We start from the raw sequence: 230,686 nt of genomic DNA on the forward strand, positions 1-230,686 counted from the left end.
TGCAAGTCTATCGACAGACTTCAATATCAAAGGCAAGACAGATGTCACTGTTGAAGGGGTTAAAGTTAATCGATCAAACTCCAGAGAACTTGAGAAATCTTCAAATGTGAGCTGGGGCAACACTTGGGTACAGCCAATGCTGGGAATGTTTGGCACTTACGCAATCAGCGAAGATTGGCAGGCTTTCGCTTATCTCGATGCAGGCGGATTTGGACTCAGTGGCAGTGAGGATCTAAGTGGAACAGCTCAAGCAGGAATTGCTTATGCACTTGGAAATTCTGCGCAAATTTCGCTTTCCTATAAATACTTTGGAATTGCTTATTTTGAAGGAGGTAGAGAAAATAATGGCTACAGCTCCTATCAGAGCGGAGTTAACCTAGGCCTGCGCTGGCTATTTGATTGATCAGCGTTACTGAAGAGATTGGAGGCTTCAGGGGTTGAGGCTTGCCGCCACGGCCACTGCGGTTTTGGATCCGCTGGAAATGGCTCCTTCGATGAAGCCGCGCCATCCCTCGCCATGATCACCAGAGGCAAAGAACAGGTTGTTGTCTGGCTTTGGTAGTTCATCAGCGAAGCGTACAAAGGTGCCGGGGCGGTACGTGCACCAACTCCCCTGGGAGAGAGCATCGCCTCCCCAGTCATGTCCGAAGGTCGACAGCAGGCGAATACCAGGCACAAACTCCTCAAGAACCAGTTGCCAATCCGCGACAGATCGTTCCAGTGCATCCGGCTCCAAACTGAAACCGGCCAACACAGAACGCTGATCACCGCGCTGATAGGTGAAGCTGCCGATCAGCGCAGAGTCAGTCGACGTGGCCAGAGTCATCACTGCACCAGGGTCTCCCTCAACCTCAAAAAACACCTTGGCTCCACCACCCACATGCTTGAGTTTTGAGGCCTCCACTTTCACCGGTTTCAGGGGAGGATCAAATGCCACGCTGTGAAGCACATTCAGAGGCACGGTGACCACTGCTCGCTTGGCACTCACCTGCTCACCAGCTGCTGTCGTCACCGTCACGCCGTTGGCCGTTTGCTGAATGGATGTCACGCTGGTGTCCAGCATCACATCAAAGCCACCATCACTGGCCATCGCTTGCACCAGAGCGCCGGTGCCGCGCTTGAGTTTGTAGCGGGCTGCTGAGTCATTGAACAGGGAATAATCCCACCCCGTGAGCGACCAACAGCGCATCATCTCCAGATAGGAGGCATTCTGCGGCTGATTCATCGACAAAATCTCGAGAAAGCCACCAATACTGGTGCGCTGTAATGGCGTGAGATCCAGAGAAGCGAGACGATCGGCCACACTCAGGGAATCGCGTTGCTCGATCGCGGGCCAGTTGTAATGCGAGTCATAGGGACGTTCCCAGACCTGTTGAGCTTCAGCAAAGAACTGCTCAAAACCTGAGACAAACTCTCCGAGTTGGTCCTCACGCAACTCCTGAACCTGACCATCCACCTTGATCGCCACCCTCTCGGCAACGCACCCTGGAGTCTCCTGAATCTCGAAGCCGTAGCGTTCCTTTTCAGCCCATACAAAGGGTTGGGTCCAGTGAATCCAGGTGCCACCCAGCTCCACATGGAATCCATTGCGATCGGTGCTCCAGGTGCGACCACCTAAGCGATCGCGAGCCTCGAGCACCAGCACCTTGAATCCACGCTTCTGCAGGTCCCGGGCAGCGGTGACGCCGGCAAAGCCACCACCGATCACAACAACATCAACGGTCTTCATGTTCACGATTCAAAAAATCAGTCAATGGTCTGCCTGAATGATTTCGGACGGAAGTCACCCGCCGGAAACTAATCAGCCCGCGTGTGAGGTTGAAACTTGGTCAGACCTTTTCGATATCCCCGAGTTTCCAGGTGCGGTCAAACCACTCCTGCCCGGGTCCGTAGAGACGGAAGATGCCGAACCATCCCTTGCCTGGAACAGTCTTCACCCAGTTGGCCTCCATTCCGACAGGTGCTTGCGGGCCGAAGTAGAGATCAATGCTGCCATCAGCATTCTTCACCATGTCAGCGTTACGCTTGTTGTTCTTGCTGGGATAGGGCATTTCGCCGGTCTGCAGCATCGAGCGGGTCTGCGGGTCGTAGACCACAAACGACCAGAATTTCTGAGCCGGAGGGTTGGCCGGAATATTCAGTTTGTAGGTGTTGGAACCATTGAGATAAGCGCCGCTGCCGTCCCTTGAACTGAAGGCGTACTGGGAACCCACACCCGGAATTTCCAAGGCCATGGCCGGTGTATTCACCGTGGCCAGATAGAAGAACAACGTGCGGCCATCCATATCGCGGCCACCGTTACCCTTATCCACCAAATATTCGTGACTGCCACCAGGGAAACCGGTTTGCCAGTAACCGGCCTTGCCGGGGTAGATGTAATTCTTGGGATCCTTCGGTCCGAACAGAATCGAACGCGCTGTGGCATTACCAATGGCGACCGCCTCGGTGAGCAGGGCCTTCTGCTCCGGGGAAGGGTTGAAAGGCTTGCCTTTCTCAATCCCGATCGACGATGCCATGCCGAGCAGTTCAGGCGAGAACAGATCAGAAGGCTCGCGTTGAATCACCTCATCAAGCTCCTCATAGAACTTGAAATTGTTGGCATGAATGGTGTTCGTTTCCCAATCCGTGAGGTTTTTGAAGTTATTGGCTGGAGGATTGGCTCGCTCTGAATAGGGATAGACCTTCAAGCCACCCTTGAAAGCATTTCTGGCGGTGTCTGTCTTGCCCTGATCATCCAGAAAACCTCGCAGGATCAACCAGTTGATCTTGCTGGGAGTGTTGGCAACGAAATAGCCCTCGGTGTTGGCAGGAGCTGTCTGCCCTGGACCAACAATCAGGTATTTTCCGCCCTTGCCTTTATCGGGGCCGGGACCACCCATATCCACCACAAAGCGGAAGAAGGCATCGTTCACTGTGCCGGGGCCGGTACCAGCAGGCACCTCAACCACGATGGGTCCCTTGGAGAGATCAAGGAAGGCAGTGGCGTAAACCGTGTCGGTATTGCCGGTTAGCCAGAGTGATTTGGAACTCATCAGCTCTTCAAACAAACCGATATCCCGGTTCACCTGCATGCCGTAGCCATCACGGTGCCCCACGTAGAGCATTTCGAGCGATGCCGCCGGCATGAAGTTCAGGAAGGTCTGCACACCACGACCAAGATCCACCTGACGGCGGGCCTTGGCCATGGTGTCGTCGTCGGGGAAACCATCGAAATAGTTGAACGTACCGATCCGTGTCTGCACCCTGTCAGGCGTCAATACATCCTCAGGAATGGTGGTGTTGTAGCCCTTGGGGACGACATCAGCGGCCTGCAAGGCTGAACCGCTGCAGGCAAGCAACAATGCGGAAAAGAGAGCGGAAGGGAAACGAGTTAGAGGAGTCATGGTTGAGAATGAATCGTGGTGTTGATGGGTTCAGGTCTCAACCGATAGGCTGAATGTCGTTGAGCTGCCAGGTCTTGTCGAACCAAGGCTCCAGCGGTCCGTAAAAACGGAAAATTCCAAACCATCCCTTACCGGGAATGGTCTGAATCCAGTTGGCTTCCTTGCCCTGCGGCGCAGTAGGACCGAAGTAGAGATCAATGCTGCCATTGGCGTTGACCACCATGTCTTTGTTGCGCTTGCTGTTTTTGCTGGGCAGCATCTGGGGCGTTTGCAATTCAGAGCGCGTCTGGGGGTCGTAAACCACCATCGACCAGAAATCCTTGGCCGGCACGTTGGCATCCACCGTGAACTTGTAGTTCTTACTGCCATCGAGATAGACGCCATCGGCATCAGTCGCCACCACCCCGTACTGGGATCCGGCACCGACCATCTTCAGCACCATGGCAGGGGTGTTGACGGTGTAACCCCAGAAAAAGTTGCTTCTGGCATCAAGGTTTCTGCCGCCCTTGCCGCCATCGATGAGCCATTCATGGCTTCCGCCGGCAAAAGGACTGAACCACTGCTTGTCCTCATAGAAGTAGACGTCGCGATTACGAGGCTTACCCATGTCGGAGCGCACATAGGCGACTCCCACCTGCACAGCTTCCTCGAGAATCCTGCGATCCTCAGCACTGGGATTGAAGGGTTTGCCTTTTTCAAGTCCGATCGCCGAAGCCAGTCCGAGCAGTTCTGGGTCAAACAGATCGACCGGTTCACGCTGAATCACCGTGTTCAGCTCTTCAAAGAAATGGAAATTATTGGCATGGACCGTGTTGAAGACGAGATCGCCTCCTTGCACAAAAGTCATCGCCGGAGGGTTGTCTTTCAGTGAGAGCGGATAAAGACGTACGCCATTTTCATAGTTGGCAACCGCCTGATCAGGCTTGCCTTGATCATCGAGAAAAGCACGCATGATCAACCAGTTGGAGTAGCTGGGTGAACGAAACACGAAATAGCCCTCGGTGTTCGCGGGCTCTGCGTCGTCGGGACCAAGGATCAGATACTTGCCTCCTTTGCCCCGATCTGGGCCGGGAGCACCTGTATCGGCCACGAATCGGAAATAGGCATCATTGATCGTGCCAGGGCCGAGGCCGGCTGGGATTTCAATCACCATCGGCCCCGTGTCCTTCAGATTGAAGAAGGCGGAGCCATACACCGTGTCGGTATTTCCGGTCAGAAAAAGTGGATTGGAATTCAGCGGGGCCATCAACATGACCTTCGTGTAGTCGTCGACCCCCTGCTGCGCATGACCAACACGCATCATCTCGATGCTGGCAGCCGGCATCAACGTGAGAAACGTCTCATAGGCGCGGATGAATTTGAGGTAATCAAAACTGGCGTCTACCGTGGCGGCATCCGGCATGCCGTCGAAAAAGCGAAACGTGCCTGCACTGGTGTCGACCTGATCAGGCGTGAACAGCTCAGCGGGAATTGGCGTGGTGTAACCCTTTGGGACAGAACCTGAAGCGTTGACAGCGCTCTGTGCAAGGACTGGCGTGCTCAGACTGGCAGCAAACGCTGAAGCGAGAAAAACAGCGGAAGACCTGGTGCAGAATCTGCTCGCGAACCCTTTCATTGACTGCCGAATTAGCGTTCTTTTTTTGTTTAAAGAAAATCAGGTGATGCGACTGCGCAGCAAAAAGAAATTCGCCCAAACGGGATCAGGGGGAATTCTGGCTGCATGCCATCCGGCAAAAACCACAAGCAAAAACGCGTGTGGACATCATCCACACGCGCTCTGCCAAATGGTTTTTTCGCCAGCAACAAGGACCTTACTCAGACAAAACTGCGTCGATCCAACAGAAAAGTCATAACACAAAGCCCTTGGGCGGCATTCATTTTGCCGGTTTGAATTGAGGAGAAGTCCACGAACCATCAAAGTAAGCTTTCGTTGGTGAGTAGATGCGAATCGCGGCATTCCATCCCGGATAAATATCAAGATAATTGTCTTGATTTTTATCACCACCAAGATGAATCACATACTCTCCTTGCTCATTCTGCTTGGCAAAAGCACTGTTGATATTATAGTTTTCACCAATGGAAAATCCATCCTTATCATAGATAGTCACTGACCAGAACGCCCGCGGATCAATCGGAACGTTTTTTAGAGTCAGCGTCTGAGGCTCTGTCGAGTCAACGACCTTCGGAAATGGATAAACAGCGCCTTCCTTAGGGAGGCCGCCCCAGCCGATGGCAACCCCGAAGTTGCGCATTTCAGGACTGATCTGCCCTTTTTTGCCAAAAGCCATTTCCGATGTGATCCCCTCTGGTTGTCGTCGCGCGTTGTAGTCAGCGCGCAAGGCCAGAATTTGCTTCATGTCGTACTTGTGACCCACAACAAATGAGCCCTTCTCGCTCTGCTCAAGCTTGATCTGGTCCTGAACAGCAGCTGCCTGCTTGAGATCTTCGGGATCCTGCATGTTCACCTGAGTCCGCACAAAAGCGAACACATAACGACTACCCATGGAATCCTTGGTGAGGGTGTAGCGCCCCGGCTTGTCACTGATCAACGGGATCCAGTGTTCATCATCCACGACCTCGAGAATCTGATAGCGATCGGTGTCGGGCAACACCACAGTGGCCGGACTGTTGAGATCCAGCACAGCGAAGGAATAGAGCGTATCGAAATTGGGCCGCAGAATCGAACGTTCTTTTGGATCCTGGGCCGTCTTTTGGTGGAAGAACACACCAACGCCATCACTGCAGGTGCCTTTGGCGATCTTGCGCACATAATCGGCAAGGATCACTTCGGTTTCCGCAAAGGCATAGTTGGCTTTTGTGACCGGAGTCACCACCGTGGCGGTCTGTTCAACAGCAGCTTCAGGACAGCTTTGGCCGCTCGACGCCAACCTGACGCTGCCCGCTTGGCCGTTGAGCCCCGTCAAGGCAGCGCATCCCATAGCTGAAGCAAAAAGAAGCGAGGCTCCGCGGCGTAAAGACTTGCTCACAGACAGTCGTTGTATGAACTATGGACCTACTAGCAATGCTGTTGATCGCCCGCAATACAAGGCCTGACGACACGAGTGGCCATCATCAGCATTGCTAGCGCCCTGACGATTGAAAGCAAAAACCTGACTAACAACCGATCCACTTTCAATCCAGGGAAAATTCTTTTACCAGGCTCAGAAGATCACGCATATCTCCCTCTGACAATCGGCAGACATTTTCAACCCATTTTTCCATCATTTCTTGAATTTCTTCGCCCTGAAAATCGTCACTAAACGTGGAGTGAGCTTGCTTCAACATCACTCCAATATCTTTATGAGGCAACCACCAGTGAACGCTGGAAATCCGATCGACCCGACTCGATGTCATTCGAGATCAATCGCAAAAGTTTACCATAAGAATTCAGAGCATTGACTTAAAGTTGAATGCATCGATGGCAAGTAGTGATTGATGCGGGCGCTTGGGGCACAATTAACCACTGCAGCCATACTCAAGATGGCAAGCATCAAGTCATCAACTTGACGCTGATCAAATGATTGCTGATCAAGCGTTATGGGCAGCAGATTCGGTTGTTCCGAGAAGCTCAGCCAACCTTGTGGTGTCTCTTGCAAAACTGATCGCACCAGCCATTGTCATTGAGATTGGCTGAAAAGCATGGAACCAACGATCAATCGCTTCATGCTCTTCATCGCGACATTCAGACAGGAATTGAATTAATCTCAGATCCATTGCGCCACAAAATCTGGGAGAATGATGCAGGCAACTTTCATTCAACCTTGATCAATTGTTGCTGTGCAGAAGCCCAAAATGTATCTGGCAGAAGTGATTGAGTATTTATTCCCCAAAACCATAAAAAGCAGCAGCAATACTACTCGGCAATCAGTGTCAGCCATTGTTCTGGGAACAATGAGAGACAAGCGCAACAGCAAGGGACCACACTGCATGGATGGATGTCAGTGAAATGGCCTTGGCGACCGGGACCTGGGCCGCTTCTGTGGTGAAGACTGCCAACGAGCTCTGAACTGCAGAGGATCGGCGCTGGCATGAGAATGGCAGCATGATTGATGTGATCGGTACCGATGCAGGTGCCCCTGACTCGCTGCCAGAAGCACTCCAGGCCTTGGTGCAACAAGCCGATCTGATCGCTGCGCCGCAAAGAATGCAACCAGCGCTGAAGCAATGGCTGAAATGTGACTCCTCAGCGAGGTGCCTCAACAGCGACGAGCCGATCAGCCTCTGCCAGAGCCTGAGAGCCCTCGGCTCAGACCAACGAGGAGTGGTGCTGGCCAGTGGCGATCCGCTCTGGTTCGGTATCGGCCGGATCCTGATCGAACGTCTGGGGCGAGAGAGTCTGCGCTTTCACCCCGGTCCATCCTCACTGCAACTGGCTTTTGCTCGATTGGGGAGACCCTGGCAGAACGCGGAATGGATCAGCCTGCATGGGCGTGATTCAGCTCCACTGATTCAACGGCTACAACAGCGCCCCTCCGCCCTTGCTGTGCTCACCGATCCCAGCCGCGGCGGGGTGAATGATGTGCGTCGCATCCTCGGCAGCAGCGGGCTGGAAGCGAGTTACGCCCTCTGGCTTTTTGAAGCACTGGGCCACAATGATGAGCGCGTCCAGCGTCTTAACCCAACGCAGGCCACCCCGTCTGATCTCAATCCCTTGCACCTGGTGGTGCTGCTGGCAGAACCTCCTGCCGCTCCGATTGCAGACACTTTGCCTCTGTTCGGACTCGACGACGGTCTGTATCTGCAACACCACGACCGACCTGGGCTGATGACCAAGCGGGAAGTGAGAATCCAGCTGCTGGCTGATCTGCAGCTGCCTCAACAAGGAGTGCTCTGGGATCTGGGCGCTGGCACCGGCAGCGTGGGTTTGGAAGCACTGAGACTCCGGCCGCAACTGCAACTGTTTGCTGTGGAACAACGCAGCGGTGGCGGAACGCTGATTGAGGCCAACGCCAGACGACTGGGAGTGAAACCAGCAGCCGTGATAGAAGCCAGCGCCCTGTCTGTTCTCGAAGAGTTGCCGGCACCCGATCGCGTGCTCCTGGGCGGGGGTGGCCGCCAGCGATCAGAGCTCTTGCAAGCCGTGATCCATCGCATGAACCCGGGTGGCGTCGTTGCCATTCCGATGGCCAACGTTGAGGCTCTTGCAGAACTGAAGCCAATCCTGAATCACGCCAGCTGGGCCATTCAGATCAACCAGCAGCAGGCCTATCGCGGTCAACCTCTGGCGGATGGCACCCGGTTGGCACCCATGAATCCGGTGCTGATTCTCCGCGGCAGCAAAACGAAAGGCTGACCTGCAGAATCAAGGCCGTTTCAATCCCGATCCATGCCGGTGCAGAAGGAGAAGCAGGTCTCGCCCCTGCGCATGAAAATCACGCTGCTGATCGCTGGATTCGGCCCACTGCTGGCTGTCGGACTGTTTTTACAGTCCAAGGGATTCTTCGGCTGAACATGACCAAGCTGCACTGTCACACCATCAACCGATGAACCATTGGCAGGAACGACAGAAAGTCTCTAAGAGCAAAACATCACGACAAAGCACCCAAGACTTAGCCAGTCGCATGTCAACGCTGAGGAAAGTTCTTTGCTGGTCTGGGATCGATGAATCTGATCGGGGAACACACTGTTGAGGTCTACAGCAAAAGGATTGGAGCCAAGAGGGGCCGACCAATCAATGAAAAGACAAACGATGCACAGGAAATGAAGCGTCGTGGGGTCTCAGTTCAGCCAATGAACGTCACCACCTGAACGACCCAGGAGTAGGTGGAGCCACTGGAGTTTCAGAGCCAACGTTCTGACAGGGCTCAGTTGGTCAGGAAGCCAGTGGCAGCACAGCACCGCAGTAATCAAAAACCCCGCACTAAGCGGGGCTTCATCTAGTTGTTTTAGTCATCATGAAGTCTTCAACGACTGTTAGACCATCTCAATCACTCCAGCTGGTGTAGACGTTGACCGATAGGTTGCGTCAGCTCCCACGGCCTCAAGCGGATCACTTATCACTGGTTGCCCAGCGATGGATGCTGGGATCGGATCGACCTCAAGAACGCTGAGTGTTTCAGGATGAGTGTTGAACTCATTATTGGAATTGATGCCATTGGGCTGAGCCGCAAGCAGATTTCTCGAATGATTCGCAGACCCTTCACTGAGACCGGCATCTGGATGCATTGGAGTCCAGTCAGAGCTGTCTGCATCTGCATTGGTCATTGTCTCACCAGTTAGAGAATCAGTACCTGCTTTTAATTGCGGTCCGGTGCCGGTGACATTGTTAGCGGGTTCAACAGTGTTTCCAGTGAGTGAATCAACCATCATTGGCTGATCAGCTGACGCAGAGGCAGAGGTAGTTGTTGGCTCAGCATCAAATTGGGTGAGCGGGCTAACACTTGGATCGACCTTTTTAACCTCTTCTACTGCTGGCTTGGATGGATTGAGCTCCGGCTCAATAACCTGATTGTCTTTGGTGATGACTGTTGGATCACCCATGATGTTTCGATAGCTAACGATTGCTTTCTTGCTATCACCTTTAATGAGGTTGACCTCTTTTTTTGTTCTATCGATAGACACTTTGTGCCCATTTTCTAGGTGCGAATCTAAACCATTAATTACTACAGTGTCTCTTCCACCTCGGCCATCGATTGATACTTTCTTGATCGAGTCAACTGTGCTAGGGGCTCCCTCTTTGACGACAAAGCCAACGATGATTTTTTCATCTCCTGCTGATCCTTTAAATGTGGAGCCTTCATTGAACATGATCGTCCTGGTGACTTGATGATTTGTCGTTCGATTCGGATCAGTTGTTGAGTATTTAACTGCAGGCGCTAGCCCTTTCAAATCAATATTGGCATTTTTCCCGAAAATAAATTTTTCTACTCCTGAAACCTTGTCATCCATGACGGTGTTTGTTTTGGCTGGTTTATCAAATTTGAGAGTGACTTTTCCATTCTCAACCCTTGCTTTTAACGCATGCTCGATATTGGCATAGCTGACTGTGTCGATGCCTTCGCCCCCTTTGACAATATCCTTGCCAAGACCGGGTTGAATGTAGTCATCCCCTCGCCCTGCATTAATTGTGCTATTGCCTCGATCGCCTTGAATCACATCATTGCCTTGAAAAGTGTCAACTACCAAGTTCGTTTTGTCAGTCAAGCCTGCACCGTAATCTCTTTGAATTGCCACTCGATCATTGCTGTTTCCAGTTTGTGGATCTTGAGCATTATTTTTAACGAACAGCCATTTCGTCTGAGTTCCCATTCTTGCGGAGATAAAGCCATTGCCAGCTTCTTGCCTGAATTGAATGAAACTATTGAGATAGGCGCTCTTATTCTCGATGTTCTCCATCTCTTTTGTCTGTTCTTTTGTTAGCTTGAAGAGCGAAAACTGCTTAGCCTTATTGTCTGCTGTTCTATTGTTAAAATCTCTGTTGTTGACAGATATAATTGCTTGCCCATTTTTTACACTTTCCCATTTCAGCAAGGGATCAAGTCCTGGTTGGAACTCGATCGTGTGAGTACCAAGGCTGAAATTGTTGTGAAGAGGGCGCGTTCTTACATCAGTGACCTGAATGGGATTTGTTTTCAGCGCTTCTACAAAGTGGCTCTCTACCCGCTGTTGTTCTTCGATGGTTGCCTCTCTGTCTTTGAGCTCTTTCTCGATACGGCGGTCTTCTGATATTTCGCTCCCGATCCCCTTCGTTACATTAAACATCAGGCTTGCTGGACCTGTTGTGGCGCCGGCCTGACCAGCTGCTTGGAGCAGTGTGGAACCCCAAGTCTGTATAAATCCTTTCCTGCTATTTCGGATCTGCTGCTCTGTCTTCACAGAATAGACTTTTTGCATAATTCCTGAAATTCCATCTCTCCATTGTTGCCAATTTTGAATTTCACTTGTGACGCTATTTTGGCCATTAAGCTGCATCCCTAAGAAGATGACATGAGACTTGTTTGGATCAAGGTCGATGGTTTGCCCAACGATGTTGGCCTCATTCTCTTTAACCACAAAAGATTTTGACCTCACTGCGATGCTCGTGGGCTCTTTGTGTTCTGCTTGGGTGAATTTACCTGAATTATTGAACGCATTACTACGGTCAACGTTGTGATCAGTATTGTGAGTACCGACTTGAACTGTTTCGCGCTGCATATCAGGTGCTGTGCGGTTGTCAGACTGGCGGTAATTATCGATTTTGATTTCAATATATCTGCTGTTAATGTTCTTTGTTTTTCCTGCTGAACTAGACGACTGTGCTTCGTTTCCTAGGGCATCAGTCGACCTTATCGTCACTGAATTTTTATCATTCTTGTGAGCTAGTGACGACAGGAATGCGCCTTGTGCCGACCCGCGTCCCCCTTTGTTGGATTCCGAAGTACCGCCCCATTCTCTTGTGTCGGAATCATCAATCTTGCCGCTACCTTGTGCTGCCTGGCCTCCGCCATAGCCAGCCTTCGAGCCTTTTCCTGGTTTTCCAGTGTTGCCTTTATTACTTTTGTAGTTAAAGACGTCGTTTGCACGTGGATACTCTCCGCCCCCGCCAGCTCCAGGCCCAATTCCGCCCTCACCTAGCCCGGCACTATTCGGTGCGTTGGAGCCTTTTTTACCATGGTTGTCTCTCCCGCTTGAGGTTAAAAAATAGGGGTCAACTTTCCCTGGAGCACCACCATCAACTTTCTGGTTACCGAAACTATGATTGCGATCATTGATTCCGCCACCCCTAAGGCCATGATCGCCTCGGTCGGCGGTTCTGTGCACGGTTCTGGCGCCGCTCCCCGATCCTGCGATGTAATAGGAGCCACCTTTTCCATTAGAGGCAATACCTGCTCCATGACCACCCACCACTTTGTTTCCTTGGACGACGCTATTGCTCCATGTCAGGTGGCCGTTGTAATGAAGCACTCCTGCTCCTGTCCCGTATCCACCGCCGCCGCCGCCATTTTTTGCAGCATCTTGACCTTTCGCGGTTGTATTAAAGATATTGATATTTGATGCTTCTACTCGAAGATCTGGCTGCTTGTCAACATCGTGCTTGTTTGCGTATTCGTATTCTCCGATGGTGAACGCCGAACCATTACTTTTACGCTTGATTGAGACATTTTTAGAATCATAAGTATTGATTTTAACGTCACCATGCGTGAGACGATATCCATTCTTGCTTTCAATTGTCATGCTTTCTTTGAAGCGAATCTCGCAGGCAGCATTTTTTGCCCCTAATTTATTGGCAAGCTCAACAGCCCACCCAAATGAGCCTTCGCGTGTATCTCCAGCATTGTTCGTTACTTCGATGACATGCCTTTGTTGAAGCTTGATCGTTTGGCTGACGCTCTGATTCGTTGATTTATCGGTGGCCTTGACTGTGATTTCATAGGCTGTTGGACCATTCGCTTTGCTTGCCTCTGGAGCAAATGAATCTCCGGTGAACCTCACTTCGCCATTGTTATCAATGCAAAATAGCGCTTTATCATTTCCTTCGATGGAGTATTCAGTGTTGCGGTCTGCTTTCCATTGGCCGACAACCTTGTTTGTGCTGCTGATTAGACCATCACCTTCCAACATGATTTCTGACGAACCTTGCTGTTGATTGCCAGGACCTTTCAGCGAAAGTGCGCTCGAGCTTTGAAAGCCATCACCATTGAGGTCTGCTTTGTGTTGGCCTTCCCGCGCGTAGAGCTCACTGGTGTTGAGTTCCTGAGTCTCTCCGCTTTGAGTCCAGGTTTTTTGGTTTTTGTCGATGCTGTATTTGGTTTCGCGGAATGCTCCGGTATCAGCGTGTTGCCAGATGACGCTGCCGCTGTCACCCACTTGTTCGGCACTGATCATGTGCCACTTCTGATCAACTGCGGTGCTGGCTTTGCCGTCTTGGCCATGAATAACAAAGCTGGTCTCGCCTTGCTTGGCCATCATCGTTTGGTCGCTGGTTTGCTCCAACAATTTGGTTTGGCCAGCTGCATCGAGTTGGAGTTTGGTGTAAGTGACTTCCATTGATCTTGTGTTGGTGTGGGATTGCTCCCGGACACCTGCACCATGTCTGATGCGTTTGTGAGCTCCTGGTTGCGCCCTGGTGCAACCAATGAGCAGTTCTGGTGGAGTCCTGGTGAACGGATCAGACCCATCTCCTAGACAGCGTTCTGCTCTCTCGGATACCAGTCACGCCAAAGATCCCAGTAGAAGGCCTTTCTGGAATGAGATGCAGATATTTCCCAGCACATCTGCCGCCTGGCGGTGCTTGCTAGACATCGAGCAGAAATTTCCTAAGTCCTATGACGCAACAGCACGGACACTGCCCTCCCCCTGCCCCCTCTCCTTGCCTTCAGGGAGTGTTGGTCACAGGCTTGGCACTGAAATGAAGGCATCAGCTGCGGCAGGGCTTCGCAGCACGAATAAATAGCACGAGTGATAGCGATAGGAAACAAAGTCTTTGGCATTTGGATTGCGCGAATATCATTAAAATCAGGGAAAATAATTGTGAGGCTTTATTCGCTGTAACTTACATTTTTGGTCGATTTACCAGGCTACTGCATGGGTGAAATCAGTGACTATTTTGTCGGCAATGATTCTAGATAATGAAAACCAATGTGTAGGCTTTTTAGGGGTGATTGAAATAAGAAAGCACCCCTGTCAATGCGGAAGGCTTTTGAATGTGTAGGCTTGCTGATTGGATCATTCTGGAGCCGCTTTGAATATGGATCTCCAGATACAGCTCTGTCTACAAATTCCACCAGCCACGCCTTCCAGCTCATCTTGTGAAATGTCGGTCTGAATGTCATCAGCTGAAATCGTAAACCCCACATGTTTAGCTATTGCAACCACTGCATCAGAATCGGCTGCAGCTTTTAGCTTCTCCTGAACGCTGGTGTCAGCTTTGACTTTTTCTAGAAAGGCTTTGAGTTGCTCGTCTGACATAGCTATCGGAAGTCTTTAGCGGTTATAGCAACGACATCTTGAAGCGTCTTTAGCTAATAATTGCTGCGCTAAATCGTGCCAAGCACTGAAGGCTGATTTGTGGGATTACTGGCGAGATTGAAGAAATAAAAAGCCCCTGAGGTTACAGGAGCTCTTATGAGTAAATTAATGAGTAAACTTATCTAACACTCATAAATCGAGCAAAAACACCCACAGCTGCCGGTGCCACAGGTATGGCGCCCGGTGCCACCTCCAGCCGATCCTTCCAGCTCCTCGTTAGAAATCTCTGATTGAGCGTTCAAGTCATCGACAGAGATGCTGAAGCCAGCATCTTTTGCAATCGCAAGAACTGCATCTGAATCAGCAGCGGCTTTGAGCTTATCCTGAAGACTGGTGTCAGCTTTGACCTTCTCAAGAAAGGCTTTGAGTTGCTCGTCTGACATGGGTATCAGGTCTGTTCAGCAGTCATAGCAACAGTCGGCAGTAGGCAATAAAAAGCCCCGCTGTTGGCGGGGCGTGATTGATGTGAGATTTTTTGTCGGGAGATCGATAGCGACTACTCAACGCCCCCTGCTTTTCCCTTTCGGGTCTTGTATTGCTTTCAGCCTCGCTTTCACGGCTTCAGGCTTCCCGACAGGAAATGCAAATCAGAACCTGAGTTGGATTCCGAATCCAGGGTGACGATACCTATAGCCGTAGCCGTAAGCAGGAATCACACGCGGATAACCATACATCTCGCGGTTGTAAACCCTGCCAGCATGACGCCAATCGCGATTATATACTCTCCTATAATGATTAAATTCGCGAACATCATGGCGGAAATCTCGACGAATTCTTCTTAGCTCATGATGACGTTGATGACTGTAATGATGATGGTTATTAGCTTCCGCAGCCGGTGGGGCAACAAACATTGAAGCGCCGATAACAGAAGCGGCAGCGATGGAGGAGAAGAGTTTCATTGATCTGATCTGGATAGTGGAGGTCATCCCTCCTGGACCTCTTCACCATCTCCTAAATCGATCTGAATTACATCACCCAAAGGAGTGAACATCAGCTGATAGTTCTATGAGGACGGGGATCAACTCACGCAGAAGCCTGTGACGCCAAGGCTCCAGGGGAGTAATCCTTTCCGGAGCGCGATGCAGGCATATCCCTGTGTATCGGCCATATGGCTGTGATCACTGAAAACTTGGCAGAAATATCTAAAGCCCTATTCCCTCTCTGCACTGACGCAGAAAGCCCCTCATACCCCCTCGTGTTGCCTTTGGGGAATGTTGCTCAAGGGCTTGCCACTCATCTGTGCTTTTTCGGTCGGCGTCGGTTGACTAATTTTTTGAAGCGAACGGGGCCATGCAAGGTGACGTGCCGAAACTCCTCAAGACTCTTTAAGGCATGAAAGATGAGGACTCTGCAGCCGTTTGGCTCCAACCCAAAAATTATGGCTGGACATCCTGTGACACCACCTGGTGAGCAAGCTATGAACGCTTATGGAGCGTCATGACATTGGGAACATGATCCGAAGGGTGTCAGAGATGAATGTTTTGATCCTGCTGCTTGCAGTTGGGGGAGCTGCCTTTCTTCTTCTTTTCAAGGAGGTGGCCCAGCATTCCAGGGGCCATAACCGCTGTGTGTCCATCAGCAAGAAAGCACTCATGGCGAAAGGGTTGGCCGAGCCTCGTTCGCATGCTGTGGCTGTAAGCGAATGCAATGGCAACCCAAATTTTCTAAACAATTAACACCTCAAGTCATATGGCTGGACAGTTGCTATGGCTGAGCTCTGGCTATGGCTGAGCTCTGGCTATGGCTGAGCTCTGGCTATGGCTGAGCCGTAGCTGAAGCGGCTTAGCGTGCCCGAAAGTGAGTTCTTAAGTGAATCTCTAGCAATCAAATCCTCTCCCACATAGACATTGTCAGGTTCTATTAACCAATGAGGTTCTTGGGCTGAAATCCGCTGATTTGCTCTGGCCAACAAAAGGCTTATCAGAGCACCAAGCCCTTAAAAGAGGCTGCCTGTTGAGCCCTGATGGGTCGACATCGGATGGGAGCACGCAAACTTCACAGCCCTGCAGGACCAGGACAGCCCTCAAAAGAAGAACCAGAGCATGAGTTGATGAACTTTTTTGCCTGACTTGCTCTGATTAACCTCTACCAGGATCTTTTTTGACCTTGAGAGAGCGCTATGAGGCCTTCCGAGAAGCCTTAAAGCACAACAGCAAGACGCATTGACCTCAACCCCTTGAATGACCAGTAGAACCTCGTGTAAGACAGATGTGAGCTGGAGCACAGAAGATGACAAAGAAAGAGGCAAACACCTACTTCATCAAGGAAGTCATCTCGATGGCTGACAAAGAACACTGGACTGATTCTTTTCGAGTCAGATTGGCTTCCAGGATCTTACTTGGGCGTGCATACAAACCTGAATGACCGCCTATCACCCTCTCCGTTGCGCCTCAGTCAATGCTCACCATTGAGCAACTGATCAGGACTGAGCGCCTCGCTCACTGCCTTAAGTAGCGCTTGGTGATGCTGATCCATGGGAGTCACATCAACGATGTGACAGGAGTTCAATATTAAGATCGCGCCAAGTATTTGCCCGGCGTTCGATACTTTGCAGCCCCATTCGAAATAACCAGGCCAAGTATCGAAAGCATAACCTCCCATCAAAATTGTTTCATAAATGATTGATCCAGATTAAGAGTCGTTCTCTTCTGGATCGAGCTACGCAGATCTGATCATAACCATCAATCATCACACCATCGGAGACTGCAACGTCGTTAACTGAATCTTGTTTGTTATTCCATTGACTCTCAGCTGCACTGAACCAGGCAACGAGCATTCAATACATTTAATTTAGGCTCAGATGATTACTTAGGGAGACGACACCCGGACATCGCAAGCATTTCCGGACCCATACATGAAAGGGTGTCATTTAGACAAGGGATCAGATCTCCCTTTCTGCAGCGGCCCAGGGGAGCAGAAGCAGCACCTGCAGATGCTCAGCAGCATGAATAAAGGAGGGACCAGCCCAATCGAAGCGAAGTAAGGAGATCTCACTCGAGAACAAAACCATAGCTGCAGAGATTCGCAGAACATGGCAATAAAAAGCTGCGATCGTGCATGAGTTGAACAAAGATACGTGCTCAATATTTTGTTTCAGTTTTCACGTTTCTACTGAATCAGCAACCCATTTGGAGGATTTATATCAAGACAGCTCAGCGCAAGGTGACCACAGACAAGCCCACTGACGACTCACGCCCTCTTTAATCTGCTGGATAGGACCCAGTTCCAGCCCATGATTGGGGACAGCCAACGCTTGGGGACAGCCAATTCTCCTGCCTGGGCAGTCGCGCTTGCTGTCTTCGTTTTTTGCTTTCAAACGGCAAAAGCGATTCAAAAACCTTGAAACAGAGCTCTCCTCCGCCTGCTAGGCACTGCCAAAATCGGCGGACGGGTGCAAACATTCAAAGCGCTGCATTGGAGGCTTGCCGGTAGCGCTGATCTCACAATCACAACCATGAAACGCCTCTCCACAATCACAGCCGCTACCACTGCCTCACTGCTCCTAGCAGGCTGCCAGTCGAAACGAGACATTTGCCTCGAGTACCTAGCCAACCCTCGCCCTGATGGTTACGAGAGCTTGGAGCACGTCTCTGAATACTGGGAACGACTTGGCATCAATGCAGAGGTCCCAAACACCTACGACGATGGCTTTGAAGGGATCGAGCTGTTTTGCCAGACCCACAAGCATTGACCATAATACACGTGTACCACTACAATCAATGGTCACTTCCGAAAGCAAAGAGCGATGGATGGATGGCTGAAGGATCCAAAGGGATTCTGGTACGCAAGGTTTCACAGAGATCCCAAGGCCTGGGCCCTGAACGCAGGGGTGGTGGTTGATAACGGGAGACCCATGCCTGGTGATGAGCCTGCTCTTCTGAAGACCCGGCGAAGCATGAGATACGAGGACGCCGTTGCTCTGTGGTTCCAGCTCAAGCAATATGGCTGGACCGTGACTGAAGCAGCCTGGTGAACCCGCAATAAGCACTTGCAAAAGCAAGGAACTGAGATCAAAACCGGAACGAACGTCCAACGACCTTGCTTCCAGACCTCGATTGTCTTGAGTGGCGCTTTCTGCACCTGTTCAGACGGAGTCAATCGCCAGGCAATTCAGAACGTGAAACAATTGCCTGGACAAGCGGCACGAACAACTCAGAGACCAGTACACCAACGAACACCTACAGAACCGATGAATCAGCGGGCACGCTTCTACAATCGCAGTAGAAGAGAAAAGCGCAAACAAAGTGCCTGAACCTGGGAGAACCCTGTCCACAGCGATGATGTCAATCAGCACTCATACAAGAAATCACGAGAGACATTCACCTGATTTCATCACTCTCAGGCCTGACAATCGTCAATTTCCGTTCAAGTTCAAAATCCTCAAACAGAGCTGCAGCGTCATAGGCCTGTCCATTACCGATTAAATATCGAATCCTTTCTTGCCACCATTGCTCAACCTCACGGCAATAATGATCGTCCGCCTCATAGAACAAGGATGACATGGGAGATGTCATAACTTTGGCGCTTTGGCAGATACTTGCTCGAACCGCAAGCCGTGCGAGCATGATTTATCACAGCAACCAACATCACATGAAGCAGGTCTGTTTTTAATTGTTGTCAATCGAAGTGTCCATTGCCCAGGCCCGCTATCGCTAGCGTGCATAGCGATTGATCAACATAGTCATATTCGAACTGTAAAGCCTTGGGAGCTTGTTGTCATGAATCAGACCAACATCAATTGCTTTTTTGTAAGCAGCCGCCTGCCTTCTATAACGATCTTCAAGAGCTTGAACTTTTTTAAGGCAATACTTGGTTTTCTTCCCTCTTGAGGCAGATTCGAAATTGATTTCAAGATCTGCGGCAAGAGATGCCACTTCCTGGAGCCAGGCCTCTAGGCCAGCATCACCACCAAACTCAATCACATCCTTGAGACGAAGCCACTCTTCATTGGGCTTTGATCTGATTTGACCAACAAGTTTTTGCAGATAACAGGAGATCATTTTTTACAACTCCAAACAATTTCAACATAGCCCTGCTGAGCCAAAGCCGCATCATTTGTTAACAAGAGTGCCGCTGATGAATGGCACCCTGGTGGAGCTGACGACCATCAGCAGGATCATCAACAGCTCTCAACATCAAGGCTGCTTAGGCAGCCTTCAGCTGAGCGGTCCGATAAGGAACGAAACTTGCTTTTGTAACACCACAGATTGGACAACTCCAATCATCAGGAATGGCTTCAAATGGTGTGCCTGGAGCAATACCTGAATCAGGATCACCGGCCACAGGATCATAAATCATCGAGCATTTTTTACAGATCCATTGATCGGAGACGGGTTGTTCCGACTCGCCAGGCTCTCCATCACCCTTCAGTGCAGAAAGAGCCACTCCGTAGCGATCAGCGTGATGTTTTTCGACCGCAGTCAGGAGGCCGAAGTTCTTAGCAGCTGAATGAAACATGTTTGCATGCTCTCTTGATTCTTCGCCCTGCTCTTGGAATTCCTCACCTGCAGCGTGATCCTCATCTTGGTGAGCCTCAGCTGCAAACGCTGGATACATCGAAGTGAATTCATACACCTCGCCTTCAATCGCCAACTCGAGGCACCGGGCTAGCAGGATCTGCTTGAAGTCTTCACTGAGATCCTCAGGATTGTCAAACACCAGTTCTGGATGCAACAGACGAAAGTGAGCAAACGCATGCTCTGTTTCCTGTGCTGCAGTCTCTCGAAACAAACGCGCAAGCTCTTGATTACCGAGCTTCTTGGCCACGTCGGCAAAGAACAGATACTTGCGGCTCGCCATGCTCTCACCGCCGAAAGCTGCCTCCAGGTTGGTCTGAGTGGAGGATTGGATTTTGAGTGAATTCATGACCGCCTCTATGAGGGACGTTTTTGGTTTATTGCCCTGATATCCATCCCTAAAGGGAGGATAACCGTCATCCAAGGTTCGGTAAAAAGAACAGCTATTTCAAAATCTCACCAAGCACAAGCAGTCATGACTCCACAATTCTGAGCTCATCAACTTCCGCACTTTTCAACAGTAAAAGTGCGGAAAACGACGTTAATCGCCGCTGATTGCTTCAATCCTCACTGCATCACCCGAGCGAATGTTCAAGCGCTGTGCTTCTCCCGCGCCAATTTCGATCACACCATCAACAAAATCAGCTCGACCATTGCCATCAGCATCAGCCCAATAGGAGCGACAAGGCAATGCCGCACATATCGGCACGTTGGCTGCGATGTCGAGCACCCTGCCATCGCGGATAAACACCATGTCCAGGGGAGCGAGCGTATGACGCATCCAAAAACGCAGCGGCTGAGAGGGGCGGGCCGGAAACCACATGCCTCGGAGAGGCGGCAGTGGCGGGCGCTGCATCAGACCACGCCACTGCTCTTCAGGCTGATCAGCCACCTCCAGATCAATACAACGCGCAGGGTGCTGCTCCAGGCACCAACGCGCTTCGATCGGCAGGATCTGAGGGGGCAGAGGTGGCTGATCCATCAGATGTGGCGCAGACTCGGGAACCCGTCGTTGAGGCAGTAGCCGCGACCACGGATCGTATGAATCAAACGAGGCTCCCCGCCTTCCTCGAGTTTCTGGCGCAGATAACGCACATACACCTCGATCACGTTGCTGGAAGAACCCTGGTCCTCCTTCCAGACATCCCGCAAGATGCGATCTCTGCTCACAACCCTGCCTCGCTCCTCCATCAACAGCAGCAAGAGCGCATATTCCCTGGCCGTGAGGACAACAGAGCGGGAACCGCGACAAACCTGCCTGCAACTGATATCCACGCTGAGATCAGCGAGCTGCAGCAGCGGGGGTCTCAGTGCACTGCGGGAGTGAATCGAAAGATGCAAGCGCAACCGCTGCAGCAAATCGCTCGGGGCACTGAACGTGAACCAAAAATCATCCGCACCACAGGCCAACACCGACTCCCGGGCGGCAATGCTGTCGTCGCTCACTCCGATCAGAATCGGCAGTGACCCAAAACGAGAGCGCAACTCGAGAACCCTTGATCCCTGGTCGCTTGCCAGGACCGCAGCAACCGGAGTTGGATTGGAACCGCTAACTGGCCCTCTTTCAGCTCCATCGGTCCAGTCGATCGGAACGTATCCCGAAGCCCTCAGACGTTCGGCCAGAGCTGCTGCCTCGTAGCCAACCAGCAGCACAACGGCATCCTGCAAGCTGGCTGCACTGGAGCCTTGCTCAACGGTCATGGACGATCAGGCTTAGCCACATGCGGCAATCCCCAGCCCAGTTTGTTTCGGAGAACCTGGAAAAACTCATGGTCCCTGAGACGCACAAAGCGAACGGGATGATCACTGCGGCGAATCAGAACGCGATCTTCCGGCCATACATAACAACCTGCACAGCCGTCCACCACCATCATCAGGCGTTCCGGTGTGGCGGGAAAGACGGTGACCGGCTCAGCGTCACTGAACACCAGCGCCCTTGAAGCCAGGGAATGGGGAGCGATCGGCGTGAGCTGCAGCACCGGACAGTCCGGAGTGATCACAGGTCCACCGGCACTGAGTGCATAGGCGGTAGAACCCGTCGGGGTCGACAGAATCACACCGTCGGCGGAGATATCAACCGGAGCATGGCGTCCAATGGCGATCTCGAAATGACACATGCTCGTAAGCGGTTCCCGGTGCAACGCCATCTCATTGAGGGACAACGCTTCCCAGCGGCGCTGATCACCGCGCATCACACTCACCACCAGATTGGCCCGCTCTTCGATGGTCCACTGCTGGGTGAGCACCTGCTCCAGGGCATGATCCAGATCGTCGAGGTAAGCCTCTGCCAGAAAGCCGAGATGTCCTGTATTGATGGTGAGAATCGGCACTCCCACAGGAGCGGTCTGACGCGCTGCCGACAACACCGTGCCATCGCCACCCAGCACGATCGCCAGCACCATCGCCTGATCAAAGCCCTCCGGCACACAGGCGTTGTACCCGAGCATGCGCAGGTGCTGATCAGGATTGGCAAAACCCACCATTCCACCTGAGCTGCTGGCGCGGATCACTTCGTGACCGCCCCGCTCCAGACGCGACTGAATGGTGCTTGCAGTTTCAACCGCCTGAGGCTTGCCGTCATTGACGATCAGTCCGACACGGGGCACCGATCGCAGCAGGCAACATCGGATCCACTTTATGAGAAGGATCCTGCTCCGGCCCTCAGATTTGCGGATATTGATCTGCGGAGACTCTCTGACAGCGCTTGAAGAGCCCCTGCGAAAGGCTCATACTCCCCCTACCCAATCGCCGTATCGCTCTGCAGCCATGGATTCTCAGCACACCACCAAGCTGACACTGCTGCTGACTGCGATCGGTTTCGGTATCGCATCCTGTTCCTTCGTGGGTGACCCGAGTCTCAATGGCCAGGCCTCGTTGATGGGGCAACCTCTGCAGCAGGCCTCTGTGAGCCTGTGGGAAAGCCGGGGTGGCGAAAAGCCAAAACGACTGCGAACCGTCCGGACCGATAACAAAGGTTTGTTTCGCATTGCTCTCAAGCAAGAACCTGGCCGGGTTCACTACCTGGTTTCACGGGGAGGACGTGTGAATGGAATGGAGGCAGACAAGCTTTCCATGCTCACCGTGTTGGATGACCATGCAAGCGACAGCATCAAGGTCAATGAGCTGACAACGATCGGATCGGTCTGGCCCAATGCCCAGCAACTGCAGGGAGATCTCCTCAAAGGCAGTGCCACGGCGTTGAGCATTGGCTCATCACAAGTGAAAAATCTGGTGAACCAAGGCACAGGAACATTCGGCGACACCCTCTTGAACGGCAGCAATCTGCTGAACTCCGAGACCGCAGCCAGAATCAATGTGCTCTCAAATCTGTTGGCATTGTGCGGAAGCAAAGCACAAAGCAATGGTTGCAATCAGCTACTGAAACTGACCGGTTCGGATGACACATTGGCGGCCATGACGTCAATCGCACGCGAACCCTGGAGAAATGTCAAAGACCTCTATCGACTCTTTGTGAAGAGCTATCCGATTGACCCAAACACACAACTTCGCGCCACTGCAACCAAGCCGTATCTTCTTTTCGAACCCAAAAGTTTCTCGCTATCACTTCGATTTGAAGGCGGCGGAGCTCTAGCGCTCGGCAAAGTGATGATCGACCACAAAGGGAATGCCTGGAGTGGTGCCAACTGGATGCCGGGCTCGCAATCAGGAGTGATCAACAGCATTGGAGGAGGGGTCACCCGTTTCGGGCCGGATGGCACAGCTATTTCTCCAGCGATTACCGGCTACAACGGGCAAGGTCTGAATGGCACTGGCTGGGGAACAGGTATTTCCGAAAAATATGCTTGGGTCGGCACATTCAACAATCGTGTCGGCGTGTTCTCGCTTGAAGATGGTGAAGCCTTAGGCCCAGCCACGATTGACGAACCCGTTGGAGAATTACAGGGAATCGCTACTGCCAGGAATGGCGATGTGTGGATTGCCGACAACACAAGCAATCACATGATTCATTTCCCAGACGGCGACTACACCAAAGGTAAAAGACTTTCAATACCAGGACTCAAGGGACCTTTTGGAGTCGCCGTGGACGATCAAAACCGTGTATGGGTGAGTAGCAGTTTCAACAACAAGATCACTGTTTTTTCTGCTGAAGAGCCTGATCAAACCAAAACCGCTGAGGTCTATCTCGGGACACGCGGAATCGCCGTGGATTCGACAGGTCATGCCTGGGTGGCCCAGCAGACAAATTCAACGAAGGGAGCCCCTGGACCTGGAGGAAAAATTCCACCAGGGATTCCAGCCATTCCACCACAACCGAAAACCATCATGCAGGAATTCACTGCAGGTGCGGAATACTATATTGATAACCCCAAACTGACTCAAACAGGCTCTTTAGCAGTTATCTCACCCGACATTAAGGTCGTACAAAATAATGTCGCAGAAGGCATCGCCTACATTCCATGGGGAGTCTCAATTGATGGCAAAGACAATGTCTGGGTCGGCAACCTTTACGGACAAAGCCTGATTCACATCTGTGGAATGAAACCAGAGAATTGCCCTGAGGGAAAAACAACTGGCGATGTCATTCACAATTACCAGAGTGGAGTCATTCAGATCACAACTGATGTCGTTGTCGACGATGCAGGCAATCTCTGGAGTGCCAACAATTGGTTCGAAGGCGATACCGTCATCAACAAGACTTATACGGGCAGAACTTCAACATTCCCTGGCGGCCAGGGCATTGTCGTTACTTATGGGGTTGCTGCACCAGTGCAGAGCCCTTTGATGGGCCCGGTGCGTCGAACCGACTGAGGCATTCAGCGTCTGCTAGATCGCAACAACGAGACGATCAACCAGATCCCGAACACGGTGGCAACAATGAACAGCACCTCGCTCACATTGCGCAGTAGCTGCTGTTGAGCAAGGGTGGCCATCAGTGTGGCGCTGAGCAGCAGAGCCGCCACCAGAATCGCCAGAGACACGCGTCGCGACAAACGATCCAGGGTTCTGCGCAGGGATTCAAGGCCCTCAATCTGCAGGGCAAATGAAAGCTCATCACTGCTGAAACGCCGCAGCAACTGACTCAGCTGTCTGGGTGAGTCAATCGAGAGGTTGCGCAGGTCAAGGCCGAACTGCATCAAACGCTGCTGCGGCAACATCACCGATCTCGCCAGCAGTTTTGCCACCAGAGGCTGCATCTCACCGGTGAAGCTGAAGGCGGGATTGATCGAGCAGCCCACGCCCTCCAGATTCGTGACCGATTTCACGAACAATCCCAACGTCCCTGGCACACATAGGCCCGTTCGGTTGGCTAGTTGCAGCAGCTCTGCCAGGAACAGCGCGAAATTCAGCTCCTGCAGCGGCTTAGAAAAACTGCGGGAAATCAGCTGATCCAGCTGTCGCTGCAGCTGCTGGCGATCCACCCGCACGCCGCGTGCAGGCGGCGCAATCTGCTCCAGAAGATCGGTGGCGCGCGCGCCGTCCTGATTGATAAGTGCCAGCACCAGATCCAGCAGGTTGCTGCGGGTGCGTGGATCAAACTGACCCACCATGCCGGCGTCAAGCAGGATCACCGTTCCATCAGCCTGGACCTTGAGATTGCCGGGGTGAGGGTCGGCATGAAAGAAGCCCTCAACGAAATACTGCTCGACAAAGGCCCCCAGCATGGCGCTGGTTGTGGAGGCGATGCCTGGACCAGCCTCCAGGGACTGTCTCGCGGCTGCAGTGAGGATCGGATCGCCATCGATCCACTCGAGCACCAACACCCGCTGACCGGAGAGGTTCTCCTCCACCTGCGGAAGCCTCAGCTTTCCGTCGGGCACAAAGCTGGAAGCAGCGAGGCAGCGCTGTAGCCGCAAAGTGTTTTCAGCTTCAATGCGGAAATCCAGCTCGCGACCAAGAGCTTCGAGAACTTGGTCGGCAAGCCCCACGAAGTCGTATTGGCTACCGAGCGCAGTCGCCGAAGCCATTGCGGCGATTTTGCGCAACAGACGACCATCCTCCTGCACCTGTGATTCGATACCAGGCCGCAGCACTTTCACCGCCACCTTCTGCCCGTTCTTGAGATTGGCGCGATACACCTGGCCGACACTGCCTGCGGCAATGGGTTCTTCTTCAAAACTGCCGAAGGCTGAGCTGACGTCACAACCGAGCTCCTGCGCCATCTGTTCACGCACTTCCGGCCAGTCCGCCGGCGGAACATTGGCCTGCAGCTTGCTGAGCGCCTCGATGTAGTCATCCGACAGCAGGTCCGGGCGCGTGCTCAGCAGCTGACCCAACTTCACATAAACGGGCCCCAGTTCGGTGAGCAAATTGCACAGCACCGAAGGCAACGGCAGACGCGTCTCAGCCGCATGACCGCGGCGCAGCAACTGGGACAGGAACGACCACTCATGGCGACTGACGATCCGCACGATCTCCACTGCCCGCGTGGAACCGTCGAACACAGAAAGCACGGACATGCCTGAATCCGGGCGAAAACAGTTCCCGCATGTTGAGCCCTGTGCGAAAGAGCGTCAGCGCTCTGCCGTCAATCCGGAATAAATGGGATCAGCGACCGGAGAACGACGCGCAAGTTCAGACATCAATGGACTGCAGGTGATCACTGCAGCCTGTTCAAAACTGCTCCAGAAAACGCAGGTCACTGGTGTACAGACGGCGGATGTCATCAATTCCGTGGCGCACCATGCAGAAGCGCTCCACTCCCACTCCAGCCGCAAAACCGCTGTAACGCTCGGAATCCAGACCCAGACCGTCCAGTACTGCGGGATCGACCATGCCGCAACCCATCACTTCCAGCCAGCGGCCGCGCCACTGCACATCCACTTCGGCAGAAGGCTCCGTGAACGGGAAATAACTGGCGCGGAAGCGCACGGGCAGATCCCCGAAAAATGCCTTGAGGAAAGCCATCACCGTGCCACGCAGATGGCTGAAATCGAGGTTCTCGTCAATCGCCAGCACTTCCACCTGATGAAACACCGGCGAATGGGTTGCATCAACCGCATCCCGGCGATAAACACGACCAGGAGCCACAATCCTCACCGGTGGCGCATGGGTTTCGAGATGACGGATCTGCACCGGTGAGGTGTGGGTGCGCAACAACAGATTGTCTTTGAGATAAAAGGTGTCCTGCATATCCCGGGCGGGATGATCCGGCGGGATGTTCAGAGCGGTGAAATTGTGGTGATCGGTTTCCACTTCAGGGCCTTCAACCACCTGATATCCGAGGCCGCAGAACAGATCAACAATCTCCTCTGTGGTCATGACCAGGGGATGGCGATGGCCCATGGGAATCCCCTGGGCAGGTGCGGTCACATCAAGGGTCTCTGACGCGATTCGGGCTTCCATCGCTGCTTGCTTCACCGCCTGCAGGCGATCGCTCAGCAGAGTCTGAACCTGAGTTTTGAGCACGTTGGCGCGCTGGCCAACCAATGGCCGTTCGTCACCAGGCAGCTTGCCCATCGCACCCAGCACGCCTGAGAGACGACCCTTCTTGCCGAGCAATCCGATCCGAAGCTGCTCGAGGGCCTCGGCATCAACCGCTGCAGAGATCGCTTCAGCCGCCTCAGCTTCAAGCGCTTCCAACTGGTCGGTGAGCTGCTGCAGGGACACGGTGGCGCTCAAGGCTTTGACATCACGACAGCTGACTGTAAGCAGTGATCACGACTAGGTTCGCCCCACTGGTACGCAACCCCATGGCCCCGCTGCGGATTCTGATCAGCAATGACGACGGCATCTTCGCCGACGGAATCAAGGCCCTGGCCCAGGCCGCCGCGGCCCGAGGCCATCAGGTGGCCGTGGTCTGCCCCGACAAAGAACGCTCGGCAACCGGCCATGGCATCACCCTTCAGCACCCGATCCGAGCTGAGCGGGCCGACCAGCTTTTCGGCCAGGGCATCACAGCCTGGGCCTGCAGTGGGACCCCTGCCGATTGCGTGAAACTGGCCATCTGTGAACTGCTGGAGACCCCGCCGGACTTGGTGCTGTCGGGCATCAATCACGGTCCGAATCTCGGCACCGACATCTTCTGCTCAGGCACCGTGGCAGCGGCCTTGGAAGGCACCCTGGAAGGCCGTCCGGCCATGGCGGTGAGCAGTGCCTGCTTCAAATGGCGGGAATTCGAGGGGGCCGCTGTGCTGGCTATGGATACGGCTGAATCAGCGTTGCGGGAGGGCTGGCCTACCAATCTGCTGCTCAACCTGAACCTGCCCCCCTGCAAGCCTGAGACCATGGGGCCGATGCGCTGGACCAGGCTGTCGATTCGTCGATACAGGGAGCAGTTCAGTCCGCGAACCGATCCGCAGGGTCGTTCGTATTACTGGCTGGCGGGGAAACTGGTCGAAGACCTGAAGTCAGGGGGCGATGGTCCCCGCGACTGGCCCACGGACGTGGCCCAGATCGGAAACAATTCACCCTCGCTCACACCGATTGAGCCGGAACTGTTCTGGCGCGGATCACTGAGTGGCCTGCCCCAAGTTGAAATTGATGGTCAGCGGGTCCGGTAGATCCGCTGCAGCATCCAGAGCGAGAACAGCAAGCCGATCAGATGGGCGAACAGCACCTGGGTGTTGCTCAACACCGAGAGCATCTCCAGTGAAGTGATCGCCAGGTTTTCTGCTGCGCCAGCACCACCGATGGCAATGCCAGGAGTCTGAGAGGACGCCTGCACAAACAGGGCTCCGGCCAGAGATTGATACCCGATCGACGCGAACACCAATCCCAGCAGGTCCGCAAAAATTCCACGTTTGAGCAGACGGCTGGCCTCACCGCGGCTGGGGCGGGCGCCACTGTCTAAGGCACGGCCAAGACGCACGATCAACCACCCCTGCCAGAGGCTGAACAACAGGACTAAAAACGAAAGAGTGGTCAGCGACAGGCCCGGGCTCAAGCCAACGGCCCGATCGGCGTTGCGGGACAGGCTGCCGCCGATGTTGTTGAACAACAGCACCCCCACCACCACCACACCGAGAGCGGTCTGAATCCAGAAACGAATCCAGGCAGTGCGCCGCAGGCCAAGGGCCAGCAGCTGGAAGTCGAGCCGATCGGCCATGCGGGCGAGGAGGTCTGTCGTCCAAACTTGCCATCAACCACTGCACCGTGCACGGCCCGTTGATTCCTCTCTGCTCCCCTGAGGAGGCCCGCATGCCCACCGCCCTGGCGCTGGGCAGCTTCGATGGGCTGCATGCCGGCCACCGGCGGGTGATCGAAGCCGTGTGCCAGCACCCGGCAGGTGGAGTCCCCACGGTGGTGAGTTTCTGGCCACACCCGCGCGAGGTTTTGCATGGCGAACCAAGACTCCGCCTGGATCTGCCTGAGGAAAAGCTGCATCTGCTCGAACCACTTGGGATCAGGCAGTTGGTGCTGGTGCCCTTCGACCGCCAGCTGGCCCAGTTCAGTGCTTCCGAGTTTGTTGATCAGATTCTGATTGGCACGTTGGAGGCACGTCACATCGCCATTGGCGCCAACTTCCGTTTTGGGCGAGGACGCGAGGGGGGTGCCGACACGCTGAGCAGCTTGGCGGAGGCCGCCGGTGTGATGGTGAGCGTGCTGCCGATTCTGGAAGACCCTGGTGGTCGCATGAGCAGCAGTCGCATCCGTGAGGCCCTCTCAGAGGGCGACCTCACAACAGCCAGTGAACTCCTTCAACGGCCCTACCGCTTCCAAGGCGAGGTTGTGCAAGGCCGCGGCCTTGGCAGAAAGCTGGGATGGCCGACCGCCAACCTGCAGGTCGACGGCAGAAAATTCCTGCCTGGATTGGGGGTCTATGCCGCGCGGGCCTGGGTCGACAACGAGACGCACGCACTTCCTGCAGTGATGAACCTCGGCCCTCAACCCACCGTGGATCCAGCATCGCCTTCAGCGGTGGAGGTGCATCTGCTCGACGCCAGCCGCGAACTGGTGGGCCGAATTCTGCGGGTGGAACCCGTGGAGCGCCTGCGCGGCCAACAACGCTTCTCAGGCCTTGAGGAACTGAGTGCCCAGATCAGTCGTGATGCCCAGCAGGCGAGAGCTCGGCTTCAGGACACCGCTGGATAGGCGTTGGTTAGGCCCCACACGATGAAACTGAGTGCCCAGATCAGTCGTGATGCCCAGCAGGCGAGAGCTCGGCTTCAGGACACCGCTGGGTAGGCGTTGGTTAGGCCCCACACGATGAAAACGCCGATGCCACCGAGAAGACCGATGCCCCACACCAGAACATGCATCGTGCTTTCTGATCCACCGTTCTCCATTGCCACACCAGACATGAGATCCTGCCCACAGTGCCATGGAATGGATGCCCGTCGCCCCCAGCACTGACACGCGTATCGCCAGGCTGATCGATGCCAACCTCGACCGAGCCCGGGAAGGCTTGCGGGTGATCGAGGACTGGTGTCGTTTCGGACTGGACCGGCAGGACCTGGTGGTGCCGCTGAAGGACTGGCGCCAGCAGCTGGGACAACGGCATGCCGACTGCTACAGACAGGCACGTTCCACCGCCACCGATACCGCTGCAGGGCTCAGTCATCCCGCTCAGCAGACCCGTACCGACAGCACTCAGATTTTGAAAGCCAATGCCAGCAGGGTGCAAGAAGCCTTGCGGGTGATTGAAGAATTCGCGCGCAGCAGTGATGCCGAGCTGGCACAGACTGCGGCAAACGTTCGTTATGCGCTCTACGACCATGAGGTGCGCATCCTGGAGGCCTGCGGGCAGAACCAGCGGCATCAGCGCCTGGAACGCTCACGGTTGTGCCTGATTACCAATCCCGACGGCGACGAAGCGAGCGGTGAGATGTTGAAGCGGGTGGAACTGGCTCTGCGAGCAGGCGTTTCGCTCGTGCAGTACCGGTGCAAACAAGGAGCTGATGCACTGAAACTGCAGGAAGCACGTCAGCTTGCTGAGCTGTGCCAGGCACACCAGGCGTTGCTGATCATTAACGACCGCATCGATCTGGCATTGCTCGTGGATGCCGATGGAGTGCATCTCGGCCAGGAGGATGTACCCCATTCGGAAGCCCGTCAGCTGATGGGTCCCGACAAGCTGATTGGTCGCAGCACCCACCGACTCGATCAATTACTCGTGGCCCAGGAGCAAGGTGCCGACTACCTGGGGGTCGGGCCGGTCTATGCCACCGCCACCAAGGCTGATCGCAAACCGGCAGGGTTGGATTGGGTGCGACAAGCCGAGCATTCAGCCACAGTCCCCTGGTTCGCCATCGGCGGCATCAACGGCGACAACATCACTGAGGTGCTGACGGCGGGCGCCTCCCGGGTGGCGGTGGTGAGCGCAATCATGGGATCGAGCGATCCGGCTGCCGCAGCTCGCCAGCTGCTCACGCAGCTCGGCTGAGCCCCTTCAACTGGCAGGGTTCCGCTTCACTGACGATCTGGTTTCATTGATCCACTCGTTTCAGCCCATGCAGCTCACGGTGAACGGCGAACAGCGCAACCTGAAGGCAGGTCTCACCCATCTGGATCAGGTGGTTGAAGCGCTCGGCCATCATCCCAAGTTGGTGGTGGTGGAATTCAACGGACTGATCCTCACCCCTGATCGCTGGGCAGAGCAGCACGTCAAGGACGGTGACAGCCTCGAGATCGTCACCATCGTTGGCGGGGGTTCCTAGGATCAGCTCAGTCTCCAACGCCATTTTGGCCCAATTGCCGAATCGTTCCGCCCTGATTCAACTGCGACGCTGGCTTTCAGGCCTCATGGTGCCGGTGCTGATGGTCGGGCTGCTGATCATCCACCCTCTGCCGAGTGACGCGGCCCGCGGCGGGCGGATCGGCGGAGGCAGCTTCCGGGCGCCCACCATGCCCCGTACCGGGGGGTATCGAGGCGGTGGCATGGGAGGTGGTTACAACCGTGGCTACGGCGGTGGCATTGGCTTCCCCTTCATCATTCCGTTCTTCGGATTCGGTGGCGGAGGCCTGCTGGGCTTCATGGTCCTGATGGCGTTTGTCGGAGTGCTTGTGAATGCCTTTCGCGGCGCAGGAGCAGGAGCTGGTCGTCCAGCAATGGGCGGCTACGAGCGTCCACGTGAAATTGCGATGGGCCCGGTGTCTCTGCTGCAGCTCCAGATTGGTCTGCTCGCCAGCGCCAAGGATCTGCAGAGCGACCTGCGTCAACTCGCCAGCACCGCCGACACCAGCAGCTCCAGTGGTCTGCAACGGGTGCTGCAGGACACCACTCTGGCGCTGCTGCGTCAGCCGGACCTGTGGGTTTACGCCAACGTGGAGTCCGGCAGCGTGCCGTTCAATGCGGCTGAATCAACCTTCAACCGACTGTCGATGACCGAGCGCAGCAAGCTGCGCGAAGAACTCACCACCAACGTGGGTGGTGTTCAGTCCGCTGGCAGCGACCTCGCATCGCGCGGAGATGCTGACGCCACCAGTGAATTCATCGTTGTCACCGTTTTGGTGGCCAGCCGCAGCGCGGTCAAACTCAAACAGGCCGATAACGGCGAACAGCTGCGCGAGTCGTTGCGCATCCTCGGTTCCACGGCATCCAGCGATCTGATGGCCCTTGAAGTGATCTGGCAACCGGATGGAGTCGGCGATGTTCTCAGCGCCGATGAGCTGGTCACGGCCTATCCGAATCTCCAGCACCTCTGATCGATCAAGGCCGTTCCAGGACTGAGACGTTCCGGGACTGAGCCGTTCCGGAACTGAGCCGTTTCTGGACTGAACCGACAACAATCCGGAACCTGAATTGTCCCCTCTTGCTGAGAGGACAAGCTGCATCCAAGGTTCGCGTGTCGCCCAGCAACGATGCGCGCACGATCACCTCATTGGGTCAACTCAACCGTGTTGGTTGAAGCGCTGCACCGCTACGAGCAAAACCTGTTACCGCGATCGATGCGGCTCTGGGTGGAAACGATGCTTGACATCGACTCCAGTGAACCGGTGCAACCACTGTTGCCCAGCCAGCCGCACCCTTCTCAGTCCTGAGAAGCCACTCCCTTGAGGATGCGCAGAGCCGCCATCGCAGCGCCATAGCCGTTGTCGATGTTCACAACGCTCAGACCCGGAGCACAGCTGGCGAGCATGCCATCTAGGGCAGCCCGACCACCTGCGCTGACCCCATAGCCCACAGACACCGGCACACCGATGACCGGCTGAGGGGCAAGACCTGCCAGCACCGTTGGCAGAGCTCCCTCCATCCCTGCACAGGCAATCAGCACCGACATCGATGTGAGCTCAGGCAGCACATCCAGCAGACGGTGCAGACCGGCAACGCCCACATCCAGAAAAGACTCGCTGGCAACCCCATGAACCCTCAGAGCCAGAGAGGCTTCCTCCGCCACGCGACGATCACTCGTTCCACCACTGAGCACAGCCACCTGAGTGGCTTGCCTCGTGGCCGGAATCTCACCGAGGGTGAGACAGGCCGCCTGCTCATGCACCTGAACAGCAGGACAGAGATCCAGTACAGCTGCCGACTTGATTGCATCCACTCTGGTCACCAGTGCAAGCTCACCTGCCGACTGCATGCTTCGCAGGATGGCCACGATCTGATCAGCGCTCTTGTGCTCACCCCAAACCGCCTCGACCATGCCAAGCCGATGGCGGCGCGTCAGATCGAGGCGTGCCTCCTGGTGCGTCACGGCGGCAACAACTCGCCTTCAAAGACCAACGGGAAGGGATTTCCTTTCTTCTGACCGGTGGATTTACGGGCCAGTTGCTCGAAACGCTCCTGGACTGCCTCAACCTCGAGCTGGGGGATCGCCTTCCAAGCTTTACGGCTGCTCCAGCCAACCAGGATCGTTCCTTCTTCGGTTTCAGGATCCCAGAGCAGATCCCGGCCGACGAATCCCTCCTGCCTGGCAAGCCAGGGCTGCCAGCTGCCACGTTCCGCATCCATCCAGGCCTCGCGTTTCCGACTGGGAACCTGGATGCGTAAATGCTCGACCACAGCAACGTCGTGGCCGCCGTCCAGATCTGAAAAGCAGGCCAGACTGACATCGGGATTGCCGGAGATCAGGATCAGGACCACCACAAATGAGGAGATCAGAGTAAGGAGATCTCTACGCAATTGCTTCATGGTCATGGCCTGGTCAGCAGCGCGACGGCATGGCAAGACATTCCCTCCTCCCGTCCTTCGGGTCCGAGCCGCTCGTTGGTGGTCGCCTTCACACCCACCTGATCAGGATCCAGCCCCATGCGCAGCGCAATCGCCCCACGCATGGCCTCGATGTGTGGCTTGAGCTTGGGACGTTCAGCAATCACGACAGAATCCACATTGACAACCTGCCAACCGCGTTCTTTCACCAGCGCCACAACCTGCTCCAGCAGCACCAAGCTATCCGCACCCTTCCAACGGGGATCAGTGGGGGGGAAATACTTGCCGATATCACCGAGCGAAAGCGCTCCAAGCAGTGCATCCATCACCGCATGGACCAGCACATCGGCATCGCTGTGACCATCTAACCCCAGGCCTTCCGGATGCTCCAGAAGCTGACCACCCAGGATCAAAGGGCGCCCCTCCACCAACCGGTGCGTGTCGTAACCATTGCCGATGCGGAGGTTCATGCTTACTGGCGGTCAGTTCGTGCCGACGTTGTCATTCTCGGCGTTGGAGCGCCGATTCCAGCGATCCAGCAGGTCGGGGCGTCGATCAGCGGTGCGCTGTTCACGTTGCTGCTGACGCCATTTGGCAATGGCTCCATGGTCCCCACTGCGCAGCACGTCTGGCACGGTCATCCCCCGAAACTCGGCGGGACGCGTGTAATGCGGGTGTTCCAGCAATAGGTCGCTGTGGCTTTCCTCCACCAGTGAGGCCGGCGTTCCCACGGTTCCAGGCAACAGACGCACCACGCCGTTGATGATCGTCATAGCCGGCAGCTCCCCGCCGGTAAGCACGAAATCTCCAAGCGACACTTCCTCATCGGCCAGTGAGCGAATGCGTTCATCAAAGCCCTCGTAATGACCGCAGAGCAGCACCAGCTGGTCATGGCTCTCTGCCCAGCGCTGCAGATCGGCCTGGGTCAAAGGTTGGCCTTGAGGCGTCATCAGCAGCACCCGGCGCCGAGAGCAAACAGGAATCGACTCGAAGGCAGAGAACACCGGCTCAGGCTTGAGCACCATGCCCGCACCGCCGCCATAGGGCTCATCATCAACCTTGCGGTAGCGATCGGTGGCGTAATCGCGGGGGTTATGCAGATGCAGCTCTGCACCTCCCGCAGCAAAGGCTCTGCCGATCACCCCAAGTTCCGCGAGCGGCGCAAATGCCCGAGGCGCCAGGCTGATCACATCCAGGCGATAGGCCGCCATGGCTCAGGCCTGAGGGGATGACACGCGCCGGATCTCGGAGCAGAAGCGCGCCTGAAGAGGGGTCCCATCTGTCGCGATGGCTGTCGTGCTGCGCAGACGCAGATTGGGCTTGATGAACCAGATGCGCTCCAACACGCTGGCAGCCGAGACAGCATCTTTGAGTTCAAGCTCGAGGCTGGCATCTGCTCGCAGCTGCCAGACGCCACTGCGCTCTGCCCCCCCAGCCAAGACCACAAGATTCCCATCGCTGGCAAAACGAAGTTCGCTAGCGGCTCCATCGGCAGACTGCACCGACAAGACCGAATCAGCGGCCTGATCACTCAGGGTCACAGTCACCTCGCCACGGTCACTGGTATGCCAGTCATCCTCCTCGGAGCCACTCAGGTCAAAGCGGCTGCGCAGGCTCATCCAGCACCCCTCACACAGTGTGAGGAACGCCTTCAGATCAGCTGGAGGGAAAGCGGTCTCATCCATCGCGCCATCTTCGCAGGGCAGCGATCTGATCCAGGGGAATCGCTCATGCCTCAAAACTGCATGCTGGCCAGGCTGTGGCCTCAGAGTGAGACACGACTGGCTTCAGAACCAGATAGCGATCGTCTCTCAGCATTGCTTCCTGCCTCGGCAAAAATGCCCAGAAGCTGTCAGAAAGAGCGGCTCACGCATTCTCATAGAGCCATCACGAATGGCGTGAGCCTTGCCCTCGCGAACAAACTCACGATCTGATCCTCGAGTTGGCGTCGTTGATCAGTCCAACAAGCTGCCGAGGTCAAAGCTGATTGAGCTTGGCTAAGAGAGCACTGAGCGAAGAAATATGGTCCATTTCCTCCAACTTTGCATCGACATCAGGAACTGAACAGCCGACGATCACCGAGTATCAAATTTTCGTTATTGCCCAGTACAGATGAAATAAACAGAGGTCTCAACAAGTCAAGAAAAATTGCGCAACCACACTGCCTGCGAGGCCCTGGCCAGCATGAGCATGCAGGTGTTTACGGAACTGATTCAATGAGTTTCTTCGGACGGCGCACCTTCATGGTTCTTGCTGGCTCCCTGGGCATTGGCGTTGTTGCATCCACTCCACGCAAAGCTTTTTCCTCCTCTGGCAAGGGGCAGTGCCTCTCCCTCGAAGACCAACGGGTGAAACGTTTCACCGCTTATCGGGAGATGGCTTTCCAGGATCCAGTCAAGGCTGTGGAGACATACACCTCGCCTAATTTGAATTATGCATCAACATCTGGACAGCAATTCAACAAACCTCAGTTGATCGAACGGATCAAGCAGTGGAACGAAGGCTTCCGCCGAAATGCAATCAAACCAGTTGTTGCCACGGAGCTTGAAGACGGGTCAATACTGATTGTTTACGATCAAAACATTCTCAATTCTGGCGACTTCAGAGGCACTTCCGCATCCAATAATACACTTGATCTAACTAGCATATTCAAGGTTTCCTTCGACGACAAAGGGACGATTTCCAGTTATTCCTCACACCAGGACTACGGACATCTTGCCAAAAACATTGGCTCTGCAAACTCAGTGAAACTTTTAGAGCTTCGCTGATAGAGAGCAACAAGTTCAAACTAACGATCGCGCGTGAAGGATGAGGAACAGCCCATCAACTCCTTCACGCTTTTGGCAAAGCCAACTCAACAAAGATTCAGCGAGCCAACAAACAACTCAGATTGACCGCCAGCCAGCACCCAACATGTCAAAGCATTGGCTGAAAACAAAGACCAAATCCTACACAACACCCGCATGGCAAGCAACTCCGCCATGGCACATTCCAACGCCTCCTTGCAATCATTAAATCAATTAATTTTCAACTGCAAAATCTGAACCAGGACCTATAATACATCGCACAGGCCAACATCAATTTAACAATAAATCGAAGAGAGATGATCAGCGCGCTCGGGTTAAATGCTGTAGGCGCCGCCGCACCTTCTGCAGCAAGTGCACTCACTCACCAAGTAACAAATGGGGCAGCTCCCACAGAAAAGGACGCCACCTTGACTGCCTCTTCTGGCAACATTTCTGCACCAAACCCTTATGCCAATTGCATCATAACCGCCAAAAACTGCGTGGCCTCGGCCGAAATCTGTTTAACCAAAATGGTGGAGCTACTGACGAAAGGCGAGGAGACATTTTTTGAATGTGCTGTCGCCACAAGACAAATGCTGCCGATCTGAGAGGCCCTGCTGAGCCTTTCCGCACAAGAGTCGCCTTTAACCACAGGGATCGCGAAGCTCTCCATCAAAAGCTGCACGGAATGTGCCGCTGCTTGCAAGCCACACATTGATCACCACCCAGCATGTCAAGAGTGTTATCTATCATGCTTGGCATGCATTAAGAGCTGCAGAGAGATTACTTAGCCCCTTGAACATATCCCATTCATTCCTGCTGAACTGAACAACCAACAAGCCATTCAATCTCTGACCATCAATCACATCAGAGTTTGTCATGCTCAGGGTGCTGTGAACAACATCGGCAGAGTTTCACCGATCTTCGATCAACACCATGGCCTGGAAAGACCTGAGACATTTGTCTGTCAAGAAAAATTCGACAAGTTCTACAGATTTCCCTTTCCCCTGACAAGCATCAGAAAGCATCCCCGCTGTAGCCAAGCTCGTTGAGGCGTTGCGGCTTGCTGCGCCAGTCCGGCACCACCTTCACAAACAACTCCAGATAGACAGGGCCGTCGATCAGGTTCTGCATCTGCAGACGAGCGCCCTGGCCGATGGTCTTCAACATGGCGCCGCCTTTGCCGATCAGGATGCCCTTCTGGCTCTTGCGCTCAATAAGCACGGTGGCCAAAACGGCGGTGCGCGCCTTGCTGTTTCCCTTTGCCGGCATGTCTTCCACCCGATCAATACTCACCGCCACGCTGTGGGGGACTTCTTCACGGGTATGCATCAGAACCTGCTCGCGGATCAACTCGGCCATGAGCAGCTTTTCGGGCTGATCACTCACCATGTCGGGCGGATAAAGCTGAGGGCCATCAGGCATCAGAGCACTGACAGCAGCCACGAGCTCAAGGCAGCCGGCACCGTTCAGGGCTGAGCAATGGTGCAGCGGCCAGTCCGTCTCCCCCAACAGTTCGCGATAGGCCGCATCAGCCTCGGGCTTGCGATCGAGCGGGACCAGGTCCCACTTATTGAGTACCACCTGTACCGGTAAGCGCTGCTGACGCAGAAGATTGACGATGAAGGCGTCCCCACGACCAGGCGGTTCGCAGCCCTCAAGCAGCAGCAACACCTGATCCACTTCCCCGATCGCAGAGCGTGCGCTCTTAACCAGACGCTCCCCCAGCAGGTGATGCGGCTTATGAATGCCTGGCGTATCGACAAGAATCAGCTGGGCATCAGGCGTGGTGAGAATCGCTCTGAGGCGGTTGCGTGTGGTCTGAGCCACCGGTGAGGTGATTGCCACCTTGTCGCCCACCAATTGATTGACGAGCGTTGATTTGCCCACATTGGGACGTCCGATCAAGGCGACAAAACCCGAGCGGTAGCCGTCAGAGAGCGACGATGAGGCTGCATCCATCCCTTCAGCATCGCCTGAAGGCCGCACCCTGCCCATAGGCTTGTGAGGCCAATCAGTTGCTGTTCATGACCCAGCGAGAACCGAGCTTCCAGGAAGCCATGGAGATCGCCGCCGGCTGGATGAAGCAATGGGACCTGGAGGAAATCAGCGATGAAGTGATGGCCGACCGCGTCGGAGCACTCTTGGCCAGCCGAGATGGTGCCAGGGGGTTCTTCGTTGTGAGTCTTGCGGGCGACAGTGCCCTGATGGACAGGCTTCCGGATGCCCTGGTGATCAAACTGCGCGAAGCGGGCGACGGAGTTGTGGATCTCACGGCACGCAATCTGGCCATGAGCGCAGCCATGGCTGTGCATCACCGCAACAACAACGACGACGAGCAAGCCGCCGGTTCAGAGCGCGTGAATCAACGCTGCTGCGAACTGCTGCGCCAGCTCGATTCCCAGCGTGTCAAAGACCGACTGGAGGTCCTTCTGGAAGCCGCAAACTACAGTCGTGGCGAAGATCTGGCCTTTCTCGAACGCTGGGGTTATGACGATCACCAGAGACGAGCCATCGGCGATGCCGTGCAAGCCGTTGCAGAGTGACCTGAGTCACTCAGAAGCCCTAAGCCAAAAGCTTCAGGCCGTTTCATGAGGATCGAAAACCTCAGCCGGATCACCAACGGGCAGCATGCACCAGATTTAGCGTAACGAAGCATGAAGCATCTGCTTGCAACACTATTAGGGCATTCTGAAGTTGAGACAACTTTCGTCGCACACTGATTACCGTAAACGCCATCGGCCGGGTGATGGGGATCAACCGATGTCGATACCTCGGATGGGATCCGGGGTTTTTTATTGAAAATCGATCAGAACAACACGGTCATCTGCACACCGATAGCGATGGAATCAGGAACTTCACCAGTTCCATCCGGATTGAGAATGTACTGAAGATTGGATTGGATACTTGCATTGTCACCAAGGGCGATCTGATAGCCCAGTTCAAGGATCGATTCCCAATCCTGTCCACTTGGGGCCTGCGAACTCCAGGTCGTATGGGTGACCCCCAACACCAAAGCGTCATGGGGACGCCGTCGCAGCACGCCCTTACCCACCCAACCAGCTGCAACAAAAACGGGAATGGTCTGGACGTCGGGATCAAAACCGTAAGAGGCCGTTGCCCACAGGCGACCATCCAGCGCCAGATCCCCCAGGGTCGCTGGGAGCGAAACGAGTCCATACACACCATCATTTCGAGCAGACCATTGCTCTGGATCCTCCAGTTGCGTTAAATCCCAACGGCCAAGCCAGCCGCCCAACTTCAATCCAGGTGCTGGAAGACCCGATATGAAGTCCAGGTCTTTCTCATCTTCAGGCACTCGAACAACACGTCCATCATCGAGTTGCTTCACAGGAAGGGCGAGAGTCCTCGAAAAGGGCCAATCGATCTGCAGAAACTGAGCCACGCCATCTCGGGATGCATTCAGCTGAAAGTCAGCACCGTGATATCCAGGTTCAAATCCATCGGGATTGATCTGATAAATCCCATAGCGGAGAGTTGTTGAATCGGTCGTACCCAGATGCGCCACTGCACCGTATTGATTCGCCGGGTAGGCGGCCACGAGAAGCGAATTGGGTATTCCCCAGATCTGCCCACAGAAACCATTGTTGGAATAAAAACAGAACAGAGACGATGACGCAAAGTCATCAAACGTTGCCACTTTCCCAGCTTTGATCTTCAGCAGGCCTGTTTCGGCCTGTTGACGCTCCACCCAGAGTCCAGCGAGCCGGAAGGTCTGGCCTTAGCCAAAGATCTGCTGCACCGCCTGAGCATTGGGTATGGATTGAGAAAGACTGGTTCCTGATCGCTGAGACAGATTGGCCGTCAAACTCCAGCGGTCCCACTCCTGCCAGTCTTCGGCAGAACGAGCAAGACCGCTGGAAGCAGTCATGTTCAGCGAAAGATTATGGGTATAGGTCGCAGTCTGCTCAAGACCACCCCAAGGATTGCCATTGATTTCATTCACATAGCCAAAGGAGAGCGACAACCAGTCGGGAACATCCAGCCAGTTTTGAAGAATGGGCTCAGGCCTCAGCTGCAGTAGCGGAACAGAATCCTCAACAGAGGGAAGCTCATCGGCACGGGCGCAATCTGTCGCACTGAAACAACTGATCAACAATGCCAACCCGAGCAAACGCTGCAGAGGATTACGGAGTTTCATCAATTCAGGCCATTTCCTCCAGTTCCTTGCCACGAGTCTCCTGAACCAAAAACAGCACGAAGAAGAATGAGATCGCACCGGCTGTGGCGTAGAGCCCATAGGCGAGCGCTGGACCTGAGGACTTCAACAGCATCGGGAAAGTCGTGGAGATCAGGAAGTTCGCAAGCCAGTTCACAGTGGCCGACAACCCCAGCGCGATGGCTCTGATGCGGTTGTTGAACATCTCACCGAGCAGGACCCACATCACAGGCCCCCAGGAGAATCCGAACGCAAACACGAACACATTCGCTGAAATCAGCGCAACCAGCGATGGGACTCCCGTCAGCTGAGGCATTCCATCCACAACTGGCGCTCCGGAGAACGTCCAGCTCATCAGCCCCAGGCTGACCGTGATCACCACTGACCCCAGCAGCAGCAGCGGACGTCGACCAAGGCGGTCGATGGTGGCGATGGCCAGAAACGTGGTCACCACATTGGTCACAGCTGTGATCACGGTGACGCTGAGACTTTCAGTGGTGCTAAAACCCACCGACTGCCACAGCTCGCTGGAGTAGTAGAAGATCACATTGATACCGACCAACTGCTGGAAGATCGCCAGCAGGACCCCCGTCCACACGATCGGAAGCAGTCCGGATCGACGACTGAAAAGATCTTTGATCGAACCGCCACCGCCCTTGCCTTGGCTGGACTGAATTCGATCAATCACTTCCTGGGTGGGTTCGCCAATCGTGCGACGGATCACCGCTCTGGCCTGATCCAGATGTCCGATCTGAACCAGGTAGCGGGGACTTTCAGGAATCCGCAAAACCAAAAAGCCATACAACAGAGCCGGAACCACCTCCGCCATCAACATCCAGCGCCAGGCCGCCATCGGGCCCACAAGCGATGTGGGCTCCTGGTCAGATGTGACCAGCACGATCAGATAGTTGAACAGCAGCGAGATGAAGATGCCGAGCACAATGGCCAGCTGCTGGAGAGAGCCGGTGCGTCCGCGCATCGCCGCTGGGGAGACCTCAGCGATGTAGGCCGGAGCGAGCACACTGGCGAAGCCCACGGCCACTCCACCAACCACTCGCCAGACCACCAGGTCCACCAGCCGTGGCGCCAGAGCCGAACCGACGGCACTGAGGATGAACAGCACGGCTGCGAGCACCATGCTGGGTCGACGTCCGAAACGGTCAGCCAGCCATCCGGCCCCCAAGGCTCCAGCGGCGGAACCCAAAAGCGCCGAAGACACGGTGAGTCCCAGCAAGGATGCCGAGGTCTGGAATGTGGCCTCAATGGCGCTCACCGCACCATTGATCACAGCAGTGTCATATCCGAACAGGAAACCACCCAGTGCAGCGGTGATGGCAATGCTCAGGATCGTGAAAACCCGCTTTTGTTTTTCTGCAGTGCGATGTTGCATGCCTAAAGGACAGCAGCAGTGACCTCAATTCAGCGAAAGATTCTGGAGTTGTCCGATCAATGTCACACCCTGAGATCTCGGCAATCAAAAAAACCCCAGCTGCTGCCAGGGTTTATCTGCACTGGATCAATCAGTTCGGACTCAGTCGCGGCGGCCGCCACCCTGCAGCGCAATAACAAGACGCAGGATGAAAATGAACAGGTTGATGTATGTGAGGTACATCCCCAGAGCGCCAGCAAGATATTGATCATCCCGATAGGTGCGGGGCATCGTATAGAAATCAACAAAGGCCATACCTACGAACAGCACCGTGCCAAATCCAGCAATGGCCAGGTTGGTGGCTGCATAGATGCCAGGGATAAAGAATCCGGCAACGAAGATGCCGAGCATCGCAATAATCAGCCCCATCAGGCCGAGGCCGACAGCAGCCGATAAAGCCTGACCGACGCTGTCGCTCATGCGGCGACCAACCACCGAGGCGATGACAAAAGTGAGACCCGTGGCAAGCGCAGCAATCCCGATCGAGGCAACACCTGCAACGGCAATCGCCTGCACCACAAGGCCAGTCAGCGTGAAGCCGGTGAGCAAACTGAAGGTGGCCATCAGCGGCAGCGCCGTACCGTTGTTGCCCTTGTTGGCGGCATTCTGAGCCACAAAGAAAAGAATGAACCAGGGAATGATTGCCACCAACGACAAGGTGTTGAAGGCAGAGAATCCGATGGACCCCATCGTGGCCATTCCACCAACCACTCCTGCAGCCGTCAGGGCCATGCCACCGCCTACGTATGGAAGGGCTTTGTTGACCACATTGGGTCCCACCAGTGCGCTGGATTGCGCATCGCGGATGGCGTTTTGGAAGTTGCTGCTGGCTGGCATGGTGCCCCAGATCACTGGACATATCCTGCCAGCTACAACCAGTTTGTGGTTTTCAAACCGGTGCGGATCTCCCCATCGAACGCCGCCCCGGCCTGGCATCCCGACGGGGGTTGCTCTTGTCACGCCGTGCGTAGGCATCTACGACACGCTGCACGAGCGGATGCCGCACCACATCAGCCGACGTCAAACGGCAGACAGCCACCCCCTCGACCCCATCAAGAACCTCTGAAGCTTCCACCAAACCGCTGAGCTGGCCGGGCGGAAGATCCACCTGGGTGATGTCTCCAGTGACAACCATGCGGGAACGCTCTCCGAGACGAGTCAGCACCATGCGCATCTGGGCCGGAGTGGTGTTCTGTGCCTCATCGAGGATCACAAACGATTCGGCCAGGGTTCGGCCGCGCATGTAGGCGAGAGGGGCCACCTCAATCACCCCCTTTTCCAGCAGTGCTGCTGTTTTCTCCTGTCCAAGCAGCATGTGCAGGGCGTCGTAGAGCGGACGCAGATAGGGATCCACTTTCTGCTGAAGATCACCGGGCAAAAATCCCAGTCGTTCGCCTGCTTCCACTGCAGGCCTGGTCAGCACCAACCGCTCCACCTTGCGCTCGGTGAGCATGCGGACAGCCAAAACTGTTGCCAAAAACGTTTTACCTGTGCCTGCAGGGCCGAGCGCGAAAGTGAGATCGTGACGCTCCATCGACTCCACGTACGCCTTCTGACGCAGCGTGCGCGGGCGCAACAGACTGCCACGCTGGTTGCGTGCCAGAACCTGCTGGCCCATGGCTTCATGTTCATGGTTGCGGCCAGTGTCCAGCGCTTGCAGCGCCGACTGAAGATCCACCGGCGAAATGGATTCACCCTCTTCCCAGAACTTGCGCAACAGCTCAACAACAGCAGCAGTGCGTTCAAGCTGGTTGGGGCGACCGCTCATCTCCAGTTGCAGTCCTCGCAAAACCAGAGTGGTTCCCGTCAGAGCCTCGAGTTGACGCAGCGTCTGTGAAGTAGGACCACCCGCCAAAGCGAGCGCAGCCTCTGTATGCGGCAGATCAAAGACGAAGCGACCGGGTGAGGTTGCCTCGGACATCGTGTTAATCAGCCTTCAGGGGTGGCTGCGTCATCTCCAGCTGGTTGCTCAGCTTCAGCTGCAGCGGCCTTGGCCTCAGCCGCATCCTTGGCGGCCTGTTTGGCATCAGCTTCACGCTTGAGAGCTTGCTTGGCCTTGCCGACCACTTCTGCTGGGCGGACTTTCTTCTCGATCAAACCACCCTTTTCAAGCAGGGTGCGGACGACATCGGTGGGCTGAGCGCCCTGGCTCAGTCGCTCACGCAGTGCCTCAGCATCCAGACGGGTCTCTTTGGTGCGGGGGTTGTAATAACCCAGCTCCTGAAGAGGACGACCATCACGGCGTGAAGTGCTGTTGCAGGCCACGAGGCGGAAGCTTGCTTCCCGCTTCTTACCGAACCGCTTCAGGCGGAGCTTGATCATCGTGGCGCTGGTGTGGGTTGGGACAGTTCGGCGACCTCTGACAGAAGCGCCAAACAACCAACTTAACCTGCCGCCTGTCAGAGGTCGCCGAAACCTTTCTTCTTCTTGAAGGGTCGCTGACGCCGTGGGGGGCCACCGCCTCGACCGGCCGGCATGCCACCAGGCATCCCCGGCATTCCGCCGCCACCCATTCCAGGGAATCCGCCCATCCCCGGCATGCCCCCCATACCGGGCATGCCTCCCATGCCAGGCATCTGGCCCTGAGACATCTGCTGCATGAAACCGCGCATCTTCTGAAAGTCAGCTAGCACCTTGTCGACATCGGCGGGTTGGTGGCCGCTGCCACGGGCGATGCGCCGACGACGTGAGGGCTCGCTGGCCAGCAGGTCGGGGTTCTCCCGCTCCTGCTGCGTCATGGAGCCGATCATCGCTTCGATCTTCTTCAGCTGCTGCTCCCCCTGCTTGAGCATGCCGTCGTCGATCTTGTTCATGCCCGGGATCATCTTCATCAATCCACCCAGCGATCCCATGCGCTTGATCAGGCGCATTTGCTTCACAAAATCCGAGAAGTCAAAAGTGGCTTCCTGCAGCTTCTTCTGCATCTGCTCGACATCAGCGAGCTCCACCTCCTTCTGGGCTTTCTCGACAAGGGTGAGCACATCTCCCATCCCGAGGATGCGGCTCGCCATCCGCTCGGGGTGAAAAGGCTGCAGTGCCTCCACCTTCTCCCCCGTACCGATGAATTTGATCGGTTGACCGCTCACCTTGCGGATCGAAAGAGCGGCACCACCCCGGGAATCACCATCGAGCTTGGTCAGCACGGCTCCGGTAATCCCCACCTGGTCGTGGAAGGCCCGGGTGAGATCGGCCGCTTCCTGACCGATCATCGAATCCACCACCAGCAGCACTTCATCCGGCTGCACGGCGGTTCGGATCCGAACCATCTCCTCCATCATGTCGGTGTCGATCTGAAGACGACCGGCGGTGTCAACTAGCAGAGTGTCGAAGCCTTCCTGCCTGGCCTTATCGAGTCCTGCCGCTGCGATGTCTTCCGGTTTGGCGTCAGCACCGAGACTGAACACCTCGACACCGATCTGTGCACCGAGCGTCTTCAGCTGCTCGATGGCGGCAGGACGGTAGACGTCCGCACCCACCATCAGCGCCCTCCTGCCCTGATCTTTGAGGTGGAGTCCGAGCTTGGCTGTTGCCGTGGTCTTACCAGCTCCCTGAAGGCCGGCCATCAGCACCACCGTCGGAGCCTCCTCGGCCTTGGCCAGAGGAGCGTTGTCACCGCCCATGACCTCCACCAACTGGTCGTGGACCACCTGGATGAACTTCTGGTCTGGAGAGACCCCGCGCACCACCTCTGCACCCACGGCCTTGTCACGCACCTCCGCGACAAAATCTTTGACAACCGGGAGGCTTACATCCGCCTCCAGCAAAGCGCGGCGCACATCCTTGAGCGCGCCCTCCACATTGGTTTCGCTGATCTGGCCCTGGCCTCTCAGTCCTTTGACCGCGTCTTCAAAGCGGGCTGACAGCTCATCGAACATCGGCCGGACATCGGTTTCAGTTCTCTGATCGTAAAAGTGGCAGGGGGTGGAGGTGCAATCTCCATCTCCGCAAGGCTGATCGGTCGATCAGACCGGCACATAGGCCTGCAGGCGCCAGCCATCCTCATCTCGGCCAAGGATGTAGGTCACCTTGAGCGATTTCGGGGCTGTGCTGTTCACCACCGTTCCAGCTGCGTTCAGCGTTTGATCGCTGTAGTCCACATCGGCACGCAGCTCGATGCGTTGGGGAGTGCGGCTGATGACCCTCATGAAGTCGATTGAGGCCTCAACCTTCTGCGTCAGTCCTGCTGACTGATCAGCAGATCGCTGCTGGCGCACCTGGTTGATCAGCCCGGCCCTGGCGATGGGCTGAAGTTGTTCATCTGCGGTGCCCTCTCCGCCAAGAACAGTGGCTTTGCGATCCAGCCAGGCCTGAAGCAGGGCCTCCAGCTGGGCATCGGAGGGGCGCTCGGAACGAAGCACGGAATCGGCTGCAGAGTCAGCAGGTGAGACAGGCGCCGGCTCAGGCTGTTCCGTGAGAGCAGGCACAGCATTCGCAGTGGACTCATCAGCAGCATCCACAGCAGAGCCCTGCGGCTGCGCATCTGGAGCCGACTGATCAACAGGTGCATCCATCGGTGTCTCACCAGCCAGCTGAGGCTGCTCTGCTTCACGGCGTAGACCGACGACGCTGAAGACACCGATCACCAGAACCACAGCAAGAAACACCCCGGTTCCGATCCAGGTCGAACGACTCGGTTGAGGCAGCTGCGGCCATTGCAGCTGCGGCACCGACGGCAGAGATGGACGAGGCATTGCCGGCCAGACGAAACCTCCTCCAGGCGCATCATCTTTGTCCTGCTCGTCATCTGCTGGAGGATCGGGATCCAGCAAAGGCAGCGGCAGCGTTCCGTCGGGATCCACCGTCAGAGGAGACAAGTTCTCAAGAGACCAATCGCGGGGCTGCTCCTGACGCTCCAACCGCTCGACGTAAGCCTGCACATCCCGATCAGCAAACCAGGCCTCCAGATCGATGGCTTCGGCATCGACATCCCGATATCCGGGCAGCACATCGCGTCCCAGCCAGGTGCGGCAGTAATCGCAGAGCGCTGCCAAGGTGTCGCCAGGGTGCGCTGACAACCAAGTTTTGAGGGCTGGATCAGCACTGCTTGCGAAATGACGCTCGGCCCGATCCACATCGCCAAGAAGCAGGTCAAGACATCCCAGAAGAGGTTGGGTGTCAAGACCGTCCAGCGTGAGTTCTTGCAGACGGGTACGGGCGTCCTGAACCCGTTCAGGCTTGCGCTGGGAAAAACCTGCAGCCGCCAGAGCCATTACAACGAGGAAGGATGCATCAGCTGAGCCAGCCTCCTTCAGGCGTCTGAACAGATCCACTTGCTCCTGCACGGTCAGGAAGCGACGAATCTGCTGAAAAAACAACTCAAAGGAACCCTGATCCATGCCTGCTAGCAGTTCAGCAGTCTCCAGCCCCTCAAGAGCACTCCCTTCCAGTCCGCCCCGATCGCTGATGAAGGTTTCCAGCATCATCAAGCCTTCATGTCGCGCCGATTGCTCAGCAAGATCACGACTGAGCAGATCAAGGATTCGAAATGGACGAAGCCTGGAGAGATCGGTTTCGAGCACCTGCCTCTGCTCGGGAAGCTTGCCCATCCGCTGAAGCAGCTGCATCCCTTCCTGCAGCAGATTGGCTGCTGACTCATAGCGCCGCTGCTCCTGGTCCTGCTCAGCAGCGTCTCTGGCTGCCAGAGCCGCCAGCAATGCCAAATCCGACTCCCTGCCACTGCCTAAAGCAGGCGCCTGAGGCGGCTGCAAGGCCTGACGGGCTAACTGAAAAGCCTCATGGGGTGCATGGGCTTCCCAGAGCAGCATCAGGCCAGCGACCTCCAGATTGGAGGACAGTTCCAGACCTGTGGTGTCGCCAGGATGAACCTGACCGAGTTCTAGAAGTGTTGCTTCGTACTGGCCACGGCGTTCATGATCCGTGAGCAGATCGGCTGACAAGCGGAGCAGCTCAGCCCTTTGATTGAGCGCCTCATGGGTGAACCCCTGATCGGGACACCGATCCAGGCGCAATTGAAGTGTGCGCAACACTGCCTCAGGTTCAGCCGTTGGACTAACCCCCAGCAGACGGAAATGGTCGATGGGAAGGTCCACCAGCATTGCAGCCATTGGCAGCAGACTGTAGGCAGTGTCTGGGATTTTGCCCATCGATCCGCCACGGACCCTTAAAGTCGGTGGTCAAACAGGTGGTGCCATGGGTCAGGACATCGCAATCGGCACAGAGTCACGCAGCGCCGCCGCCTCCGACGGACAGTCTCTGCTGGGTGCCCATGCGGAACGGCTTTCAACCCTGGTGACAGCCCAAAGGGCCACCGTTGACAGGGAGACCGGCCTGGCACTGTTCCGCGACATGACCCTCGGACGCCGCTTCGAGGACAAATGCGCGGAGATGTACTACCGCGGCAAGATGTTCGGGTTCGTGCACCTCTACAACGGCCAGGAAGCTGTGAGCACCGGTGTGATCGGCGCGATGAAGCGACAACACGACTGGTTCTGCAGCACCTACCGCGATCACGTTCATGCCCTCAGTGCCGGGGTTCCAGCCCGTGAGGTGATGAGCGAACTGTTCGGCAAGGAAACAGGTTGCAGCAAAGGGCGGGGAGGCTCGATGCACCTGTTCTCCAAAGAACACCACCTGCTTGGCGGTTTTGCCTTCATCGGGGAAGGCATCCCTGTGGCCCTCGGTGCAGCCTTCACCAGCCGCTACAAGCGGGATGCCCTGGGTGACCCCAGCAGCAATTCCGTCACAGCAGCATTTTTCGGAGACGGTACCTGCAACAACGGCCAGTTCTTTGAGTGCCTGAACATGGCGCAGCTCTGGAAGCTGCCGATCATTTTTGTGGTGGAAAACAACAAGTGGGCCATCGGCATGGCCCACGACCGAGCCACCAGTGATCCCGAGATCTGGCGTAAGGCCGGTGCTTTCGGCATGGCCGGTGAAGAGGTCGACGGCATGGATGTTCTGGCCGTTCGGGCTGCAGCACAGCGAGCCGTTGAACGTGCCAGGGCTGGAGAAGGTCCCACGGTGCTTGAGTGCCTGACCTACCGCTTCCGAGGCCATTCACTGGCTGACCCCGACGAACTGCGCGCCGAAGAGGAAAAACAGTTCTGGGCCAAACGCGACCCTCTCAAAGCGCTTGAACGCGACCTGGTTGGCTCCGGTTTGACCAGCAGCGAGGACCTGCGGGCAATTGAAAAGGACATCGATGGCATCGTGCAGGACTGTGTCGACTTCGCCCTCAGCGCACCCGAACCGGATGGTTCTGAACTCACTCGCTACATCTGGGCCGAAGACTGACGTTCGGCCTCAGCACGAGAGCTTGATCCACCGATCGCAGGCTGATCAGAGACCATGCAAACGGGCCTGATCAGCTGCGGCCCTGAACACCAGGGCATGACGCTTCACAAGCGGTGTCATGGCGTCGTAACCACCACCGATGACTGTCGCCACAGGGATGTTGCGGCGTAGACAGGCATCCAGCACCAGATGATCCCTTTGCAGAAGGCCAACATCCGTCAAGGCCAGTCGTCCCAGACGATCATCGCGATGAGGATCAACCCCCGCGTTGTAAAGCACGATCTGAGGATTCAAACGGTCCAGCAAATTGGGCAGATGGTCGCCAATCAAAGCGAGGTAATCCTGATCCTCCACCCCATCGCTGAGGGGAAGATCCAGATCACTGATCTGCTTGCGGGCTGGAAAGTTGGACGCTGCATGCGCTGAAAAGGTGAACACACGGGGGTCGTCCTGAAAGATCAGCGCAGTGGCATCGCCCTGATGAACATCAAGATCCACCACCATGATCTGGGTGAGGCCCTCCTGCTCCAGCAGCACGCGAGCACAGATCGCCAGATCATTGAAGATGCAGAACCCACTGCCATAACCAGGGAAGGCATGGTGCGTCCCACCGGCAAGGTGACAGGCCAGACCATGCTTCAAAGCCAATCGAGCTGTCAGCAGCGAACCGCCAACGGCAAGAAAGGTGCGCTGCACCAAAGGAGTGGTGACAGGAAGTCCAATCCGCCGCTGTGCCTGGCGATCGAGCCTGTCCCTGGCAAACGCTTCGTGATAAGCGCGGTCATGCACCAATTCCAGCAGCCGAAGAGGCACAGGCATCGGGCGATGCATCTGACCATCACTGGCCAACCCCGTTTCCCTGAGACAACTCTCGAGATGTCGAAACTTCGCCATCGGAAAACGATGGCTACTGGGAAGCGGAGCGCTGTAAACCTCGTGATAAACGAGTGGTGGTTTCAACGATTCAAAGGACCACTGACCTCTGAACAATCAGAAGCTGGGTGCAACGCGACGTGTCAGGTTACGCAGTTTGCGCAATGCCTTGAGCTCAACCTGACGGACGCGCTCACGCGAGACCTCAAGCAGACGACCAATTTCAGCCAGTGTGTGACGCTCATGGCCGTTCAGACCGAAACGCAGGGTGAGAACGTGCTGTTCCTGATCACTGAGATGGCTCATCCAGCGCCCGAGCTGTTCGTGATGAATCCGTTGCTCCACCTTGTCGAGCGGCTCTCCCAGTGAAGAGTCAGCAATCAGGTCGCCAAGGAAGCTGCGACCTTCCTCCCCATTCACAGGTGCATCCAGGCTGCTTGTGGTAAGGGCCTGCCTCAGCAGCGAATCAAGCTCCTGCACAGGCATGTCCATCGCCTCAGCAATCTCGAGACGACTGGGCATCGCACCGAGCTTGTGGGCGAGATCCAGGCTCACTTTGCGGATCGTGGTGAGGCGCTCACTCAGATGCACCGGCAAACGGATCGTGCGCGATTGACAAGCAATGGCGCGCGTCATGCTCTGGCGAATCCACCAGAAGGCGTAGGTCGAGAATTTGTAGCCACGCGTGGGGTCAAACTTCTCAACAGCACGCTCCAGCCCGAGAGAACCCTCCTGAATCAGATCAAGAAGTTCAAGACCTTTCCCCTGATATTTCTTGGCAACACTTACAACCAAGCGCAAATTGGCTTTCATCATTCGCTGTTTGGCACGAAGGCCAACACGAATCATCCGCTTTTGCTTGCTTGAGAACGACTCACTGTCAGAAGGGATCGTTCCATCCTCTGTGAGTTGCATCAGTTGCTGCACCTGGTTTCCCAACTCAATCTCCTCAGCTGGAGTGAGCAGTGGAATCCTGCCGATCGTGGCGAGGTACCAACTGATCGGGTCACTACTTCGTCGTTTTTGGGTTTCTGAAACCCCTGCTGCCGCTGAGACCATGGGGATGAATCTGTGTCGTGATGCGACTGTCCTATGAATTTCTCGATCAGCGATGTGTTTTCAGCAACCCTTCAGATTCATGCGTGGAAAACGACACAAAACCCGGTGAATCGTGTAAAAAATGTAGAAAAGTCAAGCCCAATCGCTCATCAAGTCAATATCGCAACGTGAAACGCGTGAGACTCGCTAATTGACCTGAAATTGCCATGGCGCCACTGCTTTGATCGCATTGTCGAGCCGCAACGGCATGCAAGAAGGCAGATGCGGCAAGGTCTTCGAAACTGAGATCACCCTTGGCCGCTAGGCAGCGTGATCCCCAACCGGCGGCGTGACCAGCAAGAAGATCACCCAGCCCGGTGCGCGCCACCTCAGGATCAGTGCCTGTCAGCTGCCTCACTTCCCCGCCCGGGGAAGCGATCACGCTGTGAGCACCCTTCAGCAACACCACGGCACCTGAGCAATCCGCCGCTGCCGCAGCCTTATCCGGCGGAGAGTCCTGCAAGCAGTCGGGGAAAAGGCGCTCAAATTCACTGCCGTGGGGCGTGATCCACGTCGGTCCGGATCGTTTCAACAACCAGCGCCAGCCGCCATCAGCGGCGGCCAGTTGATTGAGTCCATCGGCATCGAGCACAAGCAGGCCGGTGAAATCCAGCAGGGGATCCGCCCACTGCCGCCAGCATCCCTGCACCATTCCCAGACCAGGCCCGAGCAGGACGGCATCCAAACGAGCCAGATCACACTGTTCCCAGGCCGCTCCCCACTCCAGTGACCCGTGTTGGTCCGACGAGAGACGCGCCCTCAGGACCACCTCAGGAACCTGCTGCCAGAGATGGTCCGCCACACAATCAGGAAGACAGGCCCCGACACTGCCGGCACCGCTGGCGAGGGCCCCACGCAACACGAGGTGGGCTGCACCCCGGTAGCGCTCACTGCCAGCGATCAGCAACAGGCGCCCCCGCTGATATTTCATGGCCACCGGCAACGCCGGAGGACGCGGCAGACCAGCAAGATCATCGGTCCGTAGCAGCAGCTTCAGCGGTGGTGGGAGCGACTGCATGAGCCGCACGGGCACAGCTGGGTCAATGCGGTGCAGGCGGCCCACATGCGCTAAGGCAGCGTCCTGCACCAGCCCGCGCTTGAACAATCCCACGCAAAGAGTGTCCGCAGCAATCGCGGCACCACCGTTGATGGGGCAGCCGGTGTCGGAATCCAGGCCAGCAGGAAGATCCAGGCTCACCAGACGCCCCGGGCAAAGATGCTGTCTGCGCTGCAGCAGATCAGCAAGATCTGCAGGCAAGGGACGCTTCTGACCCAGACCAAACAGCGCTTCGATCCACAGACCCTGTTCAGCTGGATCAGGCGAAGACTGCAAGGAAGTGGCGCCAAGCCATTGCAAATGACGCCAGTGCTCCTGCGTGAGAGGCTGACGCAAAGCAAGAGGCGCCCAGACCCTGACATCCACATTCGCTTCCAGCAGCTTGCGACCAACCACCAGTCCATCGCCACCGTTGTGGCCTGGTCCCACCAGCACCAAGACGCCGGAAGCCAATAACTCCGGACGTGCCAGAAACCAGTCGGCCATGCGCTGGCCCACCGTTTCCATCAGAGCCGCCACCGGAAGGCCACTGGCCAGCCACTCCCTCTCCAGAGCGAGCATCTGATCGGCGGAGACCAGAAGATGGTCGGCATCAGCGGGTGGCCAGATCACTGCCGAGACCCATGGCACCTCACTATGGAAAGAGAATCCCGTTCATGCCCGCCCAGCCATGTCGGCAACGACGCCCAGCATTGCCGCCACGTCAGCCGGCGCCCAGGCCCTGGAGCGCCTGCAGGCCTGGCCTGGCGAGCACCGCGTGGCGGTGGGGCTGTCAGGGGGCGTTGACAGCTCTCTCACCGCTGCACTGCTGGTAGAGGCAGGCTGGGAAATTGAAGGGCTCACCCTCTGGCTGATGAGCGGCAAGGGCGCCTGCTGCGCCGAAGGACTGGTGGATGCAGCGGGAATCTGCGAGCAGCTGGGCGTCCCCCACCACATCGTCGATTCGCGCGACAACTTCGCGCGCGAGATTGTGGAGGGCTTGATCGAGGGCTATCAAGCTGGCATCACGCCCCTCCCCTGTTCACGCTGCAACAGGTCGGTGAAATTCGGACCGATGCTCGAGTGGGCACGGCAAGAACGGGGGCTCGAACGTGTTGCCACAGGTCATTACGCCCGGATACGCCTGGATGAGACCACAGGACGCTGGAAGCTTTTAAGAGGTCTGGACACCCGCAAGGACCAGAGCTATTTCCTTTACGACCTCAACCAGGATGTACTTTCCCGCGTGGTTTTTCCACTGGGCGAACTCACGAAACCTGATACCCGACGGGAAGCGAGCCGGCATGGACTGCGCACCGCGGAGAAACCAGAGAGTCAGGACCTCTGCCTGGCGGATCATCACGGCTCCATGCGAGCGTTCCTCGACGCCTATCTGCCGCCGCGACAGGGGGAGATCGTGCTTCAGGACAGCACGGTTGTGGGGCATCACGATGGAATCGAGCACTTCACCATTGGCCAGCGCAAGGGACTGGGTGTGGCATGGAGCGAACCTCTGCATGTCGTGCGCCTGGATGCGGCGATGAATCGCGTGGTGGTGGCACCCAGGGCCGAGGCAGGTCGCGCTTGCTGTGAGGTGGGAGCCATCAACTGGGTCTCGATCCCACCTCCGGCTGCAGGTTTCAGCCGCAGAGTGGAGGTGCAGGTTCGTTACCGCAGCGGCCCGGTCATGGCTGATCTCACCTGCATCGAGGCCAGTGATGCCGACATCGCTGGGCACCGTCCCCATCGCTGCCGATTGAGGTTCGAAGAGCCTCAGTTCTCAATTACCCCCGGCCAGGCGGCGGTGTTCTACGAAGGCGAGTCCGTGCTGGGAGGGGGCCTGATCCAGAACTCGTTTTAAACAGAACAGTGACAGCCAGCAAAAGCATCAGCCAGAGCGGCCACTCGCGCCAAACCGCATACAGCGTCTTGCCCTGCACTGGTTCCAGTTGCACCGGCAGCAGCCCCGGGAGCATGGCGGGCAGCTCTGCCTGAACCAGTCCCCTGTCGGCAATCAGAGCAGTGGGGCCGGTGTTGGCAACCGAGACGAGTGGCCTGGCAGTCTCCAGGCTGCGCAGTTGTGCCAAGGCCAGGAACTGCCTCTGCAGCAGCAGTGGATAGGGATCGAGATTGGCTGCTGCCAGGATCCATTGCGCGCCATCCGCAACGGCCTCAGCCAGGGCTGTTCCATTGCTGATCTCGTAACAGATGGCCACCGCCGCAGGAGGACCGCCCCAGCGCCAGAGCCTGGAGGACTCACCTGGCTGCAAGCCTCCGACCGCCGACAATCCTGCCAGGCCAGGCCAGGAGGGCGCCCATTCCCCCAGCGGCACCAAACGGTGCTTGTCGATGCTGTTGGACGTTTCTGGCATCTCTGATGCCATTAACAGCAGGGAGCTGCGCTGCTGGCCCGCCACGAAACGAAAGCCACCACTGATCAGGGGAATCTCCCCAGCGTGTTCAACGCCAAACTTCGCAGGGAGCGTGCCCTCAGGAGCAATCAACAGTTGGGCCCCGCCTCGTTCGGCGCTGTCCATGGCCTGACGCAATCTGCGAGGCAGCTCGGTCTGCCGACGAACGCTGAACTTCTCACGGGTGGGGATCGCCGTTTGCCAAAGGGCCAGCGGCAATGCAGCTGGGCCGTTCCGCGAGCTCTGAGCGACTCCCTGCAAGGCCACGGCACCCAGACCATGGGCAACCAGCAGGGCAAGAACACCCCAGCGAAGTAGCCGCCAGCGCTGCTCTCCCTCAAGACGGACTGCGCTCCACAATTGCCAGAGCCACCAGCCCAGCAGAAGCTGAACGGTTGCCAGACCTCCGGCACCGAACCAACCGGCCAGACCTGCAAGCCAGCGGTCAGCGGGGAGAGCGCTGCCGCCAACGCCAATCCAGAAGAGCGGTCCTCTGGCGAGAAGCGTCTCGCCCAGGCCCCAGACCAGAGACAGAACCACGGCCTGCAGCAAGCCTCCACGACCCGGCAGCCAGCGCGCCAACAGACTCCATGCCGCCACAAGCAGCGCTGCGGACAGGACGCAGGCCAACCAGACCATCAGGGCAAGGGGGAGACTCAGCGGTGCTGGTACCCCCAGCCAGGTCAGGGGGTGAAGGGCAATCAACCAGCGATGGCTGATGGCTATCGCCATAGCAGCCCAAAGCGCCGCTGCCACAGGAGATCGGAGCACAGACCACAACAGCGCCAGGGCGGGAACCATCCACCAGGGGCCTGAAAGGCAGAGGCCGATTCCTGTCAGAGCGCCACCGCTCAGTCCCCTGAGCAATGGCAGGGATCGGTCATTGCCCATGGTCAGCACCATTGGATGCCGTCATCCTGAATTCAGACTGAACTGCGATTCTCGATGGAGACCGCCAACCCCCTTCAGCAGCTGCTGCTCCGTGGTCTCGGGACCACCACCCTGGTGGCTGACCGTCTTCGCTATGTAACCCAGGAATGGGTCAGCAGTGGACGCCTGGATGCGACTCATGCCTCCGCACTCGTGGATGACGTGCTGAAGGCTCTGCGCGGAGAAACACCGGAGCTTGAGCAGCAAATGGGGCGCAACCTCGAACGCAATCGCGACAACTTGCTTCAGGATCTGGGGCTCGCCAGCCAGAAGGAGCTGGATGAACTGCGCGGTCGGATCGATCGACTCGAGCAACAGCTGCGCCAACGCGATCGTCAGGAGTAAGCCTGCCAGAATCGGCGGGAACAAACGGAACTCCAGTGCGCGACATTCTGATCAGTTCTGCCGTCTGCGTGGGATGCCTGATCGTGGCTCTCATCAGTCAGATCGTGGCTCCATCCACCGTGATCGCCGCAGCTCCGGCAGCACAACCCGCCATCGTTCAGACCGCTGGTCTGAGCAGCGCATCCAGTCCGATGGAACTGGATCCCGATGAGACCAATCCAACCCTTTTCGCCATGGCTCCTGAGACCAACCAAGCAGACGCCTCGGCACTGGGAGGCGCCATGAGCGCCGATAAATCACAGATCCTTGCCAACGGCTTGCGCATCACCGACCTGGAAGTCGGCACCGGCCCTGAAGCCGTCGCAGGGCAGACCGTGGTGGTCCATTACCGAGGAACGCTGGAGAACGGCAAACAGTTTGACGCCAGCTATGACCGCGGCAAGCCCTTCACATTCCCGCTCGGACGTGGGCAAGTGATCAAAGGATGGGATGAAGGCGTCCAGGGCATGAAGGTGGGCGGCAAGCGCAAGCTGGTGATCCCTCCTGAGCTCGGCTACGGCACGCGCGGAGCCGGCGGTGTCATTCCACCGAACGCAACGCTGATTTTCGAAGTGGAGCTGCTCGACATCAAGTCCTGAGCGACAGTTAGTCTGAGTGGACGGCAGTTGACTATCAACCCACATGCTCCGCTCGGCACTCACAGCCATTTTTCGCGCACTACCTGCTGAAGCAACACAAGCCCACTGCGACGGTCCTTGTGGGGTCTATGACCCAGCTTCAGCTCGCGTAGCTGCGGAAGCTGTTCTCTCAATGACCAAGAAGCTCAAGGCCATTGAGGCACCTGCAGCAGGCGACGCTGCAGCTCTGGCGACTTACAACAACACGTTTTCTCGCTACGTCGCGATCAAGGAAGAGGAGGCCACCAAGGCCAAGAAGGAGCTTATGATCCTCTGGACGGACTACTTCAAGCCCGATCACCACGCCACCTTCCCCGATCTGCACGACACCTTCTGGAAAGCAGCCAAACTCTGCAGTGCCTGCAAGGTCAACATCGATCAGGGCAAGGCGGAAGAGCTGATGGCTGCCGTTGAAAAAATCCATGGCATGTTCTGGACGTCCAAGGGTCGCAACGACGCCTGGGTCACCGCATCCTGAGTGCCCCACCGTCTGGGTGAGTCACTGTGAACAATCCGATTCCAGCAGCAGGTCTCAAGGACCTGCTGCTGTTTTTTTTAGGCAGGCGAAGACTGTTCCAGGTGGAAGGTGACTCGATGCTCCCCGCTCTTCAGCCCAAGCAACGGCTGCTGGTGAAGAGTCTGGCTAAACCCGACCAGCCACCCTCACCGGGCACTGTTGTGGTGTGTCATCACCCAAGCGATTTCAATCTGGTGATCACGAAGCGCGTCTGGCACTCAACAGAAACCTGGCTTGAGCTCAGGGGCGACAACCAGGATGAGAGCACAGACAGCCGGCACTTCGGACCGGTTCCATTGGACCGCGTGATCGGCGTGGTGACAGCGGTTATTCCTTCAACAAGTCGGAAGATCGATAACCGCTGAATCAGCCTGAGATCAAGCTGCGAAGCCCCTGTTCAACGTTCTGCTGACGCATCAGGGCTTCTCCCACCAACACCGCGGCAGCACCTGCGGCCTGCACACGATCGAGATCTGCACGCAGAAACAGACCCGACTCACTCACCAGCAACGCTCCCTGGGCCTTCAAGTCGGCTTCAAACTGATCGGCCAGTTGCTCCGTGGTGGAGAGATCAGTCTCAAAACTGGTGAGATCCCTGTTGTTGACTCCAATCAACGGGAAACCACCAAGAGCAAGAACACGCTGCAATTCTTGCGAGTCGTGCACTTCCACCAGCACCGTGAGTCCAATCGTCGCGGCCACTTTCTGCAAATAGGACAGATCCTGATCCGAGAGGATGCCGGCGATCAACAACGCGGCATCAGCGCCAGCGGCACGCGCCTGATAGAGCTGATGCGGGCTGAGAATGAAGTCTTTGCAGAGCAGCGGCACATCCACTGCTTCGCGGACGGCGACAAGCACATCAAAACCGCCCTGAAAAAAAGTCTTGTCCGTTAGCACGGACAGGCAGCTGGCACCACCGGCCACATAGGAACGTGCGATCGCAACGGGATCGAAATCCTCACGAATCACACCTTTGCTGGGACTGGCCTTTTTGACCTCAGCGATGACAGCCGGCAAGACCGAAGCCGATCGCAACGTCGCCAGAAAATCTCTTGACTTCGGAAGCTCAGCAACCCGGACTTTCAGCTTGGCCAGCGGCATGCGTTGACGCGCTGTTTCAATTTCCCGGTCTTTCTCCCAAACAATCTTCTCCAGGATGTTGCGTGGCTCACTTTCCTCGTGAGGGATCGCATATTCGAGATGAGCCACCTGAACCTTGGGGTTGGGTGGACGACGACGAAACTCCATAGCGGCAATCGGGGGAGGTGATCAGGAAGCGGCGGCAAGGGAAGCTGCAGCCTGCTTGTAGGCCACTTCAACCACTTCGCTGAGGGTGGGATGGGTATGCACTTCGGTGGCCAGCTGGCGCACGCTTTGACGACGGGCCACCGCATTGGAGACCTCCTGAATGAGGTCGGCGGCGTGCAATCCATAGATGTGGGCACCAAGAACCTCACCCGTGACCTTGTTGAAGAGCAATTTCATCAGGCCGTCACTTTCCAGTTCGGCCAGAGCCTTGGAATTGGCCTTGAAGTAGCTGCGCACCACCCCGAGCTCGAAGCCCTGATCAGCTGAATGCTGCTTGGCATCGGCTTCGCTCAGCCCCACAGAGCTGATTTCGGGGTGCGTGAAGGTGGCTGCAGGAATACTGCGGTAGTCGATCTCACGGGTGTGGCCAAGGATGTTGTCCACAGCAACAGTGCCCTGAGCAGCGGCGGTATGGGCCAGCATCAGCTTGCCGGTCACATCCCCCACGGCCCAGAGATGAGGTACGGGCTGACCACCGGCCAGAACACGCATGCCATCGTCAATGGGCACAAATCCCCGGTTGGTTTCAATACCCAGTGCCTCAAGATTGAGTCCTTTGCTGCTGGGCACCCTGCCCGTGGCCACCAGCACGGCATCGACCTCCAGAGTCTCAACGGGTTCATGGGTCTGCATGTCGACCAGTTCGATCAGAGCAGGGGAACCGGGCTTGATCGACTTGGCCAGCACGCCTGAACGGGCGTCGATGTCGCGGCCATCAATCAGCTTGCGCGCAGCAAGCTTGGCGATGTCTGGATCGAAGGTGGGCATCACCCGGTCCAGGGCCTCGATCATGGTCACCTCGCATCCGAGCGCGGTGTAGACGTCGGCGAACTCCAGGCCGATGTAACCACTGCCAATGATGGCGATCCAGCGAGGAAGCCATTCGAGGTTCACGGCCTCATCACTGGTGAACACACTGCGTCCATCCGTCTCGATGCCGGGCGGGACGAAGGGATCGGAACCTGTTGCCAGGATGACATCACGAGCCGAGAGAGTCCTGTCGACACCGCTGATTTCACGAACTCCGACCCGCTGTGGAGACTCCAGACGCCCCTGTCCTCGAATGATCGTGACCCCAGCTCTCTCCAGCGTCTTGGTGAGGTTGCTGCGGATCGCGGCCACCAGTTCATTGGCATGGTCTGCGATCTTCTGCCGCTCGAAACGCACGGGTGCCGCGTGGATGCCAAAGCTGGAGAGGTGCTGCGCATCAGCCAGCTCTCGTACCCGGCCTGAGGCGGCCAGGAGCGCTTTAGAGGGAACACAGCCGCGATTGACGCAGGTGCCGCCCATATCACGGGATTCGATGATCGCCACCTTCAGTCCGTGATCGGCGGCATGTTTGGCCGCATCGAAACCGCCATAACCGGCGCCGATCACGATTACATCGAAGTCGAAACTGGCGTCGCTCACCCGAACAGCTGCATGGAGGCCGTCATTGTCGCCCGTCGGCGTTCCAAAAGGAGAGGAACAGCTGCTGAGGCGACATTGAGAGACTCAACCTGACTGCTATGGGGAAGCGTGACCCCATGGCTGCAGCAGGCCTGCAGCGCTGGATGAAGACCTGCGGCCTCATTGCCTAGCACCAACACGGTGGGACGGCACCAGTCCAGCTGCCAGTAAGGAATCACCGGCATCCCCACCACGGAATCAGGCACCAGAGCCGCCACCACCTGAAGGCCACGATCTCGGGCTGCAAGGAGCTGCTCGGCCAACTGTTCCACTCCAGCTCCATCGGTTGGTCCCAACCGTCTGAGCGGCAGTCGCAGCACCGCTCCAACGGCAGAACGCACCACCTTCGGAGCTAGGGGGTCAGCTCCCGCAGCAAGCCAGACCTCCTCAACGTCGGCTGCCAGTGCAGTGCGCAGCAAGGTGCCCACATTGCCTGGATCCTGCACGCGATCAAGCGCCAAGACAAACGATGGAGCTTCAGCAGACAGCGGCAACTGTTCGATCGGCCAGAGGCAGGCCACCCCATCGGGGTGAACGGTGGAGAGCGCTGCCCGGAGTGCTTCATCGGCCATCAGCTGCAGATCGATGTGATCGGCCAGCCGATCCATCAGATCTGTATGTGAATCCAGCCATGCCGGCGTTGCGATCACCTTGACGGGCTTTGTAAGCCTTCTCGAGAAAGACAACAGCTCCTGCAGTTGATGGGTGCCCTCAAGCAGAAGATGACCATCCTGCTGGCGCCCCGAGGACGTCGCCAGAGAGCGGAGACGCCGAACAAGAGGATTGCGGCGACTGGTGATCAGATCAACACCGGATCCCGGAACCTGATTCACCTCAGAAGCTGGTGTGTTTTCTGACTTTCAGCCCATCGTGAAGGCTGAGGTCACTTCCATCGAGATCGACACCATTGACGGAGGCAATCTCTCCTTTGATTCCCTCAGCTGCGAGATTTTCCACCAGCTTCTTGATGACCTGGTCTTCAACAGCTGCCTGATCGACCTTATCGGGAGTCAGAGCTTCCAAAAACTTTCCAACCTTGGACGCCACAACCTCTGATGAGTTGGAGATCTTCAGAACAATCATGGGCAGTGGGTGAGGCCTTCTGAGCTCAAGATAGTTCGGATGGAGAAGGTTGAACGGCGGCCACGCTGGAGGGCAAAGCTCGCTGAACAGAGACGTCAACGCATTAAAGAGCCAACTTGAGACGGACGAGACCTGGTCGCGACTTGGAAAGACAACCAAATGAGCCCATGGATGCAAAGACTCCAACACGGAAACTGAAACACGCAGCGTTGAAGCCCACTGATTCCACATTGCCTCTGTGAAGGTCAAGGAAACAGTGAATCAACCACCCTTGTCGAACCTTGCCGCCAGAAGCGACAAGCAAGGGGCCTTCATCATCAATACCAAAGGCAACCTTTGGTGATCAAACAAAAGACATCAGGAGCTTTTGTAATCCATCTCTTCAAGGAGACTTCAGCTTAAAACGCTGACGCTGCTGACATCTGAAGAACTTCAGACAGCTGATTGAGAATTTCAAGCAAAAATCATGCTGCAACGATTCAGAACTGGGTCAAGCAAAAACCGACAGATGGGAGTAAAAACGACTGTCTGAGTTCAGAGCCAGTCATAGTTACTGAAGACTGAGTATCAGCGTCGAGTCACAGGCGTTTAGCTCTGGCGGAGCATTACCGTCTCAGCCTATTTTTTTAAAATTGAAATCAATAAAAGGACATCGATCGTTGATTACATCACAAGCTGATGTGTATCACGGGAAATTTCTCAATGCACGGCAAGGACTCAGAGATGTGATGAATAGGAAAGGAACATCATCTTATACAAGACTGTCCAAAAAGCACCCAAGTGTTTACTACTATTTTCAGCCCCTGATTCACAGCAAATGTCCTACAAGCTGCCCGTGAAACAGTGAAGGTAATTCGAATTATCGCTACCTAGACCTACTAAAGCGTGTTTTTTTAAAGACTTACTGCACTCAGTTCTACCAAGCATTGGAGGCTATTTTGTGGGCCTTTAGAGTGATTGAAGCAGTAAAAACATCTGTCAGTGCAATGACAGGGGATTTAGTGGCTAATGACTGAGGGTTACAGCCCTGTCTACTCAATGGCAACACTCAAGACTGTCGGTTAATTCGTGTGATTATAGACCGGTATCCTTGTACAAGCACAGTAATACCCTCCAGCCACACTTTCCAGCTCTTCCTCAGACATCTCTGATTGAGTGTTTTGCAAGTCATCAATAGAAATCGCAAACCCTACGTTTTTAGCTATTGCAACTACTGCATCTGAATCAGCTGCAGCCTTGAGTTTCTCCCGAAGAATGGCATCATCTTTGACTTTTTCCAAGAAGGCTTTGAGTTGCTCTTCTGACATAGGTATCAGGAATATTTAGTCATTTTAGCAACCAACGGTATGTTGCATCGGAACTACACATCTTCTCTGCCAGAGTCTTCGCCTCTATTCTCAAAGATGTCAATTAGACACCCACGCTTCTCCAGACATTACCCCGTTGAAAATGACCAAAATATCTGAAGCCTTATCTGTAAGCGCTACTGCAGGGCGAACCTCCATACCTTGTCAGCGCTGGGCGGCTGAGCAAAGGGGACAGGTGCTCATTAGTCATGCCAACTAGTTACCTGACTGGCTCTGGCGCCGGACAGCAGCAATAAACACTGACCAGCCACAGTCCTAGGCATTCTCATTAACAGATTTTTGTTGAGAAAGGCCCCTCAGCCTCCCTCGCGATCCGTAGGGCTTAAACAGTGACAATGACGCCAAAAAGGCCAGGCTGTAACGAGCCGCTTCAGACAGCAGTGCAAGCAAACGTTGCGCTAATCATTTCAGTGATTGCTTTTATCGCGCTGCCTTTGGCAGGTTCAGCGCGAAATAACGAAGGAGAGCAAAGCGAAATCCATGAGATTCGTCGCCAGGAATGCCTCACCTGGCAGAACGCTGACGAGAGCACAAAAACTCCAGCACAACAACAGTTGCAGGAAGAGTATTGCCGTCAGTAAAAAGTCGACACACCTGTTCCCGCTCAGGCAATTCTCACCACCAGTGGCGACTGGTACAAGACTCACCAAGACTCATGCAACAGCAACGAACTATGAATGATTCACTGTTTGCCACTGACACAAGACTGCTCACTAGTCCTACTGACTAATACGACCAGCCTTCAATATCAACAACAACACGAAGTCTGCTTGATGCCGATAATTAGCACTGCAATATATCAAGCAATGGTCAATACATACGCACTGTGTGACGACAAGACTGGATTATTAGAGATCCCAGTGACATCAGTGTATTTGATGCGGATGGGGAGACTTGAACTCCCACGACATTGCTGCCACTAGTACCTGAAACTAGCGCGTCTACCAATTCCGCCACATCCGCTGGCGTGTGTCGCAAAGCGACCCGAGAAACATACGACACCGGCAACCGGCCCTTCAGTCGATCGCCAAGACAGTTTGGGGGCCGGCCGTCTAGACGGTCTCAGTCATAGCCGTCAAGATAAGCATTCGGCAGGAAATAACAGGGATGACAGCCGCGGCGCCCGCGTCTCAAGACATTCTCAAGCCACATCTTGAGATCCAAGGCGGGAACAAACTTTACGGCGAGCTGCGTGTAAGCGGTGCCAAGAATTCCGCTCTGGTGTTGATGACAGCTGCCCTGCTGACGGAAGACACGCTCTCCCTCAGCAACGTGCCACCGCTGACAGACATCGACGGAATGGAGAGCATCCTGGTCTCAATGGGAGTGAAGGTACGGCGCAGCAGCGAAACCATCCACCTTCGGGCTTCCGATCTCACCAGCGCCGAACCTCCCTATGAACTTGTCAACGGGCTGCGAGCGAGCTTTTTCGCGATTGGTTCAATCCTCGCTCGCATGGGCCACGCCAAAGTTCCCCTGCCAGGCGGATGTCGCATCGGCGCCCGACCTGTGGTGGAGCACATCCGCGGACTGAAAGCGCTCGGCGCTGTGGTGACCGTTGAGCATGGCGTGGTCTCTGCCACGGTCCCAGGCGAACGAAAACGTCTGAAGGGCGCCTCAATTGTTCTCGACTGCCCGAGCGTCGGCGCCACTGAAACCATTCTGATGGCGGCAAGCCTGGCGGAAGGCACCAGCGTGATCGAAAACGCAGCACAGGAGCCTGAGGTTCAAGACCTGGCCAACCTCCTGAATGCCATGGGAGCTCGCATCAGCGGAGCCGGCGGACCATCGATCACGGTTGAAGGAGTGGAACGGCTGCATGGTTGTGACTACACGGTGATCCCCGACAGGATCGAAGCAGGCACGTTCCTGCTCGCTGCCGCAATCACCCGCTCAACCCTGCGTGTGGCCCCGGTGGTTCCCGATCACCTCAGTTCCGTGCTCCAGAAACTGCGCGACTGTGGCTGCGCTCTCGAGATTGATGGTGATGGCATCGTGATCACACCGGGCTCTATCAAAGGTATCGATATCACCACACAGCCTTTCCCAGGGTTCCCAACCGATCTGCAGGCACCGTTCATGGCCTTGCTGGCGACAGCCCAAGGCACCAGCGTGATCACTGAAAAAATCTACGAAAACCGCATGCAGCACGTTGCGGAGCTGCAGCGCATGGGTGCAGCCATTCGAGTTCAGGGCAATGCGGCTGTCGTGGAAGGTGTTTCCTCCCTCAGCGCAGCGCCTGTCAACGGGACCGATCTGCGCGCCTCAGCCGCCATGGTGCTTGCAGGCCTGGTGGCACAGGGCAGAACGCAAGTGAGCGGCCTCAACCACCTCGATCGTGGCTACGCCGGAATTGAAGCGAAACTCACGGCCAGCGGTGCGAAGCTGGAACGTCACTCTCCCCGAGACACTCCTGCGAATTGCATCACCTAAAGTCGAAGCATGGGAGCGTGGCGGAATTGGTAGACGCAGCGCACTCAAAATGCGCCGCCTTCGGGTTTGTCGGTTCAAGTCCGACCGCTCCTATTCATCTTCAAGGTCTCCAACAGGATTGAGCTGATCTCTGCAAAAGCTGCGGGACACTGCGAGACAATGAGCTTGTCTTTGATTTCCTCCGGGAAACAGCCCTGAACGACCCATGGTGGAGCCAGAGCCAGTGCCCTCGTCCGACGCGGTGATGGGCACCTACAACCGCTTCGCGCTCTCCCTCCAACGCGGCAAAGGTTGTTGGGTCTGGGATGACAGAAGCCGTCGCCATCTGGATGCCGTTGCCGGCATCGCCACCTGCACGCTGGGGCACAGCAACAGAGCGATGCGCAAGGCTCTCACCGGGCAGCTGCGCAAGCTTCAGCATGTGTCCAATCTCTATCGAATTCCGGAACAAGAAGCGCTGGCGAAGTGGCTGGTCAACAACAGCTGCGCAGACAGTGTGTTCTTCTGCAATTCCGGAGCTGAAGCCAACGAAGCTGCGATCAAACTGGCCCGGAAACATGGTCATCTGCGGCGTGGCATTGAACGCCCCGTGATCATCACTGCCTCGGCCAGCTTCCATGGACGCACGCTGGCAGCGGTGAGCGCCACTGGACAACCCAGATACCACCAGGGATTTGAACCCATGGTGGAAGGCTTCGAATTCTTCCGATACAACGATCTCGCGGATTTCGAACAGCTGCTCGAGCGACTGGAGCAGAACGGTCCACGGGTGGCCGCAGTGCTGATCGAGCCTCTTCAGGGCGAAGGAGGCGTAAATCCCAGTGATCCCAGCGTGATGCAGGCGATCCGCGAGCACTGCGATCAACGCAACATCCTGCTGATCTTCGATGAAGTGCAAGTGGGGATGGGCCGCACCGGCACGCTCTGGGGTTACGAGCAGCTCGGAGTTCAACCCGATGCTCTCACCCTTGCCAAAGGCCTAGGCGGCGGACACGCCGTCGGTGCACTGATGGTGCGACACAACGCTGATGTGTTCGAACCTGGCGACCACGCAAGCACCTTCGGCGGCAACCCTTTCGCTTGTCAGGCCTGTCTGACAGTGGCGAGCGAAATTGAGAAGCGCAATCTGCTGCGCAATGTGCGCGAGCGGGGCGCCCAGCTGCGTGCAGGACTCAACAGGTTGGTACAACATTTCCCGGATTCTTTAGAGGGGTCACGTGGATGGGGGCTCCTTCAGGGCCTGGTCCTCAAGCAGGACTGCGGGATCACGGCGATGGACGTGGTGAAAGCCGCTCTGGAGGAACAGCTGCTGGTGGTGCCCGCTGGTGCTCAGGTGGTGCGCATGGTGCCCGCTCTGGTGATTAATGCGCGAGAAATCCAGGCTCTGCTCACGCGACTGGAACGAGCCCTGAACCGCGTGAGCTGAGTGAATCAGCAGGGCCTTACTCCCCATGATCTGAGTGATCTACTGCCACGCTTTGACGTCCGTGGCATGGACTTGTCATTGGACAGGATGACGATCGCTCTGGAACAGCTGCATCAACCGGCTCAGTCGATTCCTGCGGTTCAGGTCGTGGGCACCAACGGCAAAGGGTCCATCGCCTGCCTGATCCACCATGGATTGATGGCGGCCGGTCTGCGCTCAGGCCTGACAACGTCGCCCCATCTGGCGAGCTGGTGTGAACGCATCCGCGTCAACGACCAGCTGATCTCCATCAGGGCCTTGCGACACACGCTCCAGCAGTTGCAACCACTGACAGAACAATGCCGCCTGACGCCATTCGAGCAGCTGATCTGCACTGCGCTGATTCACTTCGAAGCCCAGAAAGCCGACTGGCTGGTGCTCGAAGCAGGGCTGGGGGGCCGGCTGGATGCAACCACAGCCCACAGCTGGCGCCCTTTAATTGCTGTGGCGTCGATCGGCCTGGACCATCGCGAGCATCTGGGCCCCAACCTTGAGGCCATCGCTGCAGAGAAAGCCGCGGCCATCGGTGAGGGTGCCCACGTGATCAGTGCAACACAGGAGCCTGAGGTGTCTGCGGTGCTGGAGCAACGAGTGGGTGAGATGAAAGGCAGCCTGCAGTGGGTCGATGCTCTGGATGAAAGCTGGGCCCTGGGCCTGTCAGGGGCTTGGCAGAAACGCAATGGAGCCGTGGCTGCCGCCGCTCTGCAATGGATGAGTAGACGAAGTGAAGCGATCTCAAACCAAGCCATCCGTGCAGGTTTTGCCACGGCACGCTGGCCCGGTCGCTTGCAGTGGATGCGCTGGAGGGGCTTAAGGCTGCGGGTGGACGGAGCCCACAATCCTCCTGCCGCCATCGAGCTGGCACGAGAACGCTGCATCTGGTCATCCCATGGCACGCGGCAGGTCTGGATCCTGGCGATCCAGGCGCAGAAGCAGGCACCGGAGATGCTGCAACAACTGCTCAGCCCTCAAGATGAGGCCTGGATTGTGCCGGTACCGGGACATCGCAGCTGGAGCCTGGAACAACTGCAGCAAGCGCTACCGCTGCAGACCCATCAGCTGAAATCGGCGCAGACGGCCTCCCATGCGCTTGATCAACTGCTTGAGCAGGGCTGGCCTGAATCGGCACCGGTGATTGCAGGATCGCTTTATCTGATCGGCCACCTGATGGAAAACGGCTCATTGGAGGCAGAGTGAACGTCAAGCCACTCACTGGAACCATGGGATTGCTGCTGAAGCTGCTCGCCGCACTCACCCTGGTGATGACCTGGCTGACGCCGGTCACGGTGCTGGCTCTCGATACCTCTGCTGGGGTGGGCCTCCAAGACCGAGCGCTGTTCCAGGATCGGGTGGATTACACGCTCACGAATCAGAGCGACGGTGACTTTCACGACCAGCAACTCACCAACACCTCATTCGCTGGCGCAGTGGGGCGTGGCGCTGATTTCAGCGGAGCCAATCTGCATGGGGCAATCTTCACGCAGGGGGCTTTTGCCGAGGCTGATTTTCATGGAGCCGATCTCAGCGATGCGCTGATGGACCGGGCGGATTTCACGCGTACGGATTTGCGCGATGCTCTGCTGATCGGCGTCATCGCTGCCGGCAGCAGCTTTGCCGGAGCCCAGATCGAGGGTGCTGACTTCAGTGATGCTCTGCTGGACCGGGATGATCAGCGCCGGCTCTGCCAAGAGGCTGAGGGGGTGAACCCCACCACGGGCGTCTCAACGCGCGACAGCCTCAGCTGCTGAAGCCTCCCAGTTTTCCTGGGTTGAGCAGACCGGCAGGGTCGTAACGATGCTTGGTGGCCACCTGATCACCATCCACCACACCGAGGCCACCACCCTCCACGGTGAGCACATGCGGGTTGAAGATCAGGGCGCCGAGATCCCGGCATTGCTGCATCAACTGCTGCAGCGCTTCAACACCGCGCCAGCGCACCAGCGGAAGCGCTGCGATGCGCTGAGCTCCCTGCTGTCGGACACCCTCCAGATGCCAAAGCAGGTCATCGCCCCAGGCCTGCTTGAGGGTCTCAAGGCAGTTGATCTCCGGCTGAGGCAGCAGCATCTGCAGGTAGGTCCAGTCAGGGTCCCGCTGGCGCAGATGCAGGGTGGTGTGATTCCAGCTCAGCTCTCGGAGTCCGTTGCCTTGACGGTCGGCCTCCGCTCCCAGATGGGTCAGATCAGCACCCACAGCTGCCGCCAGCCGCTGAACCGTGCTCACCGCATCGGGCGCCACGAGCAGCAACAGCCGATCAGAGCGGCGCTGAGGCAGGTCCCACTTCGGCAGCAACTCGACCACAGCGGCCTCCAGAACGGTGCAGAGATGAAGGTCGATGGCCGCTGAACTGCAACGCCTTGCCAACTCCACTGCCGTGGCCCAGTCCGGACAATCCACGACCACTTCCTGCCAATCAACACGCAGCGCCGTGGCCAGCCGTAATGCCGTAATGATCCCATTGGTCCCGTAGGCATGATTCAACGCCTCGGCATCACAGGCTTCGAGCTGCAGGACCTGTGGCTCCTGCTCCATGGTTACCACTTCCAGTCCCAGCAGGTGCCCAGGATCCCGAAGAAATCCCCAGCGCACGGAGCCGATGCCACCGGAACCCCCGGCGATGAACCCACCGATGGTGGCGCTGCGCCAGGTGCTCGGCATCAGACGCAACTGCCGGCCAAAACCAGCCAGCTCTCTGTTGAGATCCTTCAGGAGGCATCCGCACTCAACCACGGCTACGCCGCTGGCCTGATCGATGGAACGCACCGCCCGCAGCTGGGTCATCACCATCACCACCCCAGATTCCAGAGGCACGGACTGGCCGTAATTGCCAGTGCCTGATCCACGCAGGGTCAAGGGCACCGCATGGCGCCGGCACGCTGCCGCCACATGAACAACCGCCTCAACCGTGTCCGGCCTGACCACCAGCTCCGCTCTGCAATCGGCCAATCTTTGCTGAAGCACAGGCGAGTAGTCGTAAGCATCACGGGAGAACCGATCCAGCTCCTCCGGCTGCGTCAACAACCTCAGGCCGGGGACTGCCGCCAATTCAGTTCGCAGGGCATCAGGAAGCATCGGTCGGTCTTGAGGGCGTTAAGCCCAATCCTGCACCCAATGTCCACCGGCAAGAACCCGACGTCGGGATGCCATCGACAGCAACTCAGGCCAGCTCCCACCGGGCAGATGAATCAGGTCCGCTGGTGCTCCGGCACGCAACCGTCCGTCCCAATCCAAACCCATCAGACCCGTCGCATCGGTTCCGAAGGGCTTCAGGCCATCGTCATCCCAGGGGGCGAGCTGAGCCAGCGGCAGACTCATGGCCATCAGTGCCAGGGGATCAAGCTGTCCGCCTGGATACCAGGGATCCTGAACGTTGTCACCACCGACAGCCACAGCAATCCCCGCGCGTTGCAGCTGACGGATCGGAGCCAGCGGCCTGCGCAGCGGAGTTTCGTTGTCACGATGGCCGAGCAACCAGCCATTGGTGAGCGGCAGTGCCACCACACGCAGGTTCTGGCGCGCCATGCGGGCTGCCAACCGCTGCAATGCACCGGCTGACAGCAGCGACAGGCTGCTGGCATGGCTGCAGGTGACAGGCACCGAAACAGTCATGCTCTCAAGCACATGCAACAGCTGGCGCACGCCCTCTGCAGGTTGGGAGGCTGCTTCATCGATATGCAGATCCACTGGGCAGCCATGTCGATCCGCAAGCTCCAGCAGACGTCGCAGAGCACGGCGCGTGGCCCGACCCCTGCAGGGAGGTGCTAGAACACCGCCGATCAGTCCATCCACCTTGGCCACCGCAGCAGCCAGGTGCTCCCCCTCGGCCGTGGACCAGTGCTCAATCGGCACTAAAGCCACGAGCTGCAGCTCAATGCGTTCACGCCAGTTGTTGCTTAGGTCAGCGAGCACCTCCCAGCTGAAGTTCGCGCCAGGTCCAAGGCTGTCGATGTGACTTCGCACGGCTCGCAGACCGTGTTGCCAGGCCAGTTGCAAACAGCGCTCTCCACGCTGCTCAACCTTCGCTGCCGTGCGGGTCTCATGCTCCCTGAAGTTGGCCGCCAGGGCCTGCTCATAGGTGCCCTGAAGGTTGGGGTGCTCAGTCCAGGAAAACGCCTTATCCAGATGGGCATGGGGTTCCACAAGTCGGGGCAACACCAGACCGGTGGCCTCAGACGTGGCCCTCACCGACTGGATCCTGCTGCCTGACCAGGTGAGCAGCACGGGAATCAATCCATCAACACCAGCGGTTGGCATCGGATCGGAACCCAAATCGAGCAGAGAGCGAGGACAGCGTGCTTTGAGCTCACCGGATGACAACGAAACAGCTGCTGTGCTCATTCGAGCTTGCCGGCATCCGAATTGGCATTGAGCACCAAAAACTGGCCTGCAAGTCCCAGGCTGGTCACTGAGTAGCGCGGCAACCGCAGAGCGGGCAACAGGTTCTGACCACCGACGGTCGTTGTATATACGCTGGCCAGACCAAGGTTCCAGCGACGGGTGAACTGGTCAGCAAGCAACGCCAGAGCCTGCTCTTGATCAGCGATCAAGCGAGGACAGTCACTGATCCAAAGCTGCAGCACCATCGGCAAGGTCTGACGCTCGCAGATCTCCTTGGTGGCCAGCTTCGCCAATGTTTCGCCGGCAAAGACCCGGTAGTCCTCCCTGGTGGGATTGGTCACGATCAATGCAGCGCTACTCCCTACCAGCACCAGCACAGCTGAAGTCGCCGTTGCTGAAGGCCAGCGCCAACGAGGCGAAGACATGCGGGTGTGACTGCAGGGCGAATTGATAGATTCTTACCGACGCGGCGGGCGTCGCCAAGTGGTTAAGGCAGCGGCTTGTGGCGCCGCTATTCGGGGGTTCGAATCCCCTCGCTCGCCCTTTCACCTTTGAGGCAGGCAGCCTCTTCAAGAGGTCATCAACGCCTGAAGCAGATCATCCGCGCCATGGCGGATGGGATCTCTGCACAGAATTCCAAGACGTTCGCCGCACTGCTCGACGACTTCCGACGCCTGCTGATCGTCCAGTCGGGCGGTGTTCAATGCCAGTGCTCGCACCCTGGGAGCTGGAGGGCTATCGGCAGGTCGACCGATGGCTGCCAGCGACTCACAGAGCGCCACCAGATCCTCCAGAGACGGCAGAGGGATGTCCGGCAGTCGATCAATCGTCGACTGCTGAGCGCGATGCACCATCATCAGGGCCGTTGGCTGACTGCCTCTCAGCAATGGCAGGGTGGCTGATGAACCGGGATGGCAGAGCGACCCCTGCCCCTCCACAAGCACCAGACCCCTTGGCGGCAGAGTCTTTGCTGCCGCAAGCACGGCGGCCTCCACAGCACCAGCGGCGAAATCCACCCGGACGGCATCCAAAGGGACCCCCTGGCCACTGATCAGGATCCCTGCCTGGCCTGTTCCAACGAATGCAGAGGGCACTCCAGCACGAGCGGCGGCCTCATGAACAGCCAGACAGGCACTCATCTTGCCAACAGCCATATCCGTGCCCACAGCCAGGATCCGCTGACAGGGGAGCGCAGCAGCGCGAGCTTTGCCGACGCCAAGTCCAGTGGGCTCTCGGCGCAGGTCCCAGATCCAGCGACCGGGTTGCAACGCTGCTTGCAGCTCCTGGTCATCGTTCAGATAGGTGTGCAAACCACTGGCGATGGACAGGCCGGCCTTGAGTGCCGCCAATACATCGGTCCTCATGGAATCGGGCAATCCACCGCCAGAGGGAGCCAGACCGATGACAGCAACAGTTGGTCCAAACGCCAGCGCCTCGGCCAGATTGCGCACCACAGGCACTTGCCTGGCAATCCCTGTGACGAGCTCCAGCCGCTGTCCTGCATGGTCAGGATCAATCACGGCCACGATCGGGCCAGGCCGATGGCGCAACATCGCCAATCCGGTCTTACCGGTGAGAGACGACAGCCCACCGTGCTGCATCAGCACCACCGGCATGGCAGCGAAGCCTGAAGGGCACTGAGTAATGGATTCAAGACTCAAGCGATGGGGCCCACACCAGTGACCATGGATCTAGCAACGCCCACCAACCTGCATGCGCCCCGACCTGGATGGGCAGCTCTCGATGCACATCCAAGAGAAGAAGACTGACCCTGAAGCGTGAATCAACCGCAAGGGCTTCGATGACCGCTGCGACGCACAGCTCATCGAAGACACAACGCAACCCCGCAACAAAAAACCATCAACTCAATGAAAAGTCACGATTTTTTGTGTCGCCAAGAGCCTCATAAGCAGGCTTTTGGGGACCAATGACACAGAACACTGTAGAAACTTGATTGTCATCGACAAGCAAAAAATATTTTTGTGTTTTGAGCAAACTCGAGCAGCACTACTGATTAATCTTCTGTTCAGAAGGCTGCGTTTTTCTGGGGGCACTGCTCATGTCCAAAGGATTAAAAGAAGCAAGTTTTCTCGGCGCCACATTCCTACTGGGCCTTGCCACACTGGAGGCCCTGCTTCATTTGGCTGGCTTTTGAACAGTCTTTCTGAAGCCAGAATCACACTGCTTGAGCAGGTTGCGAAGTGCCCTACAAGGCAGACGAAAACATTCTGGTGATCAACCTGAGATTCCAGCAATCCAAACCTCGACAAAAAAGGTCGAAACAAGCGGCGAGGATGATGTAGACCATCAGTTGCCATTGGTCATCCACCACTCAGAAACATTGCTCAACCCTTTGAAAGCAACCATGCATGGCGATGCGCATGCAGAGCAAGGGAGCAGAACAGCTTGTTTTGAGCCAAGACTTAAGCCGCAGAAGGTCAAACAACCTCAGACCCAATCGACTGTTCGTCCGATTGCGCAGGTCAGTCTTTCATGCAGAAACTTGAAAGCCGTGTAATAATTACCTAACGCCGAAGAGCCCTGAAGGGTCCACTGCGCGAGATCCGATAAGTCGAACCCAAATGAATCGAAGAGAAGCTGCCCCCCATCGGGAGTGGAGAAGGTCTGGCAAACCTGCCAAGGCCTACCAAATCACAGGATACGAATCACCACAGAGACGCCGTTATCTGCGAGAACTTGCAGAACAAGAGGCCAGCCAATCAGTTTGAACACATTGCCTTGCTGCTGATGCCCAAACCAGCTGCAAATGGCGGTGACAGTCTGTCCTGATCCAGCGCAAGCCCCAGATAAGGGTCATCAACAAGATTGAGATGACTATCGAGATCAGGCCATCGGATCAACGACATCAGTTGAGCTGCAGCCCCATTGAGCAGAGAGCTGTCTGAATAACAGCCCACCATCAGATCAAGGTTCAATCGCCTCGCGACTCTGGCCATTAGCAGGGCTTCCGTTAAACCACCGGTTTTAAGCAGTTTGAGATTGACCCCATCCACATGGGGGGCCAAACGCAGCAGATCCCCAAGATCCCAGCAGCTTTCATCGGCCACAATCGGCAGGCTGCAGTGCTCTTGCAAAGCGACAAATCCCAGCAGATCCTCCTGGGGATCATTGTTTGCAGCGATCGGCTGCTCCAGCAGCACAACCTCAGCAGCCATAAGATCTGATTGCATCTCCCTGGCCTGCTGCACAGTCCAGCCACCATTGGCATCCACCTGAAGCTCATGGACCACTCCGGTCTGCTGCTTTCGGACTTTCAGCATCGTCGCCACCGCTCGCAGCAGTGACCTGTCATGGTCAAGGCCATCGGGGCTGCCCAGCTTGAGTTTGATGCGGGTGGCAGGCAGTTGCTGCCACCAGCGATGGAGCCGCTGCTGCACGCCCTCGACCGAAGCCAGGCCGAGGGTGACGCTGGTGGCAACAGCGCAACATCCATCAAGGGAGCACAACCGCCAGAACGGTTGCTGCAAGCACTGACCCCACCAGTCCCAGAGCGCCAAATCCACAGCACATCGCGCCGGTGGGGAAAGGTTGCTCAACAGCGTGTCAAAAACGCTTCGATCGGCAGGATCAAGCCTGTTCAGGGCAGGCAGCACACCCTGGAGTTCAGCCTCGATGTCCTCCAATCCATAGGACCGGTGACCGGTATCCAGACCACCGGTTTCACCCCGAGCGGTGATTCCTTCATGGTCAAGGCGCAGTTCAAGCCGCTCGACAGCCGATGTTGTGCCTCGGCTGATGGCCAGTGGAACCGCCTTGGTGAGCGGAAACCGACGCAGAAACCAGCCCATGCAACATGCGCACCGAACCTCAAGGTGACACAGGACCTTTGTGAACCACACTGAAGGAAGGTTCCATCGTCGGCGGTCCATCGGACGGCCCTCCGTCTTGACCGTCACCGCCTCTCCCTCAACCGCTCAAGTGCCAGGCCTGGAGCGGGGCAGCTACTGGATCACCACCTTCGGCTGCCAGATGAACAAGGCTGATTCCGAGAGAATGGCCGGCATCCTGGAGTCGATGGGTTATCGAGAAGCCACGGCCGAGCTGGACGCCGATCTCGTTCTTTACAACACCTGCACGATCCGCGACAACGCTGAGCAGAAGGTTTACAGCTACCTCGGACGACAGGCACGCCGGAAACGCATCAACCCCCATCTCAAGCTTGTCGTCGCGGGCTGTGTTGCCCAGCAGGAAGGTGAATCACTGCTAAGGCGCGTGCCCGAACTGGATCTGGTGATGGGCCCGCAACACGCCAATCGGCTGGAAACCCTCTTGCAGCAGGTTGACAGCGGTCAGCAGGTGGTCGCGACTGAGGAGCACCACATTCTTGAAGACATCACCACGGCGCGCCGCGACAGCAGCATCTGTGGCTGGGTCAACGTGATCTATGGCTGCAACGAACGCTGCACCTATTGCGTTGTTCCATCCGTTCGCGGCAAGGAGCAGTCGCGCCTGCCGGATGCGATCAAGCTGGAAATGGAAGGACTGGCGGCACAGGGTTACCGCGAGATCACCCTGCTGGGCCAGAACATCGACGCTTATGGACGCGATCTGCCTGGCATCACTGCCGAAGGACGGCGCAAAAACACGCTGACCGACCTGCTCCATCACGTCCATGACGTGGAGGGAATTGAGCGAATCCGATTCGCCACGAGCCATCCGCGCTATTTCACTCGGCGTTTGATTGATGCCTGCGCCGATCTGCCCAAACTCTGCGAGCACTTCCACATCCCCTTCCAGAGCGGAGACAACGACGTACTGCAGGCCATGGCCCGCGGATACACCATCGAGCGCTACCGCAAGATCATCGACTACATCCGAGAGCGCATGCCTGAGGCCTCACTCAGCGCCGATGTGATCGTTGCTTTCCCCGGCGAAACCGACACCCAGTTCAGACGCACCCTTCAATTGATCGAGGAGATCTGCTTCGATCTGGTGAACACGGCCGCCTATTCACCACGGCCCAACACCCCAGCTGCAAACTGGGAAAATCAGCTTCCAGAAGACGTGAAGGTGACGCGCCTTCAGGAGATCAACGCCCTGGTCGAGCGCTGCGCCAAGCAGCGCAACGACCGCTATGCCGGCAGGGTCGAAGAGGTGCTGGCTGAGGGCATCAACCCCAAGGACCCCACGCAGCTGATGGGACGAACGCGCACCAACCGCCTGACGTTCTTCAGTGCGCAGGGCTCTGATGGACGCCGCTATCAACCCGGCGACCTCGTTCAGGTTCGCATCAGCGCGGTGCGTTCCTTCTCTCTCAGTGGCACTCCTGTGCACGGCTGATACGTTTGCGGCGCAGACCGTTGTACAGCTTGTCCTCCCATGCCGACTCCCCTGATCCGCGTTGGCGTGGTGTTCGGAGGTGCATCCGGTGAACACGACGTCTCAATCCGGTCGGCCACAACGGTGATCAAGGCCCTAACCGACGCCAGCAATCGGGAGAAGTTCGAGGTGACGGCCCTCTACATCGACCGTGAAGGCCGCTGGTGGCCGGAGACCATCGCCAGAAATGTGTTGAAGAGCGGAGTCGCACTGAGTGATGAGCAACTGCCTCAACCACTGCCCGCACGAGGTCTGCGCCAGTTGCCGGTGGACCCCGATCAAATCGACGTCTGGTACCCAGTTCTGCATGGACCCAATGGTGAGGACGGCACCGTTCAGGGGCTGTTCACGCTGATGCAACAACCCTTTGTGGGCTCCGGCGTGCTCGGATCGGCCGTGGGCATGGACAAGCTGGCCATGAAAGCAGCCTTCGCCGTCGCGGGCATCAATCAGGTGCCCCACATCGGAGTCAACGCGGCTGACCTCAACAACCCGCAGCAACTGGAGCGTCTGCTCGTCAAGTTGGAGGAGGAGCTCGGCTACCCCTGCTTTGTGAAGCCCGCCAACCTCGGCTCATCCGTGGGCATCAGCAAGGCACGCAATCGCGATGAGCTGCTGGCAGGCCTGCAGCTCGCAGCGGAACTCGATCCGCGCCTTGTGGTGGAACAGGGCGTCAAAGCAAGAGAACTGGAATGTGCAGTGCTCGGGCGTGATCATCTGAAGGCGTCCGTGGTTGGCGAAGTGCGGTTCGATGCCGACTGGTATGACTACGAGACCAAATACACGGAAGGGCGCAGTCAAACGCTGATCCCCGCACCCTTACCCGATGCAGTCAGCCAGAGGATTCAGGCCATGGCCGTTGCTGCCTGCCGCGCCGTTCACGCCTATGGCCAGGCACGCGTGGATGTCTTCTATGACGAAGCGGATGGCCAGATCTGGATGAATGAAATCAACACGCTGCCGGGCTTCACCTCTCAGAGCATGTATCCCACCCTGTGGGAAGCCTCCGGTATTCCTTTGCCACAGCTGGTGGCGGAGCTGGTGGCCACAGCGCAAGAATGAGCCTTCTGCCTCTGCTGCTGCCGCAATGATGCACGGTTTGCTCTGGTTCCCTCTGCTGCTGGTGTTTGTGCTGTTGGCGGCGCTGGGCTGGCTGGAGCGGCGACGCCAGAATCTGTTCAGGGTCTGGAGCGAATCATCCGAGCTGGCCAAACTCGATGGTTGCGGCGCCGCACGACTGAAAAACGGTGAACTGTGCTGGAGCAGTTTCCATGCCGGCAGCTTCAAAGATGAAGGGCGCTTTGTGATCAAGACCCTGGAACTGGTGGAGTTGATGTCGCTCTCCTCGGGTGATGCGCCACTGGCCCACGAATCGCAGGGTCGCTGCCGCCTGCGGTTGATCGGTGAAGGCCGCCAGATGGATGTGCCCTTCTCAGATGCGGAACGGGCTCGCCGCTGGATGAATCAATTGATGGCGAAGGCTCGTTGCGACCTGTGATGGCACGCTCGAAAGTCAATCAAAAGGCCAGCAAGAGCAACGCCCCCCTACCCCCAGGCGTCGAACGCCGGCGCAGGCTGCGCAAGGAGCGACGGCGAGTGCAGTTGATTCAGAGCTGGCGCATCCTGCTTTTCGGCGGAGTCTCAAGCGGACTGATCTGGGTGCTGCTCAGTGCCGGCTGGAGCCTGCGCTCTCAGCAGCAGCTCACGGTGCGAGGCAGTGACCGACTTGGCAGTGAGGCGGTGGTTAAGGCCGCCGGCCTGCGTTTCCCACGCCCCCTGATCACCCTCGAACCGGCTCGTCTCGAACGCCGATTGCTGGCCGAACTGCCGGTGCAGTCGGTGTCGGTTCAGCGCCGCCTTGTGCCTCCCGGTCTGGACATCGAGCTGAAGGATCGCCGGCCTATCGCCGCTGCAAGCCGGATGGGAGCCCGAGGCAAGGAACAGGGCATGGTTGACCTTGAAGGCCATTGGATGCCGCTCACCGTTGCGCGCCAGGGCGAAGCCCCAGCCAGTGCGGTTCGTGTGGAGGGATGGATTCCCAGCCGGCGCTCAATGATTGCGACAGTGCTGGCGCGACGGGATCAGTTAGGCAGTCCGTTAGATGTGATCCATATCGCCCCGGATGGCGATCTCAGCCTGCGCTTAAAAACTCTCGGGCTCGTGAGGCTGGGCTCCAATGCACGTCTGTTGGATCAGCAGCTCAGCACGATCGCCCTGCTCTCCAGCAGTCTTCCTGAAACCCTGCGAGGCAAAGACAGCAGCGGTATTGATCTTTCCGACCCCTCCAAACCGGAGTTGCAGTTAAAAGCTGATCCGAAACAGATAACGAGCAAACCCTGATCAGTGGTTACTCAGTGCTGAAACCACAACGAGTGTTATTTGAATTCGGCGATCGTCGCTCGCAGGGACATAATGCACGCACCTCAATGGTTCGGCGTCGACGATGGAGATGGTGAGCGGTCAGATGTCCCCTTCTCCTGATTCAGCAGGAATTCTTCCCTCTCAATCCGCGCGAATTGAAGTCATCGGCGTTGGTGGCGGTGGCAGCAATGCGGTGAACCGCATGATTCAAAGCGACCTCGAAGGGGTTGCTTACAGAGTTCTGAACACTGATGCGCAGGCGTTGCTGCAATCATCATCAGAACATCGCGTTCAGCTTGGCCAGACCCTGACCCGTGGCCTCGGGGCCGGCGGTAATCCCAGCATCGGCCAGAAAGCAGCTGAAGAATCCCGCGCTGACCTGCAGCAAGCACTTCAGGGTGCTGATCTGGTCTTCATTGCGGCTGGCATGGGGGGGGGCACTGGAACCGGTGCAGCACCCGTGGTGGCTGAAGTCGCCAAGGAAAGCGGCGCCCTCACCGTTGGCATCGTGACCAAGCCCTTCAGCTTTGAAGGACGTCGTCGCATGCGCCAGGCCGATGAAGGTATCGCCCGGCTGGCTGAGCATGTGGACACGCTGATCGTGATTCCCAACGACCGTCTGCGCGATGCCATCGGCAGTGCGCCTCTTCAGGAAGCCTTCCGCAGTGCTGATGATGTTCTGCGCATGGGCGTGAAGGGCATCACCGACATCATCACCTGTCCAGGACTGGTGAATGTTGACTTCGCTGATGTGCGCTCGGTGATGACTGAAGCAGGCACCGCGCTGCTTGGCATCGGCGTCGGATCCGGCCGTTCCCGCGCGATCGAAGCCGCCCAGACGGCGATAAACAGTCCTCTTCTTGAGGCTGCCCGGATCGATGGTGCCAAGGGTTGTGTGATCAATATCAGCGGCGGCCGCGACATGACCCTTGAGGACATGACCAGCGCCTCAGAAGTGATTTACGACGTGGTGGATCCCGAGGCCAACATCATTGTTGGCGCCGTGGTGGATGAACGTCTCGAAGGAGAGATTCACGTAACGGTGATTGCCACAGGCTTTGAGAACGGCCAGCCCTATCGCACCGAGAGAAGCGTTCCGCGCACAGCCACATCGGCCTTCAGCTCTGCCGAATCTCAGGATGCCGGTGCGCGCATCCCCGAATTCCTCAGACAGCGTCAACAGCGCCAGGATGGCGGGAAGGACAGCTGATTGAACCCTCAGCACTTCAGATCAATCGCCTGGTTCCGACGCGTTCAAGCGAACTTGATCAATGTGGTGACCCGGAGTCCACGCCTGTTCAGAGCATCCCGTGTGGCTGCTGCCTTCCGGTTCTGACCAAGTTTGGGCGTCTGAACCGCATAGGTCCGAGTCGCTTGCAATGTTAGCAATGGAAGTCCGCTGATCCGACAACGCGGTTGCGCGCTTCTGACCTGATCCGGTTCAAGCAGACCGGCAAACCGATCACCATGCTCACCGCCTGGGATGCCCTGAGTGCCTCCCTCGTGGAGGATGCCGGCGCTGATGTGGTGCTGGTGGGGGATTCACTGGCCATGGTCAGCCTCGGCCACAGCACAACTCTTCCCGTCACGCTGGAGCAGATGCTGTTGCACACCCAGGCGGTCTGCCGAGGCTTGAGTCAACCACTGGCTCAACAACCATTGGTGATCACAGATCTTCCCTTCCTCAGCTACCAGTGCGGATTGGATCGCGCTGTGGCTTCAGCTGGAGCCCTGATCAAACAATCCGATGCGGCTGGGGTGAAGCTTGAAGGCGCCGAACCCGAGGTGTTGGCCGTGATTGAACGCCTGGTTCGCACTGGGATCCCTGTCATGGGGCACCTGGGACTGTTGCCTCAGGCGGTCCACAGCCTTGGCTACCGACGTCAGGCCAGGGATCCCCGCAGTCAGGAACGCCTGCTGCAGCAAGCTTCGGAACTGGAATCAGCGGGATGCTTTGCCATGGTGCTCGAGCACGTTCCCGCCGAACTCGCAGGTCAGGTGAGGCGGCGTCTGGCCATCCCGGTGATCGGCATCGGTGCTGGGGATGACTGTGATGGGCAGGTGAGCGTGACCGCAGATCTGCTTGGACTCACCCGATCACAACCCCCCTTCAGCCAGGCCCGGATGGAGGGTAGGGGGCTGGCGGTCAGGGCCTTGAGCAGCTGGCTGGATGATCAGCGGCAGCCGTCAGCTCCTCCCACCACTCCACCAGCTCCACCAGAACCGCATTGCTGACGGCCATTCCCCCAGGATCGGTGAGCTGCCAACGGGAGCCGCAGCGCCGCATCAGATCAGTTGGCAGAAATTCTGCCCAGCGCGCCTCCAGCTGAGGCAACCAGCGGCTGCAAACGTCCAATGACCAGCCACAGCTCTGAGCCTGCTCCAGCAGGTCAACGCCTTCCCGTCTCCTCAGGCCCACCAGCAGACGATCCTCCAGGCTCATCGGCGCGGCCAGCTCTCTCAGCAGCGAGGAATGCGGCCCATCGCTGTGCTGATGCTCCAACCATTCGCCATAAGCCTCGCGAGTGCGCGGCCTGGCAAAGCGCTCACCCCATGGAGCACTGGTTGCTCCCAGACCGAACGCCCACCAGCCGGCTCCGCTCCAATACACCCGGTTATGGCGCGACGCATGACCTGGCCTGGCGAAGTTGGAGATTTCGTAGCGGCAGTAGCCAGCCCTGGCGAGCCGATCACTGGTCGCGGCGATCCGATCGGCAGCGCCGTCCTCATCGGGCAACTGCAGGTCACCACGTTGCTCCAGCTTCGAGAACACAGTGCCGGGTTCAACGCTGAGGTCATAAATGGAAAGATGGGGAGCAGCCATCTCAACGGCACGCTCCAGCTGCACGCCCCAGGCGTCATCACTCTGATCGGGCAGGTTGCGGATCAGGTCAAGGCTCCAGCTGCGCAGAGCGCCGTTCTCAACGGCTCCATGAAGCCATTCGCAGGCTTCCAGCAGATCCGAACGGCGATGACGACGACCGAGGGATTCCAGAACCTGGTCGTCGAAACTCTGACCGCCGAGACTGACCCTGTTAACTCCGGAGCGCAGCAACGCTTCGAGATCCATCTGCTCAAAGCTGGCAGGATCCATTTCCAGAGTAATTTCAGATCCGCTCTGCAAACCGAAACGCGTTCGCAGTGCGTTGAGCACTCGCCCGATCTGTTCAGGGGTCAGCAGCGAGGGGGTACCTCCTCCGACATACACGGTGGCCAGGGGCGGCCCCGCTGGAGAAAGCTCGATTTCATGGAGCAGCTGCCCTAGATAGGCCTCGATCGAGCGACTCCCTGGCCCGCCATTGGCATCCGCCTTGTCTCCCAGGGGCACCACCGCGAAATCGCAGTAGAAGCAGCGCCGATGGCAGAAAGGAATGTGGACGTAAGCGCTACGGGGCGCGGGTGCGGTCATCAGCCCGAGCCAGGAGAGTGAGAATGGTGCATGCTGCCTGCAATGGACTGGGCAGTGAGAACCCAACCTCATGGTCGAAGCGCTCATCATCATCCTGTTCCTGATCTCCGGAACGGCGACCGGCTGGATGGGCGTGCATCTGCTCCCACAGGAACTGTTGGATGACACCAACGCCCAGCAGGTGCGTCTGGGGCTGAGCGCCGGGGGGGCAGTGATCGGCCTTGTGGCAGGACTTGTCTTCAGGCAGTTGCGGCAGCGACTGATGAATCAGGTGCGCACCATGCCCACCGATCTTCTGGTCAGCCGGGCGGTTGGACTGATCCTCGGTCTGCTGGTGGCCAACCTGTTGCTGGCTCCGATTCTGTTGCTGCCTCTGGCCGGCGCCAGCTCTCTGGTGAAGCCCCTGGCAGCGATTCTGAGCAATGTGTTCTTCGGAGTGCTTGGTTACAACCTGGCCGAGGTGCATGGACGGACGCTGCTGAGGCTGTTCAACCCAACCTCCACAGAAGCTCTGCTGGTGGCGGATGGAGTGCTCACACCCGCCACAGCCAAGATCCTCGACACCAGCGTGATCATCGACGGGCGCATCCAGGGAATGATCGGCTGCGGGCTGCTGGAGGGGAAGGTGATCGTGGCCCAGACGGTGATCAACGAGATGCAGCAACTCGCTGATTCCAACAACCTCGAGAAACGCGGCAAGGGACGACGCGGCCTGAAGCTTCTCAATGCCTTGCGTGAGACCTACGACAAACGTCTGGTGATCAACACGACCCGCTACGACGGGGCCGGCACGGATGATCGTCTGTTGCAGCTCACGGAAGACACCGGCGGCACCCTGGTGACAGCGGACTTCAACCTGGCTCAGGTGGCCCGGTTGAAGGAGCTCAAGGTGATGAACCTGAGCGAACTGGTGATCGCCCTGCGCCCTGAAGTGCAGCCCGGGGATGAACTCAACCTGAAGGTCGTGCGCGAAGGCAAGGAAGAACACCAGGGGGTGGCTTACCTGGATGACGGCACGATGGTGGTGATTGAGAACGCCCGGGCCGCCATCGGTGAACGGCGGGCCGTGGTAATCACCGGAGCCTTACAAAACCCAAGCGGTCGAATGGTGTTCGGTCGGCTCGACAAGGAAGGCGAAACAACCGCCACCGGAAAGAACAGCCCAGGCGCAAAACCGCACCGCAAAAACCGTCGCAACGAGCGTCCAACCCCTGAGTCCCGCTAAGGTCCACGCACCACGGCGGCCCGACGCGGATGACCACATCAGCTCCTTATTACGGCGATTCGTCGGTCATGCGGACGCCCCCTCCTGATCTGCCTTCGCTGCTGCTCAAGGAGCGCATTGTCTATCTGGGGCTACCGCTCTTTTCCGATGACGACACCAAACGTCAGGTGGGTCTAGACGTCACTGAACTGATTATCGCCCAACTGCTTTTCCTGGAATTCGATAATCCCGACAAGCCGATTTACTTCTACATCAACTCAACTGGCACCAGCTGGTACACAGGCGATGCCATTGGATTTGAAACGGAAGCTTTCGCCATCTGCGACACCCTCCGCTACGTGAAGCCCCCCGTCCACACCATCTGCATCGGCCAGGCGATGGGTACGGCAGCTGTGATTTTGTCTGCCGGAACCAAGGGTCACCGCGCAGCCCTCCCCCACGCCTCGATCGTGCTGCATCAGCCCCGCAGCGGAGCACAGGGTCAGGCCACAGACATCCAGATCCGTGCCAAGGAAGTGCTGCACAACAAGCGGGCCATGCTCGAAATCCTTTCGACGAACACGGGCCGCAGCGTGGAGGAACTCTCCAAGGACTCCGATCGCATGAGTTATCTGACCCCGTACCAGGCCAAGGACTATGGGCTGATTGACCGAGTACTCGCCAGTCGCAAGGAACTACCCGCTCCAGTTCCGGCTGGTTAATCCAGCCCAAGCCCCCTCCTTTCAACGTTTTTTCTACAACCCACCAGGACTCATGCCGATCGGTACCCCTAGCGTCCCCTACCGCCTGCCCGGCAGCCAGATGGAGCGCTGGGTGGACATCTACACCCGACTTGGAGTGGAGCGAATCCTCTTCCTTGGCTCCGAGGTCAATGACGCAGTCGCCAACAGCTTGGTTGCCCAGATGCTTTACCTCGACTCCGAGGACAGCAGCAAGCCCATCTACCTGTACATCAACTCCCCGGGCGGATCGGTCACGGCAGGGCTGGCGATTTACGACACCATGCAATACGTCAAGAGCGACGTGGTCACCATCTGCGTGGGTCTTGCGGCATCGATGGGCGCTTTCCTTCTGGCAGCGGGCACCAAGGGCAAGCGATTGGCGCTCCCCCACAGCCGGATCATGATTCACCAGCCACTGGGCGGCACTGCCCAGAGACAGGCCAGCGACATCGAAATTGAAGCGCGCGAGATCCTGCGCATGAAGGAGATGCTCAATCGCTCCATGGCTGAGATGAGCGGTCAGAGCTTCGAGAAAATTGAGAAGGACACCGATCGCGATTACTTCCTAAGCAGCGAGGAGGCCAAGGACTATGGGCTGATTGACCGAGTGATCGCTCATCCGAACGAGGCCTGATCGGTCCGGCACTTGCGTAAGCTCGGTCGTTACCAAGCTCCACGTTCATCGTCCGGATGGCTCAGCTTTTTTACGACTCCGATGCCGATCTCTCGCTGCTCAGCGGCAAGACAGTCGCGATCATCGGCTACGGCTCCCAGGGCCATGCCCACGCCCTGAACCTCAAGGACAGCGGTGTGAACGTGGTGGTGGGGCTTTACGAAGGAAGTCGCTCCGCTGACAAAGCCAAGGCCGACGGTCTTGAGGTGCTGAACGTTTCTGATGCTGCCGCCAAGGCGGACTGGATCATGGTGCTGCTGCCCGATGAGTTCCAGAAAGAGGTCTATGACAAGGAAATCGCCCAGCATCTGAGCGCTGGCAAGGTTCTCAGCTTTGCCCACGGTTTCAACATCCGTTTCGGTCTGATCCAACCGCCCGCCGATGTGGATGTGGTGATGATCGCCCCCAAGGGCCCCGGTCACACCGTGCGTTGGGAGTACCAGAACGGCCAGGGTGTTCCAGCCCTGTTCGCCATTGAAAAAGACGCTTCCGGGAACGCCCGTGGCTTGGCCATGGCCTATGCCAAGGGGATCGGCGGAACCCGTGCCGGGATCCTGGAGACCAACTTCAAGGAGGAGACCGAAACCGACCTTTTCGGCGAACAGGCTGTGCTCTGTGGAGGCCTGTCCGAGCTGGTGAAAGCAGGCTTCGAGACCCTGGTCGAGGCTGGTTATCAGCCAGAGCTGGCTTACTTCGAGTGCCTGCACGAAGTGAAGTTGATTGTGGATCTGATGGTGAAAGGTGGTCTGTCGGCCATGCGCGACTCGATCTCCAACACCGCCGAATATGGCGATTACGTGAGTGGTCCCCGCCTGATCACCGACGACACCAAAGCGGAGATGAAGCGCATCCTGGCGGACATCCAGGACGGAACCTTCGCCAAGAACTTCGTGGCCGAGTGCGAAGCCGGCAAGCCTGAGATGAACAAGATCCGCAAACGCGACGGTGACCACAAGATCGAGGAAGTGGGCAAGGGGCTGCGCTCGATGTTCAGCTGGCTGAAGGCCTCCTGAACAGGGCATCATTCAGCCCTTTCTGCTGGTGATCGCCGCAGCCGGTCTCGACCGGCTGATCGGCGATCCTCTCTGGTCTCCCCATCCTGTGGTGTGGATGGGGCGTTTCATCAGCACGCTTCGGCGCAGAGTGGAGGCCTGGAGCGGCGATCAGCCCCTGCGGCTGCGCATCGGAGGAGTCGCCATCACACTCACTCTCACCCTTGGCAGCGCCGACATCGGCTGGCTGATCGAACGGGTTGCCCTGTACACGCAAGGCGTGCCCCAGGCCATCGCGGTGCTGGCGCTGGTCGCTGGCCTTGCCAGTGCGCTGGCAGCCAAAAGTCTTGAACAAAGTGTGCTGAATGTGATTTCAGCCCTTCCCTCAACAGAGGGAGAGGATCTTTCGGCAGCACGCGAAAAACTCAGCTGGATCGTGGGTCGCGATACGACCTCACTCAGCAGGGACGAGATCCTTCGCGCCACGGCAGAAACCGCCAGTGAGAATGCGGTGGATGGGCTGTTTGCACCTTTGTTCTGGATGTTGGTGGGCGCCGGTCTTTGGAACTCGGGGCTGACCGCCGCTCCAGGTCCCCTGGCCCTGGCCTGGGGGTTCAAGGCAGCCAGCACCCTGGATTCCATGCTGGGGTATCGCAGAGGAAACCTCCGCTGGCTGGGCACAGCCGGGGCACGGTTGGATGACCTGCTGACCTGGCTTCCCTGCCGCTTGGTGATGCTGACCTTGCCGCTGGTGAGCAGGTCCTGGCTGAAGTGGCCAGCACTGGTCAGATTTGCTGAATCCGAGGGCAGACACGATGCATCCCCCAACGCCGGGCGCTCAGAAGCGATCTATGCACACTGTGCCGGCGTGCAACTCGGCGGTAGAAACCGTTACGGCGATCGCTGGCTGGACAAGCCACAGCTTGGCGCTGGTTACCCCAACGCAGACCCAAAAGCGATCAACAGAATCCTTCAACTGACGCAACGACTGGAGCTGCTGTGGATCCTGATGACGGCCTTAATCAGCTCGAAGCTGCAGGCAGGTGTTCAGTAGGCACCGCGATCCATCGGCAGCAACAACACACCGAAGGTGCGCAGAATGATGGCCAGATCAAGCAGGAACGAACGACCGCGGGCATAGGCCAGATCGAGCCTGACGCGCTTGGGATAGCTGAGGTTGTTTCTGCCACTCACCTGCCAGAGGCCGGTGAGACCTGGTCGGACCGCCAGAACTTCATCCATGTAGTCGCCGTAACGACTGATCTCTTTGCGCACGATCGGTCGTGGACCGACCAAGCTCATCTCGCCACGCAGAACATTGAGAAACTGAGGAAGCTCGTCAAGGCTCGAGCGGCGCAGAAACCTGCCGATGGGCGTGATTCTTGGATCGTTGCGCAACTTGAAATCGCGTTCAAATTCAGCGCGCATCTCAGGTGAACGCTCCAACACCTGGGCCAGAACTGAATCAGCATCAGGCCGCATCGTGCGGAATTTGATGCATCCAAACTGTCGATAACCGCGCCCAACCCGTTTCTGCACATAAAACACTGGACCGGGTGAACTGAGTTTCACCAGAACCGCCAAAAGCAGAAACAGTGGGGAACCCAGCCCAAGCACTGCGGCTGAGAACACAACATCACCACTGCGCTTCAGCGAACGCCCCACTCGACTCTGACGGCGAACCAAAGTGAGCGCAGGCAGGCTCGAAGGCGGCGCAGCAACCAACTCGAGGTGTCGGCGTGAAGCGCGAAGACGAAGCTTGGAGGGAGACGCGGAAAGGACAGGTCGACGGGGAGCACTAACCACGCATTGTCCCTCTCGTCTCAAACCAATCAACCTCAAGGATGAGCGTTCGTCAGCCGCAAAGGGCCAGTAACCGCAACGGCACAGAACCAGCTCAACAACCTACCGAGCCATCCAAGCGTGTCTCACGACGCGACAGATTGATCAAGAAGTCTCTCAGGGGATTGCCGTCCCTCGCCCCTATCCCGAAGCTTGTGGCATGGCATCCACAAGCACTGCTCTCAATGGCCTCCTCGAAGAGGCTCTCCAGCAAGCCTCCATCGGAGAAACCACTCACTTCCATTGGCATGCCACAGCCGTGGGAATCGCCGCGCTTTGGCAGGGGGATGCTCCCCCCAGCACCCCTCCCTTTGACCAAGCCGTAACCGAAGGACTGGAAGTCGGCCTGGACCTGAGCCGAGAGGAACGGGAGTTTCATCAGGTCAGCGATGGACTTGTGCTGCTGTTCCACTCATAAATCCAATGTCGCTGGCTGCAGCATCAACCTCTTCTCGAGAATCGATTGTCGGCTGACCTCTCAGGGCCAAGTCGAACCATGGGGTTCAGATCACTCGCTCAATCAGGGCATAGCCGGATATGTTTGATGCAGGCCAGCAGAAGGGTTTCGATCAAACATCAAGCAAGAGGCCATGTCCGAGCCAGCCAGAGTCATTCTAAGAAAAAAATTTCAACTGAATGATTGAAAACAAACAGACCAATCTCAAACAGACACCCGATTAAACGGGTTAAAAAATCTCATTTCAGGACTAGTTAAAACGGAGAGGGTGTCCGTTCATCTGAGATCTATCTTGCTCCCGCGAGGTGGCTATAGGCCAATAGCTCAGAAGATAGACACTCTTCCCACAACACATCCCACAACACATTGAGTGCGGTTGAGCAAGAATTCACAAGAACCTCTCGCGGTGTGTTCACCTCGCTCACCCCAAGAGATAGGGGGCAGGCCGTAGTTGTTTCACCAAACTTGCCTAACCACATGCCACCACGAATGCAGCCAACCTCTCAAGACACCAGAAAGGCGCTACTTAAGCTGCTATCTGCCGTCACGGGACCCTCAGGAGCTGATGTTGACGAGACCCAGCCAGCAGCGCAACAGATCACTCTCTGCATTGAACGCACGAAGGCCGAGGCTTCAGAGGATGCAGCACTGATAGATGCCTGTGCACCACACGGAAGGGCAATGATGACCCAGGCTCAGCAGCGGCTTGAACAGCTCCAATCGTTGAAGGTGCTGGAGGCTGTTGCTAGTGAAAGTTTTGGAATGCTTTAGTGGCAAAGAACTGCGTCACTGCACTATCCGTAAATACGCTGGACCCTAGGTCGCTGGACTTTTCAGGAATGGAACCCAAACGCTGTAAAAAGCGTGAAGCCAAGACACCAGTAGCAGCACTTGATGCCATGCGTGATGGCAGGCGGTTCGGTGAAAGCCTTCTTGTCAGACGCTGAGCCCACAACGAACAAGGAGGGGAACCCTTGCAACAGTTGAACCGAAGCGATGCCTGTTTACACGTTGACCACAGTTACCTTGCTGAGTGAACTGCTGCTGGCGCTTAGAGAAAATAACCTTGATGGCTTCAAGCATCTGCTGAGTCTGGGACTGCAGGAACTGGGACTCGATGTCTTAGACGAGCTAACGCGGTACTTCCTGGTGTCACTGCTCAGCGAAGCAGAAGCTGACCGAATGGTGGCTTGGTACTGGGGGCTCAGCCTCTGATAACCGAATGGGGGATAAACACCCCTGAAATCAGGCCAAGAACTACCAGAACGGGTGATGTGGGAATAGTTCGTTTCAGCGATGGTGGAATTGTTCCGGATCCGAACATGCCCCTGACTTGCCCTCGGGGGCAACCAAATATGGTAAACTCACTACACGTCGAGGGCAAGACGACGTGACCATGTCAATCCCTCAAGCTTTCATGGATTAATTAGCTTTAGCAGGCTAATTCAGTGTCTATGTATATGACACTGGAGCATCAGCTAATGGCGAATCCAGTTATCTGAAATGTAGTTTCTATTTACTCATTTGAGGGAAAACAAACAACTTAATTGAGGATTTATTTTGACTGTTCTGGGTGCACGACCCGTTGCTATCAGGCTTGCGGTTGCCTTGACATGCGACGCATCTGTTGGTGGATTCCCACGGGTAAAAACTGAAAGTACTTGGGGAAGATTCGAAAGTCTGTTTTCAGAAAATAGTCCGCCAGTTCATCCCTATACAGAAATTTGGAATGTGATTGGTAATTATTACGAGTCATGGGGATGGCAGGAAAAATGTGACCAAACACTTAACGCTGAAATTGCTCAGATGGCTGAGAATGGGTTTCCCGATAAATCTGGTAAATTCATCTCATGTAATGAGATGAAAAAGGCTGCTGCTAGATGGAGGGAGTATGGATGGTATGACTATGAAATGCGTAGAGCCTCTAAATGGAGAAAGGTCAGCAAGCATGGGTCTAGAGTTGGAATTTTGGCTCTAGCGGCATTCGGTATTCCTATGATTGATGGCTAATGGAAAACTGGATAAATGACGCAATGCTTCCAGAAAAACCACACTTGACCTGGATTGATAGCTATGTAAAGGGTGATGGTTCTATTGTCGATGGACACTTCAGGACGATTGCCAACGAAACTGAAGCTGACAATCTTGGCACTGACGTTGATAACGACGGACTAAGTGGATACATCGATGCTGATGCAAACGGTGATGGGATCTTGGAGGCTGCTGATATAAATAATGATGGCATTGCGGATACTCTCTATGCTGATCTTGACGGCGATGGTGTAATTGACACCGTGATTGATACCTTGTTTGGCTAGCCTCGCCATAGCTCGTCAGCGGTAATTAATTGTTTTTGTAATTCATTGCAGCGCGAATAAGGGCAGTCGAGTAATTGCATAGAAGTCGCATTCCCACTGGTTGCTGGTGTAGGCCTCTTAAAAAGACGCTTGCCAATATATCGGCGAACCCTCGCAAAGCCGTTTTAGCGGGCACGCGTATTTGCGGAATCGAGAATGCGTTTTGCCTTGATTGACTAAGGGCCAGTAATAGCAATTGCTCCTGGCCGAGTAGGCATTATTTAACACCCTACTGCCGTCAACAACAATATCATCCAATGACTCTAACAATATGATTTTAGCAGTGCCTGGCAGGGCAGATTGCAAGGGTGTTGGGTTGACACAGCAGGCATAATTGGTTAAATTGTTTTCAGAGGTTACTTGCTGCTTGGCCATCGGCAATGGCATCTAAACGCCGTAAGAAGCGTCATGCCGAGCCACCAGCAGAAGACCTTGATGCTATCCGTGATGGCAGGCGTTGCGGCAGGTTTCTTGAGTGGTGGTCAACGACTGACCCTGATGATCTGAAACGTGCCCATGACCGGGCCAAGCAACTGATTCAGGGTGGTTGTGGCGCAGTGGATTGGATCAACTGGGGCAAGCCGTTGTGATTCGGTTTCAAGTCGTCATCAGGACCCATGGCGGGCTGCTGATTTCGTCAACGTGGCGTCATGCCAAACAAGGACCGCCCACAGGTTGAACGGCACCCACCAAAAAACGGTGTCGGCTGGTTGGTGAACACTCAGCAAGGAAAGGTCTGCAGCTTCAGCAATGCCAATCCAACCGCGCACACGCAGTGGGTTGTTGTGGAGACAAGACGATTACGGGGCAGTGGTCAGCCAGTCATCAGACGGATGCTCAGACACAACGCCATCGAAGCCCGGTAAACGATGCAGAAGTCAAGCGGGTGGAAGCGTTGTCAGCCCAGGTGGTGACGCGTTTATTCAGGTCTGCAAGTACTGGAGTAAGTCGGGCAATTCCAAGAATTGCCTTCTCGATCACGAATCTGGGTGCCTTTCCAAGGCTTCTGTTTCCAATCCGGCTGGTCGTAATACTTCCCGTAGTTGTAGGAGCTACCTCCTGTGTAGTGCTGGCCTGTACGTCGAATCGTTTCGGCAGAAACCTTGCTTGGCATCAGCCCGTCGACTGGGAAGAATGCCGCCGCACCAAGAAGACCGCCAACAGCAGAACCGATAACAACACGTTTAATCCCCTTCATTGATCAAGCCTCCTCACCAGGATTCAGATACTTAGTGGTGTGCGGCAATGCTTCCTGTTCGCTTCCCACCTGCATCCATTCGACGGGCATATTGAACTTTCCGTCCTTTGCCCATTCGGCGTAGAGATCAGCGCCCATGGTCACTTCGGCAGTGAACTTGATCAGGGCGACGTTGTTGTGTCCCTTGCTGGAGCTGCTTTCAACGCGAGTATTGATGTGTTGCTTGCCGTGTTGAACGTCTTCTTTTTGGGGCGTTATCCAAAGCCCCCATGCCTTGGTATTGAACTGCCCCTTAGAGGTTGCCATTTCATAAAAGTCTCTGGAGTCACCGTCGCTGAAAGGGTGGTGAAGGCACATCCCGCAAATGAGCCATCTCTAATGGCTGACTGACTTGTAGTTATTCACCCGATTGGGTGATGCACCCGAATGAGCTCTGCAAGAAGATGGTTGTGTATTGGTCCAATGCAGCCCCCAGCTCACTCCTGGGGTCACCCGCCCTGCGGGAATAAGTACTGCACATTGCACTGCACACCATGAAATCTTTATTGATTGGATTGCTCACTTCCACTGCATTCGTCATTCCTGATGCTGCACATGCACAACAGTATTGTGATTACAACGTGGACGGTAATTACATGTGTCTACACGGTGTATTTATTAACAAGTACAACACACGTTATAGAACGGTCAGGATATCAATGAATGGAGGTCCCATTCACAACTACAACATCGATTGCATGACTCAAACAATGGGTGCTAATTCATTAATGAATATTGCATGTAATCAATACAGTCTTTGATCGATTAACCAGCTGATCACAGGCGTGATGCTGGGGGCTCGAAGCCCCTGGTCGGTTATTGCCAAAATTCGGTGGCATTTACTCACTATCGCTCATGATTCACTACAAAGTTAGGCTAAAGTTATGCCCTGCGTGGAAAGTGAGACGACGCGGCAACTCACGAAAGATCAATCCCAGTCGCATGAAGCGCATTGCAGCCGTTACTGCAGCCGCGGTATTGCTTGTGGGTGGACGAGCCCAAGCTCAAATTAAAACATTGCAGGGACCTGTATCTCCACCTGGGCTTGATCCGCTTCCGTTCCCACTCAACTTCGAGCGATCGTTGGAATACTTGATCGCCATCAAGTTGTTACCCCTCTTGAACAACGGCAAATAGAAACTGGTCACATCTTCCTAAGGCATTCACAGCGTTAAAGCATTCAACCGCAGCGGAGTCACAGAGGTGGCAGCCGATCGCCGTAACTATAAGATCGGCGAATTTCGCTGGACAAAATGGCGCGAATGGGAGGCTCAGGGCACTGGATATGAGGATCTGATGGTTGAGAGCTGCGCTAATGTCTTAAATCATCTAAGTCCACCTACACGCACAACCAGCCGTGAGCTCACGAGTGGCCACGAACATCAATAGGCAAAAACAATGCTCGAGCATCTACCAGGAAATCTCAATCTCTACGAAGACTTACGTGCGAGAGCAGGGGGAGGCGCGTGAATAGGGAAATCATCGGCGCGTTGGCCAGAAGGACTGGTGGACTTCAGTACTACGCAATCGACAGGATGAGACGACAAGATCCACTAGAGCGAGACAACAGCAACAAAAATCAAACACTAAAGATATTTCTTGATGCTGGAATTAGCCGCGAGGAGCACAATGAGTGGCGTGACCTTTACATGCCGTACCACATGCAATTTGTTGCTCTTGCACAGTGGCGGAAGATAAATCGATACTTAATAGAAAAAGAAGAGGAAAACGCAGGAAATCAATCAAATGATAATATCGACAATGAAGACAATCTCAAATACTGGAGAAATACATCTCTCACCCTGGAAGAGATAGAGCTAATTGCAGCAGAGTTATATATCAAAGGCAAAAACAGGGAACAGCGACCTCAAGCACCCAAAACCAATAAAATCATCAACACGCAGAGAATATTGTCATGGGAAGAAATGAAAAACGAGATATTGAAAGATAGCTCTGGAATTACCAGCGAAGCTATCCGCCAAGCCACATACAGAGCCATTAAGAAAGCTCAGAAAGAGAAACAAGATCCGCCAGTAACAATCCAAGGTTGTTTAAAAGAAAAAGGCTACGCAATTCACGAAATATGCAACCCCGCAAGCATGGATAACAAATCAAAAGTAGGAAACTGCAAATACATTCACACAAGCAAGCCACATCCCACTAAGATCAATCATGCCGGAACTTAGCGTCAACATTTCCGAAAAGAATCAAAAATTACTCAAAACGTTTCAAAGCGAATGGGGCTAATCCTGCTGAAATAAAGAACTTAAAACAATTGTCAACCAACTCTTTCAAGAAAAAGAGTCTATGAATGCTCAATCGGAAGAACAGACTTAGCATTTGTCCTCACAGACACTGCCTGCGCTCCATTAAGCCATCTCAATGAGGCAACCGGATTAACCAGATATCTTTTACGAACGGCTGTTGAAGAAGTCCGATCAATAAAATCTATACCTGGTCGCAAAACACCTCCCTTTATTTGGGCAACCAACCAATCTCTGCCACAATGAAGGTAACGGATAGCTTCATTGATTGGAACAAAACGATCCGGGGCTTTTTGCTGTGAAAGCCTTGCAACGTCAGATTGAAGACGATCCAGTCGTTTAGTGATATCACATAAAGATGATGCAATACTAGGGCTAAAGTCCATCTCAATAAGACTTCTGATTACTAATTAAGTCTAAATCAGTTAATACAAGCACAAATAAGAGTTCCATTCCCTAGAGAGTCTGAAATCCGTCAAGCTGAAAGCGAAACAGGAGCGGCCCCATAGGGACCTGAAAAAGGAATAGCGCTACATGAGACATCTCCAATACCCCGTCCGAATGAATATTCGCAGAGAAAAAAATAAAAAGGTTTATTCAACAACCTGAATATATGAAAGAGGAATGTTATACGAAACAGTCCGAGTCAAATAATTGGCTTCCTCGTTGCGTCACGGGCGAGGAGGCCTTCTTCTACCTAAAAATGTACTAAACCCATGTCACTAACAACCGCCACATCTCAAGACAATCAAACTAATAGCGAAAGAATTCTAGAGCTCTTTTATACCTCACCATCAGAGCTAGGCTGGAAGCACCCTAGGAAAGTGGCGTACATCTATAGGCACCCACAATTACAAGATAAATGCCTCTATTTCTGGAATCATAGAGAGAACATTCCAGAGCCAGCCACTTCAGAACACATGACTTTCCTTCTGGAGGATATTTACTTTGAGGCCAGGGGTCAGTTCAAAGCACACAAACTAGTCATTGACGCCAACCTAGGGACTGACGGACAAATTAGATTGATCTGTGGCTTGAACACGACTTGTGCAACAACCATACTTTCAGGATTGTGTACACTTTCGCCACAGCTATTAAGTAGACCGATAGCAGTAATTTTTAGACCAGGGAAAAGCAATGGAGTCGTAATGCCATCCTTATATGTCGATAATGACTGGGTTGATGGTAGACCCCTATCTCGAGACGAAAAGGGCAAAGCACGTCCATCAATCAATCTTCTAACAGAAGCTCAAAACCTACTACGACATGCAATGGCAAGCGAAATGCTTCCACACGAAATACGTAAAGCAAGGAGATGTATAGCTTGAATAAAAGAGGTAATGCTCGGTTAGAAAACATTCAGAAGCTTGTTATCACAACAGTTCAAAGGTCAGTGTGAGTAACAGAACTAGGCTCTTCTAAGCCCCCAAGCTCCGAGAGCAAGCGATTGATCACAGCACTCCGAGAATGAAAAGCCCACTCTTTTTTTAGAGTATCAATCAATTCGATCACTCGCGGATCGAGGGAAACCCTAATCGTAACAAGTTCTTTCTTCATAGCTTAGAAGACAAATCCAGGAGGAATTTCAAAATCCTAATAGAAGCAGTCAAGAGATAATCCTTCAAACTGATAAAAGTTCCTTTATGTCATTCAATGTCAGTACCATTTGCAATCAACTGGATATTTGTCTTGGTTCTGAACCTCCTTACAATCGTGAATGGAATACGCCTCTGAGGCTTGATAGCGTCAAAATTTGCCTGCCTTTGATCAATCCCAGCCATAAATGTATGCATGAGAGATATGATGATTAAAAGCAATCAAAACCTAGACCTTGAGTTACTTTACGCCATAATTCTGTTTCAGCAGCAGATACTGAACCAAATGCAGTGAAGTGAACTAAGTCTTTGAGGTTAGCTCTGATGTTAAGTGCAGTCATGATAATCAGAAGCGAACATTAGGTGGTAGTGATTTTGGAATAGGAACAGAAGTGCTCTGTTTCTGTTGGCGCTGGGGGTTGGGGATGTACTCGACGTTTGTGGTGCCTTTTGGTACTTTGCTGCGCCACAATACGTGGGCAAGAAAAAGACAACCACCTGCAACAATGAAAGATGGTGCACCAAAGAATGCAGCAACACCAATCCCAACAGCAGTGATAGCAGCACTGGTGAGAGTGTCGTTCTGGAAGGTTGGATCAGTCATAGGAATTAAAAAGAAACAAGGTGGTTTTCAACGGTAATATCCGGGTTTGGACAGAATTTCGGACCGATGTGCAGTGTGTAGATCTGAGGCTTGGCATTGCAGTCAGAATTGTCGACAATGTGTACGTAATCACCATTCTCGTCAAGACAGACGTTAAGGACGTATTCGAAGAAACTGAAGTCCGCAGTAATGTCTAAAGAAGGAGGATCAGGTGGGCCAAAGATCACATCCGTCTTAAGTTCAGGGAAAGGTGGTCCATACCACCACTTAAGTAGTCGAATGAAAATGTTCATAGTCAGACATCAAGAATGTTTCGAAAACTGACCTGATTCATCACGAAATTAATGATGCAAAATCATAAAACAGATGACATTACAATTTAGAATTACTTGACAGCCTGAAGACAAGACAAGCATCCATCAAGCCATAGAAGAAATCAGGTGATTCTCAACAATGAACTCTCAACAAAGCATAGATTCTGTAGACAAAAAGCCATCATTAAGTCAGGACCAGACTGCATTACGCCAAAGCCACCTCGAACTGTTCCGGTAGGCGAGATAGTTCTTCTGGTCGAAGGAAGCCACTGCTGCCTTAGAAAGTCAAGAACTCTTGAAGGACTTGGACCTGATCGTGGCAATCCAAAACCGTTGTAAATGGTCCCACTATTGGGATCCATATACAGCATTTGAGCAGAAGCAGTGAAAGGAGCTACCCAAAACAGAGCAACACCCGAAACGAAGGAAAGAATTTTTTTCATTGAATGAAAAATATGACCTACAACCCCCTCGCCCGAGGTCGCGCATATTATACCAGGATATTTAAAACCCCTCAGGGGCGAGCTGAGGGGCCCAGGCTTAACCCGGTAAAAACCAGTTAGAGCCTGCGATTACAACGTATGCGTTGTTTAGTTTGTACACATCACCTATTGGAGTGAAAATAACTATGCGGCTGTATTCAGGAAATCAAGTAAGAAATGGCGGATAAGCCAATTCAGCATTGAGGTCTGAGCAGTTTTTAGAACACAGCACGAATCACCCATATGGGGGATGCTTGACGTGTTTGCTTGCAATGGCGGGTAGGGGGGGGGGGGTTGAGCATAAGTAGGAAAAGTAGGTCTAGCCATTCACCCCGTACTCATGAGCCGGACGGCCATTCCCTGAAGCTCGCTTTCGGCGATCAAGCTTTTGTGAGTCGTAAAGACTGCAAAGACAACGCCGTGCATGCTCCTTATTCTGTAAATTCAACCTTGAACAGATCTCTTTTGTCGTAAAGTACTTTCCTTAATTTTTACCCAAAAAAGAAACAATCAATGACTTGATATTGGCATCTTCTTTAGGCATCAAAGAATCAGTAACTTCTTTTAATTCCCAGTCATAATCCTCAGGGAAACGTTCAAGAATCCATTCCGTTCCGGCTTCAACATGTCTTTTACCAAGAGCATGCAAAGAGAAACAATTATCCTTTGGTGTTAGCCCCCATGCATCATTAACAGCAGCCGAAATCGTTGCGACACCAGAAATATCTGCCCAGGCAATGATCTTACGCTTCATGGGTGCTCCAGATCCGTCCCTAGAAGGCTTATTCAAATGTGCAGTCATCAAGACCAAGACATTATTTTCTGAGGCTAATTTATTTAATTCATACAACCGTTCAGCCATTGTCATATCCATAGTGGTGCAATTAGAACTGGCAAGGACAGTTGTCAGAGAGTCAACGATAATCACACGCCAGCTTTTAGATCGAACAATCTCGGAAAGGCTATTAGTATCAAGTGATTTATCTCCGTATAAGATTTCAAATTGTCCCTTTACATCCATCCGATTAAGCTTGCGCATGGTGATATTTTCAGGCTCATCTCCTTGAATAACTAAGACAGACCCCTGCTTAACAGGCACAGCATTAAGAAAGTCCTTACCTTCCTGTATTACCTCTGCTACTCGATACAGCAATGTTGTTTTACCGGTCCCTGGTTCTGCGGCTAGCAACACAATGCCCACAGCGGCAAAACCTTGAATTGCCCAATCGACTTTTCCTACATTTGCCCTACCCCCCCTAGCGGGTCGAATATTCAAATCTTTCAAGAGTGACTTGCCTGGGATACAGGCAGTGACCTTTCTTGTTTCGTTAATCTTAAAGTTAGCGCAAGGACCTATTGCATTTTCACTGGCACCCACATACGCCCATGTCGCTTCGTGAGCGATTATGGTCTCCCCCAGTGAAAGATCAGGTGGGTGCCATCGATGACCTTTATGGCATTGGATAAACGATCTATCGTCAGTAATCCTGCAATCCAACTCAGTGCGGCCACATATTGGACAAGGAACACAATCAGACCAAGAACAACCAGGACTTACCTTTTGAGAGGAAATCTTCTTGTTCTTTAGAAGATTTTGTATGAGACCTTCCCAGGCTACAGATGGCTTAGAAATCTGCTTCGGCAATCCGGTCCAAAAATAATGACCTCCAGAAGCCAGATGTTGGCCTAGGACAATACATTGCCCACTCCCATAAAAAAGCTCTATCTGCTCTTTAGGTGATTCACATGTAGAAATCACAATCTTGCCACGAAGCGCGAGTTGATCTGACAATTCATCATTCGTTATCCGAAATACAACTTTGAGCCTCGTCAAATCGGTATCTCTGGCAATAATCCAACCTGAATCCTCCACGCAGCAGCACAATTCAGTGCAATAAGTCAGGGCTGATTCTCCATCGATATCTACGATCAGAAGATTCTCAGCATCAGGGCCTGTCCTTACTCCAACGCAAATCACATGCTTCGGCATTTGATGAATCTGCTGGGGTGTATACGCAGAGTTTTGCCAATCCTTTAACGGCAGACCCGAATCAGGATCAATAGGCGCCTTCCCCTTATCACCAGCGCCACAAGGAAGCAGGAGAAATCCCTCCAATTCATGGAGTAATTCACGCCATTCAAAAATCAATGTCCTGAGAAAATCTCAACCCTCACAGACTCATAAGGAACATGCAAAAAGTCAACATCACTTGCCAGACAAAATCCAGACAAAACAAAGACAACAATGTCTGGCAACTGTCTGGTTCATAAGCCGCACAGCTTCTTCTGTAGTGGCAACATGAAAAAGCATTTGATCTCAGCCACATGGATTCTCAAAAGTTTCTCCGTCTGTCCGAGGTGAAATCAATGACCGGGCTCTCTAAATCAACCATTTATCAATGGATGTCTCAAAGTAAATTTCCAAAACAAATCCCGCTTACGAGTCGACTTGTTGTTTGGCAACTAACAGCAATTCAAGATTGGATGCGGAAGCAAATTTAATTCAAAGAACCAACCCTTGATCGACAAGAGCAGAGCACCAAGCCTCCATAAATGTTCGCCGCTCCTGCAAAAACTGACTTCTGTCATAAGCCTGACGAACTTTGTCTCCTATGACGTGATCCATTTGTCTCTGGATGACCTCATGAGAAAAGCCAAGAACTTCTTGACCAACCGTCAACGGTATAGAGCGAACCCCATGGGCCGTCATTAAACCCTTGTACCCAAGCTTGATAAAATGTTGATTAATAGAAGAAGGATTCATAGGCCCGTTTGATCGAATCGAATGAAATACAAATTCCTGATTACCCGTATATTTTTTGAGCGTTAACAGATTTGTCTTAATCTCTTCTGTCAAAGGGACGGCATGTTCCCGCCCACTCTTCATACGGTCTGCAGGAATAACCCAAAGATCTTGTTCTTCATCAAGTTCAGACCAACGCATCGGAACTAATGACCCCACACGTAGGAAGGTCATGAACGCCATCTTCACCGCACAGATGGTGACTGGGATTGCTTTGGGTTCATTGTGTTCAAGTCGGTCAAAGAACTCGGGCAGCTGCTCCCATCGCAACGTTGGATGAGGCTTGCTCTTGTGCTTGGAGCGAACTCCCCGACTTCCAAGAGCAGGGTTTTGATTACGGTCCATCCAGCCCTGCTCAATGGCATAGGCAAAAAGCAAGCGCATCACCAGCAAACATTTATCTGATTGATAAGCAGACCCCCGATCAACGATGGACTGCTTCAAATCGAGGACGACCTGCCTGCCGTTTCGACCATCTCGTTGAACACTGTCCCAAGTCAGTGACTTCACGGGTGTGTCAGGACCCAGGATCGGGAGCACCTGATTGAAGAGCATGTTGCGGTAATCCACCTTGGTGCTCTCTCGATTGGTGCTGTGAGCCAGATAAGCCTCAGCCACCTCAACCAACGTCGGCCCCTCAAGCTTCGGAACAAGTGCAGCCTTCTGCTCCCGCTTGAGATCTCTTGGATCACGTCTTTGCTCATGGGACCAGACCCTGATGCGCTGCCACTCATCTCTGGCTTCCTTCAGGCTCCATTGCCCAGGCCCTCGGCCATAGACCCCAATGCGGACCTCTACTTGTTTGCCATCCCGACCAGGGGGAAACCGAGTGCGACCGACAAAAGACTTCCCTCCTCCTTTGGTGAGAGATTCGATCACCACGAATAAAGCGTGGCCAGCAGAAATATTCTGGCGCTTATCAACAGCACGGATGGCCTTGAGCTGCGTGTCAGAGAGCAGGTTTTGAGCCATTCCCACAACACCATTTATTTCCCACAACACATCCCACAACACATATCGAGGACGTCGGTGGTACTCCCTGCCCTTTGGTGGACTACGCAATCGCTTAAAACCACTCCCCAGCAGGGGATGTGAGACCTCAAGGGACTAAGCGGGACTTTCTGAGAACGGAGAGGGTGGGATTCGAACCCACGAGGGTGTTACCCCTACACGATTTCGAGTCGTGCGCATTCAACCGGGCTCTGCCACCTCTCCAAGCACTTAAAGCGCAGGACCACTTTAGTAGGCAGCCTTCTCACACCCTGGGCACTGAGCCCGATTGGGGCTGAAGGTCGCTGCGGCGCAGTCGTTCGACTCGGCTCCCGAAGCGAACATCCAGAAGGCGGCCATGGTACTTAGGGACACCAACACTCAGTCCATCACTCTGCAAACGCTGTCCTGCTGACAGGGGCAACCGTCCTCTCTGTTCTTCCTGCAGTGTGCGCGCCAAGGCGTTCCAACACGCTTGCTGATCTGTACCGACAGGATCGAGAACCGCCACCCAGTCCAACCGCTGATGACCGAGCCCATGACTCAGTCGTGTCGCGATTCGGCAACTGAGCTCATCGCCATGGCTGCTCAACATGGCCGCCCGTCCTCGGTGGCGCAACAACAACCACTGGCGCCCCCACTGCTCCACACGGATCAAGTCATCCCGAAACTGAACGCGAGCCTGCAAACCCACCACCAAAAGAAGCAACGGCAGCGAGAGGCAGCGCAAGTTCTGTGAAGAGGGCAACAACCAAAGGAGCAAGCCCAACGAAAACGCCAGCACCAACAAAGGATGCACCGGCCCTGTGAGCAGCTGAGCCCATGGCCACTGACTGATCCAGTGCACCAAGCTGATCAGAAGCCAACTCAGCTGCTGCACCGGCCAGATCAACAAGGGCAGCAGAGCAGAGGCCAGCGCCGCCGGCAGCAGCAGAACCATCAGAGCCAGAGCCATGGCGGCGAGGGTGAGGGGGGCCAGCAAGGGCGCTGCCAGCAGATTGCTGAGCACGGCATACAGCGGTGCTGCGCCGAAATGAAGCAATTGCAGCGGCAGGGTCCAGAACAAGGCAGCAATTGGAATCGAGAGCGCTGGAGCCAATCGGTGCAATGGCCGAGGCAGGTGCTGCGCGATCCACTGCTCCATAGGCCCAGCCGAAATCACCAGGCCAGCCGTTGCCGCTGCACTGAGCTGAAAACCGATGGAACGTGCCCAGGTCGGATGCAGCAGAAGCATCACGACCAATGTGAGCAGGAGCACCCCCAGCGGGCGACTGCGATGTCCGCTCTCACGAATCAGCAGTGCCGCCGCACCCATCAACACCGCACGCACCACGGATGGCTGTGCCCCCGCCAGGGCGAGAAACAGCGCCATGGCTCCACTGCCAGCAGCCAGCCTCAGTCCGCCAGGCCAGGCCCTGGTGCAAGCCAGAGTGCTGCCCAGCAGTACGGAAAGATGAAATCCCGATGCCGCAAGGGCATGCGACAGGCCGGCCATCCGGAAGACATCGCGCAAGCTTTGCGGTAACGGCACCTGGGCACCTCCGAGCACCAGCGCAGCCAGCAAACCACCCTGTTGCTCTCCGGCAACAGCGATCAAACGCTGAGCAATCTTTCGGCGTGCATCGGCCAGAGGGGTCCGGTCCTGCCTCAACACCTGGATGGCATCGGTGCGTACACGACTCCAAGTTCGTTGCAGCGCCAAGCGCTCATCAGCACCGGCCAACAATGGATGCGAGCCAGCTTGAGGTCGTCGCATTTCACCTTGAAGCTCAATCCAGGCTCCTGTCAGCAACGGGGTTGTACAAGAATCAAGAGTCAGCTCCGTTCGCCCTTCACTGAAGTGGCCATTGAGGCTGCTGACCGCCAGCAGAGATCTGCAGCGTCCGTTGTTCACAGCACCGTCAGCCTGGATCCGGCCCACCACGCGCACCGCAAGAGCCTTGCCATCAGGAGGAATGGACAGGCTGGGATCACCAGGCTGCGGCTGGGGCATGGCCCCAGTTCCGCAGCGAACACTGACCATACAGAGCATCAAAGCGAGAACAGCAATCGCCTTGCTCGGTCGACGGCAGACCCGCCCCCAGGCCGCCAGTCCGCAGACCAGAAGGACCACCAGGAGCAACCAATGCATCGAGGAGCGCAGATAGGCCGCGCCAATGCAGGCAGAAAGCAGCAACAACCCGGCACTGAAGACCGGTTTCATTCAGCATGATCGGAGTTGCTGCGAGGGTTCCCCGCAATCAGACAGCGGTGGAGGTTGCAGGGACGGACTGCTGTTCGAGCAAGGGGAATCCCAGCGCTTCACGCTCGGCGAGCCAGGCCTCGGCAACCTTGCGCGCCAGGTTGCGGATGCGGCCGATGGTGGCCGTGCGCTCGGTCACCGAAATCACCCCACGGGCTTCCAGCAGATTGAAGGTGTGGCTGCACTTGAGCACAAAATCCAGGGCCGGAGCAGGCAGGTTCTTCTCAATGAGATCGGCTGCTTCCGCTTCATAGATGGCGAACAACTGCTTGAGACGCTCAGGATTGGAAGCCTCGAAATTGAAATGGCACTGTCCCTTCTCAAAGGGAAGCCAGATATCGCCGTAACTGCGCTCGGCATTCCAGCTCAGATCCCAGATGCTTTCCACGTCCTGCAGGTACATCGCCAAACGCTCAAGCCCATAGGTGATTTCAATCGACACCGGCTTGCAGTCGATGCCGCCGCACTGCTGGAAATAGGTGAACTGGGTCACCTCCATGCCATCAAGCCACACCTCCCAGCCCACGCCCCAGGCACCCAGTGTCGGTGACTCCCAGTTGTCTTCCACGAAGCGGATGTCGTGCTCGGCAGCCTTGATGCCAAGTGCTTCCAACGAGGAGAGATAGGTCTCCTGAATGCCATCCGGTGAAGGCTTGATCAGCACCTGGTACTGAAAATAATGCTGAGCCCGATTGGGATTGTCGCCGTAGCGACCATCGGTGGGGCGGCGACAGGGTTCGGGGTAAGCCACCGCCCAGGGCTCCGGCCCAATCGCTCGCAGCACGGTGTGCGGACTCATCGTTCCTGCGCCTTTTTCCGTGTCGTAGGGCTGCAGCAGCAGACAACCCTGCTCCGACCAGAAACGGTTGAGAGTGCTGATGATGTCCTGAAAATGCATCCGTGCGCTGGAGCCAATCCGATGCATTCTCTCGTCAGAGCCGCCTCGGCAGCTCAGCTCAAGGAAAGGCAGCGGCGCAGATGAGCGATCGCGTGATGCCGATGGGGATGACTGCGACCCGGACCCATGGTGCCCAGCCAGAAACTGCCATCCCCCTGAAACACCAGAACGGGCTTGCTGGCCCCTTTGCCGTGGGTCTCCAGCAGCGACATGCAGAGCTTTTCAGCCACCTCCGCACCTCTGGGCCGAGAACGCAAACGGCGCAGCACAGGATCCACCTGAGAAAAGGAAACGAAGGTGGCCTTCTGTGCGTCGGTGACCAGGATCATCCCGTCCAGCCACTGGACTTCATCCAGCAAATCCTCAATGGAGGACAGCAGAGACGGCAACGGAAAGGCCATGCGTTTCTCCCCCGCTTCTTAATCATTCCTTCATAGTTCATCGGTCTCACTTGTCGCAAGCGAGCTGCGCCGGGGGATTAATCTTTTAGGCCCAAACCGTGAGAAGGCCCATCAGGCCACCTGCCAACGGGCAATGGCAGGCTTCGCGGAAGCCGGCGTCTAGTGCCAGCTGCTGCTGTGCGGGTCCATCGGGGAAACGCATGAGGCTTGCTTCGAGATAGGCGTAGTGCTCGGCAAGGCCCGCCCTAGACGCAACAGGAACTACCACTCTGCGCAGGTAAGTCCGTTGGAACACAGCCGCAGCAGTGCCAGACGGCGGTCGGTTGAAATCCAGCAGACCGGCGCGGCCTCCCTCACGCAACACGCGCCGAAGCTCCCTGAGGCCAGCAGCCGGATCAGCCAGATTGCGCAATCCATAGGCCATCAACGCCCCATCGGCGCAGGCATCCTGCAGTTCCAGATTCAGAGCATCGCCCTGCTGCCAGTGCACCGGCAGCCATGGTTCCCGCGCTGATCGCTGGGCCGCGATCGCCAGAGGAGCAGCCGCCGCATCCACACCAACCACGCCCCCACCAGGTCTCAAACGGCGTGCCAGAGCGAGGGCCAGATCACCCGTTCCGCAACACAGATCCAGCCATTGCTCTCCTGGCCGCGGTGCAAGCTGCAGCACCATCTGTCGCTTCCACTGGCGATGGAGTCCGAAGCTCAGCCAATCGTTCAGCCTGTCGTAGCTGGGCGCAGCCTCGTTAAACAACTGTTCAACAGCTTCTGCATCGCCGGGTTTCAAAGCGGCAGGCCACTAAGCGTCATGACCATCACCGTGGCGATTCCAACTGCGGCAGAACAGACCATGCAGCCAGCCAGCATGAGCGAAAACTCTCCCTGATCCATGGCGGCTTGCATCAACTGAAGAGCCCAGCCCACAAGGGCGATCACCACGAACACAAGCAAAATGCCAAGGGGCAGCACCCAGCTCGAGGGAATCAATGGCTGACCAGAAGAAACCTTCAGTGCCTCAATCGTGGAAAGCGGGAGATGCACTAAGGGAATCCAACCGTGAAGAAAAGTTCCATACACATTAAGAGAAATCAAGCCTCCAAAGGCCGGATCATCAGGCCTCGACTGAGCAAATCCGCCTTAATCGCCTCAACGGTGAGGATTCCGTCATGAAGCAGGGATGCCAGCAGCGCAGCGGATGCCTGGCCTCCATCCGGGCCGGAGTCAAGAGCCGCAGCGATGTGATCAAGACAACCGGCGCCTCCGGAAGCGATCACAGGCACGGGAACGGCCTGTGCGACCGCCCGCGTGAGCTCCAGGTCATAGCCCGCCTGGGTGCCATCACCATCCATGGATGTGAGCAGGATCTCGCCGGCTCCGAGTGCAGCGACCCGCTGTGCCCAGGTGATCACATCCAGGCCGGTGTTCTCACGACCACCCTTCACATACACATCCCATCCGCCTTCATCCCGGCGGCGAGCATCAATGGCAACCACGATGCATTGACAACCAAAGCGATCCGCTCCCTCCTTCACCAGCTCCGGCCTTCGCACTGCTGAGGAGTTGAGGCTGACCTTGTCAGCACCAGCCCGCAGCAGCTCGGTGATGCCCTCCACCGAGGCGATGCCGCCACCAACCGTGAAGGGAATGGTGACCTGATCCGATGTTCTGCGGACCATCTCCACCAGGGTGGCTCGGCCCTCATGACTAGCCGCGATATCCAGAAACACGAGTTCATCCGCACCGGCCTGGCTGTAACGGCAGGCCAACTCGACAGGATCTCCCGCATCGCGAAGTCCCACGAAATTCACCCCCTTCACCACGCGCCCCTTGGCGACATCAAGACAGGGAATCAGGCGCAGGGCGACCATGGCATTCGATACACGGCTGTTAAGGTGCAACGTCTTTCCAAGCCTTGCAGGTCATGCTGGGAAATGCTCTCAATCTGATCAAACGATTAACCGGCTCAGAACCTCTTCCAACACCGAAACTCGAGTCGATTGAGGTCGGAAGCAAAGTTCGCGTAACCCGGGTTCGTGATCGCATTCCTCAGGACATGGTTGACCTGTTGAAAAGTGATGCGTTCGGCACCGTGACTGAATTCCGCACGGTCGACGGAAAAGGCATTGGAGTGGTCGTCGAGCTGAGTGATGGATCCAGCTCCTGGTTCTTTGAAGACGAAATCGTCGCAGCCTGAGGCTTGATTTTGTGAGTGACGCCCGTCAGCTGCTCGGCATGAAAGGTGCCAGCGGCACCACCAACATCTGGAAGCTGCGTCTGCAGCTGATGAAACCGGTCACCTGGATCCCCTTGATCTGGGGCGTTGTCTGCGGTGCAGCCGCGAGCGGGAACTACGAATGGCGGCTTGATCACGTGCTCGCAGCCATCGCCTGCATGGTGATGAGTGGCCCCCTGCTGGCGGGTTACACCCAGACCATCAACGACTACTACGACCGCGAAATCGACGCGATCAACGAGCCTTACCGCCCGATTCCCTCCGGCGCGATTTCCCTCGGACAGGTCAGGCTGCAGATCTGGGTCTTGCTGCTGAGCGGACTGGCCGTGGCCTGGGGGCTCGACCAGTGGGCCAACCATGAAATCCCTGTGCTCTTCCTGCTGGCGATCGGCGGGTCTTTGGTCAGCTACATCTATTCGGCGCCTCCCCTCAAACTCAAACAGAACGGTTGGCTTGGGAACTATGCCCTCGGTGCGAGTTACATCGCCCTTCCCTGGTGGGCAGGCCAGGCGCTGTTCGGTCAGCTCACCTGGGCGACTGCCCTGCTCACCCTGGCCTACAGCCTTGTTGGGCTGGGAATCGCCGTCGTCAACGACTTCAAGAGCGTTGAAGGTGACCGTGCCCTCGGGCTTCAGTCACTTCCGGTCGCATTCGGAATCGGCCCCGCAAGCTGGATCAGCGCTGGAATGATCGATGTTTTTCAGCTGCTGATGGTTGCGGTGCTGATCGCAATCGGGCAGCATTTCGCTGCTGTTCTTCTTGTGCTGCTGATCGTGCCGCAGATCACCTTCCAGGACATCTGGCTGCTGCGTGATCCCGTGGCCTACGACGTGAAATACCAGGCAAGCGCGCAACCCTTTCTGGTGCTTGGAATGCTGGTCACCGCTTTAGCGATTGGTCACAGCCCTCTGACCCAAGTCATGTGATTCGCACCCGTCGTCATTGGATCCTGATCGGCGGTTCAGCCCTCGTGATCGGCAGTGGTGTGGCTCTGGCCCAATCTGCTGTGGTGAGAGCATTCGATGCCACACTCCCGGACGCACGCGGCATCAGCCGTTTCAACAGACCCGGCACCATCACCCTGCTGGCCAGCAACGGAGCGGTGATTCAGAAACTGGGTCCGGCGACCCGCGAGAAGATCCAACCGGGGCAGATGCCTCTGCTCGTGAAGCAGGCGTTCATCGCCGCGGAAGACCGGCGCTTTTATGAGCACAACGGTGTTGATATCTGGGGAATCGGCCGGGCCCTTGTGCGCAACGTGCGCCAGGGAGCGGTACGGGAAGGCGCCAGCACGATCACCCAGCAACTGGCTCGCACGGTGTTCCTCAGCCAGGACCGCACGATCACGCGCAAGCTCAAGGAAGCAGCGCTGGCCTACAAACTCGAACGCCAGCTCAGCAAGGAGCAGATACTCGAGCAATACCTGAACTATGTCTATCTCGGGGCCAGCGCCTACGGGCTGTCCGATGCCGCCTGGGTCTATTACTCCAAAACACCGGATCAACTCAATCTTCAGGAAGCCGCACTGATTGCAGGCCTGCCTCCGGCTCCATCGGTGTATTCACCCCTGGTGAATCCCGAACTGGCCCTGGAGCGGCGAAGCATCGTGCTCAATCGGATGCGACAGGCTGGCTTCATCACCGCAAGTGAAGCCGAACAGGCACGCACCAGCCCGCTCGATCTCAAACCAGCCATTCCCAAATATTTCAACAGCTCAGCGCCTTACTTCACCAGCTGGGTTGCTCAGCAGTTACCGCAGCTGCTCACCCCCGAGCAGATCGAGGTGGGAGGCCTGAAGATCCGCACCAGCCTCAACCTCGACTGGCAGAAGAAAGCCCAGCAAGTGGTCCGCAAGTTTGCCCCGTTCAACACCGAAGGGGTGATCGTGTCGATGGAACCCGGCACTGGCCTGGTGCGGGTGATGGTGGGAGGCAAGAACTTCAGCAGCAGTCAGTTCAACAGAGCAACCCAGGGCCTGCGCTCGCCGGGATCCACCTTCAAGCTGTTTCCCTATGCCGCCGCCATCAGTTCCGGAGTGAAGCCGGAAGACATCTTTGTGGATTCTCCCCGCTGCTGGTCCGGATACTGCCCCAAGAATTTCCGCAATAAATACTTCGGCAATATTTCGCTCGCAGACGCTCTCAAGAATTCTCTGAACACGGTTGCCGTCCAGCTTCAGGACAAGGTCGGCTTCGACGCGATCATCAGCACCGCAAACAAACTGGGCATTGGCAACGAGCGTCCTCTGGGCAAGTACTACCCAATGGCGATCGGCGCCTATGAGCAGACCGTGCTCGACATGACCGCGGCCTATGCCGCAGTGGCCAATCGCGGTGTGTACGTGAAGCCGATGGCCTTCGAAGAGATCCGCGGACCTGAAGACAACGTTCTCTGGAGCAGGCGCATCGATGGTGAGAAGGGCAGTCGGGCACTCGACAGCGAGGTGGCCGATGCCATGAACTGGATGCTGCAACGGGTGGTGACGGGAGGAACGGGTGCTGCAGCCCGCCTCGACGATCGCCCCGTAGCTGGCAAAACCGGAACCTCTGAAGGAGCCAGGGACCTGTGGTTCATCGGCTCCATCCCACAGCTCACCACCGCGGTGTGGTTCGGCTACGACAACAATGCTGAAACCAAAAGCAGCAGCGGCGAGGCTGCCTGGGCCTGGAAGCAATTCATGACTCAGGTCAAAGGCAGCTACAACGTCCAGAACTTCCCTCCCAAACCGGTGCTCAACCGCCCCTTCAAAGGGCCTAAGAAGAAGGGCCGCACCACAGGGGGAGACTCAGCAACCGGTGGCAATGGTGATCAGCCCTTCAGCAGCGGACAACAAACCACACCAGTCGCGCCGGTCGCACCACCCAGGCGCTACATCGCTCCAGATGATGGTCCACCGGTTGATGAGAATTTCAGGCCGCTGCCGGTGCAGTGATCACCGCGGCATAAAAGCCGTCCCCCCCACTGGGATCAGGCCAACGCTGCTGCTCTGATTCGAGCACGAGATCAGGATGGGCCTGCAGCCAGCCATGAACCTGTTCGGTGTTTTCTGAAGGATGAATCGTGCAGGTTGCGTAAACCAGGCGTCCGCCTGGGGCCAGTAGAGATCGCAGGCCATCCAGAAGGACGATCTGCAGTTTCAGCAATTCAGCCACCGACGCCTCGGTCACCCTCCAGCGAGCATCGGGATGGCGCGCCAGGGTTCCCAGGCCGGAACAGGGTGCGTCAACAAGAATCCGATCAAATCGATTCCTCCACTCAGGTCGCTCCTGCCCGAGCTGCGATGCATCGGATGCCAGGGCATGGATGCTGCTGCAGCCCAGCCTTGCGGCATTGGCAGCCACCCGCTGCAAGCGACCGGGTGAACGATCCACAGCCCAGATCTCTCCCTCGTCACCCATCAACTCCGCCAGATGGGTGGCTTTGCCTCCTGGGGCAGCACAGGCGTCCAGCACTCGCTGCCCAGGCCGAGGATCCAGCAGTGGAGCCACCCACTGGGCCGCACGATCCTGGACACACCAATAGCCTTCGCTGAAACCGGGCCACTGGCGCAGATCACCGGATGGTTCCAGCACCTGAAGCCCATGCGGGCAACCTGAGATCGGAGCTGTTGCAATGCTGCGTTCAGCGAACAGTGCTGTCGCCTGATCAGGCGTTGAACGCAGCCGATTCACGCGCAGATCGAGGGGCGGCACCTGATTGAAGGCCCTGGCTACGCGCTCAGCCTGCTCCGAACCACACCACTGAAACAGCCCACGACTGATCCATAACGGCAGCGAATGCTGCTGGGCCAGAGCCGCCGCCGGCTCCTCGGGCAGAGCCAAGCCTTCACCGGCCTCATGGGCTCGCAAGGCTGAACGCAACAGTCCATTCACCACCGGTGCCAAACGTGCCAGCTTGCCCTGCTTGGCCAGTTCCACCGTGGTGTTCACCGCAGCAGAGGCAGGAATGCGCTCCATACGCAGCAACTGGTAGAGGCCGATGTGCAGGAGCCAGCGCAAACGCGGAGGTTGCTTACAGGCCGGAACTTTGCCCAATCGATCCAGCCAGCCATCCAGCCACTGACGCCAGCGAATGGCCCCATAGGACAGCTCCGTGACAAATCCGCGGTCGACAGGAGCCAGAGACCGTCGACGCAGAGCCCTCTCCAGAGCGACATCCGCGTAAGCCCCAGCCGCAACCGCTTCAAGAACGTCCCAGGCGACACGGCGAGAGAGCAAAGCATCTCGGGAAGACGGTTCAGCAGGTTGTGCCATAGATGGGCTTCGCTGGCTTCAATCATCTGCCAGCAACATCCAACATCTCGACTGAAGCGCCAGCAGCCGGACAGGGCTCCTCCTGAGACCGAGCGCTTAAAAGCCAATTCCCAGATCAGACATTCAAAATCGGCTCTGTACCAGAAAGATTGAAAACAGCTTAAAAATGAAACCCAAATTCACCAAAAATGCCGATTTATTTGAACAAAAATCTTGTTTATTTGCGAAAGCATAAGAATCTTTCAATTCAATCTTAGTTCGGCCCAGGACTCTCTTTGATACCAAGGTCATGTCCAAAAATTGCCATGCTTTCGTCCACCTCTGTCGCGACACAATTCGGCGGTGAACGTGCAACAAAGCAGCCCGTAAAACTGCGTTCCGGCTTCGCAGGCTCTGCCGAAGCAGCTGATGTCGACTCAGCGATTCATGAGGCCTACAAGCATGTCTATGGCAATGGACATGTCATGGAGTGTGAGCGCTCAACCTCTCTTGAGGCTGAATTGCGCGATGGAAGGATCACCGTTCAGGAGTTCATCCGTGGCCTGGCCAAGTCGGACTTCTATCGCAAAAACTTTTACGATTCCTGCTCTCCACAGAGAACCATCGAACTGGATTTCAAACATCTGCTGGGCAGACCACCTCATGATCAAAGTGAAGTGTCTGAATGCATTCAGCTCCAGGCTTCACAAGGACATGATGCGCTCGTGGATTCTCTGATTGATTCTGAGGAATACAGCCAAGCCTTCGGAGAGCATGGCGTTCCATTCGTGCGCTCCTGGCAATCCCAGCCTGGATCAGCCCAATCGGCCTTCAACCGAACCGCCGCGGTGTCTCTGGGTTACGCCTACAGCGACAAAGCGATCGGAACAGGCTCCAGACTGGGCAATCAGCTGGCCTCTGGACGCGCCAGCACGATCGCTTTTCCTGCCTCCGCCGCAGCCCAGTGGATGCGGGCCTCCAGCAGCTGGAGAGGCAATCAGCCACCGCGCTGGGCCACCCGGGTTGCAACGGTGTTCGTGATCGCTGGCGTGATCGAAATCACGCGCCTGGTGGTCACCGTCGCCTACAGCGCCCTGAGCAACTGACCCATCTCGGCAATCTGCCCTTCATCAGGTGACCACAGGAACCTTTTGAGGGGCAAGCGGCCTTCCAGATCCACAGGAATTCCCTCGGCGATCAAAAGCTCCCGCTGCATCCAGTCGGATCCCTCGCGACTGAGGCTCATGGAGATACGACCCTGGGCATTGACAACACGCTGCCAAGGAATCTGAGAAGGCAGGCTCAAACGACGCAGAGCCCAACCCACCTGGCGCGCACAGCCATAGGCACCAATACGGTCGGCAACCTGGCCATAGGTGGAGAGATGTCCATGAGGAATTTGCCCAACCATGGCGTAGACACGTTGATCAAAATCGGTGCCTTTCATCACACTTTTGAGATCTTTGATATTACTAAATATCCTCAAAACCCCTTAAGAAGGCTTAGCTGGCCACAATTGCGACATTTCACTCAAGCAACGTGTTAATCCATCTTCTCGCCGGATTGTCATCAGGCTTGACCACAGTTGCCCCTGTTTCGCTCGAATCAATTCCTCAGCGGTTGGATTTTCAACACCAACCTGACAAGCCAATGATGATGAGCGGCTTGGGCCAAGGATGGTGCTGGGCAAACGAAGGTGGAACGATCAAAAAATTAGATACCTTCTGCGGCGGTGGTGGAGAAGGTGCTTCAGACATCAGTTGCACCCCCTTTTATTATCGCCCCTATCAATTCAACTGGGACAAAGGTTTATCGCCGGTCTGTAAAAGCAATAACAACGATCCCTATGACATTGTCAATGGAGCCAAATACAATATGGGAGCCCGAACATGGGCCAGCTTTCCCAAAGAAGGGCGCAAAGATTATTGGGTATTTCATAATTGCGATGGAGCTGGAATTCAACCCGACTGTTTAGGTGATATCAAATACATCGAACGCTTCGATGGGCCACCGACATCTCCCGAATGTGAGAGCAGCGGCTCAAGCAGCCCCCACGGGCGTAATCACTGCACATTCACGCATCCCAATTCTGGAACTACTTTTGGTGTTCAAAGATATTGGGCAGGATGGTATAGCGATGGCAATACGGTCATCAGCGGTGCTGTTTGCGGAGCAGGACCAGAACAAAACCAACGCAAATGGAATAAGAGTGTCTGTCAAAAAATCCAAGACATCCACCAAGTCAATCCATATGCAAACGTGAAAGGCGTACTTAAGACGTTCAACTTCGCACTTTATCCATGGGTTTGCGAAGCAGATTCAAGCATGCCTAACACCAATTTCACCTCGCCAACGATGGATACTTTTGGAGTTAAGAGTGGGTGGAAATGTTATGCCGACAACGAACCTGGCTGCAAAGACGACTGCTGGCCACCTTTTATCGAGATTTACTACGCGGGTCTCTTTGATGAAGGCAATGGCGTCTATGCATTGCGACTGGATAAATGGATGATCAACAACAGCGACACACCGGAATTGATCGGGAAGGGCTATCGCATCTATCCCTGCAACAGCGGCGACCACTGCGAATGGCGAGACTGCTGATTGATCGCTTATCCAGTCAGAAAACTGACAAAACCCTTCCCCCATCCAGCAAAGATCAGCCCCCGTCAACCTGGCAACCAATCAGTGCACCAGCGGCACCACCGACAGGCACACCGATCCAGCGACCGTTGCCACGGGACAGCACGGCGCCGAGACCGGCCCCGAGCAGACCACCGATCACGCTGCCTTCAACGCAACTGTTGGTATCTGTACCTGGTTCGTCCCATGCAGCCCGCTGAGCCACTCCATTCGGTCGATACAGATACTCACGGCTGTTCTCATAGTCACGGCCGCTGCCGTAGGCGCGACGGCCGTAGTCATCGCGGCCGTCGTAGTAGTTACGCCCGTCATCACCGCGATACTCGTGTGCCAGCAGAGGAGTTGCCGTCATGGGCAACAGGGCAGCGAGCGTCAGCAAAGCGGACCAACGCATTGGAACAGGCTTATTCATGAAAACTTCATTCATGGACAACGCCATCCTGTTGAAGCCCACCTCTGAAGAAATGACTGAATATCAGCGACCCTGCATCCAGATATGACTGGGATCAGTCACCTGCAGCGAACAGTCATCACGAACAAGCCATCAGCGTGGGCAAGGCGAAGGGGACGAACACATGAGCAACCAACCCAAAAGCAACCAACCCAAACCCATCACCTATGCGCTGCAGGATTCAGAAATCCTTGAGTTGCTCGCAGCCTTGCCGAACACAACGATGGGACGCCGCTATGGATTCGCCTTCCAGCTGATGGCGACCTATGGCCTCAAAGCGGCTGACCTGCGCTACCTGCAGGTTTGCAGCCAGGAGAGCGAGCTTTGGCTGCGATCCAGACGCCATGGCGCTGAACACAGCGGACGCAGCAACAAGCCCTGCAGACTTAAAGCCTTGAAGGTTGTGAGTGTCGAGGGCATTCCCCAGGACTGGAATCTGGTGCGTCGCGTCGTGCTTGGCGAGCGACTACCCCCCCTGGGCAATGACTCCGAAGCCGACAAGCATCTGGAGCTGTATCTGAACGACAAAGCTGTCTGGCGACAGATTCAGATCAATGCACGGCGAACAGGTCAAAAAGCCATGGTTGACAGCTTCTGTGAGCGCTATGCCTCCTCAGCCCACAACCTTGACCGTGCCATGGGGAATGCTGATGAAGAGTGCTGATCTCAGCAATCGAGATTCTTTCAACATCAGACAGGCATAATGATGGATCACAACACAAGCTTCAACAATGTCTGAGCAAGGCAATATCCAAAGAGTCGAGTTGATCAACTACAAAAACGATGCTGGGAAAGAGCTGCTGGGCCTTGGTATCGAACTTGCCGACGATCCAGACGGTGGCATCAAAGTGCGCGTTTTAATGGACCCTCAAGTTGTGAGTGGCGTCACCGTGACACCACTGCAGCAGAGCGGTTGCTGCGGATAAATGTGCAAAGGCAATCGACCGACCCTGGGCACTTAGAGCTGAACCTTAAGAAGAGAAATTGAACCAGTAGCAAAGATTTAAGCAGCCCTGAAGGAGAAACAATTTCCGCACGACGACACATCAATCGTCTTACCAGACAGAAAAAAACCTCCCCCAGAGAGAGACTCCTGATAATCGATCACAAGACCGGAAAAAAGCCGAACCTGCTCAGCCTTGGAGTAGAGAGTTACTCCAGATTCCCTGGAGATTGGCTCACCTGAGTTGCGGCCTGCTTTGAACACAATCGCGTAATCAGAGCAACCTCCGGACACCACTTCGGCATGCATTTCACCTGGTATGCCAGCAACAGCGGATTGACGCATGAGCTCCAAAGCCGCATTGGACGTCAAGATCGTGCCCATCCCCAGATCCCTCGCTTCAATTAGAGCTATCAGCTGAAGTCACCTTGAGCCTGTGGTCATGACAGGGCCCTGTGTAGCAAATGCATTGAGCGCTCAGCAGGATGCCGGTTGCGGCTCACATGCAAATCTGAGCCATGCCCATGGCTGCCAGCAAACCTTCACGCCTGCAGCGATCTCAGCGATGCCGATCCTTCCCCGCAGATTTCAGCGTCTGAAGCAGGTTCTGAACTGCCGGATGACGGATCTCACCGTGCTGGTGGAGCACGTGGAAAAGCCCCATAACCTCTCGGCGATCCTGCGCAGCTGCGATGCCGTGGGGGTTCTGGAAGCCCATGCCGTCAGTTTCAGCGGACGGCCCCGCACCTTCAACAGCACCGCCCAGGGCAGTCAGCGCTGGGTGCCACTGCATGACCATGCCGACATCAGCAGCGCCGTGCGCCACCTCAAGAATCAAGGATTCCGGCTGTATGGCACCAACCTGGGCGTGAACGCTCGCGACTACCACGAATGCGACTTCACTGGCCCCACAGCCTTCGTTCTCGGTGCTGAGAAATGGGGACTGACCGCGGAAGCCACCGCATTGATGGATCAGGCGGTCTTCATTCCGATGCGTGGGATGGTGCAGTCCCTGAATGTGTCGGTGGCCACAGCCACATTGCTGTTTGAGGCCCTCAGGCAGCGTCAGGCGGCTGGGCTCGCACCGCTTCAAGGTGAAGGTATTCCTGCAGAGCGATACACCGACCTGCTGTTTGAGTGGTGCTATCCGGAGGTGGCGGGCTGGTGCCGTGAGCAGGGCCGCAGCTATCCGGCCCTCTCAGAAGACGGTGAAATTCTCGAGCAGCTGCCTCGCACCGCCAAGCTGCACTGCTGAACTCTGAAGCAAGGAGCCGCAGCTCTGCTAACAGGTTCAGAACGGCATCAACACATCCTTGCTGCCTTGCCTGCGCTCCATCACAGGATGGTTTCGACGCGCTGCCGGCAATCGCAGGGCAAACACCAAGGCAAGAAGCTCTAGCGGCAAACTGCGGCCGATGAACAGGACCACGAGCCCCAGCGCAATCGCCAGCATCTGCTCGAGAAGACCGATCACATCATCTGGATTGCTGCGGCCAGACACCCAGAGCGTCACCATCAGCGTCATCAGAGCGAGCGTGGCCCAGAACGGCATGGTCTGATTTGTCCTGCTGGCCTATTTTGCCGCGTCCCGCCCCGTGCTGCTCACCCAGGCTTCGAGACCCTCACCCAGAAACGACAGCCCCAGCACCAGCACAAACATCGCCAGGCCTGGATAGAGAGCGGTCCACCACACACCGGTCGGCACAGCCGCGAGCGCGAGATTGAGATCACTGCCCCATTCCGGCACCGTTTCCGGAAGCCCTAAGCCGAGGAAGCCAAGGCCACCCAGCACCAGCACCGCATCGGCAGCATTGAGCGTGAGCAGCACCGGCACGGAGGTGATCACGTTGCGCAACAGATATCGGCGCAGGATCCAGACCGGTCCGGCACCGAGCGTGCGCGCTGCCTCCACGAACAGCTCCGCCTTCACCTGGGCCGTCTGGTTGCGCACCACCCTGAAGTACTGGGGGATGTACACCACGCACAACGCCGCAGCCGCGTTGGGAACCCCCCGACCCAGCAGAAAGGCCAACACCACCGACAGCAACAACACCGGCAGTGTGTACAGCGTGTCCATCAGCAGCACGAGCAAGCGATCGACGCCTCCCCCCAGGTAGCCACTCACCATGCCCAAGGGCACACCGATCACCAGCGCGGAGGTCACGGCCAGGAGCACCACCTGCAGAGCCACTCCGCTGCCCTGCAAGGTGCGCACGCAAACATCACGCCCGAGCCGATCGGTGCCGCACCAGTGCTCTAACGATGGAGGTGCATAGATGGGATTCTCCAGGCCGGCATTGGGATCCGGCAGCAGGCCAGCGGCCAACAGCACCGGGGTGATCAGGGCCACCAGGCCATAGATCGCCACGATCACCAGGCCCCAGCGGGCCATACGAGCCGAAAGGCTGGGGCGGGCGATGCCCAGGGGCGAGGCGGCAAAACTCACAGTGGAGTGCAGTGCTGATCAAGCGCATTCTTGCCCGACTGTCCGACCAAGAGCAGCATTGGATCATGAACCGTTCCCGCCACTGGCGCTCCCGCCTGACGGGCACCATGCTCGGCCAGTTGCAGCTCGCCACCTACGCCGCGGTGCTGCTCGGCTTCACCGGTGCCACCAGCACAGGGCTGTTGCTGAGCGAACGCAGCCGACTGCGCGTGGGAGAAGCTGAGCTGCTGACAGCATCAGCAGCACTCGCTTTTCAGCTGGAGAGCCAAGTCGATCAGGGCGAAACGCTGATCGTGCAGGAACTTCAGAACCACTCCAGCCTGCGCACCAACCTGTGGCTGGAACAGCCGGACGGGCAGCTGATCACCCCCAGACGAGACCACCGCCCCATCCCAGCGGCTCTTCTGCAAGCCGCCGCAATGGCCAATCCACTGCGGGAGCAAGGCCAGTCGAATCTGATCGTGCTGCAGGAGCGGGAATACCTCACCCTGCTGGACCGCCGCCTGCGCTCTGGGGATCTGCTCTGGAGCAGCACGGAAATCTCCGGCCTGGGCCCTGCTCAGAGCGAATTTCTGGCCTGGATGATCCTGATCTGGGGCAGCGCCCTCAGTGGCTCGTTGCTGCTGGTCAGCCTGTTGGTGAAGCGAATCACCAGACCATTGCAGGAGCTCAGCAGCCGCAGCGCCGAGCTCACTGCCGAAGGCCTGCAAACAGCCGCTCTACCGGTGCCCAGGGGACCACAGGAACTCAGCCAGCTCACCCGCACCTACAACGCCCTCACCGAGCGACTGGCCCAGTCCTGGAGCCAGCAGCGTCAGTTCGTGAGCGCCGTGAGCCATGAATTGCAGGCACCACTGACCCTGGTGTCTGGATCTCTCAAACGCGTGATCCGCAAGGCACCGCAGCTGGAGGCACAGCTGGTTCAGCGTCTTCACGACGCTGAAGAAGAGACGATCGGCATGCAGCAACTGCTCAATGACCTGCTCGACCTTTCACGCAGCGATTCCGGGCGCTTGCAGGTCAAACAGGAGCCGGTGGATCTGCGACCTCTGCTCGAGGAAGTGGTGCGCGCCCAGGGATCGGCCCTGGCCCGTGAACTGACCCTGGAGCTGCCAGCAGAAGGCAGCTCCATCATGGCGCTCGGCGATGCCGCCAGGCTGCGCCAGGTGCTGCTCAACCTGATCGAAAACGCCCACAAGTACTCACCGCCTGAACAGCCCATCCAGCTGCACTTGCGTTCAGGCATCAACAACCTGACGCTTGAGGTGGAAGATCGAGGCATCGGCATTCCCTTGCAGGACCTGGCCTACGTGTTCGATCGCTTTCACCGTGGCGCCAACACCACGGGGCAGAGCGGCAGCGGCGTTGGACTCTCCGTGGTGAAACTGCTGCTGGAAGCGATGGGTGGCAGCATCAAGGTGAGAAGCGAACCCGGCATGGGCAGCTGCTTTCGCATTCAATTGAGGCGAGCCCCTTGATTCCCTACCTGATCCTGGTTTCGCTGCTGGTGCCGGCCAATCTCTGGGCGTCGATCACACCACATCTGCATAGCGATCTGAGCATGCGTGTTCTGCATGGCGTCTCGACGCTGGTGTTGCTGCCTCCCCTGTTCAGCATGTGGCGTCAACGCCGGCAGATTCAACGGCTACCCGCCCTGCTGCTGGCAAGCTTTGCCGTGGTGCTGGTGGTGGTGAACAGCAAGATCACCGCCATGGGCATGGGCGTGCAGTATGGCTGGGTGGATCACCTGTTCCTGGCCATCGCCTGCATGGCCGTGCTGGCTTTCTACCTGCTCAATGAAGCGGAGGATGAACTTCCGGAGCAGGAGACGAGCACCTCCTGAGACCCAGCACAACAACGGCACCACCGCCTTCGGCGTCCTCGATCGACACGCTGCCGGCCATGGGATCCACCAGCGTCTGCACCACGGCCAGCCCGATACCACTACCGGGACTCCCCTCACTGTTACGGCCACGCCGGAAACGCTCGAACACCAACTGCCGTTCTTCCGCGGGGACGCCCGGGCCGTGGTCACGAATCTGCAGGAACACCCTCTCGGCTTGGCAGACGTAGCCAATCTCGACCGGAGAAGCGGGCGGACTGTATTGACAGGCGTTGTTGAACAGATGGACAAGACACTGCAGCACTGCATCACGATCAGCGAAGACCTCGATCAACCGGGGATCAACGCCATCAGCAGGGATCACCACAATCCGCGGCTGTGCCTGTGGCTCGAGCAGCGCAGTGGCCTGCTGAACCAGATCAGCAATGCAAAGAGGCTGACAATCCAGGTTCTGAACGCTGATCTCAGCGCGGGTGATCGTCACCAGATCGGTGACCAGTTGTCCCAACCGGCGGATTTCATCCTCAACAATCAGTAGCTGTCGTTGCTGATCGTCCGTGAGGTTGTCGGCGCGGCGCATCAGCCTGCGGTTGTAGCCACCAATGATGGTGATGGGATTGCGCAGCTCATGGCTCACGCTGCTGGCGAACTGTTGCTGATGGTCCAAGGCCTTGGCAAGACGCTCGCGCAGATCGTTGACAGCAGAAGCCAGAGGCTTCAACTCCAGTGGTTGCTGGTCGGGAGTAAGCGGTTGATGCTGTAGAGGATTGGAGCACAACGTCTCCAACCTGTCGCCAAGGCGCGTTAAAGGCTGCAAGGCACGGTGAATACCACGGCGGCTGAGCAGAACAGACAGCAGCGCTGCCAGAACAGCGGCAAGCAGCAACCATCCGTTCAGTTGACGCTCAAACGCCACCTCGGCCGAGACATCTTCCAGCAGATACAAACGCAAGGGGTTGCCGTTGAGATTCACAACCCTGCTGGTGATCATGTAACTGCTGCTGCGGTTGCGGAACAGCTGAGGCCGGGATTGGTTTTGAGCCAGCCGCTCAGCCCGTTGGCGCAGATCCGCAGAGGGATCCATCAACGCAGCATCACCGGACTTCTGCTCTGCAAAGCTCCCCCACAGCGCCAGACCGGAGCTGGAGAACGTGCCAAACAAGCGTTGCAGCTGCTGAGGTTGCTCAGCAACGGCAACATTGCCGAGCAACAAGCGTTCGGCCCGCTGCATCGTGGTCAGCTGTCGCTGGTTGCGCTGCTGCTGGAACAACTGAACATTCGCCAGCACCAACAAGCCATAGCCCAATAACACCGCTAGCAAAGCGGTGCGCTCCAACCGTCGCCGGATCGACGTTGGTTCAACCCTGGCGCTCACAGTGGCCTCTCTGCAGCAGCAACAGAGGGCGTTAACGGTCTCAAGCCGTCAGGCGGCCAGCCGGCTGCGCAGGACTTGCGGATCCCCGGAACGAGACGGCAACTGCTGTTCGATCTCCAACTCCAGCACAGGCCATTGCGGGTGCGGACGTGCCGTGAATCCTGGGCCGATGTCGTGGGGAAGCGCATCCAGCAGCACCCGATTCTGGAAAGCACCCCGGAGGTTAGGCACGCCATCGAGGCCGTAGGCCGGGCCACAACGCATCAACACCTGCCCGCGCCAGATCGGAGCTGGAGCTGAACCCACCGAATACACGATCGCGCTCTCACCGCGCGCCTGGAGATCGTCAGCCTGGGTTGCTATGGCCAGCACCGGACGGCGACCACGCATGCGGCAAGGCCAACGATTGGAGAGCGGTGGATCGACCATCCAGCCATGGGCCCATCCCAGTTCCTCGCGGATCAGCTCCAGACTGCGGCGTTGTCGCGAGCTTTCACTCAAACGCACGGCCATGGCCCTACCCAGCTGCAGATCGGCGCCGATCAAGCGCAGCAGCAGTGCAAATAGCAGCGTGCCCAGACAGAGTGCCAGCAGCAGCTCCAGCAGCGTGAACCCCCAAGAGCCTTCTGGTTTGCATCGCGCTCGCTTCATCTCAACCCTCCTGAACCCTGGGTTGGCAGAGCGCGCTGCGGGGAGCCTCGCCCAGCGCAGGGAGGTCTCCCTGGTAGGTGCCCACCCTGCTCACACCCAACGGCAAACTCACCACCAGGCAGCGATGCTGATCTAACCGCTCATGGCTGAGCACGGTGGTGCCGCCATCGAGCAGCAAACCGTTGGCCGACACACGAATCAGCTCCGGCAGGTTGGTGTGCAGCTGAATCGGCCCCTGCTCGAAGGCCTCCTGCAAGGCCAGGCCAACTCCTGAACAGGGAGCCAACACAGCCGGCAACTGCTGCTGCTCAGGCTGCTCCCAGGCATCACGAGCAAGGCTGATGCCGCAGGCCTGCTGCGCACGTCTCGCCGCCAGGCGGGCCCGTTCCAGACCCAGCTGCAAGCGCCGGGCCGCCGCATCCAGCTGCAGCCGATCTCGATCAGAAGCCGCATCCGGCACAACCAGTGAGGCGATGATCCCCAGAAGTGCAACCGTAACGATCAGCTCCGCGAGGCTGAAGCCTACGCTGGCACGCCTCATGAGCGGCAGAGCCCATAGGCCGCTGGGCTGACCAGCTGTCGGCGCTGCAACAGCACCTCACCATCGGCGTTCAATGCAGACAGCTCCTGCCAGATGCCGAGTTGCTCGGAATCCACAACCCATTGGCGAGTCATGCCCTGTGGCAACGGCACAGCCTGGTCCAGCGCAACAGCAACAGCACTGGCATCCAGCAGGCATGGATCCAAACCAGGGATCACCAGATTGCGCTCAGCGCCGTGCTGCCTCAGCCAGCGATGGCTGGCCAGCTGCATCAGCTCCAGCTGATCAGCGGTTTGCTGCAGCGTGCGGCTCTGCTGCCAGGTCGCCGTCGCCTGGCTCCAGACGCCAAGGGCCGCACTGCTGCTGCTGGCCAAGAGCATTGATGAGATCAGCACCTCCGGCAGACTCATGACAACGGCTCCGAGCCATCACGTCCGATCAACTGCACAGCACGGATACCCAGGATCTGTGCCCCATCGGCAGCAAGCTCAAGCCTGAAGCTGGCGCGACGACCATCGACGAGGGCCAGGCGCAGATCCCCCGATCCGGAGGCGGGTTGCCAGGACAGCAGTTGCCACGGCTGATCAGCCACGCGGCCTTGCATCAATGCTGCGGGCTCAGCACCGGAGCAACTGTGCTGGCGCAACCCCCAGGTAGCAGAGGGCCATTGCAGCAGGCAGGCCTGCACACCGGTGGCCATGGTCGTGAAGGCCTGGGCGGCTGAGCGCAGCAGATCGGCCGACTGATCCCGCTCCATGGCAGCCTGCAAACGCAAGCGACCCTTGAGGCTGAGGGTGTGAATCGAGGCGCTGCCCAGCAGCAACACGGCGGAAGCGGTCAGTGCCAGGGGAAGAACAAACCCTGACGCCTGCGGCTTCGGCCTGGCAAACAACGACTGGTGAGATTCCAGCAACAACACAGCAGTGCTTCACGACTGTGCCGAGCATTCCCCCGAATACACAGATCCCCCGATCGGGGGAAGCAATTTAAGAATAGGTGTGAAAAGATACAAATGCCCGTTAAATCCGAACAGGCATGGGTAGCTCAGCGGTGGATGCCAGCAGCAGTCGCAGCAGAGTGCTGGTGGTTGATGACGATCCGGAACTGCTGCAGTTTCTGCAGGACGAGTTCAGCCAGCAGGGGTTGAACTGCAGCGGCGCCATCTGCGGCGGCGATGCGCTGCTGAAGCTGAGACAGGAAAGTTTTGATCTGGTGGTGCTCGACTGGACCCTTCCGGATTTCGATGGCACCGAGATCTGCCAGCGTCTGCGCAGCAGTGGCGACACCACGCCTGTGCTGATGCTGACCGCACACGACGATATTGATGACCGGGTGCAGGCACTGGACCTGGGCGTTGACGATTACCTCACCAAACCCTTCGAGCTGAAGGAATTACACGCCCGCGTCCGCGCCCGCTTGCGCCGAGGGCAGTTCGCGAGTTCTGAACGCGCCAGAGACAGCCTCAGCCTTGGCGATCTGCAGATCGACCTGATCGAACGTCGGGTGCAGAGGGAAGACAAAATATTGTCTCTCTCTCAGCGTGAATTCGATCTGCTCGCCTACCTGGTGAAGCACAACAACGAAGTGCAGACCCGGCAACAGATTCTGGAAGGGGTGTGGGGGAAACCGTTTGTGGGCGATCCCAACTCACTGGATGTGTACATGGGATACCTGCGCAAAAAAGTGGAAGCCAAAGGTGAGCCGCAGCTGCTGCACACGGTGCGCGGCGTGGGCTTTATGGCCCGGCTGCCGCAAGCCTGAACCGCAGCTGAACATCAACACCACCACCTGCAGCATCGTTGATCAGCAACTCACCCTGCATGACCTGCATCAACTCGTGCACAAGTGCCAAACCAATACCCATGCCCCGAGTACCAGCAGAATTAACGCCGCGCTTGAAGCGCTGAAGCAGAACGGAACGATCGACTTCTGCGATGCCATCACCCTGGTCGATCACGTGCAAGATCAAGCCATCACAACGCTGCTCTGTTTGCAATCGCACAATCCCCGAGCTGTAGAGAAGAGCATTACGAATCAGTGCTTGCAAACACTGCTGCACCCGCGCTGAATCAGCCCATAGAGCTGGCATTAATTCGCCAGCGGGTTGAGGCAACTGAAGCCGACCGTTGGAATCGGCGGAAAGCGACTCGTAAGCCAGCAGCAACTGATCATCAGGATCGAGTGATTCGTAATCAAGCTGGAGACGACCGGAGTCGATCAGAGCCAGATCACGCAACACCCGTAGCAGATCAGCGATTCGCGCTGCTTCCGCATTGATCAGATCAGCGGAACGCTGGACAGATGCAGGGAGTGCTTCGCGCTGAAGCCGCTGACTGTGGCCGGAGATCACGGTGATCGGCGTGCGCAGTTCATGGGCTACGCCATCTACGAAAGCCCGCTCGCGGCGCCAGGCGGCGGCAAGGCGTTGCTGCAGGTTGTTGAACGCAATGGCGATGGCACGCAATTCCTGCGGCTGCAGCTGGGGATCCAAGAGGTGCTCGCCGAGATTGTCGGCTTCCAGGGTCTGCAGCTGCTGATCGAAATCATCCAGTGGCACCAACAACCCGCGCCGAATCACGGGCCTGAGCAACAGGGCTGTGAACAGGATCGACAATCCTGCGGCTGCAACCAACAGCAACTGCGCCAAACGCTGTTGCTCAAGGGAACTGGTCACGTTCTGCCGAAGCTGCAGCCAGCGTTGTTCTCCACTAGGCAACTGCAGGAGTTGTCGACTGACCAGCCATTGCTGACCAGAAGCATCACGCTGAAGCCTGGGCTTCTGAGCTGAGCCCACCGCCAGTAACGATGCCTCCAGCCCAAAGCTGCGCAAATGGACTGGATCCAACTGCGCGACTCCAGCCTGACGAGCCAACGACTGCACAAGCCGCTCATGCTGCTGGCGGCGCTGCAGGTCAGACAGAGCGCCATTGAGCACCAGCAACACGGAGTAACCGGCCACAACCGTGAGCACCGCAGTGGACTGCAGCCAGGTGCGCAGCGAGGGCAGAGGCTGATAGTTCAAAAGCTCAGAACAACCCTAAGAACGTTCTTAGAGAGCTCTAGCTGTTCTTTCCTCTGCAAGCCAAACAAACGAGAGATGCTGAATTTGTGAGCACGACAAGTGCCAAAACCTTTTACAAACACTGATCCAGTCATGACTACTCTCAACAGCCGGTTACAACTAGCGATGCTGAATCGCAAAAAAACACGTAATGCGATTGAAAAGGGCTTCACTTTGGTGGAGCTAATGATCGTGATTGTGATTGTTGGCGTCTTATCTGCAGTTGCATTACCTAATTTCCTTAATCAACGAGATAAAGCCGAGGCCCAAGCTCTGATTGGATCAATGGCAGCATTCGGGAAACAGTGCGGAGCAAACATGCTTATTGAAGACCCTGCAGATCTTCCAGACGTGCCTGACACGATTAAAATCGACGGGGTTGCTGAGGGAACTAACAAGCCGTGCGACGGATCTGCTGTTGTAGAAATCGAAAATGCGACCGCTTTTGGCAGGCCCACAAATATTGGCGGCGTCAAATGCGGGGAAGATCCAGCAAATGGAGAAGATGAAGACACATGCACTTTAGATGTCGATAACCTAACAGGAAGCGTATCGGGGGAGTGGTCCTAGGCCTAGGGCTAACAAAACCGGGGAGAACAACATCTCCCCACAACCAATAATCCACAGCGAATAAGGCCAATGGAGTCCAGCAAAAAAGGGCTTAAACGAGGATCAGAAGGATTTTCATTACCTGAGATAGTCATTGCCACATGCATCGTTGGTGTCCTTACTGCTGTTGCAATACCAAACTATGTCGGGCAACTCTGCCGGTCAGAAACAACAGAAGCCATATCGAGCGTGAGTTCACTGCAAGCAATCATTTCTGCTTACATCGACGAAACAGGGGTCTACCCAACCAACTGGGACGACCTCAACAGCATCAGCGCCATCATGAGCAGCGATGGGGAAATGACCGGAGAATTTACAAAAAAATGGATACTGCCCAGTGAACATTACGAGATCATAGTGGGCGGACCAGCAAGTTCGACATACAGCATCACGGGAGCCCCTAAAGATGGATGTCCAAATAGAGACATCAAAGCTTGCTTAAACGCGAGCACGGGGGCCAGCAAAATCAGCAAAGGAGACGGAAAAACGAATGCAATAGATGTCGTTTGCACCTAAATCATGAAAAGCGGAATTTTTAAAATCCGACATTCATCATCACCACCCATTCAAGAGCAAGGAATGGCCATGGTGATGGCCTTATTGATGGGAACCGTGTTACTCGCTGGGACAAGCGGTCTGATGATTCGCCAGATGATGGCCAGAAAACTTGGAGCTGCAGAGAGTTACAACCAGTTAGCCGAATCTGCAGCATTGAATGGCCTCAATCGCATCATCAGTGACCTGAACAAAGATGATCGCGATAATTACACAGGCTTCCTGCTCACACTTCGCAACGACTCACAGCAATGGGGCTGGGCGAATCCTAATGCCCCAGCCACAGACACATCGCCAAGCACTCAACTGGTTGAACTGTGCACCCCAGTCGAGAGATTCATCAATGCCTATCCCCGAGGCACAAGCGAAGAACCGGAAATCATTCCAATCAACACAAGCAACATCCGAGCCGATGGTGTTGATGGGGACATCGAAGTTGGCTACCGCCTACGCAGCTACAACACCACAGCAACGAGCGGCAATGGCGAAGGTAGTTTCTACGTCGAAGGCATTGTCAAGCGTGGAGACACACTCCTGTCACGAGCGTTGCTCAAACGTGCGCTCTACGTCAATTCGAGGGTAGTAGGGGCTGGAGACTGGGCCGTTATCAGTGGTCATAACCTACGACTCAACAACACCAGCATTGACGGACCTGGATATATTTTTTACTTAACCAAATCACCTGATAATTATTCTGCTGATCAATACTCAGCGAGTTGTTTTGACTCACTTCTTGCAGATGTCGGAGCCACTAACCCAGACCTCAGCGGAGCAGACAGCGACAATCAGATCTGGCCAATTAATATTGATGAAACCAAGCGTGGCATCAGTGGTCTTCCGCCTGCGAATCTATTTGAAAAAGATCGCATCAACGACACAACATCGGATTCCGATGGAGACACAATTCGAATCTGGAGTTTTGACGACAGTCCACCAGCCCCAGGCGATCGCGATGGCGATGATCTCAACGACATCGATCCATTGACCGGCGAAGAGATCTTATATCCACCACTCCCATGCGGTGAAGTGATCTGCGTTCGTGATGCAGATCAAACGAATGCAAGCGACTTTCGAACCCTTTCAGAAGAAGGAATTAATCTAGACCAGAGCGGCGGAAAGATAAAATTAACAAAAAACATTCTATGCAATAATTCGAACAACTTTGACTGCCATGTCCATCTTGACCACGTCAGGCTGAGTAGTACAAAGTTGCATTTTGAACCATCAGAGTCGGGCGCAATCGTTCTGCATCTGGATCAACCAGTGAGCTATCCCAACAACCTGAATCTGAATCAAGCCATTCACTTATCTGGATCAGCGGAGCTGTGTGCTGCCACAAGCAATAATTGCAGCACCAAGCCAGAACAACTCGTAATTATGGCGGCAAGCGGAGAAGCACCTGCAACAAATGCCTGCTACCGCACTGCACAATCAGTGGTCTTCACAGGAGAAACCTTACCGTATGCATTGCTCTACTTACCAACAGGAATCGTACGACCGAATAACGCCACACTCACAGGGCTGGTTTGGGCTAGCAGCATCTGCGTCGTCAAGGATGAGGACGCATTAGCAGATGAAGACACATCAACGCCAAGCTTTGATTTAACAACAGAACAGAATGGGATTTCAGTGGTACAAAGCGCCAACACCCACTGGGGCTGGACAGAACGTTTTAATTATCCAGGCTATGGGCGCAAGGTCACCCGCGCGATTCGTGGCACCAGTCTTGACGTCTTTGAACGCTGGTAAACAAATAACAAGAAAATATTCTCATGAAAAACTCAGACGCACCACATCAAACTCACTTGATCGCTTAGACCAATTGTCATCAGTGAAGTGTTTCGACAGACGAAAATAGAGAAGGAGGATTTCAGACAGCGGTTACTTTTCGGCACGCACCCTGTCGAATGATTCAGAGAAGGCTCATTCAGACACCATGAAGCAGCCATCAACTCTAAAAACATGCAGGTCTCTCAAAAGAGATTCTTCAGCGGCTGGATTCACGGTGATCGAGACTCTCGTCGCTGGTCTTGTGATCGCAGCCGTGATGACAGCTGTCGGCCGTCTGAGCGTTGCAGGCATGGCCGCCAGCCAAAATCAGTCAGCAAGGAATAGCATTGAAGCTGCAATTAATGATCACATTCAACTCCTGCAAATGCAGGATTCATATCTGACACAGGAAGCGATTACGAGTACTGCGGGGCTCAATAGCTCAATGGAGTCTGCTTGCGCCTCTCCAAGCACCTTCTTAAAAGATCATCTGCAAAAGCCAGAAGTCGCGGGAGTCGTTGAGCATCCGGCCGTACAACTCGAATGGAATGTCGACAATCCATATCTGTTAGTGGTAACCCACAGCTTCGAAGCACCTGAAACGTCCATCGGCTTGGAAAAACGCATTACAGAGCTGAATCCAAATTTTTCATCACAATGCTATGACCTGCAATAACAGCAAACAACAAGGATTTAGCCTCGTTGAAATGATTGTCGCTCTCGCGATTCTAAGCACTGCAACAGCAGTCACCGTTCCGATCGTTGCTCGAAATCGCTGGCAAGTTGACGTAGACCGTTATGCATCACAACTCGAGTCAGGCATTTATGGCTTACGGGCCAAACTCGGTTCACGCAAAACAAGCTGTTCCATGATATTTCCTGCTGCAAACAGCTTTAGGACACCGGATACCATCACAGAATTTAGCCAAAGTAAAAACACTACAGATTTTAAGTGTTGCGACTCCGAAATCAGCCAGTTGATCGACGACCCTAGATGTATAGAAGGATATGACGGGAACAAGCTCAGTGAAATCACGGGAAGGCCTCTCGACAACTTAAGGCTGGTGCAAAAAGAATCCGCGCCAGAATCGCAACATGTCAGAGTTGCGGTCAGCACAAGGGACTTTGGCTTTACCCCACCTGGAACAACTGCAAATGCAGGAACGCTGACCTTTTTGATTTGCCATCAAAAAGCTCTATCCAAAGGCAATCCCACAAACTGCATCCCTGATCAAGAGAGACTCAGCATTCGCTGTGTACAGATTGATGGAACTGGCGCTATTGAGCGTGGCACCTGGATCAACGACACAAGCAGTGCAGGTTCGAGCAATGGTCGTTGCCAAGCAACATAAGCTTGACTATCAGCGATCTCTCAGATCAAATTCAGCGATAACAAATTCATGAGCCCTAACAGGATGACAAATTGAAGGGAAGATCAAAAAGCTGGTAAAAAGAACATGCTTTTAATCTCACCAAATAACAAGCGTTTACACAAGAGATCAAAGGGGTTCACGATCCCGGAGTTGATGGTAGGCGTTGTCTCAGGAACACTGATTATGGGTGCTTCCTCCATGGCCTTGCGCTCAACACAAACACTGATCTCTGAAGGACAAGGGAAAGCAACGCTGCGCCAAAATACGACCAATGGCCTTCGGTTAATGCGCTCAGAGGTTGAGCGCAGCATGAATCTCTTGGTCACGCGAACGGATGCCGCTGAAGGAGACGATCCAGAGATGGATCTGATGAGCAATCATGCAGATGTGGTCAGGCTCTGCAAAACCAATGCAGGCAGCCAAGGGTTTCAGCCGATATTTGGCATCAATATGGTCGAACTTGAAGAACCTGTGATCTATGGCGTCAGTCTGAGTAGTAACCAACGCGGCTATTCGATTTTGAGGTGCGGCGCTTCACTGAATATGGATGGAACCTATCAGGGGAGCAAATCAGCCTCCAGTGAGGCAACCAGTTCTGAAGAGACTGTTGAATCGCCGATGTTTATCAGTCGCGTCCTTGATGATATTGGAACAATCCCTTGCAGAGTTGACGACTTGGCAGAAGACGAAGGCTGTCCCGCTGGGCAGCCGCTAGCCGATGTTCTCGAACAATCGGAATTCACATTCACGCAGGGAAAAACACCAGCAAGAACCTTTCAGCAGCCAGCCATTCGAGTCCAAACTGACATCAACACCAAGCTCGTTAAGTTTATTGACCCTTATACCCTGGACGATTCCAACACAGAGGACCCATACCAAATTTCGGCAAGTTATTTAGAAAAGACTTCAGACGTTAAATCCAGTACCAAACAAGACCTTCACTTTGCAGCTTTTGCAAGAGCCGACAAGAGAGTGCGCTATGGGTTTAACAACACCAACGGCAATCAAGGAGATGGCTATAGCGGTGGTGCTTTTTTCCAAAACATCACCAGCCGCAATGTTCGTTTCATCCTGGATGGATCAGGCTCAATGAGTGCCTGTGTGGCCTGGAGTGGCGAATATGGCAATTCTTGGAGACGCTTCTATGACCCTAACAAGGGGTGGTTTTATTCCAGAGAAATCTGCAGTTTCACCAGGATGGAGGCACTGCAACATGAAATGATTGACATCATTAACAATTTACCTGATGCAACCAAGATGGGGCTTGCTGCCTTCAGCACAGAAGGACAGCGAAACGACAAGACATGGGAGCTAAGTGAAGACAATTTGGTGGAACTTGGGCCACCTGATTCAGAAACACGCCAGTCTGCGATTGATTTTGTCCTCAGCCTCAGCAGCGGCAATCCCGGCTCTTGGGGTGGCACTATGCCATGGAACAGCCTTGATCAAGCTTTTGAAGACGGCGTCACCGACACCGTCTACTTCCTCTCTGACGGCAAACCTAATTATGACCAAAACTCAGACTATTGGAATAGTAGTGACTACGAAACAGTTGCTGATTACTACGCCGGACTAAACGCTTCCCGGGTGACCAATGGCAACCTTTCAGTCAAAATCAATTCCACGAGTGTTGGTCTTGACTCCGAATGGATGCAATTACTCTCAAGCAAAACCTCAGGTGAATACATCAAAGTAGATGACATGTAAATCACAGTGAATCTGTAACCAGGTTCACTGTGATGCAAAGAGATTTCAAGGGCTCTGGTTTAACTTCAACACCGCCATAAATGCCTCTTGGGGCACATCCACCTTGCCCATGGCTTTCATTCGCTTTTTACCTTTGGCCTGCTTCTTCAGCAGTTTCTTTTTGCGTGAGATGTCACCGCCGTAGCACTTGGCTAACACGTCTTTACGCATGGCGCTGATGCTGGTGGAAGCAATGATGCGACTACCAATCGAGGCCTGCAGGGGAATCTTGAACTGCTGGCGGGGAATCAGCTCCTTGAGCTTTTCCACCAAACCCTTACCCACGTTGTAGGCCTTATCACGGTGCACGATCGTAGTGAGTGGATCAGCCCGTTCACCATTGATCAACACATCCAGGCGCACCAGTTCGTTTTTGCGATATCCGATCAGGTGATATTCCATCGAGGCATAGCCCTGGGTGCGCGTCTTCATCTGATCGAAGAAGTCGGTCACCACTTCTGCCAGCGGTAGTTCATAGATCAACGTCACCCGGTCGGTGGTGATGTACCTCATATCGACATACTCACCACGGCGCTCCTGGCAAAGCCCCATCAGCGCACCGTTGTAGTCGTTGGGTGCATAGATCTCCATGCGCACGTAGGGCTCTTCGATCGATTCACGCTGCTGCGGATCAGGGAGCGTGGCGGGGTTGTCCACCATCTCTTCAGAGCCATCGATCATGTTCACCTGATAGATCACCGATGGTGCGGTGACGATCAGATCCAGACCGTATTCGCGCTCCAGACGCTCCTGCACAATCTCCATGTGCAGCAGACCGAGAAAGCCGCAGCGGAACCCGAAACCCATGGCACTGCTGGTTTCAGGTTCAAATTTCAAGGCAGCGTCTGAGAGCTGCAACTTGTCGAGGGCTTCACGCAGATCGGGATACTGATCAGCCTCTGTTGGGAACAGTCCGCAGAACACCATCGGCTTGGCCTCGGTGTACCCGGGCAGCGGTTCATCGGCCGGTGCATTCAGCAGGGTGATCGTGTCGCCGACGCGGGCATCAGCCACGGCCTTGATCGATGCGGCCAGATAGCCCACCTCACCGGCATGCAGCTCATCCACCTTGCGCTGGTCGGGCGCCATCACGCCCACTTCATCCAGCTCGTAGATCTTCTTGCTTTCCATCAGCAGGACTTTGTCCTTGCAGTTGATCCGGCCGCTCATCACCCGGAAATACACAATCACCCCCCGGTAGGGGTCGTAATAGGAATCGAAAATCAGCGCCTTGGTGGATTCATCCACCGCATCCGCCGGTGGCGGCACCCTGTCCACCACCTCCTGAAGGATCTCAGGCACCCCGAGACCTGTCTTGGCTGAACAGGGAATCGCATTGCTGCAATCGAGCCCGATGATTGCTTCGATCTCTTCCTTGATGCGATCAGGATCCGCGCCGGGCAGATCGATCTTGTTCAGCACCGGGATGATCTCCAGATCGTTCTCCAGGGCCAGATACACATTGGCCAGCGTCTGAGCCTCCACACCCTGGCTGGCATCCACCACCAGCAGCGCTCCCTCACAGGCCTGCAGGCTGCGGCTCACCTCATAGGAGAAGTCCACATGGCCAGGGGTGTCAATCAGATTGAGGGTGTAGGTCTCTCCATCAGCAGCGGTGTACTTCATCCGCGCCGCCTGAAGCTTGATCGTGATGCCACGCTCACGTTCAAGGTCCATGTTGTCCAGGAACTGCTCCTGCATGTCCCTGTTTGCCACTGTGCCCGTGTCCTGCAGCAAACGGTCAGCCAGCGTCGACTTGCCATGGTCGATGTGGGCAATAATGCAGAAATTACGGATCCGTGAGACGGGTGCGTCGGTCATGCGGTTGGCGGAATCCCGTCGAGGGCTGATCAAGGCGTTGATTCAATCCTAGGGAGCAACGATCAGCAGCAAGACAGCCTGATCAGGATGAACGCTCAGCTCCGGTGGACCTGCAGCTGGATCCTGGCCAGAGAGCGGCGGGCCACAACGGAGTTTTCTATCTCAAAGGAGGCAAAATGCTCCAGATGAAGGCACTGACCGGCCACCACATCAGCGCGATCCAAGTGAAAGCCGATCTCAGCGATCTGCGTTCTCAGAAAATCTCAGATCTCTGTCAGATCAGACATCGTGTCGAGCGCCTGATGCCCCCGCGAACGTCTCCGCTTCGTAGCTAATCATGCGAGCGACTTGGCATTCATGGTTGCTAAAGAAAGTCCAAACCACAACGGAAGCCATGGCTCCCAATGGTCTGCCAAACCGATGAGAGTTTCTTTCATGAAAGTTGAATAGTGTATTCCCCTGGTTTGCAACCGATGAATTCGCCCTGGTTGTTGCTGCTGCTGGCCATCACAGCTGAGGTGATCGGCACCTCTTGCCTCAAGCTCTCGCAGGGCTTCAGTCGACCCGTTCCCACCCTGGTGGTGCTGTCGGCTTATGCCATTTCGATGACATTGATGTCACGGGTGGTGCAAGTGCTCCCCATGGGCCTCACCTACGCGCTCTGGAGTGGCATCGGAATCGTGGCGATCGTGATGATTGGCCTGCTCCTCTATCACCAGGTGCCGACCCAGGGTCAGCTGATGGGCATGGCCCTGATCACAGCCGGCGTAATCACCGTGAACCTCAGCGGGAACCACGGTTGATCACACCTCAGCAACCGAAGCACTGACGGACACCCAAGGCCTGGCTAGGGAAAGATCATTGCCTAGGTGGGCTATGGGCTATCGCACAGATTTCGGCCGGGATCACCAACGCCCGCTGGCGGTGTTCGCCTCACCGGGACGGTACGTCCAGGGTCCCGGTGCCACCTGGGAACTGGGCACAGAGCTGAAACGCCTGGGCCTGAGTGGACCGGTGCTGTTCATCGCTGGTGGCACGGCCCGCAGAACGCTGGCTTCGATCTGGAAGGAAACACTGCCGCCTGTCGGCATCACACCGGTGGTTGAAGCCTTCGGTGGCGAATGCAGCGACCAGGAGATCAGCCGTTTGGTCGGCCTGGCAGCAACGCAGCCATTCTCAGCCGTCGTCGGCGCTGGTGGTGGCAAAACCTCCGACACAGCGAGGGCCGTCGCCGATGAGCTGGATCTGCCGGTGGTGATCACCCCCACCCTGGCGAGTACCGATTCGCCGTGCAGTGCCCTCTCGGTGATTTACACCAATGGCGGAGGGGTGCAGGGCTTCCGCTTTTACAACCGCCATCCGCTGCTGCTGCTTGTTGACACGGAGGTTGTGGCCAAGGCGCCGAAGCGGCAACTGGTCGCTGGCTTCGGAGATGCCCTGGCCACCTGGTTTGAAGCCCGAAGCTGCCGGCAAAGCCACAGCTGCAATGTGGTTGGGGGCTACCCGACCACCACGGCCACAGCCCTGGCGAAGCTGTGCTGCGACATTCTTTTGGCCGATGGGCCTGCCGCCTGCTCCGCCGTGGATTCGCAGGTCACCACCCCCGCTCTCGAGCGCATTGTGGAAGCGAACAATCTGCTTTCCGGGCTTGGCTTTGAAAGTGGTGGACTGGCACTTGCCCATGCCGTTCACAACGGCATCAGCGAGATCCCCGCAAGCCACGCGATGCTTCATGGGGAGAAGGTCGCCTTCGGACTGCACACCCAACTAGTGATGGAAGGCCAGCCACAGTCGGAGATCCAAGAGATCTTCAGCTACTGCCAATCCGTGGGACTGCCCACCACGCTGCAGCAGATCGGGATCAACCCCGACGACGACGAGGCCATCCAGCAGATTGCGCAACGGACGGTGATCCCAGGCGAAAGCAGCCATAACGAGCCTTTCGAAGTCACCGCCGCAGCGGTGGCGGCTGCTATCCGGGCAGCTGATCAACAGGGGCGTGCCTATATCAACTGATACCGGCGGTCACAGGAGGTGACATCGATATGGGAAGGTCATCAGCACGCTGAACCTCCTCGCCTGTGCCGCGCTTTCGCCGATTCCTGCTGATTGCAGCTGTGATTGCCGTGCTGGCCGTGCTGTTTCAGATCATCAGGGCGAATGGCCTTTGGCCAACCCGGGAAGAAATCGAACTGCAGGTGAAGACCCTCGGGATCTGGGGGCCCCTGGCACTGTTTTCGCTGCGTGGTGTGAGCATTGTGCTGCCTGCACTGCCCAGTACGGTTTTTTCACTTGTAGCCGGAGCAGTTCTTGGCTTTCGCTCAGGCTTCATCACCATTGTGATCGCCGATCTGATCTTCTGCCAGGCAGCCTTTCTACTGGCCCGTAACTACGGGCGAGACCCTGTCCGGAAGCTGGTGGGAGATCGGGCAATGGGCATCATCGAAGGATTCAATCGCAATCAACTGGAAGGCAATCCCTTTCTTCTCAGCGGGCTGATGATGACAGGGTTATTTGATTTCGTCTGCTACGCAGTCGGACTGGGGGGCACTCGCTGGCGAGCATTCATCCTGCCGTTGCTCTTCAGCGTGATTGTGAGTGACGCTCCGATCGTGGCTCTTGGCGCCGGCATCTTCAGCGACAACAACAGCAAACTGTTGATCGGCGCGGCGGTTTTTGGAGTGTTTGGCCTGGCCGTCATCGCAGGCTGGGTCAAGAAGCGCATGCGCAAACAGGCGAGTTCAGACACGTAGACCCAGCAGCCCGTCACTGCGCTCCCTTGTGCGTGCGAGCAGCTCCGGATCGCTGTTGAGATCCTGGCGGTAGCTGGGAATCAGCTGATGGAGTCGCTCTTGCCAGGGCTGCGTAGCCAGCTTTGTAGCAAAGCAACGCTCCAGCACCTCCACCATGATCTGCACGGAGGTGCTGGCTCCAGGAGAGGCACCCAGCAGAGCGGCCAGGGATCCATCCGCTGCACTGACCACTTCGGTGCCCATCTGCAGGCGACCACCATCAGGCGTGCATTTGATGATCTGCACCCGTTGACCGGCCACCGAAAGGCTCCAGTCATCCGCATTGGCCTCAGGCAAAAATGCCCGCAATGCCTCCATCCGATCGGCCTCGCTCTGGCGCAGCTGATTGATCAGATACTTCACCAGAGGCAGGTTGTTCACTCCCACTTGCAGCATCGGCAGCAGGTTGGTGGGACGCACCGACAGCGGCAGATCCATCAGCGAACCGGTCTTGAGAAATTTGCTGCTGAATCCGGCATAGGGACCGAACAGCAGGGATCGCTTGCCGTCAATCCAGCGGGTATCAAGATGGGGCACCGACATCGGCGGTGCGCCCACCTTCGCCTTGCCATACACCTTGGCGTGGTGACGCTCCACCAGAGCTGGCTCGCCGCACACCAGCCATTGGCCGCTCACGGGAAAGCCGGCATAGTCGGCGGCCTCGGGGATGCCACTGCTCTGCAGCAGGGGCAGGGCACCACCACCGGCGCCAAGAAACACAAACGGAGCCTGCACCTTGCGACGGCCCGACGGACCGCGCAAATCAAGCTGCCAGTCACAGCAGGTCATCGACTCCGTCAGCGGTCGCTTGAGTCCCTGCACTGAGGTGCCATACATCACCTGAAGAGCGCCCGCTGTCTGCAGCGGCAGCAGCAGTGCCCTGGTCAGAGCACCGAAGTCGAGATCGAGTCCACGCTCAATACGAGTGGCTGCAATCTGTTGACCAGGCCGACGTCCTGCCATCACCAAAGGCATCCAGTCGCCGATCTGCCCGGCATCCGTGCTCCAGTGCATGGCGGCGAAGGCCGGCAGCGCACTCAACTGACGATGCCGCTGCTGAAGAAACGCCACATCCTCCTGTCCCCAGACAAAACTGAGATGGGGCACCTGGTGAAGAAAGCTGCCTGGGTCTAGAACTCCCCGTTCTGTGAGGGAGGCCCAGAACTCCAGACTTCGCTCGAACGCTGCATTGATCGCCAGTGCTTTCTCAGTGGACACCGTCCCGTCGGCCTGCTGGGGGGTGTAGTTGAGCTCACAGTTGGCGGCATGGCCGGTGCCGGCGTTATTGACCGCTGCACTGCTCTCCAGAGCGGATGCCTCGAGACGCTCCACCAGCAGCAGGCGCATCTCCGGGTCGAGGGCATGCAGCAACGAAGCCAGGGTGGAACTCATCATTCCCGCACCCACCAGCACGGCGTCGTAACGATCCATCGCGTGAGCTGATCCTGCTTCTCAAGGGTATGAATCCATTCGGACACGTGCCTGCCTACCCTGAGCGAAAGCACTTACCCCCCATACGGCCATGAGCACCGAAACGCTGCCGCTCACTCAAGACAACGTGGAAAAGGTGCTCGATGAGCTACGCCCGTTCCTGATGGCCGATGGTGGCAACGTGGAAGTGGTCGAAATCGATGGACCGGTGGTCAAAGTGCGATTGCAGGGTGCCTGCGGCAGCTGCCCCAGCAGCACCATGACCCTGAAAATGGGAATCGAGCGCAAAATGCGCGAATGCATTCCTGAAGTCAGTGAAGTGGTTCAGGTTCTCTGATTCGGTCCGGCCACTGACAGGCTCAACTCGAAAAGCCATCCTGAAGACATCAGTGCAGGCGCGAGCAGCTGTCGATGCGGAGGTTGCCCCGTCCACGCCCGCTCGTGTTGGTGCTGCTGGCAGCACTCACAATCGTTCTGATGCTGTGCGGACGAGGCCTGATCGGCCAGGGGCCCTCCAAGGTGCTCGATCGCGATGCTGTCACGGCGGTGATGGAGGGTCCCTCAGGCTTGGAAGAGGTCCAGCTCTCGGAAGATCTGGTGCGCAAGCATCCGTTCATCTACGCCGGAATCCATCTCGACAAGATCTATGAGCTGAATCTGAACTCACGCACCTTCACAGCCGATGGTGAGATCTGGCTGGAGTGGCTGCCTGAGGTGGAAGCGCTGCTGCAGAAACATGGCGACGAACCTGCCGACCTGATTGCACTCGCCAACCGCATCGAAACGTGGGACTCCACCTTCGAACCCTCAACAGATACACCACGGGAGCTTTCCGGTGGCAGGCGTCAGCAGCTCTATCACTTCTCGAGCCGCTTTTACGACGATGAAGTCGACTTCCGCCGTGATCCATTCGACAGGTTGCGGCTGCCGGTGATCGTGGAGCTCAAACCGATGTGGACCTCGCAGAAATACGCCGACCTGCGGTTGCTGCCCGAACCGAGTGATGACAACCTTGTGGGAGAGCTGGGCACGCTGAGCGGCTATCAACTCGAAAGTTCCAGCTTCACACCCTATCTGCGACGCACAAGCAACCGGCGGGGCACCTGGTATCGGCCGCACATGAGCCAGGTGCGACTGGAAGTGGTCTACCAGTCAAATCTCTGGCCTGGAATCGTCAACTGGGTCATCCCGCTGATGATCATCAACTCGATTGTGTTGATGGCTCCTTCGGTTGAGGGAACACTGTCCGATGTGCGCCTGGCCATCCCATCCACGGCAATGCTCACACTGATCTTTTTGCAGCAGTCGTATCACTCCTCGCTGCCGAAACTGCCCTACACCACCTTTCTCGATGATCTGTTCACTGCCAGTTATCTGATCGCCATGGTCCTGTTCGCTCTCTTCACGTGGGGATACAACACCTATGCCGCCGCGCCCGACGATCAGAAGCTCGAAACCATGCGGCGGATCAACCGAGCTGACATGCGTTTTCAGATCATCTCAGCCGCTGCGCTGGTGCTGACCGCCCTGGTCAGCTGGGGAAGTCGATGAAGCGGAAGAAGCTCTTCCCACTGCTGATCACTCTGCTGATCAGCGGTTGCACTCAAGGCGGATCCAAGACCGACAAAAACGTGGTGCGCGTGGGCCTGCTCCATTCCCGCAGCGGAACCATGGCCTTGTCGGAAAACACGGTTGCCGAAGCCGAACGACTGGCGATCGAGGACATCAACGCCAGCGGCGGGCTGACGATCAATGGTCAACGCGTGCTGATCCAGCCGGTCGAGGAAGACGGCATGTCCGATCCGGACACCTTTGCCCGCCAGGCCAAACAGTTACTGGATGAACAACAGGTGGTGGCCATCTTCGGAGGCTGGACCTCGGCCAGTCGCAAAGCGATGCTGCCCGTTCTGGAGGCACGCAATGCGCTGCTGTTTTACCCGGTGCAGTACGAAGGTCAGGAGTGCTCACCTTATGTGGTGTACGGCGGCTCGGTTCCCAATCAGCAATCAGAGCCCGCCCTGAGCTGGATGCTGGCCAATCGCAGCAAACGCGTCCTGCTGATCGGCTCGGACTACGTCTATCCCCGCACCGCCAATCGCATCATGCGCGCCCAAGTGCAGCGAGAAGGTGGAACCGTGCTCGCTGAGCTTTATCTCCCGCTCGGCAGTGCTGAGGTGAACCCATTGGTCGAGAGCATTCGACAAGCCAGTGCAGGTGGGCCTGTCGTTGTGATCAACACGCTCAACGGCGACAGCAACCTCGCCTTCTTTGAGCAGCTCTTTCGCAACGGCCTCATTGGCCCGCAAGCGGTCGATAACGGGGTATCACTCCTGAGCCTGTCCGTCTCGGAAGAAGAGGCTCTGGCGATCGGCACCAACAAAACCTCGGGAACCTATGCCAGCTGGAGCTATTTCCAATCGCTGGCTGGTGACGCCTCCACAACATTCGCGCAGCGCTTTCGTCGTCGCTATGGATTTCACCGGGTGATCAACGACCCCGCTGAAGCGGCCTACAGCCTTGTGCATCTCTGGGCTCGCGCCGCCGAACGTGCCGGCAGCACTGATCCCAAAGACGTACGTCAGCAGCTGATCGGAACCAGCTACGAGGCTCCGCAGGGCTTGCTGACCATCACCGCAAGTCAACATCTGAACAAGCGCTCCCTGCTGGGCCAGGCCGACGACACTGGCAACTTCAAGGTGGTGAAGGATTTCGGAGTGATTGAACCCCAGCCCTGGAATCCGGATCATCCGGATTCAGTGGGTCAGGCTTGTGATCAACGCAGTAACCCGTCCCCTTAAGGCTCGGACGCGGGTGGGAGAGGTGCTGGCGGCGGACAGCTGCGGGCCTCGAAATTGCAGGCATAGATCGTCGACTTCTGCCAGCTCAGTGGAATCTCGAGCAGGTCGCGGGTCCCCGTGATGCCCTGGACCACGAACAACAGGGCCGCGAGCACATTGGCCGTGACATGAAGACGGCGCAGGCGCAGGTTGCGCAGAATCTCCGGCCGTGCACCGAGAGAAAACAGCATCAGACCCACAACGGCGACGCCCGACCAGTAATGGGACTGCCAGAACCCCGAAGAGAGCGGGTCATCGGACACTCTCCAGACTTCCGGCTGAGCTCCCAGGCCGAGAACACCAGCCCAGGTGATCACAACGAAGGCAAGCCGCAGGCCAGGGGCCTTGGCAATCCACAGTGCCCCAAGACTGAGCAGGGTTCCGATCAGCACCAGCAGAAGTGTGAAAGCACGACGCCAACCGCCTTGAAACTGATCCAGAGGCGCATGCGTAGCGATGGCCACGATCAGCGCCACAATCACCAGAACCACCACACCCGCGGCAAGCCAGCGTCCGAGATCGCTGTGATCACGCCCCACGGTCGGAGGCGGTTTCGCGGTCTTCAGCCGCCGGGATCGTGTCTGCACCGACAGTCGTATCACGATCCCGGTGAGGGGGTAGATCAACACCACCGCCAACACCGGATGAACAATCCAGAGCCAGTCCACCAGGGCCATCGGTGATACCAACCCAGCCGACAAACGCAACGTAGCCATGGTCTGAGTGAACACCTCGAAGTTGCGCCAAGTCTTGAAATTCGCGAAGGACACGGTGGGGCTCGCCTGATGCAGCTCTCAGATCAACCACGTCTGAAGCAGCCTGAGAAGACAGCAATGCCTGAGCTGAACAGCGATCATGGGGTCAGGTCCCCATCCCCAATGCTTAGAGAACGCTGCCCCGCACTCGCCAACAAGACCTACTTCAACTACGGCGGGCAGGGTCCCCTGCCAACGCCCTCGCTGGATGCCATCACCACGAGCTGGAAACGCATCCAGGAACTCGGCCCCTTCACCACCGACATCTGGCCTTACATCAGTGCGGAGGTGAACAGCACTCGCGGGCGTCTGGCCCGGTTGTGCAATGTGCCAGCACATCGACTCGCCCTCAGCGAGAACGTGACCACGGGTTGTGTGCTGCCGCTCTGGGGCCTTCCGCTGAACAGCGGCGACCACATCCTGATCAGCGACAGTGAACACCCTGGCGTTGTGGCCGCATGCCATGAACTGGCTCGCCGCCTTCAGCTTCAGGTTCACGTGCTGCCGGTGAAGCAACTCAGGTGCGGAGGTGATGAGCAGGCCCGCACCGATCGCGAAGTGCTTGCTGCACTTGAGCAAAAGCTCACCAGTCGAACCCGCCTGGTGGTGTTGTCCCATCTGCTGTGGAACACCGGTCAACAGATGCCGATCGCAGCTGTGGCGTCACAACTGCAACAGCACCCTGCAAAGCCTTATCTCCTTGTTGATGCAGCACAGAGCGTCGGCCAGATCCCCGTTGCGGAGGCGGCACAAGCGGCTGATATCTATGCCTTCACGGGACATAAGTGGTGCTGTGGGCCGGAGGGGCTGGGTGGGGTGGCGCTCTCGGAGCGCATGCTCTCCGAGACGCATCCCACCGTGATCGGCTGGCGCAGCCTTCAGGACGAGACTCGGGCTGTGGCTGATGATCCAGACCCCTTCCATCACGACAGCCGTCGCTTCGAGGTGGCCACCAGCTGCGTGCCGTTGATGGCTGGCTTGCGCTGCTCGCTTGACCTGCTGGAACAGGAGGGCTCCGATCACGATCGACTCGTGTACATCCGCACGCTGAGCGAACAGCTCTGGCACAACCTTCAGTTGATCCCTGGGGTCTCACCACTGCTTGACGGCCCGCCGCCGGCTGGTCTCGTGAGTTTTCAGATGCACCCTGAGACCGCAGGAGTCACACCATCTGAGGTGGTGAAAGCACTCGGTGCGGAACAGATCTGGATCCGATATCTGGCAGATCCCATCTGCCTGCGTGCCTGCACCCATGTCTGCACAAGTCAGAACGAGCTGGCGCAGCTCAGCGATCAGATTCGAAGCCTGTCAGCAATGGATAGCTAGTTCCAGGAGCGCAGCGCTTTCTCAGCTTCTTCCCGGTCATCGAAATGCAGCTTCTGAGTTCCGACGATCTGATAGTCCTCATGCCCTTTACCAGCGATCAAGACAAGATCGCCGGGTCCTGCCTGAGCAATCGCCTGAGCGATCGCGATCGCTCGGTCAACTTCCACCTGGTAGTCGATGCCTGAAGAAAGCCCCGCCACCACATCGTCGAGAATGCGCTGAGGATCCTCCGTGCGTGGATTGTCGGATGTGACCACAACGCGATCAGCCAGCTCTGCAGCAATCGCGGCCATCTGAGGACGCTTGCCCCGATCGCGGTCTCCACCGCAGCCAAACACACATACCAGCTGTCCATCCACAAAGGGGCGACTGGCCTCAAGAGCGCTGCGCAGGCCGTCCGGGGTGTGGGCGTAATCGACCACTACCGCTGGGAGCTGATCTGAGGGAGGGGAGGAGGGCAGCACCCGCTCCATCCGACCAGGCACACCACGGAAATGCGGAAGGGCCTTTAACAACAACGGCAGTGGCAGGTCCTGCTGAAGCAGAGAGCCGATGGCCTGCATCACATTCATCAAATTAAAGCGACCGACCAGAGGCGAATGAAAACGTCCTTCGCCTCGAGGTGTCACCAGCATTCCCTGCACTCCGCTGGATGTCATCACGAGATCGCGCATGCTGAGATCGGCCATCTCGTCGAGGCTGCAGCGCCAGCAGCGATCGCCAAGGCGATCCGCCAGACGACGTCCCCAGGGGTCATCAACATTGACCACCGCACGGGGGCCTTCCCCGATCAGGAAAGGATCGGCAAACAGACGCGCTTTTGCTTCGAAATAGGCCTCCATCGTCGCGTGGTAGTCGAGGTGGTCCTGCGTGAGGTTGGTGAACACAGCGGAGGAGAAACGACAACCCGCGACGCGTTGCTGATCCAGAGCATGGGAACTGACCTCGATGGCCGCCACCTGGGTGCCCCGGTTCAACGCTTCAGCCAGCTGAGCCTGCAGCTGATCCGCAACCGCAGTGGTGTGGGTCGACGTCAAGCTGTGTCCAGGCCAGCGGTTGACCAGTGTTCCGAACAGCGCTGCGGAACAACCGCACGCCAGGCTCAGATGTTCAATCAAGTGGGTTGTGGTGGTCTTGCCATTGGTGCCGGTTACACCGATCAAATGCATACGCAATGAGGGCTGCTGCCAGAAGGCGGCAGCCAGCTCTCCGGCCCAATGGGACACCGGCTCAGGAATCACCAGAACGGGATCCTGATCAGAGGGCGGATTCGACTGTGCTGCTTGCCGACCGATCAGCGCGGCCACGGCTCCAGCCTTCAGGGCCTCCGGCCAAAAACAGCCGCCATCGACACGTTCACCAGGGAGACCAATGAAAAGACAGCCCTGGCGAACACTGCGGGAATCACAGGTGATCGATGTGACCGCGGGGTTAGGGAGTCCCTCCGGCAGCGGAAGCCGCACTGCTTGCAGCAGCGCATGGAGCGTCTGCATCATCACCGGCTCCTAAAGCTGAGGCCGTTCTAATCCGATCCGGCGACGCTGGAGCAGTGCCGTTGCAACCAATTGAACAGTCCCTCACCGCTCAGGCGAGGGGAGACCCGTGGCAAGGGCTTGCCCTGCAGTGCCAGAACCGGCACTTCAAGGTCATAACGAGCCCGCAGTTGCGGCTCAATCCCATCTGCATCAATATCGATCACCTCCAAGCTCAGCGGTGGTTCGAAGCGACTGAGATCTAGGCCTTGAAGCCTTTGCTCCAAGCCTTCACAAAGGCAGCAGCCCTGCCTGCTGAACAAGGTCAGCTGCATGGACTCAATCAGGAACGGGGTCACAACCGCAGGGGGTGAAGGGATGACAGCGACAAACCCGGCGCAGAGTGAGCCAGCCACCCCGCCAGGGGCCATGGCGTTGAATCGCTTCCAATCCGTAGGCACTGCAGCTGGGAATGAAGCGACAACGGGGGCCGAACAGTGGAGACAACCAACTGCGATAAAAACCGATCGCGGCGATCATCAGCTGGGCCATGACCTTGCTGAAACCCTGTCCAACGGACTCCAGGAAGCCGACAGATAGGATGCGTGGTTCGCGCATGCAGAAACGCAAAGCTGACGTCAAGTCCAGCATGGCGTTTCATCAGCGTGAATGGTCCAACACCTTCTTCACCTATGTCTCGTTACCGCGGCCCTCGCCTGAGGATCACGCGGCGCTTGGGAGACCTCCCTGGTCTCACCCGGAAGGCCGCAAAGCGGTCCTATCCACCCGGTCAGCACGGCCAAGCCCGTCGCAAGCGCTCTGAATACGCGATCCGCCTTGAAGAGAAGCAGAAGCTTCGTTTCAACTACGGCGTCTCCGAACGCCAGCTCGTGCGCTACGTGAAAAAAGCGCGCGCCCAGGACGGTTCCACAGGAACCAACCTGCTCAAACTTCTCGAAAACCGTCTCGATAACGTCTGCTTCCGCCTCGGTTTCGGCCCCACTGTGCCTGGCGCCCGCCAGCTTGTGAATCATGGCCATGTCACTGTGAATGGCCGCGTCACCGATATCGCCAGCTATCAATGCAAGGCCGGTGATGTCATCGCCGTCCGTGAGCGCAAGGGCAGCAAGAAATTGGCTGAAGGCAACCTGGAATTCCCAGGTCTTGCCAACGTGCCTCCCCACCTGGAGCTCGACAAAGCCAAGCTCAGCGCCAAGGTGGTCAGCAAGTGCGAACGCGAATGGGTCGCACTGGAGATCAATGAACTGCTGGTGGTGGAGTACTACTCCCGCAAAGTTTGAGGCCCGCCTCGCATCTCACCGCGTTCTTGCTTTGCATTCCCCGCACAGGTGATCTGGAGCGGGGTTTTTCATATGGGGATCAATGCATCGGTGACGTCGGGTTCACTCAAACAACCGCTCACCACCATTCATAGCGGCAAGCTTCAGTTGGCCTCCGCCAGAATTTTCCAGGAGATATCTTCCATCAGCACGGATGGCTGCCCTTCCAAAGCTGCAGCCAGATCTGCCGGTTCGGAAAGATCAACCAGAATCACTCCATCCCTGCAGAGAAACTGCATGTCGGATTGATCGAGACTGACGACCCGAAAGGCAGCCGCGTGTTCTTGAGACCAAAGTGTTGCTTTCGCTCTTGCTTCAAGCAGGTTGAGATTGTCTGCAATGCAGTCCCAGCCTTTGTCAGAAAGCCGTTGAATACAAAACACGGTCGCACCCTGTGATGACAACACTTTGCGTCAACCAGCATTTACAAGCCACTAAGCAATAGATCAGCTTTGGGATCAGGCAGCGTCTGACGACACTATGAGCAATGTCTTACGCCTGAACTTTTAACGGAGAGAGTCAAACAAATCGGACGGTGTGGCTCGTTTCATCCGTCCTGCTTTTTGAGTCTGATGGTTGATGCTCGCGGTCGCCGGGGTTGATTCGCCAACATTTCCAAAATACATTCACGACGATGCTTCGCCTCTCGACCCTTCTCTGCGCAACGCTTCTCATTACAGCTCCTGCTTTCGCAGGTTCAGGTGGCTGTCAGCGCAGCCAGAACTCAGCGGATGCCGAGACCACTGAACAAAAGCAGAAAGCCGAGGCTCAGTCCTGACGACAAAACACCGTTGGTCTCGAGACGTTAAGGGTTCCCTGCAAAAAGCATTTGCACTGCCATCATCGAAGCATGCAGGTGGCTGGGGTCGGATTTATCCGGCCCCTTTTGTTTTGGATTGCGATTCATCCAAAAGAACACTGGCATGAATCTCACCACACCTTGAACGGGTGATCGAGTTGTACGGGTGAATGAACCAACGGAATCACAGCGCCAGCCGTAGCGACCGAAAGCACCAAACCGCATAAGTACCAGACGCCGAGTCAAATCGGATACAACGATATTGAGTGTTGATAAGCGGCCATGACGGGCGAACTACAGCTCATCGACCAGAGCTAACCTAGGTCAATATGGTCAAAAAATGCTGAATTGGTTAATGTCCTTACTGTCTGTCAACCAGACATTTCCAGACGAAAAGACGCTCCTAATTCTCGGCCAAGTCCCCAAAGAAGGAAGATGCGAAACCGCTGAATGAGTTGTCCAATTCTGCTGACACTCTCACTCGGAAATCTCGAAATCAGTGAACTCAGCGCAGCTGTTCTAATCACTGTTTCACTGGTATTTCTAGTGAGCTTCGCAATTGTCTCCCTTAAAAACGACAGCAAGGGAATGATGGCATGGATGTTTGACAATAAAGCCAGTGAAAAGCGCTGATGTCATAACGACAGACCCTCAAGAACGCGAGATCGCTACCAAAGACCCTGAGCCTAGAAACTGTAGCCATCATCGAAATAAGGCAAGTTATGCCTAAGGAATCGCATGCACTCGTTAAGGACTTGACTGCATCCGACGGCCAGCAGACAGCACCTATCCGGTGATCAGATGCCGAAGCACAGGCCCACACGTTCTGCCGCATTCAACCTCTGGAGGCAAGAAGTCATCAAGGGAACAGAATCAACCTGCTTCCCACAAGTCATGGCTTGAAGTTGCGTCTTCTTGATAAGCAACCTCAGGGAACCATTGATCAGATGATTACCCGAACTGAGGCCGGCGACACATCAGTTCAGGCTGTTGCACCAGAGTTGACGGAAGACTCTGATGCTCAGTGCCAGCTGCTGGAGGATAGTCAGGGAGCTTCGAAAAGCCCTTGAGTACGTAGATCGCCATACAACGGTAATCGCAATGAATCGAGCCATCTCAATCAATCCGCAAACCTACTGACTAGTAAGCCAAGCATCTGGAAAAAATTCATTGCTCCAAGCATCACAATGGAAGCGATACTGTTTAATTGAAAGACTATCCACCAAATCAAGACGCTCTAATACACTCATCACCATCCAAGACTTGAGTTAACAGATACCTCAAAAGGAACAGCTCTATTGTCGAGCTTAAGCAGTGCAGAACTTATATCGGCAATATCTTCAGGCTGAGTCATTTCTTCTGGCTTGAGCGATTGCGTCGGCCAAAATTCACTTGGCTCCGCCAATACAGAATGAGCCATATCAGTGTTAACCCAACCTGGGCAAATAGCTGTGACTCTAATGCCATCATTCCAACCTTCATTACGCATCGTCTGACACAAACCCAACAACGCGAATTTACTGGCGCTATATGCGGCGAGTTTACCTTTACTTTCTTTCCCGCTCAGCGACACCAGCATCTGAATTCTTCCAGAACCATGATGGACCAGCTGCGGCCAAGCGGCCCGGGCCAAAATCCAGGGAGCCATCAGATTTATTTTCATTGTCCGCTCAATCTCCTCTTCTTCGCCTTAAGAAAATAAGACTGAGACCCTACTGAATATACCGGCGCTACATATCAAACTATCAAAAGAACCAGAATAATCCACCGTGGCATCAACCCAGGACTGAGCTCCAAGTGAATCTTCAGCAAAGTATGAGTGCAGCATTACACGATGCTTTCCAGCAACTTCTGGGTCTAATACTGAACCTTTTAGCGCGTTCAAATCTCTGAGCCCTAGGCTTAAGCGGTGACCATCAGCCAATGCCTTCCTTGCAATTGCCCGCCCGATGCCACGACTTGCACCACTGATCATTAACGTGCACACAATTTTCACGAGCCAAGCAACCAAAAAGAAACCCCAGCCGAAGGCAGGGGTTTTGAAAACTCTTGAGGGAGTGTTGCCTTGTTTCCACCCCGCGAGTGTTTTCTCCTCACAAGTTGACTTTATTCGCAAGGAATGGCCATGCAATCAGCTAAGACCAGTAAGTCGAGCGGCACAAGCTGTCGCGCTTTCATAGACCATTAGCCCATCACGCCGTGACACCCAACCCTCACCCCCAGCCGTTGCACCAGCCGAACGCCCATCGCTATTGACTGGCAGCGCCCAGCCAGGAGAAAGGAGGTTTTTTGCTTACTGAGCAGCACGAATCATCTGTTTACGCAAATGAGTACAAATTCACTAGCAAATAGTACATGTGTTTGCTATAACTACCATAGTTGGTTCTCCTCACAAGGGCATCCAACTCCTTACACGGACAACTATGAGACCCAGCGGTCGCCAAGGCGTTGGGTCTTTTTTATTGGATTGACCGTTAAAGCCCACAATCAAGCCTTGCATCCTTTCGTGCATTAACTGCCTTGCCCTTCGCCTGGATCTCCTTTGCAACAGATCCACTCAGGTAGTGGTTTTCCATCTTTATCCTTACATTCCTCAAGCATTTTTACATCAACGTTGCATCCTGAGACGAGGACAGAAAGAGCGACAGGATCACCGCATTCAGTGATATCAAGAGCGGCGTTAAAAAGCATGGCTGGTGGAGCGCAATACCCATGATGAATGCGTTCCAATAGACAGCCAACTCCTGTGAGCTCCATCCAGAATGCATAACTGGCATTAAGGCGCGAGATATTTCGTGTTTACAGACATTCCAAGCTTCGGCGAAAGAGCTGAAGCGGGCAAAAACTAACAGTAATTTTAGAGACTTTTTATCTATTTCTACTGTAGATATCGACTGTCACGAGGCAATTAGCGATCGTGGCGCGGTCACTTCAACGGATCAGGTTCGCCTTGAAAAAGCCGAGTCCCAACCCGAAGCCTTTGGGCTTGTCTTCCAGAAAAGTGATTGCGAGCTCGAAATCCATCAGTCCCTCCTGCTCGATCAGATCACGAGCGAGCTGCCCCTGACGCTGCTCCAGATAGCGAGCATGAATCTGCTGCTTGTTCTCGCTCAGAAACGTGACGATTTCGCTGAGCACATGATCCCGCCACTCATCCTTATGGCTCTGTAGCACTGAGGTGTCAGCCAAGGCTCCTGGTCTTTAGGTCGGACTCGACGCTAGCGGCGACAGTCAGCCTGTTTCCTAGCTTTGAGACCTGATCGCAGCCATCACTTGCAGCGCCCAGCACGAATACCAGCCGACGCCACCCTGGCGATTCACCACGGGAAGAGTTTTGCGGAGGGGACGGGCACCGTGATGCCACCGATTTACTCCACCTCAACGTTTGCTCATGGCAACGCTGGTGGTTTCGATTACACACGCTCTGGGAATCCCAACTTCCGCATCCTTGAGGACGTGCTCGCTTCAGTTGAGCACTGCAACCATGCCACGGTGTTTGGGTCGGGCGTCAGCGCGATCACGGCGATTGCCTCCGGTCTCAGCCAAGGGGATCTGGTGCTCTGCGAGGAGAACCTCTATGGCTGCACTGTGCGGCTGTTTGAACAGGTGTTCGCCAAATTCGGGATCCGCACTGAATGGGTGGATTTCACATCAGCCGATGCCGTCTCCAGCATCGCGGCTCGAAAGCCAGCGATGGTCTGGCTGGAAAGTCCCACCAACCCGCTGCTCAAGGTGATCAACCTGAGACAGGTCTGCACGGCAGCCGCGGCCGTCGATGTGCCCGTGGTGGTGGACAACACCTTCGCCACCGCCCTTGTGCAGCGCCCCCTGCAGCTTGGGGCCACCCTTTCACTCACCAGCACGACGAAATACATCAACGGACACTCCGACGCCCTTGGTGGTGTGGTCTGCACTGACGATCCGGCCTGGCAGCAAAAGATGGTGTTTGCCCAGAAAGCCCTGGGCCTGCAGCCTTCCCCGTTCGATTGCTGGCTGATCACCCGCGGCATCAAGACCCTGCCGTTACGACTCAACCAGCAGATGGCCAATGCGGCCGCTTTGGCTGATCACCTCGCCAACCATGACCTGGTGAACTGGGTGCGCTACCCCCATCGCCCGGATCACCCCCAACACTCCCTGGCGATGCAGCAAATGAGCAGTGGTGGCGCCATCGTCACGATTGGAGTCAAAGCCAGCCGCGCCCATGCTTATGCCATGTGCAAGGCCCTGCGCTGGTTCACCATGGCCGAAAGCCTTGGAGGCGTGGAAAGCCTGATCTGCCACCCGGCCACGATGACTCACGCTTCGGTGTCAACAGAGGTCAAAGAGAAACTAGGCATCAGCGATGGGCTGATACGTCTGTCCGTGGGCTGTGAAGACGCTGCCGATCTGATCGCTGATCTCGACCAGGCACTTTGCTCGCTCCAATGAGTTCGCGCGACCTGCTGCGAGATCCCTGCTGGCAAGGCAGCGATCTCGGCCATCCTCTTCCTGATGCCACCCATGCCGTCTCGGTCGCCCTGCCTCGATGGAGCGATGTCATCGCCTATGAGGAAAAGAATCCCGCGTGCCGAAGAGCGTTGCGGGCGGTGTATCCGCGATTCGGTCAGCATCCGCTGGTGTCGCAGTTAGCGAAGCTTTCGCTGCAGGTCTCCGACCTCGCCCCATCCAAGGGCTCAAGCAGCTGGCCGTATCCGAACCGCACGGCGGCAGAAGCCGCTCTCGCCCACTGCCGCAGAACAAGGCCTGCGGGAGAAACGCAGCTCAGCTCAATCGGTGGACTGACCTGCCTGATTGCCGACCCAGCCAGCACTCCTGCCGCAAAGGCCTTCTGGCAACACACTGGCCTTGGAGCATCCTCCAGGCTGGCTGCCATCGCCCTCGGTCAAGAGCCGAGCGCCGGCGTAGCCGCAGCAGAGAACGCCCGCAGCAATGTGATTGGCCGGCTGGCGCGGATCTATCGCTGTGAGGGAGATGCGATCAGCCTCCACCCCTCAGGCATGTCGGCTCTGCACAGAGCACTCCAACTGATCTCGGCCATCCGGCCCAACAGGCCCGTGTTGCAGATCGGTTTCCCCTATGTGGATGTGCTCAAGCTGCCCCAGGTGGTGTTCAACGGGGCCGAACTGCTGCTGGATGACAGTGCAGCCAGTGTGGATGCCGCTCTCGAGCGCCTGCAGCCGTCGGCCGTGGTCGTGGAGCTGCCTAGCAATCCCCTGCTGCGCTGCATTGATCTGGCAACGATCGCCAGGCTTGCCCACCGGCAGGGCATCCCCGTGATCGCCGACGACACCATTGGATCTGGAATCAATATCGACGGGTTGCCGCACGCCGATCTGGTCTTCAGCTCACTCACCAAAAGCTTCGCCGGCCGTGGTGATGTTCTGGCTGGAAGTCTGGTGCTGAGTCACCACTCCCGCTGGAGAGATCAGCTGGCTGCAACAGCCAGCTCCCTGCAACCACTGGCTGAGCTTGCCGACGGGGATGTCATCGCCCTCGACCAGGGCAGTGAAGACGTGGTCGATCGGGTGCATCAGCTCAATCGCAACACGCTGTGCCTTGCTGAACAGCTGCGCGATCACCCCGCCGTGGAGAAGGTGTTCCATCCGGGTGCATGCGAGAACTTCAAGGCTCTGCAGCGGCCAGGTGCAGGCCATGGCTGTCTGCTGTCATTTGAACTGAAAGGAGGAACTCCCTCGGCCCAGAAGGTCTACGACGCACTGGCGGTCTGCAAGGGGCCAAGTCTCGGCACCGCCTTCACCCTGGTCTGCCCCTACGTGCTGCTTGCTCACTACGACGAATTGGTTTGGGCACAACGCTGCGATGTGCCATCCCATCTGCTGCGCGTTTCCGTGGGACTTGAGGAACAGCAGGATGTCTGGGAGCGATTCATGCGGGCACTGGACTCCGCATGAGCGAAAAACTGACGTGATGAAGGCGGAGTTGCTGTCTGCTGGATTGACAGAGTTTGAACAAGCTCTTAAGAGCCAGGCACCTGACTGAGAGTCTCCCTACATTGCCAAAATTGGCCATTTTTTCGACTCCCTCATGTCTCGCGTTTACGCCGATAACAGCCAGGCCATCGGTAATACCCCCCTGGTGCGTCTGAACCATGTCACCAAGGACTGCAAAGCCACCGTGCTCGCCAAGATCGAAGGTCGCAATCCCGCCTACAGCGTGAAGTGCCGCATCGGCGCGAACATGATCTGGGATGCCGAGAAGCGTGGTGAACTCACTGAAGGCAAGGTGATCGTCGAGCCCACATCAGGCAATACCGGCGTTGCTCTTGCCTTCACTGCCGCCGCTCGCGGTTACAAGCTCGTGCTCACGATGCCCGAGTCGATGTCGATCGAACGTCGCCGCGTGATGGCCGTTCTCGGTGCTGAGATCGTGCTCACCGAAGCCGCCAAGGGCATGCCTGGCGCCATCGCCAAAGCCAAGGAAATCGCCGCCAGCGACCCTGACAAGTACTTCATGCCCGGGCAGTTTGAGAACCCTGCCAACCCGGAGATTCACGAAAAGACCACTGGCCCTGAGATCTGGAACGACTGCGAAGGAGCCATCGACGTTCTGGTGGCCGGCGTCGGCACCGGCGGCACCATCACTGGCGTGTCTCGCTACATCAAAAACGAGAAAGGCAAGGCGATCGAATCAGTGGCGGTGGAGCCCAGCCATAGCCCGGTGATCACTCAGACCATGAACGGCGAAGAGCTGAAGCCAGGTCCCCACAAGATCCAGGGGATCGGCGCCGGCTTCATTCCCAAGAACCTTGACCTTTCCGTTGTCGACAAAGTCGAGCAGGTGACCAACGACGAGTCGGTTGAGATGGCTCTGCGTCTGGCCAAGGAAGAGGGTCTGCTGGTGGGCATTTCCTGCGGAGCCGCAGCGGCGGCCGCCATTCGACTGGCCAAGCAGGACGCCTACGCCGGTAAGACCATCGTGGTTGTTCTCCCCGATCTGGCTGAGCGCTACCTCTCTTCAGTGATGTTCGCCGATGTTCCCACCGGGATCATCGAGCAACCCGTCACCGCCTGAACCGCAGCGTTTGCACACCACTCAGCCCCGGAGCACCGGGGCTTTTTTGATGCCAAGCTGCTCAACCATCAGCTCGTGGTGTCACACCAGGAAGCACGGCATCCGGAGCGATCCACATGGCATCGCCGTAGGAATAGAAGCGATAGGCCTCGCGAATGGCGACTTCATAAAGTTCAAGCAACCTGCTGCGTCCGATCAGAGCGCTGACCAGAAGCAACAGCGAGCTCTTGGGCAGATGAAAATTGGTCAGCAGGCCCTGCACCACCAGGAAACGAAAGCCGGGCTGGATCACCAGATCAACAGGTCCCTTTAGAGGTTGCAGGCTGCCACCCCCTGCGGCCGCAGCTCCCTCCAGAGCCCGCACGCTGGTCGTGCCCACGGCAATCACACGTCCTCCACGCTGCCGGCACGCGACGACAGCGTCCACCAGCTCAGCAGTCACCTCCACCCATTCGCTGTGCAGACTCAGATCCGTGAGATCTTCAGTCTCCACGGGCCGGAATGTACCCAACCCCACGTGCAACGTCACCGTGGCCAGTTGAACGCCGCGGCCGCGGATCAGCTTCAGGAGCTCGTCACTGAGGTGCAAGCCCGCTGTTGGAGCAGCAACCGCTCCTGGCCTGGCGGCATAGCGAGTCTGATAACGCTCCTGATCCGACTCGTCATGACGCGTGATGTAGGGCGGTAACGGCACTTCGCCATAGCGCTCAAGCAGGGTTTCAATCGCGGCGGCATCAACGAAAGCCGCAGGGAACTGAATGATGCGACCGCCACTGGCGCCGTCCGATGCCAACACCTGCAGAGGAACGGGCTCCTGTTCGAGCGCTTCAAGCCAGAGCTGATCACCGGGCTTCAATTTCTTACCGGGTCTAGCAAGACACAACCAGCGGCCTTCGCCGCGGGGCTCCAGCACCAAAAGCTCCGCAAGCCCACCTCCGGAACGCCGCACCCTCAAACGCGCACGCAGAACCCGTGTGTCGTTGACCACCAGCAGGTCGCCAGGACGCAGCTCATCCTGCCAATCCCACACCCGACGATGCATCAGCTCCGTCATGGGTTGGTTGAGGGGGGGCGCCATCAGCAGTCGTGCTGCATGGCGTGGCTCCACTGGTGCCTGCGCGATCCGCTCTTCGGGCAAGCGGTAGTCGTAGGAGCTGAGCTGAAGATCCCTTGGATCCACCACAACGCTTGAACGTGATCAATCCATGCTGCCTGAGGGCAACGATCCGCCTTTGCTGGCCAAGCGGGGAACGAAATAGCGCACAATTGAAAACACCCTGCTCTGGTCGTCGGAGAGAGCCTCGAACAGGTTGTAAGCCCTTTGGTTGAGCAGAGCCACATCCAGTCGATCCCTGGGAATGGCCACAGGCATGACCACCGTGGTGGTGCGCTCGGGATGCCGTAGCTCCTCCTCCATCACAAAGTCACAGAAGGGATCCAGCAGCGAACTGTATGGACTGTCGAGCAGCACCAGCTCCAGAGCACCGGTGTCCGTGCCCGCATAGCGATCCCACATCTGGCTGAGCTTTCCGGCATCCTCTTCCTTCTGGACCACCATCACCGCCGTGACTGAATCGGCGAACGAGCAGGCGTAGCGCAACGCCTCAAAGGAAGGTTGCATCATGCTTGCGACCCAGACGATCGCGTGGTGCCCTGTAGGTGGATCGCGGGGCACCAGCTTCAGTGACGACCCATCAGGGTCGAGAGCAAGGGCAGTGAAGATCTCCCGGTATCGGCGGCGGATCAAGGCAAGTCCCCACACCAGCAGAGGAATAGCGATGACCACGGTCCAGGCCCCCTCATCAAATTTGCTCACCACGATCACCATCAACACCACAAAGGTGGTGAGCGATCCGAGCGCATTCATGGCCATCCGCCCCCGCCAGCCCTCTCCGCGAAGCTTCCACCAGCGACGTACCAGACCCAGCTGCGACAGGGTGAAAGCGGTGAAGACTCCAAGGGCATACAGATTGACGGCCACAGTGGTGTTACCCCTGCAGATCACGATGATCAGCGCCGTGATTGTCACCAGCACCCCGATCCCGTTCTGGTAGACGAGGCGGTCACCCAGCAACTTCATCTGCATGGGCAAGCAGTAGTCCTCCGCGAGCATGGCCGCCAGACGCGGGAATCCGGAGAAGGCCGTATTCGCTGCCAGGACCAGAATCAGCAGCGTTGAGATCTGCAGGATCCAGTACAGAACGCTGCCATCACCGAACACGCGCTGCCCGATCTGAGCCAACACGGTGATGTCGGGATTGGGTGCAACCCCATACATGAAGCCCAAGGTGCTGACCGCGAGGAACATCACCGACAGCAGAACACCCATAACCAGAAGGGTTTTACGGGCATTGACTGGAGCAGGCTCGCGAAAAACCTGCACACCATTGGCGATGGCTTCGATGCCGGTCATCGCGGAACAACCGGAGCTGAACGCCCGCAGAATCAGAAACAGGCCGATCGGCTCTAACGCAGCCTTAAGAGGAGGAGCATCAGGAGTCCAGCCGTGATGGAAGGTGAGGTCCTTGAGCCCCGCAACCGTGAGCAGCACAATCATCACCACGAACGCATAGGTGGGAACCGAGAACACACGCCCTGCCTCCCTGACCCCGCGAAGATTCGCCCAGCCCACGAGCACGAGCAGCAGCAGGCTGATCGGAACCTCGTAGGCCAACAGGGATGGCTGCAATGACGACAGTGCCTGGGTTCCCGCCATCAGGCTGACCGCTGCGGTGAGGGTGTAGTCGATCAGCAGTGCAGCGGCCGCCACCAATCCCACATTGCGTCCGAGATTGTCGCGGGCCACCACGTAGGAACCGCCACCCTTGGGATAGGCCGAGATCGCCTGCCGGTACGACAAAACCACGATCGTGATCAAAGCGATGATCGCCACCGTGATCGGGAGCGACAGCCGAAGAGCGGCACTGCCTCCCAGGATCAGAATTCCAAGCGCCGCTTCGGTCGCATAGGCCACGGATGACAGAGCATCCGAGGACAAGATCGGCAACGCCTCGAGATTGGGGAGTCGCTCATCCTTGGCACTGGACCGCGGCAGAGGACGGCCCAGCAGGCGTGAAAAGGATGGAACAGACACGAGGCGACCTACAGCACGTCAAGAGTGGCAAGGTTCCCTGAGCTCGGCAGCTGAGTGTTTTCTGCTGACCTGATTCAGATCGCCAGACTCTCAGGTCGGGTTTCGATCAATTCCGCCAGATCCTTGAGGAACGCGGCACCATCGGCGCCATAGATCACACGGTGGTCCGCCGTGAGATTGACCTGCATCTGACGCTTCACAGCGATGGACCCATCCTTTCCAGCCACAACGGCAGGTCTTGACGCCGCCACCGCGAGGATGGCACCGGTGCCGGGAGGAAGGATGGCATCGAAGCGATCCACCCCGAACATGCCGAGGTTGGAGAGGGTGAAGGTGCCTGTGCTGTACTCCTCAGGTTGCAGCTGCTTGCTGCGCGAGCGCTTGACCAGATCCGCCCACTGACGGGAAAGCTCATAGAGATCCGTTCGATCGGCCTGACGCAGTACGGGTGTGATCAAACCACCGTCTTCCATGGCCACTGCAACAGCCACATTCACTTCGGCGGGATAGCTCATGCCCGCGGCGGTGGTTGCAGCATTCACCTGAGGATGCCGAGCCAGGGTGACGGCTACGGCCTTCGCCAGAAGAGCCGTCATCGTGACGCCCTTGGGCTTCACCTGCTGATAGAAGGCATCAAGTTGATCGGTGGTGATCGTGTAGCCCACACGGAAGCAGGGGACGGCGAGGCTAGCTTCCATGTTGCGGTTCACCGCACCCTGGAGGGTGTTGAACGGGACTGTGTCGCCAGGACGACCGAAGCTGTTGCCGGCAGGGGAGCTGGGAGTCTTTACGGCGCTCGCAGCTCCGGCATTCACCGCAGCGGCGGTCCCTTCCCCGACCAGGGGCACACTGATGGGACGCCCAGCGGCGCGCTCCACGTCTTCCGCCTGAATTCGGCCATTGGGACCGCTGCCACGGACCCCGCTGAGGTCGACGCCCATCTGAGAGGCCAGTTTCTTCGCCCTTGGACTGGCAATCAGTCGACCATTGCTCGTTGGCGCAGCAGCAGGAACAGCAGGCGCAGCAGCAGGCGCAACTGGCGGTTGAACCGCAGCGGGAGCGGGTGCGGCGGCGGCAGCAGCTGGGACTGGTGCCGTTGGCGCCATTGATGCTGGCGCAGAAGCTGTTGCCGCAGGAGCCTGGGCTGCGGGGGTGGGGGGTGCAGCTGCCGATCCACCACCCGACGGGGCCTTGGCCTGGGCCTCGGCAATCTCAGCCTCGGTCTCCACGATCAAACCAATGGTCTCGCCCACAGGAGCCGTGCTGCCCGCGGGCATCAAAACGGCTGCGAGATAACCCTCATTGAAGGATTCGACATCCATGTCGGCTTTATCGGACTCGACCACAAGCACGGACTCGCCACGACCCACCTTGTCGCCAGGATTTTTAAGCCACTCAACGATCTTCCCCTCCGTCATCGTGGAGCTGAGGGCAGGCATGAAGATGTCGTGAGTTGCCAACTGCGTTCTCCTGACTGGGATCTGAAGAGGGTGTCAAGCCATGAGTCGAACCTCGGTCCAACTCAAACAACAACTTTAAAACTCCAAGAACCGCGCCAAAAAGCCACCAAAAGGCCCCAGTACCCCCTGTTCATTAGCCCTCAAACTCATGGATTGCCAGGACTCCAGGAAATGCCGACACAACCGGAGCAGTGCCGTGCTCGAAACTATGAATGATTGATCTGTGCTGACAACCAACTGGATTTAGACCACGCCATGAGCGATCGGGTAAGCACGCTGTTCAAGCACTCACCGAGACACCGCTAATGAGCCCGCCGAACTGAGGAGCACTGAATACTTCAAGATGTTCGACGAGAGGCCTCTGCTCGTGCTCCGTTTGAGAGACGCCACCCGTTGCCCCGTGCTGGCGACCCTGGAAAAGAAATGAACTGGTGATTCAAACTCGACCGTCTAGGACTGTCTCAAGCGGAGGTGATTAATCATCTCGCCAAACTTAAGGAGAAGGGGAATCCACATCAAGATTCTGGTTGGACTGATTAACACCAGAAGACTGGTACGACTTGTCCCACTGTTCATTGGTCTGCTGAAGTGACTTGCTGAGTTGAGAAGGACCATGATTCAAGGATGCGCCAGAAAGTTAATTTGATACCGGAGAGATGATGAGATGAATATCACAATTCGACTGACAAAGATTGAAATTGAGGCACTCAGGGGACTTTAAAAAAGATTTAGAGATACGTGAAGAGATCAGAAGGGAAAGTTAAATGCCACACTACGGATAATGCATTAAAGCTGATTATTTTGATAATTACAGTGATTTTCGGTAATTTCGAAAAACGCTCATCAACATCCCGATCCGTGAGAGAGAAAACTGATTGTTGGATATGAAGCCCCGGCGAGCTGAAAGGATCGAAATTCTTGATGATATATTTTTGAGAATTTTTGACATACTAATCAACCTACATCACCTCTTCTTCTGACAACATCACCCCGCGGGAAACAAACATTGCAAACGCCTTCCATATTGGAGAGAATACATCCTCAAAGCTCTAGAACACAAAAGACGAAAACACATCTGGCCGTTAGTCGTGAAAGCAAAGGGCATACCTGGAACCTACATTACATGAAGAATTGTATGATCAATTCACCAGCCAAGGAACCATGCATGATCTATACTGGTTCTGACCTTTTGCAAGAAAACCTGCAAATATCTGCAAGAGATCTATCAATAAATACACACATTGTATTTTTGCTCCTAGGTGGGCAAAAATAAATTACTGCACAGAATTAAATATAATGAATTTCAACGCAAACAATGCTAAAGACAAGGCTCTTTGGAACAATTGCAGAATTTCCCATATTGACCCATCATGATACGCACCTAATTTGAACTCAACTCCAAAGGTCTACTCAAGAAAACTAGATATCAAATAACCGTCGATCCTAAAATATCGACATAGCTCGGTGTAAAGCGCGATCGATGATCGAGGGGATAGATTCACGAGTTTTCTCCGACGCAGTCGCCCCACTACAACCGATACCTGCAACATATACATACTTTTATAAGTCTTTTGTTCCTCAATCCGTGCATAAGGTAGGTAAAACTTCCAGCGTATTTACAAGAACACCCCCTTAACACAGCTTCGGGATGGACAAAGCCGACTCAGTAAATCAAATTACGTGCTTAGACAGAAGCCGAAAGGTAGCTTTCTGTCCAACAGGAGAGGTTACTAAACCCAAAAAGTGGCTAACGAAGGACTGGACTGAGTCGATGCATCCGAGTGAAAAATGCTCATCAGATTGCGCAGCAATTTAAAACCTCATCAACTCAGAAAAAACGAGAGCACTGAAAATACAAGCAAATAAGAATTATTAAAATGGATAATTTTTAACTTGCCAGGATTGATTCAGCAATACAAGGCACTTCTCTGATCCGCAAACCAAGATGCTTTTGCTAAGACTCGACATGATATCCAGAAAGCTTGGCAACATTCGCCATTCTCAGAGATTGGGAAAGACCTATCAAACTTACGCATCACAGAATGAGCACACCGAATGTGATGTATATCAACAGACTAAAGAACCGCATCACTCAGACCGAACAGACGATCTGGAAACAAGACAATCAGGAAAAGAAGAAACTAAAGCAACTGTCAAAACATCAACATATTGAAGCAATAGAATTCAACCTAGTGCATTGCACATGGCTGTGTAAAAAATTTTTAGAACTATGGAAAGAACAATCTAAAACAAATTCAATTCTCGGCTAGCAGAACCGCGGCCAAAACGGGGCTGGCAATGATCCCAATTGGGCAATTTTTGCTGAGCCGAGCAAAAAGAGCAAGTCACTCGCACCAAATAATTCAACCTACTCGAGCAAAAAGCAAACCACTGGCAACAATTTATTATGATTCACGAAACAAAAAATACAATCAACAAACCATAATTTCTCTATTTTTAAGATACTTAGTTTGATCTAATGAAGATCTCCAGCCAAACCACAGCAGTTGCAACTGGATTTTACGCCAAATCCCAATCTAGAATTTTTGCATCTCAACAGGTTATACCATTGTTACCGAAGGATATCCTTTGGGACGACGGTTACGAATCAATCGGGGCTGCTCTGCGGCAGCTTGCAACTACAAAAATTCGAAAAATAAAACTCATTGCCCACGGAAGTCATCGATCCTTAACCCTTGGCAGCGTTGTATCAGTTGAAGACTTAAAACAACATCTTGCTGAACACAATCTTGCAAATCTGTTATCTGGATTCGAAATAAGTTTGTGGTCCTGCTTCGGGGGCGTTAAAGGTGGTATAGGTGAAACATTTTCAGAGTTAACAGGTGCGACTGTTAAATCGTCCACATCAGAACTTGGACTAGGTATTGGCCTAATACACGCAGGACAAGATCATCTCGATCTACAATTAAGTAACCTACCAATCAGTCTACACACAAATGCTATCGGTTTTGATGTTGTTGATAATTTAAATGGAACGTTTGGAATTATCAATTACTATGGCACATGGCACCACCTAACGACAGAAAACACAGTTACAGAAGGTGCTCTGTCGCTGTACACACTAGAAAGTGGAGGAGATGGGTCAAACCCGAACGATTACACAGTTGAAGCCTACGGTCAAGGTGGAAACATTCAAAATCAAACATTTCTACCCACCAACCCCCCAAAAATCACAGGTAATATTGTTATTCCCAGCAAGGTATCAGGTGCCACAGCGGATACTTTTATCCAGGGAAAAAACGGTCAAGGCAAGCAAGATATATCAGATGCAGGCTTCAAGCCGGGAGAAAACTTTTTCTTCTCCAAAAGCAGAACAGACAATACTCTTTACGACAACAACAGCCCGGATGGAATTAATCTGACACAAGGATTTAGGGGAACATACGGTTTTCAATCTATTTATATTCCAACCGTAGCCCCTGGAACTTACAGGTCTTACTACGACGGCAAAGGAAGCTGGGACAATACTCAACCTATTGGTGCCAATCCAATTACCATGATCTTCGAGCCCACAGCAGGGCTTGCTGAATCTTTATTTACTCTTACAGGATCAGGAAAACTGATTTTTGGAGCAGCTCCAAAGATACTTATTGACAGCATTGATTTTGACAACGGAGCTTCAAAAACAGACTTTGTGACGACCGGCAAAGATGTTGTCATTAACGGTACCTATAGCAATGTAAGTACAAACGATGAAAAAACAATTGAAGTTACTGTTAAAAACAAAGCAACAAATGCGACTCAATCATTCAAAGAAACTGATTCGGCCCTCGACGTTAAAAATAATGGTAAATGGGTGCTCACGCTCCCTTCACAATTAGATGCAGCCAAATACGATATTGAAGCTTCGATTGTTCATGATTCAACAAAACACACAACAAATCAAGAGCTGAATATTGTTTCGGCTTCAATTGAATCAATTTCGGATGACAATGGCGTTTCTACAAATGATAAGAAAACAAGTGATCAAACACTTGTTTTTAATGGTATTTTTTCGTCCACAACAGCAACAGGAATCAAACTTTCATTAAAGGATTCCAGTGATAATTTTATCTTCCAAGATAAAGACCCGACAACAAAAATCGGAGATGATTGGGCTTACGACTTCACCGGAACATCCCTTGGATTTGGTACCTACACGCTTAGTGCAACCGTCAGCGATGCATCAGGAAGTGCAACCGCAAACCAAGACATCGTCATTCAGAGCCTACCAACGGCGCCAGTTGTCACGGCCATCGCTGACGATACGGGTACTCCTGGAGATTTCGTTACTACTGATACAACACTTACAGTCAGCGGAACCTTCGACAAAATCGCAGTTCCTTCAAAAGGAAATGGGACTTTAAATATTACATTAGCAGGCAACACATATTTTGATGGAAACGCCATTAACCCTTTAACTGTTGATTATTCAGCTGGCACATGGTCCTTTAATTCAAAAACATTAGCTGTTGGCACATACAAAATTGAAGCCTATACCGTTGATACCAACGGTTTATTCAATTCAAGTAATAAAGCGCTGACGGTGATTGATGATACAGATACAACTCCACCTAGAGCTCCAACTATTGATTCCATTGAAAGTGACACTGGTACCGCAGGCGACTTTAAAACGATTGACACTTCAATCAAGATCATTGGAACTTACGATTCAAGCGATGCAGTTGGTGGGCTGAAAGTACATTTTAATAGTAAAGAATACGTACTTGGAACCGACAGCCAACTCACAACACTTGGTGATAATTGGAATCTGACTGTTCCTGGTGTGGCGACAACCGGAGCTGCAACAGTAACAGCAACAGACGCTGGCGGTAACAGCAGTGATGCAACTCAATTAATCACAATTTCACCAGCTCCATCCGTTGCATTTTCTGCGGTTCACAGTGACACCGGCATCGTCGGCGATTTCACAACCAAGGAAGAAAATATATTAATACGGGGAACTTTTGATGAGTTAAAGGCTTTAGCAGGGTCTTTCAATGTTAAGTTCGGTGGAAATACATACTCACTATCCGACCCAGCACTTACTAATACCGGTAATAATTGGATATTAGATGTCCCAGGCAAGTCTTCTTCCGGATTAGCAGAAGCAACGATTGTTGACGGGGATGGCAATCAAGCAACAGCAAACCAAGCAATCGTTATTGATACTACGATTAAAGACCCAACAATCGATGCAATTAAGGATGATACTGAAACTGCAGGAGACTTCAAAACAAGCGACACCAGCCTTGATATTACAGGCACATTCGACTCAAACGATGCATGGATCTTTAGTGTTAAATACGACAAGGAGTATTTATTAGGGACTTCACCAGAACTCACCAGTTCCGGTGATGATTGGACACTTTCTGTTAATAATGCCAGCACCGGAACAGTCGAAGCTTTAATGGTTGACAAAGCAGCAAATCAGAGCAACAAAGTTACTCAGAATATAGTAATCCTTGACAGAATTCCACCAAAAACTCCTACAATTGACTCTATTGATAGTGATACCGGCGCTGCAGGCGACTTTAAAACGGTTGACACTTCACTCAAAATCTTGGGAACGTATGATTCAGCCGATGCTAAAGGTGGTCTTAAAGTTGAGTTTGGCGGCAAAGAATATCGTCTTGGAACAGACAGTGCACTGACAACATCTGGAGATAATTGGCAACTCGATGTTCCTGGTGTGGCAACAACAGGCAACGCAAAAGTCACTGCAACAGATGATAGTAGCAACAGTAATTCTGCTACACAACTAATCACAATCTTACCTGCTCCTTCCGTTGCGTTGACATCCATAACCACTGACACCGGCACGCCCGGTGATTTCATCACTAACGATGAATCACTCACTATCAATGGAACATTCGACGCAGCTAAAGCCGCTGCAGGTTCGTTCAACGTCAAGTTCGGTGGTACGACATACACAACAACATCTGGTTCTGAGCTGACCAACACAGGTGACAACTGGAGCTTGGTTGTTCCAGGCAAGTCCACATCTGGCAATGCAGAAGCAACGATCATTGACGGTGACGGTCATCAAGCGAGCGCCAATCAAGCAATTGTTGTAGACCTCACGGCTCCTACGGCTCCTGCCATTGCTTCGATGGTCAGCGACACCGGAAACAAAGGTGACTTTAAAACTCTTGACCCTGTAACCCAAATTTCAGGTACTTACAATGCAAACGACGCTAAAGGTGGTCTTAAAGTTGAGTTTGGCGGCAAAGAATATCGTCTTGGAACAGACAGTGAACTAACAACATCTGGAGATAATTGGCAACTCGATGTTCCTGGTGTAACAACAACCGGAACAGCAAAAGTCACTGCAACAGATGTTGCCGGTAACAGCAGCGATGCAACTCAATTAATCACAATTGCAACGCTTCCTTCCGTTGCGTTGACATCCATAACCACTGACACCGGCACAGCTGGTGATTTCATCACCAACGATGAATCCCTCACAATCAATGGAACGTTCGACGCAGCTAAAGCCGCTGCAGGTTCGTTCAACGTCAAGTTCGGTGGTACGACTTACACAACAACATCGGGTTCTGAACTGACCAACACAGGTGACAACTGGAGCTTGGTTGTTCCAGGCAAGTCCACATCTGGCGATGCAGAAGCAACGATCATTGACGGTGACGGTCATCAAGCGAGCGCCAATCAAGCAATTGTTGTAGACCTCACGGCTCCTACGGCTCCTGCCATTGCTTCGATGGTCAGCGACACCGGAAACAAAGGTGACTTTAAAACCCTTGACCCTGTAACCCAAATTTCAGGTACTTACAATCCAAACGACGCTAAAGGTGGTCTTAAAGTTGAGTTTGGCGGCAAAGAATATCGTCTTGGAACAGACAGTGAACTGACAACCTCGAAAGATAATTGGCAACTCGATGTTCCTGGTGTAACAACAACCGGAACAGCAAAAGTCACTGCAACAGATGTTGCCGGTAACAGCAGCGATGCAACTCAATTAATCACAATTGCAACGCTTCCTTCCGTTGCGTTGACATCCATAACCACTGACACCGGCACAGCTGGTGATTTCATCACCAACGATGAATCCCTCACTATCAATGGAACATTCGACGCAGCTAAGGCGTCTGCAGGTTCGTTCAACGTCAAGTTCGGTGGTACGACATACACAACAACATCTGGTTCTGAACTGACCAACACAGGTGACAACTGGAGTTTGGTTGTTCCAGGCAAGTCCACATCTGGTAATGCAGAAGCAACGATCATTGACGGTGACGGTCATCAAGCGAGCGCCAATCAAGCAATTGTTGTAGACCTCACGGCTCCTACGGCTCCTGCCATTGCTTCGATGGTCAGCGACACCGGAAACAAAGGTGACTTTAAAACTCTTGACCCTGTAACCCAAATTTCAGGTACTTACAATGCAAACGACGCTAAAGGTGGTCTTAAAGTTGAGTTTGGCGGCAAAGAATATCGTCTTGGAACAGACAGTGAACTGACAACATCTGGAGATAATTGGCAACTCGATGTTCCTGGTGTAGCAACAACAAGCAACGCAAAAGTCACTGCAACAGACGTTGCCGGTAACAGCAGTGATGCAACTCAATTAATCACAATTGCAACGCTTCCTTCCGTTGCGTTGACATCAATAACTACTGACACCGGCACAGCTGGTGATTTCATCACCAACGATGAATCCCTCACTATCAATGGAACATTCGACGCAGCTAAGGCGTCTGCAGGTTCGTTCAACGTCAAGTTCGGTGGTACGACATACACAACAACATCTGGTTCTGAACTGACCAACACAGGTGACAACTGGAGTTTGGTTGTTCCAGGCAAGTCCACATCTGGTAATGCAGAAGCAACGATCATTGACGGTGACGGTCATCAAGCGAGCGCCAATCAAGCAATTGTTGTAGACCTCACAGCTCCACCGGCTCCTGCCATTACTTCGATGGTCAGCGACACTGGAACCAAAGGTGACTTTAAAACCCTTGACCCTGTAACCCAAATTTCAGGTACTTACAATCCAAACGACGCTAAAGGTGGTCTTAAAGTTGAGTTTGGCGGCAAAGAATATCGTCTTGGAACAGACAGTGCACTGACAACGTCTGGAGATAATTGGCAACTCGATGTTCCTGGTGTAGCAACAACAAGCAACGCAAAAGTCACTGCAACAGACGTTGCCGGTAACAGCAGCGATGCAAATCAATTAATCACAATTGCAACGCTTCCTTCCGTTGCGTTGACATCCATAAACACTGACACCGGCACAACTGGTGATTTCATCACCAACGATGAATCCCTCACTATCAATGGAACATTTGACGCAGCTAAAGCCGCTGCAGGTTCGTTCAACGTCAAGTTCGGTGGTACGACATACACGACAACATCTGGTTCTGAGCTGACCAACACAGGTGACAACTGGAGCTTGGTTGTTCCAGGCAAGTCCACATCTGGCGATGCAGAAGCAACGATCATTGACGGTGATGGTCATCAAGCGAGCGCCAATCAAGCAATTGTTGTAGACCTCACAGCTCCGCCGGCTCCTGCCATTACTTCGATGGTCAGCGACACCGGAACCAAAGGTGACTTTAAAACCCTTGACCCTGTAACCCAAATTTCAGGTACTTACAATCCAACCGATTCTAAAGGTGGTCTTAAAGTTGAGTTTGGCGGCAAAGAATATCGTCTTGGAACAGACAGTGCACTGACAACGTCTGGAGATAATTGGCAACTCGATGTTCCTGGTGTAGCAACAACAAGCAACGCAAAAGTCACTGCAACAGACGTTGCCGGTAACAGCAGCGATACAATTCAGATGATAACAATCCAGTCATTAGATACCAGTAGAAACGGTAGAAACTTTGATGGTGAAGGGGATACCGCTAGGAAAGACAAGGCCGACACGTCTACAAATAATTCGACAACACTTCAAAATTCAGCTAGATCGACTAATAATTTTGATTTGTTCGTGACCTCAAAAGAAAGAATTTTGAAAGGCACTGCAAAACTAACCAAATCTATGGATATGATTTCTGAGAAAACAAAATCTTTGTTAGCCGAAAAGGGCATGACTTTAAGTAATAAGATTTTATCTTATAATATGGCCATCAACAAAGACCATCGAGACGCAAATTTTAACCTCAATCTTGCATTGATCGCACCAAATTTAAGCCTTTCAAGAAATGACAGTAAAGGGCTAGTTTACTTCCAGTCAAATCACCTAGGCAATCTTAAAGCACTTAATTATAATCCACTTACTCAAATTGGAGCCAGGTATTTCGATTTAAACAAAGACGGTGTTGAAGATTTCGTCTCTCTTTCTCAAATTGACGGGAAACCTGGAGATCAAGACGGAAAATTAAACAATAATACCCTCAACTTCTCAACAATTGCCTCTAAAGATTTGAATCCTACATTTAATTTGTCAAAAAATAATTTAATCAATTTCGCAGACGCCGCCGACAATACTACGCCCGCATCATTTAATCTCAAAGCTACTCTAACTAGTGGTGACGACAACATTCATTCAATCGGTTTTGTTTTATTAGAAAATTCTGAATTAAGTTCAGCAGATACAATACTTTCTGATTTATCAGAGATCAAAAGCCGTTCCGTTAATCTCCTAACCAGCCTTGAAGCTGAAAGTCTTGAAGCTGATTTAACACTAAAAAACTTGTTTGATTTTGAAAGAAATTTTCAATTACTAAACGGTCAAAGCATTCGCTTTTTTGCCATTGAAGACAATGATATGTCTGATATTAACGATCTAAATGATAAACGTTTTTCATGGCTTTCACAGTCTGTGAACTCAGATGGTTCGCTCGCTCTTTCAAATGGAGAAAATTTAAATCTAAATCTTTCTAGCCAATCATCTCCTGCTGATGTGGAAGATTTAGTTGCTCAAGATCAGCACATTTCAGAAGTATTAGATTTTTCGCCTTTCACACAAGGAGAGGTTTTAACTGGCGTTGCGCGGATTGCACGTAATGCAGAATTCGATTCTGTAATTGGATTTTACAGAACAGTTGATAATCTAGGACGTGTTCTTTCTGAAGATGGTGCTTTACTGCTACCGAGTGATGCTGGCTACGCAGATGCAGCTTTGCTTGCATCAAACAGAGTTTCAGAACTTGATAACTTAACAGTAGAAAATAATAAAACAAAAGATATTAATTTTATGATTTCTGAGTTCACACACATTGCACCATACGCCATCGTAGAGGGTGAATCTCTTTTTGCTTTTGGAGCAGCTAATGAGTCTAATGTTTCACACTTCCGTACTTTGGGCGATAACCAGTTCGGATTTGAAGATATTATTGGCAAATCATCAACAGGAGACTACGACGACATGGTGATTGGCCTAAAATTCAATCCCTTAGCGTAAAACACCGATAAACTTTTCAAAAATGAACCTTTAAAGTTTTAATATCTAAATAAGATTCACTATATTGTTATATTCAATTCTTTAAAACCAACCAAAGTGCCTCAACAAAAGTGAAGTTTCCGTTTGCCGATAAATCAGAGCAGCTTCAATAGCTCAATTTTTCTTGAGTTGCTATAAATAATATATGGCCAATAGTTAAGGGAGAGACATCTCGAAAAACTAATCTCTCTTGTGCATACCATTGACCATTCTTTACAGAAATCGACTTCACTTAAATATGGCAAATTTCTCGAGGTGTACGATGCACAACATAGGCGATTAAAAAAATTACGCCCACAAATGCCGATAACAACCACAAGTTGACTGTATTGATCAAGCAAGTCCTGCATCAACTTTTTATGCAAACAATATAATTTTCTAACATTTCCCGAAAAAGCCAGAAGTAGGATGATTTGATGTATTTAATAAAGCTTCGCCTCTAGGCTCAAGCGTTTGCCTAAGAAAACCGAATGAGTGAAAATTATAATTGAGCTAATTTTTTACAAGGCTATCAACTGATATCACCCTTGCGCTATGGATTCGATCACTCCATCGCGCACTACTAGTGCAACCTGCATCTTTTCGACCAAATTATCGCCCACCTGAATGTCGCAGAAGCTCTCAAGCTGACCTTGATCCACAATCTGTTCCATTTCAAGGTCGCGAACCTGGGCCTGCTGCTGAAGAAGATTGCGCTTCTGCTCTTCGAGCTCAGCCCGCTTAGCGGCAACCTGCTGCTGCACCTGAGCGACCTGCTCCTGCACACGTGGATCAAGTGGGTTGGCGCTCTGACGACGAACGTCATCCACAACCTGCTGACCCTCCTGTTCGAGCTGGGCCAGTTGCTGGTCGGTAGTGGAGATACCTGCGCTCAGCTCACGCTCGGCCTCTTCCTTCCAGGCCGGCGTTACGACGGCACGGATAGTGATGGAACGCTTGATCGACAGAGTGGTGCCGTCAGACATCGGGGCGGGGAAGCAGAACTAAGCGTCTCAGCACCACGGCGGAGTTAGCAATGGGCCCCATTTGGGCAATTTTTTTAAACCGAACAAAAAGAGCAAGTGATTTGCACCAAATAATTCAACCTGCTTGAAAAAAGGCAAACCACCGACAACAATTTATTATGATTTACGACACAAAAAATACAATCAACAAGCCATAATTTCTCTATTTTTAAGATACTTAGTTTGATCTAATGAAGATCTCCAGCCAAACCACAGCAGTTGCAACTGGATTTTACGCCAAATCCCAATCTAGAATTTTTGCATCTCAACAGGTTATACCATTGTTACCGAAGGATATCCTTTGGGACGACGGTTACGAATCAATCGGGGCTGCTCTGCGGCAGCTTGCAACTACAAAAATTCGAAAAATAAAACTCATTGCCCACGGAAGTCATCGATCCTTAACCCTTGGCAGCGTTGTATCAGTTGAAGACTTAAAACAACATCTTGCTGAACACAATCTTGCAAATCTGTTATCTGGATTCGAAATAAGTTTGTGGTCCTGCTTCGGGGGCGTTAAAGGTGGTATAGGTGAAACATTTTCAGAGTTAACAGGTGCGACTGTTAAATCGTCCACATCAGAACTTGGACTAGGTATTGGCCTAATACACGCAGGACAAGATCATCTCGATCGTCAATTAAGTAACTTACCGTTCAGTTTACACACAAATGCTCTTGGTTTTGATGTTGTTGATAATTTAAACGGAACGTTTGGAATTATCAATTACTACGGCACATGGCACCCTCTAGCGAGTGAAAACACAGTTACAGAAGGTGCTCTGTCACTGTACACACTAAAAAGTGGAGGAGATGGGTCAAATCCTAACGATTACACAGTTGAAGCCTACGGTCAAGGTGGAAACATTCAAAATCAAACATTTCTACCCACCAACCCCCCAAAAATCACAGGTAATATTGTTATTCCCAGCAAGGTAAATGGCACCACAGCGAGTACTTTTATCCAGGGAAAAAACGGTCAAGGCAAGCAAGAGATATCAGATGCAGGCTTCAAGCCGGGAGAAAACTTTTTCTTCTCCAAAAACACCTCAGATAAAACTCTTTACGACAACAACAGTCCTGATGGAATTAATCTGACATCAGGATTTCAGGGAACATATGGATTCCAATCTATTTATATTCCAACTGTAGCCCCCGGAACTTACAGGTCTTACTACGACGGCAGAGGAAGCTGGGACAACACCCAACCTATTGGTGCCAATCCAATTACCATGATCTTCAGGCCCACAGCAGGGCTTGCTGAATCTTTATTTACTCTTACAGGATCAGGAAAACTGATTTTTGGAGCAGCGCCAAAGATACTTATTGACAGCATTGATTTTGACAACGGAGCTTCAAAAACAGACTTTGTGACGACCGGCAAAGATGTTGTCATTAACGGTACCTATAGCAATGTAAGTACAAACGATGAAAAAACAATTGAAGTTACTGTTAAAAACAAATCAACAAATGCGACTCAATCATTCAAAGAAACTGATTCGGCCCTCGACGTTAAAAATAATGGTAAATGGGTGCTCACGCTCCCTTCACAATTAGATGCAGCCAAATACGACATTGAAGCTTCGATTGTTCATGATTCAACCAAGCACACAACAAACCAAGAACTGAATATTGTTTCGGCTTCAATTGAATCAATTTCGGATGACAATGGCGTTTCTACAAGTGATAAGAAAACAAGTGATCAAACACTTGTTTTTAATGGTATCTTTTCGTCCACAACAGCAACAGGAATCAAACTTTCATTAAAGGATTCCAGTGATAATTTTATCTTCCAAGATAAAGACCCGACAACAAAAATCGGAGACGATTGGGCTTACGACTTCACCGGAACAACCCTTGGATTTGGTACCTACACGCTTAGTGCAACCGTCAGCGATGCATCAGGAAGTGCAACCGCAAACCAAGAAATCGTCATTCAGAGCCTACCAACGGCGCCAGTTGTCACGGCCATCGCTGACGATACAGGTACTCCTGGAGATTTCGTTACTACTGATACAACACTTACAGTCAGCGGAACCTTCGACAAAATCGCAGTTCCTTCAAAAGGAAATGGGACTTTAAATATTACATTAGCAGGCAACACATATTTTGATGGAAACACCATTAACCCTTTAACTGTTAATTATTCAGCTGGCACATGGTCCTTTAATTCAAAAACATTAGCTGTAGGCACATACAAAATTGAAGCCTATACCGTTGATACCAACGGTTTATTCAATTCAAGTAATAAAGCGCTGACGGTGATTGATGATACAGATACAACTCCACCTAGAGCTCCAACTATTGATTCCATTGAAAGTGACACTGGTACCGCAGGCGACTTTAAAACGATTGACACTTCAATCAAGATCATTGGAACTTACGATTCAAGCGATGCAGTTGGTGGGCTGAAAGTAGACTTTAATAGTAAAGAATACGTACTTGGAACCGACAGCCAACTCACAACACTTGGTGATAATTGGAATCTGACTGTTCCTGGTGTGGCGACAACCGGAGCTGCAACAGTAACAGCAACAGACGCTGGCGGTAACAGCAGTGATGCAACTCAATTAATCACAATTTCACCAGCTCCGTCTGTTGCTGTTACATCCATAACCACTGACACCGGCACACCCGGTGATTTCATCACCAACGATGAATCCCTCACTATCAATGGAACATTCGACGCAGCTAAAGCCGCTGCAGGTTCGTTCAACGTCAAGTTCGGTGGTACGACATACACAACAACATCTGGTTCTGAGCTGACCAACACAGGTGACAACTGGAGCTTGGTTGTTCCAGGCAAGTCCACATCTGGCAATGCAGAAGCAACGATCATTGACGGTGATGGCAATCAAGCGAGCGCCAATCAAGCAATTGTTGTAGACCTCACGGCTCCTACGGCTCCTGCCATTACTTCGATGGTCAGCGACACCGGAAACAAAGGTGACTTTAAAACTCTTGACCCTGTAACCCAAATTTCAGGTACTTACAATGCAAACGACGCTAAAGGTGGTCTTAAAGTTGAGTTTGGCGGCAAAGAATATCGTCTTGGAACAGACAGTGAACTGACAACATCTGGAGATAATTGGCAACTCGATGTTCCTGGTGTAACAACAACCGGAACAGCAAAAGTCACTGCAACAGATGTTGCCGGTAACAGCAGCGATGCAACTCAATTAATCACAATTGCAACGCTTCCTTCCGTTGCGTTGACATCCATAAACACTGACTCCGGCACGCCCGGTGATTTCATCACCAATGATGAATCACTCACTATCAATGGAACGTTCGACGCAGCTAAAGCCGCTGCAGGTTCGTTCAACGTCAAGTTCGGTGGTACGACATACACAACAACATCGGGTTCTGAACTGACCAACACAGGTGACAACTGGAGCTTGGTTGTTCCAGGCAAGTCCACATCTGGCGATGCAGAAGCAACGATCATTGACGGTGATGGTCATCAAGCGAGCGCCAAACAAGCAATTGTTGTAGACCTCACGGCTCCTACGGCTCCTGCCATTGCTTCGATGGTCAGCGACACCGGAAACCAAGGTGATTTTAAAACTCTTGACCCTGTAACCAAAATCTCAGGTACTTACAATCCAAACGACGCTAAAGGTGGTCTTAAAGTTGAGTTTGGCGGCAAAGAATATCGTCTTGGAACAGACAGTGAACTAACAACATCTGGAGATAATTGGCAACTCGATGTTCCTGGTGTAACAACAACCGGAACAGCAAAAGTCACTGCAACAGATGTTGCCGGTAACAGCAGCGATGCAACTCAATTAATCACAATTGCAACGCTTCCTTCCGTTGCGTTGACATCCATAAACACTGACTCCGGCACGCCCGGTGATTTCATCACCAATGATGAATCACTCACTATCAATGGAACGTTCGACGCAGCTAAAGCCGCTGCAGGTTCGTTCAACGTCAAGTTCGGTGGTACGACATACACAACAACATCGGGTTCTGAACTGACCAACACAGGTGACAACTGGAGCTTGGTTGTTCCAGGCATGTCCACATCTGGCGATGCAGAAGCAACGATCATTGACGGTGATGGTCATCAAGCGAGCGCCAAACAAGCAATTGTTGTAGACCTCACGGCTCCTACGGCTCCTGCCATTGCTTCGATGGTCAGCGACACCGGAAACAAAGGTGACTTTAAAACTCTTGACCCTGTAACCCAAATTTCAGGTACTTACAATGCAAACGACGCTAAAGGTGGTCTTAAAGTTGAGTTTGGCGGCAAAGAATATCGTCTTGGAACAGACAGTGAACTGACAACATCTGGAGATAATTGGCAACTCGATGTTCCTGGTGTAACAACAACCGGAACAGCAAAAGTCACTGCAACAGATGTTGCCGGTAACAGCAGCGATGCAACTCAATTAATCACAATTGCAACGCTTCCTTCCGTTGCGTTGACATCCATAAACACTGACTCCGGCACGCCCGGTGATTTCATCACCAATGATGAATCACTCACTATCAATGGAACATTCGACGCAGCTAAAGCCGCTGCAGGTTCGTTCAACGTCAAGTTCGGTGGTACGACATACACAACAACATCGGGTTCTGAACTGACCAACACAGGTGACAACTGGAGCTTGGTTGTTCCAGGCAAGTCCACATCTGGCGATGCAGAAGCAACGATCATTGACGGTGATGGTCATCAAGCGAGCGCCAAACAAGCAATTGTTGTAGACCTCACGGCTCCTACGGCTCCTGCCATTGCTTCGATGGTCAGCGACACCGGAAACAAAGGTGACTTTAAAACTCTTGACCCTGTAACCAAAATCTCAGGTACTTACAATCCAAACGACGCTAAAGGTGGTCTTAAAGTTGAGTTTGGCGGCAAAGAATATCGTCTTGGAACAGACAGTGAACTAACAACATCTGGAGATAATTGGCAACTCGATGTTCCTGGTGTAACAACAACCGGAACAGCAAAAGTCACTGCAACAGATGTTGCCGGTAACAGCAGCGATGCAACTCAATTAATCACAATTGCAACGCTTCCTTCCGTTGCGTTGACATCCATAAACACTGACTCCGGCACGCCCGGTGATTTCATCACCAATGATGAATCACTCACTATCAATGGAACGTTCGACGCAGCTAAAGCCGCTGCAGGTTCGTTCAACGTCAAGTTCGGTGGTACGACATACACAACAACATCGGGTTCTGAACTGACCAACACAGGTGACAACTGGAGCTTGGTTGTTCCAGGCATGTCCACATCTGGCGATGCAGAAGCAACGATCATTGACGGTGATGGTCATCAAGCGAGCGCCAAACAAGCAATTGTTGTAGACCTCACGGCTCCTACGGCTCCTGCCATTGCTTCGATGGTCAGCGACACCGGAAACAAAGGTGATTTTAAAACTCTTGACCCTGTAACCAAAATCTCAGGTACTTACAATCCAAACGACGCTAAAGGTGGTCTTAAAGTTGAGTTTGGCGGCAAAGAATATCGTCTTGGAACAGACAGTGAACTGACAACATCTGGAGATAATTGGCAACTCGATGTTCCTGGTGTAACAACAACCGGAACAGCAAAAGTCACTGCAACAGATGTTGCCGGTAACAGCAGCGATGCAACTCAATTAATCACAATTGCAACGCTTCCTTCCGTTGCGTTGACATCCATAAACACTGACTCCGGCACGCCCGGTGATTTCATCACCAATGATGAATCACTCACTATCAATGGAACATTCGACGCAGCTAAAGCCGCTGCAGGTTCGTTCAACGTCAAGTTCGGTGGTACGACATACACAACAACATCGGGTTCTGAACTGACCAACACAGGTGACAACTGGAGCTTGGTTGTTCCAGGCAAGTCCACATCTGGCGATGCAGAAGCAACGATCATTGACGGTGATGGTCATCAAGCGAGCGCCAAACAAGCAATTGTTGTAGACCTCACGGCTCCTACGGCTCCTGCCATTGCTTCGATGGTCAGCGACACCGGAAACAAAGGTGACTTTAAAACTCTTGACCCTGTAACCCAAATTTCAGGTACTTACAATCCAAACGACGCTAAAGGTGGTCTTAAAGTTGAGTTTGGCGGCAAAGAATATCGTCTTGGAACAGACAGTGAACTGACAACATCTGGAGATAATTGGCAACTCGATGTTCCTGGTGTAACAACAACCGGAACAGCAAAAGTCACTGCAACAGATGTTGCCGGTAACAGCAGCGATGCAACTCAATTAATCACAATTGCAACGCTTCCTTCCGTTGCGTTGACATCCATAAACACTGACTCCGGCACGCCCGGTGATTTCATCACCAATGATGAATCACTCACTATCAATGGAACATTCGACGCAGCTAAAGCCGCTGCAGGTTCGTTCAACGTCAAGTTCGGTGGTACGACATACACAACAACATCGGGTTCTGAACTGACCAACACAGGTGACAACTGGAGCTTGGTTGTTCCAGGCAAGTCCACATCTGGCGATGCAGAAGCAACGATCATTGACGGTGATGGTCATCAAGCGAGCGCCAAACAAGCAATTGTTGTAGACCTCACGGCTCCTACGGCTCCTGCCATTGCTTCGATGGTCAGCGACACCGGAAACCAAGGTGATTTTAAAACTCTTGACCCTGTAACCAAAATCTCAGGTACTTACAATCCAAACGACGCTAAAGGTGGTCTTAAAGTTGAGTTTGGCGGCAAAGAATATCGTCTTGGAACAGACAGTGAACTAACAACATCTGGAGATAATTGGCAACTCGATGTTCCTGGTGTAACAACAACCGGAACAGCAAAAGTCACTGCAACAGATGTTGCCGGTAACAGCAGCGATGCAACTCAATTAATCACAATTGCAACGCTTCCTTCCGTTGCGTTGACATCCATAAACACTGACTCCGGCACGCCCGGTGATTTCATCACCAATGATGAATCACTCACTATCAATGGAACGTTCGACGCAGCTAAAGCCGCTGCAGGTTCGTTCAACGTCAAGTTCGGTGGTACGACATACACAACAACATCGGGTTCTGAACTGACCAACACAGGTGACAACTGGAGCTTGGTTGTTCCAGGCATGTCCACATCTGGCGATGCAGAAGCAACGATCATTGACGGTGATGGTCATCAAGCGAGCGCCAAACAAGCAATTGTTGTAGACCTCACGGCTCCTACGGCTCCTGCCATTGCTTCGATGGTCAGCGACACCGGAAACCAAGGTGATTTTAAAACTCTTGACCCTGTAACCAAAATCTCAGGTACTTACAATCCAAACGACGCTAAAGGTGGTCTTAAAGTTGAGTTTGGCGGCAAAGAATATCGTCTTGGAACAGACAGTGAACTAACAACATCTGGAGATAATTGGCAACTCGATGTTCCTGGTGTAACAACAACCGGAACAGCAAAAGTCACTGCAACAGATGTTGCCGGTAACAGCAGCGATGCAACTCAATTAATCACAATTGCAACGCTTCCTTCCGTTGCGTTGACATCCATAAACACTGACTCCGGCACGCCCGGTGATTTCATCACCAATGATGAATCACTCACTATCAATGGAACGTTCGACGCAGCTAAAGCCGCTGCAGGTTCGTTCAACGTCAAGTTCGGTGGTACGACATACACAACAACATCGGGTTCTGAACTGACCAACACAGGTGACAACTGGAGCTTGGTTGTTCCAGGCAAGTCCACATCTGGCGATGCAGAAGCAACGATCATTGACGGTGATGGTCATCAAGCGAGCGCCAAACAAGCAATTGTTGTAGACCTCACGGCTCCTACGGCTCCTGCCATTGCTTCGATGGTCAGCGACACCGGAAACAAAGGTGATTTTAAAACTCTTGACCCTGTAACCAAAATCTCAGGTACTTACAATCCAAACGACGCTAAAGGTGGTCTTAAAGTTGAGTTTGGCGGCAAAGAATATCGTCTTGGAACAGACAGTGAACTGACAACATCTGGAGATAATTGGCAACTCGATGTTCCTGGTGTAACAACAACCGGAACAGCAAAAGTCACTGCAACAGATGTTGCCGGTAACAGCAGCGATGCAACTCAATTAATCACAATTGCAACGCTTCCTTCCGTTGCGTTGACATCCATAAACACTGACTCCGGCACGCCCGGTGATTTCATCACCAATGATGAATCACTCACTATCAATGGAACGTTCGACGCAGCTAAAGCCGCTGCAGGTTCGTTCAACGTCAAGTTCGGTGGTACGACATACACAACAACATCGGGTTCTGAACTGACCAACACAGGTGACAACTGGAGCTTGGTTGTTCCAGGCATGTCCACATCTGGCGATGCAGAAGCAACGATCATTGACGGTGATGGTCATCAAGCGAGCGCCAAACAAGCAATTGTTGTAGACCTCACGGCTCCTACGGCTCCTGCCATTGCTTCGATGGTCAGCGACACCGGAAACAAAGGTGATTTTAAAACTCTTGACCCTGTAACCAAAATCTCAGGTACTTACAATGCAAACGACGCTAAAGGTGGTCTTAAAGTTGAGTTTGGCGGCAAAGAATATCGTCTTGGAACAGACAGTGAACTGACAACATCTGGAGATAATTGGCAACTCGATGTTCCTGGTGTAACAACAACCGGAACAGCAAAAGTCACTGCAACAGATGTTGCCGGTAACAGCAGCGATGCAACTCAATTAATCACAATTGCAACGCTTCCTTCCGTTGCGTTGACATCCATAAACACTGACTCCGGCACGCCCGGTGATTTCATCACCAATGATGAATCACTCACTATCAATGGAACGTTCGACGCAGCTAAAGCCGCTGCAGGTTCGTTCAACGTCAAGTTCGGTGGTACGACATACACAACAACATCGGGTTCTGAACTGACCAACACAGGTGACAACTGGAGCTTGGTTGTTCCAGGCAAGTCCACATCTGGCGATGCAGAAGCAACGATCATTGACGGTGATGGTCATCAAGCGAGCGCCAAACAAGCAATTGTTGTAGACCTCACGGCTCCTACGGCTCCTGCCATTGCTTCGATGGTCAGCGACACCGGAAACAAAGGTGACTTTAAAACTCTTGACCCTGTAACCCAAATTTCAGGTACTTACAATCCAAACGACGCTAAAGGTGGTCTTAAAGTTGAGTTTGGCGGCAAAGAATATCGTCTTGGAACAGACAGTGAACTGACAACATCTGGAGATAATTGGCAACTCGATGTTCCTGGTGTAACAACAACCGGAACAGCAAAAGTCACTGCAACAGACGTTGCCGGTAACAGCAGCGATGCAACTCAATTAATCACAATTGCAACGCTTCCTTCCGTTGCGTTGACATCCATAACCACTGACTCCGGCACAGCTGGTGATTTCATCACCAACGATGAATCACTCACTATCAATGGAACGTTCGACGCAGCTAAAGCCGCTGCAGGTTCATTCAACGTCAAGTTCGTTGGTACGACATACACAACAACATCGGGTTCTGAACTGACCAACACAGGTGACAACTGGAGCTTGGTTGTTCCAGGCAAGTCCACATCTGGCGATGCAGAAGCAACGATCATTGACGGTGATGGTCATCAAGCGAGCGCCAAACAAGCAATTGTTGTAGACCTCACGGCTCCACCGGCTCCTGCCATTGCTTCGATGGTCAGCGACACCGGAAACAAAGGTGACTTTAAAACCCTTGACCCTGTAACCCAAATTTCAGGTACTTACAATCCAAACGACGCTAAAGGTGGTCTTAAAGTTGAATTTGGCGGCAAAGAATATCGTCTTGGAACAGACAGTGCACTGACAACATCTGGAGATAATTGGCAACTCGATGTTCCTGGTGTAGCAACAACAAGCAACGCAAAAGTCACTGCAACAGACGTTGCCGGTAACAGCAGCGATGCAACTCAATTAATCACAATTGCAACGCTTCCTTCCGTTGCGTTGACATCCATAAACACTGACACCGGCACAGCTGGTGATTTCATCACCAACGATGAATCCCTCACTATCAATGGAACATTCGACGCAGCTAAAGCCGCTGCAGGTTCGTTCAACGTCAAGTTCGGTGGTACGACATACACAACAACATCGGGTTCTGAGCTGACCAACACAGGTGACAACTGGAGCTTGGTTGTTCCAGGCAAGTCCACATCTGGCGATGCAGAAGCAACGATCATTGACGGTGATGGTCATCAAGCGAGCGCCAATCAAGCAATTGTTGTAGACCTCACAGCTCCACCGGCTCCTGCCATTACTTCGATGGTCAGCGACACTGGAACCAAAGGTGACTTTAAAACCCTTGACCCTGTAACCCAAATTTCAGGTACTTACAATCCAAACGATTCTAAAGGTGGTCTTAAAATTGAGTTTGGCGGCAAAGAATATCGTCTTGGAACAGACAGTGCACTGACAACGTCTGGAGATAATTGGCAACTCGATGTTCCTGGTGTAGCAACAACAAGCAACGCAAAAGTCACTGCAACAGACATTGCCGGTAACAGCAGCGATACAATTCAGATGATAACAATCCAGTCATTAGATACCAACAGAAATCGTAGAAACTTTGATGGTGAAGGGGATACCGCTAGGAAGGACAAGGCCGACACGTCTACAAATAATTCGACAACACTTCAAAATTCAGCTAGATCGACTAATAATTTTGATTTGTTCGTGACCTCAAAAGAAAGAATTTTGAAAGGCACTGCAAAACTAACCAAATCTATGGATATGATTTCCGAGAAAACAAAATCTTTGTTAGCCGAAAAGGGCATGACTTTAAGTAATAAGATTTTATCTTATAATATGGCCATCAACAAAGATCATCGAGACGCAAATTTTAACCTCAATCTTGCATTGATCGCACCAAATTTAAGCCTTTCAAGAAATGACAGCAAAGGGCTAGTTTACTTCCAGTCAAATCACCTAGGCAATCTTAAAGCACTTAATTACAACCCACTTACTCAAATTGGAGCCAGGTATTTCGATTTAAACAAAGACGGTGTTGAAGATTTCGTCTCTCTTTCTCAAATTGACGGGAAACCTGGAGATCAAGACGGAAAATTAAATAATAATACCCTCAACTTCTCAACAATTGCCTCTAAAGATTTGAATCCTACATTTAATTTGTCAAAAAATAATTTAATCAATTTTGCAGACGCCGCCGACAATACTACGCCCGCATCATTTAATCTCAAAGCTACTCTAACTAGTGGTGACGACAACATTCATTCAATCGGTTTTGTTTTATTAGAAAATTCTGAATTAAGTTCAGCAGATACAATACTTTCTGATTTATCAGAGATCAAAAGCCGTTCCGTTAATCTCCTAACGAGCCTTGAAGCTGAAAGTCTTGAAGCTGATTTAACACTAAAAAACTTGTTTGATTTTGAAAGAAATTTTCAATTACTAAACGGTCAAAGCATTCGCTTTTTTGCCATTGAAGACAATGATATGTCTGATATTAACGATCTAAATGATAAACGTTTTTCATGGCTTTCACAGTCTGTGAACTCAGATGGTTCGCTCGCTCTTTCAAATGGAGAAAATTTAAATCTAAATCTCTCTAGCCAATCGTCTCCTGCTGATGTGGAAGATTTAGTTGCTCAAGATCAGCACATTTCAGAAGTATTAGATTTTTCGCCTTTCACACAAGGAGAGGTTTTAACTGGCGTTGCGCGGATTGCACGTAATGCAGAATTCGATTCTGTAATTGGATTTTACAGAACAGTTGATAATCTAGGACGTGTTCTTTCTGAAGATGGTGCTTTACTGCTACCGAGTGATGCTGGCTACGCAGATGCAGCTTTGCTTGCATCAAACAGAGTTTCAGAACTTGACAACTTAACAGTAGACAACAATAAAACAAAAGATATTAATTTTATGATTTCTGAGTTCACACACATTGCACCATACGCCATCGTAGAAGGTGAATCTCTTTTTGCTTTTGGAGCAGCTAATAAGTCTAATGTTTCACACTTCCGTACTTTGGGCGATAACCAGTTCGGATTTGAAGATATTATTGGCAAATCATCAACAGGAGACTACGACGACATGGTGATTGGCCTAACATTCAATCCCTTAGCGTAAAACACCGATAAACTTTTCAAAAATGAACCTTTAAAGCTTTAATATCTAAATAATATTCACTATATTGTTATATTCAATTCTTTAAAACCAACCAAAGTGCCCCAACAAAAGTGAAGTTTCCGTTTGCCGATAAATCAGAGTAGCTTCAATAGCTCAATTTTTCTTGAGTTGCTATAAATAATATATGGCCAATAGTTAAGGGAGAGACATCTCGAAAAACTAATCTCTCTTGCGCATAATAGTGACCAATCTTTATAATAAATCGGCTTCTTTAAAATATAGCAAATCTCTCGAAGTGTACGATGCAAAAAATAGGTGATTAAAAAAATTACGCCTAACTAATACCGATAAAAATCACAAGCTGATAGCATTAATTAAGCGAGTCCTGCATCAACTTTTAATGCTAATAATATATTTTCTAACATTTCCCGCTAAAAAAAGCCAGGAGTATGGTGATTTGATGTATTTAATAAAGCTTCGCCCCTAGGGTCTAGCGTTTAATAAGAAAAAGTGAATGAGTGAAAATTATAATTGAGCTAATTTTTTACATGGCTATCAACTGATATCACCCTTGCGCTATGGATTCGATCACTCCATCGCGCACTACTAGTGCAACCTGCATCTTTTCGACCAAATTATCGCCCACCTGAATGTCGCAGAAGCTCTCAAGCTGACCCTGATCCACAATCTGTTCCATTTCAAGGTCGCGAACCTGGGCCTGCTGCTGAAGAAGATTGCGCTTCTGCTCTTCGAGCTCAGCCCGCTTGGCGGCAACCTGCTGCTGCACCTGAGCGACCTGCTCCTGCACACGTGGATCAAGTGGGTTGGCGCTCTGACGACGAACGTCATCCACAACCTGCTGACCCTCCTGTTCGAGCTGGGCCAGTTGCTGGTCGGTAGTGGAGATACCTGCGCTCAGCTCACGCTCGGCCTCTTCCTTCCACGCCGGCGTTACGACGGCACGGATAGTGATGGAACGCTTGATCGACAGAGTGGTGCCGTCAGACATCGGGGCGGGGAAGCAGAACTAAGCGTCTCAGCACCACGGCGGATGGTCAACCCAACCCTGGCGTGATGGCTTTCAGCGGCCGTACACGCTCTCGATTGACGAGCGATCGCGGTCCGTGATCCGATCTCGGCGTTGCTTGAGCGTCTGGGTGAGCAGGCCGTTCTCAATCGAGAAGGGTTCCACAAGAGCCACGCCGGCAAGACGCTCATCAGCCCTGGATCCAACACGGTCAGCCAACAGTCGGTTCAGCTCTCCGCGCAGCAGCTTGAGCAGGCGCTCATCACCAGGATGACCGCCCAGGTCATCACCTGGATCGCAGCCCTGGGAGCTGGCCCAGGCCTTGATCGCCTCTAGCCGCGGCACCACCAGGGCTCCAAGTTGACGTTCGTCCTGCCCCACCAACATCACCTGCTCGATCAGGGGGCTGGAAACCAACGCCTCCTCAAGCGGCCCAGGCTCAATGTTTTCACCGCTGCTGAGCACGATCGTGTCCTTGGCCCGTCCGGTCAGGACTACAGACCCATCGGGGAGAAGCATGCCTAGATCGCCTGTGTCAAACCAGCCATCAGCGTCGAGAACCTTGGCTGTGGCTTCAGGTTTGCCCAGGTAGCCAGCCATCACCTGAGGACCGCGCACCAGCACAACCCCACGTTCCCGGAACCCGAGTGGCTTCCTGGTCTCGGCATCAACAACGCGGAATTCTGTTTCCGGGAGGGGCAGACCGGAGCTGCCGCGAATGTTGCGCCACGGCCGCCGGCAGCTCACAACCGGACTGGTTTCCGTGAGGCCATACCCAACCAAGAGCTCAATGCCCACCGCTTCAAAGAAGGAATCCACGTGGGGAGCAATGGCACCTCCTCCGTTGATCGGATAACGCAGTTCTCCGCCACTCAACTGCTGCCTCAGCTTGGGCCAGATCAGCTTGGAAGCAAGCGCATGCGCGGGCCAGCGGCGGCTCGCCTCTGCCGCAGCCCTGAGACGGTCGCGCTTGCGCAACGGTTGAATCATCAGGTCACGGCTGCGGCGTCGAGCGAGGGTGTAGGCCGTGCTGTTGGCCAGGGCAGCCCTCAACAGGCGTTGACGGGATGCGGGAAATGTCTTGACGGCATCCTCGAAGCCAGCCTGAACCGCTTCCCACAGCCTGGGCACCGTGGCCATGATCACGGGCTTGACCCGAGGCAGATCCTTTTTGAGCTGCTTGATCGTGGTGTAACTCTGCGAACAGGCACAGGAGAAGAAGTAGTACTCGGCGCTGCGTTCGTAGGAATGCCAGATCGGCAGAACGCTCAACACCGGTGATCCCGGTTCCGGTCGGGTGACGCAGGCAAGGCTGCGCATCTGATGCAGAAGGTTGGCATGCGTGAGTGGCACGCCCTTGGGCCGACCTGTGGTTCCGCTCGTGTAAAGGATCGTGGCCGTGGTGGCTGGCGCAGAGGCACGGTCCCGCCCGGTCATTGGATCCGGTGCTCCCTGGCCCTTGCCAAGGGCCAGAAAAACGTCGAAGTCGAGCGCACCAGCAGGAGCCGGACCCTCCAGTACGAGCACAAAACGCAGTCGCTCCTGCTGATCCGCGGGAAGCTGTAGGCGCTGCAACAGATCAGCGGTTTGCACCACCAGCGCGACGGCCGCTGAATCCTCGAGGATATAGCGCAGCTCTTCGACAGGTGCTGCTGCACCACGCACCGCATCAATGGCGCCTGCCCGCATCAGACCCTGATCGGCCACCAGCCAGCGAGGACTGTTCTCCGCGAAAAGGCCCACGACATCGCCACTGCCGATCTGCAAACTGCGGAATGCGGCAGCGGCTTGATCAATCCGCTCCGCCAGCTGTTGATAGCTGAGACGCTCGGGATGCGCGGCATGTGGGGCATCAACAGCCATCACATCACCGTGATGGGATTTCAGCCAGGGCCAGACCTGATCCACCCGGCCGAGACTTTGAACATGGGCCTGGCGAGCCAGTGCCGCCTGCTCTCGGGAGGTTGGATACCAGGTGGATTTGGCGGCGGTAGTCACGAAAACGGTATGCAGTCGCCCAGGCCTATCACCTCAAGGCTGCTTCGGCAATCGAACGGCTTCGGCAATCAAACAGCTTCGCGAATCAGGCTGATGCGGACATCAAGGCTTTTGAGTGCTCTCTTGCCAGACCAGCTCGAAACGTGCGGCCAGGGCATCGCGCAGCAGAGGTTGCACGATCTCGATTTCCAGATCAGGAATCCAGTCGCAAAGTCGACCGACAGCTCGTCCTTTGATGCCACAGGGCACCACGGACGCGAAACCCTCCAGATCGCAATTCACGTTCAAGGCAAGACCATGCTGTGTGATCCAGCGACGGCATCCCACACCGATCGCCGCCACCTTCCGCTGATCGAGCCAGACCCCGGTCAGTCCTTCAATGCGTTGCCCCTGCAGGCCGAGAACCTGCAACACATCAATCACCACCTGTTCCAACTGACGCAGATACCAGTGCAGATCGGTGCGACGACGGCGCAAATCCAGCACTGGGTAAACAACCAGTTGACCGGGTGCGTGATGCGTCACTTCCCCACCACGATCAATGCGGTGCAGTGGGGCGGGCGGATGCTCTGGGTCGAACAGCAGATGATCTTCACTGGCGCCGCGGCCGAGGGTGTAACAGCGTGGATGCTGCAGCAGCCAGACCGCTTCCGCATCAGCTTCGGCTGCTGACTCCAGGAGCAAACGCTTCTGCCAGCGACGCTGCAGATCCCAGGCCTGCTGGAAAGGCACCAGCTGATCAGGCTGAAAAAGAAATGCCGAAGACCCGGTTCCGGAATCCAACGGCGTCACTAGCTTTCCGTTAGGCGCAGGCACCGGAGGGATGCATGAAGCTCTTGATCCATGGTCGCAATCTGGATGTGACTCCCGCATTACGGGATTACACCGAGACGAAGCTTGATCGAGCGATCCATCACTTCAACGATCTTGTTCAGGAAGCGGATGTACATCTATCGGTGGCTCGCAATCCCCGCGTTCCCCAGCAGACGGCCGAGGTCACCGTCTTCGCGAACGGCACAGTGATTCGTGCCCAGGAGCGCAGTGAGAATCTCTACGCCAGCATTGACCTTGTGGCCAGCAAGCTGGCACGGCAGCTGCGACGCTTCAAAGAACGCCACAGCGACCATCACCACAGCCATGGCCACCGGGCCACTGAGACCCCAACCACTGAAGCTGTGCTGGATGACAGCCCCGTGGACGGTTCACTGCTCGAGGGGAAGGAGGCTCAGCTGCCCAGTCCGGGGGTACGGCGCAAATACTTCGCCATGCCACCGATGACGCTGGATGATGCCCGCACCCAGCTGGATCTCATCGACCATGACTTTTATCTGTTCCGCGACAGTGAAAGCGGCGAGCTCCAGGTGATCTATCGGCGCAACCACGGTGGCTATGGAGTGATCCAGGCACGCAACTGAACCTTTCGTGACGGCTTGATCCGTCGTTTGCTCAGCGATGACCAAGTCACCGCGCCGGCAGGACCTGCCGGACATCCCCCCTCTGATTCACCAGGCTCTGCTCAATCCACTGCTGCAGGAGGAGGAACTGCTCACGCTCTGCGACGCCGCCCGCCAACTGGGATTCGGCGGTGTCTGCGTCAGCCTCACTCACCTTGAAGTCGTGCGCAGGCGCCTGGGAGGCCAGGGACCGGTGAAGTTGATCGCCACCGTCGCCTTCCCATTCGGAGCGCTGCCCGCCGAGCTGAAACAGGCCCAAGCCGAATGGGCGGCTGCCCATGGGGCCGAAGCTCTCGAAGTCACACCGGACTGGTCAGCGCTTGTGAACGGCCGTGCCAACAGCTTCGCCGAGGAATTGGCAGCGATCGCAGCACTGGATCTGCCCATGACTGTGGTGCTGGATGTCAATCAGCTCAATGAAGCGCAGCTTGCTCTGGCCGCGGAGGCAGCCATGGATGCAGGCGCTGCATCGCTCCAGGCCGGCAACGGATTCGGGGCTGCCGTTTCAGCGGACCAGATCCGAGAACTGCGGCAGCTCACCAGAGGCCGTTGCGCCATCAAGGCCGCCGGCGGGATCCGGGAGCTGGAGCAGGCGCTGGATCTCGTGGAAGCAGGAGCCATCGCGTTGGGCACAGGTCATGGCCCAGCCTTGGTGAAGGCCCTGCGACAACCGCGATGAGTGGGGACAAGCGCCTGACGGGCCTGGCCCTCAAGGTGGGCCCCCTCGGCGAGCATGACCGACTGCTGACCCTGCTGAGTGATCAAGAGGGTGTCGTGCGCCTGGCCGTGCCTGGAGCGCGCAAACCACGCAGCAGCCTTGCCGCTGCAGTTCCGCTCACCCTGCTGAATCTGCAGGTGGTGGGTCGTCGCAGTTTGAAGAGGGTGAGGCAGCTGCAGGTCGTGCATAACTACAGCGGTGTTGCGAAACAACTGGAAACGCTCGCTGCAGCCCAGGCTCTGGCGGAACTTGCCATTGCCCTTGTCAGCGACTGCGACCCTGTTCCTGGAATGCTGGAGACGGTGCTGATTCATCTCGAAAGCTTTGAAACCCTGAGCCGCTCCACCCAACCCGACGCAGATCTCTGCCTGGCCATGCTCGTGCAGGCGGGAATCCATCTGCTGGCGCTGGGGGGCTACGGAATTCCACTGCAGGTTTGCTGCCGGACAGGAGCAGAGCTATCTCCTCCGATCGGCCAGTGGGATTGGCGCTGCAGCCTTCTGCCTGAGGAGGGACTTGCGATCGGTTCATTACCGGGCGCCACACTTCAGTTCAACCCATCCGAGCTGGCTCTTCTGCAACGGTTGCCCAGGGCGGAACTGCCAAGGAGACGCGATGGCGGACTGATGGGCCCACGGCCGGTGTGGCTGAAGCTCCTGGCTGTTCTGGAATGCTGGTGCCGCACCCATCTGCCCCGCCCAGTGCGGTCGCTGGAGATGGTCGGCAACTGCATGCCGTCGCAGTGAGCGATCATGAGCCGGTCATTGCTGGAACCTTGAGCGGATCCCCCCTGAACAGTCCAGAGCCGGTCCTACCCACCGGCAACAATCCGGAGGGAGGCCGCGGTCTCCAGGCCGTGTTGCGCCTGAGCGACTTTCGCAAACTCTGGATCGGCCAGATCTTCTCCCAACTGGCGGACAAGTTCTACATCGTGCTGATGGTCTTTCTGATCGATCAGCACTTGCTGCTCACGACACAGCAGAACGGCGTTCTTGCCGAGGTGGCTTCCGATTACGGCCTCGACATCAGTACCCGCACAAAGGTCATCACCCTTCTGGCCACAGGGATTTTCGTGGCAAACACGCTGCCGGCGATGGTTCTGGGCAGCGTTGCGGGGGTCTGGGTTGACCGCTGGCCCAAACGGCGGGTGATGGTGGCCTCAAACGGACTGAGGGCACTGATGGTGATGCTGACCCCTCTGTTTCTGATTCCAGGTCCCCTGATCCTTGGACTGCCCTGGGGCTACTGGGGTCTGATCGGCATGACGTTTGTCGAATCGATCCTCACTCAGTTCTTTGCACCGGCCGAACAGGCTGCCATCACCTTGCTTGTGCCAGGCGAACACCTGCTGGCAGCGAACTCGCTGTACCAAACCACCAGCATGGGAGCCACCATCGTTGGCTTCGCTCTGGGTGAGCCGATCCTGCGAGGACTGAATCACCTGTTCAGCTCGGTCGGAGTGCGCGGTGGAGAGTTCATTCTGCTGCCGTTCTGTTACGGCATGGCGGCGCTGAGCCTGCTGGCAGTCCGCTATCGGGAACGGGAGATCCACAACGACGGTCGGTCGGTCTGGCACGAGATCGGAGAAGGGCTGCAGGTTCTGAAGCGCATCCCCACAGTGCGCAACGCCATGATTCACCTGGTGTTGCTCTACAGCCTGCTGGCCGCTCTCTATGTTCTGGCCCTTCAACTGGCAGGCCTGATTCGCAGCCTTGGGCCCTCTGGTTTCGGCATGTTGCTGGCGATGAGCGGACTGGGAATGGCCCTTGGCGCCGTGATGATGGCCCAGCTTGGTCATCACTTCAGTCGGCGTCGACTCACAGCGGCAGGCCTTGGCTTGATCACCTTTTCACTGGTGTTGCTCAGCCAGTTCAAGGGCTCACTCAACAGCACCCTGGCTTTCTGCGGGATCCTCGGCATCGGAGCCGCCCTGGTCGCCATTCCGGCACAGACAACCATCCAGGAGGAAACTCCTGAATCCCAGAGAGGCAGAGTCTTTGGCCTGCAGAACAACCTGATCAACATTGCCCTCAGTCTGCCGCTGGTGCTGGCAGGCACTCTGGTCAGCAGCATCGGGCTCAGTCCGGTGTTGTGGTTGCTCGCCCTGCTGGCTCTTATTGCCGCCTTGCTCGAACGGCCCTGGCAGCGCTGCTAGCGTCAGCCATGGCTTGTGAACGGTGGCGGTGACGCATATTGCCTGGCTGGGCAAAAAAACTCCGTTCTGCGGCAATGTCACCTATGGGCTCAGCACAACGGAGGCCCTGAGGGCACGGGGTCATCAGACCAGTTTCATTCACTTCGATAATCCGAAGGCACCTGGCAGCAGCACGTCGCTGCTGGCCAATGATCCCGATGTCAGCCTTCCCTATCTGGTGAAATCGCAGGTTTACACGATCCCCTCGCCGGGTGCCCAGCGTGAGTTGCGCGAATCGCTGGAACGCCTGCAACCCGATCTGGTGCATGCAAGCCTCACGCTCTCGCCGCTGGATTTCCGACTGCCGGAGCTCTGTCAGCAATTGGGGGTGCCCCTGGTGGCCACCTTCCACCCTCCCTTCGATGCCAGCCTTCGCAACCTGACGGCAGGCACACAGCAACTCACCTATCAGCTCTACGCACCGGCACTCTCCAGGTACGACAGGGTGATCGTGTTCTCCGATCTGCAGGCTGAATTCCTGGCGCGTCTTGGCGTGCGTGAAGACCGTCTGGCCGTCATCCCCAATGGCGTTGACACCAACCAGTGGAGACCCTCTGAGCTGAAGACAGATCCGGGCATCACACCGGCAATCGGCAGTCCAATGCATCAGGTGCGCTCCCGCCTTGGTCAGCAGCGCGTCTTCCTCTACATGGGGCGTGTTGCCACCGAGAAAAACGTCGAGGCTCTGCTGCAGGCCTGGCGTCTGGTACGGATGGAAGGCTGTCGTCTGGTGATTGTCGGCGAAGGGCCTCTGCGCAGCACCCTTCAGAACAGTTACGACGAAGACGTGCTCTGGTGGGGCTATGAAGCAGATCTGGCAACGCGCATAGCCTTACTGCAATGCGCCGAAGTCTTCGTGCTTCCTTCCCTTGTGGAGGGGTTGTCACTGGCACTGCTTGAGGCCATGGCCAGTGGCTGTGCCTGTGTGGCCACGGATGCCGGAGCCGATGGAGAAGTGCTCGCCGGTGGGGCAGGGATTGTGATGAGCACCCTGGGAGTGACGAGCCAGCTTCGCACCTTGCTTCCGGTGCTGCGCGAACAACCGGTGCTGACGCATGAACTTGGTCGACAGGCCCGCGAGCGAGTGCTGGAGAGATACACCATCAGCCGCAATATCGACTCCCTCGAACGTTTATACGGTGACCTGATGAGCAGAGCTCCTCTGGCGGCTTAGCGCAAGGCCCGTCCATGTTCAGTGGCCGCAATCACCGCCTCAATCAGGGCTGTCCGCACACCGGCGTTCTCCAATTTGCGCAGAGCCGCCATGGTCGTGCCACCAGGCGAGGCAACCATGTCCTTGAGCTGAGCTGGATGAAGCTGCTGCTGATCGAGCAATGCGGCGGTTCCGGCCAGTGTCCGATGAGCGAGTCGGTGGGCTTGCTCACGCGGCAAACCAGCGGCCACTGCACCGTCAGCCATGGCTTCGGCAACCAAAGCCACATAGGCAGGTCCTGAGGAGGTCAGAGCCAGAAACGCATCCAGCCTTGACTCCGGCAGCTCAAGCACCTCACTCACAGGATCAAAGGCTTCCTTCACCCACTGACGCTGGTGCGCTGTGATGCCCTCTCCCCATGACAACCCACACAGTCCTTCTCCCACCAAACAGGGGGTATTGGGCACCGCACGCACGCACACCCTCCCCGGGAATTGGCTCTGAAGACGCTTCAGGGTGACACCTGCCAACACCGAGATCAGCAGCGATGACTGACCGGATTCAGGGGGGGGAACGCATTCAGCAACAGCATCAAGCTGCTGGGGCTTGATGGCCAGCAACTGAACAGGGGCATTCCAGGCATCCATGGCCCGGGGATCAGATGCCGGAACAATGACTAAACCCTTCGGCGATTCAGGAGTCAACCTGGCGACGGACGCTTGACTGCCGACAACCCCGATGACATCGGCTGACTGAAGCTTGCCTTTCTCAATGAGAGGAAAGATCAGGGCCTGAGCCATCCGACCCATGCCAATCACACCAACGGAAACGGTCACCGAAGAGAAAACTCAGAGAGCGGCAGCATCGGAAACGGACCAGGCTGGAGCAGGTGCGACACTGCTCTCGGCTGAAGCCTGCTCGACATCCTTGGTGACCACAGTGGGCGTGGTGCTCTCGTCCTGACTGGCGTTGGTCACGGTGACGCAACTCGGGGCGAACAGGAAGATGCTCTCACCAACGCGCTCCTGATGACCATCAATGGCAAAGGTTCCACCGGCCACAAAGTCAACCGCTCTCTGAGCCTGGTCAGGCTCCATCATCGTGAGATTGAGAATCACTGTCTTGCGCTCACGTAAGGCCTGAATTGCTCTTGGCATTTCATCAAAGCTGCGCGGTTCCATCAGTGAAACCTCTGCTGTGCCGGAACTGATTCCAGGCATACCGATTACATTCGAGCCTGTAAAATTCTGATCCATCTCAAAGGGATTGGCTGCATCCAGAGGTGCCAGAGCGCTTGTGTTGACAGACGACATGCCCTGCATGTTGTCTTCATGCTCACCTGTGTCGTAGTCGAGCTCGTCATAATCGCCGTCGAGGTAATCATCACCAGCAACGACCGCACGAAGGCGAGAAATCAACGACACTGGAAATCTGCAGAACCTTGACCCTGAATAGCGCTCAAGGGAGTTGTGAGCAAGCGTGTCCAGATGAATTGATGTCCATCTCGCAACGTTGCTCTGTTCATCGCCATTAGGGGATCACAGGCGGCCGCGCACCAAACAGGGCTGATCCCACACGGACCCAGGTCGCACCGGCGGCGGCGGCCTGGGGCCAATCGCCACTCATCCCCATCGAACACTGAGACAGATCGAGCTCATCCGCCAGATTGCGGCAATCACTGAACAGACCCTGACGCTCGTTGCTGTCCAGTCCCAACGGGGCCATGGTCATCAGCCCGGAGGCATTCAGGCCTGGAAACTCGCGCAGCACCGGCCAAGCCTCTTTCAGAGTCTGAGGGTCCCAACCACCCTTGGCGGGATCAGGCCTCAGCTTCACCTGGAACAACACTGACGGACAACGTCCTTCCTCCAGGGCAATGCGGGAGACACGTTCCGCAAGAGCCATCGAGTCGATGGAATGAATCCAGCTGAAGGCCTTCACGACCGCACGCACCTTGTTGGCCTGCAACCGGCCAATGAAATGCCAGCGCAAATCGGTGAGGTCCGACAGGGCCTCCTGCTTGGGCAAGGCCTCCTGAACCCGGCTTTCACCAAAATCGATCTGACCGCAAGCGGCCAGCTCTCGAACTGCCGAAGCAGGCTGCGTTTTGCTCACAGCGAGCAACTTGACTCCCTGCGGGAGCCGCTGTTGCAGTTGCTGCCAGCGACTCTCAATCTCCGTCACCCGTGCTGTCCGTCTTGCATGGTCAGATGAAGGTCTGATCGAACAACTGCTTCCAGCTGCCGTAATCCTCCGATGAATCCCGGCGACGACGGGCCAGATTCAACTCAGCGTGATGACGCGCATCCAAATAGGGAATCACCTCGAACTGAGCCCCTCGAGGCTGCAGAGTGACCAAAAAGAACATGCGCTGTGCGTACAGCGTGGCGTACACGTCACGACCTTCCCCGGCAGGAGCCACTCTGTAGAGCATCCCAAAGGTGGGGTGGTTGAGATAACCCTCAGCGCTCACAGACCTGAAAACGGGGATCAGAGAGCACCGTACCTTCCGCGCAGAACCAGAACAGTGACAAGCCCCACAGCAGCCACCCCGTTCAGAATGCTGCGGGCAGCACTCTTCGTGGCCTGATCTGGACGAAACGCATCAGCAGGCAACCAGGTTCCACCTCGAGCCAGCAGCGCTTCGGCGCCCTGTTCAGCACGCAGCAGGATGTTGGCCAAGAGGCGCTCTCCCACTGAAAGCACCAGAGCAAAGGAGGCTTTAAAGCCGAGCCGTCGCAGGTTGACAGCGCGACTGGCGAGGGAGCGCAACAAATTCTGGAGCTCCTCCTGGACCAACGGCAGAAAGCGAAGGGCCAGTAGCAACTGAAAGCTCAGTCGATCAATCGGCACGCCAAGTCGAGCCAGAGGAGCCAGCCACCAACTCAGAGACCACATCAATTCCTCACTGGGGGTGGAGAGCAACATCAGATTCACGCTGTGGACAACGGTCACGATCAGGGTGGCGCTGTTCAACCCCAGCTCAGCCGAGCGGCGATCGACCACAAGCGGGCCAAGTTTCAGAGATCCAAACTGAAGAGGCCCAAGGCGAATCAACTCCCAGGAGGGTGATGTCAGCGTGAGACCTGCAATCTCCCCCGGCGGCCGCAGGTGCACGCTGGCTCCAGGATCACCAGTCGGCAGCAACATGGCCAGCACTCCGACCGCGCAACCGAGAACACTGACCAGCAGCAACGAGCGCCACCAAAGCCGAGGCGGCAATCCACTCACCAACGTGATCAACAGGAGAGCCACCACAAGTGCCACTCGCCACAGCGGACCTGCCAGCACAGGCGTGAGCAGAAACACCAGAACCCACAACAGCTTCAGGCGGGGATCCAGCTGACGCAGCCAACCACCGGCACCATCCACGTACTGACCGATCGGAATCTGCCTCAGCCAATCCATGCTGCTCAGCCCTGATGGTTCTGCTGCCTGGCCAGATCCTTCTCCGCGTCACGCTGCTGCTTCCCACGCCAGAACAATTTCAGGGGAGTGCCATCAAACCCGAGCCCTTCACGGATCTGACGCTCGACATAGCGCCGGTAGGTGTCACCGAAAAGCTTGGGCTCGTTCACGAACAGAGTGAAACTCGGAGGCCTGGTCGCCACCTGGGTGCCGTAATACAGCCTGCCCTGACGTCCACCCCTGGTTGTCGGCGGGCTCCGCCAGCTGAGGGCTTCCTTCAGGACTTCGTTCACCACAGAGGTGCTGACACGACGACGGTGCTGCTCCACAGCCAGAACCGCAAGGGCGAAAATGCTGTCAACACGCTGGCCGGTGAGCGCTGAAGTGAACAGCATCGGAGCCCAGTCGAGGAAATACAGCTTGGAACGCAGCTCCTTCTCCATGGCCGTCATGGTGTGGCTGTCCTTCTCCACGGCATCCCATTTGTTGACAACGACCACGCAGGCCCGACCGTCTTCTTCGATGCGACCTGCCAGGCGTTGATCCTGCTCGGTGACACCGTCCAGCGCATCAATCACCAGCACGCACACATCACTGCGCTCAATCGCCTTGAAACTGCGATTGATCCCAAAGAACTCAGGCCCGTAGTTGACACTGCGGCGGCGTCGGATCCCAGCGGTGTCGACCAGGCGCCAGGGACGATTTTCACGCACGATGCTGGTGTCAATCGTGTCGCGGGTGGTGCCTCGAATCGGACTCACGATGGCCCTCTGCTCACCGCAAATGGCATTCAGAAGACTTGATTTACCCACATTCGGACGACCGATGATGGCCATCTGAATCGGCTCTTCCTGATCACCCTCCTGATCCTTCGGAGGCAGGAACGTGAGCACCCGATCCAGGACTTCTGCTGTGCCTGCCCCGTGAATTGCCGAAATGGGGTAAGGCTCTCCCAGCCCGAGGCTCCAGAACTCCGCAGCCATGGCCAAACCTTGATCCGGTGACTCGCACTTATTCACGGCGAGCAATGTTGGGCAACGCTGGCCGCGCAGGAACTCCGCGATGGCTTCATCCGATGCCGTAAGGCCCTGCTGACCGTCAACGATCACCACAGCGACACTGGCTTCCTCGAGAGCCAGCGCGGCCTGCTCGCGGATTTCAGGCAGAAACTCACTGTCGTCATCGAACACCAGTCCACCGGTATCGACCACCTTGAATTCGCGATCCCCCCAGTAGCCGTCCTGATAGGTGCGATCCCGGGTCACACCCGGCTGGTCATGAACAATCGCCTCTCGACTGCGGCAGAGACGGTTCACCAGCGTGGACTTACCAACGTTGGGGCGCCCGATGATCGCGACGACGGGACGCGCCAAGAAAGTTCACAGCAAGAACAGTCTTGACAGTACAGAGGCGTCTGTCGGCGGGACGAGTCCCTGAAACGGAAGCCGCTCGACTTTTCATTTCGCCAACAAGAATGGGAATTCTTTCCAAGCGAGACCAATAAGTCTCAAAAGAGACAGCTAGCGGTGGATCAGTGCACCCGCTGTCACACAACCATGCTCGAACTGATCGCCACCCTGGTGGTGGACCTCTCGGATCAACAGCTCACCGTCTACGACAACAACGATGAAATCGTGCGGGTCATCCCAGTGAGCACCGGCAAGGCGTCCACGCCAACCCCAACGGGAGAAGCCAAGGTGCTCACCAAATATCGCTCTGTGACCATGCGTGGACGGGGCTATGTCGCACCCGGGGTGCCCTATGCGATGTGCATCACCGCCAACGAGATGATCTGCATGCACGGCGCTCCATGGCAGGAAGATGCCGGCCAGGCCTTCGGTGTTCCCCGCAGCCATGGCTGTGTTCGCATGCCCACGCATCAAGCCCGCTGGCTGTTTGAGAACACACTCAAGGGCACCAAGGTGGTGATTCAGGTGTGAGCTCATTCCACCGGCGGATCGCCGGGGTGCCCCTGCACCGGATCCGCCGGTGGAATGAGCAGAGGTGGTACAGCCCCGTCTTCTGGAAGCAGCTCACCAGCTGACACAAGCCAGGCCAGCAACCAGTTCACCGCAGTGGCACGGCGCGTGCACCTTGGATTGAGCTCCGTGATGCGATAGCCGCCGAACTGCAGCTGCTGCTTCAGCAGCTGCTTGGATTCCTTGGCAATCGACCGGGTCAGACGCACCGAAGCGGGCCGCGAAGCAATCACCTGCGGGGCCTCCGGGAAGGCCTCTCTCCAGGCGGCGGGCGTTGCAGGGCCTGCCAGCCATGGCCCCTCTCCAGCCTCAGGGGGGAGATACGCCAATCGCTCCCAGATCAGCGAGGCCACGAATCGATCGCTGAGACGATCCTCAAGGATCGCCATCAGGAGAGTTCGGCTCAGACTCCAGGAGTGTGATGACATCGCCGCATGCTGTCATCCACAGCCGCTGCCACCTTTGATATACCACGACAGCCCCTGCTTCACCTCCATTACCTTCTGCTGTATGTACGTCTTCGACACAGCCCTGGAACCGAAGACGTCACTTCTTGGTGATGCACGCCTGCAGCGTCTGATTTTTCGGCTTCCGGACGAGGTCATGGCAACCGTCAAACGCGATCGTCGGCGTCTGCTCAAAAACCGGCAGTGCGGTGAGATGTCTCCCCCTCCCTGGGATGCACAAGGCAGGGTTTGCTTCAGCTACAGCGGCAAGACCGGCATCAGCACCCCGGTGTTTGCCGACCGTCGTGACGCGCCTCTAGGCAACAGAGGCCTGCAACGCATTCGTGCAGGTTGCCCTGTGCGATTGACAGTGCGTCAGGTGCGACACCGGCAGCCACGTGCAGGCACCAGGCTTCAGGTCTTGAAAGTGCAAGTGCTCCACCTCGATGCTCCCCACCAGGGGGGACTGGCCAGTCCCCACAGCATCCAGAACGTGAACCTTCAACTACCGCTCGATCTGATGCAGGAAGTAGAGCGACTGGCCCTTTATGAAGACTGGTCCAATCAGGCCTGGCTTCGCAACGCCATCGAATCCCAGGTTCGCGACACCCGTACCCGGCTTGGACTGGATGAGTCTGTGGCCTGAAAGCTCTTGGGGCCTGCCATTGGCGAGGATGCGTGAACTGAATCCAAAGCCGATGGTGAGGGGCCTGCAGCTGAGTGGAAGCAGCGTTGAGCGCGTTTTGCGCTGCAACGTGCTGCAGTCTCCGCTTGCAGGAGTCAGCGACAAAATTTTTCGTGCTCTGGTGAGGCGCTGGGCGCCGGATGCTCTGCTGTTCACGGAAATGGTGAACGCCACCAGCCTTGAGCTCGGCCACGGCAGGGGCAAAGTCGAGGAGCTGAGCCAGGAAACCGGACCAATCGGCGTCCAGCTGTTCGATCACAGACCCGAGGCGATGGCCGATGCAGCCCAACGAGCCGAGGACGCCGGTGCCTTCCTGATCGACATCAACATGGGCTGTCCTGTCCGCAAAATCGCCCGCAAAGGCGGTGGCAGCGGACTGATCCGCGATCCCGATCTGGCCTGCCGGATTGTGGACTCGGTGGCTTCAGCCGTCGGCCTGCCTGTCACCGTGAAAACACGCCTGGGATGGTGCAATCAGCCACAAATCAAAGGGTCTCATCAAGCGGCAGTATCCTGGTGCAGACAACTGCAGGATGCGGGTGCAACGCTGCTGACCGTGCACGGTCGTACGCGGGAACAACACTTCAGTGGATCAGCGAACTGGGAAGCCATTGCCTCGATCAAGCAGTCACTCAGCATTCCGGTGATCGCTAATGGCGATGTCAACAGCCCTGATACCGCCTTGCGCTGCCTTGAGAAAACCGGTGCCGATGGGGTGATGGTGGGGAGAGCAACCATGGGTGCTCCCTGGCTGGTCGGTCAGATCGATGCGGCGCTGAGCGGTCACACCATTCCCCTCACCCCAGGTCCGCGAGAACGCCTGATGCTGGCCTCTGAGCAACTGCGGGCCCTCGTTGACTGGCGAGGAGATCACGGCCTGCTGATCGCGCGGAAACACATGAGCTGGACCTGTACAGGATTCACTGGAGCGTCTCAGTTCCGCCAGAAACTGATGCGTGCGCCCACCCCTGATCAGGCACTGACATTGCTTCAACAACAGCAGGAGCAGCTGGCTTGAGCTGGCTGCCACTCATGGTTTTGGCGTGGCCTATCTGGTTAAGGAGACAGCCTGAGCAGCTGAGCCCCATCTGGAAGCGACGCAGTCTGATCCTGCTGATCAGTCTGCTGACCGCCCGATATCTGCATTGGCGGATCACCAGCAGTCTCAACCTGAGCACAAACCTGAGCACAGGACTGAGCCTGTTGTTGCTGACGGCGGAAGCCTGGCTGCTGCTGTCAGGACTGTTGCCGTTATGGCTGGCCTGGCGTCGCTTTCCCGACCGTCGAGGCTCGTTGCAGCAGCTGCAAGACCAGTGGCAGAACAGCGACTGGCGGCCAATGGTCGACATACTCGTTCCCACCTACGGCGAACCCCTTGAGGTGCTGGAACGCAGCCTGATCGCCTGTTGTCATCAGAACTATCGGAACCATTGCGTGTGGGTGCTGGATGACAGCGGCCGAGACGAGGTGAAAGAACTGGCTCTCAGGCACGGTTGCCATTACCGCCATCGACCGACTCGCACCCATGCCAAAGCCGGCAACCTCAATGACGGCCTCCACCACTGCAGCGGCGAGCTGGTGGCTGTGCTCGACGCTGACTTCATTCCGCAGCGGAACTTTCTCGATTGCTGCATCGGCTTTCTCCAGGACCCCTCGGTGGGGCTGCTTCAGACCCCGCAGACCTTCATCAATGCCGATCCGGTGATGCGGAACCTGGGCATGGAGCGTTGGTTACTGCCCGATGAAGAGAGCTTCTATCGATGGATCGAACCGGTTCGTGATAGCTGGGGAGCAGTGGTTTGCGCCGGCACTGCTTTTCTGGCTCGACGCAGCGCCCTTGATTCAGTCGGAGGATTCAAGCAAGAGGCGATCTCCGAAGATTTCATAACGGGGCTTCGGCTGCGGCGCAAGGGCTGGAAACTGCTGTATCTCCAACAGAAGCTCAGTGCTGGCCTCGCGGCCGAAACCATGGCCGACTTTGTGCGTCAGCGCCAACGCTGGGCGAATGGAACGCTGCAAAGTCTGCGACTGCGTGATGGTCCACTGGGTCCGGGCGACCTCCGCTTTGGAGAGCGGATGGCCTATCTCGAAGGCGTTGTGCATTGGTTCAACAACATGCCCCGGCTGGTGCTGATGCTGATGCCGCTCAGCTACGGCCTGCTTGGCACTGTTCCCATCCTGGTCAGCACAAGTGACGCTCTCCAGATGCTGTTGCCGCTCTGGGCAACACTCCTGCTCAGCATCGGCTGGATCAACCGCGGCTCCCGCACAGCCTTGCTCAGCGAACTCACCGGCTGGGTGCTGACGGTGCCGCTGACGCTGACGGTGTTCACCAATCTGATGGGACATATCGGTGGTTTTCGTGTGACACCAAAACACCAGAAACGCACTCGGGGCAGCTTCAGCATCGTGCTGGTGATCCCTCTGTTGGGACTGCTGCTGCTGAACCTCGTCAACCTGTTTGGACTGATGACGACGGCATCACTGGACAGCGAGATCCTCGACTCCCGGCCGCTTGGCCTGACCTGGACGGTGATCAACCTGCTCATCCTCTGGATTGCACTGCGAGCCTGCTGGGATCCACCCGCACGAGATCCAGCACCATGGCAAGCCGTGTCCTTACGGGCAGAGCTGGAAGACGTCGCCGGGCAGTGGCGACCGTGTCGAATCACAGCCCTCAGCGAAAGCGGTGTGGAGCTGGAGACTGCCATTCCAATGCCAGCGCAGGCGAAGATCAGGCGACTTCGCTGGACTGACGACGTCCCGGCACTGCCGGTTGAACTGGAAAGCAGGCAAGGCAATCAACTCGCGCTTCGCTGGCAGACACTCAGCGACACGACACGGCAACAGCTGATCCTCTGGTTGTTCTGCCGACCTCACTGCTGGCCGGAACGCCAGGCAAGGCCTGAATTGCGAGCTTTACTCGTCCTGATCAGCCGTCTGTTCATCCTGCCGTCACGACGTCCGTTCCATCGCTGTCTGATGCCTCAGACCCCGCCGCCCTCACACTCAGCCAAGCCAGAGGTCACGGGTTCCTGTGATGACCTGAGTCGCCAGCAAAAGGGCCACGAAAAGATTGAGAGACACATGCAGACGGCGCATCCACAGGCGACCGGCGATCTCCCGCTGACAAGCCATGGTCAGCAGCAGAAAAGCGAGCAGCAACAGTCCACCCCAGGTGTGCGACTGCCAGACAGCAGGAGCCCCCAGCGCACGAGCAGTCGCTAGCAAAGGCTGGATCGTGATCAGCAGCAGAAACAGCCAACAGCTCCAGGAAAAGAGCAGCCGCAGGGCCAGTCGGCGGGTGCGCAGCAGGGCTACAAACGACAGCACAACCCCTGCCGCCTGCAGGATGGACAGCACCCAGCTCCTCAGTCCGGCATCTGCGGCAGCCAGGTCATGGCTCAAAGCGAACAGCACAGCCACGAGCAAACCAGCCGTCGCCCATCGACCGTGATCAACGTGTTCAACCGGCACGGTTGGAGCGATGGGATTGATCTCCAGACGGCGCTCTCTGGCCAGAATCCCGAGCCGAATCGTGGCGCCGATCACCGGATACACAAACAGGATGATCAGCACCGGATGCACCAGCGCAAGCCATTGCAGGGGTGCCAACGGTTGCAAAGCAGCGATCAAGGCAACACCTCAGGCCATTGCTGACGGATCAGCAGCAATGAGAAGTAGGGCTTCACATCGTCGGGCACCGCCTGAGCCGGGGCCACCCACTGATCAGGCCAACCAACCCGTTGAGCAAAGAGGGCCCGATCCAGCAGTTTCTCCTGCTCCAGCGCTGGTCGCACCCAGGACCAACGCTGTCCCAGCTTGATCAAACCCAGCACCGTGGAGGTCTTGCGCGCACTCTGCAGCAAGGCGATCAACTCGACATTCGTTTCCGGACAAGGACGGATGAGCAAGCCCTCCTGCTGAAACGCCAATGGAAGATCGAGAGATCCCTCGACTGCAGCTGCTGCCGCTGCACACACCGAGGGAATGCCTGGAATCAAGGCGAAGGGAACATCAGGGTGATGGCGCCGCAGAGCCAGTTGCACGTAGCTCCCAGTCGCGAACAGTGAGACGTCCCCTTCGCAGAGCAGCACCACCCGGTTGCCGGATCTGACCTCTGCAGCCAGCACATCAGCCGCCTGTCTCCAGGCTGCGATCCTTGGCTGAGACTCAGTCACCATGGGGAACGACAGAGGCAGCAGGCGCTGATCAGAGCGAATCCAGCGGGACGCAATGGCAAGAGCCATACCCTCAGCTCCCTCATGAGCAATGGGATAGGCAACAACATCAGCAGCCTTCAACACTCGAACTGCAGCCACGGTGAGCAACTCAGGATCCCCCGGACCTACGCCAACCAACACCAGCTGATCTGAGGAACACTCGGACGCGATGGACACCGGCAATGCAAGCCAACCAGCCATCCAGCATGCTGAACAGGGTGGCAGGAGCTTTGATGCACTGCATCAGGATTGCTTCCGGACCATGAGCGAACTGACTCTCTATTCAGCGCGATCCAACACTGTCCTGTTGAAAACCCGAGAAGTCAGGCGTATTCAGGATCTTCTGAAGCAACGCGGCATTGGCTTCGAACGCTGGCCGACCCAGCATCGGCCGGAAACCAACGCTTCCCCCGCCCAGATCTTGGAGAGCTACCGAAGCGAAATCGAACGAACTCAGGCTCGAGGGCATTACCCCAGCGTTGATGCCATCAGGGTGCTTCCCGATCATCCGGATCGCGTGTCCCTGCGCCGCAAGTTTCTGAATGAGCACGTCCATGCAGAGGACGAAGTGCGGTTCTTCGTGGAAGGCTGCGGCCTGTTCTGTCTGCACATCGGCGATGAAGTCATGCAGGTGCTCTGTGAAACCAATGACTGGATCAGCGTTCCTGCCGGAACGCCTCACTGGTTTGACATGGGCGAGACGCCTTATTTCTGCACACTGAGATTTTTCAACAATCCCAACGGATGGGTTGCTGAGTTCACCGGAGACGCAATCGCCGATCGCTACCCCCGCCTCAGTACGCCTTAGAAACTCAAGCCGCCAGAAGCAAACGCGCGTCAACAGCGGATTTCAACGATGCTGTCCTGCAGGTCGGCAACTCGGCTACCAGGCACTGATCGTCCAGCAGCATCGCGGCCTCCAGATCAGCACAACGACCGATCAGGTCGCGAACCAGTGGGTTGGACTTGAGGCCATCCCATTGCTCATCAGTGGTGCCGTTACGCAAAGCCTGCAGCGAGTCAGCAACAGCGGTCACAGGGTCAGGCATCGACATTGCAAAGTGACTGGGTCAATTCTAGAAGTGACCCAGGCTCCATGGCGCGTCTCTTCAGACTTCTTTTGGACTCCGGTTACGAACTTGCTGCGCCTGGTGCTCACGCCACTCTCGACCACCTGGCAAGCCTCGCCTTAATCAGGTGATGAACAGGCAATCCCTGATCAGGCATCAACTCCAACGGAATGCATGCGCACAGCCTCCGGTGCAGCCAGCTCACCGCGCAACGCATCCACCTCCGCCGCGGCCAGCTCGTGAAGCCGAGGCACGATCACATCCCTTGGATAGCGGTCTGCGCACAGCACCCAGTAGAGGCCGAAATGGCGGGCTTCGCTCTTCAACAGATCGCCATAGAGCGAACGCAGATCTGGATCCGGGCTGTACTGAGCCAGCAGGGCCATGCGCTCGTGGCTCCTGGCCTCGATCAGCCCCGCAACCAGGAACGAGTCGAGCATGCGCTCGGGCTCTCCCCGGCGCACCTGCTTGGCCAACCATGCTCCATAACCTGGCGAGGGCAGGGGCTCCAGATAACGTCCCCGGTCCTTGAGGAGCGTCAACACCCGTTCAAAGTGTTCAAGCTCTTCACGCGCCAGCGGACTGAGAGCCTCGCCCAGGCCTGGCTCGCACAGATAGCGGAACATCAGCTGAACAGCCGCCCCAGCCGCTTTACGTTCGCAATGGGCATGGTCGATCAGCACCTCCATCGGCCTGGCGATGGCTTGCTCCACCCAGCGACGGCTGGTGGGTGCTGCAAGCCAGCGGATGCTCGTCACCGAAGAGGTGATGGTCATGGGGCAGATCTGCGCAGGTGATTCAGCAGGCCATCGAAGGCCAGGTCATAACTGAAGGGCCCGAAGCCACTGACGACGCCAACGGCACGATCGGCCAGAAACGACTGATGACGAAAGGCCTCTCGGGCATGCGTGTTGCTCAGATGAAGCTCGACATAGGGAATCGCCACTCCCAACAGAGCGTCACGCAGAGCAATCGACGTGTGCGTGTAGGCGCCTGCGTTGACGAGAATTCCGTTCACCCCACCCATGGCCTGGTGGACGCGTTCCACCAGCGCACCCTCGAAATTGCTTTGAAAACACTCCAGCTGCACACCAGCAGCCGTTGCACGCAGATGCAGATCCTGCTCAATCTGCTCGAGCGTCTGATGTCCATAAAGACCAGGTTCTCGTTGCCCCAGAAGATTGAGGTTGGGGCCGTTCAGGAGCAGCAGGCGCATGGCCTTACGAGAATTCCTTGGGGACCCGATCGTATCGAGAACCAACGAGAGGCACAGATCGCTAAAGGGAACGCCAGGCCGACTGGTAAGTTCTTCGGGTGGTTCGGGTCGGTGCCCGAGTGGTTAATGGGGGCGGACTGTAAATCCGCTGGCTCTGCCTACGTTGGTTCAAATCCAACCCGGCCCATCCACCACAAGCCCTTGTAGCTCAGCGGTAGAGCACTCCCTTGGTAAGGGAGAGGTCTCGAGTTCAAGTCTCGACAAGGGCTTCATCCAACACCCAGGCACCGGGTGTTGAGTCCAGAGGCAATCAAGAATGGATGGCGCCTCAGGACCTCAGCTCTGATCATTGGTGGCGTCAGCTCTCGGGGGCCAGGCCAGCCCGGGGTTCATGGATGAAAACCTGCCCCAGAGCAACGATGCCCTGGTGATGCGACATCAGCTCATCGTGTGGCGACAGCCGACAAGTGCCGCTAGCACTTGAAAAACGACTCGTCCATGGCAGCAACGCCCCTCCTTCTCGCACTGGATCAGGGCACCAGCAGCTCACGCGCCGCCCTGTTTGACTCGCGTGGCTTCCCCGTTGCTAGTGCAAGCGCTCCCTTGGCCATCAGCTATCCAGCTGACGGATGGGTGGAACAGAATCCAGGCGAGATCTGGGAAAGCCAGCGTCTGGCCATGAAGCGCCTGGAACAGACCATCAGCCAGGAACAGAGAGACGCTGTTGTTTCCTGTGGAGTCACCAATCAGAGGGAAACAACGATCCTGTGGCGCCGCAGCGATGGACAGCCCTGCGGCCCGGCCTTGGTGTGGCAGGACGGCCGCACCTCGGACATCTGTCAGCAATGGAAAGAGGAAGGCCTAGAGCAGGAATGGTGCGCCCGCACCGGCCTGCTCCTAGACCCTTACTTCAGTGCCAGCAAGATCCGCTGGCTGATGCTGCATGAACCAAGCGCCTCCAGCGCTGCCGCCAAGGATGATCTCTGCTTCGGCACGGTGGAGAGCTGGTTGCTGTGGAACCTCAGCGGTACCCGCCGCCACTGCTCTGACATGAGCAATGCCAGCCGCACTCTGCTCATGGACCTGAAAAAACGTGAGTGGGTGGATGCATTCTTCGAACAGACAGGCCTACCCCTGAGCGCGTTGCCGGAGCTTGTGCCCTGCCGCGGCGACTTTGGCGCGATTGCATCGGGCCTCCCCTTTGCCGGAGTCCCGATCCAGGCCCTGCTCGGCGACCAGCAAGCAGCGACGCTGGGCCAGTTATGCCTGGAACCCGGCGAAGCCAAATGCACCTACGGAACAGGTGCATTTCTGGTGGTGAACACAGGCAGCAACATTCATCGCAGTGATGCGGGTTTGCTGAGCACCCTCGGCTGGACCGACGACCAGGGTGAGCCCACGTACTGCCTTGAGGGCAGTCTCTTCAACGCCGGCACGGTGGTGCATTGGCTGCGGGACGGATTGGGGATCATCGAGACAGCCGAAGACGTCAACCAGCTGGCCCGCAGCGTCGAAGATTCGGGAGGTGTCATGCTCGTTCCAGCCTTCACAGGATGGGGGACACCGCATTGGGATCCTGGTGCTCGCGGCCTTCTGATCGGATTGACCCGCGACACCGGTCGAGGCCAGATCGCCCGTGCAGCCCTCGAAGGCATTGCGCTCTCAGTGGCTGGACTGGTGCAGCTCGCCGAGCAGTCCCTTGGCCAGGAGCTTGGAGAACTGGCCGTGGACGGCGGTGCAGCCGCCTCAGATCCACTGCTGCAGGCCCAGGCCGACAGCACTGGACTGAGGGTCCGGCGTCCGGCCTATCTGCAGAGCACCTCCCGCGGAGTCGCGCTGTTGGCAGGCGTTCAGGCCGGGGTGATCAACAGCCTGCAGGATCTGGAATCCCTTCGCGGTAAGCAGGCGGACGTTTTTGATCCCTCGCTCACCGGCGAACAACGCCAGAACTGGCTGAAGCAGTGGAGCGATGCCATCTCAAGGAGCCTGCGCTGGCATGAATGACAACTGCTTCGACCTTCTGGTGATCGGCGGCGGGGCCAGTGGAGCCTGCGTGGCCTATCAAGCCGTCTGCCGGGGGCTCAAGGTGGCCCTGCTTGAGGGCCATGACCTTGGTGGCGGCACCAGTTCACGCAGCACAAAGCTCCTGCACGGAGGGGTTCGCTATCTCGAACTGGCGTTCAAGACCGCCGACACCGCTCAGCTTCGACTGGTGCGCGAAGCATTGCTGGAGCGCGGTCATTGGCTGAAACATGCGCCGTTTCTTGCCCATCGCCTTGAGCTGGCTCTGCCCACGGATGGGCTGATCGGCCAGATCTACTACCGCCTTGGGCTCGGCATCTACGACGCCCTCTCAGGCCGTTCTGGAATCGGCAGCAGTCGGCTGATGTCTCGAGCACGGATGCATGAAGCTCTGCCCGATCTGCGCAGCGATGTCAGCGGAGGGGTTGTCTACAGCGATGGGCAGTTTGACGATGCCAGATTGAACCTGCTGATGGCTCTCAGCGCCGAGCGACACGGGGCGGTGGTTCGCACGCGGACACCGGTGGTGGAGCTGGAGAAAGACAGCCATGGAAAGCTGTGCGGAGCCATCAGCGAAAGCGCGGATGGGCACAGAGAACGCTGGCAAGCCCGCGTGGTGGTCAACGCCACTGGCATTCATGCCGATGTGCTGAGGCGCATGGCCGAACCCGATTGCCAGGAGCGCATGTTGACCAGCCGCGGAGTCCATTTGGTGCTGAAGCAGCGACTCTGTCCACAGCGAATCGGCCTGCTGCTGCCCTCCACCGATGACGGCAGGGTGCTGTTCATGCTGCCCTTCTTCGGGCGCACATTGGTAGGAACAACCGACACGCCCTGCAGCCAACAGCAGGCAGCCATGCCATCCGATCAGGAGCAGAGCTATCTCCTGGACTACGTGAAGCGATGGTTCCCAGGCCTGAACAACATTGAAATCGGCAGTTGCTGGGCTGGTGGAAGACCCTTGCTCAAGCCTGCCGATGCCGACATGAACAGCAGCCGTGTGGTGCGTGAGCACGAGGTGGAAACGCTGCAAAGCGGGCTGGTGAGCGTGATGGGAGGGAAGTGGACCACTTGCCGTCCCATGGCTCTCGACACCCTCACTGCCGTTGAGAAGCAACTCGGACAGTCACTGCCACCGCCTGAGGAACTGCCCCTGATCGGCGCCGACGCCAATCCCTTGCAAACCCCAAACCGGCTGATTGCACAACGGACAATCCTCCAGGATCTATTGCCGAAATCGCCGCAACAAGCGGAACAGATTGACCATCTTGAAAGCAGTCATGGCCTCCATGCAGAGGCTCTGGTGAACAGCTGGTCAGAAGCAGAGCGTGAGCCACTCAGCTCGGTGATGCCCATCTGCAGAGGAGAGCTGCAGCATGCCGTCGAAACAGAAAAAGCGAGAAGCGTCACAGACGTGCTGGCCCGGCGAACGCGGCTGGCCATGGTCGACCGCGACGAAGCGCAACGGTTGACTCCTGTGGTGAATCAAATTCTTGAGCAGTGCGGCCATGGCAACAGCACACCTCTGGAACTGAATCACTGATTGATGTTCAACGATCAGGATTCATTGATTGGAGTTCACCAACTCAGTGTTCACTGATCGATCGGAGTTCACATCCTCCACTTCGCCGATCAGCCACCAGCTGAATCCATGGGATGGCAGATAGACGAACCAATTCTCCGAAGCAGGCGGATATTCACACCCCCAGAAGACCTCACGCGTGCGCATACCGCTCCAGCGGCTCAGATCAAGATGCAGAGAGGCCCCTGCTGCCGAAAGGTTGGCAGCCACGAGCACCGTCATGCTGCCGTCACAGCGCACGTAGCTGATCACCCCTGGGTGGGCACATTTCAGGAGTTCGAAATTGCCATGTCGCAGCGCCGGCAGTAACCGCCGGCAGGTGAGCATGCGCCGGTGCCAGTTCAGCAGTGAACCAGGCAGCTGCTTCTGCACTTCAACATTCACCACGCGGTAGTCGTAGCCGGGAGCTGTGATGGGTGGCAGCACCAGCAGCGGATCGGGTGCGGTTGAAAAGCCACCGTTTCGCGCTGGAGTCCAGGCCATAGGTGTGCGGTTGGGATCGCGGTCGCGCAATCCCGGCCAATCCCCCATGCCCAGCTCATCGCCGTAATAGAGGCATGGCATCCCCGGCAGGCTGTAAAGCAGAGCGTGAAGAACACGGTTAGAACCTGGATCTCCATTGAGTAATGGCGCCAGGCGACGGTTGATTCCCCAGTTGAGCCAATGCCCCTGTCCTTGATGAAGACCAGCACGGATGGTCTGGATCACCTCCTCAGGGATCAGGTGACCATCACCCAGCCACAGCTCATCGTGATTACGCAGAGGCAAGGCCCAGCGGCAGCCACTGACGACCTTCTGTGCCTCCTCAAGACACTGGCGCAGATTCTCCACACTGCCGCTGGCGATCGCAGCAAACAGGTGTGCAGTCAGAGCAAAGTTGAAAGCGCCGTGCAGCTCATCCTGCAACAGATAAGGCGCGATTTCTTCCACTGGCTGGATCGCTTCCCCTACCAACAAAACATCCCGACCATGGGAATCCACCCGCTGGCGCAGTCGCTTGAGAAAAGCGTGGGTTTCAGGAAGCCCCTCACAGCGTGATCCCTCCTCCTCACACAGGAAAGGCACGGCATCCAGGCGGAAGCCATCGACACCACGATCAATCCAGAAATCCACCACATCCAACATCGTCTCCTGGACAAATGGATTGGCGTAGTTGAGATCAGGCTGATGGCGCAGGAAACGGTGAAGGAAGTACTGACCTGCCACCTCATCCCATTCCCAGTTCGACGACTCGAAATGGCGGAAGAGCACCGGAGCATCCGCATAACGATGCGGATCATCACTCCACACATAGATCTCACGCTCAGGGCTGCCCTGTGGTGCCCATCGAGCGCGCTGAAACCAGGGATGGAGGGTGCTGGTGTGATTCATCACCAGATCCATCACCACCTTGAGGCCCTGCGCATGCGCAGCCGTCAGAAAACGATGGAACGCTGCGAGATCACCCAGGTCCGGATGAATCGCCTTGAAGTCAGTGATGTCATATCCACCGTCATCCAGCGGTGAGGGATAGATGGGCGTCAGCCAGATCGCTTCCACCCCCAGCCAACGCAGATAGGGAAGTCGGCTGGCCAACCCCTGAAGGTCTCCGATCCCATCACCATTGCCATCGCGGTAACTGCGCACGATCAACTGATAGATGACGGCACCGCTCCACCAAGGCTTCTGCTGACTCATCAGGCCGTTGCCTCTGATCACGGTGTAGTGGCGATCGTGCTCAACGTCATCCCCGCGCCAACGGTTGAGCCAACGAAACTGCGAGCATGTCCAGCACAGTCAGCACGCTCATCCCCGTCATGGTCCAGGCCAACGCTGCACCACATTTCACCGAAACCGACCTGGGACGCCTGCGTAAACCTGTGTTGGAGGGCATCACCAGGCCGGAAGCCTGGCGTCGTGCACAGCTTCAGCGCCTGCGTGAGCTTGTGACAGAACACGAGCCAGAAATTCTTGAGGCCCTTCGCCATGACCTTGCCAAGCCAGACCTGGAGGGGATGGCAGAGGTTGTGACCTTGCTGCAGGAGCTCAAACTCGCTGAACGGCGACTTCGGGCCTGGATGCGTCCGCGCCGAATCCCTGTTCCATTGGTGCAGAAGCCCGGCCGTGCCGAACTGATCCGCGAACCACTCGGATGCGTGCTGTTGATCGGCCCCTGGAATCTGCCCTTCAGTCTCACCTTATGGCCTCTTGTCAGCGCCCTGGCGGCCGGCAACACCGCGGTGATCAAGCCCTCTGAACATGCACCGGCAACCGCAGAGCTCATTGAAAAGCTCGTACCCAAGCACTTTCAGAGCGATGTGGTTCAGGTTGTCAACGGCGATGGAGCTGTTGCCGCTCAACTGGTGAGGCAGCGCTTCGATCACATCTTCTTCACTGGCGGAGGAAAGATCGGAGCCAAAGTGCTGGAGGGGGCCGCCGCCAATCTCACACCGGTGACTCTGGAACTCGGAGGCAAAAACCCTGCGATCGTTCTTCCTGGAGCCGATCTGTCCGTCACGGCACGCCGGCTGATCTGGGGAAAGGGTTTCAATGCAGGCCAGGCCTGTATCGCACCGGATCATCTGCTGGTCCAATCGGAGCAGCGTGCACCTCTGCTGCAAGCCATTGCAGAGGAACGGCTGAAGCTCTACGGCAGCGATCCACTCGAATCCAAAGCACTCGCATGCCTGATTCACGACCATCATTTCGGGCGACTGGAGGCATTGCTGAAGCAGGCCAAAGATGAAGGTCGTGTGCTGATCGGCGGTGAGTCGGACCCGATCAGACGCCGTATTGCACCGACGCTGATCGCCGTGCAGGACGAAAAGGACCCGCTGATGACCGATGAACTGTTCGGACCACTGCTGCCTGTGCTGGAGATCACCGATCTGAATGACGCCATTCAAAGGATCCAGAAGCAGGACAAACCGCTTGCCCTGTACTTATTTGGCGGTGACGAGCGTGACCAGGAGCTTGTACTGCGCAGCACAAGCTCAGGTGGTGTGTGTTTCAACGACGTGTTGATGCAATGTGGAGTCCCCGATCTGCCCTTCGGTGGGGTGGGCGCAAGCGGGATGGGCACCCATCACGGAGAAGCGGGATTCAGAACCTTTTCCCATGAACGATCGGTGCTGCGTCGTCCGTTCTGGCTTGATCTTCCTCAGCGCTATCCGCCTTACACCCTGAAGCCGGAAACATTCCGTCGTTTATTGAGCTGACCAGCGTTGAAATAAGTACAGCCTGGGACTGGCGCACCACGGGAGGCACCTTATCTTTCGCCCAGCCAACGGACACGCATGCGCCGCACCCTCCTGACCGTCCTGGCCGCAATGGCCCTGACACCAATCGCCAGTCATGGCTCCAGCGTGACGGTCAAGTCAGGTGAGACCCTCTCGGATATTGCCGCTCGCTATGGCGTATCGATGAACAGTCTGATGCGCCTGAACGGGATCAGAAACTCAGACCATGTAGAGGCCGGCCAGACACTTCGGTTACCGGGGAGCGTTTCAGCCGGAAAGGGGCGGCACAACGTGCGGTCCGGTGACACTCTCAGCGGCATTGCTGCGCAGTACAGAGTCAGTGAGCGTCAGTTGATGGCCCTGAATGCACTGTCGAGTGCTGATCATGTTGAGGTCGGTCAGACCCTGAAGCTGCCCAGCAACGCGGTGCTTCCTCAGGCAAAGCCCAGAGCCACAGCCAAGCCGGTGCCGATTCAGGCCAAGCCAAATGCCATCTCCCACATCGTGGCCCGCGGCCAGACGCTCACCCAGATCGCCAGGGCCTACGACATCCCGATCACGTCATTGATCAACATCAATGCCATCCAAAATCCCAATCAGGTCAACATCGGAACCCAGCTGATGCTGCGCTCCACCGAAAGCAACAGCAACGCATCGATCGCCACGTCGACAACACCTGCTGAACGGCAACCCTTGGCGACCGAGAGCCAGCCCCAAGAGCAGAAGCCAGCTCAGGCCCAGTCAAAAACCGAGAACGTCAAGCCCACAGCGGCCAATCCGGCGACTGTGAAACCAGAGGCTGTCCAACCCGCAGCTGCGAAGCCAAAGGTTGTCAAACCCGTCACGACCGCCAAGGCAAGCCAGACAGCCACGACCAACGTTCAGCCGAAGCCTGCCTCCTGGCGCACCTATGGCCCCCTTCAGGTTGACTGGGGCAACTGGCAGTCGATGGGTGGAAGCGAGGTGGCCCCAACACTGAACAGCGATGGACAATCGCTCTACGTTGCTGTGAATTGTTCTGCCAGGAAGATCAATGCCACCGGCGCAAACGGGATGTGGAAAAGCTGGATCGCACCCCAGTCTGAATTCGAGAAGTCGCTCGTGAAGGATCGCTGTACGGCTGCAAAGGGTTGAATACGGGCTAAGCGGCGTAGTGCAAGGGCCAGGGCTGACGCAGAAAGCGCCGGCCGCTTTCCTTCAAATACAGGCGCTGGCTGCCGTCATCGGTTTCATGGATCAACTCCTCCTGAACCAGCCGCCGCGTGAGCCATCCCCAGTGCACCGAACGACCTTCTTCAGCGTTAAGCCTTTCACTCAGCCTGCGGGCGTCCGTGCCGTGAACCTCGGCCAGCAACTCCAAGACGGCCGTGGCCTGGTCAGACCAGTCCTGCCTTGAGGCACCGGAGAGACAGCGATCACAGCGGCCACAGGGAGGAACCAGTTCACCGACGGACAGCAGCAGAGCCTGTTCTCGGCAGGTTTCGCCCTCTGCAACGGCCTCCATACGGCGCAACTGCTGCTGCGCCAGTTCAATCCGACGCGATTCTTCAACAGCATTGCTGGCGGACGAACGGCGCAGTGCACTCTGCATCGCCCATCCAAGGCTGGTTCGATCTCTCGGCGAGAACAACACCAGACAGTGAGCCGGCTTGCCATCACGCCCGGCACGACCTGACTCCTGCAGATAGCCCTCCGGGGTGCTCGGAAGATCCAGGTGCAGAACCAAGCCGACATCAGGCCGGTCCACCCCCATACCGAAAGCCACAGTGGCCACCAGCACGGGATCCTGCGCTCCCAGGAAATGTTCGAGAGCCCGATGCCGAACCTCAGGCTCAAGACCGGCGTGATAAGCGATGGCCTGAATCCCATTGGCACAGAGACGCTCAGTCCAGCGCTCCACCGAAACACGGGTGCGGGCGTAAATCAGACAGGCGCCGCGGGCCTTCTCCAAAGCATCCATGACATCCTGCAGAGGATCTCCAACCCGCCGGCGCATGGCGTAATGCAGGTTGTGACGCCGAGCCGATCCCACCTGAATCAGCGGCCGCCGGAGATGCAGAAGACGGAGAAGATCTGCCCTGACCCTGGGGGCAGCCGTGGCACTGAGGGCCACCAATGGGACCCCTGGACAGAGTGCCCGCAACTCTCCCAGCCGGCGGTAATCAGGACGGAAGTCATGCCCCCAGGCGCTGATGCAGTGGGCTTCATCCACAGCGAGCGCCACCAGCTGTCCTTTGGCGGCATGCTCCTGCAGAACGGCACGGGTGGCTTCACCCTGAAGACGCTCCGGCGCGAGGTACAACAGCCGCAAAGAGCCTTCGTTGAGTTGCTCGAGCGTCTGTCGTCTCTGAACTGGCTCGATTCCACCGTGAAGACAGGCCGCTGCGATGCCTCGACGTCTCAACTGGAGAACCTGATCCTCCATGAGCGCGACCAATGGTGAAATCACCACCACAAGCCCTGATCTCACCAGGGCAGGCAACTGGTAACAAAGAGACTTGCCTCCACCGGTCGGCAGCACTGCCAAGCAGTCCTGCCCCTGCAAGAGGCACTCCACAACGGGACGCTGCCCTGGCCGGAAATCGGACCAGCCGTAATAGCGCTTGAGCGCATCCAACAGCAGGTCCAAAGCACTCCACAGATGGTGTGCGTAGCCTACCGAGCCCCAGATCTAGGGGATTGGAGGAGGATCCAGCTGATCCGGTGATTCCTCAACCAACTGGAGACGCACCCGCTTCCCGCCCGCCAATTCTCCCAGAGACACCCGCAGCGTTGCACCGCTGAGACTCTGCAGCGCCGAGAGCACATCCCTGAGATACGGCGTACTGCTGCCACTTTCCACCCAAAGCCGTTCCTGCAAACCACCCAGTCGTCGCCAGGAGGTATGCAGCTTGAGCACCGCCGATTCCAGAGACTGCGCCTGACCAACTGCATCAGCCAGCAATCCCAGTGCATCCAGTCGCTGCGCTTCCTGCATCGCCTTCTCGAGATCCAGCTCACTTTGCTGGAAGGCACGGACGGCGACACTGGATTCAGTTGCCTTGGTAATCCATCGGGCGGTGTGAGTCACATCCTTGATGCGATCAAGCTCAGGCTCATCGCGCAGCACCTTGCGCAGATCATCCTGCTGTGGCTCCGGCAGCTTGGCCAGCTCACGCACCAGCGGCGCAACCACCTTCGGCGGCAGCAGATTCTCCTGGGTGCGTTGCCTTATTTCCTCAGGAAGCAGAGGGCTCGTAGCAGCCATGAACTCGTCCGTCAGACGTCGGACCTGCTTGCGGGTGATCTCCTGCCCTTCATTGGCAGCCTCGGAGATCATCAGCTGCACCTCAGGTGCCGCCTGCGCGGTTTCCATGAAGGCGCGTTTGGAGAACTGATTGACGCTGGTCTCCTCGAGCACGCCCTCACCCAGCATTTCCTGCGCCGACTCCGCCAGCTGGATCAATCCGTAGGCCCGGGTCTTACTGATCTCCCGCTCCCTGAGCCACTGCAGGAACCCGGCGCCACGTCCTTCCCCCCCTCTCTTTTCACGATCGCGAACGGCCTTGAGGATCTTTCCACGCCAGATCTCAGTCTGGAGATCGAACTTGTCACAGACAGCCCAGGCCTGTTCCAAGCGAGCCAGAAACTCCATCGTGCTGATGTCGTCCTGTTCGGGATCTGGCAGATCCAGCTCCAGAACTGGAGTTTCCATGTTCGTTGGCAGCAAGGCAGGCAGCACTCCGGAGGCTGGATGCTGGCATGGCGCAGGGCCGGCAAACGGTTGATCAGGGCGACATTGTGTGACGCAACGGCACTGCAGGGAAGGACCTGGAGATACGATCAAAGTGCTTTTAGTTCCTACGAAGCGATGGCGATCTCCCGCGGTGACATGGTGCGGATCAAGCGCCCTGAGTCCTTCTGGTTCAACGATGTCGGCAAGGTCGCCTCAATCGACACGTCGGGCATCCGTTACCCAGTCGTGGTCCGATTCGAACAGGTCAACTACAACGGCCTGCAGGGTTCTGACGGTGGCATCAACACCAACAACTTCGCGCTCGACGAACTCGAGCCGGCCTGAGTCTGTTGCCGGAACTTCCGGAAGTTGAGACGGTTCGTCGGGGACTGGCGAGCCGTCTTCAATCCTTTGTCATCCAGGAGGCCGAAATCCTCCGCGAGAGGGCAGTGGCAAGCCCTGGCGGTTCGACAGCCTTTTGCAGGGGGCTTGCTGGTCAGACGGTTGGTGACTGGCGGCGACGCGGCAAGTATCTGATCGCTCAGCTGCTGCATCCCAACACAGGAGAGCCCAGTGGTTGCTGGGGAGTTCATCTGCGCATGACGGGACAGTTCCAGTGGCACGAAGAACCCACAGAGCCTTGTCAACACACACGGGCACGCTTCTGGAATACCAGGGAGCAGGAGCTGCGTTTCGTTGACGTGCGCAGCTTCGGTGAGATGTGGTGGGTTCCACAGGGCACCGCCACTGACTCCGTGATCACAGGATTGAAGCGGCTAGGACCGGAACCCTTTAGTGAAGAGTTCAACGCCGGTTATCTGCAGAAGAAGTTGAAAGGGTCCACTCGCTCCATCAAGGCTGCCCTGCTGGACCAGTCACTGGTGGCAGGAGCAGGCAATATCTATGCTGATGAAAGCCTCTTCGCAGCAGGCATTGCACCCCAAACACCCGCAGGCAGGCTCAACCGCAAAAAACTTGAAAAAATTTGCGAAAGCCTTGTGCACGTCCTCGAGATCAGCATCGGCGTTGGTGGCACAACCTTCAGTGATTTCCGTGACCTTGAAGGCGTCAACGGCAATTACGGAGGGCAGGCAGCAGTCTATCGACGCACTGGGCAACCCTGTTTGAACTGCGGCACTGCCATTGATCGGGTCAAGCTTGCGGGTCGCAGCACCCATTGGTGCCCCACCTGCCAATCCTGAAACTCGGATGCCATAGGACGGAGAAGGATGAAAAGCGGGGGCAAGGAACCGTTGATTCAGGCTGCTGAAGAACTCGCAGCCACGATGGAGGGGCTGCATCGCCGCGGCTGGTGCGACGGCACCGGGGGCAACTTCAGCGTTGTGGTTTCGCATCAGCCTCTCAAACTGTTGATGGCGCCCAGCGGAGTCGACAAGGGATCAGTTCAACCAGAAGAATTAATCGAAGTGAACAGCAGCGGAGACGTTACCCGCGGAGCGGGCAAAGCAAGTGCAGAAACCCTGCTGCATCTGCGCATCATTCACTGTTGCGGAGCAGGGGCCGTGCTGCATACCCATTCCCTGTCAGGGACTCTGCTATCTAGAACGGAGCTGGAACGAGGCGGCGTGATTCTGGAGGGCTGGGAGATGTTGAAAGGCATCAAAGGAGTGACCACCCATGACACCAGCGTCAACGTGCCCATCATTGCCAACAGCCAGGATCTACAGACCCTGAGCGACTCAGCAGCCCTGCGGTTGAGTGAAGCCCCTCATGGACTGCTTGTCTCAGGCCATGGGCTCTACGCATGGGGCGACGACCTGAAAGAAGCTCGTCGTCACACCGAGATCCTGGAATTCCTCTTGGAACTCACCTGGAGACAATCACTACTCAGGACTTACAAGTGATTAGGGCCATCGTTCTGGATATCGAAGGAACAACCTGTCCTGTCAATTTTGTCAGTCAGACGCTGTTTCCATTCGCCCAAAAGAACATGAAAGCGGCCTTGATGCACAGATCCGGCAATACCGAGATTGACGCATTAATGCATGAAGCCATCGACGAATGGCGGGCTGATTCAGATCCAACCAGCCAAACAATGCTGCGCCAAACCAGGCAAAAACCACCATCAACAGCGGAGTTGGAGGAGTATCTACAACACCTGATTCGATCAGACAGGAAGTCCACGGCCCTCAAGGAATTGCAAGGAATCATCTGGGAAAAAGGCTACTTATCAGGCGAACTGAAATCACCCTTATTCAGCGATGTACGACCACAACTCGATGCCTGGAAACGCAATGGAATCAGTCTTTCCGTGTACTCATCTGGCAGCATTCAGGCTCAGAAACTCCTTTACGCCCATACCAACGAAGGAGACATCACAGATCGTTTTTGCCATTGGTTTGACACACGCACAGGCCCCAAGCTGACTGAGCAGAGCTATACAGTAATTGCCCAGAAACTGGGCATTCAATCCAACCAGGTGCTGTTTATCAGCGATCATCCAGGCGAATGTGATGCAGCTCAGCGGTCAGGAATGAACACTGTTTTCTGCTTGCGCGAGGGCAATCCACATCAAGACCCTGGCGATCACGCAGTCGTACATCAACTTTGCGATATCGATCTCGAGAAGATCAATGCAGCGAATGACCATCAATGCTGAATTAAACCTGACAGCAGCAAACTAGCGCGTCAAGGCACAAAAAAAGCCACCCTCTCCGGGGTGGCTTTCTTCGTATCACGATGTGATTGGAATGTTTTACCTGGCATCGAGCTATTTTCTCAGGGGGCTACCCCCCAAATATCGTCGCCGCTGCTGCGTTTCACAACCGAGTTCGAGATGGATCGGAGTGGTTCCACAGCGCTATGGACACCAGGATAGAAAACATTCCCAAGGGTGAACCCTGAGAACTGCATAGGACATGATCAACAACTTTCATCATTGATCATTCATCTGAATCGAATAAAACTTCGCCTCAGGCAAGAACCAAATCATGGTCAAGCCCTCGGTCTATTAGTACTCCTCCGCTGCATCCATTACTGGACTTCGACGTAGAGCCTATCAACGGGTGTTCTTCCCGTGACCTTACTGGGTTACCCCATGGGAATACTCATCTTGAGGTGGGCTTCCCACTTAGATGCTTTCAGCGGTTATCCACTCCGCACATGGCTACCCAGCGTTTACCGTTGGCACGATAACTGGTACACCAGAGGTGCGTTCCTCCCGGTCCTCTCGTACTAGGGAGAAATCCTCTCAATATTCCTACGCATACACCGGATATGGACCGAACTGTCTCACGACGTTCTGAACCCAGCTCGCGTACCGCTTTAATGGGCGAACAGCCCAACCCTTGGGACCGACTTCAGCCCCAGGTTGCGATGAGCCGACATCGAGGTGCCAAACCTCCCCGTCGATGTGAACTCTTGGGGGAGATCAGCCTGTTATCCCTAGAGTAACTTTTATCCGTTGAGCGACGGCCCTTCCACTCAGAACCGTCGGATCACTAAAGCCGACTTTCGTCCCTGTTCGACTTGTAGGTCTCACAGTCAAGCTTCCTTCTGCTTTTGCACTCAGCGGCTGATTTCCAACCAGCCTGAGGAAACCTTTGCGCGCCTCCGTTACCTTTTAGGAGGCGACCGCCCCAGTCAAACTGCCCACCTGATACTGTCCGCTCCCCGGATAACGGGTGAACGTTAGAACCCTAGCTCTGAAAGAGTGGTATCTCACCATTGACTCCCTCGTACCCACAAGCACGAGATCAACGTCTCCCACCTATCCTGCGCATTCAGAGCCCGGGCACAATACCAAGCTACAGTAAAGCTTCATAGGGTCTTTCTGTCCGGGTGTATGTAGTCCGCATCTTCACAGACAATTCTATTTCGCCGAGCCTCTCTCCGAGACAGCGCCCTGATCGTTACGCCTTTCGTGCGGGTCGGAACTTACCCGACAAGGAATTTCGCTACCTTAGGACCGTTATAGTTACGGCCGCCGTTCACCGGGGCTTCAGTCGCCAGCTTCGCTTACGCTGACCGGCTTCCTTAACCTTCCGGCACTGGGCAGGCGTCAGCCCCCATACATCGTCTTGCGACTTAGCGGAGACCTGTGTTTTTGGTAAACAGTCGCCAGGGCCTTTTCACTGCGACCACCTTGCGGTGGCACCCCTTCTCCCGAAGTTACGGGGCTAATTTGCCGAGTTCCTTAGAGAGAGTTACCTCGCGCACCTCGGTATTCTCTACCACCCCACCTGTGTCGGTTTCGGGTACTGGCAGTTATGCCTTAACGGGTATAGAGCTTTTCTTGGAAGCATGACATCACCAACTTCGCTGCCGTAGCAGCTCGTACTCACGCCTCAGCTCGGAACGTTTTCGCCGCTCCTCATAGCCTCGAACGCTTGAACCAGTAACCAACATCTGGCTTGGCTAGCCTTCTCCGTCCCTCTTCCCAAAACATAACCGGTACAGGAATGTTGACCTGTTATCCATCGACTACGCCTTTCGGCCTGACCTTAGGACCAGACTAACCCTCCGCGGACGAGCCTGCCGGAGGAACCCTTAGGGTTTCGGTGCATGGGATTCTCACCCATGTTTTCGCTACTCAAGCCGACATTCTCACTTCTATGCAGTCCACGCCCGCTCACGCTAACGCTTCGCCCCACATAGAACGCTCCCCTACCATAAATCCGCAGCTTCGGTACAACGCTTAGCCCCGTTCATTTTCGGCGCAGGATCGCTCGACCAGTGAGCTATTACGCACTCCTTTGAGGATGGCTGCTTCTAGGCAAACCTCCTGGTTGTCTGGGCAATCCCACCTCCTTTATCACTTAGCGTTGATTTGGGGACCTTAGCTGGCGGTCTGGGCTGTTTCCCTCTCGACCATGGAGCTTATCCCCCACAGTCTGACTGCCTCGCTACACACAGGGTATTCAGAGTTCATCTCGATTTGGTACCGCTCTCGCAGCCCGCACCGAAATGGTGGCTTTACCCCCCTGCTGGAGCACGAGACGCTACGCCTCAACGTATTTCGGGGAGAACCAGCTAGCTCCGGGTTCGATTGGCATTTCACCGCTAACCACAGCTCATCCAGTGACTTTTCAACGTCAGTTGGTTGGGACCTCCACTTGGTATCACCCAAGCTTCATCCTGGCCATGGTTAGATCACCCGGGTTCGGGTCTATAAACACTGACAAACGCCCTATTCAGACTCGCTTTCGCTGTGGCTCCACCATTTCCGGTTTAACCCGCCAGTGCCTATAAGTCGCCGGCTCATTCTTCAACAGGCACACGGTCACCCGATAAGTCGGGCTCCCATTGCTTGTAAGCTCACGGTTTCATGTTCTATTTCACTCCCCTCCCGGGGTTCTTTTCACCTTTCCCTCGCGGTACTGTTTCGCTATCGGTCACACAGTAGTACTTAGCCTTACGAGGTGGTCCTCGCGGATTCACACGGAATTTCACGTGCTCCGTGCTACTCGGGATACAGCTAGGTCAGTTCAGTTTTCGTGTACGGGGCTTTCACCTTCTTTGGCGTGTCTTTCAAACACTTCCACTAACATCCCTTTTCCACATTGCTGTCCCACAACCCCGATAGTCGAAACCATCGGTTTAGGCTCTTCCCCGTTCGCTCGCCGCTACTCAGGGAGTCGTTTTTACTTTCCTTTCCTCCAGCTACTAAGATGTTTCAGTTCGCTGGGTTGGCTCGTGCCAGCCTATGGATTCAGCTGGCCGTTCTAAGGGTTGCCCCATTCGGAAATTCCCGGATCAAAGCGTGTTTCCAGCTCCCCGAGACTTATCGCAGGTAACCACGTCCTTCATCGCCTCTGTGTGCCAAGGTATCCGCCGTGAGCTCTTTGTAGCTTGACCATTCATCTCCAAAACGCTTGCTGTCGTTGAAACAGATTCTGACTAATTCAAATTTGAATTAATCATCAAACTCTCAATTGCTCGACACAATTAAAAGAACGTTATGGAGTTTCGGCTCTTGCTCAAGAATTGACATCATTCTATAAAAGAATGATGCATCCATGAGAGATGCTTTATTCTTACAGACTTTTTCCTATGCAGTTGTCAAGGTTCTGCTAGACATCAAACTGATCAATCAGTTCGAGCCCAGCATCTTATCAACCAAAACAATCGTGATGGTTCACGTTATTTCGGAATGACAGGAAGCTGGGATCATGCCAGCGGACACATCTAAATCACATCACATTCGAGTTCATCTTCCATCATTCAGAAGATGGAGATTGAGTTCGATCAGTGGAGGTTAGGAGACTCGAACTCCTGACATCCTGCTTGCAAAGCAGGCGCTCTACCAACTGAGCTAAACCCCCAACACCGAATGGGCCATCCTGGACTTGAACCAGGGACCTCACCCTTATCAGGGGTGCGCTCTAACCACCTGAGCTAATGGCCCAGGAAGACTCAACCCTTGTGGGATGTGACCTAGACAAAGTTTAGGAACTGAAAATCTCCATCAAGCAATTCACATTGCTATGCATTCTTGACTTCAAAATTGAGGTACCGATCGACCTAAGGTGACAGGATTTCGGCCTAAGAATTAAGTACTCAGACATCAAAATCGTTGTTTGTCTCCCTGTTAGGAGGTGATCCAGCCGCACCTTCCGGTACGGCTACCTTGTTACGACTTCACCCCAGTCATCAGCCCCACCTTCGACGTCCTCCTCCACAAGGGTTGGAGTAACGGCTTCGGGCGTGGCCAACTTCCATGGTGTGACGGGCGGTGTGTACAAGGCCCGGGAACGTATTCACCGCAGTATGCTGACCTGCGATTACTAGCGATTCCTCCTTCACGTAGGCGAGTTGCAGCCTACGATCTGAACTGAGCCACGGTTTATGAGATTTGCTTGTCCTCGCGAACTTGCTGCTCTTTGTCCGTAGCATTGTAGTACGTGTGTAGCCCAGGATGTAAGGGGCATGATGACTTGACGTCATCCACACCTTCCTCCGGTTTATCACCGGCGGTCTCTCTAGAGTGCCCAACTAAATGCTGGCAACTAAAGACGTGGGTTGCGCTCGTTGCGGGACTTAACCCAACATCTCACGACACGAGCTGACGACAGCCATGCACCACCTGTCACTGCGTTCCCGAGGGCACTCTCTCGTTTCCAAGAGATTCGCAGGATGTCAAACCCTGGTAAGGTTCTTCGCGTTGCATCGAATTAAACCACATACTCCACCGCTTGTGCGGGCCCCCGTCAATTCCTTTGAGTTTCACACTTGCGTGCGTACTCCCCAGGCGGAACACTTAACGCGTTGGCTACGACACCGAGGGGGTCGATTCCCCCGACACCTAGTGTTCATCGTTTACGGCCAGGACTACAGGGGTATCTAATCCCTTTCGCTCCCCTGGCTTTCGTCCATGAGCGTCAGTTATGGCCCAGCAGAGCGCCTTCGCCACTGGTGTTCTTCCCGATATCTACGCATTTCACCGCTACACCGGGAATTCCCTCTGCCCCTACCACACTCAAGCCCAACAGTTTCCACTGCCATGATGGAGTTAAGCTCCACGCTTTAACAGCAGACTTGAAAGGCCGCCTGCGGACGCTTTACGCCCAATAATTCCGGATAACGCTTGCCACTCCCGTATTACCGCGGCTGCTGGCACGGAATTAGCCGTGGCTTATTCCTCAAGTACCGTCAGATCTTCTTCCTTGAGAAAAGAGGTTTACAGCCCAGAGGCCTTCATCCCTCACGCGGCGTTGCTCCGTCAGGCTTTCGCCCATTGCGGAAAATTCCCCACTGCTGCCTCCCGTAGGAGTCTGGGCCGTGTCTCAGTCCCAGTGTGGCTGATCATCCTCTCAGACCAGCTACTGATCGATGCCTTGGTGAGCTCTTACCTCACCAACTAGCTAATCAGACGCGGGCTCATCCTCAGGCGAAATTCATTTCACCTCTCGGCATATGGGGTATTAGCGGTCGTTTCCAACCGTTATCCCCCTCCTGAGGGCAGATTCCCACGCGTTACTCACCCGTCCGCCACTAACCCGAAGGTTCGTTCGACTTGCATGTGTTAAGCACGCCGCCAGCGTTCATCCTGAGCCAGGATCAAACTCTCCGTTGTAGATCAAGTCCTCTTAAAGGCTTTCACCTCTTCAACTTGATTTGCTTTACCCACTCATCAGCACTGGCGCACTGATTGCAGTTAAAACCTCCTTCCTCTGACAGAAGGGTTCTTAAGAGTGCACTTAGAATCTCTCCCTCGTGACTTTCCAGGATCTCAGATCCGGTTGTTGCTCCACAACGTGCACACCGACAAACTCAAAAGCTCGTGAAAACTTTCAACCTTGTAAGCACGTTGCTTCTTTGCAACGAATAATTGTTGACGGGACCTCACACTTACATCGCATTTTCATCAAGCTCAATTACTCAACCTCGCGGCTCAGCAATCGAAACTCGACGCGATGAAAGCGTCAGTTCCTAAACTTTTCGATTGTCCAGGTTCTGCCGTCGCGTCCCCTCTCAGGAACGGTTGGCCGTGCGGTCTCGCGACCGCTTGTGAAACTTACAACACCGTGGGATCTCTCCCTCCTGGCCTCGTAAGCACCCCCAAACATTACAAGCTCGCGCTCTTCATGCTCAAAGGCTGCGCTGCAGGCTTCCGCCTGACGCGCAGTCCAAAAACATAGCTCACAACCAACCCCATCCGCAACTGGTTGCATCTCAAGACTTGCTTCCACTGCCGTAATCGAAAGCCAGCACTACGTTTTGGCTACACGCAACGGAACATGGCAGGACGCTTCAGCCAGCAGAACCAGCGTGTCCGACCGAGCTCGAAGGAAGACCAGGTGGTCCAGAAGGCCCGCGAGCACTTCGAGCGAACGCTGATTCCCCTGCGTGGACAGCTGGCTGGCAGCGTCGCCGCCCTGGAACACCCCCGTCATGACGAAGCGCTCAACTACGGCGAGATCTTTCTGAGGGACAACGTTCCCGTGATGGTCTACCTGCTGACGCAGAAACGATTCGACATCGTCCGTCAGTTCCTGACCATCTGCCTTGACCTGCAGAGCACCACCTACCAAACACGAGGAGTCTTTCCCACCAGCTTCGTGGAAGAGGAAGGCCATCTCATTGCGGACTATGGCCAACGCTCCATCGGGCGGATCACATCAGTCGACGCAAGTCTCTGGTGGCCCGTTCTGTGCTGGATGTACGTGAAATCCAGTGGGGACGAGGAATTCGCCTCGAGTCAGGGTGTGCAGCGCGGTGTCCAGCTGCTGCTGGACCTGGTGTTGCATCCCACCTTTGAAGGAACTCCGGTGCTGTTCGTACCGGACTGCGCGTTCATGATTGACCGTCCGATGGACGTCTGGGGAGCACCACTGGAAGTGGAGGTATTGCTGTACGGATCTCTGCGTTGCTGCACTCAGCTCATGGAGCTGGGACGAAAGCACCACAACAGCAGGCTGCTGGACCAACGGCTGGTCCTGACCCGGCAGTGGGTTCATGACCTTCGCCAGTTTCTTCTCAAGCACTACTGGGTCACCAGCAAAACCATGCAGGTGCTGCGTCGCAGACCCACCGAACAGTACGGAGACAACCAGCACCAGAACGAATTCAATGTTCAGCCCCAGGTCATTCCTGACTGGCTGCAGGACTGGCTTGAAAACCGTGGGGGCTACCTGATCGGCAATATGCGCACAGGACGTCCTGACTTCCGCTTTTACAGCCTCGGAAATTCACTCGGCTGCCTGTTCGGACTGCTGACTGCACCACAACAACGGGCACTGTTCCGCTTGACGCTGCATAACCGCGACAACCTGATGGCTGAGATGCCGATGCGCATCTGTCATCCTCCGATGGAAAGCCTTGAGTGGCAGAACAAGACGGGGTCGGATCCGAAAAACTGGCCCTGGAGCTATCACAACGGTGGCCACTGGCCGAGCTTGTTGTGGTTCTTCGGTGGCTCCATCCTTCTGCACGAGCGTCGCCATCCCCATGCTGATGTTCTGCTGATGGGGCAGATGAAAGCACTGCTGGAGGAGTGCTACTGGAGTCATCTCAACCAATTGCCGCGGCAACAGTGGGCTGAATACTTCGATGGACCAACAGGCACCTGGGTGGGTCAACAGTCCAGGACCTACCAGACCTGGACCATTGTTGGCTTTCTGCTGCTCCACCACTTCCTGCGCGTCAATCCTGATGACGTGCTGCTTCTGGACCTCGATGAAGGGGCTGTTCCTGACCCTGCGGATGATGATCCTGAGGGCAGTGATCACGACTGGGATCACCAATAAAAAAGCCCAGCCATGAGGCTGGGCAGAGGTCATCCTTCAGTCAGGGATTCAGAAGAGGCCGAGGGTCAGTGACTTGTCGATAGGCATTGCTGCACCGATACCTAAGTAAATGGTGGTGGCAGTGCCGAACAGGAAAACAGCCATCGCAACCGGACGACGGAAAGGGTTTTGGAACTTGTTGAAACTCTCGATGAAAGGAACAAGCATCAGACCCAGAGGGACAAGAGTCTGAAGAGCAATTCCCAGAAGTTTGTTAGGAACAACCCTCAGAATCTGAAAGACCGGATAGAGATACCACTCAGGAAGAATTTCCAGAGGTGTTGCGAAGGGATCTGCCTTATCGCCAAGCATGGCTGGATCCAAGACCGCGAGACCCACAATGCAGGCAATGGTGCCAAGAATCACGACCGGGAATATGTAGAGAAGGTCGTTGGGCCAGGCTGGTTCGCCGTAATAGTTGTGGCCCATGCCCTTGGCGAGCTTGGCGCGCATTTTGGGATCAGTCAGATCCGGCTTCTTGAGGATGTGCATGGATCAGAATGTGTTGTTTGAACCTTAATCAGACCAGGGGGGCTGAACGACCGAGCGCTCAGAGACTGAAACGGATCACAAGGGACCGGAAATGCCTTGCTTCCGGATCATCAGGAAGTGCATGAGCATGAACACCGCCAGAAGCCATGGCATCACAAAGGTGTGAAGGCTGTAAAAGCGAGTCAGCGTGGACTGACCAACACTTTCACCGCCACGAAGCAGTTCAACCATGAAGTCTCCGACCACAGGGATGGCAGCAGGAACACCCGAGACGATCTTCACAGCCCAGTAGCCAACCTGATCCCAAGGGAGGGAATAGCCGGTGACGCCAAAGGAAACAGTGATCACAGCCATGGTCACGCCGGTGACCCAGGTGAGTTCACGGGGACGCTTGAAACCGCCTGTCAGATAGACACGGAACACATGGAGGATCAGCATCAACACCATCATCGAGGCACTCCAGCGATGGACCGAGCGGATCAACCAGCCGAAACTGACATCCGTCATCAGATACTGAACGGAGGTGTAGGCCTCAGCGACCGTCGGCTTGTAGTAGAAGGTCATCGCGAAGCCTGTCGCGAACTGAATCAGGAAGCACACAAGTGTGATTCCACCGAGGCAGTAAAAAATGTTGACGTGTGGAGGCACGTACTTGCTGCTGATGTCATCATCAATGTCCTGAATTTCAAGACGTTCCTGGAACCAGTCGTAGACAGGTGAGGAGTTCGCCATGCAGAGGTGGGCTTGGATTGCGAGAGTCTACCGATGTCGTTCCAGTTGCGGGCCGGGATGAAGCCAATGTTGCCGACTGTTAACGGATGGTCAGATCGTCTGCGACGGCTGGCTTTTGGATTGGCGAGTGCCATCCTCATCGTCCTGCTTGCCAGCCCGCACGCCCTGGCGCTTAACGATGCGCAGCAACTGGTGGTGGAAAGCTGGCGATTGGTGAATCAGGGATATCTGGACCCTGAACAGTTCGATCGGATCCGCTGGAAGCGCCTTCGCCAGAAGGCACTTGAAAACACGATTGAAAGCAGCGAAGAGGCTTACAGCGCCATCGAAGCGATGCTGCTGCCGCTGAATGATCCCTATACCCGCCTGCTGAGACCTGCGGACTACGAGGTGATGAAGGCCAGCAACGAGGGGAACCTCAGCGGTGTTGGCCTGCAACTGGGCCATCGCCAAGACAGCACCGCAACCGTGGTGATTGCTCCTCTGGAAGGATCTCCTGCAGCTGACGCCGGCATTGTCAGTGGAACTGAAGTTTTGGCAGTGAATGGCGAATCCGTTGAAACACTCGGCCTTGAAACAACTGCAGCTCGTCTCCGCGGAGCTGTGGGAAGCCAGGTGGTGCTCACGGTGCTGCCGCCGCAAGAGGTGCAGCAGCAGGAGATCACCCTGGAACGGCGCAACATCGATCTGCGACCGGTGCGGACACGGCGGCTGCGCAGTGACACCCACACACTCGGTTACATCCGCATCACACAGTTCAGTGAGGGCGTCCCCGAACAGGTCCGCGCCGCCATCGACGAGTTATCGGACAAGAGCGTGGAGGGGCTGGTGCTGGATCTCCGCAATAACTCAGGAGGACTGGTCAGTGCCGGGCTCGCGGTTGCTGATGCATTCCTCAATCAGCAACCGATTGTGGAGACCCGAAATCGCAGCGGCATCGCCGATCCAATCCAGGCAGGGCCTGAAGTGCTTTATTCGGGACCGATGGTGACGCTCGTCAATGGAGGTACGGCCAGCGCCAGCGAAATTCTTGCGGGCGCCCTTCAGGACGATGAACGATCGCTGTTACTCGGTAGCAACACCTTCGGTAAAGGCCTGATTCAAACTCTGACCAACCTCAGTGATGGCAGTGGACTTGCGGTGACTGTGGCGGGCTATGTCACCCCCAGCGGTCGGGACATTCAGGGCGAAGGCATCACGCCGGACAGGATCCTGGACGGACCGGAACCCCTGAATCCAGGCGGAGAAGGTGATCGCTGGCTCACGGACGCCGAACTGGTGCTCCAGTCGATGATTGATCAGGAAGCCAGTCAGGCCAGTGCAGATCCAATGCCGATCACGGACGAGATTGAAGCGGAGCCGATGAGCTGAATGGGCTCCCGCACCTATCACGACCCTCTTCATCACGGCATCAGCCTCGACGCCGATCAACCAGCCGAAGCCATGGTGCTTCAGCTCGTGGATTCGGCGCCTTTTCAACGACTAAGGCGCATCCGGCAGCTCGGCCCAGCCTTCCTCACGTTCCACGGCGCCGAGTCCAGTCGTTTCACCCACTCGCTGGGAGTTTTTGCCATCGCGCGCCGAGCGATGGGCCGCCTGATTGAGCTCGATCCCTCTCTGAACAAGCAAAAGGGCGTGCTTTACGCCGCCGCTCTGCTCCATGACCTTGGCCATGCTCCGCTCAGCCATTCAGGCGAGGAGATGTTTGGCACGCACCACGAACAGTGGTCAGCACGTGTGATCCGGGAACACCCAGACATCCAGGCCCCCCTCGAACAGTTTTCAGCAGGCACCGCTGCCTCAGTGGCTGATCTTCTCGAACATGGACGTGCGGAGCGTGGTGTCATCAAGGCCCTGGTGAGCAGTCAACTTGACTGCGATCGCCTGGATTACCTCCTACGCGACAGCTACAGCACAGGCGCCCGATACGGCCAGCTTGATCTTGATCGCATCCTCGGTGCGATCACCCTTGCACCCGATGGTGAATTGGCCATTCATCCGAAGGGCCTGATGGCGGTGGAGCACTACCTGGTGGTCAGGAGCCTGATGTACCGCAGCGTCTACAACCATCGCCTCAATGTGGTTTGCAATTGGTTGCTGGATCAGTTGATCCGTCAGGCACGGCTGCTTAGCCCCAGTCGCATCTGGGCAGACCGAACCATGCAGGCATGGCTGTGGCAGACCCAGGAGCTCGACCTCCAGAGTTACCTCGCCAATGACGACCTGCGCACCGGTTATCACTTTCAGAGATGGAGAGAGGAAGCACCGGAGCCGCTTGCCGAACTCTGCGATCGATTTCTGAACCGCCGATTGTTCAAAGCTCTCGATGTCAGCCAGATGGATGCATCAACGCAATTGGAGCTGCTGGCTAAAGCGCAGACCTATGCGGCGGCTGCAGGCCTCGATCCTGAAATGTGTTGTGGACTTCGACACCACCAGACCCGGGGCTATCACCCATACCGAGGTGGATTGCGCCTTTGGGACGGTCAGAGCCTGCAGGCGCTAGAACAGTGCTCGCCATTGGTGAACAGTCTTGCGATTCCAGCAGCGTCGGCCTGGTTGATTCACCCGGGAGACATCTCAAGCGAACTGAATGGGGCCATGGCCAGCATTCGCTAAGTGGGCGATCTGCCTACTCTCCGGCCATGACCGTTGAACCAACACCGCAGATCCCTTACTGCCTCAGCCTCCCGGCTTTCCGATCCGTGTCCTGGCAGAAATGGCTTCCGGCGCAGCTGCCATCCCTTCCTTCGGGTGACATCGACCTTGACACCGGTGACTGGAGCCTGAGCTGTCGCGATTTGGAGGAGTTGCTGCATGCTTTGCATCAGGCTGGCCACAACGTTCAGCTGTTGATCACGCGCTGCCGCACCACGTTGATCAGCGCAGCTGCACTGGGTTTGCCTGTTCGAGAGGCCAGCACTGTGATCCCCACCCTTGAAGCCAGGGACGATCAGCCGAACGAGGCCAAAACCAATGTTGATCTCACGGTTCATCGGGGAACCTTGAGATCCGGTGATCACATCGAAACCCAGGGGCACCTGCTGATCGTGGGTGATGTGAATCCGGGCGGATCGGCATCGGCCGAGGGAGATGTCTATGTCTGGGGACGCCTGCGAGGCAGGGCCCACGCAGGCAGCAAGGGCAACAGCACCGCCAAGATCGTGGCATTGCAGCTAAGGCCACTGCAGCTGCGGATTGCGGAGCTTGTGGCGCGAGGTCCAGAGGAACGACCGCAGCCTGGGCTCGCCGAGCAGGCTTGCATTCTGGATGGCGCCATCTCCATCGAGCCAGCCAGTGCGCCCTTCACGCCTCAGTAAATCTGATCGATTTCAGGCGGACGGGACGAATTAATGCCATTAAGGTGGCGCGATCAAAACGGGACCCCGTGACCAATTCGCGAACGATCCTGATCTGCTCGGGAAAGGGTGGCGTCGGCAAGACCACCCTCACTGCCAATCTCGGCATCGCTCTGGCCGGACAAGGAGCTCGCACCGTGGTTCTCGACGCGGACTTCGGACTCAGAAATCTCGATCTGCTGCTTGGACTCGAGAATCGAATCGTATATACAGCACAGGAAGTGCTGGCAGAGAGCTGCCGCCTTGACCAGGCACTGGTCAAGCACAAGCAAGAGCCGAACCTGGCACTGCTGCCTGCGGGGAACCCGCGGATGCTCGAGTGGCTGAAACCTGAAGACATGCAGACCATTGCTGGGATGCTGTCTGAAAGTTTCGACTACGTCCTGATTGACTGCCCAGCAGGCATCGAGGACGGCTTCAAGAATGCCGTGGCAGCCGCAAAGGAAGCGATCGTGATCACGACTCCGGAAGTATCGGCTGTCAGAGATGCCGATCGTGTGATCGGATTACTCAACACCCATGGGGTTTCACCCGTTCAGCTCGTGCTGAACAGGGTCAGACCAAAAATGATGGCCAATCAGGAGATGCTGGCGGTCGACGACGTCACCGACATCCTTGCTCTACCGCTTCTTGGCCTGGTTCTTGAAGACGAGCAGGTGATTGTCAGCACCAACCGAGGCGAACCCCTGACACTCAATGGAAGTGCTTCTCCTGCTGCCAAGGCTTACGGGCATATCGCCCGTCGTCTGCAGGGAGAAGACGTCCCGCTCATGGACCCTGCAAAGGACGGACGACGCGGCATTCGCGCCAGGGTGCGCCAACTGATGCAAACCAAGATTTTCTGAACGCCATGACCTTGCAAGACTTGATCGACAAAATCCTGCGCCGTCAGCCCGCCAGTGCAACCACCGCACGTGAACGCCTGCAACTGGTTTTGGCCCACGACCGCAGCGACCTGAGTCCTGAAACTCTGGATCAGATGCGACGTGAAATCTTTGAAGTCGTGGCCAAATATGTGGACATTGACCTCGAGGAAGGCGATGTGAGCCTGGAGACCGAAGATCGAGTTACAGCACTGGTGGCCAATCTGCCGATCCGGCGTTCAATGGCGACCAGCTCACAAGAGTGACGCGTCGGCGATTGAGGGGAATCCCCACATCAGCACTTCTCCCGATCCATGACGAACTTTCAGCTCACACCAGCAGAGATTGGCGTGCTCAATCTTCTGTTGCAGGGCAACAGCAACCGTGCCATTGCTGAAACGCTTGTTCTGAGTGTGCGCACCGTTGAAAGCCATATCAGCAGTTCCCTGGGCAAGACAGGCTGTCGTTCAAGACTGCAGCTCAGCCTTTGGTGGTTGCAGCAGGTCAAAGAGGACAAGCGGGTGTGCGCCGGTAGAGTTCCGTCATTGCCGGCTTAGCTCAGTGGTAGAGCAGCGCTTTTGTAAAGCGAAGGTCGTCGGTTCAAATCCGTCAGCCGGCTTCACGGGACTGAAAACCCATTGCTCAGGGCGTTCTATCGGAGTCAGTCCGCCCTGCAAGAAACCAGATCCCCAGCAAGCCGAGTAGCAAGGGCAGCATCCTCAGTTCGAACAAGGGCGTGAGCCATCGGATTGCCGGTTCCAGCGTCCAGTGAAAGAGGGCCTGGAGTAACAGCACAAGTGCAATCAGCCAGAGCATGGAGGAGATCTCTCAATCACATCAACCATCACAGCGCCCTGGCGCAGCAGTTGCCAGCATCCTCGAGATTTCCAGCCAATCACAGTGCTCGCCAGCCCAGAGGTCTGGGGCCAGGGCAGCGGAGCCAGCAGCGGCAGATCCGGAAAAGCCGCGGCGGCTTCCGCTGCGTTCTGACTTGGCGGTGCACCCGAAGGATTGGCACTTGTTGTTGCCAGTGGACCGCTCTGCATCAGCAGAGCTCGGGTGAGATCACAATCCGGGATGCGCATTCCCAGGGTTCCTTGACCTGGATTGAGGCTCTGAGTCAGACGCCCCTGCACCGGAAGCACCAGAGTCAGTGCGCCTGGCCAGAAGCGACGGGCGAGCGGTTGCGCATCAATCCTGGCGTCTTCACTGGTGAGCGCCAGTAACTGATCAGCCTGAGCTGCCATCAGGATCAGAGGTTTCTGCTGCGGACGCTGCTTGAGAGTCCAGATCTGTGCCGCATGGTCAGGTACGGCGGCAAGCGCTGGCAAGGTATCCGTGGGTAGCAGAGCTGCTCCACCACCCCTGAGATGCGGGACCAACTCGATGGCTGACATCAATGAGGGCTTGTCAAGGGTCATGAGCGAGAGCAAAGAACAGGATGAAAGTCAAAGGTGACGCCTCGCGATGGCAAAACGCCTGACGCCGCTGAGATCGGAGCGGGCTCTGGACGACACAAGTCCTGCAGAGCTCATCAGGCCAAGCACCTGATCACTCTGATCGTGATGATGCTCGAGCAACAACCATCCGCCTGGTGAGAGTGCCTGAGGGGCCAGTCCCAAAATCGCTCTGCAGCAATCCAGACCATCTTCACCACCACACAGAGCCTGCCTTGGTTCATGGTCGCGAACGAGTGGATCGAGCTCGTCCACAACCTGAGTGGGGATGTAAGGCGGATTGGCGACCACAAGGTCGAACTGTCCCCACCAGCATTCCAGTGGATCCCACCAAGAACCTTGATGCAGCTGCCATCTGAGAGATGTCGTCAAGGCGTTGAGGTTGATCCGCGCCAACTCGAGAGCAGCAGCGCTGAGATCCACAGCATGTCCATCCCATCCCGGCAGGGCCCGAGCGAGAGCAACGGCAAGAGCTCCGCTGCCTGTACCCAGATCAGCCCAGCGTCCCGCAGAGGCCCAACCTGTCGCCGATGGATCCTGCAGGCAATCAAGCGCGAAATCAATCAGGAGCTCCGTCTCCTGGCGGGGGATCAGTGCTGCTGGGCTGATTCGAAGATCGAGATCGCGCCATGGACAACGTCCGACAAGATGCTGCAGCGGAACGTGGTCCTGAAGATGCACTGCCCAGAGCTTCTCCAGGTCCTGGAGGGTGCTGGTCAGAGGAGCGATCGACTCGGGCAGAATCCGCAACCGCTGAAGTTCCGCCCAGCTGAGATTGGCCTCCATCGCCAAAAGCCAGTCGAGATCAACAGCCCGCCCTCCACGAAGTAATTGCTGGCGTCGCCAGGTCAGCAACTCCTGTCCTGAACACGAGGCGGAATCCATGAAGTCAACCTAAAGCGAGCGCCAACGCAGGCCTGGCTGCGCCACAACCAAACCATCCAGCTCAAGTTTCAGCAGCTCCGCAGCAACACGCTCAGGCGTGGTTTGCAATGCTTGCACCATCACATCGAAGCTGGAATCGTCATCCACCAGCTTCAACAAACGAGTCTGCACAGAATTGATAGTCAGAAGCTTCTCTGACTTCAAAGCGAGAGCATCACTCTTCCCAACACAGGAAATACAAGGACCTGGCCCAAGCTGATCAAGCAAAGCCTGGACATTGATCAGCGGCAGTGCCCCCGACTGCAGCAGCGCATTGCTGCCTTGAGACGATTCACGCAGCGCATCACCTGGAACAACCCAGACGGGGATGCCTAAGCAACGCGCGATCGCAGCCGAACGCAGCGCTCCACTG

At 55.6% G+C, this 230,686-nt stretch carries 208 protein-coding genes, 9 tRNA genes, 3 rRNA genes, 1 other RNA gene and 3 pseudogenes (2 of these 224 only partly in view); 107 read left to right on the forward strand and 117 right to left on the reverse strand.

Annotated elements, in window-relative coordinates:
* Positions 1-403: the 3' portion of a hypothetical protein gene (locus SIB58_RS10615; RefSeq protein ID WP_231857044.1), read on the forward strand. 692 nt of this gene lie to the left of the window's left edge; 403 of the gene's 1,095 nt are visible here — the last part of the coding sequence; the start codon falls outside the window, past its left edge; the stop codon is at positions 401-403.
* 27 nt (positions 404-430) lie between these two features.
* Here SIB58_RS10615 and SIB58_RS10620 read toward each other — a convergent pair whose 3' ends face one another.
* From SIB58_RS10620 to SIB58_RS10640, 5 genes are all read right to left on the reverse strand, one after another.
* Positions 431-1,729, reverse strand: a complete 1,299-nt coding sequence (locus tag SIB58_RS10620) for a flavin monoamine oxidase family protein (RefSeq protein ID WP_067325937.1) — start codon at positions 1,727-1,729, stop codon at positions 431-433.
* Positions 1,730-1,829: 100 nt separating this feature from the next.
* Positions 1,830-3,383 (reverse strand): DUF1254 domain-containing protein, encoded by a 1,554-nt coding sequence (locus SIB58_RS10625; RefSeq protein WP_067325940.1) that lies wholly within the window; start codon positions 3,381-3,383, stop codon positions 1,830-1,832.
* Between the two features lie 37 nt (positions 3,384-3,420).
* A complete protein-coding gene (locus SIB58_RS10630) occupies positions 3,421-4,998 on the reverse strand; it encodes a DUF1254 domain-containing protein (RefSeq protein WP_082823328.1) in 1,578 nt (525 codons plus the stop codon).
* Between the two features lie 259 nt (positions 4,999-5,257).
* Positions 5,258-6,322 (reverse strand): DUF1254 domain-containing protein, encoded by a 1,065-nt coding sequence (locus SIB58_RS10635; RefSeq protein ID WP_067325943.1) that lies wholly within the window; start codon positions 6,320-6,322, stop codon positions 5,258-5,260.
* 193 nt (positions 6,323-6,515) lie between these two features.
* Complete coding sequence (locus SIB58_RS10640; RefSeq protein WP_066906988.1) at positions 6,516-6,737, reverse strand: hypothetical protein; 222 nt, start codon at positions 6,735-6,737, stop codon at positions 6,516-6,518.
* 688 nt (positions 6,738-7,425) lie between these two features.
* On the opposite strand from SIB58_RS10640, the gene SIB58_RS10645 reads away from it, so the two are divergent.
* Complete coding sequence (locus SIB58_RS10645) at positions 7,426-8,676, forward strand: bifunctional cobalt-precorrin-7 (C(5))-methyltransferase/cobalt-precorrin-6B (C(15))-methyltransferase (protein ID WP_067325949.1); 1,251 nt, start codon at positions 7,426-7,428, stop codon at positions 8,674-8,676.
* Positions 8,677-8,709: 33 nt separating this feature from the next.
* A complete protein-coding gene (locus SIB58_RS10650; RefSeq protein ID WP_255355636.1) occupies positions 8,710-8,832 on the forward strand; it encodes a hypothetical protein in 123 nt (40 codons plus the stop codon).
* Between the two features lie 464 nt (positions 8,833-9,296).
* On the opposite strand, the gene SIB58_RS10655 is transcribed toward SIB58_RS10650, so the two are convergent.
* The 4 genes from SIB58_RS10655 to SIB58_RS10670 form a co-directional block, all read right to left on the reverse strand.
* Complete coding sequence (locus tag SIB58_RS10655; RefSeq protein WP_067325951.1) at positions 9,297-13,349, reverse strand: hypothetical protein; 4,053 nt, start codon at positions 13,347-13,349, stop codon at positions 9,297-9,299.
* A 678-nt stretch (positions 13,350-14,027) separates the two neighbouring features.
* Positions 14,028-14,270, reverse strand: coding sequence for a Nif11-like leader peptide family natural product precursor (locus SIB58_RS10660; protein WP_066906975.1), 243 nt, complete (start codon positions 14,268-14,270; stop codon positions 14,028-14,030).
* 182 nt (positions 14,271-14,452) lie between these two features.
* Positions 14,453-14,713, reverse strand: coding sequence for a Nif11-like leader peptide family natural product precursor (locus SIB58_RS10665; RefSeq protein ID WP_066906972.1), 261 nt, complete (start codon positions 14,711-14,713; stop codon positions 14,453-14,455).
* Between the two features lie 204 nt (positions 14,714-14,917).
* The gene (locus SIB58_RS10670; RefSeq protein ID WP_156486601.1) at positions 14,918-15,256 is read right to left on the reverse strand and encodes a hypothetical protein; all 339 of its coding nucleotides are present in this window, start codon (positions 15,254-15,256) and stop codon (positions 14,918-14,920) included.
* 2,528 nt (positions 15,257-17,784) lie between these two features.
* Between SIB58_RS10670 and SIB58_RS10675 the strand changes: the two genes are divergently transcribed.
* Positions 17,785-18,021 (forward strand): hypothetical protein, encoded by a 237-nt coding sequence (locus SIB58_RS10675; RefSeq protein ID WP_066906961.1) that lies wholly within the window; start codon positions 17,785-17,787, stop codon positions 18,019-18,021.
* A gap of 54 nt (positions 18,022-18,075) precedes the next feature.
* On the forward strand, positions 18,076-18,303 hold the full coding sequence (locus SIB58_RS10680; RefSeq protein WP_066906957.1) for a DUF1651 domain-containing protein: 228 nt from the start codon (positions 18,076-18,078) through the stop codon (positions 18,301-18,303).
* A gap of 346 nt (positions 18,304-18,649) precedes the next feature.
* On the opposite strand, the gene SIB58_RS10685 is transcribed toward SIB58_RS10680, so the two are convergent.
* The 6 genes from SIB58_RS10685 to SIB58_RS10710 all read right to left on the reverse strand — a co-directional run bounded on the left by SIB58_RS10685 (position 18,650) and on the right by SIB58_RS10710 (position 22,452).
* Positions 18,650-18,895, reverse strand: a complete 246-nt coding sequence (locus SIB58_RS10685; RefSeq protein ID WP_066906955.1) for a hypothetical protein — start codon at positions 18,893-18,895, stop codon at positions 18,650-18,652.
* An 87-nt stretch (positions 18,896-18,982) separates the two neighbouring features.
* Positions 18,983-19,330, reverse strand: a complete 348-nt coding sequence (locus SIB58_RS10690; protein WP_066906947.1) for a hypothetical protein — start codon at positions 19,328-19,330, stop codon at positions 18,983-18,985.
* Positions 19,331-19,475: 145 nt separating this feature from the next.
* Positions 19,476-20,195 (reverse strand): rubrerythrin family protein, encoded by a 720-nt coding sequence (locus SIB58_RS10695; RefSeq protein WP_066906944.1) that lies wholly within the window; start codon positions 20,193-20,195, stop codon positions 19,476-19,478.
* Between the two features lie 192 nt (positions 20,196-20,387).
* Positions 20,388-20,828 (reverse strand): DUF192 domain-containing protein, encoded by a 441-nt coding sequence (locus SIB58_RS10700; RefSeq protein WP_067325956.1) that lies wholly within the window; start codon positions 20,826-20,828, stop codon positions 20,388-20,390.
* On the reverse strand, positions 20,828-21,547 hold the full coding sequence (locus SIB58_RS10705; RefSeq protein ID WP_066906939.1) for a winged helix-turn-helix domain-containing protein: 720 nt from the start codon (positions 21,545-21,547) through the stop codon (positions 20,828-20,830). Before SIB58_RS10705 ends, SIB58_RS10700 begins: the two co-directional genes overlap by 1 nt.
* A complete protein-coding gene (locus tag SIB58_RS10710) occupies positions 21,544-22,452 on the reverse strand; it encodes an NAD(+) kinase (RefSeq protein WP_066906936.1) in 909 nt (302 codons plus the stop codon). The genes SIB58_RS10705 and SIB58_RS10710 overlap by 4 nt, the downstream gene beginning before the upstream one ends.
* 445 nt (positions 22,453-22,897) lie before the next feature.
* On the opposite strand from SIB58_RS10710, the gene SIB58_RS10715 reads away from it, so the two are divergent.
* A complete protein-coding gene (locus SIB58_RS10715) occupies positions 22,898-24,616 on the forward strand; it encodes a hypothetical protein (RefSeq protein WP_231884146.1) in 1,719 nt (572 codons plus the stop codon).
* Positions 24,617-24,621: 5 nt separating this feature from the next.
* On the opposite strand, the gene SIB58_RS10720 is transcribed toward SIB58_RS10715, so the two are convergent.
* Together SIB58_RS10720 and pheS are read right to left on the reverse strand one after the other, a co-directional pair.
* A complete protein-coding gene (locus SIB58_RS10720) occupies positions 24,622-26,265 on the reverse strand; it encodes an ABC1 kinase family protein (RefSeq protein WP_066906930.1) in 1,644 nt (547 codons plus the stop codon).
* A 154-nt stretch (positions 26,266-26,419) separates the two neighbouring features.
* Complete coding sequence (gene pheS / locus SIB58_RS10725; RefSeq protein WP_067325962.1) at positions 26,420-27,427, reverse strand: phenylalanine--tRNA ligase subunit alpha; 1,008 nt, start codon at positions 27,425-27,427, stop codon at positions 26,420-26,422.
* A 71-nt stretch (positions 27,428-27,498) separates the two neighbouring features.
* Between pheS and surE the strand changes: the two genes are divergently transcribed.
* The gene (gene surE, locus SIB58_RS10730) at positions 27,499-28,308 is read left to right on the forward strand and encodes a 5'/3'-nucleotidase SurE (RefSeq protein WP_066906924.1); all 810 of its coding nucleotides are present in this window, start codon (positions 27,499-27,501) and stop codon (positions 28,306-28,308) included.
* Here surE and SIB58_RS10735 read toward each other — a convergent pair.
* Positions 28,293-28,853 carry a DUF3611 family protein gene (locus SIB58_RS10735; protein WP_066906921.1) on the reverse strand — a complete coding sequence of 187 codons (561 nt, stop codon included), beginning with the start codon at positions 28,851-28,853 and terminating at the stop codon, positions 28,293-28,295. The two genes, surE and SIB58_RS10735, sit on opposite strands and share 16 nt — an antisense overlap.
* Before the next feature lie 59 nt (positions 28,854-28,912).
* Here SIB58_RS10735 and SIB58_RS10740 point away from each other — a divergent pair, with 59 nt between their 5' ends.
* The gene (locus SIB58_RS10740; protein WP_067325965.1) at positions 28,913-29,839 is read left to right on the forward strand and encodes a bifunctional riboflavin kinase/FAD synthetase; all 927 of its coding nucleotides are present in this window, start codon (positions 28,913-28,915) and stop codon (positions 29,837-29,839) included.
* A gap of 74 nt (positions 29,840-29,913) precedes the next feature.
* On the opposite strand, the gene SIB58_RS10745 is transcribed toward SIB58_RS10740, so the two are convergent.
* A complete protein-coding gene (locus tag SIB58_RS10745) occupies positions 29,914-30,048 on the reverse strand; it encodes a hypothetical protein (RefSeq protein WP_255355638.1) in 135 nt (44 codons plus the stop codon).
* A gap of 20 nt (positions 30,049-30,068) precedes the next feature.
* On the opposite strand from SIB58_RS10745, the gene SIB58_RS10750 reads away from it, so the two are divergent.
* The 4 genes from SIB58_RS10750 (at position 30,069) to SIB58_RS10765 (ending at position 32,728) form a co-directional block, all read left to right on the forward strand.
* Positions 30,069-31,130 (forward strand): thiamine phosphate synthase, encoded by a 1,062-nt coding sequence (locus tag SIB58_RS10750; protein ID WP_067325968.1) that lies wholly within the window; start codon positions 30,069-30,071, stop codon positions 31,128-31,130.
* 67 nt (positions 31,131-31,197) lie between these two features.
* A complete protein-coding gene (gene thiS, locus SIB58_RS10755; RefSeq protein ID WP_066906915.1) occupies positions 31,198-31,404 on the forward strand; it encodes a sulfur carrier protein ThiS in 207 nt (68 codons plus the stop codon).
* Between the two features lie 25 nt (positions 31,405-31,429).
* A complete protein-coding gene (locus tag SIB58_RS10760) occupies positions 31,430-32,392 on the forward strand; it encodes a DUF1517 domain-containing protein (RefSeq protein WP_067325970.1) in 963 nt (320 codons plus the stop codon).
* 156 nt (positions 32,393-32,548) lie between these two features.
* Entirely contained in the window at positions 32,549-32,728 is a 180-nt protein-coding gene (locus tag SIB58_RS10765) for a hypothetical protein (RefSeq protein ID WP_066906909.1), read from the forward strand.
* On the opposite strand, the gene larB is transcribed toward SIB58_RS10765, so the two are convergent.
* From larB to SIB58_RS10790, 5 genes are read right to left on the reverse strand one after another with little or no spacing between them, the layout of a single operon-like run.
* Positions 32,719-33,384, reverse strand: a complete 666-nt coding sequence (larB, locus tag SIB58_RS10770; RefSeq protein ID WP_066906906.1) for a nickel pincer cofactor biosynthesis protein LarB — start codon at positions 33,382-33,384, stop codon at positions 32,719-32,721. The two genes, SIB58_RS10765 and larB, sit on opposite strands and share 10 nt — an antisense overlap.
* Positions 33,381-33,821, reverse strand: coding sequence for a TIGR03792 family protein (locus SIB58_RS10775; protein ID WP_197461115.1), 441 nt, complete (start codon positions 33,819-33,821; stop codon positions 33,381-33,383). The genes larB and SIB58_RS10775 overlap by 4 nt, the downstream gene beginning before the upstream one ends.
* Before the next feature lie 2 nt (positions 33,822-33,823).
* Entirely contained in the window at positions 33,824-34,309 is a 486-nt protein-coding gene (gene ispF, locus SIB58_RS10780; RefSeq protein WP_066906902.1) for a 2-C-methyl-D-erythritol 2,4-cyclodiphosphate synthase, read from the reverse strand.
* A gap of 12 nt (positions 34,310-34,321) precedes the next feature.
* Positions 34,322-35,050: a tRNA (guanosine(37)-N1)-methyltransferase TrmD gene (gene trmD, locus SIB58_RS10785; RefSeq protein ID WP_067325973.1), complete on the reverse strand. Its 729-nt coding sequence runs from the start codon at positions 35,048-35,050 to the stop codon at positions 34,322-34,324.
* Between the two features lie 3 nt (positions 35,051-35,053).
* A complete protein-coding gene (locus SIB58_RS10790) occupies positions 35,054-35,524 on the reverse strand; it encodes a phycobiliprotein lyase (protein WP_066907197.1) in 471 nt (156 codons plus the stop codon).
* A 531-nt stretch (positions 35,525-36,055) separates the two neighbouring features.
* Between SIB58_RS10790 and SIB58_RS10795 the strand changes: the two genes are divergently transcribed.
* Both SIB58_RS10795 and SIB58_RS10800 read left to right on the forward strand, forming a co-directional pair.
* A complete protein-coding gene (locus SIB58_RS10795; RefSeq protein WP_067325978.1) occupies positions 36,056-36,607 on the forward strand; it encodes a hypothetical protein in 552 nt (183 codons plus the stop codon).
* Positions 36,608-36,942: 335 nt separating this feature from the next.
* Entirely contained in the window at positions 36,943-37,233 is a 291-nt protein-coding gene (locus SIB58_RS10800; RefSeq protein ID WP_156486604.1) for a hypothetical protein, read from the forward strand.
* A gap of 409 nt (positions 37,234-37,642) precedes the next feature.
* On the opposite strand, the gene era is transcribed toward SIB58_RS10800, so the two are convergent.
* Complete coding sequence (era, locus tag SIB58_RS10805) at positions 37,643-38,587, reverse strand: GTPase Era (protein ID WP_067326062.1); 945 nt, start codon at positions 38,585-38,587, stop codon at positions 37,643-37,645.
* Between the two features lie 65 nt (positions 38,588-38,652).
* Here era and SIB58_RS10810 point away from each other — a divergent pair, with 65 nt between their 5' ends.
* On the forward strand, positions 38,653-39,171 hold the full coding sequence (locus SIB58_RS10810; RefSeq protein ID WP_066906894.1) for a hypothetical protein: 519 nt from the start codon (positions 38,653-38,655) through the stop codon (positions 39,169-39,171).
* A 263-nt stretch (positions 39,172-39,434) separates the two neighbouring features.
* On the opposite strand, the pseudogene SIB58_RS10815 reads toward SIB58_RS10810, so the two are convergent.
* From SIB58_RS10815 to SIB58_RS10850, 8 genes and pseudogenes are all read right to left on the reverse strand, one after another.
* A pseudogene (locus SIB58_RS10815) lies at positions 39,435-40,352 on the reverse strand (carbohydrate porin); the annotation flags it as partial.
* A 15-nt stretch (positions 40,353-40,367) separates the two neighbouring features.
* Positions 40,368-40,787 (reverse strand): hypothetical protein, encoded by a 420-nt coding sequence (locus SIB58_RS10820; RefSeq protein ID WP_066906891.1) that lies wholly within the window; start codon positions 40,785-40,787, stop codon positions 40,368-40,370.
* Positions 40,788-40,791: 4 nt separating this feature from the next.
* Positions 40,792-42,195, reverse strand: coding sequence for a sugar porter family MFS transporter (locus SIB58_RS10825; protein WP_066906887.1), 1,404 nt, complete (start codon positions 42,193-42,195; stop codon positions 40,792-40,794).
* Between the two features lie 141 nt (positions 42,196-42,336).
* Entirely contained in the window at positions 42,337-43,071 is a 735-nt protein-coding gene (locus tag SIB58_RS10830) for a Bax inhibitor-1 family protein (protein WP_066906886.1), read from the reverse strand.
* A 52-nt stretch (positions 43,072-43,123) separates the two neighbouring features.
* Positions 43,124-44,155, reverse strand: coding sequence for a PhoH family protein (locus SIB58_RS10835; protein ID WP_067325987.1), 1,032 nt, complete (start codon positions 44,153-44,155; stop codon positions 43,124-43,126).
* Between the two features lie 8 nt (positions 44,156-44,163).
* Positions 44,164-44,556, reverse strand: a complete 393-nt coding sequence (rpsP, locus tag SIB58_RS10840; RefSeq protein WP_067325990.1) for a 30S ribosomal protein S16 — start codon at positions 44,554-44,556, stop codon at positions 44,164-44,166.
* Positions 44,557-44,633: 77 nt separating this feature from the next.
* Positions 44,634-46,109, reverse strand: coding sequence for a signal recognition particle protein (gene ffh, locus SIB58_RS10845; RefSeq protein ID WP_066906882.1), 1,476 nt, complete (start codon positions 46,107-46,109; stop codon positions 44,634-44,636).
* Between the two features lie 87 nt (positions 46,110-46,196).
* Positions 46,197-48,338: an ARC6/PARC6 family protein gene (locus SIB58_RS10850; RefSeq protein ID WP_066906880.1), complete on the reverse strand. Its 2,142-nt coding sequence runs from the start codon at positions 48,336-48,338 to the stop codon at positions 46,197-46,199.
* Positions 48,339-48,384: 46 nt separating this feature from the next.
* Between SIB58_RS10850 and pdhA the strand changes: the two genes are divergently transcribed.
* A complete protein-coding gene (gene pdhA / locus SIB58_RS10855; protein ID WP_066906878.1) occupies positions 48,385-49,488 on the forward strand; it encodes a pyruvate dehydrogenase (acetyl-transferring) E1 component subunit alpha in 1,104 nt (367 codons plus the stop codon).
* A gap of 45 nt (positions 49,489-49,533) precedes the next feature.
* Here pdhA and SIB58_RS10860 read toward each other — a convergent pair whose 3' ends face one another.
* The 3 genes from SIB58_RS10860 to SIB58_RS10870 form a co-directional block, all read right to left on the reverse strand.
* The gene (locus SIB58_RS10860; protein ID WP_066907191.1) at positions 49,534-50,448 is read right to left on the reverse strand and encodes a histone deacetylase; all 915 of its coding nucleotides are present in this window, start codon (positions 50,446-50,448) and stop codon (positions 49,534-49,536) included.
* A gap of 30 nt (positions 50,449-50,478) precedes the next feature.
* Complete coding sequence (locus SIB58_RS10865) at positions 50,479-51,420, reverse strand: RpoD/SigA family RNA polymerase sigma factor (protein WP_066906876.1); 942 nt, start codon at positions 51,418-51,420, stop codon at positions 50,479-50,481.
* A 154-nt stretch (positions 51,421-51,574) separates the two neighbouring features.
* Positions 51,575-53,077 carry an NAD(P)H-hydrate dehydratase gene (locus SIB58_RS10870; RefSeq protein ID WP_231884149.1) on the reverse strand — a complete coding sequence of 501 codons (1,503 nt, stop codon included), beginning with the start codon at positions 53,075-53,077 and terminating at the stop codon, positions 51,575-51,577.
* A 109-nt stretch (positions 53,078-53,186) separates the two neighbouring features.
* On the opposite strand from SIB58_RS10870, the gene mnmA reads away from it, so the two are divergent.
* Positions 53,187-54,356 carry a tRNA 2-thiouridine(34) synthase MnmA gene (mnmA, locus tag SIB58_RS10875; protein WP_066906874.1) on the forward strand — a complete coding sequence of 390 codons (1,170 nt, stop codon included), beginning with the start codon at positions 53,187-53,189 and terminating at the stop codon, positions 54,354-54,356.
* Here the strand turns inward: mnmA and SIB58_RS10880 are convergent.
* Positions 54,280-55,797 carry an apolipoprotein N-acyltransferase gene (locus tag SIB58_RS10880; RefSeq protein ID WP_067326067.1) on the reverse strand — a complete coding sequence of 506 codons (1,518 nt, stop codon included), beginning with the start codon at positions 55,795-55,797 and terminating at the stop codon, positions 54,280-54,282. The two genes, mnmA and SIB58_RS10880, sit on opposite strands and share 77 nt — an antisense overlap.
* A 54-nt stretch (positions 55,798-55,851) precedes the next feature.
* On the opposite strand from SIB58_RS10880, the gene SIB58_RS10885 reads away from it, so the two are divergent.
* Genes SIB58_RS10885 through sodX form a run of 4 tightly spaced genes read left to right on the forward strand, consistent with a single transcriptional unit; the run spans position 55,852 to position 57,740 of the window.
* A complete protein-coding gene (locus SIB58_RS10885; RefSeq protein WP_066906872.1) occupies positions 55,852-56,181 on the forward strand; it encodes a phasin family protein in 330 nt (109 codons plus the stop codon).
* 35 nt (positions 56,182-56,216) lie between these two features.
* The gene (locus SIB58_RS10890; RefSeq protein WP_066906871.1) at positions 56,217-56,819 is read left to right on the forward strand and encodes an FKBP-type peptidyl-prolyl cis-trans isomerase; all 603 of its coding nucleotides are present in this window, start codon (positions 56,217-56,219) and stop codon (positions 56,817-56,819) included.
* A gap of 43 nt (positions 56,820-56,862) precedes the next feature.
* Positions 56,863-57,336, forward strand: coding sequence for a superoxide dismutase, Ni (sodN, locus tag SIB58_RS10895; RefSeq protein ID WP_067325993.1), 474 nt, complete (start codon positions 56,863-56,865; stop codon positions 57,334-57,336).
* A 26-nt stretch (positions 57,337-57,362) separates the two neighbouring features.
* Positions 57,363-57,740, forward strand: a complete 378-nt coding sequence (gene sodX, locus SIB58_RS10900) for a nickel-type superoxide dismutase maturation protease (protein ID WP_082823329.1) — start codon at positions 57,363-57,365, stop codon at positions 57,738-57,740.
* A gap of 1 nt (position 57,741) precedes the next feature.
* On the opposite strand, the gene trpC is transcribed toward sodX, so the two are convergent.
* The 6 genes from trpC to SIB58_RS10930 all read right to left on the reverse strand — a co-directional run bounded on the left by trpC (position 57,742) and on the right by SIB58_RS10930 (position 63,548).
* The gene (gene trpC, locus SIB58_RS10905; protein WP_067325996.1) at positions 57,742-58,626 is read right to left on the reverse strand and encodes an indole-3-glycerol phosphate synthase TrpC; all 885 of its coding nucleotides are present in this window, start codon (positions 58,624-58,626) and stop codon (positions 57,742-57,744) included.
* A gap of 21 nt (positions 58,627-58,647) precedes the next feature.
* Positions 58,648-60,096, reverse strand: a complete 1,449-nt coding sequence (gene lpdA / locus SIB58_RS10910; RefSeq protein WP_066906868.1) for a dihydrolipoyl dehydrogenase — start codon at positions 60,094-60,096, stop codon at positions 58,648-58,650.
* Entirely contained in the window at positions 60,093-60,968 is an 876-nt protein-coding gene (locus SIB58_RS10915; RefSeq protein WP_231884148.1) for a TrmH family RNA methyltransferase, read from the reverse strand. Before SIB58_RS10915 ends, lpdA begins: the two co-directional genes overlap by 4 nt.
* Position 60,969: 1 nt before the next feature.
* Positions 60,970-61,218, reverse strand: a complete 249-nt coding sequence (locus tag SIB58_RS10920; RefSeq protein WP_066906867.1) for a hypothetical protein — start codon at positions 61,216-61,218, stop codon at positions 60,970-60,972.
* Positions 61,219-62,279: 1,061 nt separating this feature from the next.
* Entirely contained in the window at positions 62,280-62,525 is a 246-nt protein-coding gene (locus SIB58_RS10925; protein ID WP_067326002.1) for a Nif11-like leader peptide family RiPP precursor, read from the reverse strand.
* Positions 62,526-63,464: 939 nt separating this feature from the next.
* A tRNA-Leu gene (locus SIB58_RS10930) sits at positions 63,465-63,548 on the reverse strand.
* Positions 63,549-63,692: 144 nt separating this feature from the next.
* On the opposite strand from SIB58_RS10930, the gene murA reads away from it, so the two are divergent.
* From murA to SIB58_RS10955, 5 genes are all read left to right on the forward strand, one after another.
* Positions 63,693-65,018 (forward strand): UDP-N-acetylglucosamine 1-carboxyvinyltransferase, encoded by a 1,326-nt coding sequence (gene murA / locus SIB58_RS10935; protein ID WP_066906859.1) that lies wholly within the window; start codon positions 63,693-63,695, stop codon positions 65,016-65,018.
* A gap of 11 nt (positions 65,019-65,029) precedes the next feature.
* A tRNA-Leu gene (locus tag SIB58_RS10940) sits at positions 65,030-65,111 on the forward strand.
* Between the two features lie 112 nt (positions 65,112-65,223).
* Entirely contained in the window at positions 65,224-66,444 is a 1,221-nt protein-coding gene (locus SIB58_RS10945) for an aspartate aminotransferase family protein (RefSeq protein WP_066906857.1), read from the forward strand.
* Positions 66,445-66,531: 87 nt separating this feature from the next.
* Positions 66,532-67,680: a bifunctional folylpolyglutamate synthase/dihydrofolate synthase gene (locus SIB58_RS10950; RefSeq protein ID WP_414494654.1), complete on the forward strand. Its 1,149-nt coding sequence runs from the start codon at positions 66,532-66,534 to the stop codon at positions 67,678-67,680.
* Positions 67,681-67,745: 65 nt separating this feature from the next.
* Entirely contained in the window at positions 67,746-68,231 is a 486-nt protein-coding gene (locus SIB58_RS10955) for a pentapeptide repeat-containing protein (RefSeq protein WP_231857054.1), read from the forward strand.
* Here SIB58_RS10955 and SIB58_RS10960 read toward each other — a convergent pair.
* From SIB58_RS10960 to SIB58_RS10970, 3 genes are read right to left on the reverse strand one after another with little or no spacing between them, the layout of a single operon-like run.
* Positions 68,221-69,552, reverse strand: a complete 1,332-nt coding sequence (locus SIB58_RS10960; protein WP_066906853.1) for an FAD-binding oxidoreductase — start codon at positions 69,550-69,552, stop codon at positions 68,221-68,223. The genes SIB58_RS10955 and SIB58_RS10960 overlap by 11 nt on opposite strands.
* An 18-nt stretch (positions 69,553-69,570) precedes the next feature.
* Positions 69,571-70,818 carry an amidohydrolase family protein gene (locus SIB58_RS10965; RefSeq protein ID WP_067326008.1) on the reverse strand — a complete coding sequence of 416 codons (1,248 nt, stop codon included), beginning with the start codon at positions 70,816-70,818 and terminating at the stop codon, positions 69,571-69,573.
* Positions 70,815-71,243: a DUF4359 domain-containing protein gene (locus SIB58_RS10970; RefSeq protein ID WP_066906849.1), complete on the reverse strand. Its 429-nt coding sequence runs from the start codon at positions 71,241-71,243 to the stop codon at positions 70,815-70,817. Before SIB58_RS10970 ends, SIB58_RS10965 begins: the two co-directional genes overlap by 4 nt.
* Positions 71,244-71,287: 44 nt before the next feature.
* Here SIB58_RS10970 and SIB58_RS10975 point away from each other — a divergent pair.
* Positions 71,288-71,360 (forward strand) — tRNA-His (locus tag SIB58_RS10975).
* A gap of 27 nt (positions 71,361-71,387) precedes the next feature.
* Here the strand turns inward: SIB58_RS10975 and SIB58_RS10980 are convergent.
* Positions 71,388-72,434 (reverse strand): DUF1611 domain-containing protein, encoded by a 1,047-nt coding sequence (locus tag SIB58_RS10980; protein ID WP_066906847.1) that lies wholly within the window; start codon positions 72,432-72,434, stop codon positions 71,388-71,390.
* A 1,104-nt stretch (positions 72,435-73,538) separates the two neighbouring features.
* Positions 73,539-74,627, reverse strand: coding sequence for a dipeptide epimerase (locus SIB58_RS10985; RefSeq protein ID WP_066906843.1), 1,089 nt, complete (start codon positions 74,625-74,627; stop codon positions 73,539-73,541).
* A gap of 97 nt (positions 74,628-74,724) precedes the next feature.
* On the opposite strand from SIB58_RS10985, the gene miaB reads away from it, so the two are divergent.
* From miaB to ftsZ, 5 genes are all read left to right on the forward strand, one after another.
* Positions 74,725-76,119 (forward strand): tRNA (N6-isopentenyl adenosine(37)-C2)-methylthiotransferase MiaB, encoded by a 1,395-nt coding sequence (gene miaB / locus SIB58_RS10990; protein ID WP_066906841.1) that lies wholly within the window; start codon positions 74,725-74,727, stop codon positions 76,117-76,119.
* A 39-nt stretch (positions 76,120-76,158) separates the two neighbouring features.
* A complete protein-coding gene (locus SIB58_RS10995; RefSeq protein ID WP_066906839.1) occupies positions 76,159-77,220 on the forward strand; it encodes a D-alanine--D-alanine ligase family protein in 1,062 nt (353 codons plus the stop codon).
* Positions 77,221-77,245: 25 nt separating this feature from the next.
* On the forward strand, positions 77,246-77,656 hold the full coding sequence (locus tag SIB58_RS11000) for a hypothetical protein (protein WP_066906837.1): 411 nt from the start codon (positions 77,246-77,248) through the stop codon (positions 77,654-77,656).
* Positions 77,656-78,498, forward strand: a complete 843-nt coding sequence (locus SIB58_RS11005; RefSeq protein ID WP_066906835.1) for a cell division protein FtsQ/DivIB — start codon at positions 77,656-77,658, stop codon at positions 78,496-78,498. Before SIB58_RS11000 ends, SIB58_RS11005 begins: the two co-directional genes overlap by 1 nt.
* A 103-nt stretch (positions 78,499-78,601) precedes the next feature.
* Entirely contained in the window at positions 78,602-79,729 is a 1,128-nt protein-coding gene (ftsZ, locus tag SIB58_RS11010) for a cell division protein FtsZ (RefSeq protein ID WP_067326011.1), read from the forward strand.
* 65 nt (positions 79,730-79,794) lie between these two features.
* Here the strand turns inward: ftsZ and ffs are convergent.
* Positions 79,795-79,891, reverse strand: an RNA gene (ffs, locus tag SIB58_RS11015) — signal recognition particle sRNA small type.
* A 44-nt stretch (positions 79,892-79,935) separates the two neighbouring features.
* Here ffs and panB point away from each other — a divergent pair.
* The gene (gene panB, locus SIB58_RS11020) at positions 79,936-80,754 is read left to right on the forward strand and encodes a 3-methyl-2-oxobutanoate hydroxymethyltransferase (RefSeq protein ID WP_067326014.1); all 819 of its coding nucleotides are present in this window, start codon (positions 79,936-79,938) and stop codon (positions 80,752-80,754) included.
* Here the strand turns inward: panB and hemW are convergent.
* On the reverse strand, positions 80,666-81,928 hold the full coding sequence (gene hemW, locus SIB58_RS11025) for a radical SAM family heme chaperone HemW (protein WP_066907174.1): 1,263 nt from the start codon (positions 81,926-81,928) through the stop codon (positions 80,666-80,668). The genes panB and hemW overlap by 89 nt on opposite strands.
* A gap of 70 nt (positions 81,929-81,998) precedes the next feature.
* On the opposite strand from hemW, the gene SIB58_RS11030 reads away from it, so the two are divergent.
* From SIB58_RS11030 to cbiB, 5 genes are read left to right on the forward strand one after another with little or no spacing between them, the layout of a single operon-like run.
* A complete protein-coding gene (locus tag SIB58_RS11030) occupies positions 81,999-83,153 on the forward strand; it encodes a PIN/TRAM domain-containing protein (protein WP_067326017.1) in 1,155 nt (384 codons plus the stop codon).
* 29 nt (positions 83,154-83,182) lie between these two features.
* Positions 83,183-83,854: an ATP-dependent Clp protease proteolytic subunit gene (locus SIB58_RS11035; RefSeq protein ID WP_067326020.1), complete on the forward strand. Its 672-nt coding sequence runs from the start codon at positions 83,183-83,185 to the stop codon at positions 83,852-83,854.
* Between the two features lie 52 nt (positions 83,855-83,906).
* Positions 83,907-84,509, forward strand: a complete 603-nt coding sequence (locus SIB58_RS11040) for an ATP-dependent Clp protease proteolytic subunit (RefSeq protein WP_066906823.1) — start codon at positions 83,907-83,909, stop codon at positions 84,507-84,509.
* A 56-nt stretch (positions 84,510-84,565) separates the two neighbouring features.
* Positions 84,566-85,561: a ketol-acid reductoisomerase gene (gene ilvC, locus SIB58_RS11045; RefSeq protein WP_067326023.1), complete on the forward strand. Its 996-nt coding sequence runs from the start codon at positions 84,566-84,568 to the stop codon at positions 85,559-85,561.
* Between the two features lie 28 nt (positions 85,562-85,589).
* Positions 85,590-86,594, forward strand: a complete 1,005-nt coding sequence (gene cbiB / locus SIB58_RS11050; protein WP_067326026.1) for an adenosylcobinamide-phosphate synthase CbiB — start codon at positions 85,590-85,592, stop codon at positions 86,592-86,594.
* On the opposite strand, the gene SIB58_RS11055 is transcribed toward cbiB, so the two are convergent.
* Positions 86,588-87,346 carry a sugar transferase gene (locus tag SIB58_RS11055; protein WP_066906817.1) on the reverse strand — a complete coding sequence of 253 codons (759 nt, stop codon included), beginning with the start codon at positions 87,344-87,346 and terminating at the stop codon, positions 86,588-86,590. The genes cbiB and SIB58_RS11055 overlap by 7 nt on opposite strands.
* Positions 87,347-87,542: 196 nt before the next feature.
* Between SIB58_RS11055 and SIB58_RS11060 the strand changes: the two genes are divergently transcribed.
* The 7 genes from SIB58_RS11060 to SIB58_RS11090 all read left to right on the forward strand — a co-directional run bounded on the left by SIB58_RS11060 (position 87,543) and on the right by SIB58_RS11090 (position 91,062).
* A complete protein-coding gene (locus SIB58_RS11060; RefSeq protein WP_066906815.1) occupies positions 87,543-87,800 on the forward strand; it encodes a hypothetical protein in 258 nt (85 codons plus the stop codon).
* Positions 87,801-88,328: 528 nt separating this feature from the next.
* Entirely contained in the window at positions 88,329-88,610 is a 282-nt protein-coding gene (locus SIB58_RS11065) for a hypothetical protein (protein WP_074162589.1), read from the forward strand.
* Between the two features lie 225 nt (positions 88,611-88,835).
* Positions 88,836-89,054, forward strand: a complete 219-nt coding sequence (locus tag SIB58_RS11070; RefSeq protein WP_067326032.1) for a hypothetical protein — start codon at positions 88,836-88,838, stop codon at positions 89,052-89,054.
* A 345-nt stretch (positions 89,055-89,399) separates the two neighbouring features.
* Positions 89,400-89,849 (forward strand): hypothetical protein, encoded by a 450-nt coding sequence (locus tag SIB58_RS11075; RefSeq protein ID WP_156486607.1) that lies wholly within the window; start codon positions 89,400-89,402, stop codon positions 89,847-89,849.
* A complete protein-coding gene (locus SIB58_RS11080; RefSeq protein WP_067326037.1) occupies positions 89,849-90,157 on the forward strand; it encodes a hypothetical protein in 309 nt (102 codons plus the stop codon). Before SIB58_RS11075 ends, SIB58_RS11080 begins: the two co-directional genes overlap by 1 nt.
* Positions 90,158-90,576: 419 nt before the next feature.
* A complete protein-coding gene (locus SIB58_RS11085; RefSeq protein ID WP_067326040.1) occupies positions 90,577-90,786 on the forward strand; it encodes a hypothetical protein in 210 nt (69 codons plus the stop codon).
* 60 nt (positions 90,787-90,846) lie between these two features.
* Positions 90,847-91,062, forward strand: coding sequence for a DUF1651 domain-containing protein (locus tag SIB58_RS11090; protein ID WP_067326043.1), 216 nt, complete (start codon positions 90,847-90,849; stop codon positions 91,060-91,062).
* A 53-nt stretch (positions 91,063-91,115) separates the two neighbouring features.
* Here SIB58_RS11090 and SIB58_RS11095 read toward each other — a convergent pair whose 3' ends face one another.
* Both SIB58_RS11095 and SIB58_RS11100 read right to left on the reverse strand, forming a co-directional pair.
* Entirely contained in the window at positions 91,116-91,394 is a 279-nt protein-coding gene (locus SIB58_RS11095; RefSeq protein WP_156486608.1) for a hypothetical protein, read from the reverse strand.
* 3 nt (positions 91,395-91,397) lie between these two features.
* The gene (locus tag SIB58_RS11100) at positions 91,398-91,700 is read right to left on the reverse strand and encodes a hypothetical protein (protein ID WP_067326045.1); all 303 of its coding nucleotides are present in this window, start codon (positions 91,698-91,700) and stop codon (positions 91,398-91,400) included.
* A 1,199-nt stretch (positions 91,701-92,899) separates the two neighbouring features.
* Here SIB58_RS11100 and SIB58_RS11105 point away from each other — a divergent pair.
* Positions 92,900-93,619: a hypothetical protein gene (locus SIB58_RS11105; RefSeq protein ID WP_156486609.1), complete on the forward strand. Its 720-nt coding sequence runs from the start codon at positions 92,900-92,902 to the stop codon at positions 93,617-93,619.
* A gap of 2,019 nt (positions 93,620-95,638) precedes the next feature.
* Here SIB58_RS11105 and SIB58_RS11110 read toward each other — a convergent pair.
* Complete coding sequence (locus tag SIB58_RS11110) at positions 95,639-95,896, reverse strand: hypothetical protein (RefSeq protein WP_156486611.1); 258 nt, start codon at positions 95,894-95,896, stop codon at positions 95,639-95,641.
* A gap of 1,280 nt (positions 95,897-97,176) precedes the next feature.
* On the reverse strand, positions 97,177-98,841 hold the full coding sequence (locus SIB58_RS11115; protein ID WP_067327236.1) for an AAA family ATPase: 1,665 nt from the start codon (positions 98,839-98,841) through the stop codon (positions 97,177-97,179).
* A gap of 176 nt (positions 98,842-99,017) precedes the next feature.
* On the opposite strand from SIB58_RS11115, the gene SIB58_RS11120 reads away from it, so the two are divergent.
* Complete coding sequence (locus SIB58_RS11120) at positions 99,018-99,194, forward strand: helix-turn-helix transcriptional regulator (RefSeq protein ID WP_074162609.1); 177 nt, start codon at positions 99,018-99,020, stop codon at positions 99,192-99,194.
* A 1-nt stretch (position 99,195) separates the two neighbouring features.
* Here the strand turns inward: SIB58_RS11120 and SIB58_RS11125 are convergent, their stop codons facing one another.
* The 8 genes from SIB58_RS11125 to hisF form a co-directional block, all read right to left on the reverse strand.
* Positions 99,196-100,467 carry a tyrosine-type recombinase/integrase gene (locus SIB58_RS11125; protein WP_067327251.1) on the reverse strand — a complete coding sequence of 424 codons (1,272 nt, stop codon included), beginning with the start codon at positions 100,465-100,467 and terminating at the stop codon, positions 99,196-99,198.
* A gap of 156 nt (positions 100,468-100,623) precedes the next feature.
* A tRNA-Ser gene (locus tag SIB58_RS11130) sits at positions 100,624-100,710 on the reverse strand.
* 40 nt (positions 100,711-100,750) lie between these two features.
* The gene (locus SIB58_RS11135) at positions 100,751-102,688 is read right to left on the reverse strand and encodes a ComEC/Rec2 family competence protein (protein WP_067327233.1); all 1,938 of its coding nucleotides are present in this window, start codon (positions 102,686-102,688) and stop codon (positions 100,751-100,753) included.
* Positions 102,689-102,725: 37 nt separating this feature from the next.
* On the reverse strand, positions 102,726-103,625 hold the full coding sequence (gene glyQ, locus SIB58_RS11140; protein WP_066907172.1) for a glycine--tRNA ligase subunit alpha: 900 nt from the start codon (positions 103,623-103,625) through the stop codon (positions 102,726-102,728).
* A 53-nt stretch (positions 103,626-103,678) separates the two neighbouring features.
* Entirely contained in the window at positions 103,679-104,026 is a 348-nt protein-coding gene (locus tag SIB58_RS11145) for a hypothetical protein (RefSeq protein WP_066906811.1), read from the reverse strand.
* An 85-nt stretch (positions 104,027-104,111) separates the two neighbouring features.
* On the reverse strand, positions 104,112-104,813 hold the full coding sequence (ubiE, locus tag SIB58_RS11150) for a bifunctional demethylmenaquinone methyltransferase/2-methoxy-6-polyprenyl-1,4-benzoquinol methylase UbiE (RefSeq protein WP_067327231.1): 702 nt from the start codon (positions 104,811-104,813) through the stop codon (positions 104,112-104,114).
* Positions 104,810-105,118, reverse strand: coding sequence for a hypothetical protein (locus SIB58_RS11155; RefSeq protein ID WP_231884213.1), 309 nt, complete (start codon positions 105,116-105,118; stop codon positions 104,810-104,812). Before SIB58_RS11155 ends, ubiE begins: the two co-directional genes overlap by 4 nt.
* Complete coding sequence (hisF, locus tag SIB58_RS11160) at positions 105,115-105,894, reverse strand: imidazole glycerol phosphate synthase subunit HisF (protein ID WP_066906807.1); 780 nt, start codon at positions 105,892-105,894, stop codon at positions 105,115-105,117. The genes SIB58_RS11155 and hisF overlap by 4 nt, the downstream gene beginning before the upstream one ends.
* A 77-nt stretch (positions 105,895-105,971) precedes the next feature.
* On the opposite strand from hisF, the gene SIB58_RS11165 reads away from it, so the two are divergent.
* Genes SIB58_RS11165 through SIB58_RS11175 form a run of 3 tightly spaced genes read left to right on the forward strand, consistent with a single transcriptional unit; the run spans position 105,972 to position 109,191 of the window.
* The gene (locus tag SIB58_RS11165; protein ID WP_066907168.1) at positions 105,972-106,220 is read left to right on the forward strand and encodes a DUF2862 domain-containing protein; all 249 of its coding nucleotides are present in this window, start codon (positions 105,972-105,974) and stop codon (positions 106,218-106,220) included.
* Between the two features lie 11 nt (positions 106,221-106,231).
* Positions 106,232-107,185, forward strand: coding sequence for a chlorophyll synthase ChlG (gene chlG / locus SIB58_RS11170; RefSeq protein WP_067327228.1), 954 nt, complete (start codon positions 106,232-106,234; stop codon positions 107,183-107,185).
* On the forward strand, positions 107,182-109,191 hold the full coding sequence (locus SIB58_RS11175; protein ID WP_066906804.1) for a transglycosylase domain-containing protein: 2,010 nt from the start codon (positions 107,182-107,184) through the stop codon (positions 109,189-109,191). The genes chlG and SIB58_RS11175 overlap by 4 nt, the downstream gene beginning before the upstream one ends.
* On the opposite strand, the gene SIB58_RS11180 is transcribed toward SIB58_RS11175, so the two are convergent.
* On the reverse strand, positions 109,169-110,512 hold the full coding sequence (locus tag SIB58_RS11180) for a 16S rRNA (cytosine(967)-C(5))-methyltransferase (RefSeq protein WP_067327226.1): 1,344 nt from the start codon (positions 110,510-110,512) through the stop codon (positions 109,169-109,171). The genes SIB58_RS11175 and SIB58_RS11180 overlap by 23 nt on opposite strands.
* A 305-nt stretch (positions 110,513-110,817) precedes the next feature.
* Between SIB58_RS11180 and SIB58_RS11185 the strand changes: the two genes are divergently transcribed.
* On the forward strand, positions 110,818-111,597 hold the full coding sequence (locus tag SIB58_RS11185) for a phycobilisome rod-core linker polypeptide (protein WP_066906800.1): 780 nt from the start codon (positions 110,818-110,820) through the stop codon (positions 111,595-111,597).
* On the opposite strand, the gene SIB58_RS11190 is transcribed toward SIB58_RS11185, so the two are convergent.
* On the reverse strand, positions 111,576-111,938 hold the full coding sequence (locus SIB58_RS11190; protein ID WP_066906797.1) for an MGMT family protein: 363 nt from the start codon (positions 111,936-111,938) through the stop codon (positions 111,576-111,578). The genes SIB58_RS11185 and SIB58_RS11190 overlap by 22 nt on opposite strands.
* 128 nt (positions 111,939-112,066) lie before the next feature.
* Here SIB58_RS11190 and SIB58_RS11195 point away from each other — a divergent pair, with 128 nt between their 5' ends.
* The gene (locus tag SIB58_RS11195; RefSeq protein WP_156486764.1) at positions 112,067-113,095 is read left to right on the forward strand and encodes a hypothetical protein; all 1,029 of its coding nucleotides are present in this window, start codon (positions 112,067-112,069) and stop codon (positions 113,093-113,095) included.
* Between the two features lie 55 nt (positions 113,096-113,150).
* Here SIB58_RS11195 and SIB58_RS11200 read toward each other — a convergent pair whose 3' ends face one another.
* Positions 113,151-113,546, reverse strand: a complete 396-nt coding sequence (locus tag SIB58_RS11200) for a glycine zipper 2TM domain-containing protein (protein WP_231857038.1) — start codon at positions 113,544-113,546, stop codon at positions 113,151-113,153.
* Positions 113,547-113,709: 163 nt separating this feature from the next.
* Here SIB58_RS11200 and SIB58_RS11205 point away from each other — a divergent pair, with 163 nt between their 5' ends.
* Positions 113,710-114,249 (forward strand): hypothetical protein, encoded by a 540-nt coding sequence (locus SIB58_RS11205; protein WP_066906786.1) that lies wholly within the window; start codon positions 113,710-113,712, stop codon positions 114,247-114,249.
* Positions 114,250-114,316: 67 nt separating this feature from the next.
* Positions 114,317-114,511: a hypothetical protein gene (locus SIB58_RS11210; RefSeq protein WP_066906784.1), complete on the forward strand. Its 195-nt coding sequence runs from the start codon at positions 114,317-114,319 to the stop codon at positions 114,509-114,511.
* A gap of 77 nt (positions 114,512-114,588) precedes the next feature.
* Here the strand turns inward: SIB58_RS11210 and SIB58_RS11215 are convergent, their stop codons facing one another.
* On the reverse strand, positions 114,589-114,912 hold the full coding sequence (locus tag SIB58_RS11215) for a hypothetical protein (RefSeq protein WP_066906783.1): 324 nt from the start codon (positions 114,910-114,912) through the stop codon (positions 114,589-114,591).
* A 181-nt stretch (positions 114,913-115,093) separates the two neighbouring features.
* Here SIB58_RS11215 and trmH point away from each other — a divergent pair, with 181 nt between their 5' ends.
* The gene (gene trmH, locus SIB58_RS11220) at positions 115,094-115,783 is read left to right on the forward strand and encodes a tRNA (guanosine(18)-2'-O)-methyltransferase TrmH (protein WP_067327248.1); all 690 of its coding nucleotides are present in this window, start codon (positions 115,094-115,096) and stop codon (positions 115,781-115,783) included.
* Between the two features lie 36 nt (positions 115,784-115,819).
* On the opposite strand, the gene SIB58_RS11225 is transcribed toward trmH, so the two are convergent.
* Positions 115,820-116,080, reverse strand: coding sequence for a hypothetical protein (locus SIB58_RS11225; protein WP_066906732.1), 261 nt, complete (start codon positions 116,078-116,080; stop codon positions 115,820-115,822).
* Positions 116,081-116,101: 21 nt separating this feature from the next.
* Positions 116,102-116,920 carry an ABC transporter permease gene (locus SIB58_RS11230; RefSeq protein WP_231884214.1) on the reverse strand — a complete coding sequence of 273 codons (819 nt, stop codon included), beginning with the start codon at positions 116,918-116,920 and terminating at the stop codon, positions 116,102-116,104.
* Between the two features lie 119 nt (positions 116,921-117,039).
* Here SIB58_RS11230 and SIB58_RS11235 point away from each other — a divergent pair, with 119 nt between their 5' ends.
* Positions 117,040-118,452, forward strand: coding sequence for a sensor histidine kinase (locus tag SIB58_RS11235; RefSeq protein WP_067327245.1), 1,413 nt, complete (start codon positions 117,040-117,042; stop codon positions 118,450-118,452).
* Complete coding sequence (locus SIB58_RS11240) at positions 118,449-118,817, forward strand: hypothetical protein (RefSeq protein WP_066906727.1); 369 nt, start codon at positions 118,449-118,451, stop codon at positions 118,815-118,817. The genes SIB58_RS11235 and SIB58_RS11240 overlap by 4 nt, the downstream gene beginning before the upstream one ends.
* Here the strand turns inward: SIB58_RS11240 and SIB58_RS11245 are convergent.
* Genes SIB58_RS11245 through SIB58_RS11265 form a run of 5 tightly spaced genes read right to left on the reverse strand, consistent with a single transcriptional unit; the run spans position 118,768 to position 122,297 of the window.
* On the reverse strand, positions 118,768-120,192 hold the full coding sequence (locus SIB58_RS11245) for a sensor histidine kinase (RefSeq protein WP_067327214.1): 1,425 nt from the start codon (positions 120,190-120,192) through the stop codon (positions 118,768-118,770). The two genes, SIB58_RS11240 and SIB58_RS11245, sit on opposite strands and share 50 nt — an antisense overlap.
* A gap of 48 nt (positions 120,193-120,240) precedes the next feature.
* Positions 120,241-120,843, reverse strand: a complete 603-nt coding sequence (locus SIB58_RS11250) for a prepilin-type cleavage/methylation domain-containing protein (protein ID WP_067327211.1) — start codon at positions 120,841-120,843, stop codon at positions 120,241-120,243.
* A 1-nt stretch (position 120,844) separates the two neighbouring features.
* Positions 120,845-121,384, reverse strand: a complete 540-nt coding sequence (locus tag SIB58_RS11255; RefSeq protein WP_067327209.1) for a Tfp pilus assembly protein FimT/FimU — start codon at positions 121,382-121,384, stop codon at positions 120,845-120,847.
* Positions 121,381-121,794, reverse strand: coding sequence for a hypothetical protein (locus SIB58_RS11260; RefSeq protein ID WP_067327206.1), 414 nt, complete (start codon positions 121,792-121,794; stop codon positions 121,381-121,383). The genes SIB58_RS11255 and SIB58_RS11260 overlap by 4 nt, the downstream gene beginning before the upstream one ends.
* Positions 121,791-122,297 carry a hypothetical protein gene (locus tag SIB58_RS11265; protein ID WP_231884211.1) on the reverse strand — a complete coding sequence of 169 codons (507 nt, stop codon included), beginning with the start codon at positions 122,295-122,297 and terminating at the stop codon, positions 121,791-121,793. The genes SIB58_RS11260 and SIB58_RS11265 overlap by 4 nt, the downstream gene beginning before the upstream one ends.
* 122 nt (positions 122,298-122,419) lie before the next feature.
* Here SIB58_RS11265 and SIB58_RS11270 point away from each other — a divergent pair, with 122 nt between their 5' ends.
* Entirely contained in the window at positions 122,420-123,145 is a 726-nt protein-coding gene (locus SIB58_RS11270) for a response regulator transcription factor (protein WP_067327203.1), read from the forward strand.
* On the opposite strand, the gene SIB58_RS11275 is transcribed toward SIB58_RS11270, so the two are convergent.
* Positions 123,120-124,406, reverse strand: a complete 1,287-nt coding sequence (locus SIB58_RS11275; protein ID WP_231884210.1) for a sensor histidine kinase — start codon at positions 124,404-124,406, stop codon at positions 123,120-123,122. The genes SIB58_RS11270 and SIB58_RS11275 overlap by 26 nt on opposite strands.
* Before the next feature lie 132 nt (positions 124,407-124,538).
* Here SIB58_RS11275 and SIB58_RS11280 point away from each other — a divergent pair, with 132 nt between their 5' ends.
* The 6 genes from SIB58_RS11280 (at position 124,539) to SIB58_RS11305 (ending at position 130,459) form a co-directional block, all read left to right on the forward strand.
* Positions 124,539-125,015, forward strand: a complete 477-nt coding sequence (locus tag SIB58_RS11280; RefSeq protein WP_304440880.1) for a type IV pilin protein — start codon at positions 124,539-124,541, stop codon at positions 125,013-125,015.
* A 69-nt stretch (positions 125,016-125,084) separates the two neighbouring features.
* On the forward strand, positions 125,085-125,570 hold the full coding sequence (locus tag SIB58_RS11285; RefSeq protein ID WP_067327201.1) for a type IV pilin protein: 486 nt from the start codon (positions 125,085-125,087) through the stop codon (positions 125,568-125,570).
* A gap of 3 nt (positions 125,571-125,573) precedes the next feature.
* A complete protein-coding gene (locus SIB58_RS11290; protein WP_156486763.1) occupies positions 125,574-127,358 on the forward strand; it encodes a hypothetical protein in 1,785 nt (594 codons plus the stop codon).
* 187 nt (positions 127,359-127,545) lie between these two features.
* Positions 127,546-128,055: a hypothetical protein gene (locus SIB58_RS11295; protein WP_156487662.1), complete on the forward strand. Its 510-nt coding sequence runs from the start codon at positions 127,546-127,548 to the stop codon at positions 128,053-128,055.
* Complete coding sequence (locus tag SIB58_RS11300; protein WP_074159299.1) at positions 128,042-128,731, forward strand: Tfp pilus assembly protein FimT/FimU; 690 nt, start codon at positions 128,042-128,044, stop codon at positions 128,729-128,731. The genes SIB58_RS11295 and SIB58_RS11300 overlap by 14 nt, the downstream gene beginning before the upstream one ends.
* Before the next feature lie 219 nt (positions 128,732-128,950).
* On the forward strand, positions 128,951-130,459 hold the full coding sequence (locus SIB58_RS11305; RefSeq protein ID WP_414494655.1) for a VWA domain-containing protein: 1,509 nt from the start codon (positions 128,951-128,953) through the stop codon (positions 130,457-130,459).
* Between the two features lie 45 nt (positions 130,460-130,504).
* On the opposite strand, the gene lepA is transcribed toward SIB58_RS11305, so the two are convergent.
* Positions 130,505-132,319, reverse strand: coding sequence for a translation elongation factor 4 (gene lepA, locus SIB58_RS11310; protein WP_067327194.1), 1,815 nt, complete (start codon positions 132,317-132,319; stop codon positions 130,505-130,507).
* A 104-nt stretch (positions 132,320-132,423) separates the two neighbouring features.
* Between lepA and SIB58_RS11315 the strand changes: the two genes are divergently transcribed.
* From SIB58_RS11315 to SIB58_RS11330, 4 genes are all read left to right on the forward strand, one after another.
* Positions 132,424-132,654 carry a hypothetical protein gene (locus tag SIB58_RS11315; RefSeq protein WP_067327192.1) on the forward strand — a complete coding sequence of 77 codons (231 nt, stop codon included), beginning with the start codon at positions 132,424-132,426 and terminating at the stop codon, positions 132,652-132,654.
* A 138-nt stretch (positions 132,655-132,792) separates the two neighbouring features.
* The gene (locus SIB58_RS11320) at positions 132,793-133,122 is read left to right on the forward strand and encodes a DMT family transporter (protein ID WP_066906707.1); all 330 of its coding nucleotides are present in this window, start codon (positions 132,793-132,795) and stop codon (positions 133,120-133,122) included.
* Positions 133,123-133,195: 73 nt separating this feature from the next.
* Positions 133,196-134,335, forward strand: a complete 1,140-nt coding sequence (locus tag SIB58_RS11325) for a glycerol dehydrogenase (RefSeq protein ID WP_067327189.1) — start codon at positions 133,196-133,198, stop codon at positions 134,333-134,335.
* A gap of 65 nt (positions 134,336-134,400) precedes the next feature.
* Positions 134,401-135,072, forward strand: coding sequence for a TVP38/TMEM64 family protein (locus tag SIB58_RS11330; protein WP_067327187.1), 672 nt, complete (start codon positions 134,401-134,403; stop codon positions 135,070-135,072).
* On the opposite strand, the gene SIB58_RS11335 is transcribed toward SIB58_RS11330, so the two are convergent.
* Positions 135,061-136,542 carry a malate:quinone oxidoreductase gene (locus SIB58_RS11335; protein ID WP_067327182.1) on the reverse strand — a complete coding sequence of 494 codons (1,482 nt, stop codon included), beginning with the start codon at positions 136,540-136,542 and terminating at the stop codon, positions 135,061-135,063. The genes SIB58_RS11330 and SIB58_RS11335 overlap by 12 nt on opposite strands.
* 91 nt (positions 136,543-136,633) lie before the next feature.
* Here SIB58_RS11335 and SIB58_RS11340 point away from each other — a divergent pair, with 91 nt between their 5' ends.
* The 3 genes from SIB58_RS11340 (at position 136,634) to SIB58_RS11350 (ending at position 139,340) form a co-directional block, all read left to right on the forward strand.
* The gene (locus SIB58_RS11340) at positions 136,634-136,879 is read left to right on the forward strand and encodes a NifU family protein (protein ID WP_066906698.1); all 246 of its coding nucleotides are present in this window, start codon (positions 136,634-136,636) and stop codon (positions 136,877-136,879) included.
* Between the two features lie 74 nt (positions 136,880-136,953).
* Complete coding sequence (locus SIB58_RS11345) at positions 136,954-138,093, forward strand: hypothetical protein (RefSeq protein WP_067327180.1); 1,140 nt, start codon at positions 136,954-136,956, stop codon at positions 138,091-138,093.
* Complete coding sequence (locus tag SIB58_RS11350) at positions 138,090-139,340, forward strand: urea ABC transporter substrate-binding protein (protein ID WP_067327178.1); 1,251 nt, start codon at positions 138,090-138,092, stop codon at positions 139,338-139,340. The genes SIB58_RS11345 and SIB58_RS11350 overlap by 4 nt, the downstream gene beginning before the upstream one ends.
* On the opposite strand, the gene SIB58_RS11355 is transcribed toward SIB58_RS11350, so the two are convergent.
* Positions 139,337-140,056 (reverse strand): DUF4079 domain-containing protein, encoded by a 720-nt coding sequence (locus tag SIB58_RS11355; protein ID WP_066907151.1) that lies wholly within the window; start codon positions 140,054-140,056, stop codon positions 139,337-139,339. The genes SIB58_RS11350 and SIB58_RS11355 overlap by 4 nt on opposite strands.
* Before the next feature lie 201 nt (positions 140,057-140,257).
* Between SIB58_RS11355 and SIB58_RS11360 the strand changes: the two genes are divergently transcribed.
* Positions 140,258-141,460 (forward strand): aminotransferase class V-fold PLP-dependent enzyme, encoded by a 1,203-nt coding sequence (locus tag SIB58_RS11360; protein WP_067327239.1) that lies wholly within the window; start codon positions 140,258-140,260, stop codon positions 141,458-141,460.
* Here the strand turns inward: SIB58_RS11360 and SIB58_RS11365 are convergent.
* Genes SIB58_RS11365 through yidD form a run of 3 tightly spaced genes read right to left on the reverse strand, consistent with a single transcriptional unit; the run spans position 141,457 to position 143,550 of the window.
* Positions 141,457-142,956, reverse strand: a complete 1,500-nt coding sequence (locus SIB58_RS11365; RefSeq protein ID WP_067327174.1) for a UDP-N-acetylmuramoyl-L-alanyl-D-glutamate--2,6-diaminopimelate ligase — start codon at positions 142,954-142,956, stop codon at positions 141,457-141,459. The genes SIB58_RS11360 and SIB58_RS11365 overlap by 4 nt on opposite strands.
* 26 nt (positions 142,957-142,982) lie before the next feature.
* On the reverse strand, positions 142,983-143,267 hold the full coding sequence (locus SIB58_RS11370; protein ID WP_197461186.1) for a glutaredoxin family protein: 285 nt from the start codon (positions 143,265-143,267) through the stop codon (positions 142,983-142,985).
* A gap of 4 nt (positions 143,268-143,271) precedes the next feature.
* A complete protein-coding gene (yidD, locus tag SIB58_RS11375; protein ID WP_066907145.1) occupies positions 143,272-143,550 on the reverse strand; it encodes a membrane protein insertion efficiency factor YidD in 279 nt (92 codons plus the stop codon).
* Positions 143,551-143,624: 74 nt separating this feature from the next.
* Between yidD and rpsD the strand changes: the two genes are divergently transcribed.
* Positions 143,625-144,233, forward strand: coding sequence for a 30S ribosomal protein S4 (gene rpsD, locus SIB58_RS11380; protein WP_066906690.1), 609 nt, complete (start codon positions 143,625-143,627; stop codon positions 144,231-144,233).
* A gap of 143 nt (positions 144,234-144,376) precedes the next feature.
* Here the strand turns inward: rpsD and SIB58_RS11385 are convergent, their stop codons facing one another.
* The 3 genes and pseudogenes from SIB58_RS11385 to SIB58_RS11395 form a co-directional block, all read right to left on the reverse strand.
* Positions 144,377-144,655, reverse strand: a complete 279-nt coding sequence (locus SIB58_RS11385; protein ID WP_067327171.1) for a hypothetical protein — start codon at positions 144,653-144,655, stop codon at positions 144,377-144,379.
* Positions 144,656-146,320: 1,665 nt separating this feature from the next.
* Positions 146,321-147,046, reverse strand: a pseudogene (locus SIB58_RS11390) (SDR family NAD(P)-dependent oxidoreductase).
* 956 nt (positions 147,047-148,002) lie between these two features.
* Positions 148,003-148,260 (reverse strand): hypothetical protein, encoded by a 258-nt coding sequence (locus tag SIB58_RS11395; protein ID WP_066906686.1) that lies wholly within the window; start codon positions 148,258-148,260, stop codon positions 148,003-148,005.
* A gap of 84 nt (positions 148,261-148,344) precedes the next feature.
* On the opposite strand from SIB58_RS11395, the gene SIB58_RS11400 reads away from it, so the two are divergent.
* The 3 genes from SIB58_RS11400 to cysK all read left to right on the forward strand — a co-directional run bounded on the left by SIB58_RS11400 (position 148,345) and on the right by cysK (position 152,106).
* Positions 148,345-149,502, forward strand: coding sequence for a trans-sulfuration enzyme family protein (locus tag SIB58_RS11400; RefSeq protein ID WP_197461184.1), 1,158 nt, complete (start codon positions 148,345-148,347; stop codon positions 149,500-149,502).
* A complete protein-coding gene (locus tag SIB58_RS11405) occupies positions 149,499-150,986 on the forward strand; it encodes a PLP-dependent transferase (RefSeq protein ID WP_066906684.1) in 1,488 nt (495 codons plus the stop codon). The genes SIB58_RS11400 and SIB58_RS11405 overlap by 4 nt, the downstream gene beginning before the upstream one ends.
* Before the next feature lie 133 nt (positions 150,987-151,119).
* Positions 151,120-152,106, forward strand: a complete 987-nt coding sequence (gene cysK, locus SIB58_RS11410) for a cysteine synthase A (protein ID WP_066906682.1) — start codon at positions 151,120-151,122, stop codon at positions 152,104-152,106.
* A gap of 61 nt (positions 152,107-152,167) precedes the next feature.
* On the opposite strand, the gene queA is transcribed toward cysK, so the two are convergent.
* The 3 genes from queA to SIB58_RS11425 form a co-directional block, all read right to left on the reverse strand.
* Positions 152,168-153,289 (reverse strand): tRNA preQ1(34) S-adenosylmethionine ribosyltransferase-isomerase QueA, encoded by a 1,122-nt coding sequence (queA, locus tag SIB58_RS11415; protein WP_066906680.1) that lies wholly within the window; start codon positions 153,287-153,289, stop codon positions 152,168-152,170.
* A gap of 15 nt (positions 153,290-153,304) precedes the next feature.
* The gene (locus SIB58_RS11420; RefSeq protein WP_066906678.1) at positions 153,305-155,200 is read right to left on the reverse strand and encodes an APC family permease; all 1,896 of its coding nucleotides are present in this window, start codon (positions 155,198-155,200) and stop codon (positions 153,305-153,307) included.
* A gap of 74 nt (positions 155,201-155,274) precedes the next feature.
* Positions 155,275-156,660 carry a dihydrolipoamide acetyltransferase family protein gene (locus SIB58_RS11425; RefSeq protein ID WP_074159298.1) on the reverse strand — a complete coding sequence of 462 codons (1,386 nt, stop codon included), beginning with the start codon at positions 156,658-156,660 and terminating at the stop codon, positions 155,275-155,277.
* Between the two features lie 2,479 nt (positions 156,661-159,139).
* Here SIB58_RS11425 and SIB58_RS11430 point away from each other — a divergent pair.
* Entirely contained in the window at positions 159,140-167,035 is a 7,896-nt protein-coding gene (locus SIB58_RS11430) for a hypothetical protein (protein ID WP_414494656.1), read from the forward strand.
* Between the two features lie 560 nt (positions 167,036-167,595).
* On the opposite strand, the gene SIB58_RS11435 is transcribed toward SIB58_RS11430, so the two are convergent.
* On the reverse strand, positions 167,596-168,039 hold the full coding sequence (locus SIB58_RS11435) for a YlqD family protein (protein WP_066911949.1): 444 nt from the start codon (positions 168,037-168,039) through the stop codon (positions 167,596-167,598).
* Between the two features lie 230 nt (positions 168,040-168,269).
* On the opposite strand from SIB58_RS11435, the gene SIB58_RS11440 reads away from it, so the two are divergent.
* The gene (locus SIB58_RS11440) at positions 168,270-180,131 is read left to right on the forward strand and encodes a hypothetical protein (protein WP_414494657.1); all 11,862 of its coding nucleotides are present in this window, start codon (positions 168,270-168,272) and stop codon (positions 180,129-180,131) included.
* Between the two features lie 565 nt (positions 180,132-180,696).
* Here SIB58_RS11440 and SIB58_RS11445 read toward each other — a convergent pair.
* The 3 genes from SIB58_RS11445 to lipB form a co-directional block, all read right to left on the reverse strand.
* Entirely contained in the window at positions 180,697-181,140 is a 444-nt protein-coding gene (locus SIB58_RS11445) for a YlqD family protein (protein ID WP_066911949.1), read from the reverse strand.
* A 72-nt stretch (positions 181,141-181,212) separates the two neighbouring features.
* Positions 181,213-183,156, reverse strand: coding sequence for an AMP-binding protein (locus SIB58_RS11450; protein ID WP_066911952.1), 1,944 nt, complete (start codon positions 183,154-183,156; stop codon positions 181,213-181,215).
* 102 nt (positions 183,157-183,258) lie between these two features.
* Positions 183,259-183,972, reverse strand: a complete 714-nt coding sequence (gene lipB, locus SIB58_RS11455; RefSeq protein ID WP_066911956.1) for a lipoyl(octanoyl) transferase LipB — start codon at positions 183,970-183,972, stop codon at positions 183,259-183,261.
* 11 nt (positions 183,973-183,983) lie between these two features.
* Between lipB and hpf the strand changes: the two genes are divergently transcribed.
* From hpf to SIB58_RS11480, 5 genes are read left to right on the forward strand one after another with little or no spacing between them, the layout of a single operon-like run.
* Positions 183,984-184,571 carry a ribosome hibernation-promoting factor, HPF/YfiA family gene (gene hpf / locus SIB58_RS11460; protein WP_066911959.1) on the forward strand — a complete coding sequence of 196 codons (588 nt, stop codon included), beginning with the start codon at positions 183,984-183,986 and terminating at the stop codon, positions 184,569-184,571.
* 37 nt (positions 184,572-184,608) lie between these two features.
* The gene (locus SIB58_RS11465; RefSeq protein WP_067327503.1) at positions 184,609-185,289 is read left to right on the forward strand and encodes a 2-deoxyribose-5-phosphate aldolase; all 681 of its coding nucleotides are present in this window, start codon (positions 184,609-184,611) and stop codon (positions 185,287-185,289) included.
* The gene (recO, locus tag SIB58_RS11470; protein ID WP_067327506.1) at positions 185,286-186,074 is read left to right on the forward strand and encodes a DNA repair protein RecO; all 789 of its coding nucleotides are present in this window, start codon (positions 185,286-185,288) and stop codon (positions 186,072-186,074) included. Before SIB58_RS11465 ends, recO begins: the two co-directional genes overlap by 4 nt.
* A gap of 29 nt (positions 186,075-186,103) precedes the next feature.
* Positions 186,104-187,483, forward strand: coding sequence for an MFS transporter (locus SIB58_RS11475; RefSeq protein ID WP_066912023.1), 1,380 nt, complete (start codon positions 186,104-186,106; stop codon positions 187,481-187,483).
* A gap of 28 nt (positions 187,484-187,511) precedes the next feature.
* Positions 187,512-188,696, forward strand: coding sequence for a glycosyltransferase family 4 protein (locus SIB58_RS11480; RefSeq protein ID WP_067327523.1), 1,185 nt, complete (start codon positions 187,512-187,514; stop codon positions 188,694-188,696).
* On the opposite strand, the gene proC is transcribed toward SIB58_RS11480, so the two are convergent.
* From proC to der, 6 genes are all read right to left on the reverse strand, one after another.
* Complete coding sequence (gene proC / locus SIB58_RS11485) at positions 188,693-189,511, reverse strand: pyrroline-5-carboxylate reductase (RefSeq protein ID WP_255355660.1); 819 nt, start codon at positions 189,509-189,511, stop codon at positions 188,693-188,695. The two genes, SIB58_RS11480 and proC, sit on opposite strands and share 4 nt — an antisense overlap.
* 12 nt (positions 189,512-189,523) lie before the next feature.
* A complete protein-coding gene (locus tag SIB58_RS11490; protein ID WP_066911968.1) occupies positions 189,524-190,099 on the reverse strand; it encodes a cell division protein SepF in 576 nt (191 codons plus the stop codon).
* A gap of 106 nt (positions 190,100-190,205) precedes the next feature.
* Positions 190,206-190,859: a YggS family pyridoxal phosphate-dependent enzyme gene (locus SIB58_RS11495; protein WP_066911971.1), complete on the reverse strand. Its 654-nt coding sequence runs from the start codon at positions 190,857-190,859 to the stop codon at positions 190,206-190,208.
* 22 nt (positions 190,860-190,881) lie between these two features.
* Complete coding sequence (locus tag SIB58_RS11500; protein WP_066911974.1) at positions 190,882-191,148, reverse strand: PipX family protein; 267 nt, start codon at positions 191,146-191,148, stop codon at positions 190,882-190,884.
* A 17-nt stretch (positions 191,149-191,165) separates the two neighbouring features.
* Entirely contained in the window at positions 191,166-192,083 is a 918-nt protein-coding gene (locus SIB58_RS11505; RefSeq protein ID WP_066911977.1) for an energy-coupling factor transporter transmembrane component T family protein, read from the reverse strand.
* A gap of 5 nt (positions 192,084-192,088) precedes the next feature.
* Entirely contained in the window at positions 192,089-193,456 is a 1,368-nt protein-coding gene (gene der, locus SIB58_RS11510) for a ribosome biogenesis GTPase Der (RefSeq protein ID WP_066911982.1), read from the reverse strand.
* Positions 193,457-193,639: 183 nt separating this feature from the next.
* Between der and SIB58_RS11515 the strand changes: the two genes are divergently transcribed.
* Positions 193,640-194,023, forward strand: a complete 384-nt coding sequence (locus tag SIB58_RS11515; protein ID WP_066912029.1) for a L,D-transpeptidase — start codon at positions 193,640-193,642, stop codon at positions 194,021-194,023.
* Between the two features lie 2 nt (positions 194,024-194,025).
* Here SIB58_RS11515 and SIB58_RS11520 read toward each other — a convergent pair whose 3' ends face one another.
* The gene (locus tag SIB58_RS11520; RefSeq protein WP_066911985.1) at positions 194,026-194,490 is read right to left on the reverse strand and encodes a DUF1823 family protein; all 465 of its coding nucleotides are present in this window, start codon (positions 194,488-194,490) and stop codon (positions 194,026-194,028) included.
* Between the two features lie 82 nt (positions 194,491-194,572).
* Here SIB58_RS11520 and SIB58_RS11525 point away from each other — a divergent pair, with 82 nt between their 5' ends.
* From SIB58_RS11525 to SIB58_RS11535, 3 genes and pseudogenes are all read left to right on the forward strand, one after another.
* Positions 194,573-195,154, forward strand: coding sequence for a hypothetical protein (locus SIB58_RS11525; RefSeq protein ID WP_066911987.1), 582 nt, complete (start codon positions 194,573-194,575; stop codon positions 195,152-195,154).
* Positions 195,155-195,206: 52 nt separating this feature from the next.
* Complete coding sequence (gene dusB / locus SIB58_RS11530) at positions 195,207-196,211, forward strand: tRNA dihydrouridine synthase DusB (protein WP_066912032.1); 1,005 nt, start codon at positions 195,207-195,209, stop codon at positions 196,209-196,211.
* A gap of 14 nt (positions 196,212-196,225) precedes the next feature.
* A pseudogene (locus tag SIB58_RS11535) lies at positions 196,226-198,190 on the forward strand (glycosyltransferase family 2 protein); the annotation flags it as partial.
* A gap of 12 nt (positions 198,191-198,202) precedes the next feature.
* Here the strand turns inward: SIB58_RS11535 and SIB58_RS11540 are convergent.
* Both SIB58_RS11540 and cobI read right to left on the reverse strand, forming a co-directional pair.
* Positions 198,203-198,829 carry a DUF4079 domain-containing protein gene (locus tag SIB58_RS11540; RefSeq protein ID WP_231857198.1) on the reverse strand — a complete coding sequence of 209 codons (627 nt, stop codon included), beginning with the start codon at positions 198,827-198,829 and terminating at the stop codon, positions 198,203-198,205.
* Positions 198,826-199,593, reverse strand: coding sequence for a precorrin-2 C(20)-methyltransferase (cobI, locus tag SIB58_RS11545; protein WP_231884229.1), 768 nt, complete (start codon positions 199,591-199,593; stop codon positions 198,826-198,828). The genes SIB58_RS11540 and cobI overlap by 4 nt, the downstream gene beginning before the upstream one ends.
* An 85-nt stretch (positions 199,594-199,678) precedes the next feature.
* On the opposite strand from cobI, the gene SIB58_RS11550 reads away from it, so the two are divergent.
* Positions 199,679-200,224, forward strand: coding sequence for a 1,2-dihydroxy-3-keto-5-methylthiopentene dioxygenase (locus tag SIB58_RS11550; protein ID WP_066911996.1), 546 nt, complete (start codon positions 199,679-199,681; stop codon positions 200,222-200,224).
* Positions 200,225-200,228: 4 nt separating this feature from the next.
* On the opposite strand, the gene SIB58_RS11555 is transcribed toward SIB58_RS11550, so the two are convergent.
* The 3 genes from SIB58_RS11555 to aroQ form a co-directional block, all read right to left on the reverse strand.
* On the reverse strand, positions 200,229-200,465 hold the full coding sequence (locus SIB58_RS11555; RefSeq protein WP_066912034.1) for a hypothetical protein: 237 nt from the start codon (positions 200,463-200,465) through the stop codon (positions 200,229-200,231).
* A 170-nt stretch (positions 200,466-200,635) separates the two neighbouring features.
* Complete coding sequence (locus SIB58_RS11560; RefSeq protein ID WP_066911999.1) at positions 200,636-201,262, reverse strand: tRNA-(ms[2]io[6]A)-hydroxylase; 627 nt, start codon at positions 201,260-201,262, stop codon at positions 200,636-200,638.
* Positions 201,259-201,702 (reverse strand): type II 3-dehydroquinate dehydratase, encoded by a 444-nt coding sequence (gene aroQ / locus SIB58_RS11565; RefSeq protein WP_066912002.1) that lies wholly within the window; start codon positions 201,700-201,702, stop codon positions 201,259-201,261. Before aroQ ends, SIB58_RS11560 begins: the two co-directional genes overlap by 4 nt.
* A 105-nt stretch (positions 201,703-201,807) precedes the next feature.
* Here aroQ and SIB58_RS11570 point away from each other — a divergent pair.
* From SIB58_RS11570 to SIB58_RS11590, 5 genes are all read left to right on the forward strand, one after another.
* Positions 201,808-201,889, forward strand: a tRNA-Tyr gene (locus SIB58_RS11570).
* Between the two features lie 10 nt (positions 201,890-201,899).
* Positions 201,900-201,971, forward strand: a tRNA-Thr gene (locus tag SIB58_RS11575).
* Positions 201,972-202,054: 83 nt separating this feature from the next.
* Entirely contained in the window at positions 202,055-202,186 is a 132-nt protein-coding gene (locus tag SIB58_RS11580) for a hypothetical protein (RefSeq protein ID WP_255355661.1), read from the forward strand.
* A 14-nt stretch (positions 202,187-202,200) separates the two neighbouring features.
* Positions 202,201-203,706, forward strand: coding sequence for a glycerol kinase GlpK (gene glpK, locus SIB58_RS11585; protein WP_067327515.1), 1,506 nt, complete (start codon positions 202,201-202,203; stop codon positions 203,704-203,706).
* Positions 203,699-205,267: a glycerol-3-phosphate dehydrogenase/oxidase gene (locus SIB58_RS11590; RefSeq protein ID WP_067327518.1), complete on the forward strand. Its 1,569-nt coding sequence runs from the start codon at positions 203,699-203,701 to the stop codon at positions 205,265-205,267. Before glpK ends, SIB58_RS11590 begins: the two co-directional genes overlap by 8 nt.
* Before the next feature lie 21 nt (positions 205,268-205,288).
* Here the strand turns inward: SIB58_RS11590 and SIB58_RS11595 are convergent, their stop codons facing one another.
* Entirely contained in the window at positions 205,289-206,983 is a 1,695-nt protein-coding gene (locus tag SIB58_RS11595) for an alpha-amylase family protein (protein WP_066912036.1), read from the reverse strand.
* 119 nt (positions 206,984-207,102) lie between these two features.
* Here SIB58_RS11595 and SIB58_RS11600 point away from each other — a divergent pair, with 119 nt between their 5' ends.
* Positions 207,103-208,503 (forward strand): aldehyde dehydrogenase family protein, encoded by a 1,401-nt coding sequence (locus tag SIB58_RS11600; RefSeq protein ID WP_197461212.1) that lies wholly within the window; start codon positions 207,103-207,105, stop codon positions 208,501-208,503.
* A gap of 78 nt (positions 208,504-208,581) precedes the next feature.
* Positions 208,582-209,658 carry a LysM peptidoglycan-binding domain-containing protein gene (locus SIB58_RS11605; protein WP_066912014.1) on the forward strand — a complete coding sequence of 359 codons (1,077 nt, stop codon included), beginning with the start codon at positions 208,582-208,584 and terminating at the stop codon, positions 209,656-209,658.
* A 7-nt stretch (positions 209,659-209,665) separates the two neighbouring features.
* Here SIB58_RS11605 and SIB58_RS11610 read toward each other — a convergent pair whose 3' ends face one another.
* Both SIB58_RS11610 and SIB58_RS11615 read right to left on the reverse strand, forming a co-directional pair.
* Positions 209,666-211,153, reverse strand: coding sequence for a RecQ family ATP-dependent DNA helicase (locus SIB58_RS11610; protein ID WP_082823459.1), 1,488 nt, complete (start codon positions 211,151-211,153; stop codon positions 209,666-209,668).
* A 42-nt stretch (positions 211,154-211,195) separates the two neighbouring features.
* Positions 211,196-212,218 carry a hypothetical protein gene (locus tag SIB58_RS11615; RefSeq protein ID WP_066912042.1) on the reverse strand — a complete coding sequence of 341 codons (1,023 nt, stop codon included), beginning with the start codon at positions 212,216-212,218 and terminating at the stop codon, positions 211,196-211,198.
* 156 nt (positions 212,219-212,374) lie between these two features.
* On the opposite strand from SIB58_RS11615, the gene SIB58_RS11620 reads away from it, so the two are divergent.
* The 4 genes from SIB58_RS11620 to mtnC are packed head-to-tail and all read left to right on the forward strand — an operon-like array spanning position 212,375 to position 214,859.
* Positions 212,375-212,584 carry a photosystem I reaction center subunit IV gene (locus SIB58_RS11620; RefSeq protein WP_066912053.1) on the forward strand — a complete coding sequence of 70 codons (210 nt, stop codon included), beginning with the start codon at positions 212,375-212,377 and terminating at the stop codon, positions 212,582-212,584.
* Positions 212,585-212,589: 5 nt separating this feature from the next.
* A complete protein-coding gene (locus SIB58_RS11625) occupies positions 212,590-213,441 on the forward strand; it encodes a DNA-formamidopyrimidine glycosylase (RefSeq protein WP_067327520.1) in 852 nt (283 codons plus the stop codon).
* A gap of 27 nt (positions 213,442-213,468) precedes the next feature.
* Positions 213,469-214,104, forward strand: coding sequence for a methylthioribulose 1-phosphate dehydratase (gene mtnB, locus SIB58_RS11630; RefSeq protein ID WP_066912019.1), 636 nt, complete (start codon positions 213,469-213,471; stop codon positions 214,102-214,104).
* Positions 214,101-214,859, forward strand: a complete 759-nt coding sequence (mtnC, locus tag SIB58_RS11635; RefSeq protein ID WP_066912021.1) for an acireductone synthase — start codon at positions 214,101-214,103, stop codon at positions 214,857-214,859. Before mtnB ends, mtnC begins: the two co-directional genes overlap by 4 nt.
* 98 nt (positions 214,860-214,957) lie before the next feature.
* Here the strand turns inward: mtnC and rrf are convergent.
* From rrf to SIB58_RS11660, 5 genes are all read right to left on the reverse strand, one after another.
* Positions 214,958-215,074 (reverse strand): 5S ribosomal RNA (gene rrf, locus SIB58_RS11640).
* Between the two features lie 116 nt (positions 215,075-215,190).
* A 23S ribosomal RNA gene (locus SIB58_RS11645) occupies positions 215,191-218,056 on the reverse strand.
* Between the two features lie 394 nt (positions 218,057-218,450).
* Positions 218,451-218,523: transfer RNA gene (locus tag SIB58_RS11650), tRNA-Ala, on the reverse strand.
* 9 nt (positions 218,524-218,532) lie between these two features.
* Positions 218,533-218,606, reverse strand: a tRNA-Ile gene (locus tag SIB58_RS11655).
* Between the two features lie 183 nt (positions 218,607-218,789).
* Positions 218,790-220,274 (reverse strand): 16S ribosomal RNA (locus SIB58_RS11660).
* The 16S, 23S and 5S rRNA genes sit together here with 2 tRNA genes alongside, the layout of an rRNA operon.
* A 664-nt stretch (positions 220,275-220,938) precedes the next feature.
* Here SIB58_RS11660 and SIB58_RS11665 point away from each other — a divergent pair.
* Positions 220,939-222,447, forward strand: a complete 1,509-nt coding sequence (locus tag SIB58_RS11665; protein WP_066904178.1) for a glycoside hydrolase 100 family protein — start codon at positions 220,939-220,941, stop codon at positions 222,445-222,447.
* A gap of 48 nt (positions 222,448-222,495) precedes the next feature.
* Here the strand turns inward: SIB58_RS11665 and petD are convergent, their stop codons facing one another.
* Positions 222,496-222,978, reverse strand: a complete 483-nt coding sequence (petD, locus tag SIB58_RS11670) for a cytochrome b6-f complex subunit IV (protein WP_066904183.1) — start codon at positions 222,976-222,978, stop codon at positions 222,496-222,498.
* Positions 222,979-223,053: 75 nt separating this feature from the next.
* On the reverse strand, positions 223,054-223,710 hold the full coding sequence (gene petB / locus SIB58_RS11675; RefSeq protein ID WP_067326144.1) for a cytochrome b6: 657 nt from the start codon (positions 223,708-223,710) through the stop codon (positions 223,054-223,056).
* A gap of 66 nt (positions 223,711-223,776) precedes the next feature.
* Between petB and ctpZ the strand changes: the two genes are divergently transcribed.
* The 7 genes from ctpZ to SIB58_RS11710 all read left to right on the forward strand — a co-directional run bounded on the left by ctpZ (position 223,777) and on the right by SIB58_RS11710 (position 228,551).
* Complete coding sequence (gene ctpZ / locus SIB58_RS11680) at positions 223,777-225,081, forward strand: carboxyl-terminal processing protease CtpZ (RefSeq protein ID WP_197461119.1); 1,305 nt, start codon at positions 223,777-223,779, stop codon at positions 225,079-225,081.
* On the forward strand, positions 225,082-226,329 hold the full coding sequence (locus SIB58_RS11685) for an HD domain-containing protein (RefSeq protein WP_066904186.1): 1,248 nt from the start codon (positions 225,082-225,084) through the stop codon (positions 226,327-226,329). It begins immediately after the preceding gene.
* 26 nt (positions 226,330-226,355) lie between these two features.
* Positions 226,356-227,030: a septum site-determining protein MinC gene (gene minC / locus SIB58_RS11690; protein ID WP_067326141.1), complete on the forward strand. Its 675-nt coding sequence runs from the start codon at positions 226,356-226,358 to the stop codon at positions 227,028-227,030.
* Between the two features lie 68 nt (positions 227,031-227,098).
* Positions 227,099-227,914: a septum site-determining protein MinD gene (minD, locus tag SIB58_RS11695; protein WP_066904192.1), complete on the forward strand. Its 816-nt coding sequence runs from the start codon at positions 227,099-227,101 to the stop codon at positions 227,912-227,914.
* A 5-nt stretch (positions 227,915-227,919) separates the two neighbouring features.
* Entirely contained in the window at positions 227,920-228,198 is a 279-nt protein-coding gene (gene minE, locus SIB58_RS11700; RefSeq protein ID WP_066904195.1) for a cell division topological specificity factor MinE, read from the forward strand.
* A gap of 48 nt (positions 228,199-228,246) precedes the next feature.
* Entirely contained in the window at positions 228,247-228,489 is a 243-nt protein-coding gene (locus SIB58_RS11705) for a response regulator transcription factor (protein ID WP_066904198.1), read from the forward strand.
* Positions 228,480-228,551, forward strand: a tRNA-Thr gene (locus SIB58_RS11710). Before SIB58_RS11705 ends, SIB58_RS11710 begins: the two co-directional genes overlap by 10 nt.
* A gap of 23 nt (positions 228,552-228,574) precedes the next feature.
* On the opposite strand, the gene SIB58_RS11715 is transcribed toward SIB58_RS11710, so the two are convergent.
* The 4 genes in view from SIB58_RS11715 to SIB58_RS11730 are tightly spaced (at most 51 nt apart) and all read right to left on the reverse strand, a layout consistent with a single transcriptional unit that may run on beyond the window.
* Complete coding sequence (locus tag SIB58_RS11715) at positions 228,575-228,748, reverse strand: hypothetical protein (RefSeq protein WP_197461118.1); 174 nt, start codon at positions 228,746-228,748, stop codon at positions 228,575-228,577.
* Complete coding sequence (locus SIB58_RS11720; RefSeq protein ID WP_231856935.1) at positions 228,736-229,329, reverse strand: L-threonylcarbamoyladenylate synthase; 594 nt, start codon at positions 229,327-229,329, stop codon at positions 228,736-228,738. Before SIB58_RS11720 ends, SIB58_RS11715 begins: the two co-directional genes overlap by 13 nt.
* Positions 229,330-229,380: 51 nt before the next feature.
* Positions 229,381-230,274, reverse strand: coding sequence for a peptide chain release factor N(5)-glutamine methyltransferase (gene prmC / locus SIB58_RS11725; RefSeq protein WP_066904204.1), 894 nt, complete (start codon positions 230,272-230,274; stop codon positions 229,381-229,383).
* A gap of 9 nt (positions 230,275-230,283) precedes the next feature.
* Positions 230,284-230,686 carry the 3' end of a DNA-processing protein DprA gene (locus SIB58_RS11730; protein ID WP_066904207.1) on the reverse strand. 653 nt of this gene lie beyond the right edge of the window, so the window shows 403 of its 1,056 coding nt (coding positions 654-1,056); its start codon lies beyond the right edge, outside the window — the gene reads right to left on this strand; the stop codon is at positions 230,284-230,286.

This window comes from Synechococcus sp. MIT S9504 (genome assembly GCF_047497135.1).
GTDB lineage: Bacteria > Cyanobacteriota > Cyanobacteriia > PCC-6307 > Cyanobiaceae > Synechococcus_C.

What these genes read in the sequence shown, in the direction of transcription:
- SIB58_RS11085 (WP_067326040.1), top strand. Translation starts at nt 90,577, where the DNA reads ATGGCATCTAAACGCCGTAAGAAGCGTCATGCCGAGCCACCAGCAGAA.
- SIB58_RS10830 (WP_066906886.1), bottom strand. Translation starts at nt 43,071, where the DNA reads ATGCCAGCCAGCAGCAACTTCCAAAACGCCATCCGCGATGCGCAATCC.
- SIB58_RS11145 (WP_066906811.1), bottom strand. Translation starts at nt 104,026, where the DNA reads ATGGCCTTTCCGTTGCCGTCTCTGCTGTCCTCCATTGAGGATTTGCTG.
- pdhA (WP_066906878.1), top strand. Translation starts at nt 48,385, where the DNA reads ATGGGTCAGGACATCGCAATCGGCACAGAGTCACGCAGCGCCGCCGCC.
- SIB58_RS10995 (WP_066906839.1), top strand. Translation starts at nt 76,159, where the DNA reads ATGCCGACTCCCCTGATCCGCGTTGGCGTGGTGTTCGGAGGTGCATCC.
- SIB58_RS11350 (WP_067327178.1), top strand. Translation starts at nt 138,090, where the DNA reads ATGAAGCGGAAGAAGCTCTTCCCACTGCTGATCACTCTGCTGATCAGC.
- SIB58_RS11255 (WP_067327209.1), bottom strand. Translation starts at nt 121,384, where the DNA reads ATGAGGCGTGCCAGCGTAGGCTTCAGCCTCGCGGAGCTGATCGTTACG.
- surE (WP_066906924.1), top strand. Translation starts at nt 27,499, where the DNA reads ATGGCCCCGCTGCGGATTCTGATCAGCAATGACGACGGCATCTTCGCC.
- petB (WP_067326144.1), bottom strand. Translation starts at nt 223,710, where the DNA reads ATGGCGAACTCCTCACCTGTCTACGACTGGTTCCAGGAACGTCTTGAA.
- SIB58_RS10635 (WP_067325943.1), bottom strand. Translation starts at nt 6,322, where the DNA reads ATGGGATGCGCTGCCTTGACGGGGCTCAACGGCCAAGCGGGCAGCGTC.
- SIB58_RS11320 (WP_066906707.1), top strand. Translation starts at nt 132,793, where the DNA reads ATGAATTCGCCCTGGTTGTTGCTGCTGCTGGCCATCACAGCTGAGGTG.
- SIB58_RS10865 (WP_066906876.1), bottom strand. Translation starts at nt 51,420, where the DNA reads ATGGTCTCAGCGGCAGCAGGGGTTTCAGAAACCCAAAAACGACGAAGT.
- prmC (WP_066904204.1), bottom strand. Translation starts at nt 230,274, where the DNA reads ATGGATTCCGCCTCGTGTTCAGGACAGGAGTTGCTGACCTGGCGACGC.
- SIB58_RS10820 (WP_066906891.1), bottom strand. Translation starts at nt 40,787, where the DNA reads ATGAAACTCCGTAATCCTCTGCAGCGTTTGCTCGGGTTGGCATTGTTG.
- SIB58_RS10670 (WP_156486601.1), bottom strand. Translation starts at nt 15,256, where the DNA reads ATGACCTCCACTATCCAGATCAGATCAATGAAACTCTTCTCCTCCATC.
- SIB58_RS11365 (WP_067327174.1), bottom strand. Translation starts at nt 142,956, where the DNA reads ATGATGCAGACGCTCCATGCGCTGCTGCAAGCAGTGCGGCTTCCGCTG.
- SIB58_RS10650 (WP_255355636.1), top strand. Translation starts at nt 8,710, where the DNA reads ATGCCGGTGCAGAAGGAGAAGCAGGTCTCGCCCCTGCGCATGAAAATC.
- glpK (WP_067327515.1), top strand. Translation starts at nt 202,201, where the DNA reads ATGGCAGCAACGCCCCTCCTTCTCGCACTGGATCAGGGCACCAGCAGC.
- SIB58_RS11035 (WP_067326020.1), top strand. Translation starts at nt 83,183, where the DNA reads ATGACCACATCAGCTCCTTATTACGGCGATTCGTCGGTCATGCGGACG.
- SIB58_RS11515 (WP_066912029.1), top strand. Translation starts at nt 193,640, where the DNA reads ATGCTCGAACTGATCGCCACCCTGGTGGTGGACCTCTCGGATCAACAG.
- ilvC (WP_067326023.1), top strand. Translation starts at nt 84,566, where the DNA reads ATGGCTCAGCTTTTTTACGACTCCGATGCCGATCTCTCGCTGCTCAGC.
- SIB58_RS11560 (WP_066911999.1), bottom strand. Translation starts at nt 201,262, where the DNA reads ATGACCATCACCTCTTCGGTGACGAGCATCCGCTGGCTTGCAGCACCC.
- SIB58_RS11620 (WP_066912053.1), top strand. Translation starts at nt 212,375, where the DNA reads ATGGCGATCTCCCGCGGTGACATGGTGCGGATCAAGCGCCCTGAGTCC.
- minC (WP_067326141.1), top strand. Translation starts at nt 226,356, where the DNA reads ATGACCGTTGAACCAACACCGCAGATCCCTTACTGCCTCAGCCTCCCG.
- SIB58_RS10660 (WP_066906975.1), bottom strand. Translation starts at nt 14,270, where the DNA reads ATGTCAGACGAGCAACTCAAAGCCTTTCTAGAAAAAGTCAAAGCTGAC.
- minE (WP_066904195.1), top strand. Translation starts at nt 227,920, where the DNA reads ATGACCTTGCAAGACTTGATCGACAAAATCCTGCGCCGTCAGCCCGCC.
- SIB58_RS11060 (WP_066906815.1), top strand. Translation starts at nt 87,543, where the DNA reads ATGGCATCCACAAGCACTGCTCTCAATGGCCTCCTCGAAGAGGCTCTC.
- SIB58_RS10880 (WP_067326067.1), bottom strand. Translation starts at nt 55,797, where the DNA reads ATGGGCAATGACCGATCCCTGCCATTGCTCAGGGGACTGAGCGGTGGC.
- SIB58_RS10640 (WP_066906988.1), bottom strand. Translation starts at nt 6,737, where the DNA reads ATGACATCGAGTCGGGTCGATCGGATTTCCAGCGTTCACTGGTGGTTG.
- SIB58_RS10685 (WP_066906955.1), bottom strand. Translation starts at nt 18,895, where the DNA reads ATGCTCGCACGGCTTGCGGTTCGAGCAAGTATCTGCCAAAGCGCCAAA.
- SIB58_RS11300 (WP_074159299.1), top strand. Translation starts at nt 128,042, where the DNA reads ATGACCTGCAATAACAGCAAACAACAAGGATTTAGCCTCGTTGAAATG.
- SIB58_RS10960 (WP_066906853.1), bottom strand. Translation starts at nt 69,552, where the DNA reads ATGCTTCCTGATGCCCTGCGAACTGAATTGGCGGCAGTCCCCGGCCTG.
- mtnB (WP_066912019.1), top strand. Translation starts at nt 213,469, where the DNA reads ATGAAAAGCGGGGGCAAGGAACCGTTGATTCAGGCTGCTGAAGAACTC.
- SIB58_RS11465 (WP_067327503.1), top strand. Translation starts at nt 184,609, where the DNA reads ATGACCAAGTCACCGCGCCGGCAGGACCTGCCGGACATCCCCCCTCTG.
- SIB58_RS10945 (WP_066906857.1), top strand. Translation starts at nt 65,224, where the DNA reads ATGGTGGAGCCAGAGCCAGTGCCCTCGTCCGACGCGGTGATGGGCACC.
- SIB58_RS10720 (WP_066906930.1), bottom strand. Translation starts at nt 26,265, where the DNA reads ATGTCCGTGCTTTCTGTGTTCGACGGTTCCACGCGGGCAGTGGAGATC.
- SIB58_RS11110 (WP_156486611.1), bottom strand. Translation starts at nt 95,896, where the DNA reads ATGACTGATCCAACCTTCCAGAACGACACTCTCACCAGTGCTGCTATC.
- SIB58_RS11235 (WP_067327245.1), top strand. Translation starts at nt 117,040, where the DNA reads ATGAACCGTTCCCGCCACTGGCGCTCCCGCCTGACGGGCACCATGCTC.
- SIB58_RS11080 (WP_067326037.1), top strand. Translation starts at nt 89,849, where the DNA reads ATGGAAAACTGGATAAATGACGCAATGCTTCCAGAAAAACCACACTTG.
- lepA (WP_067327194.1), bottom strand. Translation starts at nt 132,319, where the DNA reads ATGACCGACGCACCCGTCTCACGGATCCGTAATTTCTGCATTATTGCC.
- ffh (WP_066906882.1), bottom strand. Translation starts at nt 46,109, where the DNA reads ATGTTCGATGAGCTGTCAGCCCGCTTTGAAGACGCGGTCAAAGGACTG.
- SIB58_RS11040 (WP_066906823.1), top strand. Translation starts at nt 83,907, where the DNA reads ATGCCGATCGGTACCCCTAGCGTCCCCTACCGCCTGCCCGGCAGCCAG.
- SIB58_RS10800 (WP_156486604.1), top strand. Translation starts at nt 36,943, where the DNA reads ATGATCAGCGCGCTCGGGTTAAATGCTGTAGGCGCCGCCGCACCTTCT.
- SIB58_RS11270 (WP_067327203.1), top strand. Translation starts at nt 122,420, where the DNA reads ATGGGTAGCTCAGCGGTGGATGCCAGCAGCAGTCGCAGCAGAGTGCTG.
- SIB58_RS11135 (WP_067327233.1), bottom strand. Translation starts at nt 102,688, where the DNA reads ATGAAACCGGTCTTCAGTGCCGGGTTGTTGCTGCTTTCTGCCTGCATT.
- SIB58_RS10665 (WP_066906972.1), bottom strand. Translation starts at nt 14,713, where the DNA reads ATGTCAGACGAGCAACTCAAAGCCTTTCTTGAGAAGGTCAAAGCTGAC.
- SIB58_RS11550 (WP_066911996.1), top strand. Translation starts at nt 199,679, where the DNA reads ATGAGCGAACTGACTCTCTATTCAGCGCGATCCAACACTGTCCTGTTG.
- recO (WP_067327506.1), top strand. Translation starts at nt 185,286, where the DNA reads ATGAGTGGGGACAAGCGCCTGACGGGCCTGGCCCTCAAGGTGGGCCCC.
- SIB58_RS11005 (WP_066906835.1), top strand. Translation starts at nt 77,656, where the DNA reads ATGGCACGCTCGAAAGTCAATCAAAAGGCCAGCAAGAGCAACGCCCCC.
- SIB58_RS10795 (WP_067325978.1), top strand. Translation starts at nt 36,056, where the DNA reads ATGAGTTTCTTCGGACGGCGCACCTTCATGGTTCTTGCTGGCTCCCTG.
- SIB58_RS11525 (WP_066911987.1), top strand. Translation starts at nt 194,573, where the DNA reads ATGTACGTCTTCGACACAGCCCTGGAACCGAAGACGTCACTTCTTGGT.
- SIB58_RS10625 (WP_067325940.1), bottom strand. Translation starts at nt 3,383, where the DNA reads ATGACTCCTCTAACTCGTTTCCCTTCCGCTCTCTTTTCCGCATTGTTG.
- SIB58_RS10790 (WP_066907197.1), bottom strand. Translation starts at nt 35,524, where the DNA reads ATGGATGAGACCGCTTTCCCTCCAGCTGATCTGAAGGCGTTCCTCACA.
- SIB58_RS11720 (WP_231856935.1), bottom strand. Translation starts at nt 229,329, where the DNA reads ATGTCAGCCATCGAGTTGGTCCCGCATCTCAGGGGTGGTGGAGCAGCT.
- SIB58_RS10680 (WP_066906957.1), top strand. Translation starts at nt 18,076, where the DNA reads ATGGATGGATGGCTGAAGGATCCAAAGGGATTCTGGTACGCAAGGTTT.
- SIB58_RS11200 (WP_231857038.1), bottom strand. Translation starts at nt 113,546, where the DNA reads ATGAATAAGCCTGTTCCAATGCGTTGGTCCGCTTTGCTGACGCTCGCT.
- rpsP (WP_067325990.1), bottom strand. Translation starts at nt 44,556, where the DNA reads ATGATCAAGCTCCGCCTGAAGCGGTTCGGTAAGAAGCGGGAAGCAAGC.
- SIB58_RS11430 (WP_414494656.1), top strand. Translation starts at nt 159,140, where the DNA reads ATGAAGATCTCCAGCCAAACCACAGCAGTTGCAACTGGATTTTACGCC.
- trpC (WP_067325996.1), bottom strand. Translation starts at nt 58,626, where the DNA reads ATGGAGTTTCGTCGTCGTCCACCCAACCCCAAGGTTCAGGTGGCTCAT.
- SIB58_RS10955 (WP_231857054.1), top strand. Translation starts at nt 67,746, where the DNA reads ATGACCTGGCTGACGCCGGTCACGGTGCTGGCTCTCGATACCTCTGCT.
- SIB58_RS11290 (WP_156486763.1), top strand. Translation starts at nt 125,574, where the DNA reads ATGAAAAGCGGAATTTTTAAAATCCGACATTCATCATCACCACCCATT.
- SIB58_RS10750 (WP_067325968.1), top strand. Translation starts at nt 30,069, where the DNA reads ATGGAATGGATGCCCGTCGCCCCCAGCACTGACACGCGTATCGCCAGG.
- SIB58_RS10745 (WP_255355638.1), bottom strand. Translation starts at nt 30,048, where the DNA reads ATGTCTGGTGTGGCAATGGAGAACGGTGGATCAGAAAGCACGATGCAT.
- hemW (WP_066907174.1), bottom strand. Translation starts at nt 81,928, where the DNA reads ATGACCGCACCCGCGCCCCGTAGCGCTTACGTCCACATTCCTTTCTGC.
- yidD (WP_066907145.1), bottom strand. Translation starts at nt 143,550, where the DNA reads ATGCGCGAACCACGCATCCTATCTGTCGGCTTCCTGGAGTCCGTTGGA.
- SIB58_RS11355 (WP_066907151.1), bottom strand. Translation starts at nt 140,056, where the DNA reads ATGGCCCTGGTGGACTGGCTCTGGATTGTTCATCCGGTGTTGGCGGTG.
- glyQ (WP_066907172.1), bottom strand. Translation starts at nt 103,625, where the DNA reads ATGCATTTTCAGGACATCATCAGCACTCTCAACCGTTTCTGGTCGGAG.
- SIB58_RS11345 (WP_067327180.1), top strand. Translation starts at nt 136,954, where the DNA reads ATGCGGAGGTTGCCCCGTCCACGCCCGCTCGTGTTGGTGCTGCTGGCA.
- SIB58_RS10870 (WP_231884149.1), bottom strand. Translation starts at nt 53,077, where the DNA reads ATGCTCGCTCTGGAGAGGGAGTGGCTGGCCAGTGGCCTTCCGGTGGCG.
- SIB58_RS11305 (WP_414494655.1), top strand. Translation starts at nt 128,951, where the DNA reads ATGGCCTTGCGCTCAACACAAACACTGATCTCTGAAGGACAAGGGAAA.
- SIB58_RS10850 (WP_066906880.1), bottom strand. Translation starts at nt 48,338, where the DNA reads ATGGGCAAAATCCCAGACACTGCCTACAGTCTGCTGCCAATGGCTGCA.
- SIB58_RS11185 (WP_066906800.1), top strand. Translation starts at nt 110,818, where the DNA reads ATGCTTTCGTCCACCTCTGTCGCGACACAATTCGGCGGTGAACGTGCA.
- SIB58_RS11715 (WP_197461118.1), bottom strand. Translation starts at nt 228,748, where the DNA reads ATGCTCTGGCTGATTGCACTTGTGCTGTTACTCCAGGCCCTCTTTCAC.
- SIB58_RS11030 (WP_067326017.1), top strand. Translation starts at nt 81,999, where the DNA reads ATGGTCGAAGCGCTCATCATCATCCTGTTCCTGATCTCCGGAACGGCG.
- SIB58_RS10980 (WP_066906847.1), bottom strand. Translation starts at nt 72,434, where the DNA reads ATGCCGGTGGTGCTGATGCAGCACGGTGGGCTGTCGTCTCTCACCGGT.
- SIB58_RS11210 (WP_066906784.1), top strand. Translation starts at nt 114,317, where the DNA reads ATGTCTGAGCAAGGCAATATCCAAAGAGTCGAGTTGATCAACTACAAA.
- SIB58_RS10675 (WP_066906961.1), top strand. Translation starts at nt 17,785, where the DNA reads ATGAAACGCCTCTCCACAATCACAGCCGCTACCACTGCCTCACTGCTC.
- SIB58_RS11205 (WP_066906786.1), top strand. Translation starts at nt 113,710, where the DNA reads ATGAGCAACCAACCCAAAAGCAACCAACCCAAACCCATCACCTATGCG.
- SIB58_RS11250 (WP_067327211.1), bottom strand. Translation starts at nt 120,843, where the DNA reads ATGAAGCGAGCGCGATGCAAACCAGAAGGCTCTTGGGGGTTCACGCTG.
- SIB58_RS10630 (WP_082823328.1), bottom strand. Translation starts at nt 4,998, where the DNA reads ATGAAAGGGTTCGCGAGCAGATTCTGCACCAGGTCTTCCGCTGTTTTT.
- SIB58_RS10985 (WP_066906843.1), bottom strand. Translation starts at nt 74,627, where the DNA reads ATGGGCTGGTTTCTGCGTCGGTTTCCGCTCACCAAGGCGGTTCCACTG.
- SIB58_RS11095 (WP_156486608.1), bottom strand. Translation starts at nt 91,394, where the DNA reads ATGAAGGGGATTAAACGTGTTGTTATCGGTTCTGCTGTTGGCGGTCTT.
- hpf (WP_066911959.1), top strand. Translation starts at nt 183,984, where the DNA reads ATGAAGCTCTTGATCCATGGTCGCAATCTGGATGTGACTCCCGCATTA.
- SIB58_RS11280 (WP_304440880.1), top strand. Translation starts at nt 124,539, where the DNA reads ATGACTACTCTCAACAGCCGGTTACAACTAGCGATGCTGAATCGCAAA.
- SIB58_RS10705 (WP_066906939.1), bottom strand. Translation starts at nt 21,547, where the DNA reads ATGACCGTTGAGCAAGGCTCCAGTGCAGCCAGCTTGCAGGATGCCGTT.
- SIB58_RS10970 (WP_066906849.1), bottom strand. Translation starts at nt 71,243, where the DNA reads ATGTCTTCGCCTCGTTGGCGCTGGCCTTCAGCAACGGCGACTTCAGCT.
- SIB58_RS11230 (WP_231884214.1), bottom strand. Translation starts at nt 116,920, where the DNA reads ATGGCCCGCTGGGGCCTGGTGATCGTGGCGATCTATGGCCTGGTGGCC.
- SIB58_RS10690 (WP_066906947.1), bottom strand. Translation starts at nt 19,330, where the DNA reads ATGATCTCCTGTTATCTGCAAAAACTTGTTGGTCAAATCAGATCAAAG.
- SIB58_RS10655 (WP_067325951.1), bottom strand. Translation starts at nt 13,349, where the DNA reads ATGGAAGTCACTTACACCAAACTCCAACTCGATGCAGCTGGCCAAACC.
- SIB58_RS11435 (WP_066911949.1), bottom strand. Translation starts at nt 168,039, where the DNA reads ATGTCTGACGGCACCACTCTGTCGATCAAGCGTTCCATCACTATCCGT.
- SIB58_RS10965 (WP_067326008.1), bottom strand. Translation starts at nt 70,818, where the DNA reads ATGAGCACAGCAGCTGTTTCGTTGTCATCCGGTGAGCTCAAAGCACGC.
- trmH (WP_067327248.1), top strand. Translation starts at nt 115,094, where the DNA reads ATGCCGATCCTTCCCCGCAGATTTCAGCGTCTGAAGCAGGTTCTGAAC.
- ftsZ (WP_067326011.1), top strand. Translation starts at nt 78,602, where the DNA reads ATGGAGATGGTGAGCGGTCAGATGTCCCCTTCTCCTGATTCAGCAGGA.
- SIB58_RS11600 (WP_197461212.1), top strand. Translation starts at nt 207,103, where the DNA reads ATGGTCCAGGCCAACGCTGCACCACATTTCACCGAAACCGACCTGGGA.
- SIB58_RS10765 (WP_066906909.1), top strand. Translation starts at nt 32,549, where the DNA reads ATGCGCGCACGATCACCTCATTGGGTCAACTCAACCGTGTTGGTTGAA.
- sodN (WP_067325993.1), top strand. Translation starts at nt 56,863, where the DNA reads ATGCTCCGCTCGGCACTCACAGCCATTTTTCGCGCACTACCTGCTGAA.
- SIB58_RS11070 (WP_067326032.1), top strand. Translation starts at nt 88,836, where the DNA reads ATGCCTGTTTACACGTTGACCACAGTTACCTTGCTGAGTGAACTGCTG.
- dusB (WP_066912032.1), top strand. Translation starts at nt 195,207, where the DNA reads ATGGTGAGGGGCCTGCAGCTGAGTGGAAGCAGCGTTGAGCGCGTTTTG.
- SIB58_RS11520 (WP_066911985.1), bottom strand. Translation starts at nt 194,490, where the DNA reads ATGTCATCACACTCCTGGAGTCTGAGCCGAACTCTCCTGATGGCGATC.
- cysK (WP_066906682.1), top strand. Translation starts at nt 151,120, where the DNA reads ATGTCTCGCGTTTACGCCGATAACAGCCAGGCCATCGGTAATACCCCC.
- SIB58_RS11260 (WP_067327206.1), bottom strand. Translation starts at nt 121,794, where the DNA reads ATGAGTCTGCCGGAGGTGCTGATCTCATCAATGCTCTTGGCCAGCAGC.
- SIB58_RS10620 (WP_067325937.1), bottom strand. Translation starts at nt 1,729, where the DNA reads ATGAAGACCGTTGATGTTGTTGTGATCGGTGGTGGCTTTGCCGGCGTC.
- SIB58_RS11595 (WP_066912036.1), bottom strand. Translation starts at nt 206,983, where the DNA reads ATGAGTCAGCAGAAGCCTTGGTGGAGCGGTGCCGTCATCTATCAGTTG.
- thiS (WP_066906915.1), top strand. Translation starts at nt 31,198, where the DNA reads ATGCAGCTCACGGTGAACGGCGAACAGCGCAACCTGAAGGCAGGTCTC.
- SIB58_RS11685 (WP_066904186.1), top strand. Translation starts at nt 225,082, where the DNA reads ATGGGCTCCCGCACCTATCACGACCCTCTTCATCACGGCATCAGCCTC.
- mnmA (WP_066906874.1), top strand. Translation starts at nt 53,187, where the DNA reads ATGTCGGCAACGACGCCCAGCATTGCCGCCACGTCAGCCGGCGCCCAG.
- murA (WP_066906859.1), top strand. Translation starts at nt 63,693, where the DNA reads ATGACAGCCGCGGCGCCCGCGTCTCAAGACATTCTCAAGCCACATCTT.
- SIB58_RS11225 (WP_066906732.1), bottom strand. Translation starts at nt 116,080, where the DNA reads ATGCCGTTCTGGGCCACGCTCGCTCTGATGACGCTGATGGTGACGCTC.
- SIB58_RS11360 (WP_067327239.1), top strand. Translation starts at nt 140,258, where the DNA reads ATGCTTAGAGAACGCTGCCCCGCACTCGCCAACAAGACCTACTTCAAC.
- SIB58_RS10925 (WP_067326002.1), bottom strand. Translation starts at nt 62,525, where the DNA reads ATGTCAGAAGAGCAACTCAAAGCCTTCTTGGAAAAAGTCAAAGATGAT.
- trmD (WP_067325973.1), bottom strand. Translation starts at nt 35,050, where the DNA reads ATGGCGGCCTATCGCCTGGATGTGATCAGCCTGGCGCCTCGGGCATTT.
- SIB58_RS11100 (WP_067326045.1), bottom strand. Translation starts at nt 91,700, where the DNA reads ATGGCAACCTCTAAGGGGCAGTTCAATACCAAGGCATGGGGGCTTTGG.
- SIB58_RS10735 (WP_066906921.1), bottom strand. Translation starts at nt 28,853, where the DNA reads ATGGCCGATCGGCTCGACTTCCAGCTGCTGGCCCTTGGCCTGCGGCGC.
- SIB58_RS11555 (WP_066912034.1), bottom strand. Translation starts at nt 200,465, where the DNA reads ATGCCTGACCCTGTGACCGCTGTTGCTGACTCGCTGCAGGCTTTGCGT.
- SIB58_RS10715 (WP_231884146.1), top strand. Translation starts at nt 22,898, where the DNA reads ATGGAGGCAGACAAGCTTTCCATGCTCACCGTGTTGGATGACCATGCA.
- SIB58_RS11340 (WP_066906698.1), top strand. Translation starts at nt 136,634, where the DNA reads ATGAGCACCGAAACGCTGCCGCTCACTCAAGACAACGTGGAAAAGGTG.
- SIB58_RS11405 (WP_066906684.1), top strand. Translation starts at nt 149,499, where the DNA reads ATGAGTTCGCGCGACCTGCTGCGAGATCCCTGCTGGCAAGGCAGCGAT.
- SIB58_RS11065 (WP_074162589.1), top strand. Translation starts at nt 88,329, where the DNA reads ATGCAGCCAACCTCTCAAGACACCAGAAAGGCGCTACTTAAGCTGCTA.
- hisF (WP_066906807.1), bottom strand. Translation starts at nt 105,894, where the DNA reads ATGGTCGCCCTGCGCCTGATTCCCTGTCTTGATGTCGCCAAGGGGCGC.
- SIB58_RS10825 (WP_066906887.1), bottom strand. Translation starts at nt 42,195, where the DNA reads ATGCAACATCGCACTGCAGAAAAACAAAAGCGGGTTTTCACGATCCTG.
- SIB58_RS11335 (WP_067327182.1), bottom strand. Translation starts at nt 136,542, where the DNA reads ATGGATCGTTACGACGCCGTGCTGGTGGGTGCGGGAATGATGAGTTCC.
- SIB58_RS11615 (WP_066912042.1), bottom strand. Translation starts at nt 212,218, where the DNA reads ATGGAAACTCCAGTTCTGGAGCTGGATCTGCCAGATCCCGAACAGGAC.
- SIB58_RS11605 (WP_066912014.1), top strand. Translation starts at nt 208,582, where the DNA reads ATGCGCCGCACCCTCCTGACCGTCCTGGCCGCAATGGCCCTGACACCA.
- SIB58_RS11180 (WP_067327226.1), bottom strand. Translation starts at nt 110,512, where the DNA reads ATGGCACAACCTGCTGAACCGTCTTCCCGAGATGCTTTGCTCTCTCGC.
- SIB58_RS10835 (WP_067325987.1), bottom strand. Translation starts at nt 44,155, where the DNA reads ATGTCCGAGGCAACCTCACCCGGTCGCTTCGTCTTTGATCTGCCGCAT.
- SIB58_RS11120 (WP_074162609.1), top strand. Translation starts at nt 99,018, where the DNA reads ATGGATTCTCAAAAGTTTCTCCGTCTGTCCGAGGTGAAATCAATGACC.
- SIB58_RS10695 (WP_066906944.1), bottom strand. Translation starts at nt 20,195, where the DNA reads ATGAATTCACTCAAAATCCAATCCTCCACTCAGACCAACCTGGAGGCA.
- SIB58_RS10920 (WP_066906867.1), bottom strand. Translation starts at nt 61,218, where the DNA reads ATGATTGTTCTGAAGATCTCCAACTCATCAGAGGTTGTGGCGTCCAAG.
- aroQ (WP_066912002.1), bottom strand. Translation starts at nt 201,702, where the DNA reads ATGCGCCTGCTGCTCCTGAACGGCCCCAACCTCAATCTTCTGGGGCAA.
- SIB58_RS11215 (WP_066906783.1), bottom strand. Translation starts at nt 114,912, where the DNA reads ATGGGCACGATCTTGACGTCCAATGCGGCTTTGGAGCTCATGCGTCAA.
- SIB58_RS11090 (WP_067326043.1), top strand. Translation starts at nt 90,847, where the DNA reads ATGCCAAACAAGGACCGCCCACAGGTTGAACGGCACCCACCAAAAAAC.
- SIB58_RS11190 (WP_066906797.1), bottom strand. Translation starts at nt 111,938, where the DNA reads ATGAAAGGCACCGATTTTGATCAACGTGTCTACGCCATGGTTGGGCAA.
- SIB58_RS10775 (WP_197461115.1), bottom strand. Translation starts at nt 33,821, where the DNA reads ATGAAGCAATTGCGTAGAGATCTCCTTACTCTGATCTCCTCATTTGTG.
- SIB58_RS10700 (WP_067325956.1), bottom strand. Translation starts at nt 20,828, where the DNA reads ATGGATCAGCCACCTCTGCCCCCTCAGATCCTGCCGATCGAAGCGCGT.
- ispF (WP_066906902.1), bottom strand. Translation starts at nt 34,309, where the DNA reads ATGAACCTCCGCATCGGCAATGGTTACGACACGCACCGGTTGGTGGAG.
- SIB58_RS11445 (WP_066911949.1), bottom strand. Translation starts at nt 181,140, where the DNA reads ATGTCTGACGGCACCACTCTGTCGATCAAGCGTTCCATCACTATCCGT.
- SIB58_RS11125 (WP_067327251.1), bottom strand. Translation starts at nt 100,467, where the DNA reads ATGGCTCAAAACCTGCTCTCTGACACGCAGCTCAAGGCCATCCGTGCT.
- SIB58_RS11440 (WP_414494657.1), top strand. Translation starts at nt 168,270, where the DNA reads ATGAAGATCTCCAGCCAAACCACAGCAGTTGCAACTGGATTTTACGCC.
- ctpZ (WP_197461119.1), top strand. Translation starts at nt 223,777, where the DNA reads ATGTTGCCGACTGTTAACGGATGGTCAGATCGTCTGCGACGGCTGGCT.
- SIB58_RS11285 (WP_067327201.1), top strand. Translation starts at nt 125,085, where the DNA reads ATGGAGTCCAGCAAAAAAGGGCTTAAACGAGGATCAGAAGGATTTTCA.
- era (WP_067326062.1), bottom strand. Translation starts at nt 38,587, where the DNA reads ATGGATGCAGCCTCATCGTCGCTCTCTGACGGCTACCGCTCGGGTTTT.
- SIB58_RS10810 (WP_066906894.1), top strand. Translation starts at nt 38,653, where the DNA reads ATGACCCAGCGAGAACCGAGCTTCCAGGAAGCCATGGAGATCGCCGCC.
- SIB58_RS11370 (WP_197461186.1), bottom strand. Translation starts at nt 143,267, where the DNA reads ATGCAGCTGACCTTGTTCAGCAGGCAGGGCTGCTGCCTTTGTGAAGGC.
- SIB58_RS11000 (WP_066906837.1), top strand. Translation starts at nt 77,246, where the DNA reads ATGATGCACGGTTTGCTCTGGTTCCCTCTGCTGCTGGTGTTTGTGCTG.
- SIB58_RS11505 (WP_066911977.1), bottom strand. Translation starts at nt 192,083, where the DNA reads ATGGATTGGCTGAGGCAGATTCCGATCGGTCAGTACGTGGATGGTGCC.
- SIB58_RS10645 (WP_067325949.1), top strand. Translation starts at nt 7,426, where the DNA reads ATGATTGATGTGATCGGTACCGATGCAGGTGCCCCTGACTCGCTGCCA.
- SIB58_RS11665 (WP_066904178.1), top strand. Translation starts at nt 220,939, where the DNA reads ATGGCAGGACGCTTCAGCCAGCAGAACCAGCGTGTCCGACCGAGCTCG.
- rpsD (WP_066906690.1), top strand. Translation starts at nt 143,625, where the DNA reads ATGTCTCGTTACCGCGGCCCTCGCCTGAGGATCACGCGGCGCTTGGGA.
- SIB58_RS10950 (WP_414494654.1), top strand. Translation starts at nt 66,532, where the DNA reads ATGACGATCGCTCTGGAACAGCTGCATCAACCGGCTCAGTCGATTCCT.
- SIB58_RS11295 (WP_156487662.1), top strand. Translation starts at nt 127,546, where the DNA reads ATGAAGCAGCCATCAACTCTAAAAACATGCAGGTCTCTCAAAAGAGAT.
- SIB58_RS11590 (WP_067327518.1), top strand. Translation starts at nt 203,699, where the DNA reads ATGAATGACAACTGCTTCGACCTTCTGGTGATCGGCGGCGGGGCCAGT.
- SIB58_RS11325 (WP_067327189.1), top strand. Translation starts at nt 133,196, where the DNA reads ATGGGCTATCGCACAGATTTCGGCCGGGATCACCAACGCCCGCTGGCG.
- SIB58_RS11705 (WP_066904198.1), top strand. Translation starts at nt 228,247, where the DNA reads ATGACGAACTTTCAGCTCACACCAGCAGAGATTGGCGTGCTCAATCTT.
- SIB58_RS10885 (WP_066906872.1), top strand. Translation starts at nt 55,852, where the DNA reads ATGGAGACCGCCAACCCCCTTCAGCAGCTGCTGCTCCGTGGTCTCGGG.
- petD (WP_066904183.1), bottom strand. Translation starts at nt 222,978, where the DNA reads ATGCACATCCTCAAGAAGCCGGATCTGACTGATCCCAAAATGCGCGCC.